The 229,785-nt window shown below is 65.2% G+C and carries 208 protein-coding genes, 4 tRNA genes and 1 pseudogene (1 of these 213 only partly in view); 104 read left to right on the top strand and 109 right to left on the bottom strand.

Annotated elements, in window-relative coordinates; all coding sequences use genetic code 11:
• On the top strand, positions 1 to 235 hold the 3' portion of the coding sequence (murJ, locus tag ACOGXA_RS01135) for a murein biosynthesis integral membrane protein MurJ (RefSeq protein WP_419925457.1). The gene continues 1,613 nt to the left of window position 1, outside the view; the window shows 235 of its 1,848 coding nt (coding positions 1,614-1,848); its start codon lies off the left edge, out of view; its stop codon occupies positions 233 to 235.
• Between the two features lie 18 nt (positions 236 to 253).
• On the opposite strand, the gene proB is transcribed toward murJ, so the two are convergent.
• The 17 genes from proB to tig form a co-directional block, all read right to left on the bottom strand.
• Complete coding sequence (gene proB / locus ACOGXA_RS01130) at positions 254 to 1,351, bottom strand: glutamate 5-kinase (RefSeq protein WP_419925456.1); 1,098 nt, start codon at positions 1,349 to 1,351, stop codon at positions 254 to 256.
• Positions 1,348 to 2,634 (bottom strand): GTPase ObgE, encoded by a 1,287-nt coding sequence (gene obgE / locus ACOGXA_RS01125; protein ID WP_419925455.1) that lies wholly within the window; start codon positions 2,632 to 2,634, stop codon positions 1,348 to 1,350. The genes proB and obgE overlap by 4 nt, the downstream gene beginning before the upstream one ends.
• A gap of 18 nt (positions 2,635 to 2,652) precedes the next feature.
• Positions 2,653 to 2,904: a 50S ribosomal protein L27 gene (gene rpmA / locus ACOGXA_RS01120; protein WP_419925454.1), complete on the bottom strand. Its 252-nt coding sequence runs from the start codon at positions 2,902 to 2,904 to the stop codon at positions 2,653 to 2,655.
• 11 nt (positions 2,905 to 2,915) lie between these two features.
• The gene (rplU, locus tag ACOGXA_RS01115) at positions 2,916 to 3,242 is read right to left on the bottom strand and encodes a 50S ribosomal protein L21 (protein ID WP_419925453.1); all 327 of its coding nucleotides are present in this window, start codon (positions 3,240 to 3,242) and stop codon (positions 2,916 to 2,918) included.
• The gene (locus tag ACOGXA_RS01110; RefSeq protein ID WP_419925452.1) at positions 3,232 to 4,947 is read right to left on the bottom strand and encodes an Rne/Rng family ribonuclease; all 1,716 of its coding nucleotides are present in this window, start codon (positions 4,945 to 4,947) and stop codon (positions 3,232 to 3,234) included. The genes rplU and ACOGXA_RS01110 overlap by 11 nt, the downstream gene beginning before the upstream one ends.
• A 56-nt stretch (positions 4,948 to 5,003) precedes the next feature.
• The gene (locus ACOGXA_RS01105) at positions 5,004 to 5,735 is read right to left on the bottom strand and encodes a TIGR03936 family radical SAM-associated protein (protein ID WP_419925451.1); all 732 of its coding nucleotides are present in this window, start codon (positions 5,733 to 5,735) and stop codon (positions 5,004 to 5,006) included.
• Positions 5,732 to 7,681: a TIGR03960 family B12-binding radical SAM protein gene (locus tag ACOGXA_RS01100; protein WP_419925450.1), complete on the bottom strand. Its 1,950-nt coding sequence runs from the start codon at positions 7,679 to 7,681 to the stop codon at positions 5,732 to 5,734. The genes ACOGXA_RS01105 and ACOGXA_RS01100 overlap by 4 nt, the downstream gene beginning before the upstream one ends.
• 81 nt (positions 7,682 to 7,762) lie before the next feature.
• Positions 7,763 to 8,917 (bottom strand): rod shape-determining protein RodA, encoded by a 1,155-nt coding sequence (rodA, locus tag ACOGXA_RS01095; protein ID WP_419925449.1) that lies wholly within the window; start codon positions 8,915 to 8,917, stop codon positions 7,763 to 7,765.
• Positions 8,917 to 10,989 (bottom strand): penicillin-binding protein 2, encoded by a 2,073-nt coding sequence (gene mrdA / locus ACOGXA_RS01090; RefSeq protein ID WP_419925448.1) that lies wholly within the window; start codon positions 10,987 to 10,989, stop codon positions 8,917 to 8,919. The genes rodA and mrdA overlap by 1 nt, the downstream gene beginning before the upstream one ends.
• Positions 10,986 to 11,483, bottom strand: a complete 498-nt coding sequence (gene mreD, locus ACOGXA_RS01085; protein ID WP_419925447.1) for a rod shape-determining protein MreD — start codon at positions 11,481 to 11,483, stop codon at positions 10,986 to 10,988. The genes mrdA and mreD overlap by 4 nt, the downstream gene beginning before the upstream one ends.
• A 70-nt stretch (positions 11,484 to 11,553) precedes the next feature.
• A complete protein-coding gene (gene mreC, locus ACOGXA_RS01080) occupies positions 11,554 to 12,402 on the bottom strand; it encodes a rod shape-determining protein MreC (RefSeq protein WP_419925446.1) in 849 nt (282 codons plus the stop codon).
• A 17-nt stretch (positions 12,403 to 12,419) separates the two neighbouring features.
• Positions 12,420 to 13,463 carry a rod shape-determining protein gene (locus ACOGXA_RS01075; RefSeq protein ID WP_419925445.1) on the bottom strand — a complete coding sequence of 348 codons (1,044 nt, stop codon included), beginning with the start codon at positions 13,461 to 13,463 and terminating at the stop codon, positions 12,420 to 12,422.
• Between the two features lie 116 nt (positions 13,464 to 13,579).
• Entirely contained in the window at positions 13,580 to 13,987 is a 408-nt protein-coding gene (gene ndk / locus ACOGXA_RS01070; RefSeq protein ID WP_419925444.1) for a nucleoside-diphosphate kinase, read from the bottom strand.
• Positions 13,988 to 14,035: 48 nt separating this feature from the next.
• The gene (locus ACOGXA_RS01065; RefSeq protein WP_419925443.1) at positions 14,036 to 15,370 is read right to left on the bottom strand and encodes a bifunctional folylpolyglutamate synthase/dihydrofolate synthase; all 1,335 of its coding nucleotides are present in this window, start codon (positions 15,368 to 15,370) and stop codon (positions 14,036 to 14,038) included.
• Positions 15,371 to 15,408: 38 nt separating this feature from the next.
• A complete protein-coding gene (clpX, locus tag ACOGXA_RS01060; RefSeq protein WP_419925442.1) occupies positions 15,409 to 16,680 on the bottom strand; it encodes an ATP-dependent Clp protease ATP-binding subunit ClpX in 1,272 nt (423 codons plus the stop codon).
• A gap of 73 nt (positions 16,681 to 16,753) precedes the next feature.
• Positions 16,754 to 17,386: an ATP-dependent Clp protease proteolytic subunit gene (locus ACOGXA_RS01055; protein ID WP_419925441.1), complete on the bottom strand. Its 633-nt coding sequence runs from the start codon at positions 17,384 to 17,386 to the stop codon at positions 16,754 to 16,756.
• Complete coding sequence (gene tig, locus ACOGXA_RS01050) at positions 17,383 to 18,750, bottom strand: trigger factor (protein ID WP_419925440.1); 1,368 nt, start codon at positions 18,748 to 18,750, stop codon at positions 17,383 to 17,385. The genes ACOGXA_RS01055 and tig overlap by 4 nt, the downstream gene beginning before the upstream one ends.
• 86 nt (positions 18,751 to 18,836) lie before the next feature.
• On the opposite strand from tig, the gene ACOGXA_RS01045 reads away from it, so the two are divergent.
• Positions 18,837 to 18,907, top strand: a tRNA-Gly gene (locus ACOGXA_RS01045).
• Between the two features lie 28 nt (positions 18,908 to 18,935).
• Here the strand turns inward: ACOGXA_RS01045 and ACOGXA_RS01040 are convergent.
• Complete coding sequence (locus ACOGXA_RS01040; protein ID WP_419925439.1) at positions 18,936 to 20,390, bottom strand: MBOAT family O-acyltransferase; 1,455 nt, start codon at positions 20,388 to 20,390, stop codon at positions 18,936 to 18,938.
• Between the two features lie 97 nt (positions 20,391 to 20,487).
• Positions 20,488 to 20,562 (bottom strand) — tRNA-Arg (locus tag ACOGXA_RS01035).
• 367 nt (positions 20,563 to 20,929) lie between these two features.
• On the opposite strand from ACOGXA_RS01035, the gene ACOGXA_RS01030 reads away from it, so the two are divergent.
• The 5 genes and pseudogenes from ACOGXA_RS01030 to ACOGXA_RS01010 all read left to right on the top strand — a co-directional run bounded on the left by ACOGXA_RS01030 (position 20,930) and on the right by ACOGXA_RS01010 (position 22,855).
• Entirely contained in the window at positions 20,930 to 21,106 is a 177-nt protein-coding gene (locus ACOGXA_RS01030; RefSeq protein WP_419925438.1) for a hypothetical protein, read from the top strand.
• Between the two features lie 200 nt (positions 21,107 to 21,306).
• Positions 21,307 to 21,381 (top strand) — tRNA-His (locus ACOGXA_RS01025).
• A 7-nt stretch (positions 21,382 to 21,388) separates the two neighbouring features.
• A tRNA-Lys gene (locus ACOGXA_RS01020) sits at positions 21,389 to 21,461 on the top strand.
• Positions 21,462 to 21,697: 236 nt separating this feature from the next.
• Positions 21,698 to 22,126 (top strand): annotated as a pseudogene (locus tag ACOGXA_RS01015) (tyrosine-type recombinase/integrase); the annotation flags it as partial.
• A gap of 3 nt (positions 22,127 to 22,129) precedes the next feature.
• Positions 22,130 to 22,855: a tyrosine-type recombinase/integrase gene (locus ACOGXA_RS01010; RefSeq protein WP_419927022.1), complete on the top strand. Its 726-nt coding sequence runs from the start codon at positions 22,130 to 22,132 to the stop codon at positions 22,853 to 22,855.
• Here ACOGXA_RS01010 and ACOGXA_RS01005 read toward each other — a convergent pair.
• From ACOGXA_RS01005 to ACOGXA_RS00995, 3 genes are all read right to left on the bottom strand, one after another.
• Entirely contained in the window at positions 22,779 to 23,219 is a 441-nt protein-coding gene (locus ACOGXA_RS01005) for a hypothetical protein (protein WP_419925437.1), read from the bottom strand. The genes ACOGXA_RS01010 and ACOGXA_RS01005 overlap by 77 nt on opposite strands.
• A gap of 1,030 nt (positions 23,220 to 24,249) precedes the next feature.
• A complete protein-coding gene (locus ACOGXA_RS01000) occupies positions 24,250 to 24,594 on the bottom strand; it encodes a type II toxin-antitoxin system RelE family toxin (protein WP_419925436.1) in 345 nt (114 codons plus the stop codon).
• A gap of 6 nt (positions 24,595 to 24,600) precedes the next feature.
• Entirely contained in the window at positions 24,601 to 24,906 is a 306-nt protein-coding gene (locus tag ACOGXA_RS00995; protein ID WP_419925435.1) for a hypothetical protein, read from the bottom strand.
• 181 nt (positions 24,907 to 25,087) lie between these two features.
• Here ACOGXA_RS00995 and ACOGXA_RS00990 point away from each other — a divergent pair, with 181 nt between their 5' ends.
• Entirely contained in the window at positions 25,088 to 26,080 is a 993-nt protein-coding gene (locus ACOGXA_RS00990; RefSeq protein WP_419925434.1) for a nucleotidyltransferase domain-containing protein, read from the top strand.
• Between the two features lie 75 nt (positions 26,081 to 26,155).
• Here the strand turns inward: ACOGXA_RS00990 and ACOGXA_RS00985 are convergent, their stop codons facing one another.
• The 8 genes from ACOGXA_RS00985 to ACOGXA_RS00950 all read right to left on the bottom strand — a co-directional run bounded on the left by ACOGXA_RS00985 (position 26,156) and on the right by ACOGXA_RS00950 (position 35,319).
• Positions 26,156 to 26,377: a helix-turn-helix transcriptional regulator gene (locus ACOGXA_RS00985; RefSeq protein WP_419925433.1), complete on the bottom strand. Its 222-nt coding sequence runs from the start codon at positions 26,375 to 26,377 to the stop codon at positions 26,156 to 26,158.
• Positions 26,378 to 26,799: 422 nt separating this feature from the next.
• A complete protein-coding gene (locus tag ACOGXA_RS00980; protein ID WP_419925432.1) occupies positions 26,800 to 27,054 on the bottom strand; it encodes a hypothetical protein in 255 nt (84 codons plus the stop codon).
• A gap of 165 nt (positions 27,055 to 27,219) precedes the next feature.
• Entirely contained in the window at positions 27,220 to 30,747 is a 3,528-nt protein-coding gene (locus tag ACOGXA_RS00975; protein ID WP_419927021.1) for a hypothetical protein, read from the bottom strand.
• Between the two features lie 96 nt (positions 30,748 to 30,843).
• Positions 30,844 to 31,788, bottom strand: coding sequence for an HpcH/HpaI aldolase/citrate lyase family protein (locus ACOGXA_RS00970; RefSeq protein WP_419925431.1), 945 nt, complete (start codon positions 31,786 to 31,788; stop codon positions 30,844 to 30,846).
• The gene (locus tag ACOGXA_RS00965) at positions 31,785 to 33,113 is read right to left on the bottom strand and encodes a CaiB/BaiF CoA transferase family protein (protein ID WP_419925430.1); all 1,329 of its coding nucleotides are present in this window, start codon (positions 33,111 to 33,113) and stop codon (positions 31,785 to 31,787) included. The genes ACOGXA_RS00970 and ACOGXA_RS00965 overlap by 4 nt, the downstream gene beginning before the upstream one ends.
• A complete protein-coding gene (locus ACOGXA_RS00960; RefSeq protein ID WP_419925429.1) occupies positions 33,110 to 33,598 on the bottom strand; it encodes a MaoC family dehydratase in 489 nt (162 codons plus the stop codon). Before ACOGXA_RS00960 ends, ACOGXA_RS00965 begins: the two co-directional genes overlap by 4 nt.
• Positions 33,599 to 33,607: 9 nt before the next feature.
• Positions 33,608 to 34,819 carry an acyl-CoA dehydrogenase family protein gene (locus ACOGXA_RS00955; protein ID WP_419925428.1) on the bottom strand — a complete coding sequence of 404 codons (1,212 nt, stop codon included), beginning with the start codon at positions 34,817 to 34,819 and terminating at the stop codon, positions 33,608 to 33,610.
• Between the two features lie 2 nt (positions 34,820 to 34,821).
• Entirely contained in the window at positions 34,822 to 35,319 is a 498-nt protein-coding gene (locus tag ACOGXA_RS00950; RefSeq protein WP_419925427.1) for a MaoC family dehydratase, read from the bottom strand.
• 144 nt (positions 35,320 to 35,463) lie between these two features.
• Here ACOGXA_RS00950 and ACOGXA_RS00945 point away from each other — a divergent pair, with 144 nt between their 5' ends.
• From ACOGXA_RS00945 to ACOGXA_RS00930, 4 genes are all read left to right on the top strand, one after another.
• Positions 35,464 to 36,267, top strand: coding sequence for a maleylpyruvate isomerase N-terminal domain-containing protein (locus ACOGXA_RS00945; RefSeq protein ID WP_419925426.1), 804 nt, complete (start codon positions 35,464 to 35,466; stop codon positions 36,265 to 36,267).
• A 26-nt stretch (positions 36,268 to 36,293) separates the two neighbouring features.
• Positions 36,294 to 37,541, top strand: a complete 1,248-nt coding sequence (locus ACOGXA_RS00940; protein ID WP_419925425.1) for a cytochrome P450 — start codon at positions 36,294 to 36,296, stop codon at positions 37,539 to 37,541.
• A 97-nt stretch (positions 37,542 to 37,638) separates the two neighbouring features.
• Positions 37,639 to 38,901 (top strand): alpha/beta fold hydrolase, encoded by a 1,263-nt coding sequence (locus tag ACOGXA_RS00935; protein WP_419925424.1) that lies wholly within the window; start codon positions 37,639 to 37,641, stop codon positions 38,899 to 38,901.
• A 25-nt stretch (positions 38,902 to 38,926) separates the two neighbouring features.
• Complete coding sequence (locus ACOGXA_RS00930; protein ID WP_419925423.1) at positions 38,927 to 39,808, top strand: SDR family NAD(P)-dependent oxidoreductase; 882 nt, start codon at positions 38,927 to 38,929, stop codon at positions 39,806 to 39,808.
• Between the two features lie 7 nt (positions 39,809 to 39,815).
• Here the strand turns inward: ACOGXA_RS00930 and ACOGXA_RS00925 are convergent, their stop codons facing one another.
• Positions 39,816 to 41,960, bottom strand: a complete 2,145-nt coding sequence (locus ACOGXA_RS00925) for a PPC domain-containing protein (RefSeq protein ID WP_419925422.1) — start codon at positions 41,958 to 41,960, stop codon at positions 39,816 to 39,818.
• Between the two features lie 325 nt (positions 41,961 to 42,285).
• Here ACOGXA_RS00925 and ACOGXA_RS00920 point away from each other — a divergent pair, with 325 nt between their 5' ends.
• From ACOGXA_RS00920 to ACOGXA_RS00895, 6 genes are read left to right on the top strand one after another with little or no spacing between them, the layout of a single operon-like run.
• The gene (locus ACOGXA_RS00920) at positions 42,286 to 42,987 is read left to right on the top strand and encodes a corrinoid protein (RefSeq protein ID WP_419925421.1); all 702 of its coding nucleotides are present in this window, start codon (positions 42,286 to 42,288) and stop codon (positions 42,985 to 42,987) included.
• Between the two features lie 2 nt (positions 42,988 to 42,989).
• A complete protein-coding gene (locus tag ACOGXA_RS00915; protein WP_419927020.1) occupies positions 42,990 to 43,607 on the top strand; it encodes a DUF1638 domain-containing protein in 618 nt (205 codons plus the stop codon).
• The gene (locus ACOGXA_RS00910; RefSeq protein WP_419925420.1) at positions 43,604 to 44,020 is read left to right on the top strand and encodes a virulence factor; all 417 of its coding nucleotides are present in this window, start codon (positions 43,604 to 43,606) and stop codon (positions 44,018 to 44,020) included. The genes ACOGXA_RS00915 and ACOGXA_RS00910 overlap by 4 nt, the downstream gene beginning before the upstream one ends.
• A complete protein-coding gene (locus tag ACOGXA_RS00905; protein WP_419925419.1) occupies positions 44,017 to 44,919 on the top strand; it encodes a dihydropteroate synthase in 903 nt (300 codons plus the stop codon). The genes ACOGXA_RS00910 and ACOGXA_RS00905 overlap by 4 nt, the downstream gene beginning before the upstream one ends.
• Positions 44,916 to 46,985: an ASKHA domain-containing protein gene (locus ACOGXA_RS00900; protein WP_419925418.1), complete on the top strand. Its 2,070-nt coding sequence runs from the start codon at positions 44,916 to 44,918 to the stop codon at positions 46,983 to 46,985. Before ACOGXA_RS00905 ends, ACOGXA_RS00900 begins: the two co-directional genes overlap by 4 nt.
• Positions 46,982 to 48,517, top strand: coding sequence for a trimethylamine methyltransferase family protein (locus tag ACOGXA_RS00895; protein ID WP_419925417.1), 1,536 nt, complete (start codon positions 46,982 to 46,984; stop codon positions 48,515 to 48,517). Before ACOGXA_RS00900 ends, ACOGXA_RS00895 begins: the two co-directional genes overlap by 4 nt.
• Before the next feature lie 262 nt (positions 48,518 to 48,779).
• Here ACOGXA_RS00895 and ACOGXA_RS00890 read toward each other — a convergent pair whose 3' ends face one another.
• Complete coding sequence (locus tag ACOGXA_RS00890) at positions 48,780 to 49,004, bottom strand: hypothetical protein (protein ID WP_419925416.1); 225 nt, start codon at positions 49,002 to 49,004, stop codon at positions 48,780 to 48,782.
• Between the two features lie 256 nt (positions 49,005 to 49,260).
• Here ACOGXA_RS00890 and ACOGXA_RS00885 point away from each other — a divergent pair, with 256 nt between their 5' ends.
• From ACOGXA_RS00885 to ACOGXA_RS00865, 5 genes are all read left to right on the top strand, one after another.
• Positions 49,261 to 49,704, top strand: a complete 444-nt coding sequence (locus ACOGXA_RS00885) for a helix-turn-helix domain-containing protein (protein WP_419927019.1) — start codon at positions 49,261 to 49,263, stop codon at positions 49,702 to 49,704.
• Between the two features lie 102 nt (positions 49,705 to 49,806).
• Positions 49,807 to 50,280, top strand: a complete 474-nt coding sequence (locus tag ACOGXA_RS00880) for an ImmA/IrrE family metallo-endopeptidase (protein ID WP_419925415.1) — start codon at positions 49,807 to 49,809, stop codon at positions 50,278 to 50,280.
• A gap of 107 nt (positions 50,281 to 50,387) precedes the next feature.
• Positions 50,388 to 51,320, top strand: coding sequence for a hypothetical protein (locus ACOGXA_RS00875; protein WP_419925414.1), 933 nt, complete (start codon positions 50,388 to 50,390; stop codon positions 51,318 to 51,320).
• 449 nt (positions 51,321 to 51,769) lie between these two features.
• Positions 51,770 to 53,005 carry a DNA cytosine methyltransferase gene (locus ACOGXA_RS00870; RefSeq protein ID WP_419925413.1) on the top strand — a complete coding sequence of 412 codons (1,236 nt, stop codon included), beginning with the start codon at positions 51,770 to 51,772 and terminating at the stop codon, positions 53,003 to 53,005.
• A gap of 368 nt (positions 53,006 to 53,373) precedes the next feature.
• Complete coding sequence (locus ACOGXA_RS00865; protein ID WP_419925412.1) at positions 53,374 to 54,042, top strand: hypothetical protein; 669 nt, start codon at positions 53,374 to 53,376, stop codon at positions 54,040 to 54,042.
• Between the two features lie 73 nt (positions 54,043 to 54,115).
• Here the strand turns inward: ACOGXA_RS00865 and ACOGXA_RS00860 are convergent, their stop codons facing one another.
• A complete protein-coding gene (locus ACOGXA_RS00860; RefSeq protein ID WP_419925411.1) occupies positions 54,116 to 54,436 on the bottom strand; it encodes an IS30 family transposase in 321 nt (106 codons plus the stop codon).
• A gap of 68 nt (positions 54,437 to 54,504) precedes the next feature.
• Between ACOGXA_RS00860 and ACOGXA_RS00855 the strand changes: the two genes are divergently transcribed.
• Positions 54,505 to 54,948, top strand: coding sequence for a trimethylamine methyltransferase family protein (locus ACOGXA_RS00855; protein ID WP_419925410.1), 444 nt, complete (start codon positions 54,505 to 54,507; stop codon positions 54,946 to 54,948).
• A 64-nt stretch (positions 54,949 to 55,012) separates the two neighbouring features.
• Here ACOGXA_RS00855 and ACOGXA_RS00850 read toward each other — a convergent pair whose 3' ends face one another.
• On the bottom strand, positions 55,013 to 55,372 hold the full coding sequence (locus tag ACOGXA_RS00850) for a type II toxin-antitoxin system PemK/MazF family toxin (protein ID WP_419925409.1): 360 nt from the start codon (positions 55,370 to 55,372) through the stop codon (positions 55,013 to 55,015).
• Positions 55,356 to 55,592, bottom strand: coding sequence for a hypothetical protein (locus ACOGXA_RS00845; protein ID WP_419925408.1), 237 nt, complete (start codon positions 55,590 to 55,592; stop codon positions 55,356 to 55,358). The genes ACOGXA_RS00850 and ACOGXA_RS00845 overlap by 17 nt, the downstream gene beginning before the upstream one ends.
• Positions 55,593 to 55,772: 180 nt before the next feature.
• On the opposite strand from ACOGXA_RS00845, the gene ACOGXA_RS00840 reads away from it, so the two are divergent.
• Entirely contained in the window at positions 55,773 to 59,708 is a 3,936-nt protein-coding gene (locus ACOGXA_RS00840; RefSeq protein WP_419925407.1) for an Eco57I restriction-modification methylase domain-containing protein, read from the top strand.
• A complete protein-coding gene (locus ACOGXA_RS00835; RefSeq protein WP_419925406.1) occupies positions 59,708 to 62,869 on the top strand; it encodes a helicase-related protein in 3,162 nt (1,053 codons plus the stop codon). Before ACOGXA_RS00840 ends, ACOGXA_RS00835 begins: the two co-directional genes overlap by 1 nt.
• Before the next feature lie 38 nt (positions 62,870 to 62,907).
• Here ACOGXA_RS00835 and ACOGXA_RS00830 read toward each other — a convergent pair whose 3' ends face one another.
• Together ACOGXA_RS00830 and ACOGXA_RS00825 are read right to left on the bottom strand one after the other, a co-directional pair.
• The gene (locus ACOGXA_RS00830) at positions 62,908 to 63,501 is read right to left on the bottom strand and encodes a TIR domain-containing protein (protein ID WP_419925405.1); all 594 of its coding nucleotides are present in this window, start codon (positions 63,499 to 63,501) and stop codon (positions 62,908 to 62,910) included.
• Positions 63,502 to 63,532: 31 nt separating this feature from the next.
• Positions 63,533 to 63,943, bottom strand: coding sequence for a hypothetical protein (locus ACOGXA_RS00825; RefSeq protein WP_419925404.1), 411 nt, complete (start codon positions 63,941 to 63,943; stop codon positions 63,533 to 63,535).
• Between the two features lie 148 nt (positions 63,944 to 64,091).
• On the opposite strand from ACOGXA_RS00825, the gene ACOGXA_RS00820 reads away from it, so the two are divergent.
• Positions 64,092 to 64,517, top strand: coding sequence for a GFA family protein (locus ACOGXA_RS00820; RefSeq protein ID WP_419925403.1), 426 nt, complete (start codon positions 64,092 to 64,094; stop codon positions 64,515 to 64,517).
• Between the two features lie 121 nt (positions 64,518 to 64,638).
• Complete coding sequence (locus tag ACOGXA_RS00815; protein WP_419924091.1) at positions 64,639 to 65,997, top strand: IS1380 family transposase; 1,359 nt, start codon at positions 64,639 to 64,641, stop codon at positions 65,995 to 65,997.
• A gap of 236 nt (positions 65,998 to 66,233) precedes the next feature.
• On the opposite strand, the gene ACOGXA_RS00810 is transcribed toward ACOGXA_RS00815, so the two are convergent.
• On the bottom strand, positions 66,234 to 66,782 hold the full coding sequence (locus ACOGXA_RS00810; RefSeq protein WP_419927018.1) for a hypothetical protein: 549 nt from the start codon (positions 66,780 to 66,782) through the stop codon (positions 66,234 to 66,236).
• A 375-nt stretch (positions 66,783 to 67,157) separates the two neighbouring features.
• Between ACOGXA_RS00810 and ACOGXA_RS00805 the strand changes: the two genes are divergently transcribed.
• From ACOGXA_RS00805 to ACOGXA_RS00790, 4 genes are read left to right on the top strand one after another with little or no spacing between them, the layout of a single operon-like run.
• The gene (locus ACOGXA_RS00805) at positions 67,158 to 67,901 is read left to right on the top strand and encodes an IclR family transcriptional regulator (RefSeq protein WP_419925402.1); all 744 of its coding nucleotides are present in this window, start codon (positions 67,158 to 67,160) and stop codon (positions 67,899 to 67,901) included.
• 51 nt (positions 67,902 to 67,952) lie between these two features.
• Positions 67,953 to 68,231 (top strand): type II toxin-antitoxin system Phd/YefM family antitoxin, encoded by a 279-nt coding sequence (locus tag ACOGXA_RS00800; RefSeq protein ID WP_419925401.1) that lies wholly within the window; start codon positions 67,953 to 67,955, stop codon positions 68,229 to 68,231.
• Positions 68,228 to 68,656: a type II toxin-antitoxin system VapC family toxin gene (locus tag ACOGXA_RS00795; RefSeq protein ID WP_419925400.1), complete on the top strand. Its 429-nt coding sequence runs from the start codon at positions 68,228 to 68,230 to the stop codon at positions 68,654 to 68,656. The genes ACOGXA_RS00800 and ACOGXA_RS00795 overlap by 4 nt, the downstream gene beginning before the upstream one ends.
• Before the next feature lie 40 nt (positions 68,657 to 68,696).
• The gene (locus ACOGXA_RS00790; protein ID WP_419925399.1) at positions 68,697 to 69,887 is read left to right on the top strand and encodes an RtcB family protein; all 1,191 of its coding nucleotides are present in this window, start codon (positions 68,697 to 68,699) and stop codon (positions 69,885 to 69,887) included.
• Positions 69,888 to 69,898: 11 nt separating this feature from the next.
• Here ACOGXA_RS00790 and ACOGXA_RS00785 read toward each other — a convergent pair whose 3' ends face one another.
• The 3 genes from ACOGXA_RS00785 to ACOGXA_RS00775 form a co-directional block, all read right to left on the bottom strand.
• Entirely contained in the window at positions 69,899 to 70,876 is a 978-nt protein-coding gene (locus tag ACOGXA_RS00785) for an electron transfer flavoprotein subunit alpha/FixB family protein (protein ID WP_419925398.1), read from the bottom strand.
• A complete protein-coding gene (locus tag ACOGXA_RS00780) occupies positions 70,876 to 71,634 on the bottom strand; it encodes an electron transfer flavoprotein subunit beta/FixA family protein (protein WP_419925397.1) in 759 nt (252 codons plus the stop codon). Before ACOGXA_RS00780 ends, ACOGXA_RS00785 begins: the two co-directional genes overlap by 1 nt.
• Positions 71,635 to 71,703: 69 nt before the next feature.
• Entirely contained in the window at positions 71,704 to 74,235 is a 2,532-nt protein-coding gene (locus ACOGXA_RS00775; protein ID WP_419925396.1) for a GcvT family protein, read from the bottom strand.
• A 259-nt stretch (positions 74,236 to 74,494) separates the two neighbouring features.
• On the opposite strand from ACOGXA_RS00775, the gene ACOGXA_RS00770 reads away from it, so the two are divergent.
• From ACOGXA_RS00770 to ACOGXA_RS00755, 4 genes are all read left to right on the top strand, one after another.
• Positions 74,495 to 75,217, top strand: coding sequence for a 5,10-methylenetetrahydrofolate reductase (locus tag ACOGXA_RS00770; RefSeq protein ID WP_419925395.1), 723 nt, complete (start codon positions 74,495 to 74,497; stop codon positions 75,215 to 75,217).
• 115 nt (positions 75,218 to 75,332) lie between these two features.
• A complete protein-coding gene (locus ACOGXA_RS00765) occupies positions 75,333 to 75,926 on the top strand; it encodes a type IV toxin-antitoxin system AbiEi family antitoxin domain-containing protein (protein WP_419925394.1) in 594 nt (197 codons plus the stop codon).
• Between the two features lie 117 nt (positions 75,927 to 76,043).
• On the top strand, positions 76,044 to 76,763 hold the full coding sequence (locus tag ACOGXA_RS00760; RefSeq protein ID WP_419925393.1) for a hypothetical protein: 720 nt from the start codon (positions 76,044 to 76,046) through the stop codon (positions 76,761 to 76,763).
• 198 nt (positions 76,764 to 76,961) lie between these two features.
• Entirely contained in the window at positions 76,962 to 78,239 is a 1,278-nt protein-coding gene (locus ACOGXA_RS00755; RefSeq protein WP_419925392.1) for an ATP-binding protein, read from the top strand.
• Positions 78,240 to 78,325: 86 nt separating this feature from the next.
• On the opposite strand, the gene ACOGXA_RS00750 is transcribed toward ACOGXA_RS00755, so the two are convergent.
• Together ACOGXA_RS00750 and ACOGXA_RS00745 are read right to left on the bottom strand one after the other, a co-directional pair.
• Positions 78,326 to 78,457: a hypothetical protein gene (locus tag ACOGXA_RS00750; protein ID WP_419925391.1), complete on the bottom strand. Its 132-nt coding sequence runs from the start codon at positions 78,455 to 78,457 to the stop codon at positions 78,326 to 78,328.
• A 13-nt stretch (positions 78,458 to 78,470) separates the two neighbouring features.
• The gene (locus ACOGXA_RS00745; RefSeq protein ID WP_419925390.1) at positions 78,471 to 79,496 is read right to left on the bottom strand and encodes a Rieske 2Fe-2S domain-containing protein; all 1,026 of its coding nucleotides are present in this window, start codon (positions 79,494 to 79,496) and stop codon (positions 78,471 to 78,473) included.
• A gap of 65 nt (positions 79,497 to 79,561) precedes the next feature.
• On the opposite strand from ACOGXA_RS00745, the gene ACOGXA_RS00740 reads away from it, so the two are divergent.
• From ACOGXA_RS00740 to ACOGXA_RS00715, 6 genes are read left to right on the top strand one after another with little or no spacing between them, the layout of a single operon-like run.
• Positions 79,562 to 80,935, top strand: coding sequence for an amidohydrolase family protein (locus ACOGXA_RS00740; protein ID WP_419925389.1), 1,374 nt, complete (start codon positions 79,562 to 79,564; stop codon positions 80,933 to 80,935).
• A 28-nt stretch (positions 80,936 to 80,963) separates the two neighbouring features.
• On the top strand, positions 80,964 to 81,455 hold the full coding sequence (locus tag ACOGXA_RS00735) for a VOC family protein (protein ID WP_419925388.1): 492 nt from the start codon (positions 80,964 to 80,966) through the stop codon (positions 81,453 to 81,455).
• Positions 81,456 to 81,462: 7 nt separating this feature from the next.
• Positions 81,463 to 81,945: a VOC family protein gene (locus ACOGXA_RS00730; protein WP_419925387.1), complete on the top strand. Its 483-nt coding sequence runs from the start codon at positions 81,463 to 81,465 to the stop codon at positions 81,943 to 81,945.
• A gap of 46 nt (positions 81,946 to 81,991) precedes the next feature.
• Positions 81,992 to 82,258 carry a 2Fe-2S iron-sulfur cluster-binding protein gene (locus ACOGXA_RS00725; protein WP_419925386.1) on the top strand — a complete coding sequence of 89 codons (267 nt, stop codon included), beginning with the start codon at positions 81,992 to 81,994 and terminating at the stop codon, positions 82,256 to 82,258.
• Between the two features lie 11 nt (positions 82,259 to 82,269).
• On the top strand, positions 82,270 to 83,412 hold the full coding sequence (locus ACOGXA_RS00720; RefSeq protein WP_419925385.1) for an acyl-CoA dehydrogenase family protein: 1,143 nt from the start codon (positions 82,270 to 82,272) through the stop codon (positions 83,410 to 83,412).
• Positions 83,409 to 84,410, top strand: coding sequence for an acyl-CoA dehydrogenase family protein (locus ACOGXA_RS00715; RefSeq protein ID WP_419925384.1), 1,002 nt, complete (start codon positions 83,409 to 83,411; stop codon positions 84,408 to 84,410). Before ACOGXA_RS00720 ends, ACOGXA_RS00715 begins: the two co-directional genes overlap by 4 nt.
• Positions 84,411 to 84,458: 48 nt before the next feature.
• On the opposite strand, the gene ACOGXA_RS00710 is transcribed toward ACOGXA_RS00715, so the two are convergent.
• Entirely contained in the window at positions 84,459 to 85,433 is a 975-nt protein-coding gene (locus tag ACOGXA_RS00710; RefSeq protein ID WP_419925383.1) for a Gfo/Idh/MocA family protein, read from the bottom strand.
• A gap of 280 nt (positions 85,434 to 85,713) precedes the next feature.
• Here ACOGXA_RS00710 and ACOGXA_RS00705 point away from each other — a divergent pair, with 280 nt between their 5' ends.
• The 5 genes from ACOGXA_RS00705 to ACOGXA_RS00685 all read left to right on the top strand — a co-directional run bounded on the left by ACOGXA_RS00705 (position 85,714) and on the right by ACOGXA_RS00685 (position 91,549).
• Entirely contained in the window at positions 85,714 to 85,929 is a 216-nt protein-coding gene (locus ACOGXA_RS00705; protein WP_419925382.1) for a hypothetical protein, read from the top strand.
• Between the two features lie 68 nt (positions 85,930 to 85,997).
• Positions 85,998 to 86,255 (top strand): hypothetical protein, encoded by a 258-nt coding sequence (locus ACOGXA_RS00700; RefSeq protein WP_419925381.1) that lies wholly within the window; start codon positions 85,998 to 86,000, stop codon positions 86,253 to 86,255.
• A gap of 14 nt (positions 86,256 to 86,269) precedes the next feature.
• Complete coding sequence (locus tag ACOGXA_RS00695; protein WP_419925380.1) at positions 86,270 to 86,854, top strand: phospholipase A2; 585 nt, start codon at positions 86,270 to 86,272, stop codon at positions 86,852 to 86,854.
• Positions 86,855 to 87,369: 515 nt separating this feature from the next.
• A complete protein-coding gene (locus ACOGXA_RS00690; protein WP_419925379.1) occupies positions 87,370 to 89,778 on the top strand; it encodes a glycoside hydrolase family 2 TIM barrel-domain containing protein in 2,409 nt (802 codons plus the stop codon).
• 4 nt (positions 89,779 to 89,782) lie between these two features.
• Positions 89,783 to 91,549, top strand: coding sequence for a GMC oxidoreductase (locus ACOGXA_RS00685; protein ID WP_419925378.1), 1,767 nt, complete (start codon positions 89,783 to 89,785; stop codon positions 91,547 to 91,549).
• 19 nt (positions 91,550 to 91,568) lie between these two features.
• Here ACOGXA_RS00685 and ACOGXA_RS00680 read toward each other — a convergent pair whose 3' ends face one another.
• The gene (locus ACOGXA_RS00680; protein WP_419925377.1) at positions 91,569 to 92,870 is read right to left on the bottom strand and encodes an acyl-CoA dehydrogenase family protein; all 1,302 of its coding nucleotides are present in this window, start codon (positions 92,868 to 92,870) and stop codon (positions 91,569 to 91,571) included.
• Between the two features lie 118 nt (positions 92,871 to 92,988).
• On the opposite strand from ACOGXA_RS00680, the gene ACOGXA_RS00675 reads away from it, so the two are divergent.
• A complete protein-coding gene (locus tag ACOGXA_RS00675) occupies positions 92,989 to 94,251 on the top strand; it encodes a Fic family protein (protein ID WP_419925376.1) in 1,263 nt (420 codons plus the stop codon).
• Between the two features lie 156 nt (positions 94,252 to 94,407).
• Positions 94,408 to 94,818 (top strand): hypothetical protein, encoded by a 411-nt coding sequence (locus tag ACOGXA_RS00670; protein ID WP_419925375.1) that lies wholly within the window; start codon positions 94,408 to 94,410, stop codon positions 94,816 to 94,818.
• Between the two features lie 100 nt (positions 94,819 to 94,918).
• On the opposite strand, the gene ACOGXA_RS00665 is transcribed toward ACOGXA_RS00670, so the two are convergent.
• The 5 genes from ACOGXA_RS00665 to ACOGXA_RS00645 all read right to left on the bottom strand — a co-directional run bounded on the left by ACOGXA_RS00665 (position 94,919) and on the right by ACOGXA_RS00645 (position 103,470).
• Positions 94,919 to 96,481, bottom strand: coding sequence for a trimethylamine methyltransferase family protein (locus ACOGXA_RS00665; protein ID WP_419925374.1), 1,563 nt, complete (start codon positions 96,479 to 96,481; stop codon positions 94,919 to 94,921).
• A 1-nt stretch (position 96,482) separates the two neighbouring features.
• Positions 96,483 to 98,915, bottom strand: coding sequence for an FAD-dependent oxidoreductase (locus ACOGXA_RS00660; protein WP_419925373.1), 2,433 nt, complete (start codon positions 98,913 to 98,915; stop codon positions 96,483 to 96,485).
• A 20-nt stretch (positions 98,916 to 98,935) separates the two neighbouring features.
• The gene (locus ACOGXA_RS00655; protein WP_419925372.1) at positions 98,936 to 101,377 is read right to left on the bottom strand and encodes a GcvT family protein; all 2,442 of its coding nucleotides are present in this window, start codon (positions 101,375 to 101,377) and stop codon (positions 98,936 to 98,938) included.
• 88 nt (positions 101,378 to 101,465) lie between these two features.
• Entirely contained in the window at positions 101,466 to 102,404 is a 939-nt protein-coding gene (locus ACOGXA_RS00650; protein WP_419925371.1) for a cyclase family protein, read from the bottom strand.
• Between the two features lie 148 nt (positions 102,405 to 102,552).
• Positions 102,553 to 103,470 carry an SDR family NAD(P)-dependent oxidoreductase gene (locus ACOGXA_RS00645; RefSeq protein ID WP_419925370.1) on the bottom strand — a complete coding sequence of 306 codons (918 nt, stop codon included), beginning with the start codon at positions 103,468 to 103,470 and terminating at the stop codon, positions 102,553 to 102,555.
• Positions 103,471 to 103,533: 63 nt separating this feature from the next.
• Here ACOGXA_RS00645 and ACOGXA_RS00640 point away from each other — a divergent pair, with 63 nt between their 5' ends.
• The 5 genes from ACOGXA_RS00640 to ACOGXA_RS00620 all read left to right on the top strand — a co-directional run bounded on the left by ACOGXA_RS00640 (position 103,534) and on the right by ACOGXA_RS00620 (position 106,162).
• Positions 103,534 to 104,259: a metallophosphoesterase family protein gene (locus ACOGXA_RS00640; protein WP_419925369.1), complete on the top strand. Its 726-nt coding sequence runs from the start codon at positions 103,534 to 103,536 to the stop codon at positions 104,257 to 104,259.
• Between the two features lie 110 nt (positions 104,260 to 104,369).
• The gene (locus ACOGXA_RS00635; protein ID WP_419925368.1) at positions 104,370 to 104,579 is read left to right on the top strand and encodes a hypothetical protein; all 210 of its coding nucleotides are present in this window, start codon (positions 104,370 to 104,372) and stop codon (positions 104,577 to 104,579) included.
• A 53-nt stretch (positions 104,580 to 104,632) separates the two neighbouring features.
• A complete protein-coding gene (locus ACOGXA_RS00630) occupies positions 104,633 to 105,127 on the top strand; it encodes a hypothetical protein (RefSeq protein WP_419925367.1) in 495 nt (164 codons plus the stop codon).
• A 193-nt stretch (positions 105,128 to 105,320) separates the two neighbouring features.
• Complete coding sequence (locus ACOGXA_RS00625; protein WP_419925366.1) at positions 105,321 to 105,632, top strand: helix-turn-helix domain-containing protein; 312 nt, start codon at positions 105,321 to 105,323, stop codon at positions 105,630 to 105,632.
• Positions 105,629 to 106,162, top strand: coding sequence for a hypothetical protein (locus ACOGXA_RS00620; RefSeq protein WP_419925365.1), 534 nt, complete (start codon positions 105,629 to 105,631; stop codon positions 106,160 to 106,162). The genes ACOGXA_RS00625 and ACOGXA_RS00620 overlap by 4 nt, the downstream gene beginning before the upstream one ends.
• Positions 106,163 to 106,175: 13 nt before the next feature.
• On the opposite strand, the gene ACOGXA_RS00615 is transcribed toward ACOGXA_RS00620, so the two are convergent.
• Complete coding sequence (locus ACOGXA_RS00615; RefSeq protein WP_419925364.1) at positions 106,176 to 107,039, bottom strand: SMP-30/gluconolactonase/LRE family protein; 864 nt, start codon at positions 107,037 to 107,039, stop codon at positions 106,176 to 106,178.
• Positions 107,040 to 107,089: 50 nt separating this feature from the next.
• Between ACOGXA_RS00615 and ACOGXA_RS00610 the strand changes: the two genes are divergently transcribed.
• The gene (locus ACOGXA_RS00610) at positions 107,090 to 107,998 is read left to right on the top strand and encodes a TauD/TfdA dioxygenase family protein (protein WP_419925363.1); all 909 of its coding nucleotides are present in this window, start codon (positions 107,090 to 107,092) and stop codon (positions 107,996 to 107,998) included.
• A 2-nt stretch (positions 107,999 to 108,000) separates the two neighbouring features.
• Here the strand turns inward: ACOGXA_RS00610 and ACOGXA_RS00605 are convergent, their stop codons facing one another.
• Genes ACOGXA_RS00605 through ACOGXA_RS00590 form a run of 4 tightly spaced genes read right to left on the bottom strand, consistent with a single transcriptional unit; the run spans position 108,001 to position 113,074 of the window.
• The gene (locus tag ACOGXA_RS00605) at positions 108,001 to 108,852 is read right to left on the bottom strand and encodes an enoyl-CoA hydratase/isomerase family protein (RefSeq protein WP_419925362.1); all 852 of its coding nucleotides are present in this window, start codon (positions 108,850 to 108,852) and stop codon (positions 108,001 to 108,003) included.
• Positions 108,845 to 109,960 (bottom strand): NAD-dependent epimerase/dehydratase family protein, encoded by a 1,116-nt coding sequence (locus ACOGXA_RS00600; RefSeq protein WP_419925361.1) that lies wholly within the window; start codon positions 109,958 to 109,960, stop codon positions 108,845 to 108,847. The genes ACOGXA_RS00605 and ACOGXA_RS00600 overlap by 8 nt, the downstream gene beginning before the upstream one ends.
• A gap of 28 nt (positions 109,961 to 109,988) precedes the next feature.
• Complete coding sequence (locus ACOGXA_RS00595; protein ID WP_419925360.1) at positions 109,989 to 112,289, bottom strand: CoA transferase; 2,301 nt, start codon at positions 112,287 to 112,289, stop codon at positions 109,989 to 109,991.
• On the bottom strand, positions 112,286 to 113,074 hold the full coding sequence (locus tag ACOGXA_RS00590; RefSeq protein WP_419925359.1) for an enoyl-CoA hydratase/isomerase family protein: 789 nt from the start codon (positions 113,072 to 113,074) through the stop codon (positions 112,286 to 112,288). Before ACOGXA_RS00590 ends, ACOGXA_RS00595 begins: the two co-directional genes overlap by 4 nt.
• 99 nt (positions 113,075 to 113,173) lie before the next feature.
• On the opposite strand from ACOGXA_RS00590, the gene ACOGXA_RS00585 reads away from it, so the two are divergent.
• Positions 113,174 to 114,046, top strand: coding sequence for an LLM class F420-dependent oxidoreductase (locus tag ACOGXA_RS00585; RefSeq protein WP_419925358.1), 873 nt, complete (start codon positions 113,174 to 113,176; stop codon positions 114,044 to 114,046).
• Between the two features lie 59 nt (positions 114,047 to 114,105).
• Positions 114,106 to 115,041 (top strand): SDR family oxidoreductase, encoded by a 936-nt coding sequence (locus ACOGXA_RS00580; RefSeq protein ID WP_419925357.1) that lies wholly within the window; start codon positions 114,106 to 114,108, stop codon positions 115,039 to 115,041.
• On the opposite strand, the gene ACOGXA_RS00575 is transcribed toward ACOGXA_RS00580, so the two are convergent.
• From ACOGXA_RS00575 to ACOGXA_RS00550, 6 genes are read right to left on the bottom strand one after another with little or no spacing between them, the layout of a single operon-like run.
• On the bottom strand, positions 115,038 to 115,469 hold the full coding sequence (locus tag ACOGXA_RS00575) for a hypothetical protein (RefSeq protein WP_419925356.1): 432 nt from the start codon (positions 115,467 to 115,469) through the stop codon (positions 115,038 to 115,040). The genes ACOGXA_RS00580 and ACOGXA_RS00575 overlap by 4 nt on opposite strands.
• Positions 115,466 to 117,664 (bottom strand): integrase core domain-containing protein, encoded by a 2,199-nt coding sequence (locus ACOGXA_RS00570; RefSeq protein ID WP_419925355.1) that lies wholly within the window; start codon positions 117,662 to 117,664, stop codon positions 115,466 to 115,468. The genes ACOGXA_RS00575 and ACOGXA_RS00570 overlap by 4 nt, the downstream gene beginning before the upstream one ends.
• Positions 117,661 to 118,803, bottom strand: coding sequence for a sulfotransferase family protein (locus tag ACOGXA_RS00565; protein WP_419925354.1), 1,143 nt, complete (start codon positions 118,801 to 118,803; stop codon positions 117,661 to 117,663). The genes ACOGXA_RS00570 and ACOGXA_RS00565 overlap by 4 nt, the downstream gene beginning before the upstream one ends.
• A gap of 31 nt (positions 118,804 to 118,834) precedes the next feature.
• The gene (locus tag ACOGXA_RS00560) at positions 118,835 to 119,707 is read right to left on the bottom strand and encodes an LLM class F420-dependent oxidoreductase (protein ID WP_419925353.1); all 873 of its coding nucleotides are present in this window, start codon (positions 119,705 to 119,707) and stop codon (positions 118,835 to 118,837) included.
• Positions 119,708 to 119,730: 23 nt separating this feature from the next.
• The gene (locus ACOGXA_RS00555) at positions 119,731 to 121,977 is read right to left on the bottom strand and encodes a xanthine dehydrogenase family protein molybdopterin-binding subunit (protein WP_419925352.1); all 2,247 of its coding nucleotides are present in this window, start codon (positions 121,975 to 121,977) and stop codon (positions 119,731 to 119,733) included.
• A gap of 42 nt (positions 121,978 to 122,019) precedes the next feature.
• The gene (locus ACOGXA_RS00550; RefSeq protein ID WP_419925351.1) at positions 122,020 to 123,411 is read right to left on the bottom strand and encodes an ABC1 kinase family protein; all 1,392 of its coding nucleotides are present in this window, start codon (positions 123,409 to 123,411) and stop codon (positions 122,020 to 122,022) included.
• Positions 123,412 to 123,484: 73 nt separating this feature from the next.
• Between ACOGXA_RS00550 and ACOGXA_RS00545 the strand changes: the two genes are divergently transcribed.
• From ACOGXA_RS00545 to ACOGXA_RS00530, 4 genes are all read left to right on the top strand, one after another.
• On the top strand, positions 123,485 to 124,108 hold the full coding sequence (locus ACOGXA_RS00545) for an NYN domain-containing protein (protein WP_419925350.1): 624 nt from the start codon (positions 123,485 to 123,487) through the stop codon (positions 124,106 to 124,108).
• A 222-nt stretch (positions 124,109 to 124,330) separates the two neighbouring features.
• Entirely contained in the window at positions 124,331 to 125,554 is a 1,224-nt protein-coding gene (locus ACOGXA_RS00540) for an NAD(P)-dependent oxidoreductase (RefSeq protein ID WP_419925349.1), read from the top strand.
• A complete protein-coding gene (locus tag ACOGXA_RS00535; RefSeq protein WP_419925348.1) occupies positions 125,551 to 126,834 on the top strand; it encodes a DUF1015 family protein in 1,284 nt (427 codons plus the stop codon). The genes ACOGXA_RS00540 and ACOGXA_RS00535 overlap by 4 nt, the downstream gene beginning before the upstream one ends.
• A 22-nt stretch (positions 126,835 to 126,856) precedes the next feature.
• Positions 126,857 to 128,038, top strand: coding sequence for an amidohydrolase family protein (locus ACOGXA_RS00530; protein WP_419925347.1), 1,182 nt, complete (start codon positions 126,857 to 126,859; stop codon positions 128,036 to 128,038).
• Here ACOGXA_RS00530 and ACOGXA_RS00525 read toward each other — a convergent pair.
• Positions 128,031 to 128,477, bottom strand: a complete 447-nt coding sequence (locus ACOGXA_RS00525) for a globin (RefSeq protein ID WP_419925346.1) — start codon at positions 128,475 to 128,477, stop codon at positions 128,031 to 128,033. The two genes, ACOGXA_RS00530 and ACOGXA_RS00525, sit on opposite strands and share 8 nt — an antisense overlap.
• Here ACOGXA_RS00525 and ACOGXA_RS00520 point away from each other — a divergent pair.
• Entirely contained in the window at positions 128,464 to 128,931 is a 468-nt protein-coding gene (locus ACOGXA_RS00520; protein WP_419925345.1) for a SixA phosphatase family protein, read from the top strand. The two genes, ACOGXA_RS00525 and ACOGXA_RS00520, sit on opposite strands and share 14 nt — an antisense overlap.
• A gap of 5 nt (positions 128,932 to 128,936) precedes the next feature.
• Here the strand turns inward: ACOGXA_RS00520 and rmuC are convergent, their stop codons facing one another.
• Positions 128,937 to 130,139 (bottom strand): DNA recombination protein RmuC, encoded by a 1,203-nt coding sequence (gene rmuC / locus ACOGXA_RS00515; protein ID WP_419925344.1) that lies wholly within the window; start codon positions 130,137 to 130,139, stop codon positions 128,937 to 128,939.
• A gap of 328 nt (positions 130,140 to 130,467) precedes the next feature.
• On the opposite strand from rmuC, the gene ACOGXA_RS00510 reads away from it, so the two are divergent.
• Genes ACOGXA_RS00510 through ACOGXA_RS00490 form a run of 5 tightly spaced genes read left to right on the top strand, consistent with a single transcriptional unit; the run spans position 130,468 to position 135,090 of the window.
• Positions 130,468 to 131,535, top strand: a complete 1,068-nt coding sequence (locus tag ACOGXA_RS00510) for a TIGR03857 family LLM class F420-dependent oxidoreductase (protein WP_419925343.1) — start codon at positions 130,468 to 130,470, stop codon at positions 131,533 to 131,535.
• Between the two features lie 50 nt (positions 131,536 to 131,585).
• Positions 131,586 to 132,383, top strand: coding sequence for an alpha/beta fold hydrolase (locus ACOGXA_RS00505; RefSeq protein WP_419925342.1), 798 nt, complete (start codon positions 131,586 to 131,588; stop codon positions 132,381 to 132,383).
• Positions 132,383 to 133,675 carry an LLM class flavin-dependent oxidoreductase gene (locus ACOGXA_RS00500; RefSeq protein WP_419925341.1) on the top strand — a complete coding sequence of 431 codons (1,293 nt, stop codon included), beginning with the start codon at positions 132,383 to 132,385 and terminating at the stop codon, positions 133,673 to 133,675. The genes ACOGXA_RS00505 and ACOGXA_RS00500 overlap by 1 nt, the downstream gene beginning before the upstream one ends.
• Before the next feature lie 22 nt (positions 133,676 to 133,697).
• Positions 133,698 to 134,165 (top strand): hypothetical protein, encoded by a 468-nt coding sequence (locus ACOGXA_RS00495; RefSeq protein WP_419925340.1) that lies wholly within the window; start codon positions 133,698 to 133,700, stop codon positions 134,163 to 134,165.
• A 37-nt stretch (positions 134,166 to 134,202) separates the two neighbouring features.
• The gene (locus ACOGXA_RS00490) at positions 134,203 to 135,090 is read left to right on the top strand and encodes a hypothetical protein (RefSeq protein WP_419925339.1); all 888 of its coding nucleotides are present in this window, start codon (positions 134,203 to 134,205) and stop codon (positions 135,088 to 135,090) included.
• Positions 135,091 to 135,273: 183 nt separating this feature from the next.
• On the opposite strand, the gene ACOGXA_RS00485 is transcribed toward ACOGXA_RS00490, so the two are convergent.
• Positions 135,274 to 136,104, bottom strand: coding sequence for an SRPBCC family protein (locus ACOGXA_RS00485; RefSeq protein ID WP_419927017.1), 831 nt, complete (start codon positions 136,102 to 136,104; stop codon positions 135,274 to 135,276).
• A gap of 75 nt (positions 136,105 to 136,179) precedes the next feature.
• The gene (locus ACOGXA_RS00480) at positions 136,180 to 137,301 is read right to left on the bottom strand and encodes an amidohydrolase family protein (RefSeq protein ID WP_419925338.1); all 1,122 of its coding nucleotides are present in this window, start codon (positions 137,299 to 137,301) and stop codon (positions 136,180 to 136,182) included.
• A gap of 70 nt (positions 137,302 to 137,371) precedes the next feature.
• Here ACOGXA_RS00480 and ACOGXA_RS00475 point away from each other — a divergent pair, with 70 nt between their 5' ends.
• The 4 genes from ACOGXA_RS00475 (at position 137,372) to ACOGXA_RS00460 (ending at position 139,733) form a co-directional block, all read left to right on the top strand.
• Complete coding sequence (locus tag ACOGXA_RS00475; RefSeq protein ID WP_419925337.1) at positions 137,372 to 137,644, top strand: type II toxin-antitoxin system HicB family antitoxin; 273 nt, start codon at positions 137,372 to 137,374, stop codon at positions 137,642 to 137,644.
• Complete coding sequence (locus ACOGXA_RS00470) at positions 137,641 to 137,856, top strand: type II toxin-antitoxin system HicA family toxin (RefSeq protein WP_419925336.1); 216 nt, start codon at positions 137,641 to 137,643, stop codon at positions 137,854 to 137,856. Before ACOGXA_RS00475 ends, ACOGXA_RS00470 begins: the two co-directional genes overlap by 4 nt.
• A 237-nt stretch (positions 137,857 to 138,093) precedes the next feature.
• Positions 138,094 to 138,540 (top strand): flavodoxin family protein, encoded by a 447-nt coding sequence (locus ACOGXA_RS00465; RefSeq protein ID WP_419925335.1) that lies wholly within the window; start codon positions 138,094 to 138,096, stop codon positions 138,538 to 138,540.
• An 11-nt stretch (positions 138,541 to 138,551) separates the two neighbouring features.
• A complete protein-coding gene (locus ACOGXA_RS00460; RefSeq protein ID WP_419927016.1) occupies positions 138,552 to 139,733 on the top strand; it encodes an amidohydrolase family protein in 1,182 nt (393 codons plus the stop codon).
• Positions 139,734 to 139,823: 90 nt separating this feature from the next.
• Here the strand turns inward: ACOGXA_RS00460 and ACOGXA_RS00455 are convergent, their stop codons facing one another.
• The gene (locus ACOGXA_RS00455; protein WP_419925334.1) at positions 139,824 to 142,085 is read right to left on the bottom strand and encodes a xanthine dehydrogenase family protein molybdopterin-binding subunit; all 2,262 of its coding nucleotides are present in this window, start codon (positions 142,083 to 142,085) and stop codon (positions 139,824 to 139,826) included.
• A gap of 154 nt (positions 142,086 to 142,239) precedes the next feature.
• Here ACOGXA_RS00455 and ACOGXA_RS00450 point away from each other — a divergent pair, with 154 nt between their 5' ends.
• Positions 142,240 to 142,713 (top strand): 2,4'-dihydroxyacetophenone dioxygenase family protein, encoded by a 474-nt coding sequence (locus ACOGXA_RS00450; RefSeq protein ID WP_419925333.1) that lies wholly within the window; start codon positions 142,240 to 142,242, stop codon positions 142,711 to 142,713.
• 7 nt (positions 142,714 to 142,720) lie between these two features.
• On the opposite strand, the gene ACOGXA_RS00445 is transcribed toward ACOGXA_RS00450, so the two are convergent.
• The gene (locus ACOGXA_RS00445; protein WP_419925332.1) at positions 142,721 to 143,959 is read right to left on the bottom strand and encodes an MFS transporter; all 1,239 of its coding nucleotides are present in this window, start codon (positions 143,957 to 143,959) and stop codon (positions 142,721 to 142,723) included.
• Positions 143,960 to 144,475: 516 nt separating this feature from the next.
• Here ACOGXA_RS00445 and ACOGXA_RS00440 point away from each other — a divergent pair.
• The 3 genes from ACOGXA_RS00440 to ACOGXA_RS00430 are packed head-to-tail and all read left to right on the top strand — an operon-like array spanning position 144,476 to position 149,147.
• A complete protein-coding gene (locus ACOGXA_RS00440; RefSeq protein ID WP_419925331.1) occupies positions 144,476 to 144,760 on the top strand; it encodes a hypothetical protein in 285 nt (94 codons plus the stop codon).
• Positions 144,761 to 144,780: 20 nt separating this feature from the next.
• Positions 144,781 to 145,623: a hypothetical protein gene (locus ACOGXA_RS00435; protein ID WP_419925330.1), complete on the top strand. Its 843-nt coding sequence runs from the start codon at positions 144,781 to 144,783 to the stop codon at positions 145,621 to 145,623.
• The gene (locus tag ACOGXA_RS00430) at positions 145,620 to 149,147 is read left to right on the top strand and encodes a patatin-like phospholipase family protein (protein WP_419925329.1); all 3,528 of its coding nucleotides are present in this window, start codon (positions 145,620 to 145,622) and stop codon (positions 149,145 to 149,147) included. The genes ACOGXA_RS00435 and ACOGXA_RS00430 overlap by 4 nt, the downstream gene beginning before the upstream one ends.
• A gap of 555 nt (positions 149,148 to 149,702) precedes the next feature.
• On the opposite strand, the gene ACOGXA_RS00425 is transcribed toward ACOGXA_RS00430, so the two are convergent.
• The 3 genes from ACOGXA_RS00425 to ACOGXA_RS00415 are packed head-to-tail and all read right to left on the bottom strand — an operon-like array spanning position 149,703 to position 153,193.
• A complete protein-coding gene (locus ACOGXA_RS00425) occupies positions 149,703 to 150,554 on the bottom strand; it encodes a DUF7687 domain-containing protein (protein ID WP_419925328.1) in 852 nt (283 codons plus the stop codon).
• A 4-nt stretch (positions 150,555 to 150,558) separates the two neighbouring features.
• On the bottom strand, positions 150,559 to 151,428 hold the full coding sequence (locus ACOGXA_RS00420; RefSeq protein WP_419925327.1) for a Dam family site-specific DNA-(adenine-N6)-methyltransferase: 870 nt from the start codon (positions 151,426 to 151,428) through the stop codon (positions 150,559 to 150,561).
• Between the two features lie 40 nt (positions 151,429 to 151,468).
• The gene (locus tag ACOGXA_RS00415; protein ID WP_419925326.1) at positions 151,469 to 153,193 is read right to left on the bottom strand and encodes an N-acyl-D-amino-acid deacylase family protein; all 1,725 of its coding nucleotides are present in this window, start codon (positions 153,191 to 153,193) and stop codon (positions 151,469 to 151,471) included.
• 115 nt (positions 153,194 to 153,308) lie between these two features.
• On the opposite strand from ACOGXA_RS00415, the gene ACOGXA_RS00410 reads away from it, so the two are divergent.
• The gene (locus tag ACOGXA_RS00410) at positions 153,309 to 154,445 is read left to right on the top strand and encodes a UDP-galactopyranose mutase (protein WP_419925325.1); all 1,137 of its coding nucleotides are present in this window, start codon (positions 153,309 to 153,311) and stop codon (positions 154,443 to 154,445) included.
• A 6-nt stretch (positions 154,446 to 154,451) separates the two neighbouring features.
• Positions 154,452 to 158,063: a hydantoinase B/oxoprolinase family protein gene (locus ACOGXA_RS00405; protein WP_419925324.1), complete on the top strand. Its 3,612-nt coding sequence runs from the start codon at positions 154,452 to 154,454 to the stop codon at positions 158,061 to 158,063.
• On the opposite strand, the gene ACOGXA_RS00400 is transcribed toward ACOGXA_RS00405, so the two are convergent.
• The 7 genes from ACOGXA_RS00400 to ACOGXA_RS00370 form a co-directional block, all read right to left on the bottom strand.
• Entirely contained in the window at positions 158,036 to 158,548 is a 513-nt protein-coding gene (locus ACOGXA_RS00400; RefSeq protein WP_419925323.1) for a (2Fe-2S)-binding protein, read from the bottom strand. The genes ACOGXA_RS00405 and ACOGXA_RS00400 overlap by 28 nt on opposite strands.
• A gap of 14 nt (positions 158,549 to 158,562) precedes the next feature.
• Complete coding sequence (locus ACOGXA_RS00395; RefSeq protein WP_419925322.1) at positions 158,563 to 159,363, bottom strand: SDR family NAD(P)-dependent oxidoreductase; 801 nt, start codon at positions 159,361 to 159,363, stop codon at positions 158,563 to 158,565.
• A 66-nt stretch (positions 159,364 to 159,429) separates the two neighbouring features.
• Complete coding sequence (locus tag ACOGXA_RS00390) at positions 159,430 to 160,206, bottom strand: cupin domain-containing protein (protein ID WP_419925321.1); 777 nt, start codon at positions 160,204 to 160,206, stop codon at positions 159,430 to 159,432.
• Positions 160,207 to 160,220: 14 nt separating this feature from the next.
• Entirely contained in the window at positions 160,221 to 160,931 is a 711-nt protein-coding gene (locus tag ACOGXA_RS00385; protein WP_419925320.1) for a lysophospholipid acyltransferase family protein, read from the bottom strand.
• Entirely contained in the window at positions 160,924 to 163,179 is a 2,256-nt protein-coding gene (locus ACOGXA_RS00380) for a xanthine dehydrogenase family protein molybdopterin-binding subunit (protein WP_419925319.1), read from the bottom strand. The genes ACOGXA_RS00385 and ACOGXA_RS00380 overlap by 8 nt, the downstream gene beginning before the upstream one ends.
• Before the next feature lie 46 nt (positions 163,180 to 163,225).
• Complete coding sequence (locus tag ACOGXA_RS00375; protein WP_419925318.1) at positions 163,226 to 163,630, bottom strand: VOC family protein; 405 nt, start codon at positions 163,628 to 163,630, stop codon at positions 163,226 to 163,228.
• Between the two features lie 10 nt (positions 163,631 to 163,640).
• Complete coding sequence (locus tag ACOGXA_RS00370) at positions 163,641 to 165,047, bottom strand: MFS transporter (protein WP_419925317.1); 1,407 nt, start codon at positions 165,045 to 165,047, stop codon at positions 163,641 to 163,643.
• Between the two features lie 76 nt (positions 165,048 to 165,123).
• Here ACOGXA_RS00370 and cysS point away from each other — a divergent pair, with 76 nt between their 5' ends.
• The 9 genes from cysS (at position 165,124) to ACOGXA_RS00325 (ending at position 175,841) form a co-directional block, all read left to right on the top strand.
• Positions 165,124 to 166,506 carry a cysteine--tRNA ligase gene (gene cysS / locus ACOGXA_RS00365; RefSeq protein WP_419925316.1) on the top strand — a complete coding sequence of 461 codons (1,383 nt, stop codon included), beginning with the start codon at positions 165,124 to 165,126 and terminating at the stop codon, positions 166,504 to 166,506.
• A 122-nt stretch (positions 166,507 to 166,628) separates the two neighbouring features.
• Positions 166,629 to 167,486 carry a phosphotransferase gene (locus ACOGXA_RS00360; protein WP_419925315.1) on the top strand — a complete coding sequence of 286 codons (858 nt, stop codon included), beginning with the start codon at positions 166,629 to 166,631 and terminating at the stop codon, positions 167,484 to 167,486.
• Positions 167,483 to 169,579, top strand: coding sequence for a prolyl oligopeptidase family serine peptidase (locus ACOGXA_RS00355; protein ID WP_419925314.1), 2,097 nt, complete (start codon positions 167,483 to 167,485; stop codon positions 169,577 to 169,579). The genes ACOGXA_RS00360 and ACOGXA_RS00355 overlap by 4 nt, the downstream gene beginning before the upstream one ends.
• A gap of 4 nt (positions 169,580 to 169,583) precedes the next feature.
• A complete protein-coding gene (locus tag ACOGXA_RS00350; RefSeq protein WP_419925313.1) occupies positions 169,584 to 170,549 on the top strand; it encodes a TIGR03619 family F420-dependent LLM class oxidoreductase in 966 nt (321 codons plus the stop codon).
• Positions 170,550 to 170,562: 13 nt separating this feature from the next.
• Positions 170,563 to 171,765, top strand: coding sequence for a CoA transferase (locus tag ACOGXA_RS00345; protein WP_419925312.1), 1,203 nt, complete (start codon positions 170,563 to 170,565; stop codon positions 171,763 to 171,765).
• Between the two features lie 38 nt (positions 171,766 to 171,803).
• Positions 171,804 to 172,694: a TIGR03620 family F420-dependent LLM class oxidoreductase gene (locus ACOGXA_RS00340; RefSeq protein ID WP_419925311.1), complete on the top strand. Its 891-nt coding sequence runs from the start codon at positions 171,804 to 171,806 to the stop codon at positions 172,692 to 172,694.
• 6 nt (positions 172,695 to 172,700) lie between these two features.
• Entirely contained in the window at positions 172,701 to 173,624 is a 924-nt protein-coding gene (locus tag ACOGXA_RS00335; RefSeq protein ID WP_419925310.1) for an SDR family NAD(P)-dependent oxidoreductase, read from the top strand.
• A 12-nt stretch (positions 173,625 to 173,636) separates the two neighbouring features.
• A complete protein-coding gene (locus ACOGXA_RS00330; RefSeq protein WP_419925309.1) occupies positions 173,637 to 174,491 on the top strand; it encodes a phytanoyl-CoA dioxygenase family protein in 855 nt (284 codons plus the stop codon).
• A gap of 609 nt (positions 174,492 to 175,100) precedes the next feature.
• Complete coding sequence (locus ACOGXA_RS00325; protein ID WP_419925308.1) at positions 175,101 to 175,841, top strand: hypothetical protein; 741 nt, start codon at positions 175,101 to 175,103, stop codon at positions 175,839 to 175,841.
• A 16-nt stretch (positions 175,842 to 175,857) separates the two neighbouring features.
• On the opposite strand, the gene ACOGXA_RS00320 is transcribed toward ACOGXA_RS00325, so the two are convergent.
• A complete protein-coding gene (locus ACOGXA_RS00320) occupies positions 175,858 to 177,051 on the bottom strand; it encodes an acetyl-CoA acetyltransferase (RefSeq protein WP_419925307.1) in 1,194 nt (397 codons plus the stop codon).
• Between the two features lie 10 nt (positions 177,052 to 177,061).
• Complete coding sequence (locus ACOGXA_RS00315) at positions 177,062 to 178,474, bottom strand: OB-fold domain-containing protein (RefSeq protein WP_419925306.1); 1,413 nt, start codon at positions 178,472 to 178,474, stop codon at positions 177,062 to 177,064.
• A 55-nt stretch (positions 178,475 to 178,529) separates the two neighbouring features.
• Between ACOGXA_RS00315 and ACOGXA_RS00310 the strand changes: the two genes are divergently transcribed.
• A complete protein-coding gene (locus tag ACOGXA_RS00310) occupies positions 178,530 to 179,945 on the top strand; it encodes an amidohydrolase family protein (protein WP_419925305.1) in 1,416 nt (471 codons plus the stop codon).
• On the top strand, positions 179,945 to 182,182 hold the full coding sequence (locus tag ACOGXA_RS00305) for a xanthine dehydrogenase family protein molybdopterin-binding subunit (protein WP_419925304.1): 2,238 nt from the start codon (positions 179,945 to 179,947) through the stop codon (positions 182,180 to 182,182). Before ACOGXA_RS00310 ends, ACOGXA_RS00305 begins: the two co-directional genes overlap by 1 nt.
• Positions 182,183 to 182,363: 181 nt before the next feature.
• Here the strand turns inward: ACOGXA_RS00305 and ACOGXA_RS00300 are convergent, their stop codons facing one another.
• Positions 182,364 to 183,908: an RNA-binding domain-containing protein gene (locus ACOGXA_RS00300; protein ID WP_419925303.1), complete on the bottom strand. Its 1,545-nt coding sequence runs from the start codon at positions 183,906 to 183,908 to the stop codon at positions 182,364 to 182,366.
• 107 nt (positions 183,909 to 184,015) lie between these two features.
• Positions 184,016 to 185,143: an amidohydrolase family protein gene (locus ACOGXA_RS00295; protein ID WP_419925302.1), complete on the bottom strand. Its 1,128-nt coding sequence runs from the start codon at positions 185,141 to 185,143 to the stop codon at positions 184,016 to 184,018.
• Between the two features lie 65 nt (positions 185,144 to 185,208).
• On the opposite strand from ACOGXA_RS00295, the gene ACOGXA_RS00290 reads away from it, so the two are divergent.
• From ACOGXA_RS00290 to ACOGXA_RS00255, 8 genes are read left to right on the top strand one after another with little or no spacing between them, the layout of a single operon-like run.
• Positions 185,209 to 186,603 carry an amidohydrolase family protein gene (locus ACOGXA_RS00290; RefSeq protein WP_419925301.1) on the top strand — a complete coding sequence of 465 codons (1,395 nt, stop codon included), beginning with the start codon at positions 185,209 to 185,211 and terminating at the stop codon, positions 186,601 to 186,603.
• A 12-nt stretch (positions 186,604 to 186,615) separates the two neighbouring features.
• Positions 186,616 to 187,425 carry a hypothetical protein gene (locus tag ACOGXA_RS00285; RefSeq protein WP_419925300.1) on the top strand — a complete coding sequence of 270 codons (810 nt, stop codon included), beginning with the start codon at positions 186,616 to 186,618 and terminating at the stop codon, positions 187,423 to 187,425.
• Between the two features lie 35 nt (positions 187,426 to 187,460).
• Positions 187,461 to 188,459, top strand: a complete 999-nt coding sequence (locus ACOGXA_RS00280; protein ID WP_419925299.1) for an NADP-dependent oxidoreductase — start codon at positions 187,461 to 187,463, stop codon at positions 188,457 to 188,459.
• Positions 188,460 to 188,477: 18 nt separating this feature from the next.
• On the top strand, positions 188,478 to 189,245 hold the full coding sequence (locus tag ACOGXA_RS00275) for a crotonase/enoyl-CoA hydratase family protein (protein ID WP_419925298.1): 768 nt from the start codon (positions 188,478 to 188,480) through the stop codon (positions 189,243 to 189,245).
• The gene (locus ACOGXA_RS00270; protein ID WP_419925297.1) at positions 189,242 to 189,907 is read left to right on the top strand and encodes a 2-oxoacid:acceptor oxidoreductase family protein; all 666 of its coding nucleotides are present in this window, start codon (positions 189,242 to 189,244) and stop codon (positions 189,905 to 189,907) included. Before ACOGXA_RS00275 ends, ACOGXA_RS00270 begins: the two co-directional genes overlap by 4 nt.
• A complete protein-coding gene (locus tag ACOGXA_RS00265; RefSeq protein WP_419925296.1) occupies positions 189,904 to 190,185 on the top strand; it encodes a 4Fe-4S dicluster domain-containing protein in 282 nt (93 codons plus the stop codon). The genes ACOGXA_RS00270 and ACOGXA_RS00265 overlap by 4 nt, the downstream gene beginning before the upstream one ends.
• Entirely contained in the window at positions 190,182 to 191,252 is a 1,071-nt protein-coding gene (locus ACOGXA_RS00260) for a hypothetical protein (RefSeq protein ID WP_419925295.1), read from the top strand. The genes ACOGXA_RS00265 and ACOGXA_RS00260 overlap by 4 nt, the downstream gene beginning before the upstream one ends.
• A gap of 13 nt (positions 191,253 to 191,265) precedes the next feature.
• Positions 191,266 to 192,054, top strand: a complete 789-nt coding sequence (locus tag ACOGXA_RS00255) for a thiamine pyrophosphate-dependent enzyme (protein ID WP_419925294.1) — start codon at positions 191,266 to 191,268, stop codon at positions 192,052 to 192,054.
• On the opposite strand, the gene ACOGXA_RS00250 is transcribed toward ACOGXA_RS00255, so the two are convergent.
• Entirely contained in the window at positions 192,051 to 192,782 is a 732-nt protein-coding gene (locus ACOGXA_RS00250) for a tyrosine-protein phosphatase (protein WP_419925293.1), read from the bottom strand. The genes ACOGXA_RS00255 and ACOGXA_RS00250 overlap by 4 nt on opposite strands.
• A 150-nt stretch (positions 192,783 to 192,932) precedes the next feature.
• On the opposite strand from ACOGXA_RS00250, the gene ACOGXA_RS00245 reads away from it, so the two are divergent.
• The 4 genes from ACOGXA_RS00245 (at position 192,933) to ACOGXA_RS00230 (ending at position 196,178) form a co-directional block, all read left to right on the top strand.
• A complete protein-coding gene (locus tag ACOGXA_RS00245) occupies positions 192,933 to 193,445 on the top strand; it encodes a hypothetical protein (protein ID WP_419925292.1) in 513 nt (170 codons plus the stop codon).
• A gap of 191 nt (positions 193,446 to 193,636) precedes the next feature.
• On the top strand, positions 193,637 to 194,299 hold the full coding sequence (locus ACOGXA_RS00240; protein WP_419925291.1) for an LPXTG cell wall anchor domain-containing protein: 663 nt from the start codon (positions 193,637 to 193,639) through the stop codon (positions 194,297 to 194,299).
• 74 nt (positions 194,300 to 194,373) lie between these two features.
• Positions 194,374 to 195,201 carry an enoyl-CoA hydratase/isomerase family protein gene (locus ACOGXA_RS00235; RefSeq protein ID WP_419925290.1) on the top strand — a complete coding sequence of 276 codons (828 nt, stop codon included), beginning with the start codon at positions 194,374 to 194,376 and terminating at the stop codon, positions 195,199 to 195,201.
• A complete protein-coding gene (locus ACOGXA_RS00230) occupies positions 195,201 to 196,178 on the top strand; it encodes an NADPH:quinone oxidoreductase family protein (RefSeq protein ID WP_419925289.1) in 978 nt (325 codons plus the stop codon). The genes ACOGXA_RS00235 and ACOGXA_RS00230 overlap by 1 nt, the downstream gene beginning before the upstream one ends.
• Before the next feature lie 75 nt (positions 196,179 to 196,253).
• Here ACOGXA_RS00230 and ACOGXA_RS00225 read toward each other — a convergent pair whose 3' ends face one another.
• Positions 196,254 to 196,565 carry a hypothetical protein gene (locus ACOGXA_RS00225; RefSeq protein ID WP_419925288.1) on the bottom strand — a complete coding sequence of 104 codons (312 nt, stop codon included), beginning with the start codon at positions 196,563 to 196,565 and terminating at the stop codon, positions 196,254 to 196,256.
• A gap of 116 nt (positions 196,566 to 196,681) precedes the next feature.
• On the opposite strand from ACOGXA_RS00225, the gene ACOGXA_RS00220 reads away from it, so the two are divergent.
• The gene (locus tag ACOGXA_RS00220) at positions 196,682 to 198,406 is read left to right on the top strand and encodes an ATP-binding protein (protein ID WP_419925287.1); all 1,725 of its coding nucleotides are present in this window, start codon (positions 196,682 to 196,684) and stop codon (positions 198,404 to 198,406) included.
• On the opposite strand, the gene ACOGXA_RS00215 is transcribed toward ACOGXA_RS00220, so the two are convergent.
• The 7 genes from ACOGXA_RS00215 to ACOGXA_RS00185 are packed head-to-tail and all read right to left on the bottom strand — an operon-like array spanning position 198,403 to position 203,069.
• Complete coding sequence (locus ACOGXA_RS00215; protein WP_419925286.1) at positions 198,403 to 198,870, bottom strand: universal stress protein; 468 nt, start codon at positions 198,868 to 198,870, stop codon at positions 198,403 to 198,405. The two genes, ACOGXA_RS00220 and ACOGXA_RS00215, sit on opposite strands and share 4 nt — an antisense overlap.
• A 14-nt stretch (positions 198,871 to 198,884) precedes the next feature.
• Entirely contained in the window at positions 198,885 to 199,673 is a 789-nt protein-coding gene (locus ACOGXA_RS00210; protein ID WP_419925285.1) for an SDR family NAD(P)-dependent oxidoreductase, read from the bottom strand.
• Positions 199,674 to 199,675: 2 nt separating this feature from the next.
• Positions 199,676 to 200,137, bottom strand: a complete 462-nt coding sequence (locus tag ACOGXA_RS00205) for an ester cyclase (RefSeq protein WP_419925284.1) — start codon at positions 200,135 to 200,137, stop codon at positions 199,676 to 199,678.
• Complete coding sequence (locus tag ACOGXA_RS00200) at positions 200,128 to 200,757, bottom strand: cysteine hydrolase (protein WP_419925283.1); 630 nt, start codon at positions 200,755 to 200,757, stop codon at positions 200,128 to 200,130. The genes ACOGXA_RS00205 and ACOGXA_RS00200 overlap by 10 nt, the downstream gene beginning before the upstream one ends.
• 55 nt (positions 200,758 to 200,812) lie before the next feature.
• The gene (locus ACOGXA_RS00195) at positions 200,813 to 201,535 is read right to left on the bottom strand and encodes a trypsin-like peptidase domain-containing protein (protein WP_419925282.1); all 723 of its coding nucleotides are present in this window, start codon (positions 201,533 to 201,535) and stop codon (positions 200,813 to 200,815) included.
• Entirely contained in the window at positions 201,525 to 201,896 is a 372-nt protein-coding gene (locus tag ACOGXA_RS00190) for a nuclear transport factor 2 family protein (protein ID WP_419925281.1), read from the bottom strand. Before ACOGXA_RS00190 ends, ACOGXA_RS00195 begins: the two co-directional genes overlap by 11 nt.
• A gap of 27 nt (positions 201,897 to 201,923) precedes the next feature.
• Positions 201,924 to 203,069 carry an acyl-CoA dehydrogenase family protein gene (locus ACOGXA_RS00185; RefSeq protein ID WP_419925280.1) on the bottom strand — a complete coding sequence of 382 codons (1,146 nt, stop codon included), beginning with the start codon at positions 203,067 to 203,069 and terminating at the stop codon, positions 201,924 to 201,926.
• Between the two features lie 86 nt (positions 203,070 to 203,155).
• Here ACOGXA_RS00185 and ACOGXA_RS00180 point away from each other — a divergent pair, with 86 nt between their 5' ends.
• Complete coding sequence (locus ACOGXA_RS00180; RefSeq protein WP_419925279.1) at positions 203,156 to 207,355, top strand: fibronectin type III domain-containing protein; 4,200 nt, start codon at positions 203,156 to 203,158, stop codon at positions 207,353 to 207,355.
• Between the two features lie 80 nt (positions 207,356 to 207,435).
• On the opposite strand, the gene ACOGXA_RS00175 is transcribed toward ACOGXA_RS00180, so the two are convergent.
• Positions 207,436 to 208,611: a steroid 3-ketoacyl-CoA thiolase gene (locus ACOGXA_RS00175; RefSeq protein WP_419925278.1), complete on the bottom strand. Its 1,176-nt coding sequence runs from the start codon at positions 208,609 to 208,611 to the stop codon at positions 207,436 to 207,438.
• A 93-nt stretch (positions 208,612 to 208,704) separates the two neighbouring features.
• On the opposite strand from ACOGXA_RS00175, the gene ACOGXA_RS00170 reads away from it, so the two are divergent.
• A complete protein-coding gene (locus ACOGXA_RS00170; RefSeq protein ID WP_419925277.1) occupies positions 208,705 to 210,372 on the top strand; it encodes a class I adenylate-forming enzyme family protein in 1,668 nt (555 codons plus the stop codon).
• A 12-nt stretch (positions 210,373 to 210,384) separates the two neighbouring features.
• On the opposite strand, the gene ACOGXA_RS00165 is transcribed toward ACOGXA_RS00170, so the two are convergent.
• The 9 genes from ACOGXA_RS00165 to ACOGXA_RS00125 form a co-directional block, all read right to left on the bottom strand.
• Positions 210,385 to 211,773 carry an amidohydrolase family protein gene (locus ACOGXA_RS00165; protein WP_419925276.1) on the bottom strand — a complete coding sequence of 463 codons (1,389 nt, stop codon included), beginning with the start codon at positions 211,771 to 211,773 and terminating at the stop codon, positions 210,385 to 210,387.
• A 209-nt stretch (positions 211,774 to 211,982) separates the two neighbouring features.
• Positions 211,983 to 213,101, bottom strand: coding sequence for a methyltransferase family protein (locus ACOGXA_RS00160; protein ID WP_419925275.1), 1,119 nt, complete (start codon positions 213,099 to 213,101; stop codon positions 211,983 to 211,985).
• Between the two features lie 28 nt (positions 213,102 to 213,129).
• Positions 213,130 to 214,164, bottom strand: coding sequence for a zinc-binding dehydrogenase (locus tag ACOGXA_RS00155; protein WP_419925274.1), 1,035 nt, complete (start codon positions 214,162 to 214,164; stop codon positions 213,130 to 213,132).
• A gap of 10 nt (positions 214,165 to 214,174) precedes the next feature.
• A complete protein-coding gene (locus ACOGXA_RS00150; protein ID WP_419925273.1) occupies positions 214,175 to 214,570 on the bottom strand; it encodes a type II toxin-antitoxin system VapC family toxin in 396 nt (131 codons plus the stop codon).
• On the bottom strand, positions 214,567 to 214,812 hold the full coding sequence (locus ACOGXA_RS00145) for an antitoxin (RefSeq protein WP_419925272.1): 246 nt from the start codon (positions 214,810 to 214,812) through the stop codon (positions 214,567 to 214,569). The genes ACOGXA_RS00150 and ACOGXA_RS00145 overlap by 4 nt, the downstream gene beginning before the upstream one ends.
• Positions 214,813 to 214,893: 81 nt before the next feature.
• Entirely contained in the window at positions 214,894 to 215,832 is a 939-nt protein-coding gene (locus ACOGXA_RS00140) for an ABC transporter permease (protein ID WP_419925271.1), read from the bottom strand.
• A gap of 4 nt (positions 215,833 to 215,836) precedes the next feature.
• The gene (locus ACOGXA_RS00135; protein ID WP_419925270.1) at positions 215,837 to 216,928 is read right to left on the bottom strand and encodes an ABC transporter permease; all 1,092 of its coding nucleotides are present in this window, start codon (positions 216,926 to 216,928) and stop codon (positions 215,837 to 215,839) included.
• A gap of 64 nt (positions 216,929 to 216,992) precedes the next feature.
• A complete protein-coding gene (locus ACOGXA_RS00130) occupies positions 216,993 to 218,624 on the bottom strand; it encodes an ABC transporter ATP-binding protein (protein ID WP_419925269.1) in 1,632 nt (543 codons plus the stop codon).
• A complete protein-coding gene (locus ACOGXA_RS00125) occupies positions 218,621 to 219,886 on the bottom strand; it encodes a hypothetical protein (protein WP_419925268.1) in 1,266 nt (421 codons plus the stop codon). Before ACOGXA_RS00125 ends, ACOGXA_RS00130 begins: the two co-directional genes overlap by 4 nt.
• 184 nt (positions 219,887 to 220,070) lie before the next feature.
• On the opposite strand from ACOGXA_RS00125, the gene ACOGXA_RS00120 reads away from it, so the two are divergent.
• Positions 220,071 to 220,337, top strand: coding sequence for a hypothetical protein (locus tag ACOGXA_RS00120; RefSeq protein ID WP_419925267.1), 267 nt, complete (start codon positions 220,071 to 220,073; stop codon positions 220,335 to 220,337).
• A gap of 19 nt (positions 220,338 to 220,356) precedes the next feature.
• Here the strand turns inward: ACOGXA_RS00120 and ACOGXA_RS00115 are convergent, their stop codons facing one another.
• From ACOGXA_RS00115 to ACOGXA_RS00075, 9 genes are all read right to left on the bottom strand, one after another.
• On the bottom strand, positions 220,357 to 221,526 hold the full coding sequence (locus ACOGXA_RS00115; RefSeq protein ID WP_419925266.1) for an aromatic ring-hydroxylating oxygenase subunit alpha: 1,170 nt from the start codon (positions 221,524 to 221,526) through the stop codon (positions 220,357 to 220,359).
• 4 nt (positions 221,527 to 221,530) lie between these two features.
• On the bottom strand, positions 221,531 to 223,069 hold the full coding sequence (locus ACOGXA_RS00110; protein ID WP_419925265.1) for a class I adenylate-forming enzyme family protein: 1,539 nt from the start codon (positions 223,067 to 223,069) through the stop codon (positions 221,531 to 221,533).
• Positions 223,053 to 224,648: a hydantoinase B/oxoprolinase family protein gene (locus ACOGXA_RS00105; protein ID WP_419925264.1), complete on the bottom strand. Its 1,596-nt coding sequence runs from the start codon at positions 224,646 to 224,648 to the stop codon at positions 223,053 to 223,055. Before ACOGXA_RS00105 ends, ACOGXA_RS00110 begins: the two co-directional genes overlap by 17 nt.
• On the bottom strand, positions 224,645 to 226,738 hold the full coding sequence (locus ACOGXA_RS00100; RefSeq protein ID WP_419925263.1) for a hydantoinase/oxoprolinase family protein: 2,094 nt from the start codon (positions 226,736 to 226,738) through the stop codon (positions 224,645 to 224,647). Before ACOGXA_RS00100 ends, ACOGXA_RS00105 begins: the two co-directional genes overlap by 4 nt.
• A gap of 43 nt (positions 226,739 to 226,781) precedes the next feature.
• Positions 226,782 to 227,165: a cupin domain-containing protein gene (locus ACOGXA_RS00095; RefSeq protein WP_419925262.1), complete on the bottom strand. Its 384-nt coding sequence runs from the start codon at positions 227,163 to 227,165 to the stop codon at positions 226,782 to 226,784.
• Between the two features lie 5 nt (positions 227,166 to 227,170).
• Complete coding sequence (locus ACOGXA_RS00090) at positions 227,171 to 227,653, bottom strand: VOC family protein (RefSeq protein ID WP_419925261.1); 483 nt, start codon at positions 227,651 to 227,653, stop codon at positions 227,171 to 227,173.
• 75 nt (positions 227,654 to 227,728) lie between these two features.
• Positions 227,729 to 228,424 carry a hypothetical protein gene (locus ACOGXA_RS00085; RefSeq protein WP_419925260.1) on the bottom strand — a complete coding sequence of 232 codons (696 nt, stop codon included), beginning with the start codon at positions 228,422 to 228,424 and terminating at the stop codon, positions 227,729 to 227,731.
• Positions 228,425 to 228,589: 165 nt separating this feature from the next.
• Complete coding sequence (locus ACOGXA_RS00080; protein ID WP_419925259.1) at positions 228,590 to 229,018, bottom strand: type II toxin-antitoxin system HicB family antitoxin; 429 nt, start codon at positions 229,016 to 229,018, stop codon at positions 228,590 to 228,592.
• A 108-nt stretch (positions 229,019 to 229,126) separates the two neighbouring features.
• A complete protein-coding gene (locus tag ACOGXA_RS00075) occupies positions 229,127 to 229,765 on the bottom strand; it encodes an SDR family NAD(P)-dependent oxidoreductase (RefSeq protein ID WP_419927015.1) in 639 nt (212 codons plus the stop codon).
• Positions 229,766 to 229,785 lie beyond the last annotated feature (20 nt).

Genomic DNA, 229,785 nt, shown 5'->3' with positions numbered 1-229,785 from the left:
CCTGGCCGTCGCCGCCCTGTCGGCCGCGGTGCTGGGCGGGGTGCTGGCCTGGGGGCTCGAGCCCCTTCCCGCGCTGTTCACCGCGCCGCTCGCGCTGTCATTGACGGGAGTGGTCTACATATCTCTGGGCCAGGCTGCCGGAGTGGGTGCCGCCCGCGAAGCCGCCGCGCTGATCGAGCGGGTTCTGGGCCAGGCAAAGAGCGCCCTGGCCAAGACAGTCCGGCAAAAGGACTGATTCGAAGCAGTGGCAGCCCTATGGCAGCACAGTCAACGAATCGCGGTGGATAACCTCGTCGGGCGCGCCAGGGGGCATTGCTTCAGAGCGCAAGCCGGCCACTGCGCCCATGTCGTCTGAGGACACCTCCACCAGGCCCCGGGCGAAGATCTGATCGTCGGGTCCCCGCACATCCACCGCATCGCCGGGCTGGAAAACGCCCTCGTGGCCGGTGATGCCGATGGCCAACAGCGAGGCGCCCCGCTCCACCACCGCCCCGCGGGCGCCGGCATCCACCCGCACCGTGCCGGAGGGCATCATGGCGAATCCGATCCACAGCTTGCGGGCGCTCAACCGCTGGGGCTGGGCGACCACCGTCGACCCGACGCCCGGCTGGCCGGCCAGCGCGTCGGCAACCACCCGGTGGCGATCGGCGGCCGCGATCACGGTCCTAACCCCCGACCAGCTGGCGATCCGGGCCGCAGCCAGCTTGGAGGCCATGCCCCCGCTGCCCCGCTCGGTGCCCGCTCCCCCGGCGGCGGCGGCCAGTTCTTCCAGCAGGCTCAGATCAGTTATCCGCTCCACGATCCGGGCCTCGGCGTCGGAGCGGGGATCAGCGGTGTGGACCCCCTCGGTGTCAGTCAAGAGCACCAGCAGCTCGGCGCCCACCATGTGGGCCACCAAGGCCGCGATGCGGTCGTTGTCCCCCCAGCGGATGGCATCGTCGGCCACCGCGTCGTTCTCGTTCACGATGGGGACGACGCCCAGCTTGAGCAGCCGATTGAGCGTGCGCTGGGCGTGAAGATACTGGGAGCGCTCCAGGAAGTCCCGGGGGGCCAGCAGCACTTGCCCGCAGATCAGGCCATAGCTGTGAAAGCGCTCCTGGTACATGGCCATCAGCCGGCTCTGGCCCACCGCGGATAGCGCCTGGAGGGTGACCGAGTCTCGGGGGCGGCCATGGTCGAAGCCAAGCACCGGGAGTCCGGCCCCGATCGCCCCGGAGCTGACCACCACCGCCTGATGCCCGCCGGACACCGCCTCGGCCACTTCGCTGCTCAGCTTGGCCACCGCCTCGGCTCTTATGGTCCCATCGGCCTCGGTAATCGACGACGTGCCTATCTTCACGACGACGATCACGATGTCGGCTCCTCGCCGAAGTACTCGTCGTCATCGTGGTATTCGAACTCCAAGGCGCCGATCCGGGCGGTGTCGCCCGACTTGATCCCAGCTCGGGCCAATGCCCGGTCCACCCCCAGCTTCTGGAGACGGCGGCGGGCAAAGTCCCATGCGCCGGGAGCGCTCAGGTCGGACAGTGCCACAGTGCGCTCCGCGGCCCGGCCCACCACCACATAGGCACCGTCATCGGCCCGCTCGACCCTGAAACCCGCGGGGGCCGGCCGGTGGACCACCACATCGCCGGAGCTTCCCGCGTCCAGCCCGCGATCTTGGTCGGATCGAGCGGCCCGAACTGCGCCGGCCATGGCCCTGATCAGCTCGGGCAGGCCGAGGCCGGTCACCCCGGAGATGCACAGCGCCCCCGGCGGCGGCTCAAGATGGCCGGCATCGGCTTTGGAGGCCACCAAGATCCGGGGCCGCTCCAGCAGCTCCGGTCGATAGGCGCCCAGCTCTTCCAACAGAACCCGCTGCTGCTCGACAGGGGGAATCTCCTCCACCGAGGCCAAATCGACCATGACCACCAAAGCACGGGCCCGCTCAGTGTGGCGCAAGAAGCGATGGCCGAGGCCGCGGCCCTCACTGGCTCCGGCAATAAGGCCGGGGATGTCGGCCACCACCATCTCGAAATCGTCGTCGGTGCGAACCACACCCAGGTTGGGCTCGAGGGTGGTGAAGGGATAGTCGGCGATCTTGGGGCGGGCTGCGGAGATACGGGATATCAGCGTGCTCTTGCCCGCGTTGGGAAAGCCGACCAGGGCCACGTCGGCCAACAGCTTCAACTCCAGCCCCAGCCAGCGCTGCTCGCCCTCCTCGCCCTGCTCGGCAAACGCCGGCGCCCGGTTCTGATGGGTGGAGAACCGGGCATTGCCCATGCCTCCTTGCCCTCCCGCGGCAGCCAGCCAGCGGACGCCGTCGGCGGCAAGGTCGGTGAGCACCTCACCATCTTGGCTTTTGACAACGGTTCCCACGGGAACCCGGACCAAAGTGTCATCGCCGGATGCGCCGTGGCGGCGCTTGCCCTGGCCGTGGCGACCGTTGCCCGCCCGGCGATGGGGGTGGTCTTTGAAGGCGATCAGCGAGGCTGCATTGTGGTCGGCCACCAGCCAGACGCCACCGCCGCTGCCACCGTCGCCGCCGTCGGGGCCGCCCTTGGCCACATGGGCCTCGCGGCGAAACGATACGCATCCGGCACCGCCGTCACCGCCTCGCGCATTCAACTGGCATTCGTCGGCGAACTGGGACATCGCATCCCAGCCTGACAGTCAGTTGGGGATGACGTCGACGAGTTTGCGGCGCCGTCGGTGGCCGAACTTGACCCGTCCGTCGGCGGTGGCGAACAGCGTGTCGTCGCGGCCGCGCCCCACGTTGGCTCCGGGATGGATGCGGGTACCCCGCTGGCGGACAATGATCGACCCCGCGGCCACCTGTGTGCCGTCGAACACCTTGACCCCAAGGTACTGGGGATTGGAGTCGCGGCCGTTGCGGGTGGAGCCGCCGCCTTTGGTCTTGGACATCTTTCGCTCCTCTAGGCCTTGATGGCGGTGATACGAATGCGGGACTTTTGCTGGCGGTGGCCCCACCGCCGGCGCTGGTTGCTCTTGTTCTTGTACGTGAAGCCGTTGATCTTGCGGTCCTTGACCGAGTCCACCACGGTAGCGGTTACCGTGGCCTGGCCGAGTTGGGCGGGGGCGGCGGTCACCGAATCGCCGTCCACCAACAGCACCGGGGTCAGCTCTACCTCCGCGCCGGGCTCGCCCAAAAGCTCCACATCGAGGGTCTGGCCCTCTTCGACTTTGTACTGCTTTCCGCCTGTGCGGATGACGGCATACACCGCGCTCAGGCTACCGGTCACGGCCGCCGCTTACTAGTTTGCGGTCCAGTTCCAACCCCCGCCCCTCGCAGGTCGGGCATACCGACGAGCACGACTCCAGCAGTCCCTCGCCGATGCGCTTGCGGGTCATCTCCACCAATCCCAGATCGGATATGTCGAGCACCTGGGTTCGGGTCTTGTCCCAGGCCAGCGACTCCCGGAAGACCTTCATAACCCCTTCCCGGTTGTTCCGCTTCTCCATGTCCACGAAGTCGATCACGATGATCCCGCCGATGTCGCGCAGCCGGAGCTGACGGGGGATCTCTTTAGCTGCCTCCAAATTGTTGCGGAACACGGTCTCCTCCAGGTTGGAGTCGCCCACGTTCTTGCCGGTGTTCACGTCGATGACGGTCAGGGCCTCGGTGTTCTCGATGATGAGCGAGCCGCCGCCGGGCAGCCATACCTTCTTGTCCAAGGCCTTGACGAACTGCTCGTGAACGTGATGGCGCTCCAGCAGGCTCAGATGCTCGCGCTCCGCGTCGTAGCACTCGAGCCTCTCGGCCAACTCAGGCGCCACGCTGGACACATAGTCGCTGACGTCCTCGAAGAGCCGGCGATCGTCGATGTGGACCGAGCGGAAATCCTGGTTGAACTCCTCCCGAATCACCCGCACCGCCATCTCCGGCTCCCGGTAGAGCAGCCCCGGGATCTGGCTCCGCTTGCTCAACGCGTCGATCTGCTCCCACTGGGAGACCAGCCGCTTCACATCGCGCTCCAGTTCCTTGGCGGTGATGTTCTCAGCCGCGGTGCGGACGATGATCCCGTGCTCTTCGGGCTTGCACCGGTCCAGCACTTTGCGGAGGCGCTTGCGCTCCTTGTCGGGCAGCCGCTTGGAGATGCCGTAGGTCTTGGAGTTGGGCACCAGCACCACGAACCGGCCCGGCAGCGACACCTCCTGGGTCAACCGGGCGCCCTTGTGGGCTATGGGGTTCTTGGTGACCTGGCACAAAATGGTCTGGCGGGCCTCCAACAGGTTCTCGATGCGGGGCGCCCCCTGAGAGCTCTCCACATCATCGGGGTCGAACACCACATCGCCCCGGTACAGCACCGCGTTCTTGGGTGTGCCGATGTCCACGAAGGCAGCTTCCATGCCGGGCAGCACATTCTGAACCCGGCCCAGGTAGATATTGCCGTGGATCTCGCTTACATCGTCCGCCGGCCGGGAGACGTAGTGCTCGATCAGCGCTCGGCCCTCCACCACCGCGATCTGGGTGGTTTCGGGGCGCACTTGGACAAGCATCATGTAGCGGCCCACCGGACGGCCCTTGCGGCGGCGGCCCCGACGGCGCTCCAGGGTCTTTTCATCCAGCTCCACCGGGCCGTCGGAAACCTGGTGCTCCACCGGCTGCACGGGGCGGTTCCCGCCCCCTCGTCCTCGTCCGCCCCGGCGGCGGCGGCGCTTGCGACCCGCACCCGATCCGCTGCCCCCCGAACCCGAGCCCCCGCCGGAAGCCGATCCGTTGCCGCTGGGCGCGGGGCGGGAATCGCCGATCTTGGGCCGGTCGCCGGAAGGCGCGGGGCGGGAGTCCCCGATCTTGGGCCGGTTGCCGGAGGATGTCGTCGCGGGGCGGGAGTCCCCGATCTTGGGGCTGGTCTCGCTCTTGGCGCCTTCAGACCGCTGGGAAGAGTCAGCCTGCCTGTTTCTGCCGGCGGACCGCTTGGCAGTCCGCTCTGTTGAGTCGCTCATTGGTGTAGTCCTTTCTCATTGCACACCGACCAGGGTGTGCTGAGCAGGGGCTGCTCTCATTGCGCACCGACCAGGGTGCGCGGCAAAGGGGCTGCGCCGACTTCAAGTGGCTCCAAGCGGGCGCCATCCTGCTCAATCCATTGACGAGTGCGCCGAACCAGTACCGGACGGTACGGCAGTTCGGAAGCGGCAAAGAGATCCGACGGTCGAGCCGACCGAGGCTGGGTGCCCAAAGTGGCCAAGAGGCGAACCCCCCGGATCGTCGGCTCACCGACCTCCAGTGCGCGCACCTGAGGGGCCAAGTCGTCGGTGGTCTGTTTGCCTTTGCGTTCTCGCGTGACCATTAGCGTAGCCGCGCCGCGCACCTGTTCCACCCATCGGGCGAGATCGCCGGGCGACGCGCCCAGCAACTCGATGTCCCAGTCGCAGATTGTCACCGCCTGCTGCAACGACATCGTCCCCGGCGCCAGCGCCGACCCCCCGGTAGCGGCAATCCCATCGGGCAACACGTTGACCAGGGCGTCCAGCACCTCGCCTTCTGCCATCTCGGCGCACTTGAAGTCGACATCCAGATACTCGGCGTCCGATTCGTACCCGGTGGCCAGCGCCAGCCCGAAATGCAGTTTGGCCCGGGGCGAGAATCCCTCGGTCTGGGCCACCGGCAGCCCGGTGCGCCGCAGCGAGCGCTCCCAGATGCGAGCCGTGTCCCGATGGCTGGTGAACCGGATTCGACCGCTTTTGCTGTACCGCAGCCTGACGCGGGATCGAGGCGCCTGGTTAGGATTCACGAGGAGGCCTTTGAGCCCGCGCCGGAGAGCTGCACGGCCACTGCTGCGGGCGGCTGGTACCCGGTGGCAATTTGGCCGGTGCCCTGGCTGCCCCCGGCCGGCGGAACGGCTGAGGCCACAATGTGCTCGATGCTGTAGCCGGTACAGGCCCCGCAGTCGTAGCACGGAGTCCAGCGGCAGTCCTCCAAGCCCACCTCGTTCAGGGCATCTCGCCAGTCCTGCCACAAGAAGTCCTTGTGCAGACCGGCCGACAGGTGATCCCAGGGCAGAGCTTCGTCTTCGGCGCGGTGGCGGTACACATACCAGTCCACCGACAGCCCGTGCTTGGCCATGGCCTGCGTCCAGCGGTCGTAGTCGAAGTGCTCGGACCACTCCTGGAAGGTGCCGCCCTGCCGCCACACCTCCTCGATGACCCGGCCGATGCGGCGGTCGCCCCGGCTGGCTATGCCCTCCACCAGGGTGGCCTTGGGGTCGTGCCACTTCATCTGGACGCCCCGGTTCCGCTTGATGTCGTCGCGCAGCAAGAAGATCTTGCGCTGGAGCTCAGACACCGTGTTCTGGCCGAACCACTGGAAGGGGGTGAACGGTTTGGGAACGAACCCGCCCAGCGAGACCGTAACCGAGGGGTTCTTGGTGTGAGCCCGGCCCAGCTCCACGCAGTTGCGGGCCAGTTCCCCGATGGCGAGGGTGTCGGCGTCTGTCTCGGTGGGCAGGCCGGTGAGGAAGTAGAGCTTCATGCGCCGCCACCCCTGGGAGAATGCCGACTCCACCGCGCCGTAGAGGTCCCGCTCGTCGATGAGCTTGTTGATCACCTGGCGCATCCGCCACGACCCGGCTTCGGGGGCGAAGGTCAGCCCGGTGCGCCGGGCCCGCTGGATCTGGGCGGCCAGCCCCACGGTGAAGGCGTCCACCCGCAGGCTGGGCAGCGACACCGACACCTCGCCGGCGCCGCAGTCCATGGTGGCGGACACCACCTCTTCGATCCCGCTGAAATCGGCAGTGGACAGCGAGGTCAGCGCCACCTCGTCATAGCCGGAGCGGGCCAGCCCGTCGGCCACCATGGTGCGGACCTGCTCGGCGGGCCGCTCCCGCACCGGGCGGGTGATCATTCCCGCCTGGCAGAAGCGGCACCCCCGGGTGCAGCCCCGGAACACTTCCACGTTCAGACGGTCGTGGACCACCTCGGTGAGCGGCACCAACTGGCGCTTGGGGTACGGCCAGGCGGCCAGGTCGGCCACCGTGCGCTTCTCCACCACCGCGGGCACGTCGTCGAACCGGGGCGTGATCGAAACCAGCGCCGGGCCGTCATAGGCCACCTCATAAAGAGACGGCACGTACACGCCCTCCACGGCGGCCAGTTCCCGCAGAACTGCCTGGCGCGATTTCTTGCCGGCCATCTTCCAGTCGCGGATCACCGCGTTGATCTCGGTGACCGCCTCCTCACCGTCGCCCAACACGAAGAAGTCGACGAAGTCGGCCAGCGGCTCGGGGTTGTAGGTGCAGTGCCCGCCGGCGCCGATCAGCAGGTCGCCGTCGGCCCGGCGCTCGGCCCGCACCGGCGCCCCGGCCAGGTCGATGCAGTTGAGCACATTGGTGTAGACCAACTCGGCCGACAGATTGAACGCCAGCACGTCGAAATCCGCCGCCCGCCGGTGGGTGTCCACCGAGAACAGCGGCAGGCCCGAGGCCCGCATCTCGGCCTCCATGTCCACCCAGGGGGCGTAGGCCCGCTCGGCCACCGCGTCGTCCCGCTCGTTGAGGATCTCATAGAGGATCTGAAGGCCCTGGTTGGGCAGGCCGATCTCGTAGGTGTCGGGATAGGCCAGCAGCCACGCCGCCTTCGACCGATGGTGCTCCGGTTCCACCATCCCGCCTTCTCCGCCGATGTAGCGCGCCGGCTTCGACACCTCGGGCAGCACCAACTCCAATTCCGGCCAAAGCGACATCGGCACCAATCTACCCTTGGACGGAGAAACGGCAGAACCAGATCAAACAAGCCGGCTCATTGATCCGCCCTGTGCCCGGATTCAAACGAACCGGCGCATACGCACGTTCAGAACCAGGCCGATGCCGATGAGGGTGACTATGGCCGAAGAGCCGCCGTAGGAAACCAGGGGCAGGGGAATGCCGGTGATGGGGGTGATGCCCAGGGTCATCCCCACCGCCTCGAACATCTGGAACAAGATCATGGCGAAGACCCCTGAGCAGAGCAGCGCGCCGAACCGGTCTCGGGCCAGGCGGACAGCTTGGAGTATCCGCAAGAGCAGCAGGGCGTAGAGGCCCAGGGTGGTGGCCGCGCCGACGAAGCCGAACTCTTCGCCGATCACGGTGAAGATGAAGTCGGTGTGCTGCTGGGGCACCAAGCCGCTCAGAGTCTGGGAGCCCTCGCCGTAGCCGGTTCCGTGTATCCCGCCGTTGCCGATGGCGATCTGGGCTTGGCGCTGCTGGAAAGCGGCCTCGGTGATATCGCTGGCCGGATCCACGAAGGTGCGAAGCCGGTTGGTCTGGTACTCCTCCAGCATGTTGGAGTTGACCATCAGCATCACCACCGTGGTGGCGACCAGGGCGATGCCGATGACCTGGCGGAAGCGGATGCCGCCGATCAGCAGCAGCACGAACCCGATGAACACGTAGATCAGGGCCGTGCCCACATCGGGCTGGAGCAGGACCAAAAGGCCGGGCCATGCGACGATGCCCACGGCAAAAGACACCCGGGAGGCGCTCATTTGGTCTTCGAAGCGGGACAAGAACGCGGCCACCGCGACGATCACCGCGAGCTTCTGAAACTCCGAGGGCTGAAGCTGGAAGTCGCCGAACCGGAACCACGATCGAGCGCCGTTGACCTCCTCGCCCAGCGGCCCCAGCACAACGATCAGCGCCAGAATGCCCACGCCGTATATGGCCACCGCGAACTTCGCCAGCTCCTGGTACGGAACCCACGCCGCGAACACCATGAACAGCGCCCCGGCCACCGCGAACAGCGACTGCCGCTCCAAGAAGAAGGTGTCGAAGTTCTCCGAGTCACGTCCCCGAGTGGTGCTGTAGATGGCCCCCACGCCGATGGCGGCCAATCCCGCTGCGGCCAGGATCAGAAGGACGTCTATGTGCAGCCACGGCGCGTACGGGCTGCTCCGGGAGTCCAACTCCCGGGACCGGCGCTCCTCCAGGGAGATTACCGCCATCAGGCCCCTCCCTCCGACGAGGCCTCGACTCCATCGGGTTGGTTCTCCGCGCCCTCGGCCGGTCCACCCCGATCGGCCTCCTGGTTATCGGCGCCCTCGGCCGGCTCGGTCAGGTCGGAGAGGTCATCGATGGTCCGCACCGCGGGCACCGTGTCGGTGGCAATGGGTTCCAGCACACGACGCACCGCGGGAGCGGCCACCGACGCCCCGAAGCCCGACTCCTCCATGATCGCCACAACAACATACTCGGGGTCGGGATTGGGGCCGAAGGCGGCGAACAGCGAGTTGTCGGCCTTGCCCACCACCTCGGCGGTGCCGGTCTTGCCCGCCACCGGCCACTGCTCATGGGGGAATCCGGCGAATGCGAAATAGGCGGTGCCGTCCAATTCGCCGGCCACTCCGAGCAGGCCTTGGAGGATCGGCCTCCGGATGTCATCGGGCATGTAGACCTGGTTGAGCACCCGGTCGGCGAAGGCCTGCACCACCTCACCGGTGACCGGGTTCTCAACCCGGTCCACAATCTTGGGGGCATAGAGCGTGCCCCCGTTGGCGAACGCGGCGTAGCCGTTGGCCAGCTGCAATGGGGTGGCGCCCAGCACGCCCTGGCCGATGGCCAAAACGATGGAGTCGCCGGTTCGCCATGTCTCTCCCGCGGCCTCTGCCGCCGACGGGGAGGGCACCCGGCCCAACCCCTCGCCGGGCAGGGCGATGCCAGACTGGGCGCCGAAGCCGAACAGCACCGCAGCTCGCTGGATGCCCTCACGGTCGAAGCGGTCGGCCCGGTCCATGGTGTCGCCCAGGTAGTAGAAGTACACGTCGGACGACACGGTGATGGCTCGGACCAGGTCGACCGGCCCATAGATGGCCTCTTGCGCGTTCTTGAAGGTACACGAGGCGATGGAGGCCTCCTCGCAGGAAGGCACCACGTAGACTCCGGCGTCTTCGAAGAGGGTGCGCGTGTCCAACACCCCTCGGGGGCCGATCACGCCGCTGTTCAGCGCGGCGTAGGCGGTGAACAGTTTGAATGTGGACCCCGGCGGATAAATGCCGGCCAGGGCCCGGTTGTGCAACGGCTGGTGGTTGTTCGGGTCCTGAAGCTCCGCCCACCGCTCGTCGGAGAAGCCGCTGACGAACTCGCTCGGCGAGTACGTGGGAAATGACGCCATCGCCAGCACTTCCGCTCCGTTGGGGTCCAGCACCACCATGGCGCCGCCGGGCGCATTGAACGGGAGGGCCTCGGGGTCTTCCCGCTCTTGCTGGCGAGCCTCGGCCAGACCGGCCAGCAGCTCTTGTTCGGCCAGCGCCTGGATGTCGATGTCCAAGGTGAGGTGGACGTCGGCGCCGGCAACCGGATCGACCTGCTCGATCACCCGCACCGGATCGCCGACGTTGTCCACTTCGAGCCGGGTGTGGCCGGGAACCCCTCTCAGCGCCGACTCAAAGGATGCCTCTATGCCGGTCTGCCCGATCTCGTCATTTCTCCGGTAGGTCTTGGGGTCGTCGGCCACCAGCTCGTACTGCTCTTCGCTGAGCAGGGAGACATAGCCCAGAATGTGGGCAGCCAAGTCGCCGTAGGGGTAGGTGCGGACGCTGCGGAGGTCGGTGCTCACACCGGGGAACTCATCGGCCCGCTCAGCCAGGATGATCTCAAAGTTCTCGGTGACATCGTCGGCCACCGGCACCGAATCGAGCGGGCCGTAACGGGGATCGGCCAGCGCATCGTTGATCTCGAACACCTTGGTGAGGCGGCCAGCCCGGCTGATCTCGGTGGCTAGGCGCAGAACCAGTGACTGTTGACCGTCCTCTTCAAACTCGGTGTCGTAGGTGAACCGGTCCACCCTCACTATCAAGGACTCCCGGTTGTCCACCAGCACATTGCCATTGCGGTCGAAGATTCGCCCCCGGGGCGCGGGCTCATAGACCACTCGGACAGTGTTGGCCGCAGCCTGCTCCACGAACTCCTCCGAGCTCAACACCTGGAGGAACCACAGTCGGGCCACCAGCGCACCGAAGGCCAACAGGGCCAGCAGGGCCAGAAAGCTGAGCCTTATGCGAAGCGACTCGGGGCTCAACGCTCTTCTCCCAGAACCCTCGGCCACGACCAGCGCCACAGGCCCAGCAGGGGCAGGCTCAGCACCAGGTTGTAGGCCGATGCCACCCCTATGACCAGGTACAGGCGGTCGGTGTAGAGGTTTGCCTGGCCCAAGAGCTCGCCGAGCACCGCGTACACCAACAGCCCGCCGCCGGTGGCCACCGCGGCGACCAGCACGTTTATCCACCAGGCGCTGCGGAAGATCCGCTCTTCCAGCAGCCCCACGGCATACCCCCACACGGCGTAGATGAGAGCCGAGAGGCCGAACAGCGTGGGCAGGTACAGATCTATGCCCAGCCCGATGGCGAACCCGGCGACCGCCCCCCGCTCAGGGCCGCCGACGAGGCCGGCGGTGACCGCGATGGCCAGGGGAACCTCGGGGGCGACCCCGAGCACCCGCAGATCGGAGAACAGCGCCAGATGGAACACCAGCGCGGTGACCAGGATCAGGGCGCTTCGCGCGTACGCGCTCACTGCGGTCATGGCTGCTGCCTCACGGAGTCGCCGAGGATTGCCCCATGGCGCGCCACAGCGATTGGCCGCATCACGAGTCTTCCGCCAGAGGGTCGTAGAGCAGCACGGTCATGAAGCCCAGGCTGTCGGTGTTGGCCGAGGGGTTCACGGTGAGTATCTGGAACAGCCGGGCCTCGTCGTAGTCGATCTCGGTGACGGTGCCGATGGGGATGCCGGCGGGATAGCGGCTGCGGTCCACACCGCTGGTCACGACCTCGTCGCCTACGGCCACTTCGGTGTCGATCTCCAACCCCTTGCCCACTATCAGCGGCTCTCCGTGGCCGCTGCCCGAGGCCAGTGCCACGTCGTCGGTGCCCACCACCAGCACGCCCACCTCGAAACCGGGGTCGGTGATCAGCGCCACCCGGGAGTGCCGGCGACCGGGATCGCCGTCAATTCGGCCGATGAGCCCGCCCCTGGTGACCACCGGCATCCCGTTGCGCACCCCGTCTGCGGCGCCGCGGTTGATCTGAACCGAATAACGGTCGAAGTTGCCCACGTTGGCGGTCACCACTTCGGCCACGACGTTGGGGATGTCCTGCACATAGGGTAGTCCCAGCACATCGAGCAGAGACTCCAAGCGAATGGCCGCGTCGGTGTCCAGGATCTGCTGGCCCTCGATCTTTTGCAACTCCTCGCGCAGCACGAGATTCTCGGCTTCCAGTTCGTCATACTCGGTGATGCCGCTCCAGGCGTCGCCCACCGGGCCGAACAGCCGATCAGCCCCCGAGCGCAGCGGTGAGATCAGATCGGTGAGGGTCTCCTCAGTGCGCTGGAGGGGCTCGAAATCGCGGGCGTCCAGGGTGAGCAGGGTCGCTGAGGTGAGCAGCAGGAAGATGAGGGTGACTCGCGACCGTCCTGTGCGAGTGCCCGTTGCCACGGGGCCGAACCGAGCGATCAGTCGTACGACGACGAGAAGAGGAGCCCCTCGAGCGCGTCAAACTCCTCCAGCGACTGGCCCGAGCCAATGGCCACGGCGTGGAGAGGATTGGGCGCCAAGCGAATCGGCATCCCCGTCTCTTCCTCGAGTCGAGAGACGAGGCCGTGCAACAGGGCCCCGCCACCGGCCAGCACGATGCCCGCCTCCATGATGTCGGCGGCCAGTTCGGGGGGAGTCTCATCCAGCGTCACTTTGACCGCGTCCACAATCGACCGAACCACCTCGGAGATAGCCTCGCGGATCTCGGAGGTGGAAGTGACCACCGTCTTGGGCAGCCCGGTGACCATGTCCTGCCCCCGAACCTCGGCATAGCGGTCCTCGCTGCCCGCCCACGCCGACCCCAGCACCATCTTGACCTCTTCGGCCGTGCGATGGCCGATGGTGAGGCTGTGCTCCTTCTTGAAGAAGGCGATGATGTCCTCGTCCATCCGATCACCGCCCATCCGGATCGACTGTCCGCTGACCACTCCGCCCAGCGAGATCATGGCCACCTCGGTTGTGCCTCCGCCGATGTCCACGATCATGTTGCCCGAGGCCTCCTGCACGGGAAGGCCGGAGCCTATGGCCGCGGCCATAGGCTCCTCGATGATGTAGACCGGCTTCTTCGCCCCGGCGGAGACTGCCGCTTCCTGCACAGCCCGCTGCTCCACGGGGGTGATGCCGGATGGTACGCATATCACCATGCGGGGCCGGGTCAATCGCCCTGGAGACACACGCTGGATGAAATACCTCAGCATCTTCTCGCAGATGTCGAAGTTGGCTATCACCCCGTCTTTGAGCGGACGGATGGCCTGGATATGAGCCGGTGTGCGACCCAGCATCCGCTTGGCCTCAGTGCCTACCGCCAAGGGCATGCCATCGCTGGTGACCGCCACCACCGAGGGCTCGTTGATGAGAAGGCCCTCGCCGCGGACATACACCAGCGTGTTGGCGGTGCCCAGGTCGATCGCGACATCGCGGCCCGACAGTCCGCTGCTGGAAGAGAACCGCCGCTTCGCCATACCGCAAGGTTAGAGCAGCCGACCCGATTCCGCACACCGGTTCAAAAGCCGCATTCCACAGGTCGGGGAAGAAGGGCGACGCTGAAAAGGCATCGGACACAGCGGCGTGCCCCATCTCACAGGTCGGGAAAGAAGATCGCGATCTCCCGCTCTGCGGAGCCGTTGCTGTCGGAGCCGTGGACGAGGTTCTCGGTTACCTCCAGGCCGTAGTCGCCCCGGATCGTCCCCGGCGGGGAATCCAGGGGGTTGGTGGCCCCCATCATGGAGCGGACGACGGCGTACACGTCGTCGGGGCCCTCGAGCACCAAGGCGACCGACGGGGAGCGGCCGATGAACGCCGCCAAGTCCGGGTAGAACGGGCGGTCCACATGCTCGGCGTAGTGGCAGGCCGCCAGATCGGCGTCGATGGTCAGCATGCGCATGGCTGCGATCCGCAGACCCCGGGCTTCGAAGCGCGACAAGATGGCCCCCACCAAGCCCCTCTCCACCGCATCGGGCTTGCACAGGACCAGTGTTCGATTCACCGCCAGAACCCTGCTGATCTAGACCTGTCATTCAACACCGCAGAAATCCTACTGACCCCGGGGCGCTAGGTGAAGGCGAGCCTCGCCGGCGGTGTACAGGGAGCCGGTGACAACCACCGCGTCGTTTTCAGTCGACAACGCCAGGGCCCGTTCCACCGCCTCGGCCACATCGCCGGCCACCTCGGCATCGATCCCCCGGTTGCGGGCCGCGTCCGCCAGATCGGCCGCAGGCAGGGCCCGCGGCCAACCGGGAGCGCAGCACACCACCCGGTCGCAACGGGCGCCGGAGTCGTCAATGGCGGCCAGCATGGCCTCGGGATCCTTGTCGCGCATCATGCCGACCACCCAGGTGACCGCGCCCAACACGGTGAACTGCTCGGCCAGGGCGGCGCCAGTGGCGGCCAGACCGTCAGGGTTGTGGGCCCCATCGACCACCACCAGGGGCTGGCGGTCCACCACCTCGAATCGGGCCGGAAACGCCACATCGCCCAAAGCCCCCAGGACCGGCTCATCCAAGTCTTTGCCCACCAGGGACTCGAACGCGGTGATGGCCAGCGCGGCGTTGTGCCCCTGGTGGGGGCCGAACAGGCTGACGTAGACGTCTTCGTAGCTGGCCAGGGGGGTGCGGACCGTGATCAGCCGTCCGCCCACCGCGGGGCGGTTCTCCTCCAGTTCGAAGTGCCGGCCTGAGACCAGAAGCTCCCTGGGCGACTCCTCAGCGGCAATCGCCACCAACTCGGCGCCCATCGGCCCCAGCACGGCGGTGGCGCCGGAATGGAGGATGCCCGCCTTCTCCCCCATCACCACTGCCTCCCATCCGAGACGGCCATCGGTGTGGTCGCGGCCGATGTTGGTGATGACCGAAACCCGGCTGTTCACCAGGTTGGTGGCGTCGTAGCGGCCCAGTTTTCCCACCTCCACCACGGCCAAATCCACGGCCACATCGGCGAACCAGCGCAGGGCGGCCGCAGTCACCAGCTCGAACCAAGAGGGCGGGCCACTGTCCTGGGCGGCGGCCAGATGACCCTCCACCAACCGCATATGGCCCAACAGCTCGGTCAGCTCGGCATCGCTGACAGGGTCGCCGCCCACGGCCATGCGCTCGTTGATGCGCTCTACATGAGGGCTGGCGTATACCCCTGCGGTCATCCCCCACGCCTGGGCCAGCGCGGCTGTCATCACGGCCACCGAGCCCTTGCCGTTGGTGCCGGAGATGTGAACAGCCGGGTAGTCGGCCTGGGGGTCGCCCAGCGCGGCCAGCAGCCCCCGCATGGGCGCCAGCGACAGGCCGTCGGCGTCGCCGGCCGTAGCCTCCAGATTGACGTGGCCGTCCAGCCACGCCCGGGCCTCGGCCAACGAGGGGAAGAACGCCCGACTGCCCATGCCGACGCTCAGCCGGTCACTGGAAGGGCGCCAGGCGCTCAGCTGGCTTGGCGACGGGACCGGTCGGTTGACCGGACCTCGGCCGCGCTCAGCATCTGGGGGGCCTCTTCGCCGCGAACGGTCTTGGCGCCGACCAAGCACTGAACTACGTCGTCGCGGCTGGGCAGCTCGTACATGACGTCGAGCAGCACCTCCTCCAAGATGGCCCGCAGGCCCCGGGCCCCGGCATTGCGGCTGAGGGCCAGCTCGGCCACCTCAGACAGGGCTTCGTCGCTAAAGACCAGTTCCACGTTCTCGAACTCGAAGAACTTGCAGTACTGCTTGACCAGGGCGTTCTTGGGCTCAACCAGGATCCGCACCAGCATGTCCCGCTCTAGGTGGGACACCACGCCGACCACCGGCAGGCGGCCGATGAATTCGGGGATGAGGCCGAACTTGATCAGGTCCTCGGGTTGAACCTGGGTGAACAGCTCCCCGTGGTCCCTCTCCACATCGGAGCGGATGTCCGCGCCGAAGCCGACTCCCACGTTGCCCACCCGGTGCTCGATGATCTGCTCCAACCCGGCGAAGGCGCCGCCCACGATGAACAGCACGTTGGTGGTGTCGATCTGGATGAACTCCTGATGGGGGTGCTTGCGCCCGCCCTGGGGCGGCACCGACGCGGTAGTGCCCTCCAAGATCTTCAGCAGGGCCTGCTGCACGCCCTCGCCGGACACGTCCCGGGTGATCGACGGGTTCTCGCTCTTGCGGGAGATCTTGTCAATCTCGTCGATGTAGATTATGCCGGTCTCCGCCTTCTTGATGTCGTAGTCGGCGGCTTGGATGAGCTTGAGGAGGATGTTCTCCACATCCTCGCCCACATAGCCGGCCTCGGTCAGCGCGGTGGCGTCCGCGATGGCGAAGGGCACGTTGAGCATTCGAGCCAGGGTCTGGGCCATCAGCGTCTTGCCGCAGCCGGTGGGCCCGAGCAGCAGTATGTTCGACTTGGACAGCTCCACCTCGGGGTCGGACGCGCCCATCTGAACCCGCTTGTAGTGGTTGTACACCGCCACCGACAGAATCCGCTTGGCGTGCTCTTGGCCGATGATGTAGTCGTTCAAAAAGGTGTAGATGTCCTGGGGCTTGGGCAGTTCCTTGAACCCGACGTCGGCGCCTTCGGCCAGCTCCTCCTCGATGATCTCGTTGCACAGGTCGATGCACTCGTCGCAGATGTAGACGCCGGGACCGGCGATCATCTTCTTGACCTGCTTCTGGGTTTTCCCGCAGAAGCTGCATTTGAGCAGCTCGCCGCCCTCGCCGAATTTAGCCATGGCCTCTGCTCCCCCGGCTCAGTCGGCGTTCGCAAGCAGGCATGTCGCGCTTGGCCATCTGTCCAGACCCCCTCTACCGGATGGCCGTGATCGGTCCGGCGTTGTCGGCGGCATCACGTGACGAGATGACCTCGTCGATGAGCCCGTACTCTTTGGCGTCCTCAGCGGTCATCACGTAATCGCGATCGGTGTCCTGCTTGACCTTGTCGAGATCTTGGCCGGTGTGGCGGACCAGAAGCTGTTCAAGCTGGTCTTTGAGCCGCTGGATCTCCCGCGAGGCGATCTCAATGTCGGACACCTGTCCGGATGCCCCGGCATAGGGCTGGTGAATCAGCATCCTGGAGTGGGGCAGCGCCAAGCGCTTGCCGGGGGCACCCGCGGCCAAGAGGACTGCGGCGGCCGAGGCCGCCTGCCCGAAGCAGATGGTGGTGATGTCGGGCTTCAGGTACTGCATAGTGTCGTAGATGGCGAACATGGCATTGATGTCGCCGCCCGGGCTGTTGATGTAGAGGTTGATGTCTTTGTCGGGGTTCTCCGACTCCAAGTGCAGCAGTTGGGCGCAGATGAGGTTGGCCACCGTGTCGTCGATGGGAGTGCCCAAAAAGATGATGTTCTCTTTGAGCAGCCGGGAATAGAGGTCGAACGACCGCTCGCCCCGGTTGGTCTGCTCGACCACGACGGGAACCATGTAGTTCTGAGGGTTCATGTTGCTTGGCTCTCGATGGAGGGGGGGGGAAGTCCGGTGTCGTCGTCGGGGTCAAGGCTAGACCGTTCGACGGGGTTTCCGGCGCTATCGGTAATCTCGACCCGGTCCAAGACCCATTCCCGGGCCTTTCGCATCTGTGCGTCCAATCGTATCGCCTTGAGGCTGCTTTCCTCGCCGGCGAACACCGACGACTTGACCTCCTCCACGGTCTGGCCCACCTGGGCGGCCAGCGTGGCCAGCTCAAGGTCGACGTCCTGGTCGGTGGCCTCGATGGACTCCGCGGCGGCCACCGCCCGCAGGGCCAGGTCGGTCTTCGCCTCCTGGAGGGCCGGTTCCCGAAGCGCCCCGGCCAGCTCCTCGGCGGTCTGGCCGATGACCTCGAGATAGTCGCCGATCTCGACGCCTTGGCTGCCCAGTCGCAACTGGAGGGTACGGATGCGGTGCTGCACCTCGGCGTCCACCAACGCCTCGGGAATGTCGTCGATCACCAACCCGGCGAGTTGTTCACCCACTTGGCCGGCCAGCAGGGCCGAGGCGTTGGCCCGCTTGGTTCGGGCGATGTTCCCGGAGATGTCGGCCCGCAGCTCCTCCGCGGTGTCGAACTCAGAGGCCTCTTGGGCGAACTCGTCGTCGAAATCGGGCAGAACCGTCTCCTGCACCTCCTTGACCAGGATGCGGAACCGCAAGAGCCCGTCCTCGTCTTCGTCGGGGTGCTCGGCGTTGAACTCCAAGATGTCGCCGGCCTTGGATCCCCGGAGCTGCTCGTCGATCTCTGGCACCACTGCCCCTTGGCCCACCTCGTAGGCGTAGCCGTCTACGGTGAGGCCTTCGACTTCCTCGCCGTTGTAAGTCCCGTAGATGTCCATGGTCACGCTGTCACCGTCGATGGCCGCCCGGGAGACGGGGGCCAGGTCGCCGAACTGCTTGCGGAGCTGGTCCACCTGCTGGCTGATCTCCTCTTCGGTGGGCTCGGGATTGGGCACCTCGGCTTTGAGCTGGTCGTAGCCGGCGATGGTGACCAGGGGGCGGATCTCCACCACCGCGTCAAAGCTGACCGGGCCCTCTTCGGCTCCGCTGGTGATGTCGATCTCCGGCACCGAGATGACGTCCACATCGTGGTCGCGCAGGGCCTGGGTGTAGTACTCGGGCACCGCGTCGCTGAGGGCCTCTCCCCGAGCCGCCTGGGGGCCCAGCCGGGCTTCCAGCACTCGGCGAGGGGCTTTTCCGGGGCGGAATCCGGGCAGGCGGACCTCTCGGGCGAGCTTGCGGAAAGCCTCGTCGAGCTTCTCCTCGAATTCCTCAGCCTCGATGTCCACCGACACCTTGACCCGGTTGCCCTCCAAAGCCTCGACGGTGCTCCTCACAGATGGGGCAGTTTACCGGCGACCCCCTGAATCCTCGTGTCGTAGCCGATGGCCGCAGAGTGCCGTTATCATTCCAAGCCAGCCACGCGGGTGTAGTTCAGTGGTAGAACCCCAGCCTTCCAAGCTGATGACGCGAGTTCGATTCTCGTCACCCGCTCTCGTCGAATTGCTTCTGCTCAGCAGCATCAGAATTGGAAGTAGATGTAGTCGGCCACCCCCTCGGGGCCGAGGGCTACAACGATCATGATCCACACTGAGAAAGCCACCGCGGTCACGCCGATCGGGGCCTTGGCCAGTACCCCCGCCCCCTTCTGGGCCCAGGCTCGCGGGAAGAACTGGGCAACAAGGGCGGCGGCGATGGCCAAGGCCACCAGAGGGTTCAACAGCTCTGGGCCGGCGCCCCAGCCGGTGAACAGCCGGCCCAGCACATCGCCGGCGCGGTCCAGCGTCTCGCTGTTGAACAGCACCCAGCCCAGGCACACGAAATGGAAGACCCAGAAACGCCGCATCCATAGCCGGGCGGTGTCGGATGGCGCCCAGTGCCAGCCCCACCCCCAGCGCCAGCCCTTCAGGCTCACTTCTCGCGGCGGGCGGCGCTTTGCGGCCTCGCCCCGCCAGCGCTCCAAGGCCAGGCCGGCACCGTGGTAGACGCCCCAGAGAACGAACGCCCCGGCTGCGCCGTGCCACAGACCGCCCAGAGCCATGGTGGCGAGCAGATTCCGGTAGGTGGCCAGGCGCCCCCGGCGGTTGCCTCCCAGGGGGATGTAGAGGTAGTCCCGCAGCCAACGCGACAGCGTCATGTGCCACCGCCGCCAGAAGTCCTGGATGGAATCGGCCTTATAGGGCAAGTCGAAGTTCTGGGGGAAGCGGAACCCCATCAGCAGGGCCACGCCTATGGCCATGTCGGTATAGCCGGAGAAGTCGGCGTAGATCTGCACCGCGTAGCCGTAGATCCCGGCGAGTATGTCCAGCGCGCCATGCTCTCCGGGCGACTCGAAGGCATCTTCCACCACCGCTCGTGCCAGGAAGTCGGCAATCACCACCTTCTTGAACATGCCCCGGCCAATGAGTTTGACGGCATGGGCCACCTCTGCCCGGTCGGGGCGGGCCTCTGAGCGCAGCTGGGGCAAGAACTCGGTAGCCCGCACTATGGGGCCGGCCACCAACTGGGGAAAGAACGACAAATACACCGCGAAGTCGAGCAGGCCGGCCTCTTCGGTGCGCCCCCGGTGCACATCCACCACATAGCTGATGGCCTGGAACGTGAAGAACGACACTCCCACGGGCAGCACGATGTCGAGCGCCGGGCTGGAGACTCCCAGATTGCGGTCGAGGCTGTCGGTGAAGAAGTCGTAGTACTTGAAAAAGGCCAGAACACCGAGGCTCAGCGCTACCCCGCCGGCCAGCGCGACCTTGCGAACCCGATCGGCGGCCGCTCTCACGTTGATCGCCACAGCCGCCGCGTTCCCCAAGGTCATGGCCACCAAAAGCAGCACGAAGCGGGCATCCCAGGCGGCGTAGAACCAGTAGGAGGCGCCCAGCAAGAACAACTTCCACGGCACTGGCCACCGCCTCAGCCCCCACGCCACCGGCAGCACCACGGCAAAGAACACCGCAAAGGTGAAGGTGGGAAAAAGCACCGCCGCCGACCCTACCCGCCCCGCATAATCCCCATCACAAAGCGCCCCCGCCCCCGCGCAGGTTCACACCTTTCCGATGTCCCGCGACATCACACAGCGCCCCCGGCAGGATTCGAACCTGCGACCTGATGATTAGAAGTCAACTGCTCTGTCCGGACTGAGCTACAGGGGCGGGTCGGCGCATTGGCCGGTCGTTTCGAGTGTATTGCCCACTGGGGTCAGGTCGGCAGCGGGTTTGAAATGGCGGGTAGCTGCAACGCTGCTGATGAGGTTGGGGGAGCGCGTCTTCGAACAGGCAGGCCTGCTGGACCCACCCACGTTACGTTCCTCGAACGCCATTCACCTCGCCGCAGCCCTTGATCTAGGCCATGACCTGGAAGGCATCGTCACCTACGACACGCGACTGGCCGAGGCCGCGGCACACAACGGTGTGCGCGTTGTATCGCCAGGAGCGAACCGGTAACCAGCCAAGTACCGCTTGTCGGAAGACAAAGACGCAAGTGCCAGGCAACAAGGCCGTTCCCAGTAACGTCGGCGGTATGGATGTACTCGCCACTTCAGGCGGAGTGGCGTTTGTGCGCACTCCGGGGGAGCAGTTTGGCGGGATAGGCGACTATCCGTATGAGCCGCGCTATGTCAAGGTGGATGGGTTGCGGATGGGGCATGTGGTGGTGGAGCCGGACGGCTGGTTGACAACGCCACCGCCACCGAGCTGACCGAATCTGCACAGGAGGCCTACCGGGCGCCGTTCCCCGAAGAGCGCTACATGGCCGGAGCCAGCCACTTCATCCAAGAAGACCAGGGCCCCGCGCTGGCCGAGGCCATCATCGCCTGGCTGGGCTGACTCTGCCCATCGGCCGGGAAGGCAAACAGTTTCCCGGTCCCGGTGAACTGGCCCTAGACTGACCGGGCCATGCGGGCCGTAGCTCAGTTAGGTTAGAGCGCCGGGTTGTGGTCCCGGAGGTCGGGGGTTCAAATCCCCTCGGTCCGCCTCACATGCCCCTCTAGCTCAACTGGCAGAGCAACGGACTCTTAATCCGCAGGTTCTGGGTTCGAATCCCAGGGGGGGTACTAACGGGACCTCCGCACAGTTGTCCGAAGTTCCCAAATCCTCCACAAACCCCCAGCGTACCGGCTCTTTTTGCCGCTTCGCAGCGGTATGCTGTTCCCAGTCATTACCGTGTTATCCCCAATAAATGGGGGATATAATTCCGCTCCTCGCCGCCGCCAAAGTGAATGCATCCGGGCCGGGAAAGCACCAAGAAGGGCAGGGATTGTTCCTGCGAGTGTAGGAATCCGGGTCGAGATGTTGGGTTCCGCGGCTGACCGTTGACGGTCGCCGCCGGGAGATCGGTTTGGGCGGCTGGCCCAACGTGAGCCTTGCCGACGCCCGCAAGAAGGCTCTTGAGCATCGAGCAGCCGTGGCTGTCGGACGCGATCCCCTCTCAGAAAAGCGCCGAGCGGATGTGCCGACTTTCCGTGAGGCAGCCAAACCGGTATATGGCGCGAACAGGCCGCGGTGGAAAAGCGAGGCACACGCCGCCCGCTGGTGGGCGTCGCTGGAGAACCATGTGTTCCCGGTGATTGGAGACATAGCCGTGGACCGCATCACCCAGTCGGATGTGCTGGAATGTCTGGAGCCGATCTGGACTACTCGCCCCGAGGCGGCTCGCAAAGTCCGCCAGAGGATCCGCACGGTGCTGCGCTGGTGCCAGGCTCATGGCTATGTGCAATTCAATATGGCCGGAGAGGTGATCGATGGGGCTCTGCCTCCGATGCCGCGGGTTCAGTCCCATTTCCGATCCTTGCCCTACACCGAGGTGGCAGACGCGCTCGCGGTGGTGGATCAGTCCGGAGCGTCGCAGTCCACCAAGCTGTGTTCGCGGTTCGTCGTTTTGACCGCAGCCCGCTCCGGAGAGGCCCGCAACGCGGTATGGGATGAGGTCGACTTCGGAGCCCGCGAGTGGAAGATACCGGCAGAGCGGATGAAGGCCGCTTCTGAGCACCGGGTGCCGCATAGCGACGCAGCCCTCGACGTGCTGGATCAGGCCAAGGACTACCACGACGGCTCCGATTTGATCTTCCCGTCGCCGCTCAAGCCGGGCAGGCCGCTGTCGGACGTGACACTTATCAAGATCCTTCGCGATGTCGGGCTCGCCGACCGGGCCACCGTTCGCGGCTTCCGGGCGTCGTTCAGAACCTGGGCGCTAGAGGAGACAGACACGCCCTGGGCGGTGTGCGAGGCCGCGTTGGCCCATACCCTGGGCGATGCGGTGCAGCAGTCGTACATCCGCGGCGACGCCTTCGCCAAGCGCCGCAAGCTCATGGACCAGCGGGCGCAGTTCTTGGAACTCCCATTGGCGAGGGCGTGCCCGCCTGCCGCGGTGTTCAGTCATCGCCGTAGAGGCGGTCGGTGGCGGCGAGCCAGGCGGGGTTTTGGGGCCATTGCTCGGCGGCGGCGGTGAGGATTTCCGCGGCGGCGAGGCGTAGTTCCTTTCGGGGGGTGGGGTCGGCGATGAGCTGGTCGAGCCATTCGTCGGTGACGGTGGGCAGGGGTGGTCCGATGGTGGCGGCGATGGCTTCGGCGGTTTGTTCGTCGTTTTGGTCTACGGCGTCGACGAGAAGGGCGATGTCGGTTCTGACTTGTGGGGCGAGGGCCCAGTCGGCGGGGCTCTCGCGTATGACCCAGCCGTCTTTTTCGGCTCGTCTCATGAGGCTGCGGACGTTCTCTTGGGTGGAGCGGAGGATGCCGGCCACCTCGTCGGTCTTGGCCCGGTTGGCGCCGGCGGCGACGAGCACGGCGAGCAGCGACTCGCGGGCTTTGCGCATGGGCTTGTTGGCAGAGTAGAGGTTGAACACTTTCGCGCAGCGGGCTTTGATGCCGTCGGCTCGGGCGAGCAGCTCTTCGCGGGTTGCGGGGGGTTGGGCGAGGGTTTCGGCGCGGTGTTCGGGCTGTGGGGTTCCGCCCGGGTGGTCTGCGGCGGGCTGGGCCGGCGCGGGCGGCTCTGAGGGGTCGGGGTCGGGGTCGGGTTGGGCGGGGGTGTCGGGTTGGAGGGGCGGGAAGTAGGGGGGTGGGATGGGCTGGTTGCGGGGGCGGCGGCTCTGAGATAGCTCGGCCTATTTGGGCGGTGGCGCGTGCGGAGGTTGTGTGGGAATGGCGGCTTGAACGTCATCCTTTCTCACAATAGATCGGTACCAGACCTCTATCGAAGCCCAGGCCGACAGCACTAGGGCGAAGATCACCCATCTCAAAGGCGATGGCGTAGCTAGGACAAAGATGAGCATTGGGCGTACCGCCCAGCTCAGCTTGAGTAGCCTCTCGGTTTTCCTCTTCGCTTCCGTCGTCTTGAGCAGCTCTACAGCCACTTAGCCGCCTTCCTCATTGGTTACTGAAATCCTAGTCGGCTGGTTGGGCAGCTATTGCCCGGGGATCCAACTTGACGGTGTGTCGTCATCAGCATTTCTGAGTTTCGTTCCTATTCAGCCCACGGGTCGGCGGGTTCCCAGTTCCGGGTGGGGTCTCCGTTGGGGAAGTGTCTTGCCCGGGCGGCGGGTGAGAGGCAGCCGGTGGAGCTCATGGCTCTGCCGTCTGAGTTGCGTGTTACGAGGTAGGGGCATCTGGGGGGTCGTTCGGAGCGCTGTCGGTCGCGGGCTGGCTGGAGGTTGCGACGTCGAGTTCGCCACCCTCGAATACATCGACTGGTACAACCACCGGCGACTCCACGGCCAACTCCTCGAAGGCCGATACGCGTACACCACCCCCGCCGACCACGAAACCGCCTACTATCACAACGTCACAGCCACCCCGGCCGTGACCCAACAAAAACAGCCTCCACCAAACCCGGCGTGGTTCAGGCCGCTACTCGGTTGATTTGGGGTGGCCGATGTAGACGGCGGTCACCCACACTGTTTTGGTGTCGTCGTCGGGGCAGTACCAGATGCGACCGCCGGCGGTGACCTCGTGCTGCCATTGCTCCAGCACCTTGCCCTCCAGTTGCTTGGCGCCGAACTCTTTTCTGAGCCTGGCCTGGCGGCTGCTGTGGCGGCGGGGGTCGCGGGTGATGTCGTTCCACGCCCGCCGGGTGTTGGCCGAAGCGGTGTTGCACAGCTCGTCCCACTCGCGGGCGGCCTGGTTGCTGGCGAAGCGGATGTCCCATCCGCCCTTCTCCGGGGGCGGGGCCACCCGGTCTTTGCGCTTTGCCATCCGCGCTCAGGCGGCGGGAATGGGAACGGGCTCTCCCGACACCGCGGCAATGGGCTCGCTCAGGCGGCGGCGCAACTCGGGATCGGCCTGGGCCTCGGCGGTCGCCTTCCAGTCCCACAGCACATAGGCCAACTGCGCTCGGCACTCAGCGCCGGTGTGGGCGGCGAGCGCTTCGCCCACCTCGTTGAGCATGGCGTCAATGTCGTCCTCGTCGAGGTGGGCCAGCCAGCGCAGCCCGTCCATCGACTCGATGAACTCCTCGGTCTGGGAGCGGAACGCCGCAGCTCCTTTTCGGGCGTGCTTTGTGCCCATTGCCAGCCTCCATGCGCGGTTCGCGGTGCAAACACCCTACCCGCACCAACCAACAATGTCAGACCACACCACACCGGCCTCAAACCGGCCCCGCTTCGACCAGGTGCGCAACGACACCGACTGCCTGACCGCCCCCTGAAACCCGAGCCGGGCCCGCTGGCAGGCGGCGTAGCCTGACGCTGTGACTGCCCCCGATCACCTGTCGCCTTCTGTGGGAGACGCCCGCAGGGCCGCTGAGCGCATCAGCAGGGTCTTGGACCCAGCGGAGGTGCTCGTGTTCGGCTCGGTGGCGCGCGGCTGTGCGACGGCTGGCTCAGACGTGGACTTGGTGGTGATGTTCGACGATCTCGGCGACTACACGCAGCGCCGCGAGCTCGCCCACCAGGCCCGCACTGCCGCGGAGCAAGCAGCCGGGTTCGCGTGCGATGTGCGGGTGACCGACCGAGCCGAGTGGCGCGTCCGTACCACACAGTGCCGCTCCAGCTTCGAGGCCCATATCGCCTCCTGTGCCATCACCCTCATGTCCCGGCCACCCAAGTCGCCCATCGACTGGGACAAGAAGATCGGCAAGCCCGCAACCGACGAGCAGCAAGCGGTCGCGATCCTCGCGAAGACCACTCACTCGCTCATCACAATCCTGGCCTACCTGCGCCCGTCTCCCTCTGAGGCCGACGCCCTCGCCGAAGACGACACCGACCTCGCGCACCAAATGCAACACAGCCGGCTGCTCAGCGTCTGCGAGCACGCCCAGATCGCCATGGAAACCTCGCTGCAAGCCCTCATCTGCACCCGCCGAGCACCCCATCCCGAAAACGCCCGCAGCATCTGGGGCCTCATCGACGCCGCCCGCCGCCATCTCGACCCCGCCCAAGCCGCCCTCATCGACGCCACCTTGGGACCGCTCACCCCCGACCAGATTTCAATATGGCGGCACACCAGCACCTACCCCGCTATCCCGCTGCCCGGTGCCGACCCCAACGCCGCCACCCCCGAGTTCGCCGCGCAGATGGCCGCAGCAGCCGTCCAACTCGCCGCCACCGCCATCTCTCTCATCGAACAAGCCCTCGACCACCAGCCCGCCCAAGCCCAACAGGCGCTGCGACGATGCGCCAGCATCGAACAGCAGCTACCGGCCCAGGGCCGTGAGGGTCGAGAGCATCCTCTCCGCGGTTAGCAGAAGGCTCGCCGTGGCGGATTCTTGTAGATGCCCGGCGGTCGGGCAAACGACCTGCCGCGCGCAACCGGCGGTCTAGGCGGCGGGGCGGTCGCCGGTGGCGCGGGGCCGGGTGGCGAGCCATTCGTCGATCTCCGATGTGGGCCAGCGCACGGCCCGCCGGCCGATGCGGATCGGCTCGGGGAACAGGCCCTCGCGCATGAGCCGGTAGACCGAGTTCGTGGACAGCCCGCAGCGGGCCTCGACCTGCCGGCGGGTCAACAAGGTGTCGTGCTGTTCTCGAATGTTGGTTTCCATGCCCGCCACTATGCGACACCCCACCGGTCGCAACCGGTCGCAAACAATCCGCCGACCGGTCGCAAGCCGCCCGATCCCCACTACCAGAAGCACAGCCGCGTCAGCGGGCTCCCGTCCTTCACCGACTGCGGCAAATTTCGAGGCTCCCTCGGCTTGCCGCCGCCTCCCGGATTACCCCGGGCAAATGGGGGGATGGATTGGGGGATAGAAGAAACCCTTTGCCGCCTCTGGTGGCCCTACCAGGGGTTTTGTCAACTGTTCAAGTCCCAGGGGGGGTACAATTAGGACTTCCGCACAGTTGTCCGAAGTTCCCAAATCTTCCACAAACCCCCAGCGTACCGACCCTTTTTGCCGCTTCGCAGCGGTATGCTGTTCCCAGTCATTGCCGTGTTAGCCCTACGACGCGAACAAACCGTGATGGGCTAGCGAAATACTGGAACCCAGTACCAAGCCAGCAAGGGCAGGGCTATCAGTCCCCCATATAGAACTGCCGACCGGCGCAGGAACAGCGCGAATGCCACCGACAGCCCCATTGCGGCTACAACCACGAAGGGCTCACCTAGCGACCCCAGGCGACTCGGAGCGTCTGGGTCGTCCCAGTCGGTGCTGGATGCCCAAACGATCATTATGGCCGCAGAGTGCAGGGCCACGACCCCGGCGGCCCACGCAAGGATCACGCGCCCATTCGAGGCTCCGGCTATCCCATCGCGCAGTGCCCAAATAATCGCCACCGTTGCGAACGCTATTGCGGCTATAAAGGGCATCGCTGCCAGCGGTCAAGGCCGAGTGGCCAGCGCGTCACCAATTGCATCTGTGCGACCAGGATAGGGTGATTCTGGCATTTAGTATTGAGAGACCAGCAACACATTATCTGCTATGTCGTAACAGTCGTCGCGGCCGTGCAGATAATAGTCGTCGCGGCCGGCGTCCAACACGAGATTCGACCAGTCTGTCGCGTCCTGTCCTCGGTATAAGACATCACGATTGTCGTCATCGACATGCGAAGTGCCATCGTGGTGCGGGGCACATGGTAGCACAGCTCCGAGTAGATGGGTGAGCTCATGCGCAACAAGGTACGTTGCTCCATAGGGCCAATATGCATCAATCTGCGGTGCCAAATCACAGTTCCCAATTGGTATCGTGATGGCATTGGTGGCAGAGTTATACCAGCCACAAGCATTCAACTCTTGGGCGAATGACCCTTCAGAAAATATCAAGAGAGGAGTGCCAGGTATTGTGCCTAGCATTTCGTGGATTTCGGCGATTAGATCATCATCCTTATCGGCAAATTCGCTAACTCGCAGGGTCGATTCCACTGTCGTCACAGATATCGATGAGTTTCTCTCTTCAAATACCGGATGTTTTCCCTCGGTCTGAATGCGGAACCACCTTTGTGCCTCAGAAACCGTATTAGTGATAGCTTCGTGTCTGCCAGCAACCGGTGTATATCCCAAAGGAACCAAATATACGGCTTGTACAGGGACCAGATCTGCAATCACGTTGGTCTGCCAAGACCTGTTGTCCCCCCAGCAAATTATGGTTTGGTCGGTTCGGAACCCGCACGTATGAGACTCGCCGGCCGACACCGACAAGAACTCCCCGCCCGGCGCGGTGGCCTGCCCTGTATGGACCCCCTCCCAGTCTTCATCAGACCCCCAACACAACGCGGCGCGGTCGGCCCGGACCCCACAGGAATGAGAATCACCCGCCGACACCGACAAGAACTCCCCGCCCGGCGCCGTCGCCCGCCCATCCTCCTCGTAGCCCCAACAGCGGACTGTCCGGTCGATTCGCAGCCCGCACGAATGCCAAGCGCCGGCCGACACCGACAAGAACCGGCCTCCGGGTGCCGTCGCCTGCCCAAATCCCTTGTGGCCCCAGCACGTGACCGTGCGGTCGGCTCGCACTCCACACGAGTGGTAGTCCCCGGCCGACACCGACAAGAACTCCCCCGCTGGCGCGGTCGCCTTTCCTATGGGGTCGCCCTCCCAGTCTTCATCAGACCCCCAACACAACGCGGTGCGATCGGCCCGGACCCCACAGGAATGAGAATCACCCGCCGACACCGACAAGAACTCCCCGCCCGGCGCCGTCGCCTGCCCATCCGCGTTGTAGCCCCAACAGCGGACGATTCGATCGATTCGCAGTCCGCACGAATAGGACCGACCGGACGACACCGACAAGAACTCCCCGCCGGGCACCGTTGCCCGTGCCAGGCCTTGGCCTCCCCAGCAGGCGACCGTGCGGTCGACCCGCAATCCGCACGAATGCCCTTCACCGGCCGACACCAGTTCGATTTGCCCACCGGCTGTTTCGGGATGTTCGTTGTCTTCGTCTTGGCTGCCCCAGCACACCATGGCGCCGTCGGTCTTATTCCCGCAGGTATGGCTTCTGCCGGCCGATATCGCGGTGAACCTCCCGGCGGGCGCAGAGGACTGCCCGCGCTCGTCGCGGCCCCAACAGATCGCAGTGTTATCGGCTAGCAGACCGCATGAATGTGACCTGCCGGCCGATATCGCAGCGAATTCCCCGGCCGGCGGAGTGGACTGCCCAAACCCGTCGCTGCCCCAGCACGCAACCGCGCCATCGGACAGCTGGCCGCACGAATGCTGCCAACCCGCGGACACCGCCGTGAACTCCTCTTCGGGCGGTGCTGCCTGCCCGTTGAGATCGCTGCCCCAGCACACTGCGGTCTGGTCGATTCGAAGCCCGCAGGAGTGGTCGCCTCCGGCTGCGATCGCGGAGAACCGCCCCTGCGGCGGGGTTGACTGCCGGGCCCAGTTGTCGCCCCAGCACACTGCGGTCTGGTCAGTTCGCAGCCCGCAGGAGTGCTGCCCGCCCGCCGACACCGCCAAAAACCGCCCCTCGGGCACCGTGGCCTGCCCGGAGATGTCATCACCCCAGCATTCGACCACCAGCTCAACCCGCAACCCGCACGAGTGCCCGCCCCCGGCCGACACCGACAAGAACTCCCCGCCCGGCGCGACGGCCTGCCCGTATTCGTCGCGCCCCCAACACTCGACGGTGCTGTCAATCTGGAGTAGACACGAGTGCCCTGCTCCAACCGATACCGGCCCAACCTGCGGCTCGGGAACCTCGGTGCTCCCGTATTCGTCACTGCCCCAGCACACAACCGAGCCGTCGGCTCGCGACCCGCACGAGTGCCCGCCCCCGGCCGACACCGACAAGAACTCCCCGCTTGGCGCGACGGCCTGCCCGAGGTATTCGCCATCCCAATCCTCGTTTGATCCCCAGCAAACTACGGTCTGGTCGATCCGAATCCCGCACGAATGGCGACTACCAGCCGACACCGCCCGAAACTCACCAGCCGGCGGTGTCGCCTCCCCAAAGCCGTTGGTGCCCCAGCATGCCACCGTCTGGTTGGGCCGCAGCCCGCAGGAGTGGGAACCGCCCGCAGACACCGACAAGAACCGCCCGCCCGGCGCATCAGACTGCCAACCCCAGCATGCCACCGTCTGGTTGGATCGCAGCCCGCAGGAGTGGAAACCGCCCGCAGACACCGACAAGAACTCCCCATCAGGCGCGGTGGCCTGCCCGAAGAAGTCGCCATCCCAACCCTCATCCGAGCCCCAGCACACCGCGGCGCGGTCGGCCCCCAACCCGCACGAATGGAGCATGCCCGCCGACACCGACAAGAACTCCCCATCAGGCGCAGTGGCCTGCCCGAAGAAGTCGCCATCCCAACCCTCATCCGAGCCCCAGCACACCGCGGCGCGGTCGGCCCCCAACCCACACGAATGGAGCATGCCCGCCGACACCGACAAGAACTCCCCATCAGGCGCAGTGGCCTGTGCGTAATAGTCGTCGCCCCAGCACACGATGACCGCACTCTCGTGGACTCGGCAGGCATGATTGCCGCCGGCCGACACCGAGCCAGGCTGCGGCACCGGAGGGCCAGCCCGCAACACCTCCACCGTCTCGTCGTCCAACACCAGATAACAGCCGACGGAATCGTGAAACCCCCACCGCACCTGAGCAAGCACCTCCGACCCATCCGCCGACTTCGCCACATCCACCGGCTGCTGCCCGAACCCATGAAACCCGAAACACCGATCAGTTGCCGCGCCCTCGCCGGAACCCGCCCCTGACGACATCGGCCGGCCCGCAGCCCGCAACACCTCCACCGTCTCGTCGTCCAACACCAGATGACAGCCGACGGAATCGTGAAACCCCCACCGCACCTGAGCAAGCACCTCCGACCCATCCGCCGACTTCGCCACATCCACCGGCTGCTGCCCGAACCCATGAATCCCGAAACACCGATCAGCGGCCTCATCAGCCAAAACCGCGCTCGAAACAGCCGCCAACCCCACAGCCGCCAACCCCACAACGACCGCCGCCGCCGCCATCTTCAGCACTGAAGACAGCCTACCTACGTATAGCCAGAACTGGCCGCCGAGCCGTCCGCGCGACAGCCCTCGGTTATGGCCTCGAAGCGCTCGAATTCAGACGAGCCCGCACAGCCGGGCACGGTCGAGGGTGACCTCGAACAGGCGGGTGGTGGCGGCGTCGATCATCATGCCCTTGTAGTTGGCTGCGCCCTGGCCTTCGGCTTCGGCGGCCCGGACAGCTTCGACCACGCCTTGTGCCTCGGCAATCTCGTCGGCGGTGGGGGCGAACACCCGGTTGGCAATCTCTATCTGGCTGGGGTGGATGCACCACTTGCCCAGTCCGCCGAGCATCGAGAACGTGGCCGCGCTCTTCTCATAGCCTCCGGGGTTGGCGATGTTGGCGTACGGCCCGTCGATGGCGTCGATGCCCGCGGCTCGGCAGGCCACGATCATCCTGGTTCGGGCGTAATGCCACACGTCGCCGGGATAGCGCAGGGCGGCCTCGCCGTCGGTCACCCCGATGTGGCCGAGGCGCATCCCCTGGCTGGCCGACAAGTCGCCCACCCCCAGGGTGAGAGCCTCCAGCCGGGGGCTGCATCGGGCGATCTCGTCGGCCGTCTGGACGGCCTCGACTTCTTCTACCAGGCATTCGATGCCGATCCGGCCCACCTCGAGGCCCAGCTTGAGCTCGAGCTGGGTCAACATGTCGTCCACGAACCACACCTCACGGGGCCCTTTGATCTTGGGCACCATGATCACGTCTATGTTGGGCCCGGCGCCGGTCACCACCTCGGCGATGTCGTCGTGGCACCACTGGGTGTGTACTCCGTTGATGCGGTAGGAGCGGATCTTGTGGCCCCAGTCGAGCTCGTTGAGCCCGGCGATGATGTTCTTGCGGGCGCCCACCTTGGCCGACGGCGCCACCGCGTCCTCGAGGTCGAGGAACACCATGTCGGCTTCGCTCTGGGCCGCCTTGGCGATCATCTTCTCGGAGTGTCCGGGAGTGGACAGCTCGGATCGCCTCACCCGGGTCGCCTTTGCCCTTTCGTAGTTGCTCATTCGATCTCCTTGGCCTCGAGGGCGGTGGTCATGTCGGGCTTCGACACCCGATCTGGGTCGTCGGCGGTGGGCCCCGGGGGCGAAGCGAGGCGGTCGAGCTCGTCGATCACCTCGCCGGTGTGCTCTCCGAGCTTGGGGGCGGGGCGGTACACCCCGGTCGGCGATTCGGCGAAGCGGATGGGGGTGTTGGGGGTGATCACCGGGCGGGCCGAGCCGGGGTGGTCCACCGCTACCAGCATCTTACGAGCCCTGACCTGCTCGTTGCGGTGCAGGTCGGTGGCATCGTTCACCGGCCCGCAGGGCACCTTGTCGGCCAGGGTGTCCACCACCTCAGCTTTGGTGAGCTTGCCGGTCCAAGCGGTGATCGCCTCGCGGACCTCCTCGCGGTGGAGCACCCGTCGCCGGGAGCTCTTGTAGCGGTCGTGGTCGATCATGTCCTCCCGGCCGATGATCCGGCACAGCCGCTCCCAGTGCCGGGGGCCGGGAGCGGCGATGGCCACGAGCCCGTCGGCGGTGTCGTACAGCTCGAACGGGCATAGCGAGGGATGCTCGCTGCCGCGGGGCGCCTGGATCTCCCCCGTGTAGGAATAGCGCCAGGTCATCGACTCGCACAGCGCCATCAGCGAGTCCACCATCCCCACATCCACGAACTGCCCCTGGCCGCTGCGGCGGGCGTGGTGGAGCGCGGCCAAGATGCCCGACACCATCATGGCGGCCGGGTACAAGTCGCCCACGCTGGGGCCGCTGGCCACCCGGACGCCGTCTTTGGTGCCGGTGTAGCTGACGAGCCCCGACATCGATTGGGCCACGATGTCATAGGCCGGCCAGTAGGTGTAGGGACCCTCGCCGGTCCGGGGATCGCCGAAGCCCCTGATGGCGCCGTACACCAGATCGGGTTTGCGCTCCCGCAGCACCTCGTAGCCCAGCCCGAGCTGGTCCATGACCCCGGCCCGGTAGTTCTCCACCACCACATCCGCGGTGCCCACCAGCCGCAGGAACACCTCCACGTCGGCGGGCTCTTTGAGGTCGAGCACGATGCTGCGCTTGTTGCGGTTGTTGCTGGCGAAATAGCCGCCGAAGAAATGCTCGTCGTCGGCCTCGGTATGAGGGCCGATGTGGCGCACAGTGTCACCTTGGGGGGGCTCCACCTTGATCACATCGGCGCCCATGTCGGCCAGGATCATGGTGCAGAAAGGGCCGGCCAGCGCTTGGGTGAGATCCACGATCCGGACGTCGCCCAGCGGGCCCGAGCGCTCGGGAATCATTGCCGCGGCGTGCTCGTGGGCGGTGAGGTAGCTGCCGGACTCGTCGTGGGCCGCGGTCACCCCAGCCCCCAGTGGCTGCGCCGCTTGACCTGCACGAGCCGTTCAAGCTCGCACACCACATCGCCGTGCTGGTTGCGACCCCAGTGCTTGAAGCGCACGATCCCGGCGTCCTCGCGCTCGGGATCATCGGCAACATCGAGCACCTCGGTGTAGGCGGTGATGGTATCGCCGTGGTGTACCGGCCTCTTGAACCGCACCGCGTCGAGGCCCAGTTCGCAGAGCGCATTCTCGGCGGTGTCCTGGCTGGCCAGCCCCACCGTCATAGAACCGGTGATCAGCCCGAACACCAACCGGCCGTCGCCAAGGGGCGAGCCGGCCATGATCTCCTCGTTCCAGTGCGACTGGGCCGTGTTCATCACCTGCTTGGAAATGTAGTTGTTCTCCACCTCGTCGACGGTGGCCGACCGGGCGTGGCGCATGCGCTGGCCCGCCGCGAAGTCCTCGAAATAGTTGCCCGATCCCGTGAGCGCTGCGGGGGCGTCCATCGTCCTCGTCTACCTGAGCGGGGTTGGCGGCAGAAGGTGGTCGGAGATGATGCGCAACATGATCTCGCTGGTCCCCTCGAAGATCTTGGTCAGCCGGGCATCGCGCCAATAGCGCTCGATGGGGAAATCGGTGGTGTAGCCCGCACCGCCGTGGATCTGGAGCGCCTCAGAGGTCACCCGCTCCGACATCTCCGACGCCTGATATTTTGCCATCGCCGCGGCCATGTGAGACTTCTCGCCGGCATCGGAGTTGGCCGCCACCTGGTACATCAGAGCCCGACAGGCTTCGATGTCCGATGCCATCTTGGCGATCTTGAAGCGGGTCGCCTGGAAGTCGCCGATAGGTCGTCCGAACTGCTCCCGCTGCTGGGCATAGACGATCGAGTCCTCCAGAGCCCCCCGGGCGAGGCCGATCGACCGGGCCGCGGTATGGATTCGGGGGGTGGCCATGCCCGCCGCGGCCCCCTTGAACCCCATGTCCTCGGCCGTCTCGGCTCGCTGAAAGCCCACCAGGCAGTCGGCGGGCACGAAGCAGTCGTCGAATGACAGCTCGAAAGTGCGCCAGCCGTGGTAGCCGATCTTTCTTATCGGATTGCCCGAGATGCCCTCGGGAAACGCCCCCGGCGCCTTGTGGACCGCGAACTGGCGGATCCCCGAGTGCCTGTTGTCGGGGTCGTAGGGCTTGTTGCGGGCTACCACTAGGATGCAATCGGCTTGGTCGGCGAACGTACACCACATCTTCTGGCCGTTGAGCAGCCACCCTCCGTCGGTGGGGGTGGCCCGGGTCCTCACCGAGGCGATGTCTGATCCCGCGCCGGGTTCCGACATCGCGAAGCACCCCAGCCACTCTCCCCGGGCGGCGAGCGGCAGGTACTTCTCCCGCTGGGAGGGGTCGAGCGACAGGGCGATTCCCGAGCGGGCAATGATGCTGGCCACGCTCATCCACGCCCTCGACAGCTCTTCGGTGACCAGCGCGTACTCGAACACTCCCAGCCCCAGGCCGCCGTAGCCCTCCGGCACCGTGATGCCGAAAAAGCCGAGCTCGCCCATCTCCTTGCGCAATTCGCCGGGAATGAGGCCGTGCTCGGGGTCTAGCTGATTGGCGATCGGCAGCACTTTGCCCATAGCGAAGTCGCGGGCCATCTCCTGGATCGCCGACCGCTCGTCGGTGCGGTAGGCCACCGGGATCGGCGGACGGGGATCGACCAGGGTTCGAGACACCGTTAATCCTCGGAGGTCCGACGCCGCTTGGCCACGAGGTTGGTGCGCCGGTATTCGAGCACCAGATCGCCCCGCTGGTTGCGGGCCTGCGTGTGCCATGTGACGATCCCGGTGCTGGGACGGCTTGCCGACCCTCGGGCGTCGAGCACCCGGGAGCAGGCCGTCAGCGTGTCGCCCGGGTACACCGGCCGGTGGAACCTCACCTCCTCCATGCCCAGAAACGGCCCTCCCCGCTCGCTCAAGTCCTCGACCGACAGGCCGACCGCGGTGCAAAGAACCAGCATCGGGTTCACCACCACATCGGGATGGCCGTGGGCTCGGGCGAACTCGGCGTTGAGGTGCATGGGATTCCAGTTGCACGTCGCCGTGGAGAACAGCGCGTTGTCGCCGTCGGTGATGGTGCGACCCCAGTGGTGATCGAAATCCCGCCCCACCGGGAAGTCCTCGAACAGGTGGCCGTGGGAGACCACGGGGAAGCTGTCGAAATCAGGATCGCCCATCGAGAACCGACGCTAACAACCCACCCGAGCCCCTACAAGCAGCCTCGAGGTGGATGCTGCCGGCCGGTGTCCACCTTCCGACTGCGGTGCCGCTTGGGGACCGGCCTCCTTGACAACAGTGCTTCGGCGGTGAACCATTGGCCGGTGACCGTTGAGGCCCTAGCGGCGCATGAGGCGTTCCATCACCGGATCATGGAAGTGGCCCGAGCGCTCTCCGAGCCGGAATGGATTGCGCCGTCGGCGTGCGCGGGGTGGCGGGTGCGCGACGTGGTGGCCCACATCGGCGCTGGCGCCCGCAACCTGATCGACCCGCTTCCGGTGCCCGATGAGCGGCTGCCCCTGCCGTCGGTGCGCGAGCGAGAGCACGACGTTCACGTTGACATCCGCCGAGGCTGGCCGATCGCCGATGTGTTGGAAGAGCTGGATGTCTACGGCGCACAGCGGCTCGCCCGCCTTGGGGCCCTCCAGGAAGAGCCGCTGGCCTCAGCACCGCTGGAGGTGCCCGGATTGGGCACCTATCCCATGCACGCGGTGGCCAACGGCTTGGCATTCGACTGCTTCTGCCACCTCTACCATGACATAGCCGCGCCCGGCGGCCCCGTTCAGCGCGAGCTGCCCCCGCCCTCGCACGAGGAGCTGTACCCAGTGGTGCAGTGGATGATGTGGGGGCTCCCCCAGATGCAGGGCCCCGAGCTCGACGAGTCGCTGATCGCTCCGGTAACCATCCGCCTGACCGGCCCCGGCGAGAGCACCTGGACGGTGCGCCGCCCCGACCCCGACGGCGGTCTGGTTGTCGAAGAAACAGACGGCGGCGACGCCGCGGTCGTATCTACCGCTTTCGACTTCGTCTCGTGGGGAACGGCCCGCACACCGTGGCGCTCGGCCTGCGAAACAGAGGGCGACATCGCCCTAGTGTCGGGTTTCCTTTCCACTCTGAACATCGTCTGAGCGTCATCCAAAGAACTGGAGGGCAAATGACTCTGAATCCCGGCGACATCAACCTTGCCAAACAGGACGACATCGCCCGGTTCGGGGCGGCGCCTTACGAGTACTTCGAGGTGCTGCGCCGCGAGGCGCCGGTGTGGTGGAATCCACCACCAGAGCCCCAGAACCCCGGGTACCTCCCCTGTCCCGGCTTCTGGGTGCTGTCGAAGTACGAGGACGTGGCCATGGCCTCCAAAGACCACGAGCGGTTCTCGGCGTGGGAGAACTCCGTGCTGTGGACCGACGTGCGCCGAGATCCAGCGCAGCTCGCCAGCCAGCGAGCAGGGCTCATGGGCATGGACCCGCCCCAGCACACCCAGTTCCGCCGGCTCATCCAGCCCGGGCTGACCCCCCGCAAGGTGGCCAACCTGGAATCCTTCATCCGCGAGCACGCCCAAGAGGTGATAGGCGAGCTCGCCGGAAAAGACCAGGTGGAGTTCGTCTTCGACGTGGCCGCCGAGCTGCCGATGATCCTCTTGTGCCAGCTCATGGGCGTGCCCCAACACCGGCGCGACGAGTACATGCAGCTGGGCAACAAAGTGGCCAGCTTCGAGCACAACCCGGAGTTCCAGAACGACATCGTGGCGCTCTACCTGTTCCTCGACGATGTGGTGAAGTCGCGCGGCGACGCCCAAGACGACACCATGCTGTCCAAATACCTGCACGGCGAGGTGGACGGGCGGCGCCTCGCCAAAGACGAGATCACCCAGTTCTTCGTGACGCTGTCCATCGCCGGCCACGAGACCACCCGCAACACCACCGCCCACTTCGTGCGCCTCATGGACGAGCACCCCGACCAGAAGGAGCGGCTGCTCGACGACATCGAGGGCCGGATGCCCAACGCCATAGAGGAGGTGCTGCGCTTCTCCCCGCCGGTCATGCAGTTCTGCCGCACTGCCACCTGCGACATCGAGCTGAGGGGGGTCACCATCCCCAAAGACAGCAAGGTCTACTTGTCGTACATCTCGGCCAACCGCGACGAAGAGGTGTTCGACAACCCCGACCGATTCGACATCGGCCGCTCCAACGCCGACACGCACCTGGCATTCGGCACCGGTCCCCACTTCTGCCTCGGAGCAGCGCTGGCCCGAACCCAGCTCCGGTGCGTGCTCGAAGAGCTCTACCGACGGCTGCCCGACATCGAATTGGCCGGGTCGCCCGAGCCCATGAACAGCGTCTGGTTCAACGGCATCAACGCCATGCCCCTAAACGTCTGCCCGGTTTCGTCGCATCTGTGAGCATTGACCCCTTCTGCCCCCGCGGAGGATGGATGAGCCTCGTCAACCCCCGCAATCGACAGGAGACGCTGGCCTCTTCTGCCCCCGCGGAAGTTGGATGAGCCCGAGCCTGCCCGACGCTGAGGCGTTCGCGGCGGCTTGTGCCGCCGACGGTGAGATGCGCCTGGCGGTGCGGCATTGGACCGGAGGTCTGCGACTGGGAGTCGGCGATCACCTAACCGGTTTCACCACTGCCGAAGGAGAGGTAGCCGCCGGGGTGCCCGAGGCCGGTCGGGGAGTCATCACGATCACCGGGCCGGGCGAAGTCTGGGCGCCGCTGCTGGCGGCCGTGCCGCCGAGGTTCGCGCAAATCTCGGTATTGACCGCAGCCGGCGAGTCCGGCCTTCAGCGAGGACTCACCGATCCGCTGCTGTGGTGGCAGTACCTCCCCGCCGTGCAGCGGGCGGTGGAGTTGCTTCGGGGGCCGAACGCAGCCGATGGGACGGAGGTCTCAGAAAGCGGACCGCTGCCCCGCCATGACAGCCCGGTGGGACGGTACCTGCACATAGAACTCGACGGGTTTGACCACCGCGTCTACTACGAGGAGGCCGGATCAGGCATACCCATGCTGCTCCAGCACACCGCCGGCGCCAACAGCCTCCAGTATCGACACCTGTTCGAGGCACCCGAGATCACCAGCCGATTCCGCCTGATCGCCTACGACCTGCCCTACCACGGCAAGTCGGTTCCTCCCGTGCGAAAGCGATGGTGGGAAAGCGAGTACCGGCTCGACGGGGGCTTTCTGCGACAGGTTCCCCGAGCGCTGGCCCGGGCCCTGGATTTGGAGCGGCCGGCGTTCATGGGCTGCTCGGTGGGCGGGCTGCTGGCCCTTGAGCTGGCCCTGTGCTACCCGGAGGACTTCCGAGCCGTCATCTCGCTCGAGGGCGCACTGCACATTCCCGGCAACCGGGAGGCCTTCCTGGGGTTTTGGCATCCGCAGGTGGGCAACCACGCCAAGGCCGCCATGATGGAGCAGCTTTGCTCTCCCACCTCTCCGCAGCCCTATGTGAAGGAGGTGTCGCAGGTGTACTCGTCGGGCTGGCCTCCCTCGTTTTGGGGTGACCTCCACTACTACCTGGCCGACTACGACATCCGCGACCGCGCCGGTGAGATCGATACCGGCCTCACCGCGGTACACATCATGAACGGCGAGCACGACGTCTCAGGCACCGTCGAGGCCGGTATCGAGGCCCACCAGGCCATCGCCGGATCTACGCACACGGCTATGGAGGGCGTCGGGCACTTCCCGATGCAGGAGAACCCCGCCGCGTTCATAGGCTATTTGCTGCCCGTGCTGGACGAGATCGAAGCACTGGCATGAGGATTGCAATACAAGGGAGCACACCATGGCCATGTTCGTAGAGGGAAGACCGGTGGTGGTAACCGGCGGCGGGAGCGGCATCGGGGCGGCGCTGGCGGCGGAGGCCGCAGACCGGGGCGCCTCGGCAGTGGCCGTGGCCGACTTGGAGGTCGAAGCTGCCGAAGCCGTTGCCCGCGGCATCGTCGAGAGGGGCGGCAGCGCCCGGGCCTATGGCTGCGACGTGACTAGCCCTGAGTCGGTAGGCGAACTCACCGACGCCGTCGCCCGCAACCACGGGCCGCCCGCCCTGGCCTGCGCCAATGCGGGTGTGATGGCCCCGTTGGCGCCGCTGCTGGAAACCCCGTGGGCCGATGCCGAGTGGACGACAAAGGTCAACGTCTTGGGCACACTCCACACCCTTCAGAGCTTCGGCCGCCTCATGGTCGCCGGCGACCAGCCAGGGTGGCTCATGGCCACCGGCTCAGAGCACTCGGTGGGCGTCCCCCACCTCCACGCCGGGGCCTACACCGCATCGAAGCACGCCGTGCTGGCCATGTGTGATGTGCTTAGAGGCGAACTGCCCGACCATGTGGGCATCAGCCTGCTGTGCCCGGGCATCACCTCGAGCAATCTGTGGGACTCCACCCGACATCGCCCCGAGCGGTATGGGGGTGCCGCTGAGAGCGATCCGATGTCTGGGATGCTCATGGAGCAAAAGGGCATGAGCGCCTCAACAGTCGCCCAGAGAGCCTTCGACGGGGTCGCCGCAGGCCGCTTTTTGATCCCGACCCACTACCATGTCCGGCTCTACGCCCAGAGACGGGCCGATGAGATGGCCGAGGCATTCGACCTCTTATCAGAGATCGATACCGACGACTACGACCTCACCACCATTGTCGCCGGGTTGGGGTCGGAGGTCGATGGGTAGACGGCGATCAGAGGCCGCTCAAGTTGAGGGTGAACGCACCGGTTCGACCTTGGGCGAAAGTGGTGGCTTCAATGGTGTAGGTGCCAGGACTGAGGCTTTCGCGGATCCTGGAGTTGTAGCCCGTCCCTCCGTCGTCGTCGAAGCGTATGACAGAGGCGGAATTCCGATCGTCGCCGCGGTGGAGGTACATGTACGTGTCCACTCTGGAGCGAAGGTCGATGGTCACCAGGGCACGTTGCGGCACCGTGAATGTGTAGTACTGCGAGTACCTTGCGGCTCGTATCCGCGAGCGGCAATCAGCGGTCCACACACCTGAAACTTGGCCATTGCCCGTTGGAGCGCTACCGCAATTGTCGGTTGGCGTAGGCGTAGGCGTAGGCGCAGGCGTCGGCGTCGGGGCGGGCGTAGGCGTCGGCGCGGGCGTCGGGGCCGGAGTGGGTGTTGGCGCAGGAGTTGGCGCCGGCGTTGGTGCGGGCTGCTGGGTGCTTGTGGTTTGGGTGCCGGAGATCTCCAACTCGAACGCTCCGGTCCGGCCACTCCTGTAGGTGGTGGCTTCGATGGTGTAGGCACCGGGGTCGAGGGTGTCGAGGATTCTAGAGTTGGTGCCCGACCCTCCATCGTCGTCTCGGCGCAAATAGTCGCCGGAGCGCGCGTCGTCGCCGGAGCGCAGGTACAGGTAAGTGTCGACAACACGGGAGCGAAGGTCGATGTCCACCTGCCCGCGCCGCGACACATTGACGGTATAGAACACGGCATGGCTGCCGGCGCGCTCAGACGACGCGCAGCCAACGGTCCAAGACCCCGAATGCGTTCCGTCGCCCGCCAGGTCGACACCGCAATCATCATCCTGGGCCGGAACTGGGTCGGGGGCGGCGGTCTGGGGAGCAGCGTTGCCGGTACCTACGAGTTCTAGCCGGAATTGGCCAGCTCTGCCCGGCGAAGCGGTGGTGGCTTCGACTGTATAGGTGCCCGGCCCGAGAACTGTGCTGAGAAGCGCGTTGGCTCCTAGGCCGCTGTTGTCATCCACATGGGTGTAGAACGCCGACCTCTCGTCGTCGCCGCTACGCAGGTACAGGTACGAGTCGACGCTGGAGTGAATCTCGATGATCACCAGTCTTTGGCGATCCACAGTGAAGGTGTAGTACTTCGCGAAACTTCCGTACCGCTCAGATGACTCGCATTCATTGGTCCAAGACCCCGAATACCCGCCATCGCTGGACAGCGTCTCACCGCATGCCGCAATCTGCGCTGGTGTCGGCACGAAGTCCACGCCCGAGAACTCCAGTGTGAATCGGCCTGGGCTGTTTGGGGCCCATGTGGTGGCCTCAACCGTGTAGACGCCGGGCAGGAGCGTTTCTTGTGGGTTGATACGGGCGATTCGGCCGCTCCTTCCGCTGGTGTTCTCGCTGCGTGTCGACAGAGATGCCCGCTCGTCTTCTCCGTCTCGCAGATACAGCACCGGGATCTCGCTGGATCGAAGCACGATGCTCACTTGCCTCGGTTGCGATACCGAGAACGTGTAGAACCGGGAGAAGCTGCCGGGCCTCTCTGTCGACTCGCAGTCCGAAGCCCACGTTCCCGAGATGGAACCGTTGCCTGAAACTGCCACAGCGCAGGTTTCCGAGAACCTCGCTTCTGTGTTCGCGGTAGTCCCCACAGGACTGGCGGTGCCGGCGCCTGAGAGTTCCAGTGTGAAATGGCCCGTACGGAATCGATAGTAAGTCGTGGCCTCGATCGTGTAGTCGCCGGCAGCCAGAGTCACGCTGATCCGGGAATTGGTTCCGGTGCCGCCGTCGTCATCGGAGCGAAGCTGCACACCCGTGCGCTGGTCAGCTCCCCTGCGCAGGTACATCACTGTGTCAACGCTTGAGCTGAGATCGATGGTTACGGCCCCTCGCTCCGAAACAGAAAAGGTGTAGAACTTCGCATACCGGTCCGGGCGCGACGTCGAACCGCACGACGAATCCCAGCTGCCGGTGGTCGAGCCATCGCCGGAGAGTGCGGCATGGCAGCTTTGGGTCTGCCCTTGGGCGCTAGCCGTCGCGGTGGCCAGCGCGACCACACCGGAGGCGGCCAGCAAAGCTGCGGCGGCCACGAATGCCACCAGGCGGGTTCGCCTGCCCCGCAGATGGCGGGGACGCGACGACCGCATCAATGGCGAATTTTGCCGTTGGCCCGGATCGTTCCGGGCATGTTCTGAAGCTACAGAGCAGTCGCTGGAGGAAGTGTCATGACGAGCACGCATGGGGATACCTGCCTACCTTTTGGCATTGGTGGAACCGGTCTACCGCCCGAGCCGTGGCTTCCCCAAGGGGGCACGCTACCGCGGGCGACGATCAGAGTCAATCCTCTGGCAAGGGTCGCCGGCAGGGGCATGGGCCTGCTCGCCGTGCTACAGTGACATCGTTCCGCATTGCGGTACTGGTCCACAGTATGGAACCCGCCTTGGGTCCAGCACCACAGAAGGAGTGTGTCGAATGACTGACACGCCCGAGATCGACGACATCGATCTGTCGAGTCTGAACGACGAAGACCTGTGTGCGCAGATGCACGATGATCTTTACGACGGTCTCGCCGAAGAGATCGACGAGGGCACCAGAATCTTGCTGGGACGGGGCTGGCCCCCCGACAAGGTGCTGGACCAGGCCCTGGTTGAGGGAATGCGCATCGTGGGCATCGACTTCCGCGACGGCATCTTGTTCGTGCCGGAGGTTCTTCTGGCCGCCAACGCCATGAAGGCGGGTATGGCCATATTGCGCCCGCTTCTGGCCGAGACCGGGGCTGAGCCCATCGGCAGCGTGGTGATCGGCACGGTGAAGGGCGACATCCACGACATCGGCAAGAACCTGGTGGCCATGATGCTGGAGGGCGCCGGCTTCGAGGTGACCGACCTGGGCATCAACACCGATGTGGAGGAGTTCATCGCCGCGCTCGACGAGCACCAGCCCGACATCTTGGGCATGTCGGCCCTGCTCACCACCACCATGCCCTACATGAAGGTGGTCATAGACACCCTGGTCGAGAAGAGCCTGCGTGAGGACTACATCGTTCTGGTGGGCGGCGCTCCGCTCAATGAGGAGTTCGGCGAGGCCATCGGCGCCGATGCCTACTGCCGCGACGCGGCGGTAGCCGCGGAGACCGCCAAAGAGCTGGTAGCCGCTCGTCGAGCCGCGGTGTGACCATGGAGCGCCACAACCGGGTACTGGTGGTGGCCTGCGGGGCCCTGGCCAAGGAGCTGAGATACCTCATCTCGGCTCTAGACAGCGGGGACAAGGGATCGGCCATCGACCTGGAATGCCTGCCGGCCAAGCTGCACAACCGCCCCGAGTTGATCCCCGAAGCGGTGCGGGGGCGGGTTCGATCCGCCCGGGGCCGCTATCGCTCCATCCTGGTGGGCTATGCCGACTGCGGCACCGGCGGCCTGCTCGACAAGGTGTGCCAAGAGGAGGGGGTGGAGCGCCTGCCCGGCCCCCACTGCTACGAGCTCTACGCCGGTGCCGAGGCCTTTGCCCGACTTCAAGATCAGGAGCTGGGAACGCTGTATCTGACCGACTATCTGGTGCGGCACTTCGAGCGCCTGATCCTGGAGGGGCTGGGCATAGCGGAACACCCCGAACTGCAAGAGGTCTATTTCAACAACTACACCCGGCTGGTACACCTGTCACAGGAGTCCGACCCCGAACTGGATCGGTTGGCCCGACAAGCGGCCGACCGCCTGGGGCTGCGCTTCGAGAAGGTGGCAACCGGCTATGGAGGTTTGGTCGATGCGCTGGTAGAGATCCGGGAGCGAGCCGCGTGAGTCGGCGGCGGGGGGGTAACGGCAACCTGGTGGTGATCTGTTGGCGGGACATCCCCGCTCAGGTGAACGCAGGCTCGGGATCCTCGAAAACCCAGCGCATCCTCCCCCGCCGCTTCCAACGGGCTATCGACCGGGCCGCCATGGTGGCCGGCAAGACCCAGGCATCAGATTATGTGGGTGAATGGCGTTGGAAATTGATACCCGGTGACCCTGCCGACCCCGAGGGTGCCGCCTTGCGGGCGGCCGAGGAGCTAGAGGCCGCGTTCCCGCTGAAGCGGCTCGATGCCTTCGTGGCCACCGGCGGCTGGGATCCCAGCGCCGGCGAGCCGGCGGCCGAGCGCTTGGAGCCATCAGGCCCAGCCGGCGCCGACGAACATTCCCCAACCATTAGTCCCCAGGAGGCGGCAACGTGACCGAAACCGTGATCAGCTCGGCGACCAAAGAGGTGGTGATCGGGTTCGGCCGTCCATTCGTCATGATCGGCGAGCGGATCAACCCCACCGGGAGAAAGCTCCTCACCGAGGAGATGAAAGCCGGGGATTTCAGCCGGGTGGAGGCCGATGCTCTGGCCCAGGTGGCCGCCGGCGCCCACATGCTGGACGTGAACGCCGGCATCCCGCTGGCCGATGAGCCTGCGCTGTTGGCTCGGGCTATCAAACTGGTGCAGTCGGTTACCGATGTGCCGCTTTCCATCGACTCGTCGATCATCGAGGCACTGGAGGCGGGCATAGCGGTGTACGACGGCAAGCCCCTGATCAACTCGGTCACCGGCGAGGACGAGGTGCTGGAGCGAGTTCTGCCCCTGGTGGCCCGCCACGGCGCCGCGGTGGTGGCCATCTCCAACGACGAGACCGGCATCAGCGAGGACCCCGACGTGCGCTTCGAGGTAGCCCGCAAGATCGTGGAGCGGGCCGCCGACCACGGCATCCCCCGCTCCGACGTGGTGGTCGATCCCCTGGTCATGCCCATCGGCGCTATGGGAACCGCCGGCCAACAGGTGTTCCGACTGGTGAGGCGGATATGCGAAGAGCTCAAGGTGAACACCACCTGCGGGGCCAGCAACGTGAGTTTCGGGCTGCCCAACCGCCACTCGATCACAGGCACGTTTCTGGCAATGGCCATTGGCGCGGGGATGTCCTCGGCCATCATGAATCCGCTGCACGCCGAGGTGAAGCAGGCGGTGATGGCCGCCGATGTGCTGGCCGGCCACGATCAGGACTGCATGGCGTGGATAGCCGAGAACCGGGACCCGACCGCCGCCGGGGAGGGCGCTGCCCGCCGTCGAGGGGGACGTCGCCGGGCTGCTGTATGAGCCCAGAACACCGAGTGGTGTTCACCCCCAGCGGCATCGAGTCGGCCGCCCCGGAGGGATCCACGGTGTTGGACGCCGCCCGTGCCGCCGGGGTGGACATCGACTCGGTGTGCGGAGGCAGAGGGCTGTGCGGCCGCTGCCAGGTGGCCCCCGGCAACGGACAGTTCGCCAAGTGGGGGCTGACCAGCTCCGATGACGCCCTGTCGGCACCCGGTCCCACCGAGCTCGACTACCGGGGTCGGCGCCCGCGGGAAGCCGGCCATCGGTTGAGCTGTCAGGCCGCCGTGCTGGGCGACGTGGTGATCGACGTCCCGCCCCAGAGCCAAGTACACAGCCCGGTGGTGCGAAAGGCTGTCGACCTGGGTGAGATCACCGTCGACCCGGTGGTGACCCTCCACTACCTGGAGCTGCCCATCGCCGTGCTGGGCGACGAGGTCTCCGATGCCGAACGACTGGTCGACGCGTTGGCCGACAACTGGGACCTGTCAAACGTTGAGGTTCCCGCTGGCGCGCTGCCCGCCTTGTCTTCGGCGATCGCGGCGGGAAACGGGGCGGTCACCGCCGTGGTCCACACCCGGCGGCAATACCCCGCGCGAAGCGAGGACGGCGAGGTGGTCGAGCGACGGGTGCTCACGGTGCGACCAGGGTATTCCGACGCGGAATTCGGCGTGGCGGTGGATGTGGGCTCGACCACCGTGGCCGGCTACCTGCTGGACCTGGCCACCGGGGAGGTGGCCGCTACCGCAGGGCGCATGAATCCTCAGATCCGCTTCGGCGAGGATCTGATGAGCCGGGTGTCCTACGCCATGTTGAACCCCGGCGGCACCGCGGAGCTGACCGGAGCGGTGAGGTCAGCCATCGACAACGTGATCGGCGAGCTCTGTGAGTCCGCGGGCATCGACCGCGCCGACGTCTGCGATCTGGTGGTGGTGGGAAACCCGATCATGCACCACCTGGTGCTGGGCATCGACCCCACACCGCTAGGCGCAGCCCCGTTCACATTGGCGGTGCGCGACGGGGTGTGGGCCAACGCAGCCGACATCGGCGTGGACTTGCCCGGTGCCTCCCTCTATATGGGGCCGTGCATCGCCGGCCATGTGGGGGCTGACGCGGCGGCTGCCATGCTGGCCGAGGGTCCGCACCGGTCGCACCGCCCACAGCTCCTCGTCGACGTGGGCACCAACGCCGAGATCGTATTGGGCGACAGCCAGAAGGTGTGGGCGGCATCGAGCCCCACCGGGCCCGCATTCGAAGGCGCCCAGATCAGCTGCGGACAGCGGGCCACCGTCGGAGCGATCGAAGGGGTGCGGATCGACCCCGCCACGCTGGAGCCCCGTTTCAAGGTGATCGGCTGCGGTCTGTGGTCCGACGACCCCGGCTTTGACGACGCGTTGGGCTCTCTGGAGGTGTCCGGGCTGTGCGGTTCGGGGATCATCGAGGTGATTGCCGAGATGTTCCTGGTTGGGATCATCGACCACCGAGGCGTCATCGGCGGCGAGTTGGCCGATCGCAGCCCCCGCATCATCGCCGACGGTCGGACGTTTTCCTATGTGCTTCAAATCCAGCCGATACCGCTGCTGGTGACCCAAAACGACGTGCGAGCAGTTCAGTTGGCCAAGGCCGCGCTGCGGGCCGGCATCGACCTGTTATTCGAGCACGCCGGGATCGCCGAGGTGGCCGATGTGAGGTTGGCCGGTGCGTTCGGCGCCCACATCAGCCCGGTTCACGCCATGGTGCTGGGCTTGGTGCCCGACGGGCCGGTAGAAGGGGTCAAAGGGGTGGGCAACGCCTCAGGAGCGGGCGCGGCCCGGATGCTGGTCTCGGGATCACAGCGAGCCGAGACCGAGCGCGCCGCCCGGGAAGTGGTCAAGATCGAGACTGCCACCGAGGCCCGCTTCCAGGAGCTGTTCGTGGCCGCCATGTCGCTGCCCCATGAGACCGCCGCCGCCCCCCACTTGGCGCAGGCGGTGGATTTGCCCCCGCGGTCAACAACCGATAGCGAGAATGCCGGATCCAGGCGGCGCAGACCAGCCCGCCGGCAACATGCAACCCAGGAGCAGCGATGAGCGAGCGACAAGGCAGACGCGGCGGCGGTCGGGCCGGTCGGCAAGCAGCCCGAGCAGCCAGCCAGGTGTTGGCCGCCCCCGTGCTGGAGCGACGGATACCGCCGGTAGAGATCATCGACGAGGCCGGGCTCGCTCAGATCGAGGAGAACGCCGAGACCATCCTGGCCGAGGTGGGCATCGCCTTCCAGGACTATCCCGACGCCCTGGACCTGTGGCGGGACGCGGGCGCCGATGTGGAAGACGAGCTGGTGCGGTTCCCCCGGGGGATGTGCCGCCGGATCGTGACCGACAACGCCCCCGCTGCCTATATCCAGCACGCCCGCAACCCCGAGCGCAGCGTGAGCATCGGCGGCAACACCACCGTGTTCGCCCCCAACTACGGCTCGCCGTTCGTCACCGACTTAGACCAGGGCCGGCGCTACGCCACCCTGGCCGACTTCGAGAACGTGGTGAAGCTGGCCTACCGGCTCCCCCACCTGCACCACAGCGGGGGCACGGTGTGCGAGCCGGTGGACGTGCCGGTGGACGTGCGCCACCTCAACATGGTGTACGCCCACCTGCGCTGGAGCGACAAGCCGTTCATGGGCTCGGTGACCAGCGCGGAGCGGGCCGCCGACTCGGTGGAGCTGGCCCGCATCGCCTTCGGCGGCGACCTGGCCGACCGCACGGTGATGACCTCGCTGATCAACGCCTCCTCCCCCATGCGCTGGGACGCCACCATGCTGGGCGCGGCCACGACCTACGCCCGGGCCAACCAGGCCAGCATCATCAGCCCGTTCATCCTGGCCGGAGCCATGTCGCCGGTGACAGTGGCCGGCCTGGCCGCCCAAGCCTTGGCCGAGGCCCTGTCGGGCATGGCTTACCTGCAACTGGTGCGACCCGGCTCGCCGGTGGTGTTCGGCACGTTCGCCTCGTCGATGTCGATGGCCACCGGCGCCCCCACCTTCGGCACCCCCGAAGCCGGCCAGGCCATCTACGTGATGGCCGCTTTGGCCCGGCGCTGCGGGGTGCCGTTCCGCTCCGGGGGCCAGTTCACCGCTTCCAAAACCCCCGACGCCCAGGCGGCGTATGAGTCGGCCCACACGCTCTTGCCCACCGTGCAGGCCGGGGTCAACTTCGTGCTCCACGCCGCCGGTTGGCTGGAGGGGGGCCTGACCCTGGGCTACGAGAAGCTCATCATGGACGCCGACCAGCTAGGCGCCATGGAGGTCCACGCCCGCGGCGTCGACTTGAGCGACAACGGCCAGGCCATGGAGGCGTTCCGCACCAACACCCACGGCGACCACTTCTTGGGCAACGCCCACACCCTGGCCAACTTCGAGACCGCCTTCTGGCGCTCCGAGGTAGCCGACAACAACAGCTACGAGCAGTGGTCCGAAGAAGGCTCGCTCACCGCGGCGCAGCGGGCCAACACCCGCTGGAAGGAACTGCTGGCCGACTACCAGCCACCCCCCATCGACGACGCCATCAACGCCGAACTGCAAGATTTCATCACCCGCCGCAAAACCGAGATCGCCCGCGAGCCAGTGTGAACAACCAGCAAGCGCTCTTCAAGAACTCCGTATTCCATCAATAGAACTCAACCCAATAGCGTGATGGCTGGTGCAGCGGGATCTCTCCTGCTGCACCAGCCCATGCTCACTTACGACGCTTGACGGTCTCAGACACAGTCGTACGCGGGTTTCGCTTTGCAGTCGAAGCCTTCACGTAGCGGCCCGTCACTGCCGAGCGATGCGCTTTTCGCTTTGCCATGGTCTCACCCCCTTTCTCAATACGTAGGTGGTGTCGAATCTTCTATCGAGTACTCCCACCGAGGCACCAATGGCAGTTGTCGTAGCGCTTGTCACGCTTCGCCTCGGCGAGGGTGTCGTACCACCAGCGATGCTCTAACTTGATCTCACCGAGCTGGCACCCGTTCTTCTCGTTGTAGGTGTCGTGCACCTCCAACGTGTTGGTGTTCCCCAAGAATCGTTTCTTCTTTGCAATCATCAATTTGCCTTTCTCGAAAATCGCGTACAAGTGGTCGTGATACCTGTATTCGTGCGCTACGCCACGGGGCCAGACGCGCCATCACCATATCAGATGAGTGACACAGCAAAGGGACACTATTCAATAGCTGGTGAAGTCGCCCCACCTGCCCATCCAAGTATCACCGGCTGCTTGCTGTTACGGTGAACCTGTGCCGCCGTCAAAGCCCTCTCCGGGGTCAGGTCCGAGCGACACCGCTTCCGAGGACCAGGACGTTGCCCACCTTGACGTAACAGCTCTAGGAGAGATGCTACGAGAACGACGAACATCAGCTGGGCTATCGATGCGGAGAGCTGCTGAAACAGCGGAGGTCAGCTTCATGACGTGGTCACGCGTCGAAGCGGGATCCCAACCGGACCTCAGAACTTTCCTCAGGCTGTGCGCTTGGCTTCGTCTTCCACCTGAGACGTTCTTGATCTCGGCAGCCCCCCGCAAGTCGGAGACCCCAGACCTCGTATTGCGACATCTCTTGACCGACCCCAGGCTTGAGCAAGATGCCGCTTCAAGGATCGCCTCGGTCGTACGGGACATGTACGAAGCCCTGGCTCGTGAGCCTTCGCATCCCCCAACAGTCGCATGCCACTTGCGCGCTGCTTCTGTTCTTCGGCCAGGGGTTGCTGACCGCCTCGGCACCCTTCTCCAGGATATGCGCTCCAAGCTCAACGCACTCGATGCTGATGGAGTCCTGTGAGTGACACTTCCGCGCGGATTCAAGACTCAAGCAGAGCGCATCGCCGAGGAGCTCCGAGCAAGGGTCGGAGCTACCAACTCCAAACCCCTAAATCTCACGGCTGTGGCTGAGCAACTAGATGTACAGGTCATCTCAGCAGCCGATCTTGTACCGCTGGAGCGGCTTCAAGAGATCGAGCGCATTCAAACCTATGCGTTCTCGGCCTGCACATTTGAGATCAACGACCGACACGTCATTGTGTTCAATCCCCTCATGAGCGCTGGACGGCAAGCCAGCGACATCGCACACGAATTGGCACACATCATCCTCGACCATGAACTGGCAGAAATTCAGTATCTGGACGGAGTCCCGTTCCGCACCTGCCAGCCGGGGCAAGAAGAGGAAGCCACGGCCCTTGGTGGTACCTTGCTCCTGCCTCGAAAGCTCCTTCTCCAACAAGCTCGACAAGACGCAGCAATCGAGCAGATCGCAAGAAAATTCGGGGTGACCAGGAAAATGGCGCAATTCAGATGGAACGCCACAGGCGTTGAGCGCCAAGTTGCAAGAGAACGAATTCGGCACAACGCTCAGCGCTGATTCTTGAGCCACCAAGTGACCTACGTCGGGTCTCTTGACTGATGATTTTCAAGTTATTGCAGTATATTTGACTTCCCTCACGCATCTATCTGCCGAGGTGGGGAGCAATGGCGGCAAACACCGTTGTCCTTGAACAGCGCCGCGTGCAGTTGAGGTCGGTGAATGCCGACGATCTGCTCAACCGGCTGATGGGCCTGGGAATTGCTCGCGAGATGCCCAACCGATCCGGCATCAGACGGTCGGTACGGGTCAACAAGATCGAGGTGGCCATCGCCGAGAAGCCCGGCGAGCGCAGCCTGCGGGCCCGCTGGCGAGAGCACGCCGACAAAATGGACTTCCGCTATCTGCTGGTGATCGACGATCCCGAGCATCCCCACAGCGTCCGCACGCTCGGCCCCCGCACCTACAACGAGCCCATCCGCTCGGTGGACTGCGCCAAGCTGTCGGCGGCCATAGAGGACACCGCCTCGATGCACAGCCTCGACGCCGTCCGCCATCTGGCCGGCGAGGTCAGGAGGCTGGCCGGTCGGGGCAAGGTGGTCCACGGCCTACTCACTCATCACACGCTGGAGGCCCGATTCCGCGACCACTCCGAACGCTGGCCAGCCGCTGGTGAGATCACAAAGAACCTATCGATCATCGGCCACTGGCAGACGCTGCTCGACGGAATTGGATACGAGATCGAGATGCTCCCCCGACGGGGCTATCTGGCCCGATTCAACGGCCGGCCGGTGGTCATGGTCCACCCCTGGGCCGAGCCTGAGCATTTCGTCCGTGTCGACGAAATAGGCCGTCCCGCCGAGGGACTGTTGGCCTCCGATTGCCACCAGCACGGCGTCCGCTACGGCATCATGGCGTGCCGCAACCGATACCGGCTGTTCGACTGCGACCCGTCCGCTACCACCGGTGAGTGGCTCGACCTCGACGCCGACCTCCTCGGCACCGAGAACCGGCCCTACCTGGCCCTGCTCTCCCCTCGCTATCTGGCCGAGGGCCAACTGGCCGAACTCCAAGCCGAAGCCCAAGCCTTCGGCGCCTAGCTGTTGGAGCACGTGGAAATGGCCGACACCCACTTCGCTTGAATGCTGTTGGCCGTAGGGCGTGACACCGAAACCAGGCGGGACATCGACTACTCAAAACACCTAAAGCGAGTGCGCCCGTAGATCAACACCGACCAGAAGCAGGACAGCCGCGAACTGTTCGACTTCGCGGTGCTTGAACCGGCCTACGGCAGCGCCCATTTTCTGGTGCAGGTCACCGAGGAACTGGCCGACCAGACGGTGACTATTCTGGCCGATCTCCCGCTCCCCGTGGCTCGAGAGGCGCTGAACCGGCTCTGTGTTGCCCACAGCAGTCTTCCCGGCCCCGGCCGCCGAGTGGAGTCACCGGGCGCTCGCTCAAAGACATGCGGGCGTGACCGATCAAGCTATTGCGTCACACCCTTATGCCATTATGGTGGGGTGATTCTGCACAGGATGAACATCTAGCGGTGGGCGCAGAGCAGCTGTCGAGTGTCGACCTGTTTTCTGGGGCAGGGGGCCTCATGCTCGGCTTGCAGTTGGCTGGTTTCGACACTCTTGCTGCAAATGACAATTGGCCTCCGGCCATCGATACCCTGAAGCACAACTTCGACGGTGCGAAGGTCTCTCCCGGCGACATACGGGAGATGTCAGCAGCCGATGTTCTCGCGCGAACAGACGGTGTGACCCCGTTCTTGGTTACCGGGGGTCCCCCATGTCAAGGTTTCACCTCGGCGGGTGCCCGGCGGACCTCGGATCAGCGCAACACGCTTGTTGGAGAATTTGCCCGGATGGTCGCGGAGATTCAGCCGAAGTGGTTCCTATTCGAGAATGTCGAGGGCTTTCTCACGATGTCGGAAGGCAGTTTTGTCATCGATTTGCTCGATGGGGTGCTTGACGGTGGGTACCAGGTGAGACTGCGCAAGGTGAACGTTGCCAACTACGGGGTGCCCCAACTTCGCAAGCGTGTGATTGCAATTGGATCGCTCGGAGCCGACCCGGGCTTTCCCTGTCCGTCGCATCATGCGTACGGCGCGCCCGGAGCGGAAACTGAACGCACTGCGGCACTGCCCCCTGCGCCTACAGTTGCTGATGCGCTTGATGGCCTGGGTGTCCCAGCTTCCTCCGCCCAGGATGAGACTATTCAGGGTCACACAGCGCCACGCATTTCAGAGTCGGATGCTCTTCGCTTCCGACTACTCCTACAAGGCCAAACCATGCGAGATCTTCCGAGAGGCCTCCAACACCAAAGCTACGCCAGAAGGGCAAATCGACGGGTAGCGGACGGGATGCCAACTGAGCGGCGGGGAGGGGCGCCTGCTGGGCTTCGGCGCCTTCGTGCTGATGAACCATCCAAGGCCATAACCAGCGCTTCGACCCGAGAATTCCTCCATCCGCTGGAAGATCGCTGCCTCACCTTGCGCGAGTGCGCTCGACTACAGGGGTTTCCCGATAGTTTTGAGTTTGTTGGCAATCGATCAGAGCAGGCGACGCTCATCGGCAACGCAATCCCGCCGAACTTTGGAGAAATGTTCGGCTGGTGGATCGCAGAGGGATCGAAATCCCATTCGACAGACACAGCCGACTCGGCGCGACTTCTCGAATTCCAGGTCACGAATGGCGCTGGGATGAGCCCTGCCTTGCACAGTGTCATCAGACGTATCAATGCTCGATATCAGATTGGGGAAATGCCGCTTTGGAGTTGAGTAAGGCACAGTCCACCGCCTTCGAGAAGGCGCGAGCGCGAGGTGCAGGCGGGCAAGGGATCGCATTGACAGATGGTTCCATTCGAGCACTCATCGCGGTAGTAGCTCGCGACCTAGCACTACCGCCGGTAGAAGACGTCGATTCGCTTGGAGATCGAGAGTTCTATGAAATTCCCCCTGACGAACTCTCCACTGGTGGTGCTGCTACTGCGCTTAGCGCATACTGTTCGCTCTTGCAGATAGGTCCGGTCGACACAGACACATACTTTCTGTCGCTCGCGGCGCTCCACCGAGCCCGGCTGAAATTCGCGAACATTGTGAGATCCCAAGGCACTCCATCGCTTGAACAGGTCGGACCAAGAGGACTCTTGCAGTACGGCGACCTCAGTGCAGGGGCGCTTGGTTCACTTCTCATCGTTCGAAAGTGGTTGTTCGACATCGACAATCGTTCCGCCCAGGAGACTGGATACTTATTTGAGCCAATAATCGCTGGTGCGGTCGGCGGTGTTCCTGTGTCGGCGACCTCAAGCCCAATCAAGAGAGATGGCACAGGGCGAGGCAGGCAGGTGGACTGCCTCCGCGAGAATCAAGCCTACGAAATCAAGATACGTGTCACCATCGCCGCTTCGGGACAAGGCCGATGGAAAGAGGAACTTGCTTTTCCAGCAGACTGCGAAGCAAGCGGTTACACACCTGTATTAGTTGTATTCGATGGCATCGACAATCCCAAGTTATCGGAACTCAGCAATGCTTTTTTGAAGCACGGTGGCCAGGTACACGTCGGAGAAGACGCGTGGACTCACCTCGAATCTGAAGCTGGGCCTACGATGGGCATCTTTGTCGACAAGTACATTCGCAGCCCCTTAGACGACCTCCTTGCCCAGACACCGACAGATCTTCCTTCGGTTACCCTTTTGATTCAACCGGACATCATCAACATTCACATTGGTACCGAAGAATTGCAAGTAGACCGGATTGGATTGGTTCCTCCAATAGATTTCCAGATGCCCAACGACGTTGATACATCGCTTCCCTGACTTGATTGATAAGCGCGTTTGGCTCTCTGTTCTCTGATCCTATATGAGGGCCTTGAGCATAGGTTGGCAAGCTCTATTGGTGGTCGCGACAGTGGTCATTGTAGATAGTCTGGGCTGAGTTCCAGTTGTGGAGTTTTCCGGGCATGTTGTTGATGCGGTCTTCGATGACGGCGAGGCGGGCTGTGCCGATGTCGGGGTCGGTTGATTTGGGGAGCCAGCGTCTCAGTATGCCGTTGGTCCGCTCGTTTGTCGGGCGCTGCCAGGGGGATCGGGGCTCGCAGAAGTACACCTCGATTCCGAGGGCGTTTTCGATGTGGGCCCATCGGGTCATCTCTGTGCCCTGGTCCCATGTGAGGGTTTTGACCATGGGTCCGGCCAGATCATCTCCGCGCACACCTCGAACCCGCATTGGGCCAGCTCCGCTGAGATGGCGTAGGGCGACAGCCGCTCATCGAGGCGCTTTTGCCCACAGTGCAGGCCGGGGTCAACTTCGTGCTCCACGCCGCCGGTTGGCTGGAGGGAGGCCTGACGCTGGGCTACGAGAAGCTCATCATGGACGCCGACCAACTCGGCGCCATGGAGGTCCACGCCCGCGGCGTCGACTTGAGCGACAACGGCCAGGCCATGGAGGCGTTCCGCACCAACACCCACGGCGACCACTTCTTGGGCAACGCCCACACCCTGGCCAACTTCGAGACCGCCTTCTGGCGCTCCGAGGTAGCCGACAACAACAGCTTTGAGCAATGGTCGGAGGAAGGCTCGCTCACCGCCGCCCAGCGGGCCAACACCCGCTGGAAAGAACTGCTGGCCGACTACCAGCCACCCCCCATAGACGACGCCATCAACGCCGAACTGCGCGATTACATCGTCCGCCGCAAAACCGAACTCACCAGCCGGCCGGGATGAGCGGTTGACGCGTCATCCCGAAGTGGAGGTACATTCCGCAGGGTACCTGTGCTCGCAGGTTGCGTCAGTGGCCTAGAAGAGCCTTGAGTACGGCTGATATCTGACGGCTCTCTTCGGCGGATATAGCTCCCAAGCGATGCACCAGTCTGCGTCGGGAGATCGAGCGCATCAGTTCACATTGGGCGTAGCTGACATCGACAAGCCCGGTTTGGGGAGTTGGCTCTACTTCAACATGGAATGGCAGACCGCGTACAGCGGTGGTGAGCGGAACCGCAAAGACGAACGGGAATTCGTTTTCCGGGATAGACCAAAAGGAGAAGATCGGCGAAGGCCCCACCTCGATGGCAGGCCGAAACGATGCCGGCTCCCCCGGGTGGGGATCACCGAAATCCACCATCCACAGGTCGTCAACCAATGCCATCATCCACGTAGGTGGACTCGGCCTCAGCCAGATAGTCGGCCCACTCATCGGGATCCTGACGCAGGGCCTCGAGTTTCTCCATCGACTCGCAGGCGAATCGCATTCTCCACAGCGCCTCTGCCGCTTCTCTAACGGTCTCACCGATGGTTGAGCCCGTATCGCGCCCCATCTCTGCGAGGCGGTTCCGCGTCTCTACATCAACCCTGATAGTCGTCTTGTCCATGTCTTGAGTATATAAGTCGTATATACCACAAGCTATCGCGAGCAGCGGTATCGGACTTGAACACCACATGTGAAGTTATTACAGTGTATCCCCACTTCCCTCTTGTAAAACCATGTAGTGAGGGAAGACATGAAAACAAACGTCTTGGCGACCAAGCGGCACCGCGTACAGTTGAGGTCGGTGAATGCCGAGGATCTGCTCAACCGGCTGATGGGGCTGGGAATCGCTCGCGAGATGCCCAATCGATCAGGCATCAAACGGTCGGTTCGGGTCAACAAGATCGAGGTGGCCATCGCCGAGAAGCCCGGCGAGCGCAGCCTGCGAGCCCGCTGGCGAGAGCACGCCGACGGAATGGGCTTTCGCTATCTGCTGGTGATCGACGATCCCGAGCATCCCGACAGCGTCCGCACGCTCGGCCCCCGCACCTACAACGAGCCCATCCGCTCGGTGGACTGCGCCAAGCTGTCGGCGGCCATAGAGGACACCGCCTCGATGCACAGCCTCGACGCCGTCCGCCATCTGGCCGGCGAGGTCAGGAGGCTGGCCGGCCGGGGCAAAGTGGTCCACGGCCTGCTCACCCATCACACGCTGGAGGCCCGATTCCGCGACCTTCCCGAACGCTGGTCGGCCGCTGGTGAGATCACCGGCGGCCTGTCCCTTCGGGGTGGCTGGAAGGCGTTTCTGTCTGGACTGGGATACGAGATCGAGATGCTCCCCCAACGGGGCTATCTGGCCCGATACAAAGGCCGGCCAGTGGCCATGGTCCACCCCTGGGCCGAGCCTGAGTATTTCGTCCGGGTAGACGAAATGGGCCGTCCCGCCGAGGGACTGTTGGCCTCCGATTGCCACCAGCACGGCGTCCGCTACGGCATCATGGCGTGCCGCAACCGATACCGGCTGTTCGACTGCGACCCGTCCGCTACCACCGGTGAGTGGCTCGACCTTGACGCCGACCTCCTCGGCACCGAGAACCGGCCCTACCTGGCCCTGCTCTCCCCCCGCTATCTGGCCGAGGGCCAATTGGCCGAACTCCAAGCCGAGGCCCGGGCCTTCGGCGCCGAATTGCGTAGGCGGCTCGACCACACCATCCGCCAAGAGGCCCTGCCCGCGCTGGCCGAGGGCCTCGACCACTGGACCCGCCAGAGCGGCATCGACGCCGGCGACGACCGGCAGCGGCTGGAGTTGGAGCGGGCGGCGCTGACCCTGCTGTTCCGGCTGCTGTTCGTTCTCTACGCCGAGAGCTCCCACTTCCTGCCGATGGACAACGAGACCTACCGGCGCCGCTCGCTCACCGAGCTGGTGGCCGAAGCCCACAAGACCAAGAGCCGGTTGAGCCTGCAATCAACGGCCCTGTGGAAGAGCTTCATGATCTTGGTGGGCGCCCTGCGCGACGGCAACCCGGCCTGGGGGGTGCCCGCCTACAACGGGGCTCTGTTCGCGGATACCGATTTCGAGGGGGCCGAGCTGTTGGAGCGCCTGGAACTGGCCGACCCCCACTTCGCACGAGTGCTGTTGGCTGTGGGGCGCGACACCGCCACCGGGCACGGCATCGATTACTCGTCGTTGGAGGTCGGCCACTTGGGCCACATCTACGAGGCCCTGCTCAGCCTGCGGCTGTCGGTGGCCGACCGATCGCTGCGCTACGACGCGGCCAAAGACCGCTACGTGCCCGATCAGGGCCAATCACATACTGGCAGCCATGCTGCGAGCCGGGGTGCGAGTGAGGACCAATCCGGGGTTGCCGCCGGATCGCTGCTGTGGCTGACCAACGAGGGGGGCCGCAAGGCGGGGGGCGTGTACTACACCCCGGCGTCGCTGGTTGAGCACTTGGTGCGCCACACGGTGCGGCCCGCGTTCCAAGAGCACCTGGAACGGGTGCGCCAGCAGATCAACACCGACCCCGCCCAGGCCGCCCGCGACCTGTTCGATTTCGCGGTGCTGGACCCGGCCTGCGGCAGCGCCCATTTCCTGGTGCAGGTCACCGAGGAGCTGGCCGATCAGACGGTGGCCTTTCTGGCCGCTCACCCGCTCCCTGTGGTGCGAGAGGCGCTGAACCGGCTCCGCGACAGCACCCTGATGGGGTCGGCAGTCACCGATGTGGCCCTGCTGCGCCGATTGGTGCTCAAGCACTGCGTGTTCGGCGTGGATCGCAGCCCCATGGGCGCGGAGATCGCCACCCTGTCGCTGTGGCTGGCATCGTTCGTTCCTGGCTTGTCGCTGGCCTACCTCGACCGCAACGTGGTGGTGGGCAACTCCCTGATCGGGGTGGCCAACGCCGACACCGTGGTCCGGGAGGGCACATTCCAAGCCGACGCCCTGCACGCCGCCATGGCCGACGCCGCTGACGCCGCGGCCCGGTTGGCCGACATCAACGACCTCACCCCCTCCGAGGTAAGGGCCAGCAAGGCTGCCGACATCGAGGCCCGCGATGCCACCGAGGGCCTGCAACGGCTCTTCGACCTGTGGACCGCGGAGGGATTCGGGCTCAAGGGTTCCCGCAACCATGCCGAGACCCATGGCCCAGACGTGATCGCCGGCGCCAACGGCCAAAACGGCCAGAAGCTGGTGCGCCAAGCCGCCGATCTCAGCCAAGCCCACGCCTACTTGCACTGGCCGCTGACATTCCCCCGGGTTTTCTCCCGGAACCGCCCCGGCTTCGACGTAGTGGTGGGCAATCCCCCCTGGGAGGAGGTGGTGGTCGAAGAGCTGTCTCACTACGGGCTGCACCTCCCCGGCCTGCACGGCTTGTCAGCAGGCGAGCGCGACACGGCGGTTGCCGACCTCCTGGTTGAGCGTCCCGAGCTGGGCCAACTGCTAGGCAGTGAGCAAGAGCGGGCTCGAGCCGAGCGGGATGCGCTGGCCTCCGGGGAATACGAGGCCACCAAAGGCGACCCCGACCTTTACAAGTATTTCTGTCAGCGCTATCGGACTCTGGTGCGCGCTGACGGCTCAATCGGCGTGGTGCTGCCTCGGGGGGCGTTTGTCAACCAGGGTTCGGAGGGTTTCCGAGAGTGGCTGTATACCCAAACCACAGCTCGGCGGGTCGACTTCTTGACCAACAAAGGGTGTTGGATGTTCAGCGCCGAACCTCGCTACGGGGTCGCCCTGATGGCAGCCGAGCGCCGAGCCCCCGACGATGCCCACCGAGTGGCTCTTGCCGCCACGGCTGATTCGGCCGAGTCTTGGGCAGACCAGTCGTCGTCTTCGGGGGTCTTGCTCGCTCCCGCCCTGTTCGGCGCGGGCTGGATGACGCCTCGGCTCCGCTCCCAAGACGAGGCCGACCTGCTGGCCAAGCTCCGGTCTGGTGCACCGTTCCCCTACGGTTCCGGGGGACGGTGGCAATGCTTCCCTGTTCGAGAACTCGATGAGACGAAAGACAAGACCTTATGGCTCAATGCCTCCGAGGGCTGGCCGCTGTGGAAGGGGGAGAGCTTCGACCAATACGACCCGCACGGCGCTGAGGCGCGAGTGTGTCCTCCCAGCGATAAAGCGTGGGAAAAGGTTCGCAAGCCTCGGCCAGGGTCGACATCAATGCTGGCTGAATCCACCCCGGTCACGAGCCGCAAACAGGCAGTGCTGGCTGAACTGGGTCGGGCTCGGGTGGCATTTCGCGATGTCTCCCGATCAGACGACAGTCGAACGGTGCGGGCCTGCCTGGTTCCCCCCGAGGTGTTCTTGACCAACAAAGCCCCCTATCTGACCTTCGTTGATGGAGATGAACGCGCCCAAGCCGCCTGCCTGGGCATCATGAACAGCACTCCTTTCGACTGGCAGGCCCGCCGCTATGTCGAGGTGAACCTCAACTTCTTCATTCTGGAATCACTGACCGTCCCCGAACTCGACGATACGGGCTTCACCGAGATTGCCCGAGCCGCGGCCCGGCTATCGGCCGTCGACGAGCGATACGCTGATTTCGCTGCTGAGACCGGCGTCGAGTGCGGGCCGCTTACCGAACAGGAACGCCAGGCCCTCCTGGTAGACATCGATGCCTGGGTGGCCCGAGCTTGGAATCTGACCGTGGACGACCTCCAGATCATGTTCGAAGACTTCACTGTCGCCGCGTTGTCGCCTGCCTACCGAGCCGACCTGATCGACCGCTTCTGTGAGCTGGGCTGATGCCCAGTCGCCCGTATCTGCTCGACAACTTGGGCGACGGCACCCGCCACGCCGACGCACTCTCCTACCTGCTCGACGACTTTGCCCTCCACCACGAGCTGTCCATCGCCACCGGCTTTGTGAATCTGGGGGGCCTGCACCACATGGCCACTGCGGTGGCCGACGGTCGGACTGTCCGGCTGCTGCTGGGGGTGGCACCGGCCCCCGGCTTGGGCACCCAGGTACCGGTATCTCGCTTCGAACTGGCCCTGGAGGGGCTGCGGGCCGACCGCGACCTGGCCCGCTTCCCACCCAGCCGAGCGTCATCCAAACTAGCCGACCTCGACACCTGGCTGGGCGGGCCCGAAGTACAGGTGCGGCGCTACACCGACCGCTTCCTCCACGGCAAGGCCTATCTGTTCGGCAGCCAACACGACGCCCGGGCCGCGTTGGTCACCTCGGCCAACCTCACCAGCGGCGGCCTGTTTGCCAACCTGGAACTGGGGCTGGTTCAGTACGACCCTCCGGTAGCGCAACAGGCCATCGCCTGGTTCGATCGGCTTTGGGACGAGGCCCAAGACTTCAAGGCCGACCTTCGGAGCCTGCTCTTCCCCGCGGTCGATCTGCTGGACCCCCACGAGGTCTACCTGCTGGCGCTGCTGGAGTTGCTGGGCCTTGAAGACGAACATCCCGAGAGGCCGGTGCCGACCACGGTGGAGCTGACCGCCTTCCAGCGCGACGGCTTCCAACGGGCGCTGCGGATCATCGAGCAGCATCATGGAGTGATCTACGCCGACGGTGTGGGCACGGGCAAAACCGAGATCGGCCTCGCCCTCATCGAGGAGTACGCGCAGCGCCGCGGCCTTCATGCCCTGGTGGTGGCGCCTGCCCAACTAGTGAGCTATTGGCGGGAGCGGCTGGATCAAACCCGGCTACCCGCCCAAGTGGTCAGCTATCACCAGCTAGCTGCCGACGAGCAGCTTGTGAGGGCGGGCACTGCCAACACCCGCCGCCACCTGCACAGCGACAAGGATGTGTACCGGCTGGTGGTGATGGACGAGGGGCACGCACTGCGCACCCCCGACACCTCCTGGTACCGGGCCGCGACGCGGCTGCTGGGCGGGCAGCAGAAAGACCTGGCCCTGCTCACCGCCACCCCCATCAACAACGGGCTGTGGGACCTCTACCACTTGGTCATGGCCTTTGCCCACCACGACCGGGCGTTCGCCCCCCACGGCATCCCGTCGCTGCGCCGCCTGTTCCTGCGGGCCGGGGCCAACGAGCGCGACCCCGAGAACCTCAATCCCGATGTGCTGTTCTCCCTGGCAGACATGGTGAGCGTCCGGCGAGATCGCCGCTTCATCGAACAGCACTACGGCAACGAGACCTTCCCCGACGGCACTCCTGTGTCGTTCCCCACCCCGGTTCTGTCCACCGAGCGCTACGACCTGGATGCTTCCTACCCGGGCCTGGTCCAGACCATCACCTCCCATATCGAGCACCTGGCCATGGCCCGCTACCGGCCCAGCTCCTATCGGCTCGACGACCAAGATGCCGGGCAGGAGGCAGTTCTCAGCGCGCTGCTGCAATCCGCGGTGCTCAAGCGGTTCGAGTCGTGTTGGCACGCTTGTCTGCTCACCCTCGACCGTATGATCGCCGCCCACAATGTGTTCCTCGACGCCTGGGATCAGGGGCGGGTGCTCAGCGGGGATGCGCTGCGGGAGGCGGCTGCGCTCGACCTCGACGAGACCGGGTTGAGCGAGTGGCTGTCTGAGACCCTGGACGAGACTGATACCGAGCCGGTGAGTCGGTTTCAGCCCGACTACCGCGACCATGTGGCTGCCGACCGTGGTCGCTTGGAAGCGGCTGCGGTGGCGCTGCGCTCTCTTCAAGCGACCAACGACCCCAAGCTCGCCTTGCTTCGACGATTGCTGGAGGAAGTCCCATCACAGAAGGTGGTGGTCTTCTCCGCGTTCGCCGACACCGTGCGCTATCTAGACGACCAACTGCCCGATCCAGTTGACGGGCGCGACCGGGTGACGGTGATCGGCGCCGACACCAATCCCGACGAGCGCACTGAGCTGCTGGCTCGCTTCTGCCCCGAGACGGTGGTTCGTCCCGGTTACGAGCCGGCCAAAGGCGAAGTCGATCTGATGCTGGGCAACGACGTTCTCTCCGAGGGGCAGAACCTTCAACAGGCCGCGGCCGTCATCAGCTACGACATGCCCTGGAACCCGCAACGAGTGGTGCAGCGGTATGGCCGCGTGGTTCGGCTGAAAAGCCCTCATCGAGAAGTGTCGCTAATCACCATGCTGCCCGAGCAAGGCGACTTGGAAAGGCTTCTGCGGCTCGAAGCAGCCATCCGCCGCAAGATCGTGGCCGCCCGCCCCTACGGGATGGAGATCGAGGTGATGGAGGGGGATGTCGACGAGGAGATCCAGTCGTATGCCCGTCGCTTGGCCGAGGGCGATGTCTCGCTGATCGACGAACCCAACGCGGCAAGCGTGCCGCAAGCCATTAGCGCGGAGTTGCTGAGAGCCGAACTGCGCAGAGCTGGTTCCGAGGGCGAGTTGAACAGGGTGCAAGAGCTGCCCTGGGGCGTGGGCGCGGCCTTCGCCCAGGGACCCGTTATCCCATCAGTTGGACCGACGGGCGTTTTCTTCGCCTGCCGAACCCGCGACGGCGAGAGACACTGGCGCTACATCTCCACCGAAGGGGATATCGCCTCAGCACCGCCGGTTATCTTGCGCCGCATCAACCCCGGACGAGCACCCGGAGTCAGCGACCCTCCCATCGACTTGGAGGCAGCGTGGTTGGCCGCTGCTAATTCAATTATCCAAGAGCACAACGACGACGCCCTCCACCTCGCAGGACGCTCCCTGGGACCAACCCAGCAATGGGCCCGAGAAGTGCTGGACCACCCCGACGTATCCTCCCTCCCCGCTGCCCGCACTGCCTACGAAGCCTTAGAAATCGAACGAGGCAGCCAAATTCGCCAAGCCCTCGGCAACATCAGACGCGAACTCGACCGCGAGGCCATGAACCCGACCGAAGCAGCCCGGCAGATCATCGACATCGTGGAGTTCTACGGCCTGCGCTACATCGACCCCTCCGCCCCACCCCCCGAGATCACCGAAGAAGACATCGGCGTCGTCTGCTGGATGGCCGTCTTACCTCAGTAGAATTGATTGCAACTGTCGGCGTCCCGCCAAAGAACGCTTCAACAAGACGAGTTGCGCTTGCGAAGACTTCGGGAATTGTCGACTTTATCCCCTTTAGTCGTCCTAGAATCAAAGACGGCCTTGATCGAGCGCTTTAGTTGCTGGCTTGAAGTGGGATATGAGTTGTAGAGTGCATAAGAATTAGTTGTATCGTTCTCTACCCAGTTATCTTTGATCCGATCGGGCAAACGTGCCGAATTCTTCATGGACGGTAGTGGAATGACCAAGAGTCCGCTGCGCTTATTGTTTGAATCATTTCGGAAGGATGACGAGATTTCCCAATCAACAAACTTGCGAGACCAAGTACACTTACCTAGAAGAACAATAGTGACAGTTGAATCTGTTAAATAATCTTCTCGAATACGTCTCTTGATGTATTCTTCGTCAGTACTGTCGACAAAATCTGACTCTTCCGTGACCCCCACACACCGTGCTATAAATGTAGACCCATAGTCATCAATGAACAACTCTACCTCATCCATGTCAGCGACATGATAGGAAACGAAGCACTTGTGTCTGGTAGAGTCACTTGACCGCTTAGCCTGAAGATCTGCGCGTGCTTGGAGTGTAGTGCGCCTACTTCTAACAGTCATTATGCGTCTCCATCCCTTCATCGCATTTGTTTCAACAACTGCTGTATATTATCACAGAACAAATTGTTGCACAAATCATGAGATAGAACACAGAAACCGCTGGTGCAATCATCGCCCCAAACCATGTTTTCTTGAATTCATCGCAAGGGATATTGCTAACATCAAGTTGATAGTCGACTTGACTCTCTTCCAACTTTCGGACTTGGTCATAGAGAATTCGGTATAGACGTTCCTTCCAAAGATAATATCCATCTAGAATCCAAAATGAAATTGCTGGAAGAAATGCAACAAACAGAATTAGTTCCTCAGATTCATTGGCGGCGTATGCCAACAGAGCCGAGACTAGCAAGACACTCCAACCTTTCAGCATGAAGGAGTTTCTGGCAAGACGGTTGATAACTCCCTGGATCATTCCCAGATGAGCTTGCCGATCATCAGCCATAGTCGTGATTCTAATGCGCTGAAAGACGGCGCTCCAAGAAATGAGCAATTCAACAGCACTGGGGACACGTACTCTTGGCATGGTGACGGACAGCCTGAACGCAGTATCAACTAATTTGCCATCTGATGTGGTTTCGAAGGAGCAGCCCATGGCCGAGCAGTTGAGCGGGCGGTGTATGTGCGGGGGCGTGAGGTATGTGATCGACGGGCCGGCTCGAGATGTGTGGAACTGCCATTGCGACCGGTGTCGGCGGTGGACGGGGCACTTCACCGCGGCTACTAGCTGTCGGCGCGACCACCTCCGCCTGATCTCCGACGAGACCCTGGCCTGGTACCACCCTGTCGAGCACCCCGATGTAGCCTACGGCTTCTGCCGGGAGTGCGGAAGCTCGCTGTTCTGGAGGGTGGTAGCTGTGCCTCCGGGAGAACCGCAAGACAAGCTGAACACCATCGAGATCTGGGCCGGCACCCTCGACCCACCCACCGGGCTGTCCACTGAGTTGGCCATCTACGCCGACGACGCCTCCGATTACCACACGCTCAACCCCGACATCGAGACCCTGGCCCTCGACTAGCCCTGATTGTTCATGGGGGGTGTGGTGTTGGGGGGTGCGCGTCCGCGGAAAAGCCCCTCTGGTGTGGGACGATGTGTGTTGATGTTCACGTATCGGTTCCACAGAGAGGGGCATCTCCGAGATGCAGGCTAGCAGCACTTGCGATGTGAGGGTGGCGGGCGGCGGCGGTCAGGTGGCGGCGCATTCGGGTTTGTTCGCTTTGGGCCGTTTCGCCGATGGTTTGGGGCTGGGGGAGGCGTTGTCGGCGGCGGTGCCGCCGGGCGGCGAGCGGGCGCCTGTTCATGATCGGGGCAAGGTGCTGGCGCATTTGTTGTTGGTGTTGGCCGGGGGCGGGGAGGCGTGTGCCGATATCGAGCATTTGCGGGCGCAGCCGGTGCTGTTCGGCGAGGTGGCGTCTGACTCGACCCTGTACCGCACGCTGCGCGGTTTGGGCCCCGATGTGGTGGAGGGCCTGTGGGAGGCTGTGGCCGGTGTGCGGGCCGGGGTGTGGGAGCGCCGCGGCGGCGCGTCGGGTTCTGCTCCGGTGGTTTTGGACATCGACTCGACATTGGTGGAGGTCCACTCCGAGAACAAGCAGGGCGCGGCGGCGCATTTCAAGGGCGGGTTCGGGTTCCACCCGATGCTGTGCGCCACAGACGAGGGGGAGCCGTTGTCGATAAAGCTGCGGGCCGGCAACGCCGCGGCCAACCACATCTTTGACCACATAGAGGTCCTCGACGCCGCCATCGCGCAGCTGCCCGCCGCCGTAGCGATGGGCCACCGCGAAGGCGACGACGCGCCGCCGGGCCGGGAGGTGCAGCTGCGGGTCGACGCCGCGGGCTGCTCTGCGCAAATCGCCGAGGCATGCCGGGCCCGCAACGTCGGGTTCTTCATGACCGCGCGCTCAAACCAGCAGGTCACAGCGGCCATAGACCGCAGCCGCTTTCGCGCCGAGAAGTGGCAGCCGGCGCTCGGCGCCGACGGCGAGCCCTCCAAGCGCGCCCAAATCGCCGACCTCACCGAAAGCGCCGGCCTCGCCGGCTGGCCCGAGCGCACCCGCTTCATCGCCCGCCGAGAGCCGCTTCACCCCGGCGCGCAGCGCACCCTGTTCGACTCCGGCAACTGGCGCTACCGCGGGTTCTACACCGACGCAACAGGCGACCCCGCCGAATTGGACGCCCACATGAGAGCCCATGCCCGCATCGAGAACACCATCGCCGACCTCAAAGACTCCGGACTCAAACGCATGCCCTTCACCGACTACGAAGCCAACGCCGCCTGGGCCGCCCTCGTCGCGCTCAGCCTCGCGCTGGTCAAATGGTTCCAACAACTCCGCCTCACCGGGGCCTTAGCCCACGCCGCCCCCAAACGCCTCAGATGGCAGCTATGGCACGCACCCGCCCGCCTCGTGCGCTCCTCCCGCAAATGGACCCTGCGCCTGCTCGACTGGTGGCCCGCCACCCCACAACTCCTCCACGCCTGCCAGCCCCACGCCCCATAAACCCGCCCCGCCCGGCCCACTCACCAACCCGTCCCAAAACCCCGACCCGACACGCCCCACCACGCCCCAAAACCCCCGACCACACCCCAAAACACCCGCCCCGAACACCCGACCACCCCCAACACCGAACCCCAACACCCGAACCACACGAAAACACCCAAACCCCACCCGCCCAAAGCAAATCAGGAATTCTCATGAACAATCAGGGCTAGCTCAGTTTTCGACGCTTTAGGCAACTACCCCATCTCGTTTCCACCTGCGCTGGTCTCGCCCTGCATGGCTTCGAGCCGAGCAATGCGGTGGTCGTCGGCGCCGAGGTGGTCTCGAAGCACCAAGACGACGTCGGAGATGTCGAACGATCCGGCGGCGACCATCAGATCAATGTCGACCCAGTCTCTTGCACGATCGAAAAACGCCTTGAACACTGCTAGATCGCGGCACGCCAGAAATGGCAGGTGCGCCCCTAGCAGGGGGCGTAGAACAATCCGGCCTCCAACATCGGCATGAAACTCGTCGGTGGAGAGGAACACGTCCAGAGGCACCCCGTTCCACCACAGACGAGCTTGACCATCCTCGTCGAATCGTGACCGCGACTGCTCGGATACCTCGACTTCAGCGGGAAGCGCGGCCAGCAATTGGTCGAGGTCGCTGACCGGCAGAAAGACGTTGAGGTCGATATCGGCTGTCGCACGCGGTTCAGAAACGCACCATGCCAGGGCCAGGGCACCGCCAAAGGCATGGTGAAGCCCTGCGCTGTCGAGCGCTTCATGCACGCGGAACAACATGCCAACCAAATCGATTGGCCTGGTCGTTCTACTCATCTCTGTTCATTGGGATCGCCGATGGGGAAATGGGGGATACTCCAAGTCGTCGCTGTAGCTCCTTGGCAGATGCATCGCCATGTCCAGTAGCGAAACCAACTTCTCGCCGGGGTCGAGAGGGGTCGGACCGCGGTCTTGGTCCGACTTGGCACTGGCCTCAACCATGCGCTGCCACCATGGCATCTCGGAGTCAACGGTCACAGATCCAGTGTGCCATTCCCGACGGCGAACCGCGAAACGATCTGTCTGGCACTGAGGCTGGTCGCTGGTGCGTCGCGGCAAGCAGATTCATGTGTTCCGCATTGCGGAACAGTCTTGAACGCTCGGTATCCTGCGGGAATGGCGGTGCAGTCGGTTCAGCGGGCGTTCTTGCTGCTGCGCACGCTCGCCCAAGGGCCTTTGGGGGTGACCGAGCTGTCCGATCGGGTGGAGCTTCCCAAGAGCACGGTGGCCCGGCTGTTGGCTGCGCTAGAGGCTGAGGGCGCAGTGGAACAGGTTGAGACTGGCGGGGCCTACCGGATCGGAGATGGCTTGATCGACATCGCTGGCGCAGTCCCAGCCGGCCGCAGCCTGGTGGCCGCCGCCCGGCCGCACCTGTTGGAACTGGCCGAGGCGCTGGGGGAGGTTGCCGGGCTGTCGATCATCGACGACGGCCGGATCTACTACCTAGATCACACCGAGTCGTCGTCTGATGTGCAACTGCGGGATTGGACCGGCGAGTACGCCCCGCTCCATTCCGTGTCCTCCGGTGTGGTCATGCTGGCTCACCTGCCCTCCGACGAGCAGGAGGCCCATCTGGCCCAGCCGCTGGAGCAGTGCACCCCGTGGACCAACCTCGACCCCGACGTCCTGCGGGAGCGCCTAACCCAATCCCGCAGCCTGGGCTACGCCTGGGGCTACGAGGAGTTCGCCGAGGGAATCAACGCGGTGGCCGCTCCCGTCTTGGACGACGACGGCCGGCCGCTGGCCGCCCTCCACGTCCACGGCCCCGCCTACCGCTACCCCGACCCCGACATAGCCCACGACCACGGCCTCGCCCTAGTCGCCGCCGCCAACCGCCTCGCAGCCCAGCTCACCGCCTGAGCCTATAAATCAGCCCCTATTAGTCAAGTTGACGCGACTAAACTAGTCATAATGAGTACAGTATCGGTTTCCGACTTGAAGGCGAACCTGTCTCGCCACCTTCGTGAGGTTCGGCGTGGTGGCGAGATTCAGATTCTGGATCGGGGCAAGCCAGTCGCCCGGCTGGTTCCCGCGACCTTCTCCGGCGATAGCCACAGGGAGAGGCTGATCAGAACGGGGGTTCTGCGCCCGGGCCAGGGAGACTCGGCCGCGATCCTGGACGAGCCGCCGTTGACGCTGCAAACCAGCATCTCCGAGGCCCTAGATCAAGATCGCGCCGACCGCTTGTGAGGTACTGGGACGCCTCAGCGCTAGTCCCTCTTGTTGTCTCGGAACCGAACTCCGATCTGTCCCGATCCTGGCTGGCGGATGACAGCGCCGTCATCACGTGGGCGTGGACGCGGGTCGAAATAGTTAGCGCAATTGAGCGGCGGACTCGGGAGGGTGCCCTGTCGCGTCAAGATCGGCGGCAAGTTATTGGGCGGCTGGAAACCTTTGCAGACACCTGGGATGAGGTAACCGAGGTCTTGGCTGTGAGGTCGCGTGCCAGTTTGCTCCTGGCCCGACACCCCCTGAGGGATGCTGACGCTGGTCAGCTCGGTGCGGCCCTGTTGATTAGCGAGCAACTAGATGGAGAATCGCTTCCTTTCATGTGCTTGGACCGCCGCTTGTCAGAGGCTGCCGAACTCGAAGGGCTAGGAGTTTTGGACTGGTAATTCACTGGGAGCGGTGCGTGAAATCCTAAAGAATGAAGCTATGAGCATGCGGGGGCCGGTAACGGTGGAAGCGGGAGTAGGGCGCTCAGTGGTGAGCTGGGCGTTTGACGCGGAAGCGGAGACCTTGGTGCAGGCCCAGCGGACGGCTCGCAGTCCGGCGGTGTCGGGGCCGGTGGCGTTGATGGCCGATGCCCATGTGGGTATGGGAGCCACCATCGGATCGGTGATCCCCACTGAGGCGGCCATCATTCCCGCCGCGGTGGGAGTGGACTTGGGCTGCGGGATGACCGCGGTCCGCACTTCGCATACCGCGTCGCAGCTGCCCGACAACCTCAGCGGCGCACTGGACGCCATCGCCGCTGCGGTGCCGTCGGGGTTCAACGCCCACCCGGAGGCCACCATGGCGGCCCGCGACTGGCTGCGAGACCGTCGGCTCCCCAACAAGGCGGCAGTCCACAACAAGGTCAAGGCCAAGATGGGCGCCCAGCTCGGCACCCTGGGCGGCGGCAACCACTTCGTCGAGATGAGCCTGGACGCCGACGACGGCGTTTGGGTGGTGCTGCACTCCGGATCGCGGGGCGTGGGCAACGCCCTGGCCAAAATGCACATCAAGGCTGCGCAAAAGACCTGCCGGAAGGCGGGCCGGGAACTGGAAGACCGCGACCTGGCCTACCTGATCGAGGGCGACGACGGGTTCGACGCCTACGTGGCCGACATGCTGTGGGCCCAGGACTACGCCCGGGCCAACCGGGCGCTGATGACCGAGGCCGTTCTGGGCGCGCTGCGAGCCGCCACCGGACTGGACTTCACCCCGGCCGACACCATCGACTGCCACCACAATTATGCCGAGAAGGAAACCCACGGCGGCGCAGTGATGTGGGTGACCCGCAAGGGTGCCATCCGGGCCCGCGAGGGCGACCGGGGGGTCATCCCCGGCAGCATGGGAGACGACACCTATGTTGTCACCGGGCGGGGATGCTCCCAGTCGTACCACTCAGCGTCGCACGGCGCGGGCCGGCTGATGAGCCGCACCCGGGCCAAACAGGAGATCACCCCCGAGCAGCTCACTGAGCTGATGGCCGGGCGAACCTGGCAGGCCGACCAGGCCGACAAGCTCACCGACGAGGCCCCCGGCGCCTACCGCTCCATCGCCGCGGTGATGGAAGCCCAGCAAGACCTGGTGGACATTGACCACCGCCTTACCGCCATCTTGAACTACAAGGGCTGCTGAGCCCGGTTGGGTCAGGCGCGGCGGCGCTTGATCTCTTCGGTGATGGCGGGGATCATCTCGTGGAGGTCGGCGATGACAGCCCAGTCGGCTTTGACCACCATGTTGGCCTCGGGGTCGATGTTGATGGCCAAGATGTGCTTGCTGGCCTTGGCGCCCACCCAGTGCTGGATGGCGCCGGAGATGCCCGTGGCGATGTAGATCTCGGGGGTGATGCGGGTGCCGGTCTGGCCCACCTGATCGGAGTGGGGCCGCCAGCCGTTGTTGGTCACCGCCCGGCTGCAACCCACCCGGCCACCCAGCATCCCGGCTAGCTCCTCCAAGGGAGCGAAGGCCTCGGCCGATCCCACTCCCCGACCGCCGCCGATCACCACCGGCGCGGTCGGCAGGGTAACCCCGGCTTCCAGCACCACCCGGTCTTTGACCATGGTGCGGGCCAGCGAAGGGTCTAGGTCTACCCCCATCTCCTGGATGACAGGCGCAACCGGCGAATCGGCCGGCTGGGCGGCCAATGCGTGCAGACCGCTGGTCAACAGGGGCAGCTTCGACTGGAGCCTTGCGTCCTCCAGCAGCGATCCACCCCACTGCTGGCGGGTCATGGTCCACTCCCCCGATCCGCTGTCGGGTTGGATATCGATGCAGTTGGCCACCATCGGCAGATCAAGGCGGGCGGCTACCTGGGCCATGACCTCGTTGCCCCGCTCGCTGCCGCCAGCCAGCGCCGCCGCCGGATTGAGCCGTCGAATCAACTCGGCTACCGCCTCCCCCCACCCCTCGGGGCCGAAATCGGCCAGCACGTCGCCGACGACGGTGTACACCGCCTCCGCTCCAAAGGCCCCGGCCTCGGCCACCAGCTCGGCGTCGTCAGCACCGATGAGCGCAGCATGAAGCGGCACTCCCATCTGGGCCGCCAATCCCCGCCCAGCGGTCAGCGCCTCCCGAGCAGCCTCATCCATCGCCCCCCGGTCGTGCTCCAGTACCGCCAGCAGCATCACACCACTCCCAGTTCCTCTAGCACGTCCACCACGGCAGGGGCGGCCTCGGGGCCGTTCCCCAACACCACTGTCTCGGTGACCGCCTCGCGGGGCCGATGCAGCCGCACCAACAACTGCCCGCCGGGCCCGGCATCGGAGGCCACCTCGGCGACCTCCAGCTTCTTGGACGCCAGCCGCCCCCTCATGGTGGGGTATCGGGGCAGGTTGATGCCCTCCTTTACCCCGACGGCAGCCGGCATGGGCAGCTCGTACACCTCGAAACCACCGTCGATCTCTCGGCGAGCCTTCACCACTCCGGCACCGGTCTCGAAATCCACCTCGATGCCCTTGATGCCGTTGACGATGGGACGGCCCAGGGCGTAGGCCACCCGCACCCCCACCTGGAAGCCCCCGGAGTCGGCCGACTCGTTGCCGAACACCAACAGGTCGAAGGGGCCGTCGGCGGCCTCCAGGCCCCGGACGGCCTCAGTGAGCGCTGTCGCGGTGCGCTGGGGATCCCAGGCCGAGCCGTCGGTGGCCACCAGCACGCCGTGGTGTGCCCCCACCGAGGCGGCGTAGCGCAGTTGATCAGCCGCCTCCGGCGGTCCCAGCGTGAGCACGGTCACCTCGCCGCCGTGGCGCTCGGTGAGCTGCACGGCCTCCTCCACCCCGCACTCTTCGTGAGGGCTGGTGGCGAAGCCCAAGTGGGTGGCGTCCACGGCCATGCCGTCGTCGGTCACGTTGATCTTGGCGCCGGGCGCCGCCACCCGCTTCACACAGCACAAGATCCTCATGGCCGGTCTGTTTCCGTCACCCCAACCAAGATCCTCATGGCGACGGCTCCGCTAGCCCCTCAACCGGGTGTCTTGCGGATCGAACACCGCTCCGATGCTGGCCACCTTCACCGGGAAGAGCTCGTTCATGTACATCACCTGGAGGTCGGTGCCGGGCTGGGCCAGCTCAGCGGGGAGATAGGCCATCAGCAGGTGCTTGCCCACCGACGGCCCCGGCCCCGCGGTGGTCACCCGCGACACCCGGCCGTGGGAGTCGGTTATCCGCTGGCCGTCCTGCGTCAGAATCGGCTCGTTACCCCCCTGCATGTAGCGCTTGCGGCCCTGGCTATCGGTCAGGTCCTCCACGGTGAGCACGCACATTGACACCTCAGGGTCGCCCATCTCCCGGGCGGCCAGGTAGGCATCCTTGCCGATGAACGGGGCAGCCTTCACCTTGGGCCGGGCCAGACCGGCCTCCAGCGGGTTGTACTCGCTCTCCAACTCGGCACCCATGAGCCGGTAGCCCTTCTCCAGCCGGCCAGAGGTGCCATACACCCCGCCGCCGGTGGGGCGCAGCCCGTAGTCGGCGCCCACCGCCATGAGCGCGTCCCACAGCGCGGGCCCGTCGTCCCAGGCGGCGTAGATCTCCCAGCCGGTGTCGCCCACATAGGAGATGCGAAACAGCGTGGCCGCAATGGTGCTCCCGTCGCACTTCAGCTCCACGTCGACGAGCGAGCCGTAGGGCGACCCGTCTTGGCTGAGGTCTTGGCTGGTGAGCGCGCCGATCACCTTCGGGGAGTTGGGCCCCCACACCCCGAGGGTGGTGATCTGATCGGTCATGTTGACGAAGCTCACCGAGCCGTCGACCGGCAGGTGGCGGCGGGCCCAGAACTCGTCGCGGCCGCCGTCGAACACGCCGGTGACGATGCGCACCCGGTCGGTGTCCATCCGCATCATGGTCAAATCGGAGTGGAACCCGCCGTCGGGGGTCAGCCACGGAGTGTAGATGGAGCGGCCCACCGGCACGTCCACCTTGTTGACGGCCAGATAGTCGGCATAGGCCACCGCGCCGGGCCCGCTCAACTCGAAGACCTGAAAGGCGCTCAGGTCCACCATCCCGCAGTTCTCCCGCAAGTTCAGGTGCTCGGCCACGGTGATGGGGCTCCACCACCGGGCATCCCACTCCACCTCCCGGCCCTCCACCTCATAGTGGTCCACCAGATCGGCGTTGGACTCGAACCACTGGGGGCGCTCCCAGGTGCGGGCCTGGAAGAACTCGGCCGCCAGCTCCTGCTGACGGGAGAAGTAGGGGCTGACCCGGAGGTTGCGGCGGCTCTCCCACTGCTCTTGGGGGTGGACTATGCCGTAGGTCTTGTTGAAGTGCTCCGCTGAGCGGTCCCAGATGTGTTCGTCGCCCCTCTCCTCGGCATAGAAACGGGACACGTCGGCGCCGTGGACGTCGATCACCCGGGGGTAGCCGAAGGTCATCCACTCGGCCACCACCTGGGCCATGCCCGGCCCTTCTTTTACCCAGATGGCCGCGGCCGACCACAGGTTGCGGACCTCGGGCAGCTCGCCCAGGCACGGCATGGCGTCGGGGGTGAGCGACAGCAAGCCGTTGATGGCGTACTTGATCTCGGCGTCGCCCAGCATGTCCATCAGGTCGATGGCCTGCTCCATCTGGAGGTCGAAGTCGTCGGCCGTGAACGGCATCTCGGTAGGCGACAGGGCGGCCTCCTCGTTGGAGGGGATCTCGTCTGGGTGGTGGAAGATGGGCCGGTGGCCGTACGACCCCACCTCCATCGACCCGGCCGACTGGCGCTCGTAGCAGAAGGTGTCCATGTCCCGGACGATGGGATACCCGATCTCGTTGTTGGTCTCGGCCAGGATGTCGAGCGGGCCGACGTCCACCATCTGGTGCACGGCGGGCACCAGCGGGATGTAGGCGTCGGCCATGTTGGCCACCCGGTTCGACCACACTCCGCAAGCGATCACCACGTATTCGGTCTCGATGGTGCCCTTGTCGGTGACCACTGCTTTGACCATGCGGTCGCCGGGGTTGGGACCGTCTTCGGTGATGATGTCGAGCACCTCGGTATTGGCCGCCACATGGCAGCCGCCGTTCACCGCGATGTTGCGCATCTGGGTGCCGGTCTCCAGCGAGTCCACCACCGACACCGTGGGGCAGTAGAAGCCCTGCAAGACGACATCGGTGTTTACGAACGGAACCAGTTCCTTCACCTCTTCGGGGGTGAGCAGATGGGCTTCGACCCCCCAGGCGACAGCCGAGGTCATCCGACGCTGTAGCTCATCCACCCGCTCTTGGGTCCGGGCCACTTCGATCCCGCCCGAATCCACCGAAAGCCCCAGGTCGCGATACTGGTTGGCGCTTTGCACCCCCAGCAGGCACATCTCCTTGTTGTGGTCCACCGGGAAGATGAAGTTGGAGGCATGGCCAGTAGACCCGCCGGGGTTGGGCAACGGGCCCTTGTCCAACAACACCAGGTCGGTCCACCCCATCTTGGCCAGGTGTCCGACCAGGCAATTTCCCACGATTCCCGCGCCTATGACCACGCACTTGGCCTTCTCGGGGACCTCAGCCATGTCCTGCCTCCATCATGATGCCCAGCTTGCTCCTCAAGGGTAATGCCGCGCTCCCCAAGCGTTGCACCTCTGGTCCGTATTATGGTACAGTTCCGTTATGCGGAACGACTCGGCCAGTCTAACGCAGTGGGAAGAACCGCAAACGACTGGGCCAAATCTGGATATCCGGGAGATCATTCGGAGCGCGGTCTTCGAGCTGATTCCCCTGAACAGCGCGGCTGGAGCCATCGACGCGCTACCCGAGAGGTCAAGGGTTTCGGTGACCGCGTCAGCCGCAAAGGGACAGGACGCCACCCTTGAGCTGGCCGAGCGGTTGATCGATCGCGGGCACCATGTCATCCCCCATTTCTCGGCTCGTCTGATGAGAGACCGAGGCCAGGTTGAAGACTTGGCCGGCTGGGCCAAGGACAACGAGGTGGCCACCGCCTTCGTGATCGGCGGAGACGCCTCCGAGCCGGGGGCTTACCCCGACGCCCTCAGCTTCATGCGGGATCTTTTCGAGCACGCCCACGGCTTGAACACCGTGGGCGTGGCGGCCTATCCCGACGGACACCCCCTCATCAGCGAGGACGTACGCCGCCACGCCCTGTTCGCCAAGCAGGATCTGCTGGCCGAGGCCGGGCTGCGGGGCTATTGCAGCACCCAGATGTGCTTCGACCCGGCCAGGATCATCGCCTGGTTGAAGGCCGAGAGGGCCGACGGACTGACCCTGCCGGTACACCTGGGCATTCCCGGCGCGGTGGAACGGACCAAGCTGCTCACCATCGGCGCCCGCCTCGGCGTCGGGCAGTCGCTGCGCTACCTCCGCAAGAACCGCCGCTCGATGGCCAAGCTGCTCGGCTCATCGGCCCACGACCCATCCGACCTGGTGGATGCCCTCAGCAGCCAGCTGGTCTCGCTGGGCATCGTTGGCCTCCACATCTTCACCTTCAACCAGGTAGAGGCCACCGCCGCCTGGCAACAGGCCCTCCTCCACAGCTGACCCGCTAACCGGCGTCGATTCCAGTTAGCCCCCGCCGCCTTCGGCTGCACAGGGAACTACAGTTTCAATAGAGGATCAGCATCAGAAAACTAAAGTATTCATGTAGTTTAAATGGATGCCCGCAGATCGACAGCACCTACGCCGGTCGCTGTACCGGCTGGCATCTAGTCAGGCGGGCTATTTCACTGCGGCTCAAGCCCTAGAAATCGGGTATTCGTACCAAGCGCAGAAATATCACGTCGACTATGGCAATTGGGAACGCGTCGACAGAGGGATCATTCGGATTCCAGAGTGGCCCATCGGCCTACACGATAGGCTGGTCCGATGGGTGCTGTGGTCGAAGGGACGAGCCGTTGTGTCGCACGAGTCGGCGGCGTCCGCGTACGGACTCGGAGTATCGAACCCGTCGAAGGTCCACCTAACCGTCCCTCCCAACTTCACGATGAGCAATCCCAACGTCGTGCTTTGCTATCGGCACCTGCCTGATTCCGACACCTGTGTGCTTGACGGAGCAGCCATCACCACTGTGGAGCGCACAGTCGTCGACATCATCGAGTCCCACGTAGATGAGGAATTCATACAGGCCATCGTCGATGACGCCATCGACACCGGATCGGTAACGAGACGACGGTTGATGCGCCGATTGGAAGAACTCAGCAATCCATCCCGAATCCGGGGCGAGCGCCTACTCGCGGGTGCGAGCAAGTGAGGTGCGGAGAGCCCAAAAAGGCGATACCCCGGGGCCTGTCCGAAGACATGAGCTACCCGGGGATACACACATCTTATCGGCCTCACTGACATGAGCGCGAGTGTTTCCAGAGGTTCTTTGGAAAGGGCCTTGTCATCGGAGCGGATTGAGCCGTACCTGGCCGATGCTGGCGGAGACTTTGATCTTGCGTGGGAGTTCTATCAGTGGAACCTCCGCCTAGTCGGGGCGCTGATGCCACTGATCAGCGATGTTGAGGTGACTCTCCGCAACACCATCCACCGGCAGCTCACAGCCCAATTCGGCACGCCCAAATGGTGGAGTTCCCCGAAGTTGCTGTTGGACGACGAAACCCGTGAGATGATCGGCGACGTCGTGCGAAAGCACCGAAAGAAGCTGGGACGGGGCATAGAGGGACCTGGGCGGATCGTGGCAGACCTCACATTCGGCGTCTGGGTGAACCTCCTGAGCAAGGGGGCGACTACCGCAACGCAACAAACAGTGAATTACGACGAAAACCTATGGCGCAAGACCCTCATGCACGGATTCAGGGTGGGGAACGAGACAAACGCGAGGGGAAGCCCAAAGCGCCCGATTCGACGCCACGTACACCAAGCCGCGGCAAATCTTCAGGCCCTTCGAAACGCTGCTGTCCATCATCGGAAGATCAGCGACGGAATTCGTCAGCCGGGAAAGCCACCAGAAGAGCCTCGGATCCCACTTGCCGATGTCGTGGAATCAAGCATCGAACTTCTCGGATGGATGAATCCCGACCTCGCCAACCTTCACCGAGGACCAACAGCTCTCACTCAAGAGCTTGACAATCGGCCTGCTCCATAACTGTATGTCCGACCATTCGCAAGGTCCTTGCGACGGTTAGCGCTCCTTAAGCCGCGCCGCCTTCGGCTAGTAGGGCGGCGAGGCTGCGGCACCTGTCCAACCTGGTGCCCCAAAACTAAATATAAATCTTCCCTAAAACTAAAGATAAATTGCCCATAAATCTGAAGATAAGTCTTCTCCATTTGCTAAGATGGGCAAATGGGTAGGGCAGATACCCTGACGATGCCCGGCTACCGGGAGCGAGTTGCCGGGGTCGAAGTAGAAGGTGCCTTGCAGCGCCGAGGCGCCGTGCTGATTCAAGGGGCTAGAGGCACTGGCAAGACATGGACGTCTCGCAATCACGCCTGCTCAGAAGTTCGGCTAGACGACCCCGACATGCTGGCCCTAGCTGAGACCGACCCGGACTACCTGCTATCCCGTCCCCCTCCCCTTCTGATTGACGAGTGGCAGCACGCCCCCGCCTTGTGGAACCGCATACGCCGTGCGTGCGACGACCGACCCGGCACCGGCCATTTCATCCTCACCGGCTCCGCCCAACCCACCGACAACATCACCCGCCATACAGGCACCGGACGTATCACGCGAATGAGGATGAGGCCGATGACGCTGTACGAGACAGGGGTCTCCAGCGGGGAGGTGTCGTTGCGCGGGCTGCTGGAAGGGACCACAAGGCCCGCAGCAGAAAACCGCCCAACCCTGTTCGAGGTGGCCAGTGCCGTCTGCCGTGGTGGATGGCCAGCCAGCCTCGACCTCTCTCAGTCCGCGGCCGTGGCCTCGGCGCGCGACTATGTCCAAGAGGCTGTACGAACCGACATCGAAGACGCCGTCGGGGTCCGACACAACCCTGACGCCCTCGAAGGCCTTCTGCGCCTCATCGCCCGCAGCATCGCCTCGCCCGTGTCAGCCGCCAAGCTCGCTCGGGACATGAATCCAGCATCGCCGCCAGCGGCCCAGACTCTGGCCTCATATCTGGACGCGCTGCAACGCATCTTCGTGTTGGAAGATCTGCCCGCCTGGTCACCGGAACTGCGATCAAAGGCCACCGTGAGGAAGGCCCCGAAGCGGCACCTCGTGGACCCGTCGCTCGCCGCCGCCCTGGTCGGAGCGTCACCAGACGGCCTGATGGCCGACTTCTCCATGTTCGGCAGTCTGTTCGAGTCGCTGGCCGTGCGGGATCTGCGGGTGTACGCCCAGCCGCTGGGCTTCGACACGTTCCACTACTACGACTCAGACGATCTGGAAACCGACATCGTGATACAGGGTCTGGACGGCACCTGGGCGGCATTCGAGGTCAAACTGAACTCAGGCCCCCGGCAAATCGAGGAAGCCGCCGCCGCCCTGAAAAGACTGAGGGCCAAAGCCCACAAGCGGCGCGCCAATCAGCTCGCGCTAATGGCAGTGGTCACCGCCACCAGAACCGCCCATATGCGACCCGACGGAGTAGCCGTCATCCCCCTCACCACCCTCGGCCCATAATCCGTGGAACCTCAGACAGTGCCCCTGAGATTCCCCACTAATCGTGGAGAGTTTATCTTGGAGATTGGGGGGGGCACTGCCCAGGATCACGCGTCCTCTTCAAATGACGCCAAGAACTCCTCGGAGTTGAGAAAGCGGGTGTACCGCCCGGCTGCGATATCGCCGTGGGGGTCAGGAATGTCGGGACCTTCTCCTTCGATGCAGTCTTCGGCCGTCACTGGTCGTCCCGCATCAGGCCGCGCCGCCGCCTTCGGCCATTAGGGCGGCGAGGCTGCGGCGCCATTCTACGGAAGGGCGGTCGGATTGGACGCTGACGGTGGCGGTGAGGTCCATGGGGAGGCCGCCTTCGAGCTTCTCCAGCATGGCTTTGTCCTCGGCGCCGATGGCCAGGTCGAATTGCATGATCTCATCGGCTGGTACCGAGAAGTCGTCGTTGCGCCACACCACGAAGTTGAACAGCGAATTCACGTCGTCCATCGGGGTGGTCAGCAGCAGCAAGATGTGCTCCAGCCCGGACTCGTAGGCGATGGTGCTTCGCACCGAGAACGGCAGAACGTATCCGGTGGTCATCCGGCGGTGCAGCACGTCGTCTTCTTGGCCGGTGACGGTCTGGCCGGCGTCGGTGGTGTTGTTGGCGTTCACCTCATAGACGAAACCCCGATAGCCGTCGGGCAACTCGCCCATCTCCAGCGGGGGAACCACCGTCTCCTGGGCCATGCCGAAGGTGGCGGTGTGGACGAACGGGAAGTGGGAGAAGTCCATGAAGTTGTCGGTGATCCGGGTGGCCGACACCGCCCACTGCTGGAAGGGGGTATTGAGCCGCCGGAACGACGGATTGGCCTCCTGGGGGATCTCGGGAATGCGCCCGAGCGGCTTGCCCGGACACAGCCACACCAGTCCATAGCGCTCCTCAACAGAAACGGTGTTGAGGTGAGCCTTGGGCGGCACCGGTGTGCCCGGAGGCGACGACGGCACCAGCTCGCACCGGCCCCCGGCCCCGAACCGCCACCCGTGGTAGGGGCATTCCACGCAGCCGTCCACCATTCGGCCCTCCGACAGCGGGGACTCCCGGTGAGGGCAGCGGTCGGGCGCCGCGGTGAGCGACCCGTCGTCTGAGCGCCACAACACGTAGCGCCGACCGAGCACCTGTATACCCACCGGCCCCGGCGCGATATCTTCGCTGAGGGCGATGGGATACCAGTGGTGGTCCAGAGCGTGCTGTCCGACAAGCTGGTTGGAAGCACCGTTTCCGCTCATGGGCAGATGATACCGCCTAGCCCTTTTCCTGTTTCCCGACCGATGCGCCGATAGCGTCAACTGACGTGTCAGCGGCCGACTGGGTTATCACCGGCGACATCGTGACCATGGACGCCGAGCGCACCATTGTTGCGGGGGGCGCGATTGCGGTGACCGGCGGTGTGATCGCCGCGGTGGGCAAGGCCGACGACATCAGGCGGCAGTACCCGAACTCGCTGGAGCGGGGCTCTCCTGGGTCGCTGGTCACTCCCGGGTTCGTCAACGCCCATCAGCACCTGACCGCTGACCGGCTGGTGGCCTCGGCCATACCCGACGACCTGCCCCCCGGCGCGGCCATCTTCGAGTGGATCGTCCCCGTCCACGAGCATGTGACCGGCGACGACGACGAGCTGTCCGCCACCCTGGGGCTGATCGAGGCGGCCGCCAACGGGATCACCACCACCATTGACGCGGGCACCGTGGCCCACCCCGACCGGGTGGCCCAGGCCATGGCCGCGGTGGGCGTGCGGGGGGCCATAGGCCGCTGGGGGTCGGACGCCGAAGACCTGCCCCAGTCAGGCCCGGTCGACGAGGTAATCGACGCCCAACGGGATCTCATAGAGCGGTATCCCCCCGGCGGCCTGGTGGAGGCGTCGGTCACGCTGGTGGGCCACGACTTGATGTCCGACAGCTTGGTGATGGCGGCCGCCGATCTGGCCCGCTCCGCCGGACGTAGGCTCAGCTTCCACCTCTCCCCCACCCCCAACGACGCAGCCAGCTATTTGGAGCGCACCGGGCGCCGTCCGCTGGTACACCTCAACCGCCTCGGGGTTCTGGGCCCCAACACGCTGGTGGGCCACGCGGTACACATCGACGACGCCGAGCTGGAGGCTCTGGTAGCCACCAACACAGCGGTGGCCTCCTGCCCGTGGGCCTATCTCCGACTGGGCCAGGGGCTCACCGAGCGCTTCGCCCATCTGGACCTATGGCGACGAGGAGGCCGGCTGGCGCTGGGATGCGACACTGAGAACGCCGGCGACGCCATCGACGGTCTGCGGGCCGCGGCCCTATTCGCCGGACTGGCCAAAGACACTGCCGCCGATCCCACCGAGTTCGGCGCTCACCACGCCTTCGAGCTGTTGACCATCGCCGGGGCTGAAGCGGTGGGCATGGCCGACCGGATCGGCTCGTTGGAGGCCGGCAAGGCCGCCGACATCGTGGTGTTCGACCGCTCGGGAATCCAGTGGCAGCCCCCCAGCCCCGACCCCGTCTTGCAGCTGGTTTGGGCTGGCGGCGGCCGCTCAGTGACCGACGTCTTCGTCGACGGCCAGTTGGTGGTGGCCGACGGCCGCTGCACCACGGTGGACGTCAACTCGTTGCAAGCCGAGGCCCGACAAGCCGCCCGGTCCCTCATCGACCGTTCGGGCATCCAACCGCGCTCTCGTTGGCCTCTGCGGTGACCCCGAAGATGAACTAGAAATAGGGCCGATGACCTTTCCAAACACCCTCATCTTCGTTGACTTCCCCTCCGATGACCCCGAGGCCTCGGCTGCCTTCTACCACGAGGTATTCGGCTGGGAGGTGGAGCCCCGCCCCGCCGGCGTGTTCCACCGGATCGTCCCCGGCCAGAACTTCCAGTTGGACGACGGCTCACAGAGCGAGATCGGCAACCTGCACATGGGGATACACAACGCGGCCAACGCCCGCCCCCACCCCGACCCCGCCGGCGTAGAACCCCGTGGCCTGTCTCAAGACGGCCGCACCGTGCGGATCTGGATCCTAGTGAGCGATGACGACTCCTCCGACGCCATTATGGAACGGGCGCTGGCCCGAGGGGCCACCGAGCTGTGGCGCGACCACTACTGGGCCGAGTTCAACGGGTTCAACGCCGCCTTCAAGGACCCCTGGGGCAACACCCTGATCTTGTGGACCAAGGGCGGCGACGATCCGCAGATCCCCGACGGCTGGACCGACGAGTAAGGCTGCTGTGACCGATCACGCCCCCGTCTACGACGTTCACCCCCCTGCCGCCCGCTGGACCCACATCGCCCTGCGGGTGGCCGACATCGACGCCACCATCGACTGGTACACCACCTACACCCCGATGCGGCTGCTCGACCGGCGCGAGGACCACATGGGCTACGGGGCCTGGCTGGGCCACGGCGACTCCCCCGATTCGCCGTTCATCCTGGTGCTGGCCCAGTTCTTTCCTAAGACCGACCCGTTCAAGAACTCGCCCATCGCCAAGCTGGCACCCTTTGCCCACCTGGGCATTGAGTTGACCAGCCGCGAGGAGGTGGAGGAAACGGCGGCCAAGGGCAGCGCTGGGGAGTGCCTGGCCATGCCCCCCACCGACATGCCGCCTCCTATCGGGTACATCTGCATGCTGGCCGACCCCGACGGTAACATGGTGGAGTTCTCCTACGACCAGGGCGTATACGCCCACGCCCGCCATCTGGCCCAGCATTAGGGCTGACATCTCATCCTCTCCATCCCCAGTGAGCAGCTCTATCAGCTTGACGATCATTTTCAAGGGCAGGCACCGCACGGTGGCCTATGTCGAGGGCAGCACCATCCTCCAGTCCGCCCGGCGGGCAGGACTCAACCCGCCGTTCTCCTGTGAGGCTGGAAACTGCGCCACCTGCTTGGCCCTGCTCCGGGAGGGAAGCGTCACCATGCGCGCTAATGAAGTGTTGGAACCCGATGAGGTGGAGGACGGGTTCATCCTCACCTGCCAATCGATCCCTGACTGCGATGCGATTGTGGACTACGACAGTCTGTGATTGGTGCTGAGGTGGACCCTGAGAACTTTCGCCGCGACTTGGAAGCATGGCTCGCCGCCAACGCCGACGAGCTAACCCCGCCGTACGTGGGCGCTGGCTCGATGGACGAGCAGATGGAGCACTACTCCCGAGTGAAGCGGGCCCTTTTCGACTCTGGATTCGGCCGCTACGGATGGCCGGAGTCGGTCGGCGGGTTGGGAGGCTCACCGCTACTGCGGGCCATCGTCGGCGAGGAGATCAACCTACGGGGGCTGGCCGACCCCAGCCCCTGGACGATGATCGAAGTGCTGGCCCCCGCCGTCATCGACTTCGCCCAGCCCGAGGTTGCCGCCCGCCTGGTGCCGCCGTTCATCCGGGGCGACGAGATGTGGTGCCAGGGGTTCTCCGAGCCGGACGCGGGCAGCGACCTGGCCTCCATCTCGTGCCGGGCGGCCAAGATCGGGGGCGGCTGGGTGGTGAGCGGCCAGAAGATCTGGACCAGCTTCATCCAGTACTCCCAGCGCTGCGTGCTGCTGGTCCGCACCGGCGAACCGGGCAGCGCCCACCAGGGAATCACCGCCCTGTTGGTGGACGTCGACTCGCCGGGCATCTCCTATAGCCCGATCGAGACCATGCACGGGCGGCTGGACTTCGCCGAGGTCCACTTCGACGAAGTGTTCGTGCCCTCCGACCGGCTCATCGGCGAGGAGAACGGGGGCTGGCAGGTGGCCATGGACATCCTCCCCTACGAGCGCTCCACCACGTTCTGGCACCGGGGAGCCCTGCTGCACCGGCGCTTCTCCGATCTGGTCGCCCACCTATCGGATTCTGGCGACCTAAGCGACATTTCGGCCAAGACCCTCGGCGAAGTGTTCCTGTCGCTGATCGCCTTCCGCAGCCGATCCCGAGACACCCAGTACCGATTGGCCAGCGGCCAGCAGCTCGGCGTGGAGACATCGATCGACAAGATCCTTATCACGTCGGCCGAACAGCAACTGTTTGAGGCGGCCCGCGACCTGCTTCCCGGCGTGGTGGAGTTCGATGGGGGTCCCGAGGCCGCCATGTGGCGCACCGACTACCTGTACTCCAAGGCAGCCCCCATCTACGGGGGCACTGCCGAAATCCAGCGCAACATCGTCGCCCGGCGATTGCTTGATTTGGGGCCGGAGTCATGAGCGAATTCATCGACGCCGACGAAGCTGCGCTGCTTGCCACCAGTTTCGCAGCCGCTATGGTCGACGCACCCGGCCCGGGCGAGGCCGACCAAGCGCTCAACGACTTGGGCTGGGCCGACCTGCTTGACGCCGCCCCCGCCCACGGGGCGGCGATTGCGTTCGGCGCTCTCGGCGCAACTGGCTCGGCCGCCACCTTGCTCGACGACGTGGTGGCCCATGCGCTGGGCTTTCCTATCTCCCCTTCCGTCTGCGTGTTGTTTTCCGCCCACCTACATACCAACCCTGCGGCCCCCCAGCCAGGCGATCCCCGGTCCCTGATGGATGAGAATCCTCTTGTAGTCGATGGGCTGGTGTCGTCGCGGATAGACCAGGCGACCACAGTGCTATTTGCCGTGGATGAGTTCCCGGGCACAGAGGTGGCCTCGGTCGATGCTGGCTGGCTTCGAGAATCGGTGACAACAGGAATCGACCCCGCCCACGCCTACCGCCATGTGTCGGCCCGCGTCCCCACCGAAGCCGTGACACCGGTGGTGGCCGAGGGCAACTGGGAGCCCGCAGTGACCGCCGCCCGGATGGCGCTGGCCCACCAGCTCATCGGCGGAGCGCGGTGGATGTTGGCTGAAGCCCGACAGCACGCCATCGACCGGGTGCAGTTCGGCCGCCCGGTGGCGTCGTTTCAGGCCATCCGCCACAAGCTGGCCGAGTCGCTGGTGCTGATCGAGGGTGCGGAATCGTTGGCCGTGGCGTGCCTTCGCGACCCCGACCCCATGCTGGTCGCGCTGGCCAAGTCGCTGGCCGGGAAAGCCGCCCTCACCACCGCGGCCCACGCCCAGCAGGTGCTGGCCGGGATCGGCTTCACCAACGAGCGCCGCTTTCACCTGTGGCTAAAACGAATGATGGTGGTGGACACGCTGTACGGCTCATCCAAGTGGCTCACAACTGAGATAGGCCGCGATCTGCTGATTTTTGGGACCGTGCCCCGCCTCATCGAGATCTAGGCGCTGTCCCATCGCCGTCAAGTAGGCGCCCGCTGAGCGCGAAGCCGCTTACTCGCTGGGGAAGCTCAGACCGATCTGGCCGCGGATCTGGTCGAGGGTGCCCATGATCGACAGAGTCTCGGCGTGGGATATGACCGGGCTCTCTAACTCCCCGGCGGCCAGGCAGCGGTGGAACTCCTCCACTTGGAAGCGGAGGCCGTCGCCCTCCCAGGCGCCGTCGATCTCCTCTCGCTCAAATCCCCGTACCACCGTCAACGACGTCGGGCAGTGCATGAACGCGGGGATCTCGATGGTTCCCTCGGTGCCGGCGATGCGGGCGGTGCAGCCCAAATTGGCAACGATGGCCGCCTTCACCACGGCCAGCTCACCACCGGCATGGCCGAGAACGGCGGCCACCTGCTCATCAACCCCGGATTCGCCGATACGGCCCTGGGCCACCACGCTGGTCGGCGGGCCCAGCACCAACGAGGCAAACTGCACGGGGTACACCCCCAGGTCGAGGAGTCCCCCGCCGCCCCGCTCGGGGTCGTACAGCCGGTGGTCGGGATCGAACGGCTGGTGGAACCCGAAGTCGGCCTCCACCAACTGGGGCTCACCGATGGCCTTTTCTTCGAGCAGCCCGGCCAGCACCCGGTAGGCGGGGAGGAAGCGGCTCCACATGGCCTCCATCAGCAGCAGCCTCCGCTCCCGGGCGGCATCGACCATCCGCTGGCTCTGGGCCTGGTTGAGGGCAAAGGGCTTCTCGCACAACACCGGCTTGCCCGCCTCCAAGAACATCAGCGTGTCCTGCTCGTGGCGGGACTGAGGAGTGGCCACATACACCGCGTCCACATCGGGATCGGCGGCCATGCCCTCGTAGCTGCCGTAGGCCGCGGGAGCGCCGTATAGGGCGGCGAAATCTGCGGCCCGGTCGGCCGAGCGCGACCCAACGGCATAGATCTCGGCGTCGTCCAATAACTGGAGCCCGTTGGCAAACCCAACGGCAATGCCCCCTGGTCCGGCAATTCCCCATCGAACGGTCATGACCGGACGCTACCGCGACAAGGGCAGTTGCAGGCCATTCCATGCGATAGCAGGAGAACTGGTGAACAACACCCTCACTACAGGGGTCTTCGCCCATGCCGCCCATACTTCCCACGAACCGGGCACAGCAAGCGGGACACAGATCAAGCAGGCCAACCTCAGGGGAGCACCCCAATCTCACTGGACGCAGAAGCTGACCCAAACGCCACAATGGAATTCGTCACACTTCGCTGGCTGACCTGGCTTGACCCATTTGACTGGCAGCTATAACGTATTCGTGATGAAGAGTTTCAAGGTTGTTCTGCTCACGACTGTTTTAGCTGCTTCTTTGACAACAGGTAACACTGCTGACGCTCAAGACTCAATCGTTTTAGCTGCTTCTTTGACAACAGACAAGACTGCTGACACTCAAGAATCACATCTTCCCTCTCTCCCTTCTGTTACATCCTCTGGAGACCAATTATCTGAGGATACCCTACTTTTGAGGAAAATTTGAAGGCATCTCTTGTTGAACAACTAGATGCTAAGCGAGGTCTGAACCTACCGCTGTCGTCGAGGCAAAGAGTGGTAGTCCACACTAGACAACAGGGAGATATCCTGATTGGACTTCCTCTTGAAGCTCAATTGATGCAAATTGGCACCAAACGTGGGTTGGCTGAAGTCATTTATGAAAGCAGGTTCGATTTACAAGTAGAAGTAGCGACAATCCGTGGCAACGGCACCCGTGTAATTACTGTTATTAATGGTCCCGAGGCTCCAACAAGCTATACCTATGCATTAGAAATACCTAAAAATGTCAGATTAGTTACAAAAAAGAAGTAGGCAACGCTGTATTGTTGGCTGAAGATGCTACCGGTGATGACAGTGTGATCGGATATATTGACGTACCCTGGGCTTACGATGCAAACGGAAATACAGTACCTATTACGCAAACCATAACGCGAGATAGCATCACCTTGACAGTTCATCATATGAACGCAGCTTATCCGATTTATGCTGATCCCACTTACTATAACATACATTGCAATAATGGTTATAGCATAAGTTGGTCGGCTTCAACGTATCTTAGAAACAACGGTTCGTGCCCAAGAATAAACTTCTATGACTATGCAGAGTTCTGGCCAGTTGGTTCAACCTCAGGAATGGGCGTTCACCGCAATGTGGAACAAGATGGACAATGTAACGTGATTGCAGACTCTGTCTATGGGGTATATGACTTTCATATCGCGTGTAGAGCCCACGATTACTGCTACGAACTCTTGCGCCAAGGTTATCATTATGTGTCTAAGACTTCTTGCGATACGTTGTTTTATGAAGACCTTCGGATTTCTTGCAAGCATAAGTGGAATGACTTTTGGGAACGATTGCACAGGGAAGTTTGCTACACATGGGCTGATCTCGTTTACGAAGCGGTAGCTTGAGGGGGCAGTCCTTAATTGTGACCTTGATGCGTTACAGATTAAGTGTTGCAGTATCGGCAGTATTCGCTAGCTGCTTATGCGGGTGGAAAATAGATCCGCAAATTACTGCTACGCTACTGCTTAGAAACTTATTTCTGCTACCCTTAGTATTCTGGTGGCCACTTTTGGCCTTGTACATTGTCTTGATGCGCACTCATATGCTAGCAGCAGCAGGGGGATTGATTATCTTTGCTGGTTTTTGTTTCGGATTTTGGCTTACTGTATCTCAACGTCCAGACGCACAGGCAGGAATGGGAATAGCCATAGGCCCCTATGTCGCTGTACCAATACTTGTTTTGGTATACACCGCTCACCGGGTATATTCGCAAATGGTGCTACACCGAGGTCGCGGCTCGCTTTAGACAGGCATTCCCTACTGTGTGGCGCTGGAGGTGCCGATGAGATCGTCGTTCAACCCGGGCTGGGCAGTGCGACCCAAGCAAAACCCGTTCTCGGAGTTGACGGGGGCAAAGAGCATGCCTGAGCCGGTGACGCTGCCCCACGACGCCATGATCGGCACCCTGCGCGATCCCTCTGCCTCCCACGACATCGGCTATTTCCCCGGCGGGGTGTGGGAGTACACCAAGTCGTTCGAAGTCCCCGCGGAGTGGCGCGACCGCCGGATGGCCCTTCAGTTCGAGGGCGTGTACCGCGACGCCATGGTCTATGTGAACGACGATCTCGCGGCATCGGAGCCCAACGGCTACGCCGAGTTCACCGTCGACCTCGACCCGTTCCTGCGCTATGGCGAGGAGAACACCGTCAAAGTGAACTGCCGGGCCGGAGAGGACTCCCGATGGTACTCGGGTGCGGGCATCTACCGGCCCGTACATCTGTGGATGAAGAACCCGGTGCATTTGGCCATCGACGGGGTGTGGATCACCACCCCGGAGATCGACGACCACGGCGCGGTGGTGGAGGTGGCCGCCGAGGTGCAGAACGACACCGCTCACACGGTGACGGTGCGCGTGGCCTGCGAGGTGCTCAACCCGGCTGGCGACACAGTGGCGTCGGGCGACATCCCGGTGACCCTTCGCTCCCACACCACTGCCACCGCCCGCCAGCGCCTGGCGGTGGCCGACCCGTCCCGCTGGAGTCCCGACCAGCCCCACCTCTACTCCTGCACCACCACGGTGACCGACGCTGAATCGGCTGAGTTGGACCGCGACGCCACCGCCTTCGGCATCCGGTCGCTCCAACTCGACCCCGCCCACGGGCTGAGGATCAACGGAGAGTCGGTGAAGCTGCGGGGCGCTTGCGTCCACCACGACAACGGTCCCATCGGCGCGGCGACCATCAGCCGGGCCGAGGAGCGCCGGGTGGAGTTGCTCAAGGCCGCCGGGTTCAACGCGCTGCGCAGCGCCCACAACCCAATGAGCCGGGCCATGCTCGACGCCTGCGACCGCCACGGCGTGATCGTGATGGACGAGACCTGGGACATGTGGACCGAGAACAAGGTGAACCACGACTACGCCCTGCGGTTCGAGGAGCGGTGGCGCAGCGACGTCGCCGCCCTGGTGCGCAAAGATCGCAACCATCCCAGCGTGGTGCTCTACTCCACCGGTAACGAGATCCCCGAGGTGGGCTCACCCCTCGGCGCGGCCCGAGCCCGCGACATCGCCGAGCACGTCCGCTCGCTCGACCCGCACCGCTACGTGACTACCGGCGTGCAGCCGATGTTGGCCATCCGAGGGCTGATTGCCAAGATCCCCGAGATACTCGGGCTTATGGAAACCCCTGACTCCTCCGAGGTGTCTGAGCCGCAACCCGCCGAAGATGCCGGGTCGCAAGGGGTGAACACCCAGATGGCCATGTGGGCCATGGTGAAGGATCAGGTAATGCAGTCCCCGATCATCGCCGAGGGCCTCGAGGAGGTGAGCGCCTCGCTCGATGTGGTGGGCTACAACTACGTCTCCAACCGCTATCTCATCGACCACGATCTGTTCCCCAACCGGGTGATCGTCGGTTCCGAGACCAACGTGACCGACCTGGGCCGAGACTGGCCGGTCATCTGCGCCCATCCCCATCTGATCGGCGACTTCACCTGGACCGGCTGGGACTACCTGGGCGAGGCAGGCATCGGCCGCATCGGCTACGACGACGAAGACCCCGTGGACGAGGGCGTTCCCGGCGTGGTCGCACCGTTCCCCTGGCTGGTGGCCCACACCGGCGACATCCATATCACCGGGGTTCGGCGGCCGGCCTCCTACTTCCGGGAGATTGTGTTCGGCCTGCGCCAAGAGCCGTTCATCGCCGTGCAGCGGCCGACCCACGCCCACAAGCAAATCGCCTACTCCGGCCCGTGGTCGTGGAGCGACGCCCTCGACAGCTGGACATGGGACGGACACGAGGGCACTGCGGTGGACATCGAGGTTTACTCCGCCGACGGCGAGGTCGAGCTGGTGCTCAACGGCCGATCCCTCGGCCGCCAGCCCATCGACGACTTCCGTACCAAGTTCGCGGCGGCCTATGAGCCCGGCGAGCTGGTGGCCATCTCCTACACCGACGATGAGGAAACGGCCCGAACTGCCTTGCGAACCGCCGCTGGCCCGCTAAGTCTGGTGGCCGAACCCGACCGCACCGAGATCACCGCGGACCACACCGACCTGGCCTATGTCTCTGTGCACATCTCTGACGCCAACGGCATCGTGAACCCCGGCGCCAATCGGCCTGTTGAGGTCACCGTGGACGGCCCAGGAGTGGTTCAGGGCTTCGCCAGCGCCGACCACATGTCCTTGGAACCCTTCGGGTCCACCACCTGCACCACCTACGACGGCCAAGCCCTAGCCGTGATACGCCCCACCGGCCCGGGAACGGTCGATCTCACCTTCACTGCCGACGGCCTCGCTCCCGCAATCTGCCGCCTCACCGTGAGCGAAAGCTGACCGTATGGACCAGGAGACCCTGCGCTGGCTGACCGACCCCGACTCGGGGTGCTGGGACGAGCTGGGGTATCAGCGGTTCCCCCTCGGCGAGCCGGAGTTGGTGGACACTGTGCCGCCGGTGATCGGGTGGGACGAAATGCGCGACCACTACGACGTAGTAGTGATCGGCAGCGGAGCCGGCGGTGGCGTGGCCGCCCACGTACTGGCCGCCGCCGGATGCTCGGTGCTGATGGTAGAGCGGGGCCGCCCCTATAAGTCAACGGAAATCGGCTGGGATCCTGTGCGCAACCACCGCACGGCCGTGTTCGGCTTCGGCGAGGGTGTAACGCCCGCCGGGAACCCCCGGGCTGTCAAAGACAGCGACGGCGAGCAAGCCGTTGAGCCCCACGACTTCCGATACCACAACAACGCCGTGGTGCTGGGCGGCGGTCCCCGACTGTTCGGCTGCCAAGGGTGGAGGTTCGCGCCGGAAACGTTCCGCATGGCCAGCGAGTACGGCGTCCCTGAGGGCTCGGCGCTGGCCGACTGGCCGATCACCTACGACGATCTCGAGCCCTACTACGACCTGGTGGAATGGGAGGTGGGTGTGGCCGGCGCTCCCGGCCACACCGGCGACGGATTTCGATCCCGTGGCTACCCGCTCCCCCCGTTCCCGCCCGACCGAGGGGGTGAGATGCTGGCCGAGGCCGCCGCTGGCCTGGGCTGGTCCACCGCGCCCGTTCCCCTGCTGGTGAACTCGCGGCCCTACGGCAAACGTCCCGCGTGCGCGGGTTGCAGCCAATGTGTGGGCCACCCCTGCCCGGTGGACGCCAAGAACGGCGTCCACAACACCCTGCTCCCCCAGGCCACCGCCGCCGGCGCCCACATCCTGTGCGACACCCTGGCGGCCAACATCGACGACAGTCAGGGCGAGGTGGAGCTGCGCTCCGAGCAGGGCCAGCGCACGGTTCGGGCCGACCGGATCGTGCTGTCCGCCGGGGCGGTGGAAACCGCCCGGCTGCTGATGTTGAGCGGGCTGGGCAACGACTGGGTGGGCCGGTGCCTTCAAGGCCACACCTACGTGTTGGCCCACGGCCACGTCGACACCGACACCCCGCTCAGCGACGGCGTCGGCCCCGGTCTGGCCATGGCCACCCGGGAGCACTGCCACCACAACGACGGGATCATCGGCGGCGGCATGATCGCCGACGAGTACGCGGTATCGCCGGCCCAACACTGGGTGATGGGATCGTGGTTCCGCCCCGAGCACCAGCGGGCGGCCGAGGCCGCCGGTGAGATCGACGAGTATGGCCGTCCCACGGGGGCCTCAGCCCGCCAGGCCCTGCGGGACACCTACCGCCGCACGATCATGATTATGGGCCCGATCCAGGAGATCCCCACCCGCTCGGCCGGGCTGGACCTGTCGGCCGAGGTGCGAGACCGCTGGGGCCTTCCGGTGGCCCGGTTCTTCGGCGTCCAACACGAGGAAGATCTCAAGACCGCCGAGTTCTTGGGCGACCGGGCCAAAGAATGGATTACCGCCACCGGCGCCCGCGACGTGACCGGGGGCTCCATGGGGTTCCAGATCCTTTCCGGTGGTCAACACCAAGCCGGAACAGCCCGCATGTCGGACACACCCTCGGGCGGGGCCGTCGATCCCCAGGGGAAAGTGTGGGGCTGCGAACGCACTTACGTGGCCGACTCCTCGCTGCACGTCACCAACGGCGGCGTCAACCCCGTCCTGTCCATCATGGCCAACTCCTGGCGAGTAGCCGACCTGCTCTCCCGCTGAGCAAGGCCGGAAGTCTGGCTCAGGCGTTCAGCAGCTCCTCTTCGATGCGCTCGGCCATCACTTGTTGCGCCCACTCGATTTTGGCGGGGAGGTGCTCGGTGGGGAACAGGCCCTCAGACGGGCGGTGGTCCTTCAGCACCTGCTTGGCGATGGTGTCCTTGTGGACCTCGGTGGGGCCGTCGGCCACCCCGAAGGTGGGGGCCATCATCCACATGTTGGCCAGCGGGGTCTCGTTGGACATGCCCAGCGACCCGTGGATCTGCATGGATCGGAAGACCACGTCCATCAGCACCCGGGGGGTGGCTACCTTCACCCCGGCGATGTACAGCCGGGCCTTGGAGGTATCGGACTGGTCGATCTGCCAGGCGGCGTGCAGCACCTGCAAGCGGAACTGCTCGACCTGGATCCAGGAGTCGGCGATCATGTGCTGCACCGCCTGCTTCTCGGCTAGCAGCGACCCCTTGGTCTCCCGGCTGAGGGCCCGCTCGCACATCATGTCGAATGCCTTTTTGGCTGTTCCCACCGACCGCATGGCGTGGTGTACCCGGCCCCCGCCGAGGCGGGTTTGGGCGATCTTGAAGCCGGCCCCCTCCTCGCCCATCAGGTTCTCAGCCGGGACTCGGCACTCGTTGAACCGCAGGTAGCTGTGGGAGCCGTGGTCGCGGCGCTCGCCGCCCACGCCCACGTTGCGGACCAGCTCCAAGCCGGGGGCATCGTGAGGCACCAGCATCATCGACGATCCCCGATAAACCGACACATCGGGGTTGGTGATGAGCATGACGATGAGGAACTCGGCCCGCGGGTAGTTGGAAGCGAACCACTTCTCCCCGTTGATCACCCACTCGTCGCCGTCGCGATGGGCGGTGCAGGTGAAGTGGTTGGGATCAGACCCGCCCTGGGGCTCGGTCATGGAGTAGCAGGTGGAAATCTCCCCGGCCAGCAGCGGCTTGAGGTACTTCTCCTTCTGCTCATCGTTGCCGTAGTGGGCCAAGATCTCGGCATTGCCCGAGTCAGGCGCCTGGCTGCCGAACGCGGAGGGTCCGAACGAGGAGCGGCCCAAAATCTCGTTCATCAGCGCCAGCTGCACCTGGCCAAACCCCATGCCCCCCATCTCCGGTTTGAGGTGGCAGGCCCACAGCCCCCGATCCTTCACCTTCTCCTGGATGCGGCGCAGTTGCGACTGCACCTCCTCGTCGGTCTTGTCAAACGGCGACCGACCCCGGAAGTAGTGATCTAGCGGTTCGATATCCGTCCGCATCAACTCGGCGAGCCAATCCAAGTGATCTTGAAATTCAGGGTCAGTAGAAAAATCCCAGGCCATCTCTGGACTCTAGACCTCAAGAGGACGAACACAGCAGATCAGAGGCACAGTCGAGCCATTTTGTCGCTACATCTGACCATAACGACAATATTTTGATAGAATCACCTATAATGTCGCTATGGGGCGTTTTGTTGAGAGGTTTTGGGACGACCAACGACTCGCTTCGCGTTCTCCCATTCCCGGCGATGACGAATCGCAGATGTTCGGGGCATTTGTTCCCCTCAAGATCGCCCAGTGGATCCCAGTCCTCGATGAACGTGCCTCGCAGCGGGTACAAGAGGCAGAGGCCGAAGTGCGAGCGCTGGAAGCAGACCATGAGGGCAACGCGGCGCTGCCCGCAGAATGGCTGCTGCGGCGGGCTGAAAGCGCTGCTTCCAGCACAATTGAGGGAGTCCGCCCATCAGCGCGCCGATTGGCCCGGGCCGAGGCACAACTCGACCTGTTCGAAGATCGACCCAAATCCGCCGACCTTGAGGCGCTCCGCAATATTTCCGCTACAGACCACGCCTTGGAGGTCGCCGCCCTAAGACGCCCGATCACTTTGGACGATATCTGTGCTGTGCACCGCACCCTGATGGGCACCGACCCGACCGCTGGGCAAATGAGAGACACTCAGAACTGGATCGGCGTCGGCCATTTCTCCACTCCCCTCGACGCCGTGCATGTCCCCCCGCCACCCGGGGAAGTGCCAGGCCTTATGGACGATCTAGTGGCCTGCGCGAACCGCCCCGGCGTCAATCCCGTCATCCAGGCGGCCCTGGTGCATGCCCAATTCGAGACCATCCACCCGTTCGCCGACGGCAACGGGCGAACCGGACGCGCCCTCATCCACCTGATGCTCAGGCACAGCGGTTTGACCAAAGCGTGTACACCGCCGATCAGCTCTGCCCTCGCATTGCGCCGCGACGACTACCTGCGGGCATTGAACAAGACCCGCGTGGTGTGCAGCGAGACGAACCTGGATCGGTCGATGGCCATGTCCGAATGGATCTGGCTCCTCGCTGACGCCACCGCCGAAGCAGCCACGCTGGCCCGGCGGGTCATCGACTACGTCGCCGCAGTCCAAAACGAATGGAAGCAGAGGGCCGCGGCACAAGGTACACGCAGAACTAGCGCACCCATGCGCCTGATCGACGAACTGCCCGCCCATCCGGTGCTGAACGCCAAAAAGGCGGCCAGCTTGCTCGGAGCAGATATGCGCACCGCTCTTCGAAGCCTCAGATTGCTGTCAGAGTGCGGGATCCTGGTACAGCGCAGCGCCGGGAAGCGCAACCGGGTCTACGAAGCCGAGGACATCGTAGGGGCATACTCCGCACTCGCCTCGGCAAAGGCCGGCAACCAGGGCATCCCTAACCCTGGCGACACTCCGGCGAACCCATAACGACAACAAGCAAGTTTTTGCCAGAAGCTGTCGCTACAGAGAACCCATAACGACGGCCGGCACCGTCATCACCCAATATATGGGTTGGTCGTCACCCAAGATATTGGGCATCAGGCACCGTCAGGGGCGGCGAAACCGCCCACAGAAGCGCTGAAAGTGGCGAAACGGACAGGAATGCTCGGCGGGCTGCGCCGCGCCCTTAGGCACATAGCAGGCGAAGCGGAGATGATCGCCGAGACCTACGCCGACATGGGCACCGACCACGCTGGGGCGTTGTTCAACGAGATTATGGGAGACCAGTCATCCGACGGGGCGTTCTTCACCCGTCCCGTCACAGCCGACATTGCAGCGATGCTGGCCTTGGACGCCGTTGACCCCGACAACGATTCAGACTGGTCGGACAGCGACGTTTGGCGCGCCCACAAGACAGTCGATCTGGCCTGCGGATCGGGGACGGGGCCGTTGGGTTCTGTTTCTTGTGACTGGTTGAGTTCGGCATGGTGTCCTGCTTGCCGCCAGGAAGACTCCGGGCAGGGAGTCGGTGAGACTGCTGAAGCCTCTGGCTGATCGTCCAATGTCCTTCGATTTCGGGGGTTGACGGCTTCGTCTCAGCCAGCGACCCTCAAAAGTGTCCCAGAAATCGGCAAAACATGTCCCAAACAGGGTTTCAGCCGAGACAGCTACCAGCGGGTTTGACATTCCGCGCCAGCCCGGCGAGGTGGATGGGGAAGGCTTCGCGGATGCGGGCGTCAGCTTCGGGGGTGATGTGGTCGGGCTTGGGGCGGTTGAGCACTTCGGTCACGTAGTCGTGGGCCACGTCGTCCATCAGCCGGGCGCCGGCGTCTACCCAGTCGTCGGGGCTGAGGCGGTTTCCGATCTGGGGGTAGACGTACTCGGTTTGCATGAGCGACAGGGTTTGGGAGTGGCCGAGGAAGTGGCCTTCCCCGTGTACCACGTCGGCGATCACCTGGGTCGACAGCGTCTCGGGGGTGATCTCGATGCCCCGCACCGTGCGGTTGATGGCGCCCAGCATGTCGTTGTCGATCACCAGCGCCTCCAGCGAGCAGGCCATGATGCTGGCCAGCATCCCAGCCGACTCGTTGATCATGTTGGCCCCGGCGTTGGCGGCCAGGGTGATGGCGTTGGCCTTCTCGGCGCCGGCCTGGTTGTCGGGCAGTTTGGAGTCGGCCATGCCCGCGGCCACCCCCGCGGGCAGACCCAGATAGTTCACCACCTGGGCGGCCGCGGCGTTGATGATCGCCTCTTCGCCGCTGCCCCCGCTCATCGCCCCGGTGCGCAGATCGGACACGAACGGCCACATGCCCATCACGCAGGGATGGCCGGGCAAAATCAGGTTCACCGCAGTGAGGCCGGCCAGGCACTCGGCCAGGGCTTGCACCAGCGAGCCGGCCAGCGCAGCCGGCGAGGTGGCTCCGGCCTGCCCGGCCGACAGCAGGTTGATGGGCATCCCCCGGCGGGCCTGCTCGATGAGGCTCAGGGCCGACTCCTCGGCGAAACGCAGCGGGGGCACAACAAAGGTGTTGTTGGCGATGCAGAAGGGGCGGCGGGCGAACTCCCCTTCGCCGCCCAGCGCCATGTCGAACAGATCCACGCACTCATGCACGTGGTCGGGGTGGAACATGGACGTGCCCAGCGGCTTGGTGGTACCGGCCAAGATGGCGTAGGCGGTGTTGACATCCACCTCCCGGGCGGTCTCCATGTCGCGGGGGACCAAGGTCCGCACGAACACGTGGATGTTGTCGAGGGTGTCGACGATTCGGGCCACGTCGTACAGGTCGGCCAGGGTGCTGGGCCGGAAGCGCTTGGTGTCGTGGTCGAGCATCATCACCGCGGCCCCGCTGGTGCAGAAATGCACCCGGTTGCCGCCGATCTCCACCCCCCGGTCGGGGTCGAAGCCGTGCAGGGTGAACTCCTTGCAGGCGCCGTCCACGATCCGCTTCACAAGGTCGGGGGGGAACCGCAATCGGTCGTCGTCGTCCATCCGGCCCCCGTTGGCGGTGACCGCCTCGATGATCTCTGGGGTGGCCTGCCCCATGCCCAGATCGGCCAAAAGCCCGAGGGATGCCTCGAAAACGTCGTCACATTGCCCTTCGGACAGGGGCTTGTAGGCCCCGCCGGGCATCCCCGGCCAAACGGCCCGGGCATCGGCTTCGGGCGGGGCCTCCCGCATCGCCACCCGGGCCGCCCGTCCTCCTGCTCGTCGTACCATATCAAGCCCTCGGTTTCTCGTTGTTCGGATCGTAGGCGGGGCCGTCGAGCACCATCGCCGGACGGCGGTCGCTCATGAGCTGCACCTCGAAGCGGGTGCCCGGGGCTTTGTACTGGGGTTTCACATAGGCGAAGGCCAGGCCGCGGCCGGTGGTGTGGCCCCACGTTCCCGATGTGGTCAGCCCAATGAGCTCATCGCCGTCGTACACCGGCTCGTTGCCCCGGCAGTCGTTGTCGGTGGTGTCCACCTCGCAGTACACCAGGATCATCTCGATGTCGTCGCCCAAGGCCAGCCGTTCCTCGGAGGCCTTTTTACCCTGGAACTCGCCCGACCAGTCCACGAACCGGCCCAGGTCGGCCTCCACCGGGGTGATCTCGGTGGTGAGCTCGAAGCCCATCGCCTTGTAGGCCTTCTCGATGCGCATGGTGTTCATGGCGTAGGCGCCGTAGTGGACCATGCCCAACGGCTCGCCCGCCTCCACCAAAGCGTCGTAGAGCTCGGCGGTGTGCTCTTGGGAGTGGTGCAGCTCCCAGCCCAGCTCGCCCACATACGACACCCGCAAGGCCAGGCACGGAACCCCGGCCACGTCGATCTCCTGGCTGGTGAGCCAGCGGAACCCAGGGGCCTCCAGCTCAGCGTCGGTGAGCTGGGCCAGGATCTGGCGGGACAGAGGCCCCGACACCGCCAGGATGCCCAAGTCGTCAGTTCTGTCAGTGACGGTGACGTCCTCGCCGGATTGCACATGGTGGGCCAGCCAGTCGCGGTCGTGGAACTGCCCGACCACTGCCGAGTTCAGGTAGAACCGGTCGGGGGCCAGTCGGGTGATGGTCATCTCGGTTTCGATACCACCCAGCTCGGTCAAGAAGTGGGTGAGGCGCATCCCCCCGTCTTTGGCCGGCATCCGGTTGGCGGTCAACCGGTCGAGCAGGGCTTCGGCGTCGGCCCCGGTCACCTCGAATTTGGAGAAGGCGGTGAGATCGGCGATGCCGGCCCGCGCCCGGGTGGCCCGGCATTCGGCGCCCACGATGTCGAAGGCGTTGGAATGCCGGAAGGTGTGGGCCTCGGGCTCGCCGTAGTACTGGGGGCGCTCCCAGCCGAAGATCTCCATCCACTGGGCTTGCCGGGCGTCGAGCCGGTCGTAGATGGGGTCGGCTTTCTGGGGGCGGCCGGCAAAGCGCTGCTCGCCGGGCAGGCGGGTGGCGTACATCTCGTGGAATTCGTCGATGGCCTTCTCTATGGCGTACCGCCCGGTGGGGCCGCAGTGGTCGCCGAAGCGGCGAGGATCCATCTCGGCCACGTTGATCTCGGTCTGGCCGTGCGCCATCCACTGGGCCAGATACTTGCCCGCGCCCGGACCCTGGGTGATCCCTATGGAAGCACCCGCGCACAGCCAGTAATTGCGCAGGCCCGGCACCGGCCCCATGAGGTAGCCCGAGTCGGGGGTGTGGGTGATCGGCCCGCTGACTACGGTCTTGATACCGGCGTCGGAGAAGGCCGGTATCCGCTTGCCGGCCTCGATCAGCCAGGGCATGAGCTGGTCGAGGTCGGGCGGGGTCAAATAGAAGTGCTTGTCCCAGTCGATGCCCTCGAGCCCATAAGTCTGGGCGTTTTCCCGCTCATAGGGACCGACCAGCAGCGAGTCGATCTCACGCCGGTAGTAGGCCGAGGCTCGGGGGTCGCGGATCACCGGCGGGTCGAAGTCGCCCAGCTCCTTCATCTCGGCCATGGCCTCGGTGATGAGGTACTGGTGGATCACCGACACGATGGGCACGTCCAAGCCCACCATGGCGCCGAGCTGGGGGGCATAGCACCCCGCCGCGTTCACCACATGCTCGGCGATGATGCGGTGGGTCTCGCCCTTGACCTCGCACATCAACTCCCAGCGGTGGTCGGGAAGCTGGTTCATGTCGGTGACCAGCGTGTGGCGGTAGACCTCGCCGCCCAATTGCCGGGCGCCTTTGACCATGGCCGCGGTGACGCTGGACGGGTCGGTCCAGCCGTCGTGAGGGGTCCATATGCCCATCAGCACGTCGGATACGTCCATGAACGGCCAGTGGTCGAGGATCTCCGAGGGCTCGATCAGGTGGTTCTCGATCCCGACCAGGTCGAGCATCCCGCTGACGTAGCGGAACCAGTCCACCTGGTGACGGTCGAGCGCCAGGCGGATGGCGCCGGTGCCGTGCCAGCCGCTGGCCAGCCCGGTCTCTTCCTCGATGCGAGCGTAGAGGTCGGGTGCCACCGCATGGCACTTGGCCATGTTCAGGCTGCCGATGAAGTGGGGAATGAGGCCCGCGGCGTGCCAGGTGGAGCCCGAAGACAGCTCGCCCTTCTCCACCAGCACCGTGTCGGTCCAGCCCTCGTGGGCCAGGTGGTAGAAGAGGCCCGCGCCCATGGCTCCCCCGCCGATGATCACAACCTGGGCTTCATCGCGCATGGCTGGCCGCTCCCTATTACTCAGAGTCGAACCCGCTCTTTGCGGGGATCGTAGAACGAACGGAGAGACGACGCGGCGGCAATCCGGCGGCCGGCCACCTCGATCTCGAATTGACCAGCCTCCAGCCAGCTTTTGGTCACCCCGTCGGGGCAGTTCACATAACCCACGGCCAGGGCTCGGCCCTCGGTATAGCTCCACATCCCGCTTGAGGTGCGGCCCACCATCTGGTCGTGGCGGTAGATCGGCTCGTCGTGGTACAGCAGCCACTCGGGGTCTTCGAGGCGGAGCTTGACGAGGCGCTTGGTGCGGGGCGATTCCCGCTGGGCGGCCAGCGCATCTCGGCCCCGGAAGCCGCCGACCTTGTCCCACGCCACCGCAAACCCCAGACCGGCCTCCAAGGGGGTGTCCTCGTCGGTGATGTCGTGTCCCCAGTGGCAATAGCCCGCCTCCATGCGCAGCGAGTTCATGGCGTGGTAGCCGGCGGGGAGCAGCCCCAGGGGAGTGCCCGCGTCAACCAAGGCGTCGTACAAGGCGACGGCTTGGTCGCGGGGCACGTAGAGCTCCCAGCCCAGCTCGCCCACATAGGTCATGCGCAGCGCCAGCACATCGGCGCCGGCCACGCTCAGGTCTTGGGCAGTGCCGAACGGGAAGCCGTCGTTGCCGAGGTCGGCGTCGCAGATCTGGCTGAGCACCGCCCGGGAGTTCGGCCCCATGAGCCCCAGTACGGCGTATTGGTCGGTGACGTCGCAAAGCGTCACGTCCCGACCCCGGGCGGCTCGCCTGAGCCAGGCCCAGTCGCGGGTTGCCGAACCCGCGGAGGTGACAACCCAATAGGAGTTCTCGCCCCGGCGGGTCATGGTGAGGTCGGCCTCGATGCCGCCCTGGTCGTTGAGCCACTGGGAATACACCGACCGGCCGACGGCTACGTCCACCTCGTTGCCGCTGATCCAGTTGAGCAAGGCCATGGCGTCGGGGCCGTCCACGGTGAACTTGGCGAACGAGGTCTGGTCGAACAGGCCCGCCGCGTTGCGGACCGCCTCGCACTCCACCCCGCTGGCCTTGAACCAGTTCTGCGGTCCCCAGCTGTAGTGGTACTCCCGCTCTTGGCCAACCTCGGCGAACCAGTTGGGCCTCTCCCACCCCCCGGCCTCACCGAAAACCGCGCCGGCGGCGTCGATGCGGTCGTGCAGCGGCGAGATCCGGATGCCCCGGGCGGTGTCGTACTGCCGGAACGGCCAGTGCATGGCATAGAGCAGCCCCAGGCTCTCGGGGATGCGGGCGTCGAGGTAGGCGGGCTCGCGCTGGAACCCGAACGAGCGGCGGATGTCCACCGCCGAGAGGTCCATGGGCGGGTGGCCGTCGACGATCCAGTCGGCCAGCACCCAGCCCACCCCGCCCGCCGACTGGATGCCCACCGAGTTGAACCCGGCGGCCACGAAGCAGCGGTCGACCTCGGGCGACTCGCCCAGGTAGTACACGCCGTCTGGGGTGAAGGCCTCGGGGCCGTTGAAGAAAAGCTGCAAGCCCGCCTCCCCCAGCACCGGCATGCGGTGGACGGCCCGCTCGAAGATCGGCCCGACGTGATCCCAGTCTTCGGGCAGGGTCTTGAACTGGAGGTCTCGGGGGATGCCGTCGAGATTCCAGACCTTGCCCCGGGGCTCGAAGAAGCCGGCCATGACCTTGCCGGTCTCCTCTTTGAAATAGGTGTAGTTGGACGGGTCGCGCACCGTGGGCATGTTGGGCTGCACGCCCTCGATGGGCTCGGTGACGATGTAGAAGTGCTCGCAGGCCTGCACCGGCACGCTCACCCCGGCGGTGGCGGCCAGTTGGCGGGTCCAGATTCCGGCGGCCAGCACGACGGTCTCGGCCTCTATCCGGCCAGCCTCGGTGTCCACCCCCACCGCTCGGCCGTCTTCGACCACCACGCCGGTGACCGCGGTGCCCTGGACGATGCGGGCACCTCGGGCCCGGGCGCCTTTGGCCAGGGCCATGGTGGTGTCCACCGGCGAGGTGATCCCGTCTTGGGGGATGAACAGGGCGCCCACCAAATCGTCGATATTGAGCAGCGGGCACAGCTCGCGGGCCTCGTCGAGCTCGATCTCGCGGATGTCCACTCCCACGGTGCGGGCCATGGACATGCCCCGCAAAAGCTCCTCCCACCGCTCGTTATCGGATGCCACCGAGATGGAACCCGGCGCCCGGTAGCCGGTGGCCTGGCCGGTTTCGGCTTCGAGGTCTTCGAACAGCTGGGCCGAGTAGGTGGCCAGTCGGGTGAGGCTGTGGTTCGACTTGAGCTGGCTGACCAACCCCGCGGCGTGCCAAGTGGTGCCGCTGGTGAGCTGCCCCTGCTCGATGAGCAACACATCGGTCACCCCGCGTCGGGTGAGGTGGTACGCGATAGAACTGCCGATTATCCCGCCACCGACGATCACCACCTGGGCCCGATCGCCGAGATCAGCCATCACACCTCATAAGCGCTCCAGTGCTACAAGGTTGTCTGCGGATATACCGAAGCCCTGGCCTCGCAGTGGGTGATGAAAAGGTCTTGCGCTACAAAATTGCCAGGGGATTCACCGGCGAACCGGTGCCGTAGCGTAACACCAGTGGAGCGCATACGTACTGGAAATCCCAGCGGCCCAGCTCGGCGCAACGGGCGGCCACCGCCTCGAAATCGGCGTTGTCGATGATGGGCATGCCCATGTACGGCAACAGGATGTGGTGGACGTGCAGCGCGATGCGAATGGGCAGCGGATTGGGGATGCCCTGGTCGTCTTGGGGGGCGTCCTGGAAGTCCCAGGTCAGACAGGACGCGTCGGTCTCGTAGAGGAACTCGATGGCCGAGGCGTGGACCCCGGCGTTTGACCCCATTGCCTGGGATGTGCCGGTCTTCTCGAAGTACACGTCCATGCCGCTGCGGATGCACACCGCATCGCCGGGTCGGGGCTCAATGCCCTGGGCGGCGGCCACATCGGCCAGTTCCCAGCCATGAACCGGCTCGCCGGGCGCCACGTAATCGGTGCCCCGGAACCGGGGGACGTCGTAGAGCACCCCACGGGTGACGATGCCGTCGCGCCAGTAGTCGATGGTGCCGGTGTGCTCGGCCGGCATGGGGGGCTTGGCGAACTCCTTGTTGTTCCAGAACTTGCCTCCGCCGTCCACCGGCAGGTGGCACAGGGCGTCGATGTGGGTCTGCACGAACCCGTGGATGAACATCCCGAAGTAGTCGGCCATCGCCCCCGAATCCCCGACACCCACGAAATGATGGGCCGGATAGGGGTTGGCCGGGCCAGCGTGGGTGTCGATGGGCCGGCTCATCGACACCGCTTCTCCCGTTTGCACGAGGGCAGCCGCTGCTCGGCGGGCTTCGGGGGTGATGTGGTTGAGGGTGCCCAACTCGTCGTCGTCCCCCCACCGGCCCCAATTGCAGAACCGCTCCCGATAGGCGGCGTATTCTTCGGCGGTCGGCGGCGTGCGGTCACTAAGTCCCATAAGGCAGTATCTACCACAGCGACCGCCGAGGGGTGCTAGGACAGGGCTACCGGCAAGCGGGCCAGCCCGCGCAGGGTGAGCCGGTCCTTCCATGGGGGATTGGCATACACCCCTGGATCGGTAACGATCCGCAAGAACAGCTCATCGCTCATGGGCGCGGGCTGTGGACCCGGCCGAAGGTGTAGGCGTCGGGCCAGCCCCGTCGGGCGAGGTTGGCCTCTTGGCGGGCGATGGCCGCGGGAATGTCGGCTGGCTGCCAGCCCTCAACCAAAGACTCGCCCATGAGATCGCGAACTGGCCGGTCAAGCTCCACCAAGAGTTGCAGGCTGAAGGCGATGCGTCCCGTGAGCACGTCGGGGTCGCCGGTTAGCAAGGCCAAGGCGGCTTCGGCCATGGTGTCCAGCGGTTCGAACATCTCCTCGTCGATCCAACCGCCTTCAACCAGCACAGGAGTGGCTACGGCCGCCTGGGGAGTGAGTGCGTTCACCGCGACCCCCTGTCCCTCGCACTCGCTGGCCGCTGATACGGTCAGCTTGTTGAGCGCTGCCTTGGGCGCCCCGTAAACGAAGCCGGCCTTCGACGGCTTGCTCGACGGAAACGGGGGTCCAGGAGGCAACTCAGCGGAAAAGGTGGTGAGGTTCAAGATCGTGCCGCTCCCTCGCTCCCGCATCCCGCCGATGACGGCCTTCATCAACTCCCAAGGCGCCCACAGGTTGACTTGCAGGCTCAGCTCGAGTTGCTTGGGCGTGACCTCCTCGAACGGGTGGTAACCACCGAAAGCGGCGTTGTTGACCAGGATGTCGATGGGGCCGAACGCCTCCTCGGTCTTGGGCACCAACTCGGTACGAGCCCCAGTCGGATCGCTTAGGTCGGACGGAAGCACCAGGCACTCCCCACCAAACGACTCAATGCGGTTCTTGGTGGCGGCCAAACCCTGCTCATCGCGGGCGGTGATGGCCACTCGGGCGCCCTCGGCGGCCAGGCGAATCGCAATCGCCGTGCCTGTGCCGCCCTTGCTGGCGCCGGTAACCAGCGCAACCTTGCCGTCGATGGCCCGTTCTGCCATAGCCTTGCCTTCCCGAGTGGAATCCCTGGCGAGCCTACGTCAACCCATAGATCAGAGGGCTTAGTGACCGACAACCAACCCCTTCGACGCCGAGCCCTCTCACTGTTGCACACGTCGGACTGCCACCTGGGAACAGGTCCAGCCCGTCGCCAGGAGGCAGCGTTCGCATCGGCCATCGATTTGGCCATCACCGAAGCAGTGGACGTCTTCATGATCTCCGGCGATCTCTTCGACCACAACCGAGTTGGCGACGACGTGCTGAGCTGGGCCGCCGACCAGTTGGCCCGGCTGTCGTGCCCAGTGGTGATGATCGCCGGCAACCACGACGCCCATCCCGAGTCGTCGGTGCTCCACCGATTTGGACCCCACATCCACGATCTCCCGATCACCATCCTCGACGACCTCGAAGGGTCATCAACTCACTATCCGGAGTTGGACCTCACCGTGTGGGGCAAGTCGATGGACGACCACCACCCTGGCTTCCACCCCCTCGACGCTCTCCCCAACCGCCCAGACCAAGGCTGGTGCGTCGCCATGGGCCACGGCCTGGTCATGCCCGACGAATCGCCGTCGTACCGCTCGTCTCCTATCTACCCCAGCCACCTCGACGCCATCGACTGGGACTATGTGGCCCTGGGCCACATCCACCGCCACCAGATAATCCGCGAATCCCCCTCGGTAATCGCCTACTCCGGCGCCACCGCCGAATCTCTCGAAGGCCAGCCCGCAGCAGTGCTCGTCACCCTCGACCCCGATACCGGCGTATCGCTGAACCTGCGAGAGCTGTAGACGCACGCAAGTAACTGTCACCAGGGTTCACTACGATTTGATTCGTGACGGAGCGACTCAACCCCCCCGGTCGCCCCCCTGATACCCCCCAACACATTTGGCGGCGTCAGATGGACGCGATCCGTGCCCGCACGGTGCCGGAGCGCCTTGAGGAGTGGCGCCAACTCAACGAAGCCGGTGCGATCATGGAGGAGGAGGCGGTGCGAAGGCGCCACCCCGACTACAGCGACCGAGAGGTCTTCTTGGCCCTTGTCGTTACCCGCTATGGAGAAGAGCTTGCCCATCAGGTGTGGCCTGACTCCGAGGGGATAGAACCCTGATCGAACTTGCTGCTGCGCTGGAGCGCACCATTCGAGCTCTTGAATCCGCGGGCGTGGACTACATCGTGGTCGGCTCCACAGCCGCGGCCGCTTGGGGGGTGGCCCGAATGACTCGTGATGTGGACATCGTGGTTCTCATGGCCCCCGAGTCCGGAGAGGACCTGTTCCAGGCACTCCGGGCGGACGACGTCTACTTTCCAGAGTCAGACGCCCGTCAAGCGGTTGGGTTCGGAGGCTCATTCAACATCCTCCACCCGCAAAGCGGCGGCAAAGTCGACGTGTTCGCTGTTCCCGCCTCCAACGCGTTCACCCAGTCCAGAATAGCTCGGAGAGTTCGAACCAAGATTCTCGGTGTAGAAGCATGGATAGCCACACCTGAAGACCTTGTGCTGGCCAAGCTTCGTTGGCGACTCGAATCGCGCTCTGAGACGCAGTGGCGGGATTGCACAGAGATCGCCGCCATCAACGACCTAGACATCAGCTATATGCGGAGATGGGCACCCGAACTAGGCGTACAGGAAGACTTGGTTGACTTGCTGGACGGGTGACCAAGTCAACCTGATCGCCGAGGAGCCTTCTCCAAACCCGCGCCTGAAGGGTCTGTGTGCCCGGCTGGGGGAGCTGTCGGACTATCCCGAGGCACGCCATCATAGGGTGTCACTGCCGACCCGATGGAGGCTGGGCGTTCCGAATGACTCGATCGACCCGACATTTGGTATCCGATCAGATACCATTGGCTCTATGAATGCGGCCGAGGTGATCCGCACCGCCCGTTGCCGGGCCGGGCTGACGCTGCGGGCGCTGGCCACCCGGGCCGGTACCTCCCACTCGGCGATTGCCGCTTACGAATCGGGAGCAAAGACGCCGTCGGCCTCCACCCTCGATCGGATCATCCAAGCCGCAGGGTTCGCCCTCGACCGAGAACTCTGTCTCCGGGTGCGAGGTGACGACCGGCTCGATAGGGGCACCGAGTTGGCTGCCGTCCTGGAACTGGCCACCGAGTTCCCTGCCCGCCGCTCCCCCACGCTTGAGTTCCCCGTTTTCGGACGATGAACCTGGTCGAGCAGGTCGTCGGCCTTCATCGGGCGTTGGACGACGCTGACATCCCCCACTCCTTCGGAGGCGCACTGGCTCTGGCCTGGTGCACCCAGCAGGCCCGGGGCACCATCGACATCGACGTGAACCTCTTTGTCGGCCTCGAACACATCGATCGGGCGCTGGCCGCACTCCCGGAGGGGGTGGCAATTACCGCCGACAGCCGGCGCGAGCTGGAATCAGACGGTCAAACCCGGTTGTGGTGGGGGACGACTCCAGTCGACATCTTCTTCAACACCACCCCATTCCACGAGGCCGCTGCCCGCCGAGCCCGGTATGAGCAATTCGGCGGCACGGCGGTCCCCTTCCTGGCCTGTCGGGATCTGGCCGTGTTCAAGGCCTTCTTCGACCGGACAAGAGATTGGGCTGATCTGGAGGACATGAACGCAGCCGGCACCCTTGACCACGAGGCTGTACTCGGCGTGCTCGTCCGCTACCTCGGTGGCGAAGACCACCGAATAGCCCGCCTCCGATCCCTCGCCGACTAGTGGCCCGGCTCGCTCAGGGCTTGCCGACCCCGGGGACGGTGGCTTCGGTGGCGTAGATGGAACCGGTTGCCGCGGCGGTCACCACTTCCTTCTTCCAGTCGTCGGCGGCGCAGATCAAGAGCGTGCGGCGGTCGTCGCCGCCGAGCACGCAGGCGACGGGCACTTTGGGGGCCATGTCGTGGGAGTCAGTCACCTCCCCGCCGGGGAGCACCCGGAACACCCGAAGGCCCAGGGGGTCGGCCACCCACACCGCGCCCTCGGCGTCGAGGCAGATGCCGTCGGGCGGAGCCACCGGTGCCCTGTTCGATTCGGGCACCAATTCGGCGTAGACCCTTCGGTTGGACAGGGTGCCGTCGGGGGCCACGTCAAACGCGGTAAGCCGGAAGGCCGCGCTCTCGGCCACGATCAGCGTTTCCTCGTCAGGGGACAGAATGTGGCCGTTGGGGGCTTCCATCCCGTCGGCACCCACGCTCAGCGAGCCGTCGGGGGCCACCATCAGGGTCTGGGCAGTTTGCCGCTCGCCCCCTGCGTGGATGCGGGCCCCCATGTCGCCGATGTAAGCGGTGCCGTCGGAGCGCACGATCATGTCGTTGACGTCGCCGATGGCCAGCGGCGACAGGTCGGCATGCTCTGCCATCGATCCGTCGGGCTCTTGGCGCAGCAGCTTCTGGGTGGACATGGCCACCACCAGCAGCCGTCCGTCGGGCAGCCAGCCCAGCCCGGAAGGGTCGTCCCAGTCGACCACCGCTACCGTCTCGGCGTTGCCGTCGAGATCGGTACGGATCACCCGGTGGGCGTGCATGTCGGAGAACCACAGGGCGCCGTCGTGCCACCGGGGTCCCTCGGAGAAGTTGAGCCCGTCCAAGATCGTGCGCATCAGGTGCCTCCTCATCGGTTTGGTCGCTGACGAGATGGCACAATAGCCCCATGACCATGACCCTCACCCCCGGCATCGACGCTGACGAGTCATACGAAACCATCCAAGTGGACCGGATCGGCGGTTCATTGGGTGCAGTGGTTTCCGGGGTGGACCCCCGAGACGGCCTGACCGAACAGCAGTTCGCCGAGATCCACGAGGCGCTGCTCCGCCACGAGGTGATTTTCTTCCGCAGCGTGCCCATGAGCGCCGACGACCAACTGGAGCTCGCCTCGCTTTGGGGCCAGCCCAGCATCTACCCCTTGCAGACGATTCTGGGAACCACCGAGCCGTCTACATCGGTCATCCGAGATGACGCCGAAAGCCTGCCCACCACCGACAACTGGCACACCGACGTTACCTGGATCGAGGTGCCCCCAAAGGTCGCCCTGCTCCAGTCGCTGGTGGCGCCCCCCTATGGCGGCGACACCATGTGGTGCAGCATCACCTCGGCCTACGACGCCTTGTCAGAACCCATGCGAGCCATGATCGACGGGTTGGAACTCCACCACTCCAACTACCCGCAGTACTGCACCAACATGGCCGAGAAATCAGGCAGCTGGGATTTGGTGCCATTGCTGCGGGAGGCCTACCCCGGCGTGAACCACCCGCTGGTGCGCACCCATCCCGAGACCGGGCGGCGTGCGCTGTATGTGGCCACCAACTTCCAGCAGTACGTGGTGGGCATGAACGAGGCCGAAGGCGAGGCTCTGCTCGACTTCCTTTTGCGCCATATCAACCAGCCCCGCTTCCACTGCCGGTGGTCGTGGACTGAGGGCGATCTGGCCATCTGGGACGAGCGGTCCACCAACCACCGGGGTGTGTCGGATCACTATCCCCAGGTCCGGGAGGTGCGCCGCTGCACCGTGGACGGCGACCGCCCCTACTTTGACCCGTCGGTGCCCCACCAGCCCAAGTAGGCCTACCAGCCCCAGTAGTCGCCGCCGAAGCGCTCGTCGCGCTCGGCCAGCGCGCCCTTCATGCCCTTCTCCCGCGATGTCTCGTGGAAGTCGAACTCGTCGGGACTGCGGCGAGTGCCCATCACAAAGAGGGGGTGGACGCCGTAGTGGGGGGTGAAAGCCTGGCCGATCCCCAGCATGTCGTAGGCCAAGTGGGCCACGGCGCGACCGGTGGCGATTCCGTCGCGGGGCAGGCTGGTCAGCGCCCCGGTGAGTTGGCCCACCGCCTCGTCAAGGTCATCTCGGGGCACCACCCGGTTGACCAGGCCCAGTCGCTCGGCCTCCGCGGCGTCGAACTTGCGCCCGGTCACCACCAGCTCGTTGGTCCGCTTCAACCCGATCTGGGAGGCCAGCATGGGATAGAGCCACGAGGTGCCCGCCGAGCCGAAGCGCTCCTCGGGCAGGCCGAATGTTGTGTCGTCGGACACCACGGCAAAATCGCACACCAGCAGCAGATAAAGCCCCGCACCGATACACGGTCCGTGAACTCGAGCCACGATGGGCTTGGCCGAGTACAGCAGATCGCGCATCACCCAGGCCCGGCGGCGCAGACCGGCTATGGCGAACCGCCCGCCTTTGGTCTCGGCCCCGCCGTAGAAGTCGTCAGGGCTGGACAGGTCGAATCCCGCGGTGAACCCCCGTCCTGCTCCGGCCAAGACGATGCACTTGACGTCGTCGTCGGCCTCGGCTTGGCGAACAAAAGCCACGATTTGGTCGAACATCTCATCGGTCAGCGCGTTGAACACCTCCGGCCGGTTGAGGGTGATCCGCGCCACCGCCCCGTCAGTCGTATAGGTCACTTGGTCTTCAGCCATGGCCCCTATCCTGCATGGTTTGCACGTGGGCTGCGATTTGGTCCTCGAAGGTGAAGTCCAAGTCGAGGCTCTGGTCGAGGCCTTCGGCCACCATCCAGCGATGGACATGGTCGACCATGGCGGCCAGGGTGTAGTCGGGCTCCCAGCCGATGTCGGTCCGGAGGCGGTCGACGGAGAAGACAACGCTGCGGTTCCAGCGGTGGAGGTTGGGGGCCAGCCGCTGTACGAGCTGAGCCAGCTTGAACCTCCGCCGGGTTTGGTCGGCATTGGCTCGGGCCTCATCTGAGCTGCGGATGTCGATCTTCACCGGTGAGGCCTGCCCCTCCTCAAACACCAGGGTGCCGTCCCACAGGTCGTCCATCACCGGGGCGGGGATGAACACCTTGTCGGCCTCTGTTCCCAGCACCTCGGCAAAGGTGTCCACGTAGCCCTCGTCTGATTGATAGGTCCCGCCGGTGAGGTTGTAGCGCTTTCCGAAGGTCTGGGGCTGGAGCATCATCATCCGCAGCGCTCGCGACTGATCGTCCACGTGCCCCACCTGGCCCACGGTGGTGCCATCGCCGGGGATCAGCACCGGCCGGCCCCGAAGCAGCCGCAGGATCATCCGCTGCTCCCGGTCGGCCAGGATGTTCCGGGGGCCGAACACCATCGAGAAGGGAACGATGGTGGCCGGGAACCCCCGGCGACGCCAGGCATCGATGAGGATGTCCTCGCACAGCAGCTTGTGCAGCCCGTACTCGATCTGGTGGGGACCCCGGTCAACAGGATGGTCCTCGGTGATGGGAAGGATGTCGGCAGGGGCGTAGATGACGGTGGACGAGGCGAAGATGTAATGCCCGACGCGGCCCTCGAACACCTCGACCATCAGCTCCACATCGTCCGGGTGGTAGGCGCTCATGTCCTGGACGACATCGAAGCTCTCGCCGCTGAGCACCGACCGCGCCTGGTCGTGGTCGGTGCGGTCGGCCACCAGCCGGCGAACCGACCGGGGGAAGTCCACCGCCGTGCGCCCCCGGTTCAACACCGTCACCTCGTGGCCATGCTTCACCAACTCCATGACCAGCGAGTAGCCGTTGAACTGGCTCCCGCCCATCACCAAGACCTTCATTCGTGCTCCCTTGTTCCTTGAATCGAGCTCAGCGGCACACGCCGGCTTCGGCTAGTGCTTCTACTTCGTCGGGTGGGATCCCGAGAACTTCGCCGAGCACCTCGACGGTATCCGCGCCGAGCAGCGGGGACGGGCCGGCGGTGCGCTTGGCGGTGCGGCTAAAGCGGATGGGGTTGGCCACATGGGTCTCCTGGCCCACCACCGGGTGGTCCAGCACGTCGAGCGCGCCTCGAGAGGCCAGATGCTCGTCGCCCAAGTGGTCGAAGGGACCCATCACCGCCATGGCCGACACCCCGGCGGCTTGCAGGCGCTCGGCCCGGTCATCAGCCAGGCCTTGGGATATCCACGCCGACACTGCGGCGTCAACCGCTGCAACGTCGGCCAGCCGTTCGGCGTTGGCAGGCCAGCGGTTCTCCACTCCGATCACCGTGCAGCACCGCTGCCACGACTCGTCATCGTGGCAGGCCAGCGCCACCCAGTCGTCATCGCCTCCGGCCCGGTACACGTCATGGGGAGCGACTTCCCCTGAGCGGTTGCCGCAGGCCTGAGGATCGGCGCCAGCTTCGGCCGCGCCCATGTACACCTCGCCGATGAGATAGGCGGCGGCCTCGGTCTGGGCCATGTCAATGAGCTGGCCTTGCCCGGTGCGCTGCTTGTGGTCGAGGGCGGCCAGCACGGCCACCGCCAGCAGCTTTCCGGCTATGTGGTCGGGATGGTTCAGCGTGGTGCCGCACGGATACGGCACATCGGCGTGGTTCCACAGCCAGTGGGCCCCGGCGAAGCTGGCGTTGAGCGGCCCGTAAGCCGGCATCTTGCCCATGGGACCGCCCCGGCCGTAGCCCTGCGAGCACACGTACACCAGGTCGGTCCGCTTGGCCGACATGTCGTCCCACCCCAGCCCGAGCTTGTCCAGCGACCCGCCCCGCAGGTTCTCGGCCACCACATCGGCGGCCATGAACAGCTCTAGGGCCAGCTCTCTGCCCTTCTCGGTGGTCATGTCCAGGGCCACTGACCGCCGTCCCCTGCTCTCGGCGTTGAACGGGAACGCCTTGTTGAGATCGCCCCGGCCGGCGAAGCGCAGCGAGTCGGGGTGGGCCACCGATTCGATCTTGATGACGTCGGCCCCGAGCTCCGACAGCATCCAGGTTCCCTCGGGCACCACCGCGGCCATGCCGAACTCCACCACTCGCACTCCGGCCAGCAATTGGTTGCTGTCGCCTGAGCTGTTGGATGGGCCTGGCGCCCACGGATTGTCGGCGGGACGGGCATCGAACAGGCCAGGGACTTCCCTGGCCCGTGGCGCTGGCTTTCGCACCCCTGCCGGCGTGCCCGACAGCTTCCAGGGAGCATCGGGCATGGGCAGGCCCTCAGAACCCTCCACGTCGTAGCGGAAGAACCCCCGGCCAGCCACCTGCCGATGGGCGGCGAACTCGCGGGGCGACTGGATCATCCCAATGGTGGTGCCCGCGGCCAAGCCGTGCTCGAACAGGTCGGACCGGTCCCGTTGCGACGTGATCGCATCGGCCACCATGTGGATCACGTCACGGTTGCGGCCCCGGAACACGCCGTCGGCCCACTCCGGACCGGTCAGGGCGTCGGGATTACCCAGCACCTCCACGAAGCCGGTCCACTGGTAGGGAGTACCGATCACCGTGCGCACCCAGCCGTCTCGGGCCGGGAATATCCAGTAGTTCCCGTCGGCATTGCGGCGACCCTCGGCAGGCAGTTCGGGAAAGTGCCGCACATAGTCGGGGATCAGCACCGACCACGGATTGAGCCCCGACAGGGCGGCCTCCTGCACGCTGACCTCCACCACTTGGCCGAGGCCGTGGCGGCGGCGATCCATCGCCGCGGCCAGCCCGCCGACGGCCCCCAACACCGAGGCGCAGTCGTGGGCCAAATGGCCGGGGTGCCAGCACGGGGACTTCTCCCGAAAGCCCGACAGGAAGTGCCCGCCCGAAGAGGCGAAAGCCGGCAGCGGCTCCAGCTTCCAGTCTGAGCGGGGGCCGGTCAGCCCCATGTCGGTCAACGCCACCACCACGAGTTGGGGATGGCGTCCGGTCACTTCGTCGAGGTCCAACCCGGTGTTGTCGATGAGCAGGTCGGCGGCTGCCATCAGCGCTTCCAGCTCGGCGGGGTCGCCGGCGGCTTTGTTGGCGTTGCGGTGGACGTGGGCCGATCCGTCGGGGTCGGGCACCGGCGGCACTCTGATCACCTCGGCCCCCAGATCCCCCAGCACTCGGGAACACAGCGCGCCCCGCATGTCGGTGTGGTCCACCACCCGGAGCCCGGCCAGCGCGCCGGGACCCATGGGCTCAGAAGAACTCATCGGATGCGTGGCTCTATGCGGGTTTGCTCCTTGATGCCTCGGGCCTTCTCGGTGATCTCCTCCTCAGCCCCGGCCAGGCTCAAGAAGGCCACCCCGCTGTTCACCGCGTTGGCCAAAGTCGTGTACTGGGCGGTCCACAGCCCCTTCATGGTGGCTTCGACGGCCAGGCGCTCGGGCGCCGACACGATGGCCTCGGCACACCAGCGGGCCGCGCCCATCAACTCGTCAAGCGGCACCACCTCCTGCACCAGCCCGATCTGATAGGCCCGTTGGGCCGACATGCGCTCGTGGCGGCCCAAGAGCGACATCCGCATGACCTCGCCCAGCGGCATCCGCTGGAGCATGAACATGGGCTCGTTCACCGCGGGCATGCCGTGGCTCACATGAGGGTCGAAGAAGGTGGCGTTGTCGGAGGCGATGATGAACTCCACCTCGCCCAACAGGTAGAAGGCGCCTCCAGCGGCCATCCCGTTGACCGCGGCGATCACCGGGCGCCAGTAGTCGTTGGACTTGGGGCCAACGGTGGAGATCGGATCGTCCACCATGAACGGCGATGCCGGCTGCTTCCACGATCCGGTGATGTCCACCCCGGTGGTGAACGCCCGCTCCCCTGCCGCGGTGAGTATCACGCACCGCACGTCGTCGTTATAGCGGAGGTGGGCCCACAGGGCTCGAAGCTCTTCGCAGGAGGTGTTGTCCATGGCGTTGAGCCGCTCGGGCCGGTTCAGGGTAACCACCGCCACCCCGTCGGACTCCTCGTACAGCAAGTTCTCATAGCTGGGCACGGCCCGAAGCGTAGTCCTGACAATGCGACCTCATGGAAGGTCAGAACTAGAGTCGCCGCCCATGGCGTGTTCGCAGAGCTTGGGGAAGCGGAGGAAATAATGGACATCGGAAGAATCGGATTGTGGCAGGGCGTTTTGGACCAGCAACCCTCGAGCCAGGTACGAGAGGTCGTTGCCGAGCTCGAGGAGATGGGCTGGCCCACGCTGTGGATCCCCGAGGCTGTGGGCCGGGATCCGTTCGTGTCGGCGTCGGTCATGCTGGGGGCCACCAGCACGCTGAAGATCGCCACCGGCATCGTGCAGGTCCATGCCCGCCACCCCATGACCACCGCAGCGGCCCAGAAGACGGTGGCCGAGGCGTTCGACAACCGGTTCCTGCTGGGCATCGGCGTGAGCCACGGCCCGTTCATCGAGGGCATCCGTAAGCTGGACTACTCCAAGCCCTTCTCCTTCATGGTGGATTACCTCAACGAAATGGAGAGGGCCATGTACATGGCCCTCGCCCCCGAGGAGAATCCGCCGATGGTGCTGGCCGCGCTGGGGCCCAAGATGCTGGCCCTGGCCGCCGAGCGCACTGTCGGCGCCCACCCCTACTTTGTGCCCCCCGAACACACCGCCCTCGCCCGGGAGATCATGGGGCCCGACGCCCTGCTGGCCCCCGAGCAGAAGGTGTGCCTGGAGACCGATCCCGAGGCAGCTCGGGCGCTGGCCCGGGAGAACATGGCCATGTACCTGGGGCTACCCAACTATGTGAACAACCTCTATCGGCTGGGATTCACCGAGCAGGATGTGGCCGAGCAGTCCGACCGACTGGTGGACGCCATCGTGGCCTGGGGCGACATGGATACCATCCGGGCCCGCATCCAGGCCCACCACGACGCCGGTGCCGACCACGTGGCCGTGCAGGTACTCACTCCCCGGGGTGAGCTGCCCCTGGCCCAATGGCGAACCCTGGCTGACGCCCTTCTATAGTTCGTCGGCGAAGCTCTTTTGAACGGACGAAGGGCTCGAAAGCACGAGGGGTCGACATCATGAGCAGGCTTTGTGAAGGACGAGTCGCGGTCATTACCGGCGCAGGAAGGGGCATAGGGCGGGAATACGCCCTAATGCTGGCCCAGCACGGTGCCAAGGTGGTGGTCAACGACCTGGGCGCCGACCCCGACGGCCGGGGCGGCGACGCCGGGCCGGCTGGCGAGGTGGTCGAGGAGATCCGGGCCATGGGCGGCGAAGCGGTGGTGAACGGCGCCGACGTGAGCGACTTCGACGCCGCTCGAGACATGATCCACCAGGCCATCGACACGTTCGGGACGCTGGACATCCTCATCAACAATGCCGGCATCCTGCGGGACCGCATGGTGTTCTCCATGAGTGAGACCGACTGGGACGCGGTCGTGCAGGTGCATCTCAAGGGCACCTTCGCCCCGGTCCACCATGCCGCGGCCTGGTGGCGGGAGCAGACCAAGGCCGGGCGGAGCTTTCAAGCCCGGATCATCAACACCGCATCTCCGTCGGGCATCTTCGGCAACGTGGGCCAGACCAACTACGGCGCAGCCAAAGCGGGCATCGCCGCCTTCACCGTGATCTCGGCCATGGAGTTGGTCCGCTACGGGGTCACGGTGAACTGCATCGCCCCCAGCGCCCTGACCCGGCTCACCGCCCCGCTGATGGGCGGCGCCGATATATCCGAAGAGGTCCAAGAGACGATGTCGCCCACTTGGATCGCTCCAATCGTCACCTGGCTGTGCAGCCCAGAGGCGGCCAACGTGACCGGCCGAGTGTGGGTTGTGGGCAACGGTCGCCTGGGCATCGCTGAGGGCTGGGTCCTCGGCCCCAGTGTCCCCCTCGAGTCCCAAGATCCCACCACGCTGCACCCAGTGGTGGCCGACTTGATGGCCAAAGCCGAGCTCAACGCCGACATGGGCGGCATCCCCGCCGCCGGCCCCGGCCGGCCCGGCAACGAGATCTAGAGCTCTTCAACCCGGCAGCGGACCTCTGGTTCGTTGTCGGCCCCCACCCATCGCAGGGCGAGGCCGCCTCGGGCGTGGCCGGCGGTGTCCAGCCAGTTGGGGTGGCCGGGGTCTTGTCGGGCCACCACCACCCGCACCGAGCCGTCGTCTTCGACTGCGGCCGTGTGGTGGTTGAGGTTGGTTTGGTAGTACTCGAAGTCCAGCGACTCCAGCCAGTGGTTGCCGAGCTGGATGTTCCAGTACTCGCACTCAGGGGGCTCGAATTCGATGATCCAGGCCTCATCAGGGCCCAAGTCGAAGTAGCCGTAGTTGTACGAGGTGTCGGGGTGAGGTGTTTCTGATTCTTCGCGACTGTTGGGCGTGTTTTTCAAGTCGCTTTGGCGGGTGGTTGGCGGGTGGTTGTTGGTTAGTGTAGCGGTCGGGGTCATTTGTGGCTCCGGTGCCATGTTCGGCGTTTTTGGTCGGCGTCTCGCATTCCTTGTCGGCGGGCGGCTCGGATGGTTTCGCCTCGGCCCTGGTGTTCGTCGTTGGGGGTGACGTAGCCGATGGCTTCGTGGAGGCGGACTTCGTTGTAGTGGGCTCGGATCCGCTCGAGTTCGGCTCTGAGCACTTCGGGTTCGTCTATGTCGTTGAGGTGGGGGTGCTCGTGTTTGGCGTGGCCCCACAGCGACTCGATCCAGGCTTGGTCGGTCGGCGTCGAGGGGCGTCCGAACTGCTGGGCGATGGAGCACAGGGCCATGAACTTGCGGGTGTCGTTGGCGTGCATCTCTGTCCCGTTGTCCGAGATCGCCAGCAGCAGCGGGACCTGGTCGTCGTCGGGGAGCGCTGCTTGGGGGTCGCCGAGGCGGGCCGCCAGCTCCTCGGTGAGGAGCCCCTCGTTTTGCAGCGCTCGGGTGAACAGGATCCGGGCGGCGACGGAGTCGGGGGCGGCGGTGAGGTGCACAGCGATCCATTTGCGGCTGACTACATCGACGATCGCGTAGGCGTGCTTGGCGGCGGTGCAGCGCTGGAACTGGGAGGCGTCCCAGCACCAAAGCTGGTTCGGGCGCCATTGGCACCACTGGGGCCAGGGCGCTTTGGGCCTGGGAGCGGGACGGGGCTCTCCTTTGAGGGCGAGGCCGCGGCGTGCCAGAACGCGGTCCACAGTCGACGGCGACACCCACACCCGCTGTTGGTAGGAGCCCCGGTGGGCGAGCTTGCGGTGCGAGCGGTCTGTGTCGCCCCACTCGTCGAACAGCGCCACGATCTCGTCTTGCTCCCAGTCCAAGATCCCGTGCACCGGACTGCCCCCGGGAGCGCGGTCGTCGAGGCGGCCGCCGGCCCGGCGCCGGTTCCAGCGCCACACCCGGGACCGGTCGATCTCCAGCACGCCGCAGACCCGGCCCAGCGTCCACCCCGCCGACACCGCGTCGTCGACCAGGCCCAACAGGGCCGCTTTAGCGGCCCCGTCGACGCGGGCGGGGATCGGGCCGCTCATCCCCAACGCGATTTTCCCCGCAGCGCCGCCAGCTCGACCGCCTGCTCGACGACCGTGGCCTGCAGCCGCTCCACCTCGGCGCGCAGCGCGGCGGCCTCCGACGCCTCCGCGGGCGTTTTGCGAGCCCGCCCGGGCTTCGACGACTGCAACGCGGCAACAGCCCCGTCGCGGGCCACCGCCCGCAACCGGGCGATCACCGACCGGTCCACCCCCGCCTCCGCCGCCGCGTCGGACTGGGTGAGCTGCCCCGACAGCATCCTCACCCACAAGTCGTACTTCTGCTCCGCAGACAAAACCCGCTTCGGTTTCCTCGGAACTGCACTCATCGCTGATAGCCTCCAAAATCAAGGCCAACAACCCTGCCACATGCGGCCTGAAAAAACCGGGAAACCGTCGCGCGAAATCAGACGCAACACAGGGGTCGCCTTGGGCGAAGGCCAATAGCTGGGGGTCGATGGGCCGTACTTCGTGGGGATGGGCGGCAAAGCTGGCCGTCCACCCCAGAAACTGGCCCACCACCGCGGCCACGGTGAAACCGGCCCGGCCCAGCGCGCCGGCCAGTCGCTCGGGGTCCACCGGCTCAGGCGGGCTTCCGGCGTCGGTCCTCTCCAGGGTCATCTCGGCGGGGGTCTGGTTGGGCCGGTCCAGCAGTGTCTGGCGGATGGTCAAAGAGTTGGTGCCCTCCTTCATGGCCAGCCAGGGTCCAGACTGAGGCGCCGCGCTGATGGCCACCTCGAAGCCGCCGTCGGAATCCAACTCGAGGTCCTCGGTGGTCAGGTAGCCGTCGCGAATCAGCCCCTCGGGGGTACCCAGGCCGCCGCTGAATGCCCCCATGCGGATGGAGTGGGCGTCGTTGAGGCGACCCGACAGCCGGTAGTCGAATCGGGGCGACAGTCGGGCGCCCCCATAGGCGTAGTCGGGGTTGTCCAGACCGATCTTGACCCCCGCGTGGTTGAGGATGGCCCGGGCCGGGTCGGACTCCTCCAGATTGGCCTTCAGGAAGTTGGCGGCCAGCCGGGTCACGTAGCGAAGCCCCTCGGCCCGGTCGAAGTCGTCATCAGGTGATGCATCGAGCACCTGGCGGCCCGCATCTCGCAGGGCGTCGCAGAACTCCTCCCAAGACTTGCCCAGATCGATCTCGCTCATTCCACTGCCACCCCGCAAGCCTCGATGTAGTCGGCGTATCGCTCGTGGACGACCTCGGCCCTCAGCCCGTACTGGTCGGGGCTGTAGTCGTGGACACCGTGTTCTCCTTTGGGGTGATCGGCGGCCCACTGGGACACCGCCTGTTCAGCGGCGTCGTCGAATTGGTAGCCGAACTGGTTGCAGATGGCGGCCACGCTGCCCAGCGGGTCGGTCTGGAAGTCGGCGAAGTGCAGGTCGTAGAACCGGTCCTCCCGACCGGCTCGGGCGGCCAGTAACCGCTCGATGCCCCGGGCCCACAACTCGGTCTGCTCCGCACCGAGGGCGATGTCGTCGGGATGCTGCTCGAACCCCTGTCGGCTCACCCCAGTGAGGCTGCACACCGAGGCCACCGCTTTCAGCGGGTCGCGGTGGGTCATCACCACGTTGGCGTCGGGGTACGTGGCAAACAGCGCCTCGGGGGCGAACAGGTGGCTGGGATCTTTGAGCAGCCAGCAGGTATCGGGCTCGTCAACGCCGATCAGCCCGATGCTGCGGCGGTGCCGGGCGTAGGCCGGACCCATATCGCAGCCCGCCCACCAGGCGGAATAGGTGGGGATGCGGAACAGACACTCGAAGGTCACGCTGGCGAACGAGTGGCGAAACAGGTTCCAGCACTCGTCGACGAGCTCGGCTGATTGGAAGTGAATGGTGGACTGGTCGGGATTCATCTCGGCCATGGCGTCCATCTTGGCCTTGCAACTGACGTAGTCGTCGATCAGCTCCCACTGGTCGCGGGGCGGCCGGGGCTGGGGCATCTCGGCCAGCCACAACTCCAATCCCTGGAAGTGGGGGCTGGCTGCCATCAGCTGGTGCAAGGCGGTGGTGCCGGTGCGGGGCAGGCCGATGATCACCAGAGGCCGCTCGACATTGACGTTGGCGGTCTCAGGCCGGGCCTTCAGGCCGGCTTCGGCCTTGAGGCGTCCCATGAGCGCCCCGGTGACGATCTCGCCGATGGCAAAACGGCCGATGTCGGTCATGGCCGCCTCGGCCTCCAGCGACTCCTCCAGAACGGTCAAGCCTTCGAGGTAGTCGTCGCGGCCGAAGTCATCGAGCCCGGTTCGCTCTACGGCGGCGGCGTGCCATTGCTCGATGTTGCTCACTGGACCACCTGATGCCGTGTCTTGTTGTTGCTTACCGAGCTGCGGCTTGGAGTTGGGCCCCGAACGCAGCCATGGTCTCGGCGGTGTCGGCGAAGAACAAGAACGACGGAACGATCAGTCGGTGGGCACCCAAATCGGCCACTTCCTGCACCAGCCCGGCAGGGTCGTCCATCGGTGTGTTGGGCAGACCGACGGTGATCTCGATTGCCTCCGGGTCACGCCCCGCCGCTGCCGCCTCCTGGTGCATCACGTCGATGAGGTCGGCCATGGAGGAACCCTCCCGGGGCCCAGGCCAGAAGCCGTCGCCCAGCCGGCCGGCCCGGCGGGCCGCAGCCTTGGAATGACCGCCGATAACGATGGGCACCCGGCCGTTGGCCGGCTTGGGATTCACGCTTACCCCGGAGAACGAGGCATGGTCACTCTGAAACGAGGTGCTGTCTGCGTCCCACAGCGCCCGCATGGCCCCGATGTAGTCGTCGGTGCGCTGGCCCCGCCGGTCCCACGGGATGCCCAATGCCTCGAACTCCTCTTTGAGCCAGCCCACGCCCACCCCGAGGGTGACCCGGCCGCCCGACATGGAGTCGAGGGTGCCCAGCGACTTGGCCAGCACCACTGGGTTGCGCTGGGGCAGGATCAAGATGCCCGTGCCCAGCCGCAGGCTCGTCGTCGCCGACGCCACCCACGTCAGCCAGATGAGCGGGTCGGGCAGCGGCGAGTCAGGAGCCATCGTCATCCTGCCCGTAGGGTCGTAGGGATACTCCGAGGCGTACTCATCGGGATACACCACATGCTCCACCGTCCAAACCGAGTCGAACCCGGCCGCCTCCGCGGCCTGGCAGAACTCCACCGCACCCTCCGCAGTGGACCAGTGGAGAATGTTCGCAAAACCGATGCCAAACTTCATGACCCGCAAGAGTAGGACAACGGCTAGCTGGCTGACTCCATGGCCGACCAGACGCGTTCGGGGGAGGTGGGCATGTCGAGGTGGCGGATGCCGAGGTGGGAGAGGGCATCGACCACTGCGTTCTGCACTGCGGGGGTTGAGCCCACGGTGCCGGACTCGCCGATTCCCTTGGCTCCCAGCGGGTTCAGCGGGGTGGGGGTAACCGATTCGTGAACCTCGAAGCTGGGCAACTCGGTGGTGGAGATCACGGCGTAGTCGGCGAAGTTGGAGGTCAGCAGGTTGCCGTCGGGGTCGTAGCGGACCTCTTCGATGAGGGCTTGGGCCGCCCCCGCGGCCAGCCCGCCGTGGATCTGGCCGTGGGCCAGCAGCGGATTCAAGAGGGTGCCGGCATCGTCCACCGCCACCAAACGCTCCAGGCGCACCTCCCCGGTTTCGGTGTCTACTTCCACCACGGCCACATGGGTGCCGAACGGGAAGGTGGGGCCGTGCTGCTCGAAGTCGTTCTCCACGAACAGCGGCTGTTCGGTCGCGCCAGCCACATCAGCCCATCCAGCCGACCGGGCCGGGGTGCCCACCACGTGAAACTGGCCGGTCTCAGAATCCAACACCACGTCGGCGGGCGCGGCCTCCAGCAGGTCGGCGACCAGGGGGCGGGCCGCCTCGATCAGCTTCTCGGACGCGTCGAACAGAGCCGAGCCCGCAATCTGGGCCGTGCGAGACCCCCCGGTGATGTCGCTGGAGGGGATCTCGTCGGTGTCGCCGTGGATCATCTCGATGCGGTCCATATCGATGCCCAGGGTGTCGGCCACCACCATCGACAGCGTGGTCACATGGCCCTGGCCGAAGGGGGTTGCCCCGGTACGGGCCAGTACCGAACCGTCGGGCCGCAATTCCAGGCTGCCGGTCTCTGTGCAGACGGGGCCCATCAGCGAGGTGACCTCCACATAGGAGGCCAGACCGATGCCCAGCAGTTGGCGGTCGTCCCGCTCCCTTCGGGCGGCCTGCTCGCTTCGAAGCCCGTCGTAGTCGGCCGCCTCCAAGGCGGCTTCCAGAGTGGACCGGTAGTCCCCGGAGTCGTAGGCCGCGCCGGTGGGGGTGGTAAGCGGGAAGGCGTCGGGAGCGAGGAAGTTGCGGCGGCGCACCTCGGCGGGGTCCATGTCAATCTCGGCGGCGAACAGGTCTACGGCTCGCTCGATGGCCGCGGTGGCCTCGGGGCGACCGGCCCCTCGGAACGCCTGCACCGGGGCAGTGTTTGTGGCCACCGCGGTGGCCGACCAGACCACGTTCTCGATGTCGTAGTTGCCCGGGGCCATGAGCCCGGTGAAGGTGGGCAGCAGCGCTCCCACTGCGGGATAGGCCCCGGCGTCGGCCAGCATGTCCAGGTGGTAGTGGGTGATGCGGCCGTCGGCGGTGCCTCCCAGGGTCACGGTCTGGAACTGGGCTCGGCTGTGGCCCAGCGCTTGGAGGCTCTCAGTACGGGTTTCGGTCCAACGCACCGGGCGACCCACTTGGCGAGCCAGCCACCCCAGCAGGCACTCTTCGGCGCTGGGGGCGGCCTTGGTCCCGAAGCCGCCGCCCACATCGGGAATAATCACCCGAACTTGCGACCGCTCCAGCCCCAGTGCGCCGCAAATAGCCCCTTGGGCCGAATGGGCGCCCTGGGTGCTCGACCAACAGGTGAGGCGCCCGTCGTCGGCCCACGCGGCGGCGGCCACCCGTCCCTCTATGGGGCTGGCGTAGATCTTGGAGTTGACGATGCGGTGGTTGACCACCGCGTCGCAGCCGCTGAAGTCCAGATCGGCTGCCGGGGGGAAGGCGATGGCCACGTTGGACTCGGCGTCGTCGAACAGCCTGGGGCCGTCGGCGGCGCTCTCGGCGTCGACCACCGCGGGCAGCGGGTCGTATTCGGCCCACACTGCCTCAGCGGCGTCGGTGGCCTGGACGACGGTCTCGGCCACTACCGCGGCGATGGCCTCGCCCACGAATCGAACTTTGCCAGTGGCCAGCAGGGGGCGGGACATGGCGGCATCGCCCATCATCGGCGGTCGGCGGGCAAGGTCGAGGTCGTCGCCGGTGACCACTTCGAGCACGCCGGGCATGGCCCGGGCATCGCTGATTTCCACCGAGAGCAGGTGGGCGTGGGCGATGGGCGACCGCACGAACACCACATGGGCCGCCCCCTCAAGCGGGATGTCGGCCACGTAGGTACCCCCGTCGGTCAGCATCCGAGGGTCTTCCACCCGCCTCACTTCGTTGCCCAAAATGCTCATGGCCGGGAAGCGTAGGCCAGGAACGTATTGGGCTCTTACTCGCTACTGCTGAAGGGACGACCGCCACACATGTGCGTCTTGGCCCATGGCAGTGGAGGGGGATCGGTCGGTGAACGGCCACAGTTCCTCGGCGATGCTCCTCCAGTTGGCAGTGGCACCGAGCTGGGCGAACAGCGAGATCAGGCCGAGGTTGATCCGCTGGAGCACGACCAGCGAAGGCGGCACGTTCAGCACCTTCTTCAACTCGGCGTGCTCGCCAGAGGCGTTGAAGATGGCCCTCACTCCCGCGGCGGCGTACTCGGGGGTGAATGTCCGGGTCTCGTCGGTCAGCACGAACTCGTAGAAGTGGGTGAAGAACGCCTCCACCTCGTCATCGCTGAACGGGGCGCCGGCCGGCAGCAGCCCGGCGGCAACCTGCTCAGCCCTGAACCGGGGGATGTCGCGGTCTATCACCATGGCGGTGAGCATCCGCTCGAACTGGGCGGTCTCTTCTGAAGTGAACCGCTTGACGAGACCGAAGTCCAAGAAAACGACCGAGCCGTCGGGACCGAAGAGGTAGTTCCCGGGGTGGGGATCGCCGTTGAATGCCCACAAGCGGTAGATCGAACCGAACGAGAACCGGTAGATGGTCTCCGCCACCCTGTTGCGCTGATCTTGAGGCCAGTCCAGCACTTCCTCGAAAGTGGCCCCCACCGCCAACTCGGTGGTCAGCACTCGGGCCGAGCTGAGGTCGTCGTACACCTCGGGAACGGCGATATAGGGGTGGCCCTGGTAGTGGTTGTAGAACAGGCGCTGGTTGGACGCCTCGTGCTCGTAGTCCAGCTCCTCGGTGAGCCGCTGGCGTAGCTCTTGCACAATGGGGGCGGGATCGAGGCCGGGAAACAGCACCGAAAGCGCTCGAAAGATCATCCGGGCCGATCCCAGGTCGGCGGCAATGGCCTCGGCCACGCCCGGGTACTGGATCTTCACCGCGCAGGCCCGGCTGTCGGTGGTGATGGCCCGGTGTACTTGGCCGATTGACGCCGCCGCGATCGGCACCGGATCCCATTCCTCGAACAGCTCGCCGGGCGGAGCGCCCAGTTCGGCAGCCACTACCGACTCGGCCAGGGCCGGACTCATAGGAGGGGCGTTCGCCTGGAGTTGGGCCAATGAGGTCCGGGTGGTCTCGGGCAGACCGACATCCAGATAGCTGGCCATCTGGCCGATCTTCATCAGCGCGCCCTTCATGTTGCCCAGAACTTCCACCACGTCGGCTGCGGTGCGAAGCTCCCGTTCGGCGTCGAGGGCTTCGGATCGCTCGGCATCGGCGAACACCTGGCGGGCCCTTGCCATTGCCCATCTTCCACCGCTGCGGGCGCCCAACCCGGCCACTTTGGCCGTACGCCCGACCCGCCCTCGCCGGGGCACCGCTCCCCTGCTGCGCTCGCTTGCCACCCCGCCGAAAATACCGGCCAAGCTGCTGCTATATGCACCTTTGAGGGCAAATGACAGCCGGTATCATCCTTAGGTGTCCACCATCGTCTACATCGACGGCTTCAACTTCTACTACGGAGCCGTCAAGGACACCCCGTACAAGTGGCTCGACTTTGAAGCACTATGCCAACGCCTGCTCCCCAAAGACGAAATCACCAAAATCCGCTACTTCACGGCGCGAGTCGCCTCGCGTCTAGACGATCCTCAGCAAGCAACTCGCCAAGAGACCTTTCTACGAGCCCTGGGTACCTTCTCCCTCATTGAGATCCACGAGGGCCATTTTGTGACCCGTCCCACTCGGATGACACTGGTGAACCCACCGTCCAAGGGCCCTCGAACCGTCGAAGTTTGGAAGACGGAAGAAAAGGGCTCCGATGTCAATATCGCGACCTATCTCCTCCTTGACGCCTTCAAACAGCGCTGTGATACCGCAGTGGTCATCAGCAACGACTCCGACCTCGCCGAACCTGTCCGCATTGCACAAAGGGAGATCGGAATCAAGGTAGGCATTATCAACCCCCACAAACCGGAATACCGGTCGCGGAAACTCCAAGGGACCTTCTTCAAGCAGCTTCGACACAGCATCCTTGCCCATGTCCAACTGCCAAAGGCCATCCACACCGACCAAGGCGTGATTCACAAACCCAGTGCTTGGTAGGAAAACGCAAGGGCTCGCCGAAGCGAGCCCTGCACCCAGCCACCGAAGCGACTAGGGGAATATCAATATTCTACCTACAAGGGCGACATTACCTACAAGCTTCTCTTCGGTTTCCCCTATCGGCAACAGGATAAAAGAGTGTATCGTGAAGCGGAACAGTTCCACCATACGGTACACGAGCGTCGAAGGCCCTCGCCGCAAGACCACTACGGAGTCCCCGTCATGCGAATCCTCTTTGCTGACAGCTTGGCCGAGAGCGCCATTCAGAGGCTGCGGGACGGGGGCGACATCTGTGTCATAGACGCATCGCTCACCGCGGAAAGCCTGCCGGAGCGCATCACCGGATTCGATGCGCTAGTGGTCCGCAGCACCAAAGTCACCGCAGCCGCCTTGGAGGCAGCCGACCAGCTCGGACTAGTGGTGCGTGCCGGAGCGGGAACCAACACCATCGACGCCGACCGGGCCGCCGAGTTGGGCATATTCGTGTGCAACGTGCCTGGACGCAACGCCATCGCAGTGGCTGAGCTGGCCATCGGGCTGATGTTCGCCATTGACCGCCACATTGCCCCCGCCACCGCTGATCTTCGCGCCGGCGATTGGAACAAGCAGACGTACAGCAAAGCCCGAGGGCTGTTCGGCTCCACCCTGGGCATCATCGGCATGGGCGCCATCGGTATCGAAGTCGCCCAGCGGGCCAGCGCCTGCGGCCTGAAAGTCATCACCGAGCTCCGCAATTGCCGAACCCGCGACGTGCGCCGCCGCATGGCCGACATCGGGGTGGCGGAAGTGCCCGATAGGGCCACACTGTTGGCCACCAGCGATATCGTGTCGCTGCACGTCCCCGGCGGCACAGACACCATTGGGATGGTGAATGCCGAATTCTTGGCGGCCATGAAGCCTGATGCGGTGCTTGTCAATACCAGCAGGGGCGAGGTGGTGGACGAGGCCGCCCTGCTGGCCGCTTTGGACTCCACCGACCTGCGGGCCGGCCTTGACGTATTCGCCGACGAGCCGTCGGGAGGAATCGGGCAGATCAGCTCGGGGTTGGCTCGCCACCCCAAGGTGACGGCCACCCACCACATCGGCGCCTCCACCGAACAGGCCCAGACGGCCGTGGCCGAGGGCACCGCCGAAGTGATCGAGGCCTATCGCCAAGGCGTAGTACTCGACTGCGTCAACTTGGAGCGGGTCCCTAACCGCACCGCCACGCTGAGCGTCCGCCACCACGACCGAGTCGGCGTGCTGGCCTGCGTGCTGCAAGAACTAAGCCGGCGGCACCTGAACGTGGCCAACATGCAAAATCGCATCTTCTCCGGGTCGGAGGCGGCGGTGGCCATCATCGAAGTGGGCGGAACCATCGACGATGAGCTGCTGGACGCTCTCAGCACCATCGAGCATGTGATCTGCGCTTCAGTGCTGGACACAGACCCGGAGACGGCCCAATGACCGAAACACACCCGGCAATGGAGCGCAGCTCAGAGGGCGAGTCTCTGGTCGCGCCCTTCGACGGCTGGCTCGTACACCCCGATTGGGCTGAGCGGGTCATAAGCCGGGCCTACGACAACCTCTCCCCCCAACAGCGCCGAGAACTGGTGGCCGCCAACCCGTACAGCTACATGAACGTGACCCGGAGCCGAGAGGATCTCTTCGACAACGCCAACTCGTCTCCCGAGGCCTTGGTGGGCGAAGGCGCCGCCGCCCTCAACCGGCTCCTCAACGCCAACGCTTTTGCCGCAACTGGCCGGCCGGCTTTGTACCTGTACCGCCTGTCCCACCAGCAGGGGGTGCAGACCGGCGTGGTGTGTACGGTGCCGGTACGAGGTTTTGACGACAGGCGCATCCGCATCCACGAGAACGTCCACGACGATCGAGCTTCCTTGCTCACTGCCCACCTCCAGGGTGTGGGCGCCACTTCCAGCCCGGTGGCCATGGCGGTACGGTCCACGGCCGAGTTGTACCGCCAACTGCTGGACATCACCTCAAGCGCCCCCGCCGACCTTGAGTTTGGTTCCTCCACAGTCCGCCATCAGGTTTGGACCGTGCCGGAGGACTACACCGAATCGCTGGCCGCGGCCTTCGACAACCAGGTGCTCTACGTCACCGACGGACACCACCGGTCGGCCGCCGCGGTGCGAGCCCTGGCGGCGGCGCCGAACGACCCGATTCTGGCTCGGACACTGGCCGTGGTGTTCCCTGACGAACAGCTCCATGTGCAGTCTTTCCACCGGATAGCGACCGATCAGCATGACCGCGGGCCGGAGGACTGCCTGGAAGCGCTGTCGGTAGAGGCCGAGGTGACCCCAGTATCCTCCTCGCTTGCCGCCCGCCCCGGCGGCCCGGGAATGGCCGGCCTCTACCTGGGGGAATCATGGCACCGGTTGGAGCTACCACCGGCCGTCGGCAACGGCGCGGTTAGCAGGCTGGACGTGGAGCGGCTGAGCCGTTCCATTCTCGGGCCCGTTCTAGGCACCGACGAGCTGAGCCAGCAGGGGGCGGTGGATTACCTTCCTGCTTCCGCGGGCTTCGATGAACTGGCCCGCCGCTGTGATGAGGAAAACCGAGTGGGGTTCGCACTGCACCCCTTGTCGGTTCGCGAGCTGATGGCGGTGGCAGACGAAAGCGGCCTCATGCCCCCCAAGTCGAGCTTCTTTGCCCCCAAGCCCCGCTCCGGCGTGTTCCTGCGGGTGCTGGGTCGGGGGGCCACGGCCCATCTTCCTGCCTCCTAGTCGAACAGGTACTGTTCTCGGCGTGCTGATCTCATCGGACTCCCACGTTGTTGAACCGGGCGACCTGTGGCTGGAGCGCCTGCCGCCGCGGCTACGGGACCGGGCACCCCGAGCGGTACAGGACCCCGACAACCACTACTGGTACTTCGAGGCCCCGGATATGGGACGGGGGGTGAACCTGACTCTGTCGCGAAATGCCGGGATGACGCAGGGCGAGGTGGATGCCCTGCTGGCCTCCGATCCCGATGCCTGGGTGGGGGCGACCGGCGGTCACGATCCGGTGACTCGACTGGCCGACTTGTGGGTAGACGGCACGGTGGCCGATGTGGTCTACCCCACCGCCGGCCTGTCGCTTTTGCAATACGACGATGTCGAGCTCCAACTGGCCTGCATCCAGGTGTACAACGACTGGCTGGCCGAGTTCTGCGCCGCCGACCCCGACCGGATCATCGGCATCGCCATGGTTCCCACCTGGGACATCGACGTGGGCGTGGCCGAGCTGAACCGCTGCGGCGACATGGGGCTGCGGGGGGCCATCATGTGGAGCTCTCCACCCGCCACCCGGGAGTACAGCTTCTTCTCCACCCGCTACGAGACTCTTTGGGCCACCGCCGCCGAGCGGTCCATACCGATCTCCATCCACATCTTGGCCGGCCACCAGACCAAGGGCATCGGCCAATACGGCGTGACCGTGGAGGGCACCTACTACTTCGGGATCACCTCGCGCGATGAGCTGGCCCACACCGTGGCCGAGCTGATTGCCGCCGGAGTATTCGAGCGCCATCCCGACTTACGAATTGTGGCCGCCGAGGGGGGCATCGACTACGCCGCCCGGCTGGAGCAGCGCCTCGACATGACCTACAGCGGGGCTTGGAGTCGGATTGATGACAAGCTGACCATGACGCCCTCGGAGTACTTCCGCCGCAATGTGTACCTCACCTACATCGAAGACCCCATCGGGCTGAATAACCTGCGGTTCACCGGCACCGACCACTTCATGTGGTCGAGCGACTACCCCCATGGGGCAGCCACCTGGCCCCGCTCCTACGAGATGATCACCAAGGAGTTCGACGACGCAGGGGTGAGCGAGGACGACCGTCGCAAGCTGACCCTCACCAACGTGGCCGAGCTCTACAACATCAACCTGGAAACGGTGAGCCAGCCGTCACCGGCCATCGCTGGCCAAGTGGCGTCGGTCAGCTGATCGGAAGCCGTCGGGAATCAGTCGGCGGAACAGGGGGCTGCTTGTTTATGAGGTGGGTGGCAGCCGACTCGAAGTAGTCCAGCATGGCCCTGCGGATGTCATCAGGCAGATCGGACTCGCCTACCGATGCCCGCATGTGGTCCATCCAGGCGTCGCGCTCGGCGACGCCGATCTCAAACGGCGCGTGGCGCATCCGAAGCCGGGGATGGCCCCTCTCTTCGCTGTAGTGCGGCGGCCCTCCCCAGTACTGGGCCAAGAATCCGGCCAGGTGGCTACGCGAAGGGCCCAAATCCTCGGGATACAGGGGCCGCAGCACCGGGTCGTCGGCCACACCGTCGTAGAAGCGGTCCACCAGTTGGTCGAAGAAGGGCTGTCCGCCCACCGCCTCGTATACCGATTGCTCCACCGGCCTAGCGTATTGCGACATGCCCGCGGTCATCTTCTTGAGGCACGCCAAATCTGACTGGTACGCAGGAATTTCCAACGACCTCGAGCGGCCGCTGAACAAGCGGGGACTGCAATCCGCGGCGGCGGTCGGCAGTTTCCTGGCAAAGGCCGGCCATGTGCCCGATCTGGTGCTGTGCTCGCCCGCCACCCGGACCCGCCAAACCCTCGAGCTGGCCAAGGAAGCGGGAGGCTGGGATTGCCCAACGGAGGCGGCTGATGAGCTGTACTACGGGTCGGTCAACCACATGGTCGCCCTGGCCTGCCAGCGACGGGCTCCGGTCACCATGCTTGTCGGGCACGAGCCGACCACGTCCACAGCAATTGGGCAACTAACCGGCGCCGACCTGCGAATGCCCACCGCAGCACTCGCCCGGGTAAGCCTCAACCCCGACAACACCGGCCAACTCGACTGGCTGATCCCCCCGCGCCTGCTGACTGACCGGTAGGACCCTCAGTCGTCTTCTGCTCCAGTCAGCTCTTGCACGCTTGGTTCTGCCTCAGCTTCAACCAACTCGGGGGCTGCGACGGGCCGGGCAATGGCCTCCACAGAGGTGGCTGATTCGATCTGCTTGGACCCGGGAACCACTCCCCAATCCTCGAATTTGCGGGCCCGGGGCAGCACACGGCCCTCCAAGGAGCCAATGCTTCTGTTATAGGCATCAACCGCTCGATTCAGCCCCTTGCCCACACCGTCGACGTGACCGGCATAAACCCTCAAACTGTCGTATAGGTCGGCTGCCCCGTCGGCGATCTTCTGGGCATTTTCCTGAAGGTCCTGCTGTTGCCAAGCCACGGCCACCGTGCGCAGAAAAGCCAGGAGCAAACCGGGAGTGGCAATGAGTACTCGGTGCTTCTGCCACGCGTCCTCCCATAACGTGGGTTTCACGTCCATGGCTGCGTCCAGGATGGGCTCGGCGGGCACGAACATGACCACGAAGTCGGGGGAACCGTCGACCGCCGCGGCATAGTCCCGGTCGCCCAAGGTCTTGGCATGGCCCATGAGGGTGTTGGCGTGGTTGTTCAGAAATTCGCTCTGCCGCTGATCATCATCGGCGTGGTGCGCGTCCAGATAGGAACTCAGCGGGGTCTTGGCGTCGATCACCACTTCCAGACCACCCGGGATGTGGACCACCGCATCGGGCCGACCCCGGCCTTCGCCCAAATCGATGGTGTCTTGCTCGACGAAGTCGATGCGCTCGCTCAAACCTGATAATTCCAGGATGTTGCGAAGCTGCTGCTCCCCCCATTGCCCTCGCATCTGCGGGGACCGCAGGGCCTCGCTGAGATTCTGAGCAGTATCCCGCAGTTGGCCGACCTGGTTCCGCAGCACGTCGTAGGCCCCTTTGCGGTCCTTCTCCATGGCGACAACCTGTTCCTCAAATTTCGCCAAATTCTCTTTGACCGGCTTGACCAGTTCGTCTATCGCCTTCTGTCGCTTTTCCAGGTCAGTGTGGCTGAGCTGGCGCTGGTTTTCGAACTGCTCTTTGGCCTGCTCCAATAAGGTCGCGCTGTTGGTCTTCACCACATCAGCTGCAATTCCCTTGAACTGGGTCTCGATCTGCTTGCGGGCCTCGGCAAGCTCCTCGCTGCGAGCTTCGTGGTCGGCCTTGACAGCAGCCAACTCCCGGCGGACGGCCTCACGTTCTCCCCTCACTTCTTCCAACTCAGTCCGGGCAACATCGCGCTCTCCTCGGGCCTCGCTGAGCTGCCGGTCTCGCTCAGCTAACTGGACCTCCAGTTGAGTCGCCCGAGTCCTGAGTTCACTTGCGTCGCCAGACTGAACGCCACCCCCGCCAAGGCGCCCCCGCCTAACGACAATGGCCTGGGCGACCACGAAGACCAAGACAACAACAAGAAGAGCAATCTCCATAGGCCCGCCATCCTATGAACCCCCGGTGACAGTTTCCGGCAACGTCTTCAGGCCGTGGATTGGCCTAATCTCCAGCCGGCCCGAAGAACGACGAGGAGACCCCATGCCCCAGATGAACGAGCTCGGTTTCTACACCTTGGCGGGGGCGCCGGAGTCGCCTCGGGAGCTGATCGACGAGGTGCGCCAAGCCGAGGAACTGGGCATCGGCAACGTGTTCATCAGCGAGCGATTCAACATCAAAGAAGCAGCCACTCTGTCAGGTGCGGTCGGGGTAGCAGCCGAGACCATGGGCATCGCCACCGCGGCCACCAACCACCACACCCGCCATCCGGTGGTGACCGCGGCCTACGCCATGACCATGCACAAGCTCACCGGCGGGCGCTTCTGCCTCGGTCTCGGTCGGGGCGTCGACCGTCTGTCCCAGGCGTTCGGACTGCCCCCCATCACCACCGCCCAGATGGAGGACTTCGTGGGCGTCATGCGCCGCCTGTGGCAGGGCGAGGCCATCTTCAACCACAAGGGTCCGATAGGCGACTACCCCGTGCTTACCCTCATGGGCGCCAGCAGCGAGCACATCCCCATGGCCCTCACCGCCTTCGGCCCCAACTCCCTGGCCCTGGGCGGACGCTGCTTCGACGCGGTAGTGCTGCACACGTTCTTCACCGACGAGACCACCGCCCGAGTAGTGGGAGACGTCAAACGGGCCGCCGAAGAGGCCGGACGCGACCCGGCTTCGGTGAAGGTGTGGTCGTGCTTCGCCACCATCGGCGACCACCTCCCCGAAGACGTGAGGCTCAAGAAGACGGTGGGCCGCATGGCCACCTACCTCCAGGGCTACCCCGAGCTCATGGCCCGCACCAACAACTGGGACCAAGCCGCGCTGGAGCGATTCCTAGCCGACGAGTTGGTGGCCAACTTCCAAGGCGCCATAGACCAAGTGGCCACCACCGAGCAACTCCAGCACATCGCCACCCTCATCCCCGAAGAGTGGCTCGCCCCCGCCGCCACCGGCACCCCCGCCCAATGCGTGGCCAAGATCCGCGGCCAGTTCGACTTAGGCTGCGACGGCGTCATCCTCCACGGCGCCAGCCCCGCCCAACTCCACCCCATAGTCACCGAATACGCCCGCACCCGCCCCACCGGAACCTTCGACCACCTCCCCGCCAACCCCGGCGGCTGAGCCAGGCCCCAGCCTGCGCCCGACGTTGGAGGCGGTATAGCGTCTTGGCGATGCAAACCGTGACGACCAATGTGGCTGGGTTGGGGATGCGGGAGTTTGTTGGGGGGTCGGGGGAACCGTTGGTGATGTTGCACCATTCGTTTGGGAACCCGGGATGGATGCCCGTCCACGAGGCCCTGGCGGCCCACTACACCATTCATGCGCTGGACTTGCCGGGCTATGGCGGGCCAGAGGGGTCGGAGCAACCCGATTGGGCTCGACACCCTCGGGACTTGGCCCTAATTGTGGGACAGTGGCTGCGGGCCAAAGGCTTTGGTCCGGTTGAGCTGGTGGGGTGCGGGTTCGGGGGGTGGGTGGCGGCTGAGCTGGGCACCATGGCCCCGGAGCTGCTCAAGCGGCTCGTGCTGGTGGGGGCGGCCGGGCTGCTGCCTGAGCAGGGGCGTATCTACGATCAGTTCTTGGTGTCGCACTCCAACTATGTGCGGGACGCCTTCTCAAGCCAAGACGTCTACGAGGCCATCTTCCACAGCAACGGTGACGACCCCGACGAGCACCCCCTGGGCGACGACACCCTGGTCACTTGGGACATGAACCGGGAGATGACCACCCGGGTGGCGTGGAAGCCCTACATGTACAACCGCCGTCTGCGGCCCCTGCTGGGCGGTGTCACCGTCCCCGCTGTGGTGGTGTGGGGCGACAGCGACGCGGTGGTGCCATTGGAGTGCGCCCACGCCTACGCCGAAGCCCTGCCCGACGCCCGCCTGGAGATCGTCCCAGACTGCGGCCACGCCGTCGACCTCGAAGCCCCCGAATCGCTCACCGCCATCATCACCAGAGGAAATAGCTGATGTTCCTGTCGTATTTCACCGAGCAGCCCATGAGCGCCTATCCGGCCGATGAGGGCTTGAAGGAGGGCTTCACCTCGGTGATGTTCTCCAACAAGTACTACGACCCGGTGGAGGGCAGCCGTCTATTCAATGAGCGCATCGAGGAGTACAAGCTGGCCGAGCAGGTGGGCTTCGACGGGATCATGGTGAACGAGCACCACAACGCCCCGTTCTGCATGCAGGCCCGCATCACCGTGATGTCGAGCATCCTGGCCGCCATCACCGACCGGGCCAAGATCGTGCAGCTCGGCAACCCGCTGCCCACCTACGACAGCCCGCTGATGTTCGCCGAGGAGATCGCCATGATCGACATGATCTCCAAGGGCCGGCTCATCTCGGGCATCGTGCGGGGCGCGGGGCAGGAATCGGTGTGCCTCAACGCCAACCCGGCCTACAACCGGGAGCGGTTCAACGAGGCCCACGACCTGCTGGTCAAGACCATGACCGACGACGGCCCGTTCTCCTGGGAGGGCGAGCACTTCCAGTACCGGGTGGTCAACCCCTGGGCCCGGGTGCTGCAAAAGCCCCACCCCCGCATCTGGGTGCCCGGCGTGTTCAGCGCCGAGACCATCCGCTGGGCGGCCCAGCACCGCTACCCCTACATCTCGCTCAACACCCCTCTGCACCTCACCGGCGACCTGTGGCAGATCTACGACCAGGCTGCTCGGGCCGTGGGCTACGAGCCGGGACCGGAGAACCGGGGCTATCTGCTGCGGGTCCACGTGCAAGAAGACGGCGACAAGGCACGGGACAACGCCCGGGAGTTCATGTGGATGCAGGGAGAGTTCACCGGCATCGGCCACCCCTACTGGGTGAGCCCGTCGGGCTACGGGTCGTCGGCCCGGCGCCTGGATTACGCCAAGATGGCCAACGCCGAGGTGCGGGGCTCTCGGGCCGCCCCGTTCGAGCAGCAGTTGGCCGCCCGGGAGATCGTGGCCGGCACCCCGGATGAGGTGATCCGCGAGCTGCGGGTGGTGTTGGAAACGTGCCGCCCGTCGATCCTCATGCTGTGGGGCAACGACGGAGGGGTCAGCCACGACGACTCCCTGCGGTGCATCGAGCTGATGGGCACCGAGGTGCTGCCCGCGCTGCGAGACATGGGCGACGAATTGGGCCTGCACGACCCCATCGAGCTGGACGCACCGGTGAGCCTGGCCCTCACCCCTCCCGATGAGCTGAACCCCATCGAGGAAGCGGCCGACGAGCGTCCCGAGGACACCTCGGACAGCCGGGCGCTGAAGATGTTCCGGTGACAGCCCTCAAAGGAGCACTGCGATGACCGAACCCAAGCCCCAGGTGTCCTACATCCACGCCGAAGACATGGACTTCGCCGAGGTGAAGAGCCAGCAGCACGCCGACGGCCGCCGGGTGTCGGTGTGGCTGAAGCTGATGGAGCTGACCCAGGAGCGGGCCGTGTACCACACCCGCTACGACCCCGGCCTGGTGCTCGAGCGCCACGGCCACAACAGCGACCACTTCATCTTCGTCATCGACGGGGAGGTCACCTTCGACGAGGAGCTGTGCCTGGTCGGATCCCTCATCAAGCTCCCCCACCTGGCCACCTTCGGTCCCATCAAGGTGGGCGACCAGGGCGCCGAGATCCTGGAGATCTACTTCGGCGACTCCCGCCCCGCCCCCGCCGACAAAACCGAGTACGCCTCCATCCTCGAAGAGCGCGGCATCACCGAACTCCCCCACCCCCCACTAGACCTCCCCGACTGGTTCGGCCCCCGCACCGACTAAGGCGCTGGGTCACAGCTATCCGATACCCTGCTCACTCATGGAATGGGAAGCGAAGGGTGGGCTGCGCTACAGGCCACACACCCGGATTGACCTGAAGGGCCATCCAACGCTGAATGAGAAATGGCTCCAACGGCAGATTGTTGAAGACCCTTCCCGGCTTGGTTTGGGAGAACTCTTTGTCAGGGACATTGAGCGGCAGCAGCCTCGCTCCGGACGACTTGACCTTCTGCTTGCCGACCCTGACGGCACAACCCGCTACGAAGTGGAGCTTCAGCTTGGCGCGACAGATGAAACTCACATCATCCGAACCATCGAATATTGGGACTCCGAACGACGCCGCTATCCCCAGTACGAACACATCGCCGTCCTCGTGGCCGAGGACATCACAAGCAGATTCTTCAACGTCATCAGCCTCTTCAACGGCTTCATACCCATTATCGCCATCCATCTGAGCGCAATACGGATTTCCGATGAGGAGATGACCCTTGTATTCACGAAAATCCTCGACCATGCGACGCTGGGAACCGACGAAGAGGACGCTGGGGAGCCGACTGACCGGCCGTACTGGATCGGACGGTCTTCATCAGAGATGCTCTCTCTCGTCGATCGGATTTACGAACTGGTCAGTGAACTGGACCCTGGCGTTGAACTCGGATACCGCAAGCACTACATCGGCCTGCACAAGAATGGGATTGCCACGAACTATGTGAAAATGGCTCCTCGCAAGAAACAGGTGAACCTTTACTTCCCCACCATCTCTCAATCTGATGAAGTCACCAACCTGATCGAAGAATCCGGCCTCAATACGTTGGACTATTCGAATAGATCCGGATACAGGCCAATCATCCGGTCAGAAGACCTCTCGGAACATAGAGAGTTGCTCAGGAATCTCATTGAGAGAGCTCAGAAGAACTACCGAATGTAGCCACGGAAGACGATATGGGCTCCAGCGTGCCCACTATGCCCAGAGGGTGCAGATGGGAGCAGCGATGATCCCGTCGTCGAGCTTGAACGGACGCGGCCCGGTGTGGGGAAATTCGCAGTCCCAGTGGCAGCATTCCCAGCGGTAACACAAGAGGTCTGCGGGGCTTGGCGGCGGTTGCGGCGGTCAGAAGCGGCGTTCTACCTCGGCCTTCAGTTCCTGGTTGAACTGGGCGTATAGGCCTTGGAGGAAGCCGGCGAGCACCCCGGCCGGGAAGGTGGCGTTGTCGCCGGTGAGTTGGTCGGTCTGCACGAACAGAGTCGCCACCCCGTCGGTACGATCCACAATGTATTGGTGGTGGTCAACGATGCCGGGAGCAAATAAAAGCTCGTCAGACCAGCTGAATGAGCGGCCCTCCTCCCAGGTGAGGATGTGGGGAAACTCGGAAAGCTCCCCCTCCGACAGGAAGATCGCCGTGGCCTGACCGCCATCGCTCAAGTCGCCGACAACTCCTTGCAGCGAGCTGCTCCAGTCGGGCATCGCTTCGAAATCGGTGAGCACCTCCCACACCTGCTCCGGGGTGGCCTCGATCACAATATCGCTGTAGACGAGCAGTGATCCGTCGTCTTGAGGACGGACTTCGGCAGTTGCCCGCTCCCGATCCAGACATCCGCCGGGAACCAGTTGCATGTCAACATCGAACCGGCATCGGTAGACGTTCAACATGGTTTCTTGGCTCTGGATCAGCCCTTCGCGCTCGTCGATGTCTTGCTGGGTGGGGTCCTCAGGAGCAGGGTCGGGCAAAATGACATCGGGAGACGGGCATCCCCCCGGCACCTGGGCTGTGTCCATTGCGAACAGGCACCGGTAGGCATTCAACAGGTTTCCCTGATCGGCGATAAGTTGATCCCTAGCCTCAACATCGCTTCGGGTCTGAGCCGACGCAGCCGGCGACAACAGTGCCGCGACAACGGCGACCACCAAGACGAGGGCTTTGAAGGATTGAGGTTTCAGCATCTTTCGCACGGGCAAGAAATTACAACGTCTCGATACCTGACATCCCATCAAGGGAGCGCATGCACTACCGCCTCATCAGCCCGGAACCGGGATGCCGAATAAACGGGCGGGGTTGTCCGTCAGGATCTTGCGCTTGCGGTCGTCGCTGAGATCGTCGCGCTCAACCAGCAGCTTCACCGAGTGGGGGAAGTCGCAGTCCCAGTGGCAGTAGTCCGAGGAATAGCACAAGATGTCTTCGCCCACCTGGTCCATCACGTAGGGCAGGGCCGACTCGGTGGACTCCACGCCCACGAAACACCGCCCCGATAGAAAGTACTCCGACGGCCTGCGGTCCAATATAGGAGCCTGGTCGGGCATCAACTCGTACTCCTCGTCCAGGCGCTCCAGCCAGAACGGCAGCCAGCCGCACCCGGCCTCCATGATGCCCAACCGCAAGTTGGGGAACTTGTGCAGGAGGCCACCCACCGTGAAGTTCATCGTGGCCAACATGGCCCCGAACGGGTGGGTGACAGCGTGCTTCTCCAGTCGGGTGTCGTAGCGATCCAATACGATAGGCACCTGGTCGGGGGCCTGGCCCCCGCCGTGTACGCACACCGCGGCCCCGTGGTGGTCGGCTACCTCCCACACCGCGTCGAGGGCCGGGTGATTCAGGTTGCGGTCCAGCACATGCTGGGCGGTCACCATGCCCACGAACAGGTCGGGGTACTGGGTGAAGCACCGATCCAGCTCGGCGGCGGCCCGCTCCGGATCGATCAGGGGCAGCTTGGCCACCAGCTTGAGGCGGGTGGGGTCGTAGGCCGCGTAGGTGGCCCGGGCGTCGTTGAGAAGCCGGCACAGTTCGGCGGAAAAACCGGGATCGCTCAGCGCCCACTCTTCCCCTGATCCCGGCGGGAACATGATGGTCACGTCGATGCCCTCTAGGTCCATGTCGGTCATCCGGGGACCGGGCACAGCCATGCCCTCCCGCTGAAGCGGCGTCTCGAAATCGAGCTCGCCGGCGGCGTACTCGCCGTAGTTCTGCTGGTCCTCGGTGTGTACCGGCGATCCGGCCCCCGGAAGGTCGCCGTAGATCTCCTTCATCTTGGCCACGTACTCCACCATCTTCGGTCGCCACTCGGCACTGATCCCGTGGCGCCACTGCGGCGGCTCGCCCCCATGCCCGTCGGAGTCGATCACGTAATACCCGTACTTGCCCATCCTCCTATCGTGGCACTTTCGAACCGTCAGGGGAAGGCCGAAGGCCGACTGCCGGCGTTATAGTGAGGACATGGGACAGCCTCCGGCCCAGCTTCCTATTGAGTGCTGGTTGGATGCTGCACTTGCAGGGGCGTCCACCGAAGAAGTCCGAGATGAGAACGGAGTCCTCGTCGGATGGTGGGCCGAAAACCCAGAATGCAAGGGCGCATCCGCCTTTGGTGCCACACCCGACGAAGCCCGCAGCGAACTCCGACAGGTGCTCGTCGGGTGGGTTGAACTCGGCCAGCAACTCGGGCAACCTATCCCCTCATTTCATAACGGCGTAGTCGCTGCCCCTGCATGAGCCAGCGGGTCCCTCCAGCCACTCGCCGCCAACTCATCAAGTTCTTGGCACAACGAGGCTGGATCGGACCTCGGCCTGGCGGCAACCACGAGTTCATGATCAAGGGATCCCATAGGCAGGTCATCCCCAGTGACAGTGAGATCGCTGGCCCTTTTCTGCTGCGACTGCTCAAGCAGGCTGGCTATACGAGAGATGACTGGCTGAACCGCTAGACCTCAAGCAGGGGCCACTACTGGATCAGACTTCTTGGGCTAAGCCGGTACCCGCAGGCTCTCCATCAGTTCCTCGACAGTAAACATCTCGGCCCGGTCCACAACGTCAGCCTCCAACGCTCTCGCCTCTGAAGCGAGAGAATCCATGTCATACTGGCGATTTGCAGCCTCGACCATCCCACTATCGTGGCACTTGGGCAGCGCAAATGCTAGAAGTCAAGCCGTGAGGTTCCAGCGATGAAGGCAGTGGTGATCTTTGAGAGCCGCACGGGGAACACCCGGCGGGCGGCGGAGATGATCGGCGGGGAGCTGCGGCGGGCTGGCTACGAGGTGGCGGTGCGGCCCGTACACGGATTGAAGCTCACCGAGATTGCGGAGGCCGATCTGTTGGCGGTGGGGACCTGGGTGGACGGGCTGGTGCTGTTCGGCCACCGGCCGGGGGGCACGGCCAAGCTGATGACGCTGCCGTCGCTGCACCACAAGCCGGTGGCCGCCTTCGCCACCTATAAGTGGTATCCGGGCAACTGCATCGACCAGATAGCCGACCTTTTGGGCTACAAGGGCGCCGAGGTGATCCACCGCCAGGCATTCAACAAGACCCAGCTTGATGTGCTGGTCCCCGAGTTCGTCGACCGGGTGCTGGCCGCCGTGGGCGCCCCCGAGATGTCCGAGGCCCCAGCGTGACCGTTACCGAGATGCCCCGCATCATCAGCGTGGACGACCATGTGGTGGAGCCTCCACACCTGTGGTCGAGCCGGCTCCCGGCCAAGTACCGCGACATCGGCCCCCGCATCGAGTACCTGCCCCAGGGCGAGGTGGTGCTCGACGGCGGCACATACCTGGAGCGCCCCGGCACCGAGGGGCGCAACGTGGCCTGGTGGCTGTATGAGGACCACACCTACTCGGTGAAGCGGCTCATCGCCGCGGCCGGCTATGCCTATGACGAGCTGTCCACCGACGGCATCACCTACAACGAGATGCGCCCCGGCTGCTGGCAGCCGGAAGCCCGCATCGCCGATATGGAGGCGAACCACACCGACGCCTCGCTGTGCTTCCCCAACTACCCCCGGTTCTGCGGCCAGCTTTTCAACGAGCGAAAAGACAAAGAGCTCTCGCTTTTGTGCGTGCAGGCCTACAACGACTGGATGGTCGAGGAGTGGTGCGGCGACTCCGGAGGGCGGCTGATCCCGCTTTGCCTGGTACCGCTGTGGGACGCCGAGTTGGCCGCCGCTGAGATTCGCCGCAACGCCGAGCGGGGGGTGCGGGCGGTGGCGTTCAGCGAGCTGCCCACCTGGCTGGGGCTGCCCAGCATCCACTCGGGCTACTGGGACCCGTTCTTCGCCGCCTGCGCCGAGACCGCCACGGTGGTGTGCATGCACATCGGGTCGGGCACCCGCACGGTTTCCACCGCGGACGACGCCCCCGACGCGGTGACCGCCTCGCTCATCTTCTGCAACAGCGCGGCCTCGATGGTCGACTTCCTGTTCTCCGGGGTGCTGCACCGCTACCCCGACCTCAAGCTCATGTACGCCGAGGCCCAGATCGGGTGGATCCCCTACGCCCTAGAACGGGCCGACGACGTGTGGGTGACCCACCAGGGCTGGAGCCAGGCCCGCCGCAATATTCCCGAGCGGCCATCGTTCTACTACTACCGCCAGGTGTACGGCTGCTTCTTCAAAGACAGCGTGGGCATCGACCTGCTCGACCGAGTGGGCGTCGACAACATCACCTTCGAAACCGACTACCCCCACGCTGATGGCACCTGGCCCAACACCCAAGAGGTGGCCACCCGCCTGTTCGGCCACCTCGATCCCGAGTCGGTCTACAAGATCGCCCGCGGCAACGCCATCAAACTGCTGGGCCTGGACTTCGACTGACACCAGCCTTGGGCCCAGTTGCTCGGTTTGGTCGAATCAATCTTGTTGGGCCTGGACTTCGACTGACACCAGCCTGAGGCTGGAGGCGGGCTAGACCGCGGCTAGCGCTTCCCAGATGCGCTCGGGGGTGGTGGGCATGTCGATGTGGGCCACGCCCAAATGGGATACGGCGTCGACCACCGCGTTGTGGATGGCGGGGGTCGAGCCGATGGTGCCCGATTCGCCGATGCCCTTGGCCCCCAGCGGGTTCAGCGGGCTGGCTGTCTCGGTGTTGCTCACCTCGAATGAGGGCAGCTCGGCTGCTGAGGGCATGAGGTAGTCGGTGAGGTTGGAGGTGCGGGGGTTGGCGTCCTCGTCGTATTGCACCCACTCGAACAGGGCCTGGGCCGCACCCTGGGCCACGCCGCCATGCTGCTGGCCGGCCACCAGCAGCGGGTTCAAGATGGTGCCGCAGTCGTCCACCGCCACGTGGCGGAGCAGCTCCACCCGGCCGGTCTCAGTGTCCACCTCGACCACGGCCACGTGGGCCCCGAACGGGAAGCTGGCCCCGCCCTGGTCGAAGTCAAGCTCGTGGTTGATTACCCCGCCCTCGGCGGAGGAGGCCAGATCGGCCCACGACGCGGCCTGAACGGGCACACCGGCCACATGCAGGCCACCCTCGCCCACCACGATGTCATCGGCGCTGGCCTCCAACTGCTGGGCGGCCAGTTCCTTGGCCTGGGCCAGCACCTCTTCGCTGGCCTTGTACACCGCGCTGCCCGCGGTCTGAAGCGAGCGCGATCCCAACGTGCCCGCGCCTCGGGGAATCTCGGCGGTGTCCGACTGGATGAGCTTGATGCTTTCCATGGGCACGCCCAACAGATCGCTGACGATCATGGAGAAAGCGGTCTCGTGGCCCTGGCCGTGGGCGCTGGTGCCCACCCGGATCTCGGCGGTGCCGTCGCTCAGCACGTCCACCCGGCCATACTCGGTGTGAAGCCCCAGCGGGGCAGTGATCTCAACGTAGGCCGAAACGCCGATCCCCAGCAGCTTGGAGTCGCCCGATTCTCGCCGGGCGGCCTGTTCGGCCCGCAGATCGCTATAGCCAGAGGCTTCGAGAGCGGCGTCCAGCGCTTTCTCGTATTCGCCGGAGTCGTAATTCGCACCGGTGACGGTGGCATAGGGAAACTGGTCGGACCCGATGAAGTTGCGCCGCCGGATCTCAGCCGGGTCGATACCCAATTCGTCGGCCCCCACGTCGAGCACTCGCTCCAGTATCTGGGTGGCCTCAGGACGGCCCGCCCCCCGGTACGCCGCGATCTGGGTGGTGTTGGTCACCACCGAATCGCCGGAGAATTTGACCTTGGGAATCTGATAAACCCCCTGAGACATGGTCTGGGTTAGCACGGGCAAGAAGCCGCCGATGGCCGGGTAGGCCCCGGAGTCGGCCAGACAATGCAGGTTCAAGCCGGTGATGCGGCCATCTGCGTCGAATCCCATCTTGGCGGTGAGGATGTGGCCTCGGCCCTGCACCAACGACACCATGTCCTCGGAGCGCGACTCGGTCCACTTCACCGGGCGGCCCAGATCCAAGGCGGCCTTGGCTGCTACCAGGTACTCGGGATACAGGCCGGTCTTGGCCCCGAAGCCACCGCCCACCGCCGGGGCGATCAGCCGCACGCTGTCGCCGTCGAGGCCGAACAGTCCGGCGAACCCTCCCTTGAGGCCGATGGGGGATTGGCTGGGAAAGGTCACGGTCATGCCGCCCTCGGGGGTGCCGGGCTCCACCAGGATCCCGTTGGGCTCCATGGGCACTGCGGCCAGTCGCTGGCTCTCCATCGTCACCTCGGACACGTGGGCGGCCTCGGCCAAGCCGTCGTCATCGCCGAGCTCGGTGTGGAATGCCAGGTTGCCGCCCTCGTTCTGGGGCCAGAGCACCTCGATGCCCTCGCTCAAGGCCTTGGCCGGGTCGGCATTGGCCGGCAACGGGTCGTAGTCCACCAGCACCGCCTCAGCGGCGTCCATTCCCTGCTCTCGGGTCTCGGTCACCACCGCGGCCACGATGTCGCCCACGAACAGCACCCGGTCGGCGGCGATCTGCGGGCGCTCGAACACCGGGAGCATGGGAAATCCGGCAACCGCGGGCAGGCCTATGTTCTCACCGGTGTACACCGCCAGCACGCCATCGGAAGCCTCGGCCCCGCTCGCATCCACCGACTCGATGGCGGCGTGGGCCACCGGCGAGCGCACAAAGGTGACGTAGGCGGTGCCCTCGGGAGTGAAGTCGTCGTAGTAGCGCTCCGCGCCGGTCAACAGCCCCGGGTCCTCGAGGCGGACGACAGAATTTCCCAGAATCGAACCAGAACTCGACACGGCTTTCCCCTTTTTCTGTTTTCGGGAGTCGGGAGGATGTTAGAACCCCCTCGTGGATCTGAGCCAGCTTTACACCAAGGTGGGCCGGGCCGCCTCCGACGGAATCGATGTAAGGCCAGCCTGTGTCCACCGCGAGGCCAACTAGCCTTCGACCATGAATCTGTTGGATCAGGTGGTCCCTTCGGCCCGCCATGTGGGGATCGACGACGTGCCGTTCGTGGAGAACACCGCGGTGGGCGCCCGGATGCGCCTGCTCCAGGTCAGCGCCGACGACGGCCTCTACGTGCTGCACGGCTTCATGCCCGCCGGGTTGGCGGTGCAGACCCACCACCACCAGGGACCGGTGCTGGCCTTCACCTTGAGCGGGGCCTGGGGCTATCGGGAGAACGACTTCATGAACCGGGGACGCAGCTACCTCTATGAGCCCGCTGGCTCCATCCACACCCTGTTCGTGCCCGACGACAACTCCGAGCCCACCGAGCTGGTGTCGGCCATCTACGGCGACGTGGAGTACCTCGACCCCGACGGCAACGTGGAGTACATCTCCAACGCCCAATCCAACCTGAAGATGTACTACCGCTACTGCGAAGAACAAGGCGTCCCCCGCCCCAACGGCATCCTCTTGTAGCAGTAGCTCAGACTGCGGTGTCCAGGTGGCGGAAGCGGCCGAGGGCTAGCTGGCTTGCCAAGTAGGCGGCCACCATGATGGCGGTGATGGCCAGTACCCAGCGGATGCCGATGGCGCTGGCTATCGAGCCCTGCACCAGGATGCTCGCCGGTGCTGCTAGGCTGAACAGCATCATCCACAGGCTCATCACCCGACCTCGGTAGGCGTCGTCGCAGAGGCTTTGCAGCGCGCTAGTGAGGGTGGGCATGGTCACCATGAAGGCCAGGCCCACCGCGCCCATGGCCATCACTCCCAAGGCGAAGGTGGGAACCACCGCCAGAACCAGAGTGAACAGCGCCACGGTGGTAAAGCCAATGGTGACAAGACGACTATACGCGGTCCCCCGGTCGAACTGGAGCAGCAGCACCGCGCCGACCAACGACCCCACTCCGAATGCGCCCAGCAGCACACCGAAGCCGGCAGCGTCGACCCCGAATGCGTCGTCGGCGATCACCGGGGCCAGCCACTGCGTCGGGGAGATGGCCGCGGCCAGCATGAAGCTGGCCAGCATCACCACTCGGATGCCCTCGATGCCCCGGGCGTATTGGAATCCCGAGAGGAAGTCGGCCACAAAACCCTGACTCGACGATGCCCCCGGCGGTGGCCGGGGAGGCAGCAGGCTCAGCCCCACGACGAGCGCGGTGAAGCTGGCTGCGTTGAACCAGAAGGCCGCGGCCGGCCCCCAGAACTGAATGAGCCAGCCGCCCAGCATGGGGCCCACCGCCCGGGAGATGTTCCACTGGGTGGAGTTCAAGAAGATGGCGTTGCGCATGACCCCGCTCGGCACCAACTCCACCACGATGGCCTGCTGCACCGGCGCACCCACCGACGCGGTGGCGCCCCCGCCGATGGAGAAGGCCACCAGCACCCAGAACGTCTCGGCGTCGATCTGGACCACCCAGGCCAACGCCACCGCCACCACCATTTGGCCCACCACCGTGGCCAGGAACAGGCGGGTCCGGCTGTAGCGGTCGGCCAGCGATCCCCCGAACGGGCTCATCACCAACAGCGGAATCAACCCGGCGGTGGCCGCCACGGTCACCTTCCAGGGATCGTCGGTGATGTCCTCCACCAGCCAGCCGATGGCGGCCAGATACATCATCGACCCGATGTTGGACACCACGCTGGTGGTCCAATAGAGCCGGTAGTCCCGATAGCCCAGGGCATGCACCGAGCGCGGCACCCGCCGATCAGGACCTTCGATCACCCGCTCTTTCTAGCCTTCAGTCGCCGTTTGTCCCAGATTCGGCACTCGATCAAGCTGAGGGGCCTTGTGGATGGGTGGTTGTTCAGGGGTTAGAGCGACTTCTTCCGTAGATAACCTCCGCCGAGATCAAGATGATGTTAGCGAGGCAGAGGGCGGCGTCCCGGCAGTCTGCTCGCTGGGCGGAGTTACGGTGTAGCTCGATCTGGATCTCGAAGCCGACATTACCGAGACCCGGCAGTCTGCTCGCTGGGCGGAGTTACGGTGTAGCTGCCCCTAGTTGGAGAGCCAGGAGATAGTAGATTCGACTATCCCTCGCGGCCCGAACCGCTTTGGGTGGCGGGGTCGTGTATTGCGTGTTTCGTTCCGCCTATTTGTCACTGGTCGATGATATGTTCGGTTCGGGCCGCTGCGGGTGCTTTCTGCCCCAAGATGGCAGGGGGGCGAGGGTTTGGGGAGCGCTGCCGGGGGCCTGTCAGTGCAGCAGGCGTTAGCCGTTGTTGAAAGGTTTGTTTTGTCATGTTTGATAGGGATTCGCTGCCCGGGATCGGGTTTGTGTCGTGGTTTGTCGGCGCTGGCGACAGCTTCACGCTGTTGACCGGCAAAGAAGGTGGTTCGGGTGAGCTGGTTCTGCGGGTCGACTTGAACCATCTGGAGCTCAGCGAGGACGACGACGAGCCACAGGTTGCGGTAATCGACCAGCTTGCTGAGATCCTTCCGGAGGTCAACTGGAAGCCGTATTTGGCCGCGTTCGCCCTCACCCACCCAGACCGGACCACTGCCGGGGGTTCGGCGACCTCATAGAGAAGGTCGTAGTCGGAGAGTTGTGGGTCACACCGAGGATCTTCGACGAGTACAAGTCCGAACTCTCAGACGACGCCGAGGCATTCAGAAACGAGGCCGACCGGAGGCTGAAGATCGCGGTCAAGGGCAAGGCGAAGTCGGGGGATCGCATCCGGGTAATAGGCCACAAGGACGTGTTGGCCTCCAAGCCGTACTCTGACCTGTCTGACTCGGCCAAGTCCGAGATCGGCACTGCGGTGGAGTCGATCGACGGGCACGACACTTCGGGGCGGTTCACCGCGGTGTTCTGCGGGCCGGCTGATGCCGATGAGGATGCGGACCGCAACGACACGAGCCTCGCGATGCAGGTGACGCTGGCCGATGGCGACTGCTCGCAGCGCTTTCTGTTGCTGGGGGATCTAGCGCGCGAAGCTCTCGGCGACCTTTTCGACAACGCTGACGACTCCCACGTCGAGTTCGATGTGCTCGTCATGCCCCACCACTGCTCCAAAGGGGCGCTGTTCGACAGCGACGGCAACGCGGACACAAAGGTGGTGGAAGGCCTGAAGGCCGCCAAGGCCGACGGAGCGTGGGCGGTGGCCAGCTCGCCGCCGATTCCCAAGTCCGACAAGAACGGGGCTGACCCGCCCCATCGGGTCGCCTGGGACAAGTACAGCAAGATACTTGGCGCCGACTACATGGTCTGCACCGGATCCCACGGCTCCGAGGAAGACCCCGACCCGGTGGTTTTCTCCGTAGGCGACCCGTGCGGCTATGCGCGCCCGGAAGCCGCCGCCGCGGCCAGCACTGACTTGGGCAGGGATGTCAAAAAAGCCCGTCCGAGGCCGAAGGCCTCCAAACCGAGCGGCTACGGCCGCCGATGACGACTGAGCATCAGAAACGCGCCCTGCGCGAACTGCGGGCGATATCCCAAACCGGCAGCCGCGCGCTCGCTGTTCTGGGCGATGCTGAGAGCTTGGGGGCAGAGCCGGGCAAGCCGCTGACCGTACCAGTGCGGATATCCACGGCCGGGATGCGCCGCTACCCGGGCGGGCTGCCGATCGGCGACAACGAGGACCTAGAGGTCCGCATCCCCGCCGGGTACCCGACCTTCCCTCCGACCCTGCACACCACTGACTACCGGTTCGACGTGAACCCGCACGTGTTCTGGAACGACCTGTGTTTGTACATCAACGAGGACCGGCAGTGGGTCCCGTCGGACGGCATGTACGGCTTCGTGGAGCAGATAAGCGAGTGGCTCGCCGACGCCGCGGCTGGCCGCCTGGACCCCGACGGCGGACCCGTCCACCCCTACCTGCCGCTGAACTTCGATCTGTCCGGCACTCAGCTGGTGATCCGAGGCGAAATCCCCGACGGAGACAACAAACGGCTCTTGTGGGCGGAAATCGAGCGGTCGGGCGACAACAGGGCAGACCTCGTGAGGTTTCGCGGCGCCGAGCCAGACGACAGCGTTCCAGTTGCCGTCGCAGTACTGTCCGACAGGCCGATCTCGGAGAACCATGAATGGAAGTTCGGACGCCTGCTGTTCCAGCTCGAAGACCTCGGTTTCGAGTGGAGGATGATCGTCAAGCACCTCCGCGACGCGTGCTTGCACAATCCGCCCGGCACGCCCCTGTTGGTGGTCGTGGGAACTCTCAACCGGGGGACGAGCAGCGCCCGCCGCTACCACCTTGTCGCATGGGAGCTCCCAGCCGGCCTGGCCGACAAGTTCCGCGTCCTGAACGACCCCGCCACAGATGGTGAACAGGCCGAAAGCGCCCGCGAGTCGATCATCAGGTGGTGGGATGACGAGCCGCTGCAATGGGCGGGCGTGCACGAGGCCCGCCCCTCGGTGACTGTGCGCAGAGACCAAAGCACTCCGATGGGCGCGTTCAAGGGGAAATCCGTTGAGATCTGGGGGTGCGGGGCGCTCGGCGCGTGGCTCGCCGAGATGATCGCCAGAGCAGGCGCCGCACGTCTGGTCTTCTGGGACAGAGGAAGCGTCGGCCCGGGCCTGATCGCAAGGCAGCCCTACGAAGAGCCCCAGGTCACCAGGAAAAAGGCCGAAGCACTGAAAGAACGATTGGAACGAGTCGCCCCCCACCCAATCAAGATCGAAGCCCATCCGAAGAGCGTGCTGAACTCCGACGGGACCGTTGTCGGCCTCTCCGGGACGGACCTGTTGATCGACGCGACCGCCAGCCGCAAAGTTGCCGCCGCCCTGGAGCGACACATCGCTCGCACACCGAACACTCCGGCGGTCGTGTCGGTCCTCGTCGATGCCCGCTGCTCGACGACAGCGATGTTCGCCTCACCCCCAGAAGGGGCCGCCGGGCCCACCTACACCGCACGGCGCGCCGTCGAGCGCCTGGCCCGAACACATGGGACGGCACACTTCGAAGAGGCGTTCTGGGACGGCGACAGCGCTGAGAGCCTGGTCCAACCAGAGCCGGGCTGCTCGGCTCCCACGTTCCACGGTTCCGCAGCCGACGCCGCCGCGGCCGGCACGCTCGCCAACCAGATCGGCCGCTTTTTGGCCGATCCCGGCGCTCACACCGCCGAGTTCTGCGTCCTCTCCCACAGCGAGCAGCAGCCAGGCCGCCGGCACTTCCGGTGCGTCGAGCCGGCCCCGACCGCAGTCGCTGCCGACGGCGGGTACACCGTGCTGATCCCACAAGCCGCCCGACAGGCAATCAACCAGGCCGCTTCTGACAGCTTCGGGACTGCTCCAGAGCCGGAGACCGGCGGGGAGCTCTACGGAGAACGAGACGACGCCTCGATGACCGTAACCGTGGATGCCGCCTTCGGTCCGCCACCCGACAGCATCAAAGAGCCCACAAAGTTCGTGCGCGGCATGGACGGTACTGCCGAGAGAAGCCGGGCATTCGAGCTGGGCAGCCCACACCTCAGGGCCGGCTATTTGGGCGACTGGCACGCCCACCCCCACGGTACGCCCCAGTTGTCGCAGACCGACCTGAACACCGCCGCAGACAAAGCACAACAAGAAGGCGCCAGCCTCGTCGTCGTCTGGGCCGGAACACCAGACAAACCCCGATGGGCGGCCAAAGTGACACAGCCCGACCTCACAGCGCCCACAACCCCAGAAGAGGCCCGTGGCGCAGCCCCAGCGGTGGAGCCCTCCCAGACCTACCCGGTGCAGCCGACAGCCTCGCCGAAGCCGTGCCAGCACCCGATGCCGCCCCGAACGCCACTTCCTGCCGTCTCTCCAGGACGGACGCCCATAATGGTCGCACTTTCGGGCGGCGGTTTCCGTGCGACGCTGACCGCGCTCGGAGCTCTCCGGCTCCTCGCCGACTCCGGCCTTCTGCCAGATGTACGCATCATCTCCAGCGTCTCCGGAGGGTCGCTCGCGAACGCCGCCACAGCCGCCCACTGGAACACAGCGCAAACGCAGCCCGCGTTCGACGAGCTCGTGCTCCGGCCCATGCTGAAGAGAATTACCAGCTCGTCGTTCCAAGGCGACCTCCTCAAGAACGCCTGGAGAGCACTCCTCCCCGGAAAAAACCTCGCCGACGTGCTCGCCGACCGCCTCGACCGCCGGTTCCTCCATGGACGCGAACTTGAGGACCTCCCGGCTGGGTGCTGGTTCATGTTCAACGCCACCAACGCCACCGAAGGCGTGCGGTTCCGCTTCGACGCCGACGTAGCCGGCGACTACGTAAACGGCAGCATTCCCACCCAAGGCACCGGGCTGCGATTGGCAATAGCCGTGGCCGCATCAGCGGCCGTGCCCGGCTGCTTCCCGCCGCTCGACGTCAAGCACCTCGGGTTCCCCTGCAACACCGGAAACCCGATAGAACTTGTCGACGGTGGCGTCTACGACAACCTCGCCCTAGAAGCAGCGATGAGGCGCGAACGCGAAAACGACGGCCTCGGGGAAGCGCTGGTCATCTCTGTCGACGCAGGAGCAATCCTCGACCGGGGGCCGCGCCGGGGAATGGGAAAACTCCCTATAGCCGGACGGCTCTGGAGAGCGAACTCGATTATGCACCGTCAAAACAGCTCGCTTCGCGTCCGCCAGATGTTCAGACAACAAGAATCCGGCGGGCACCCCTGCACGAACTTCAACCTCAGCTCCACATTCGACGGGGCCGAACTCGACGACGCCCAGAGCAAGCGTCTCGCCCAATGGCAAGAGATCAACGAAGAGCACAGCGAAACCCAAAGAACCCAACTCGCATCGATTCCCACCGCTTTCTCCCGACTCTCAGAAGCCGACACCGTCGCCCTGGTCCAGAGAGGCTGGTGGCTTTGTGGGGCCACGCTGTTCGTATACCACCCCCACTACCTTTCTGGCCCACCACGATGGTCCGATCTAACTGTCGAGCTTGGCGTCCAAGGTCCTACCGTGCACAGCACCGGGCCTATGCAATTTCGATCACCTTAGAAGGGAATATTCGCAAAGTTAGGGATCGTGCCGTGCTCACGCCCGCCGACGTGTCTGACGCCAGCAGGGGGACGGTGAAGCCTCGCTGCTGTGGTACGTCTACACCGTCTCGAAGAGGGAAATGCGCCCCTGTCTAGCACATGTGTGCGGTCCTACTAACAAGCAACTTCTTCGGCTAGTTCTGCGTCCTCCCCAGTCTCTTGAGGGCGTGAGGGCCGTGGGCGACCAGGTGGCTCGTCGGTGAGCCTCCTGCCGCTCATCCTCCGCAACAGGCCCGCCAATCCTGGTCGAAGGTGTCCCCCGGGCGCTCGTTGTGGCGGTATGAGAACTCGTCCGCGCAACGCTGGTGGTGCTCCTAGGACACCTGTAGTGAGTGCCGTGGTAGCCCCTCTTGAGCAGCACTAGAAGGTCTCTATGCCTTTGCGGACACAGCGCTACAGACGCCGACGGCCCGCCCCGCCCACATCTTCACTGTTCCACGTAGACTAGCGGTTTCATGGTACAGCGTATGGAGGAGAAGAGTAATGCTTGCCGACAAAGGCGCACATGTCCTTCTCAACTTGGCAATGCTTCTAACTGCTCACGCCATTCGGAAGCAAGTATTGGAACCCGGTCAATCACTTCTCGGCCAAATATAACCTCATCCACATAACCCATGTGCATCATGTCCAAAATACGACAAAGATACGATCTTCCGTCGGACCACCAAGTCCTGTACGAATCAACCATGAGATAGTGCTTAACATGAATTCCCTCATCGACCCTCAGGTCTCGGAGTTCCATACCATCCAATAGCGTTTCGTATACTCCGTCCGCCACTCTACTTCCAAAGGTAGTGGTATAGTAGTATTCCTTGATTTCCCAAATTGCTATTGGATTCACAGTAGAGGGAAATACACCATCCACCCGTCTTGACAATGTACTTAGCAATTGGCTGCCATCAGTTACTTTGGTCAACTTCCTAGGATCATAATCGCAACTGAGTTCACCTATCGCCGACTCAATAAGCATGTTGACAAGACATGTCAGGTAAGCTTCAGCTCTCTTCTCGGCCTTCTGTTTGTTCATTGGTAATGGGCATTTGGGATTTAGACATGCACGAGTGTCTTGAAAAAGGGCTCGTGCCTCTTCCGCATCCATAAGCATCCCCTTGACCCGGTTGTTCAATGTGTCAGCTCTATAGTGGAAGTACTCGATTAGCAGGTGCCCTCTCGAAGTCAACTTATCTTCAAACTTGATATCTGATCCACTCAAACCTAGATCCCCAACAGCTTGCATGACTTCGGATTCAGTTGGTGCACTGACCCTAGAAGTATTGCGACGTGTGTACCCAAATTTCTCGCTGATAGCTCTTACATACGCCCAGAATCTATTGGACTGATTGAGAAACTTTGAACTTGGAACCATGATATCAGTATGTAAGCAACAATCGATCTTTGACTACTTCGCTTTCCAGCGTCTGCCCGCCCATCTGAAATCTCTTTAGCATTGATCTTCCGCAGTTTACGAACACTTCTCTTTCGAACAACCCGACAGGAATGGGTAGATCTATTGCAACTTGTCCCGAACGCTTTGTTCCATCAATACTGAGTGCAACAGCGACTCTACGACGTTTACACCTTGAGATCTGATCTATAAGATCTTCGAAGCTAAAGTCTTGAGCTCCATAAAGAATGCTCTGAGTATCCGAGTAAGGAGGGTCGCAATACACCATATCACCTTCCTCGGCTAAGTTCATTGCCAGGCGGTAGTCTATGTGTTTGAACTCTGTTCCACAAGTACGCTCATACCAAGCATCCACTCGCTTGTTGAACGACTGCGGACCTATTGGATTGTGACTTCCACATGGAGTTGACATGACTCCGTCTTTTCTGAACCGGATTACACCTCCATAACATGATCTACTCAAAAATAGGAGGTCAGCAGCATTAGGATTAGAATTAAACGATGTTTTCACTTCTTCATATACTTGTTCTTTGCCATGAATCGCTAGCTTAACCCAGCGGTCGAAGTACCAACGCTTCAGAAGACCGGGGTTTTCCTGCAGAGTCTTGAATATGTCAATTAGTGGGCCGAACGAGTCTGAAGCCACGGCCTTTGGGGGAGCAAGAGTTGCCAGAACAGCCCCGCTGCCCAAGAATGGTTCAAAGTATGAATTGAACCGTGGTGGGAAATACGAAACGATTTCATGGGCAAAGCGCTGTTTGTTTCCAATCCACTTCAAGAGTTGCGACTTGAACGGGATCACCGCAGTAGGCATTTCTAATGACAGCTGTGTCATGACCGCACCCTATCGGAGGCGGTGACACTATCTCTGGCAATCAGGGGCCGGCAGCGGTGACAGTGTCGGTGTCGCGGCCGGAGCGGATGACCTGGCCGGGGCGGGCGTCGGTGAGTTGGCCGGATCGCTGGGTCTCGACTCCGTTGACCAGCACGTTCTCAATGCCCTCAGCGCCGCCGGTGAGCCGCCATCCCCCGCCAGGCATGTCCCAGGCGGTGGTCACCGGGGCCTTGGTAAGGCGGTCCGGGTCGAACACCACGATGTCGGCGCACCAGCCCTCGGCCAGCCGGCCCCGACCCCGCAGGCCGTAGTGGCGGGCCGGGCGGTCGGTAACCAGGTTCACCGCCTGCTCCAGGCTGAGCAGCCCCCGATCCCGCACCGTGTCGCCCACCAGCGCCGAGGTACACCCCCAGGTCATCATCATGTCCAGATGGGCCCCGGCGTCGGAGCCGCCGGCCAGCACCCGGGGGTCGCCCAGCATCTCGGCCCGCTTCTTCCACGACTCGTCGTCGTCGCCCACCACCGGCGGCCCGAACCCGGTCATCAGGTCGTCTTCCAAGGCGATGTCGCACATCACGTCGAACGGATGCTGGCCCCGCTCTGCGGCCAGTTCGCCGACGTTGCGTCCCACCAGCGCCTGCAAATGGGGCGTTGGCGAAGACACGTCCACCACGGTGGTCTCGTCCCACCGCACCCAAGTGCGATGGGAAGCCTGGGCTGCACCGTTGAGCAGCCGCTGGCGCACCTCGGGGCGGGCCAGAGCCTCAGCTTTGGCTGCCGGGTCCAAGTGCATGATCTCGGCCCAGTCGGGCAGGGTGTCGAACAGCACCCCAGTAGCGAAGTTCAGCCGCATCTGCATGATGTCGGGGAGCATGAGCCCCACCACGGTGGCCCCCTGTTGCCGGGCGTGGTCGGCAGAACCCAGACGATTCTCCAGATAGGCGTCCTCGCCGGGCCGCACGTTGAACAGGTTCCAGTTCAAGGGCCGGTCGGCGGCCAGCACCATGGCCGTCATCAGCTCATAGGTCTCCGGCGACCAGATGGGGTCGATGCTGGGGATGATCTCCAGGGTGGTGCCGGGGTGATCCCGGCAGACTGCGGCCAGCGCCACCAGTTCGGCGTCGGTGGCCGCCCGTGACGGCACGGGATCGCCGTGATGGTCGTTGTGGGCAGATGCCTTGGTGGAGGAGAAACCCAGGCCGCCCTCGGCCAGGCTCTGGGCCAGCAGCGTCTTCATAGCCTCCAACTGCTGCTCAGAGGCCGCTTCGCCCATCGATGCCGACCCCATGGCCAGCCGGCGAATCGTGCTGTGGCCCACCAGGAAGCCGGCGTTGATGCCCAGCCCGCTGTCTTCAAGCCGATCCAGCCACGATCCGAACGAAGACCACCCGAAGTCCAGGCCGGCCTCCAGCGACTCGGTGGGCATGCCCTCCACCCGGGCCAGCATCCGCATCACGTAGTCGGCCTCGTCGGGCACCATCGGGGCGATGGTGAATCCGCAGTTCCCGCCGATAGCGGTGGTGATTCCGTGCAGCGACGACGGGGTCAGGTGGGGATCCCACAGCACTTGGGCGTCGTAGTGTGTGTGGACATCGATGAACCCCGGGGCCACCGCCAGCCCATCGGCGTCGATCACTTGGCGGGCGGCCTCATCCGACCGGCCGATGGACACGATGCGCCCGCCTTGAATCCCCACGGCGGCCCCCCGACCTGGCGCGCCGGTGCCGTCGACCACTATTCCGCCCCGAATCAAGCAGTCCAACATCGCCTACCCCTGCGCTATCGTCGATTTCTGGGGCCCTTGGCCCCCAATCCCCTTACCGTACCCGAGACGCCCGACTGGAGTTCCCGATGCCGCCACGCCCCCTGAGGCCCACCCGGTGAGGCGGCGGATCGGCATCGTCGGGGCCGGGTGGACCGGAGCGGTGGCCGGACGGCTGTTGACCGAGGCCGGATTTGCGGTGGAGGTGATGGAGAAGACCAGCGTGGTGGGCGGGCACTCCCGGGCCGAGACCATGAACGGGGTGGTGTACGAACCCAACGGGGCCCACATCTTCCACACTTCCAACGCCGCGGTACACCAGTTTGTGAATGCCCACGGCCTTACCCGGGTCTACGACCACAAGGTGCTCACCGAGATCTTCCTGTCGCCCGACGATGGCGACGATGAGGGCCGCCTGCTGTCGTGGCCGCCCCAGGTGGATGAGCTGAAGGAATTACCGGTGTGGCCGACCGTGGAGCGGGAGCTGGCCTCTCTCCCGCCCGAGCCCGCCGGCGACAACTTCGAGGACTACGTGGTTTCGATGATGGGCCGCACCCTCTATGACCTGTTCATCCGGGACTACACCGCCAAGCAGTGGGGCCGCCCGGCGGTCGATCTATCGGCCCGCTTCGCTCCCAAGCGGGTGGAGCTACGCGACGACGGGCATCGGGGGCTGTTCCGGGACCGGTGGCAGTACTTTCCACCCAACGGCATCAACGAGGTGATCGAGTCGGTGCTGTCCACCGTGGCGGTCACCCTGGACACCGAGATCACCGTGGACGACGCCGACCGCCTCGGCCAGGACTATGACGCCGTAGTCATCACCGCCGCGCTGGACGACTTCGCCCGCTGCCCCGGTGAGCTGGAGTGGCGGGGCATCGAGATGCGCTCCAGCTATACCCCCACCGACGACCCCGCCCGCGTGCTCACCCCGGCCTATGTCACCAACCGCCCGTCGGCCCGGGTGCCCTACACCCGCACGGTGGAGACCAAGCACGCCACCGGTCAGCAGATCGGGGGCACGGTGGTCAGCGAGGAGATGCCCGGCGCCCCCCGCCGCCACTATCCGGTATTGACCGCCGACGGGGCCAACGAGCGCCGCAACGCCGAACTGGCCCAAACCATTGCCGGGCACTTCGACATACCGGTGTACTTCGCCGGGCGGCTGGCCACCTACCGCTACATCAACCAGGACGAGGCCATCGCCGATGCCATGGCGGTGGCCGAACGGGTGGCCGCCGACCTCTCGGGGTAGCTGGTCATGGTGGAATCTGAGTCGCAGGGTTGGAGCTTCTGGATCGACCGGGGCGGCACGTTCACCGACGTGGTGGCCCGGCAACCCAATGGGCAGATCGCCGCCGCCAAGCTGCTGTCGGAGAACCCCCGATACCAAGACGCCGCAGTGGAGGCCATCCGATCCCTGCTGGGGTTGAGCGCTGATGAGCCGATCCCGTCGGACCAGGTGGCCGAGGTGAAGATGGGTACCACGGTGGCCACCAACGCCCTGCTGGAGCGCCGGGGAGAGCCCACCGTGCTGGTGACCACCAAGGGGTTCGCCGACGCCCTCCGCATCGGCTACCAGACCCGGCCCGACCTGTTCGCCCTCGACATCGTGCTGCCCGACATGGTGTACAGCCGGGTGATAACCGTGGACGAGCGAGTGCGGGCCGACGGCACCGTTGAGCGACCACTGGATGAGGACGACGCTCGGCAGCAGCTGACCTCGGCCCACCGAGCGGGATTGCGGTCGGCGGCCATAGTGCTGGTACACGGCTATCGCTACCCCGATCACGAAGCCCGTCTGGCTGAGATCGCCGCCGAAGTGGGGTTCGAGCATGTCTCAGCCAGCCATCAGGTGAACCCGCTCATCCGCCTGGTGCCCCGGGGAGACACCACCGTGGCCGACGCCTATCTCACCCCTGTGCTGCGGCGTCACATCCAGACTGTCGAGGACCAGCTCGACACATCGCTTTTCTTCATGCAGTCCAACGGCGGCCTGGCCCACCCCGGCAATTTCCGGGGCAAGGACGCACTGCTGTCCGGCCCGGCCGGCGGGGTGGTGGGCATGGCCCGCACTGGTGAGGCCGCCGGCCACCATCGCCTGATCGGGTTCGACATGGGCGGCACATCCACCGATGTGTCCCACTACAACGGGCGCTTCGAGCGCACCACCGACGCGGTGGTCGCCGGAGTACGGGTGCGAGCGCCGATGATCTTGATCCACACCGTGGCCGCCGGGGGTGGCTCGATCCTGTCGTTCGACGGCAGCCGCTTCCGAGTGGGCCCCGACTCCGCCGGCGCCGAGCCCGGCCCGGCCTGCTACGGAAATGGCGGGCCGCTCGCCGTGACCGACGCCAACGTGGTGCTGGGGCGGTTGCACCCAGATCATTTTCCGGCGGTGTTCGGCCCCGGCGGCAACCAGCCTCTCGATGCCGCCGCGGCCCAGACCGCATTCGCCGACCTGGCCGCAGCCATCACCGAGGCCACCAAACAACCGTGGACCCCAGAGAGGGCCGCCGAGGGGTTCTTGGATGTGGCGGTCCAGAACATGGCCAACGCCATCAAAACCATCTCGGTGCAGCAGGGCCATGACGTGAGCGCATACACCCTGGCCTGCTTCGGCGGGGCCGGGGGCCAGCACGCCTGTCGGGTGGCCGACGAACTGGGCATGTCCACGGTGTTGATCCATCCCCACGCCGGGGTGCTCTCGGCGCTGGGCATCGGCCTGGCCGACGTGCGCTCGGTAACTGAGCGGGCCGTGGGCCAAACCCTCACCGAGGAACTGCTGGGTGCCATTGCCACCGATATCGGGGAGTTGGCCGCGGCGGCCTACACCGAGGTGGCCGCCGACCTGCCCCACTCCCACATCCACATCGAAGCCAGCTATTTCCTGAGGTACGAGGGGTCCGACACCGCACTCGAGGTGGCTGCCGACGACTACGTGGCGGCGAATGCGGCCTTTGAAGACCTCCACCGCACCCGCTTCGGATTCGCCTCCCCTGAGACGCCGATCGTGCTGGAGTCGATCCAGGCAGAGGCCATCGGCCGCAGCAGCCTCACCGAGACCCTGGCCGAACAACCCTCGGCCAACTCTATGCCCGACCCCAGTCCCCTAGCCCACCACGAGGCCAGCTTCGGGGGGCAAGCTCACCACATCTCCTTTTACGACCGGGCCGACCTGGGCCCGGAGTCGGCCGTGGACGGACCCGCGGTCATTGTGGACCCCCACTCCACCACGGTGGTTGAACCGGGCTGGGCCGCGGCGGTGGCCCCAAGCGGCGAGCTGGTTTTGAGCCGGGTCGAGGCCCGCCCGGACGCGGCGGTCGGCACCGAGGCCGACCCGGTGATGTTGGAGATCTTCAACAACCTCTTCATGAACGTCGCCGAGCAGATGGGGGTGGCACTGGAGAACACCGCTGCCTCGGTGAACATCAAGGAGCGTCTGGACTTCTCATGTGCGGTGTTCGACCCCCACGGTGAGCTGATCGCCAACGCCCCCCACATGCCGGTACACCTGGGCTCGATGGACATGTCGGTCAAGGCGATCATCGCCCGCCATCCCGACATGGCGCCGGGCGACGCTTTCATCACCAACGCCCCCTACAACGGCGGCACCCACCTGCCCGACGTGACCGTGATCATGCCGGTGTTCGATGCCGACGGCGACGAGATCCTGTTCTTCACCGCGTCGCGCGGCCACCACGCCGACATCGGCGGCACCGTTCCCGGATCAGCCCCGGCCGACGCGTCGAGCATCTCCGAGGAGGGGGTGCTGTTCGATGGCGAGGTTCTAGCCCGGGGCGGGCGGTTCCAGGAGGCAGAGATCCGGGCCTTGCTCACCGGCGCCGAGTGGCCGGCCCGCAACCCCGACGTCAACATCGCTGACATCAAGGCCCAGCTGGCCGCCTGTCAGAAGGGGGCAGTCTCCCTGGACGAGGTGATCGACCGCTTCAGCCTGGCCACAGTCCATGCCTACATGGGCCATGTCCGGGCCAACGCCGCCGAGTCGGTCCGACGCCTGATCGATCGCCTGGAAGATTCCTCCTTCACCGTTGCGCTCGACGACGGCGCCCAAGTGTCGGTGGCGTTGCGCGTAGACCGCGGCCGGCGGTCGCTCACCGTCGACTTCACCGGCACCAGCGACCAGCATCCCGGAAACTTCAACGCCCCCCAGCCGGTGTGCCGGGCCGCGGTGCTCTATGTGTTGCGCTGCCTGGTGGACGACAACATCCCGCTCAACAGCGGGTGCCTTGAGCCGGTGGAGTTGATCGTGCCGTCGCCCAGCATGATCAGCCCCGTCGAGCCCGCCGCGGTCTTTGCCGGAAATGTGGAGACCTCTCAGCACATCGTGGACGCCCTGTTCGGCGCGGTGGGCACGGTGGCCGCCTCACAGGGGACCATGAACAACGTTGTGTGGGGCAACGAGCGCCACCAGTACTACGAAACCGTCTGCGGAGGCGCGGGGGCCACCGCTCGACAGGACGGCTGCGGTGCCGTTCACACCGGCATGACCAACGCCCGGCTCGCCGACCCCGAGGTGCTGGAGCAGCGCTACCCGGTGGCAGTGGAGGACTTCTCCATCCGCCACCGCAGCGGCGGCGCAGGCCGACATCGGGGCGGCGACGGAGTGGTGCGGCGCATCCGGTTCGAGGAGCCCATGAGCCTCAACGTGCTGTCGTCTAGACGGAAAGTGGCCCCCTACGGCATCAAGGGAGGCTCACCCGGCGCCGTGGGCGTCAACTGTGTCCTGCGAACCGACGGTTCAATCGAGGCTTACCCAGGAGTGTTCCGCACCGAGGTGCAGCCCGGCGACCGGCTCGAGATCGCCACCCCCGGCGGGGGTGGCTACGGCCCGCCCGATGAGGAGCGCTGAGCGACTAGGCGGACGCCTTCGACGATGCTGGTGTAGCCGGTGCAGCGGCACAGGGTGCCGGCGAGGAACTCCCTGACCTCACCGTCGGTCGGCTCGCCGGCTTCGGTCGGCCGGTCGGCCAGCCAGGCCACGGTCGACATGACGATGCCCGGTGTGCAAAAGCCGCACTGGAAGCTCATGGCGTCGGCGAACGCCTGCTGCACCGGTCCCAGCACCGGGTTGCCGGGGTCGGTGGTGTCCACCAGGCCCTCGATGGTGGTCACCTCGCACCCGTCGGCCTGCACTGCCAGCATGAGGCACGACCGGACCGCGGCGCCGTCCACCAACACGGTGCAGGTTCCGCACACTCCGTGCTCGCATCCCAGATGGGTGCCGGTGAGCCCGCACTGGCGGCGCAGGAAGTCGGCCAAAGTGGTGCGGGTCTCGGCCTCGGCGGAGTACTCAGCGCCATTGGCTCGCAATTGGACAGTGCGCGTCGGGCTCATCGAGACGCAGCCCCCTACCAGGTGATGCTCTGGCCGGCGTTGGCCCGCATGATCTGGCCGGTCACAAAGCGGGAGGCATCAGAGGCCAAGAACCAGATCAGGTTGGCCTGATCCGACGCCTCGCACACCTCGCCCAGCGGGGAGCGGTCCCGCATCAGCTTGAGGTAGCTGTCCATCTCGGCAGGGTCCACCTGGCCTTCAGAGTCGCGAAGATGCCCTCCCACGAAATTGGTCAGGGTGAAGCCGGGAGCGATGGTGTTGACCCGCACCCCGTCGGGTCCGGCCTCCACCGCCAGCGACTGGGTGAGCATGGCCACCGCCGCCTTGGTGGCCGCATACACCGACAGTCCCCCCACGGGGGTGTTGATGGCCGTGGCCGACACGTTCACGATGGAACCCGACCCTTGGGGCACCATGACCCGCATCGCCGCCTGGCACCCGAAGAACACGCCTTTGAAGTTGACGGCCAGCACCCGGTCTAGCTCGGCCTCGGTCACGTCCACCACCTCGCCGTAGCTGCCCACGCCGGCCACGTTGGCCATCACGTCCAACCGTCCGAAGCGGTCCACCGCGGCCGCCACCAGCGCACTCACCTGGTCGGCCTGTGTGGTGTCGGCTGACAGGGCCACCGCCCGCCCGCCGTCGGAAATGATGCGGTCCCGGGTGCGCGTCGCACCGTCGCCGTCGATGTCGCCCACCACCACTGCGGCCCCGGCCCTCGCCAGCGTCTCCGCGGCCGCCTCTCCGATGCCGCTGGCCCCGCCGGTGATGCACGCCACCCGTCCGCTCAGGTCAAACAATCCAAGCCCGTCCATAAACCCAGTCTGTCTCACCGCTCGGTCGAATGTGTCACACCCCTCAACAAGGTTGTCCATGCCTGCTCAACGGGTGTCGTTGACCCAGGTCATGTTGGTGGCCTCGCCGGCTTCGAGCAAGGGGGCGTCGTAGTTGGGCGAGGTCATGACGGAGGCGTCTCGTCGGTAGTTGATGAAGTGAACGCCCTCGTCGCCGCTGTAGAGCTTGTAGCGGCGGTCGGCGTCCACCCACAGGGTGTCGCCTGCGCCGACTACCCGGCGGCCCACCCGGATCTCGCCCCGAAGCACGTGGATCAGCTCGTCTTGGGAGTGACTGTGGGCCGAGGACTCGAAATACTGGGGGCGGTCGGTGGCCAACAGCCACAGTCGGTTGGTGGGTGATGACGCGTCGGAAAAGAAGCGAGTGCGCTGGGTGTCGTCCACCGTGGCCCACAACCCGTCGGGACCGACCACCCGCACGCCCCGGCCAGCGGTTTCGGCCGGACCTCTCAGGCCGTCGGGTGGCGGAACAGGATCAGCCGGTCCCACATGGACGATGCTGGTGTCAGACTTCGCGGTCGCGGTCGCAGCCACCCCGGCCTCCACGACCGCTGCCCCATCAGCAGGGCAAACTCGCCCGTCGACAGTCAGGCTGCCGGAGCGCACATACACTGCCTCGTCGCCGTGGTCGGTCGCCCATCTCAGCTCGGTGCCCGCGGCCAGGTCGGCGGCCACCAGCCACAGCGAGGCCCCGTCGGGGCTTACCAGCCGGGCCGCGCATCCGCCGACTACTTCGACAGTCGGCCCGGGATAGGCATCCCCGCTTGGCCTCTCAGCCGCCAGAACAACGTCAACCGCGCTCATGGCCCCCTATCTTCTCATTCGTTGCGGCGGGCGCGGCGGGCTGCGGCCAATTCGACGGCTTCATCCATTGCTGCCTGCATGGCCGACCGCAAGTGAGCAGTGAACTCATTGCGCTCACTGGCGGACAGCCTCTTGTTGCCACCGTCGGGAATGAGTAGCGGTTCACCGACCACAATGGATACCCGCACACGCTTTAGCGACTTGGCCTTGGGCGGCATGGCCTCTTCGGTGCCGGCGATACCCACCGGCAGCACCGGCACTCCTGTCCGGGCAGCCAGAAATGCCGCCCCTCCAAAAATCTCACCGACTTGGGGGCCGGCCTGTCTAGTGCCCTCGGGAAACACCAGCAATGGCTCGCCCCGCTTCAGCAGGTCTATGGCCGCGGTCACCGAGCGGCGGTCTCCTGCCCCCCGTTGCACCGGGAATGACCCCAGCATGGCACTGACCCAGGTGCCAATACCGCCAGTGAACATCTCTCTTTTGGCCAGCGACCGAACGATACGAGGGCACCGGGAGTTCACCAGAGGGGCGTCCAAATTGGATCGGTGTACTGAAGCGATGATGAACGCTCCATCGGACTTCAACCGCTCAGCGCCCACAACCTTTGTCCGCAAGTACAGGCGGCCTATGACTCGGATCACTAGCTGCACCACCCGATAGAAGGCCCGGGCTCGCCAGGTCTTCCATATGACCAACACCTGCTCTTCAAGGCTCCGCTTAGCCATGGTTCTGAATGGCCTTCCAAACTCGCTCAGGCGTCAGGGGCATATCCAGATGGCGGATGCCGAAGGGAGCTAGGGCGTCGATCACCGCATTCTGCACCGCGGCGGTGGCCCCCACCGTGCCCGACTCGCCCACACCCTTGGCCCCCAGCAGGTTCCGGTCGGTGGGGGTCTCCGAGCGGACCAACTCGAAGCTGGGCAGCTCTGCCGCGGAGATCACCGGGTAGTCGGCGAAGTTGGTGGTGAGCGGGTTGGCCTCGGCGTCGAAGGCCAGTTCCTCCAACAGGGCCTGAGCGACGCCGCCGGCGATTCCCCCGTGGATCTGGCCTTCGAAGATCAGCGGGTTCAACACGGTGCCGGCGTCGTCCACCGCAACCAGCCGCACCAGCTCCGTCCGGCCGGTCTCAGCATCCACCTCCACCACGGCGACATGAGCGCCGAACGGGAAGGTCTGGCCCCCGGACTCGAAGTCTGACTCCACAGTCACCGGGCCGCCCAGGGCGGCGGCCACCGCGGCCCATCCCACCGACACCGCCGGAGTCCCGGCCACGTGGAAACAACCGCCTGCGGAATCATGGACCACATCGGCGGCCGAGGCCTCCAACAGATCGGCGGCAACAGGGAGCACCTGTGCCACCAGCTTCTGGGAGGCGTCGAACAGCATCGACCCCACGATCTGAGCTGACCGGGATCCCCCGGTCACTTGCCCCCGGGGCGTGCAGTCGGTGTCACCGCCCACCGAAATTACCCGGTCCAGGTCGATGCCCAGCGCATCGGCCACGATCATGGGCCAAACCGTCTCGTGGCCCTGGCCGTGGGGGGTGGAGCTGGTAACCGCTTTCACCGTGCCATCGGTGCCCAATTCCACCGAGGCGAAGTCACCCGCTCCGGTAGTGGCGGTGACCTCCACGTAGGTGGACAGGCCGATGCCCAACAGAGACGCCGAACCGTCAACCCGCCGAGCGGTCTGCTCTGCCCGCAGGTCGTCGTACCCGGCCGCCTCCAGCGCGACGGCTAGCGCCTTGGCGTAGTCACCAGAGTCGTAGCTCACCCCTGACACCGTGGTGTGGGGGAAGGCCTCCGGGCCGATGAAGTTGCGGCGGCGCACTTCGGCGGGATCCATCTCGACCTCCGCGGCGAACATGTCTACCGCCCGCTCGATGGCCGCGGACGCCTCGGGCCGACCGGCGCCCCTAAAGGCCCCGTTGGGGGTGGTGGAAGTGGGCACCGACACCGCCTCGTACCCGGCCCGGCCAATGTCGTAGACGCCGGTGAACATGGCCATGGTCATTCGGGGGAGGAAGCCGGCAATGAGCGGATAGGCCCCGCTGTCTTGGATCACATCAAGCTGGTAGGCAGCGATCCGCCCGTCCCGAGTCCCGCCCACCACCACGTCTTGGATCTGGCCCCGGCCACTCCCCAACCCGGTCATCGACTGTGTGCGGGTCTCAGCCCAGGCACACGGGCGGCCCAAGCGGCGGGCCAGCCAGCCCAAGAGGGCCTCCTCGGGGTAGCAGCGGAACTTGGCCCCGAAGCTGCCGCCCACATCAGGGGTCACCACCAGCACTTGTTCGGGGTCCAGCCCATAGATGCCCATCAGTGAAGCCTTGACGTTGTGGCTGCCCTGAGTAGCGGTGTGATGGACCAGCCGGCCACACTCCCAGTATGAGAATCCTGTCCGAGCTTCGATGGGCGCAGCCGACATGCGCTGGTTGTGGAACCGGGCCCGCACCACCACCTCGCAGTCATCGAATTCGGGCAATTCACCGGCAGCGCAGCGATACACCGTCTGTTCCTCGATGCCGTCGAACAACACGACGTCTTGCCGCAGCGAAGCCTCCAGGTCGACCAGCGGGGACAGCGGGTCGTAGTCCACCACTACCACGTCGGCGGCGTCGGCGGCCCGAACGGGGTCGTCGGCCACCACGGCAACCACCGGCTCACCCACATAACGGACCACTTCTTGGGCCAGCATGGTGCGGGCCATCTGATCGTTCATGCCCGGAAACGGCGGAGGGTAGACAAGCACCTCCGGGTCGACATCTGCGGCGGCGAACACCCCGAGCACACCGGGAGCGGCCACAGCATCGGTCACATCCACCGCCCGGAGCCGGGCGTGGGGCACTGTCGAGGTCACGTAGGCGACGTGGGCCGCGTCTGGTGGGACCAGATTGGCGACAAACGCGCCCTGACCAGTGAGGAAGCGGGGATCTTCCCGACGCAGCACCGGATGGCCGAGGATCGAAGGCATCAGACTTGAAGTGCCTAGGCGCAATGCCTCCGGGGGCCAGCCCCCATCAGCCGAATAGGGCCACGTCGGTGAACTCGATGAGATTTCCGTCGGGGTCGCGGGCGAATGCCGACCGCACCGGAACGCCGAAGTCCTCCCGGTTCGACGGCTCGTTGGCAAATTCCACCCCCCGCTCGGCCAACTCGGCCATGGTGGAGTCGAATTCCTCGGCAGGAATGTAGAGGGCGAAGTGGGACATAGACCCCGCGGTATCCGGCATCTCGTCCACCTTGCTCAAATGGAGCTGCGAAGGACCCATGCGCAGCCAGGACCCTTGGAACCCGCCGAAGTCGGGGCGGGGGAGCTTCTCCAGCCCCAACTTCTCGATGTAGAAGGCATCGGCGGCCTCTACATCGGTCACACAGATATTCACATGCGAGTAGGCGACCAGTCCTTTGACAGCAGTGCTCATCCCCGTGACTTTATTGCACCGCGCCCGGCGGCACGCCCCCCTGGCGGGCGCAGCGCAACCCCAGTGCGGCTGTTACCGCGCCACCCGCAGCCAACATGATGTAGCTGGTGCCCAGGTTTCCAACCTGGCCCGCCGCCAGGGTGGCGCCGACAATGGTCACGGCGATGGCCACGCCGAATGCGTTGCCCACCCGCATCATGGTCTGGGCCACGCTGGAGCCGGAGGCCAGGAAGTCACTGGGCAGGTCGGCCACCATCACGGCGAACAGCGACCCCCAAACCAAGCCCGATCCAATTCCCGCCAGCGTCACACTCAGCACCCACGCATCAACGTCCTCCCGCCCACTCAGCGTCACCCACTGCCACACCATGCCCCCCGTCCACATCAGACTCCCGGCAACCACGAATCTTGCCGGCCCCCACCGGTCGGCCCACCGGCCCGACAGCGCCGACAGCAGGCCGGTGAACACGAACACCGGGGTCAGCAGCAATCCAGCCTCAATGATGGACAGCTCCCAGACATTGGTGAGGTAGTTGATCCCCACCAACTGGTGCCCGAAGAAGGCGATCGAGAACACCAGCATCCCGTAGTTCCCCAAGCGAAAGCTCCTAAATCGAAACAAGCCGGGATCGATCACCGGCAACCGGTGGCGCTTCGACCGCCACCCCAGCAGCGCAAGCACCAGCGGCCCCCCGACCAGGGCGGCCAACACCCACGGGTCAGCCCAAGACCACTCCCGGCTCTGCACCAGCGCGAACACCATCGCCCCTACGCCGGCCAAAACCATCAACGCGCCCAGCCGGTCGGGCATCTCCGGGGTTTGCTCGCTGCGGCGCTCCTCGATGACCTTGCCGATGAATATCAAAGCGATCACGCCGAACGGCACATTCAGCCAGAATGCCCACCGCCAATCGCCCACATGCACCAGCAGGGCCCCCACCGAGGGCCCCATGGCCGCCGCCACCGCACCGTTGGCCGACCACGCTCCAACGCCGGTTCCCCGGCGGGAGAGCGGGAAGGCGTCGATCACAATGGCCGCCCCCATGGGCAGACTCAGCGAAGTCCCGATCCCCTGGAGCGCCCGGGCGCCGATAAGCAGCCCGATACCGGGGGCGAGCGCCGCGGCCGCCGAGGCCAGCGTGAACACCGCGATGCCGGCCATCAGGGTGCGCCGCCGTCCCCACCGCTCTCCCAGCACCCCGCCCATCACCAGGGTGGCCGCGCCGACGATGGTGAATGAGTTGATGACCCACGACAGCTCGGCCTCGCTGGCCGCGGGGAAGGACTCCTTCAGGTCGGCATAGACCACGAAGATGATCGACAGCGACATTGCCGTCTGGAAGCTGGCCAGGCTGACCACTATCAACACCAGCCAGGCCCGGCGCATCACCGCCGGATCAACGGCTGCTTGTTGCATCACCGGATGACTGTAACCCCGTTGGCTCCGCCTATCTGATGGCAGCCCCAGCCAGGGCTCTCACTAATCTTCGGGCGTGGTCTCGTTCTACGACACTCGGCTACGGCAGATCGTGCCGTTCGAGCCGCTGGTCGACGGCCAGGTGTCGATGTATGTGTGCGGCCCCACTGTTTACGACGATCCCCACGTAGGCCACGCCCGCACTGCCCTCACTTTCGACATGATCCGCCGCTACCTCCAGTGGCGGGGCTTCGAGGTCACGTTCGTCTCCAACATCACCGATATCGACGACAACATCATCAACCGAGCATTTGAGACCGGAACCACTGAACCTGAGCTAGCGGCCCGCTACAAGCAGGTCTACATCGACCAGATGGACCGGTTCGGCATTGCCCATCCCGATCACCGGCCCCACGCCACCGAATATGTCGAGGAGATGCTCGACTTCATCGGGGACCTCGTGGACCGGGGGGCGGCCTATCCCATCGAGGGCAAAGGGGTGTACTTCTCTGTGGCCGCCCACAACCGCTACGGCCAACTGATCGGGCGCACCCTGGAGGAGTTGCGGGAAGGTGCTGGTGCCCGCGTGGAAGTGGACGTCGATAAAACCGACCCCCTGGACTTCGCCCTCTGGAAGGCGGCCAAACCGGGCGAGCCGGTGTGGGACTCCCCGTGGGGGCCGGGCCGGCCGGGCTGGCACATCGAGTGCGTGGCCATGGCGATTGACTTGCTGGGCGACACCTTCGACATTCACGGCGGGGGCGACGATCTGGCCTTCCCCCATCACCAGAACGAGGTGGCCGAAGCCGAGGGCGCCGAGTTGGGCTTCGCCCGCCATTGGATCCACGGGGCAATGCTCAACGTGAACGGCGAGAAGATGGCCAAGTCGCTGGGCAACTTCACCACGCTGTCCGAATTGCTCGACAACTGCGAGCCGCAAGTGCTGCGGCTGCTTATGCTGCAAACCCACTACCGCACGGTCATGGAGTTGAGCGACGACGCCCTAGCCGGTGCCACCGGTGCGCTAGACCGGCTTCGGGCTTGGCGCCGTCGAGCGGTGGCCGCCGACCTGGATCAGACGGCAATTGCAGATGCCGATGCGGTGGCCCGGTTCACCGCGGCCATGGACGACGACTTCGGCACCCCCGCCGCGCTGGCCGTGGTGTTCGACTTGGTCCGGGAAGGCAATGCCGCGTTGGACGCCGGAGACACCAGCCGGGCGGCAATCGCCCAGGTAACAGTGGGCGATCTGGCCGGCGCACTGGGGTTGGATCTGGTCGGGGACGACCAAGACGGCGACGATGCCCTAACCGAAAGGGTGGAGGAACTGCTAGCTAAGCGGGACGAGGCCCGAGCGGCCAAGGACTTCGCCACTGCCGACCGCATCCGCGATCAGCTCGCCGACGAGGGGATCGTGATTGAGGACACCCCCGGCGGCACCGTCTGGAGGAAGACCTGAGGAAGCGCATCGCCAGGCTGCTCGGGCGGCCGGTTGCCGGGATCGAAGTCTTAGGCGATCAATCGGGCACCACCTGCCGGACCCGAGCTCGTCTGCGGCTGGCCGATGGCGACAGCCTGGCGGTGTTCATCAAGCGCCCGTCTCGCTCCCCGGTGGCCCGGGCATTTGTGGCTGTTCCCCGGTTGAGCCGGGCAGAAGTGGGGTTCTACACCGAACTGCGGGATCAAGTGCCAATAACCACCCCGCAGTGCCACGCAGCCCGACATACTCCGCTGAGCTTCTGCTTGGTGCTGGAGGACTTGGCCGACTCGGGGGCAACCCTGCGGTGGCCCACCGACACCTTGAGCGCTGACGCCGCTCAGTCGCTCTTGGCCGCGCTGGCCGACATGCACCGCCAGTGGTGGGGGCGCACTGAATCGCACCCTTGGCTGGCTCGCAACCCCCGCCGGGAGCTTGTGCTGGGGGCACTGCTCAGCCCCTCGCTGTGCCGTCTGGGCCTGATGCGAGTGGGAACCGCCGTCCCCAAGGACCTGCACAAGCCCATTTCTAGCTATGCCCGCAATCGCCGAGCCGCCCACGCCGCCATGGCTGCCGGACCGGCCACGCTGATCCACAACGACTGCCATCCCGGGAATCAGTTCACTACCGCTGACGGGCGTCCCGGACTCATCGACTGGCAGCTGTGCCGGGCCGGGCCGTGGGCTCGCGACGTGGCCTATCTGTTGGCCACATCACTGGACCCGGAGACCCGCCGGAGTGCCGAGAAAGACCTTTTGGCCGACTATCTGCACCGGCTCGGGCCCAACGCACCCACCTCCGACCAGGCTTGGCTGGCCTATCGCCGCAACACCGTCTACGCGTTCGAGGCCATGCTGGTCACCGCCGCAGTGGGCGTGATGATGCCCAAGTCCACCTCCCTCCCCCTTGTGGAGCGCACCGCCGCGGCGGCTGCCGACCTAGATTCATTCGGCGCCCTATGACCGAGTCGTTTCCCCGCCAGCACGCCCGCACCCGGGGCTTCACCCTAGGGGCACCCCGCAGTTTCTCCGTTTCCGACGATGGCAGCCGGGTGGCCTTCCTGCGGAGCGCCTCGGGCGACGATCCCGTGAACCAGCTCTGGGTCATAGAAACCGCCACCGAAACCGAGCAACTCGTGGCCAATCCCACTCAGATGCTGGCCGGCCCCGGTGATGAGAACCTTCCCCCGGCTGAGCGGGCTCGCCGAGAACGGGCCCGAGAGAGCGGCAGGGGGATCGTGGCCTACGCCGGCGACCCCAGCCTGTCCAAGATCGCCTTCACCTTGGACGGACAGGTGTTTCTGGCCGACATCACCACCGACATCGTCATTTCGCTGCCCACTGAGCCAGGCGCGTTCGATCCCCGCCCCTCGCCCGACGGGCAGCGAGTGGCGTACGTCTCCGGCACCGGCTTGCGAGTGGTGGACGCTGTGGCCGAAGGCATCGACCGACTGGTGATCGACGAGCCGGACGACACCGTGAGCTGGGGATCGGCTGAATTCATCGCCGCTGAGGAGATGGGCCGCAGCCGTGGATTCTGGTGGGCTCCCGACAGCCAGAGACTGCTGGTGGCCCGGGTGGATACCGCCGCCGTGCCCACCTGGTACATCGCATCCCCGGACGATCCGGCCGCGTCGCCCGTACCCATGGCCTACCCCGCCGCGGGCACGGTCAACGCCGAGGTGTCTTTGGCCATCATCGGGCTCGACGGCAACCGGGTGGACGTGTCATGGGATCGAGATGCCTACGAGTACTTGGCCCGTGCTAGCTGGGCGCCGCGGACAAACCCCGTCATCACCGTTCAGAGCCGTGACCAGCGCACGGTGCTGATCCTGGAAGTCGACCCCCACACCGGGGCGACAACAGAACTGGCCCGCCAAAACGACTCTCACTGGGTGGAGCTGGTGCCCGGAACTCCCACATGGACGGGTGAGCGGCTGGTGACCGCGGAAGACCGGGACACTGCCCGATGTCTGGTGATCGACGGCAATGCGGCCACCCCCGAGACCCTGCAAGTCCGCGCCGTGGTGGCCTCCAGTGAGCACCGGGTGGTGTTCACCGCGTCCGAAGACCCCACCGATGTCCATGTGTGGCAGCTCGACGCCGAAGGCGAACTGGACCGGCTCACTGATAATCCCGGCGTTCACAGCGCCGCTGCCGGGGGCGGCACCACAGTGATTGTGCGGCCAGCAGGCACCGACCGAGATGCCTCCGTGGAAGTGGTCACCCCCACTGGGCGCATCCCCATCGCCTCTTCAGCCAGCACCCCATCCCTCTCACCGTCGCCCCAGTTCTCCGTCGCCAGCCGTCGGGAGCTGCGGACCGCGGTGCTGTACCCGTCAGACGACACCAGCGCCAGCGGCGAGCCGTTGCCGGTGCTGCTGGACCCCTACGGCGGCCCCCATGCCCAGCGGGTGCTCAAAGCCCGGTCGCCGTTTCTGGTGTCGCAGTGGATCGCCGACCAGGGATTTGCCGTGGTCATCACCGACGGCCGGGGCACGCCGGCCCGCGGTCCGGCCTGGGAGCGGGCGGTGGCCGGCGATCTGGCCCACCCGGTGCTGGAAGACCAGATCGACGCCCTCGACGCGCTGGCCGAGATGCACCCCCGCTTGGACCTGGGCCGGGTGGCGGTGAGGGGCTGGTCGTTCGGGGGCTACCTGGCCGCGCTGGCCGTGCTGGCCCGGCCCGACCGGTTCCACGCCGCCATCGCCGGCGCGCCGGTCACCGACTGGCGGCTCTACGACACCCACTACACCGAGCGCTACCTGGGCCACCCCGACCACAACCCCGAGGCGTACACCTGCACCAGCCTGCTGGAGCTGGCCGACCACCTCACCCGCCCCCTGCTGTTGATCTGCGGCCTGGCCGACGACAACGTGTTCGCGGCCCACACCCTCCGGTTGTCCCAAGCCCTGTTCGAAGCCGGCCGCCCCCACCAGGTGCTGCCCCTGCCCGGCGTCACCCACATGACCCCCCAAGAACAGGTGGCCGAGAACCTCCTGCTCCTCCAACGGGCCTTCCTCTTCGACAGCCTCGGCCTCAACCAGTCACAATGACCCCATGGCGCGCATAACTGCCGACGGTGAGGTGCTCTGCGGGATCCAGCTTCCGATCCAAACCCTCAATGAGAGGATCCGGCAGCCGTGGGAAGCCGACGCCACCGTTGGCGACCTGGTGGCCGTGGCCCAAACCGCCGAAGCCTCGGGGCTGGGATTCGTCGGGGTGTGCGATCACATCGCCATCCCCGACAACGACTACGCCGCCCACATGTCCACCACCTGGTACGACCCGATTGCCACGCTCGGCTATTTGGGGGCGGCCACCAGCACCATCCGCCTGCTCTCGGAGGTGTACATCCTCCCCTATCGCCATCCGCTGACCACCGCTAATTCATTCGCCACCCTCGATCACCTCACCGGCGGTCGGGCGGTGATGGGAGTGGGCGCCGGCCACGTGGAAGCCGAGTTTGAGGCCCTGGGGTTGAGCTTTGCCGACCGAGGCCGCATGACCAACGAGGCCATCGACGCGGTGCGAGTGGCCATCGGTGCGGCGGGCGGGTTCTGCCAGTTCAGCGGGGAGTTCTACGACTTCAATGACGTGGGGGTTGGCCCCGCCGCGGCGCAGAGTGCCATCCCCATCTGGATCGGGGGCAGCAGCCGTCCGGCCCTTCGCCGGGTGGTGGAGCGGGGCGACGGCTGGATTCCCCAAGGCACCCCTCGGGAGGCCATCGCCGAGCAACTCGACTACATGAGGGCCCATGCTGATGCCGTGGGCCGCGACCTCGACGAAGTGGACTTCGGGTGGATAGCCGAGAGCATCCACGTCGGCAAACCCCCCGACGGGCTGTTCGCGCCGGGATGGCCGCATCTCAGCGGCTCTCCCGACCAGATCGCCGAGTCGCTGCGCTACGCCCTCGGGTTGGGCATCTCGGTGCTGTTCTTGTTCTTGCGAGCCCGCGACCTGCCCGAATACCTGGACCAGGTCGCCCGCTTCGGCACCGAGGTGGTGCCCTTGCTGACCGATTGAGGTCCAGCGAACCATGAGCGGCGTGCTGTCAGGAATGCGGGTGGTGGAGGGTTCGGCCTTCGTGGCCTGTCCTTCGGGGGGGATGACTCTGGCCCAACATGGCGCTGACGTGATCCGATTCGACGCCATCGGCGGGGGCATCGATTACCGCCGCTGGCCGCTCACCCCGGACGGCCAGTCGCTGTATTGGCAGGGACTGAACAAGGGCAAGCGGTCGATCCAGGCCGATCTCCGCTCCCCCGAGGGTCGGGAGCTGATCACCGCCCTGGCCACCGCTCCCGGCCCCGACGCCGGCATCTTCACCACCAACTTCCCCGCCGTCGGGTGGCTCTCGTACGACAGCCTCCGCCAGCGCCGCGACGACCTAATCATGGTGGGCATCACCGGCAACCACGATGGCTCCACCGCGGTGGACTACACGGTCAACTGCGCCATGGGCTACCCCTGGCTCACCGGCGACGACGGCACCGTCAACCACGTGCTTCCCGCCTGGGACATCATCTGCGGACAGACCGCTGCGCTGGGCGTATTGGCTGCGGAGCGCCAGCGGACCCGCACTGGGCAGGGGAGCTTGGTGAACCTGGCCCTGTCCGATGTGGCCTTGGCCGCGGTGTCCATGCTGGGCCATGTGGCCGAGGCCCAGCTCTTGGGAACCCAGCGGCCCCGGATCGGCAACGACATATACGGCGCTTTCGGACGGGATTTCGAGCTGGCCGACGGCGAGCGCGTCCAGCTCGTGGCGGTCAGCGCCCGCCAGTGGCAGGGCATTGTGGCGGCCTGCGGGATCGCCGAGGAGGTGGCCGCGCTGGAGTCCGAGACCGGGCTGGACTTCACCCGGGTCGACGGGGATCGCTACCTGGCGCTGGACCGTCTCAACCCGCTGGTGGCGCAGTGGTGTGCAGCCCACACCCTGGCCGAGGCTTCCGTCGCGCTAGATGCCCAAGGGGTGTGCTGGGGGCGCTACCAGTCGATGCTTGATCTGGTGGCCGAAGACCCAAGGTGTTCTACAGACAACCCTCTGTTCTCCGAGGTTGAGCACCCCGAGACCGGGGGATATCTCACCCCGGGCCCGCCCCTGCGCTTCCCTGCTGAGAGTCTTGCCGACCCCGGCCCTGCTCCCCGACTGGGCCAGCACACAGATGAGGTGTTGGCCGACGTGCTCGGCCTGTCGTCCACCGAGATCGCCCGCCTCCACGACGACGACGTCGTCGCCTGACCATCTCGCAGCCGTGGGCGGGCCGCTACGTTGACGCCATGAGCATGGACATAGGACAAGTCGGCGTCTGGACCCGCACCGACAGCTTCTCGGCCGGCGAGGCCATCGAGTTCGCCCAGCGTGTCGAGGAATTGGGCTACGGCGCCCTGTGGATCCCCGACGCCTTCGGGCGCGACCCATTCGCCCACGCCTCCCTGCTGCTCAACCACACCTCCACGCTGGTGCTGGCCACCGGAGTGGTAAACATCCACCTGCGCGAGGCCCAAGCCACCTCCTGCGCCCAGAAGGAACTGCACGATCAGTCGGGGGGCCGCTTCCTGCTCGGTCTGGGGGTGTCCCACCAAGCGCCGGTGGAGCGGATGCAGCAAAAGCCCTACCCCGCGCCGATCCCGTCGATGCGGGAGTACCTCGAAAAGATGGAGAGCGCCATGTGGTGGGGACCGGAGCTCGACGGTGAGCCGCCCATGGTGCTGGCCGCCCTCGGCCCGCTCATGTTGAAGCTGGCCGCCGAACGAACTATGGGCGCCCACCCCTACTTTGCCCCACCGGAGAACTCCCGGCGGTCTCGGGAGATCATGGGCCCCGACTCCTGGATCTGCCCCGAGCAGAAGGTGATGCTGGAAACCGACCCGCGGCAAGCCCGGGAGCGGGCCCGAGCCGCCATGGTCGGACCGCTGCACATGCCCAACTATCGGAACAACCTCATGCGGTGCGGGTTCGAGGAGAGCGAGCTGGACGACGGCGGGAGCGACGAGGTGGTCGACGCCGTGGTGGCCTGGGGCAACGAAGACGCCCTCGTCGAGCGGGTGCGGCAGCACCACGAGGCCGGCGCCACCCACGTCTGCATCCAGCCGCTCGACCCGGTGAACAAAGCCCGCCCCAGCCTCGAGACCCTTGAAATCCTCGCCCCCCGCCTGAACGGAGCGTGATCGGCAATGGCCAGTGAGTTTCAAGATCGAGTGGCCCTGGTAACCGGCGCCGGAGACAGGATCGGCCTCGGATTCGCCCACGCCTGCTATCTGGCGGAGCGGGGGGCCAAGATCGTGGTCAACGACTTCGGCAACGGCACCCTGGGCTTGGTGGAGCAGGGCATCGATCCCGATATCGCCGAGCAGGCCGCCCAGCGGCTCCGTGACGCCGGCGGCGAGGCCATCGCCAACAATGGCGACGTCGCCGATCCGGCCACCGCCCAGGCGATGGTGTCAGCCGCCATCGAGGCCTGGGGCCGGGTGGACATCCTCATCAACAACGCCGGCTTCGCCAGCGCTTCGTTCTTTCCCGACATCGACGCCGACGACATGCACCGCCATGTGGGGGTGACGTTGCTGGGGTGCCTGAACACCGCCAAGGCGACCTGGCCCCACATGGTGGAGCGGGGTTACGGGCGCATCGTCAACACCGGTTCCCCCGCTTGCTTCGGCAACCCCACCGCTTCCTACGCGGCCACCAAGTCGGGCCTGTTCGGCTTCACCCGCACCGAGGCCATCTTCGGCCAGGCCCACAACATCACCGCCAACCTGTTGTTGCCCGCGGCCATCTCCCGGCTGACCGAGGGCCTGCCCGAGTCGCCGTTCAAGTCGCACCTGCGCACCCATTTCGGCGCCGAGAAGGCAGCCCCCGTGGTGGCCCATTTGGTGAGCGATCAATGCACGGTGACCGGCGAGGCCTTCACTGTCGGCGGCGGCCAGTTCGCCCGAATCGTGTACGCCGCCTCCCCCGCCCAGGAGATCGACCTGACCATGGAGTCGGTTGCCCAGGGCATGGCCCAAGCCATGAACACCACCGACTGGACGCCCCAGGGCTCCACCGTCGAGAGCCTGGTCCACCTGGGCATGCCCGCTGAACTAGAGCAAATGTAAGGATCTAGCGCCATGAGCCTGGTAACCGACCAAGAGATCGAAGCCTTCTGGCGCGACGGCGTGGTGGTAGTCCGAGGGGTGCTGTCCGACGAGACCCTGGCCTCCATGGCCAAGCCCGTAGACCGGGCTTTGGGGTCCGAGGAAATGAACAACATGACCGAAATGGGCGCCATGGTGGTACCCCCAAGCGGCGGCACCGTGCTCAACGATCCCGCCGCGGCCAAATCAGGTGCTCCCCGCGGCCAATTCCATGGCGGCACCGACCACTGGTGGGACGACCCCGACTTCGAGCGCTTCGCCACTCGGTCGCCGCTGCCCCAGCTGGCCGCCGAGCTGATGCGGAGCCGGGAGCTGTGGTTCTACGAGGACAGCGTGCTGGTCAAAGAGCCCCATACCGAAGAGCCCACCTCCATCCACCAGGACATGGCCTATTTCCAACTGGAGGGCGACAGGGTATGCACCACCTGGTGCCCGCTCGACCCCATCTCCAAGGAAACCGGGGCCACTGTCTACGTGAAAGGCTCGCACCGCTGGGAGCGCAACTTCCGGCCCAACTGGTTCGTGAGCCAGCTATCCATGCCCGATACCGACGGCGAGGACGTCCCCCACTACGACCGGGACGACTCCGATCACCTGCTCTGCTTCGACATGGAGCCCGGCGACGTGGCGGTCCACCACGCCATGACCCTCCACGGCGCCCACGCCAACGTCACCGACCAGTGGCGCCGAGCCATCTCAGTGCGCTACTGCGGCGACGGCACCGTCTACCGCTTCAAGCGCGGCACCCCCCTAAAACCCCATCACGCCGAAGTCACCGAAGGCACCCCCGTCGACCACCCCCGCTGCCCCCAAGTATGGCCCCGCTAAGTCATACGCACCATTGTCATAGCCCCTGGGTACCCTTCGTGTCGATGGACGAGGCCACGACACCGCGAGCCACCGAGTACGCAGAACTCGATGTCAGCATTTGGCCTCGGTCGGGCAGAGAGGAATTAGGCACGAAGCCCAAGCGCTGGCTCATGAATCCCAACACCCAAGAGCACTGGCTGATGAAGTACGCGACGGTCAACGAACCACACGGCAGCCCCAGATATCGCAAAGGCGATGACTGGGCGGAGCGCATTGCCTATGGAGTTTCTGAGGTCCTTGGCATCCCTGCGGCATCGCAACTACACGCCCGAGGGTTGGGCCGACCGTGCTAGAACCCGGTTTGCCGGTAAACCCCATCCCATCGAAGTGGTTGAACAAGCTTCAGAATTCGGCGGGCGGCCCGCGATCGAAAATTGGCTTGACCGCATCCAGCGAGTCGACGATCTAATCGCTCCAATCTGGGCGATCCCCGAACATCGCATGTCAGCGGTATCCAAAGTGTTCGCGGAACGGATGCTACGGCGCAATTGGTCCCGATTGTCATCATGAGCCCGCACTACGATGGTCTCGTTCGAAGCGTCACACCCTTCGATAGGGTGGAATTACATGACTGAACAACACCTATTCGTGACTTGGCGCCACCCAGATGGATTGACCCACCCCGTTGGCCTGCTTACTCAGCGCGTCTCTGATGAGTCCCAAGTATTCGAATTCGTGTATCTGAAGCACGCAGAAGCGCTGGACGGCTTCCCACTGCTGCCGGGCTTGCCCGATCTGCATAAGACCTACGAGGACGAAGAGTTGTTCCCAGTGTTCCGAAAGCGGCAAATGCCTCGCCAGCGTCCGGACTACGAAGAGTACGTCGAGACTCTGGGCCTCGACGTGGAGACCGACCCCTTCGAAGTCATGGCCCGCAATGAGGGCCGGAAGATGACCGACCGCATCGAAGTGTTTGCTCCGCCTCGCCGCACCGAGAGCGGCAACCTCACCGCCTTGTTCTTCGCTCGTGGAGTTCGACACCGCGATGGGGCTTCGGATGCAGTTGCCGGGCTGCTGCCAGGTGACCGTCTGGCCCTCGTGGATGAACGTGGCAACTCAAAGAACCCTCGAGCCATCCTGATCAACACGCGAAATGATGAGCCGGTGGGATGGATGCCTAACTACTTGTTAGATACAGTTCACGAACTCCGAGGTCTCACTAGCGACCACGACATCGAAGTGACTGCCGAGCATGTGAATCCCCCCGACGTGCCTGCCTACATGCGCCTCATCTGCCGGCTGATCGCTCCCTGGCCGGAAAACTATGAGCCGCTGTCCGGTCCAGAGTTCCAACCCATCGCTTGTTAGGTCTGCGAAAAGACCTTTAGCCCAATTCGGGGCCGAGGATGGAGACGAAGGAGACCATTTCGCCGGGGTAGCCGCCGAGGTTGTGGACTAGGCCGAGGTTGCGGGTGGACAGGTCGATTTGGCGGTCGTCGCCGGCTTGGCCCCGGAGTTGGAGCCAGCACTCGTAGTGCATGCGCAGGCCGGAGGCGCCTACCGGGTGGCCGAATGCCTTGAGGCCGCCGTCGGTGTTGATGGGCATGTCGCCGTTGCGCTCGAAGGTGCCGGCCAGCACCTCTTTCCAGGCGGTGCCCCGCTCGCAGAACCCCAGGTCTTCCATGAGCACCATCTCGGTGGGGGTGAAGCAGTCGTGGACCTCGGCCATGGCCAGCGCTGAGCGGGGGTCGTCGATGCCGGCTTGGCGGTAGGCGTCGGCCCCGGCCATGTCGCACTCGGGGAAGGTGGTGTAGTCGTAGTCGGGGTCGATCAGCCCGCCCCCGGTGCCCGACACAAATGAGAGCGCCTTGATGTACAGGGGGTCGTCGCAGTACAGGTGGGCATCTTCGGCCCGCACCACGATGGCCGCGGCCGAGCCGTCGGCCACGCCAGAGCAGTCGAACACCGACAGCCGCCCGGCCACCGAGGCCATCTCGCAGATCTTCTCGGCCGGCATCTCCCGGCGGAACTGGGCCAGCGGGTTGAGTGCCCCGTTGCGGTGGTTCTTCTCGGCGATCTTGGCCACCACCATCCGCAGTTCGTCCTCGTCCACCCCGTAGCGGGCGGCATAGGCCGGCAGCACCAGGCTGTACATGGCCGCTGCCGTCAGGTTCCGCTTGGTGCCGTCGTGGGGCGCGGGCGGGGCGTTCAGCCCCTGGTAGCCGGAGTCTTTGATCTTCTCCACCCCGATGGCCATGGCCATGTCGTAGGCCCCGCTGGCCACCGCATAAGACGCCTGGCGCAGGGCCTCGGAGCCGGTGGCGCAGAAGTTCTCCACCCGGGTGACCGGCTTGCCCTCCAGCTTGAGCGGCTGGCTCAGCGTCAGCCCGCTCATCCCGCTGGAGGCCGTGCCCAGCCAGAAGGCGTCCACGTCGTCTTTGGCCACTCCCGCGGAGGCGAACGCGGCAGAGGAAGCGTCGATCAGCAGGTCGTCGGTTCCCTTGTCCCAGTGCTCCCGGAACTGGGTACATCCCATTCCGATGATCGCCACCTGGTCTTTGATGCCATGACTGGCCATCAGACGCCTCCTATTGCCCTGATGAAGACCTCGCCGGGCGGGCCTTCCAGAAATAGTTGATGATCCCCTCGGCCTCATACAACCGGCGGAAGGTCATCTCCACCCGCTGGCCGATGCGAACCGAATCGGGGTCCACGTCGGTCAACTCCACCGGCAGTCGGCCGCCGCCGTCGAAGTCCACCACCGCGAACACCACCGGCGGGCTCACCGAGTACACCAGCCGGTCGATGGTGAAGGTCACCACCGTGGCCCCGACGTCGGCCATCGGCGCAGGAGACATTTCGTCCAGTTCGTCCTCGGGCCGGATGGACACCCGGGCCGGCGGCAAGTGCAGCGTCCCGCTCTCGGTGCCCCGGCTGCCCACAAAGCCGTACTTCCAATCCTGGGCCCTGGCCGCCGCCGAAGACGACGGCCGGGTGGGCTCGGGCCGATTGGGGGGCTGTACCTGGATCATCTCCCGCCACTGCAAGAACGTGGCGTAGCCCACTTCGGCGCCGTTGACGACCTGATCGCCCACCCGGAGGGCTGGCGCATAAGCAGCTAGCGCCTCAGTGGTCCGCAGGATCAGCACCTCCACCCCGTCGGCCAGCATCACCACCGCGATGGTCTGGCCCGGTTCGGCCTGCTCCAGTTCGTTGGCCAGCACCAATCCCGGATGGGCGGTGCCGGTATTGCCCACCACCGCGGCCAAGTTATCGGCCACCCGAGCCACGCCAAGCTGCCCGGAAACCCGCTTGACCGCCCGGCCGTGGGCGCCTGCTACCACCGCCACATCCACATCGTCAGCGCCGAGGCCAGCAGTACCCAGCGCCTCTTTCCATGCCTGGGCAGCCAGCGGGCCGTAGCGGGTCTCGCCGAAGCGCTCCTCCCACTGGCCGGTGCTGGCAGAGCCGGGCTGGCGCCAGCGGTCCACAAACTCCTCGGTGGCCGACGCCGTCCCCAGCAACTCGGCCACCACCGGCCCGTCGCCCTCGCCGCCCACCAAGAACGCAGCCGCACCGTCGCCCCCGTTGGCCTCATCGGCGCCCGTGGGCAGCCCGCCCTGGATGTCGGCAGCCACCACCAGCGTTGGCCCGCCCGATTCCAGCGCAGTCCGCAATGCCCCGATTCCCGAGCGCACCGCGCCCCCGAAGTCCAGCGCACCCGTCGAAGAGTCCAACCGCAGCGCAGCATGGATGGCGGTGGCGTTGGTCTTCTCCAAATATGCGGGATCGGCAGTGGCGAACCACAGTGCCCGAGGCTCAACCCCGCTCGGCCGCAGGGCCAAGCGAGCCGCTTCCACGCCCATGGTGGTGGTGTCCTCATCGTAAGAGGCCACCGATCGGGTGCCCCGCCCGCCGCCTCGGCCCATCACCGCGGCGATGGCCGAGCGGTCCAAGCGCCGATACGGCACATAGCCCCCGAAGCTGATGATTCCCCGCATGATTCCGAAGTGTACGCCTGACTTCGGCCACAACCGGGGTCGTAGTCTGTCCCCCATGAGCTTTGAGCCCAGCGCCGAGGTGCGGCGCATCCGCGACGCCATCGACCACCCCATCATCGACTCCGACGGCCACATCATCGAGTTCTTGCCCGAGGTTCACGACATCATGGCCACCGTCGGCGGTCCCGAGTTGGTGGACAAATTCAAGGTCGTCGAGTACGGCGCCCGGAAGTCCATCGAGCTGAGCTTGGAGCAGCGCCGAGCCGCCGGGATGATGCGCTCGGCGTGGTGGGGATTACCCGCCCGCAACACCCTCGACCGGGCCACCGCCCTTTTGCCCAAGCTGCTGTATGAGCGGCTGGACGAGATCGGCATCGACCTGGCCGTGCTCTATCCCACCTACGGGCTGACCTGCATGGGCCTAGAAGACGAGGATCTTCGCCTCGGGGCGGCCAGGGCGTTCAACCTCTACTTCCACCAGGCCTATGAGCCCTACTCCGACCGCCTCATGCCGGTGGCCATCATCCCCATGTTCACCCCCGATGAGGCCATCGCCGAACTGGACTTCGCGGTGGGCGAGCTGGGCATGCGCCCGGTGATGCTGACCGGCCTGGTGCCCCGCCCGGTGGACCCGGAGAACACCAGCCACCGCCATGCCCGCCGCATGGACACCCTGGGTATGGACTCCCCCTGCGACTACGACCCGGTATGGCGGCGGTGTACCGAGCTCGGCGTGTCACCCACCTTCCACTCCGCGGGCATGGGCTGGGGCAGTCGCACCTCCGAGACCAACTACGTGTACAACCACCTGGGCAACTTCGCCGCCGCCGGCGAGGCCCTGTGCCGGTCGGTGTTCATGGGCGGAGTGGCCAATCGCTTCCCCGATCTGCGCTGGGCCTTCCTGGAGGGGGGCGTGGCCTGGGGGGTGAACCTGCTGTCGGATGTGATCGGCCACTGGGAGAAGCGCAACCGCGACGCCATTGGCCACTACGACCCCGCCGCGGTGGATATGGACGAGTTGGGCCGGCTGTTCGACGCCTACGGCACCCCGGCGGCCAACAGCCATCGGGATCAGCTCAAAGAAGCGCTGCACATGCTCAGCGAGCCCGACGAAGACCCAGCCACAATTGATGAGTTCGCCCTCAGCGGGGTGGACTCCCTCGAAGACATCTTCGCCATCTGGGACCGCTTCCACTTCGGCTGCGAGGCCGACGACCCCATGACTGCCATCGGATTCAACCGGTCGGTGACCCCCGGGGGCCAGGTAGTGAAGGGCATCTTCGCCTCTGACGTGGGCCATTGGGACGTGCCCGACGTGCGCGAGGTGCTGCCCGAGGCCTACGAACTGGTGGACGACGGCATCCTCGACGAGGCCGACTTCCGGGCGTTCACCTTCGAGCATCCGATGTCGCTATGGGGAGGCACCAACTCCGACTTCTTCAAGGGCACCGTCATCGAAGAAGCCCTGTAGTGGATTTGTGGACGGGGCGGGTCGAGGATTTCGACCTGCTTACCGGCCAAGCCCGATTCGGCGCCGACCTAAGGGCCGAGGGTGCGCTGTGGCTGGGTTTCGTGCGGTCACCGGTGGCCCGAGCGGCCATTGCCGGTATCGACAAATCGGCGGCCGAAGCCCTCGACGGCGTGGTCGGAGTGCTCACCGCCGATGATCTCGATCTGATCACCCAGCCGAGCGTGGAGGGGGTCACCCCTGTCGAAATCAGCCGACCCCCGCTGGCCCAGGGATCGGTGGCCTACGTCGGAGAGGCGGTGGCCGCGGTGGTTGCGGCAAACGAGGCGATCGCGGGTGACGCCTGCGAGCTGGTGGAAGTGGAATACCAGCCCCTGCCCCCAGTCCCCAATCTGTCCACCGCCGCCGGCGAAGACGCCCCGCTGGTACACGCCCAGCACGGTTCCAACACCGTGCTCGCCGTTCCGTCCGGCAATCCGGCCTCTATCCGAGCCGCCCTCGACCACGCCGACGTGACCGTCACCGTTTCCCAGCACTACCCCAGGGTGGCGTGCTCCCCCATAGAAGGGATAGCCGGCCTAGTGGTCCCCGACGGCGACCGGGCGGTGATCCACATCAACTCCCAGATGCCCGCCCTCACCCACGAAGAGCTAGCCAACACCTTGGCCCTGGCCGACGACCAGATCAGCGTGGTGGTTCCCCCCATTGGAGGCGGTTTCGGTGGCAAGTGCTGGGGTGAGAACGGCCTGTTTGCCGTGGCTGCCCAGTTGGCCCTGCGGCTGAATTGCCCGATGCGCTTCGTCCAGACCCGCCCCGAGAACCTGCTGTCGATGCAAGCCCGCGACCAAGACCAGCGCCTTACCCTGGCCGCCGACCAACACGGCACCGTCACCGCGCTGGAGGCCGAGGTATCCGCCGACGTGGGCGGCTACGCGGGAATGGGCGCCTTCGAGCCCCTGCAAACCCAGCGGCTCATCCCCGGCCCGTACCGAATCGACCAGGCTGCGGTTTCCGCTTCGGCGGTAATGACCAACACAGTTCCCACCGGGCCATACCGAGGGCCAGGCCGGGCCGAGGCCATCGGCCTGCTGGAGCGGGCCATGGACGAACTGGCCCGGGCTCTGGATTTGGACCCCGCCGAGGTTCGCCGCCGCAACCTCCTCCGCACTCAAGACTTCCCCCGCCAAACCCCCGGCGAACTGGTGATGGACGAAGCCGACCATCTCGGTGCCCTGGAGCAGGCCCTCGAGCTCGTCGGCTACCAGCGACTTCGAACAGACCAAGCCGCCCGCCGAGACTCGGGAGACACCCGACTGCTCGGCATCGGCATCAGCTGCTGGGCCGACTTCACCGGTCGCCACGAACCCTGCCAACCCGCCTCGGCCCGGGTGACCGACGACGGCCGCATCGAGATCGACGCCGGAGTGGCCCCCATAGGCCAGGGAATGCAGTCCGTCATCACCCGTCTGGCTGCCGACACCCTGGGCCTGGACTCTGCCGCAATCACAGCACCCACCCCCGACACCGGCCGCTTCCGATCAGCGCTGGGCAGCTTCGGCTCCCGATCAGCGTCGCTGGCCGGCAGCTCAGCAGTGGAGGTAGCCACCAGTTTGCGCGACAGGCTCACTGAACTAGCCGCCGAGCGGATCGAAGCAGCCCCCGCCGACATCGAGCTCCGACCCGACGCCACCCTGGGCGTTCGCGGCACTCCCACACCGGGAATCCCGCTGGCCGACCTGGCCGGAACCAAAGTCGATGCCGCCTTCAACCAAGCCCAGCCCACCTTCCCCGGCGGCACCCACATCGCCGTGGTCGAAGTGGACACCGAGACCGGCGCGGTAGACCTGATCCGCCACGTCGCCGTCACCGACTGCGGCCGGCTGCTCAACGAAGTCCAGGCATCGGGCCAGGTCCAGGGCGGCGCCGTGCAAGGCATCGGAGTCGCCCTGTTCGAGGAGATGCGCTACGACGCCGATGCCAACCCGCTCACCGTCAGCCTGGCCGATTACTTGGTCCCGGCAGCCAGCGATGTCCCCGCAGTAGAGACCCACTTCCTAGGGACCCCCACCGACCGCAACCCCCTCGGCGCCAAAGGAGTGGCCGAAAGCGGCGCCATCGCCGCACCCCCCGCCGTCCAGAACGCCATCATCGACGCCCTCTCCCCCCTCGGCGTCACCCACATAGACATGCCCTGCACCCCCGAACGGGTCTGGCAAGCCCTCAGAGCCATCCAATACTGACGATTCGCTGACGCTTCCCACTCCTGCCAAACCGCATTGCGAATGCCATCGGCCAAGACGCTGAACGCCCCATCAGCATCGATGGGGGGTGCCGTCGACCACAACCCGGCGTTCTTGAGCCAGCCCTAATCCAACATCTGCCGGACCCAAAATCCCACAATTGCCGACGCCCAGATGAGAATTATTGCGAAATGAGTCGCCAGCGGTTTTTCCGAGTGCGAGGGTTTGGCTCAGTTGCGCTCACCATGCCTCGGTCAGACAGGACCTTTAGCCATTTCAATACTGCTTGCTGGGAAATGCCCATGTCCCGGGCTAGTTCGCTGGATCGGCGCGGCCCATTGAACAGCAGCTGGACGATCTCGCTCTCGCGCCCTGTTAGCTCGAGAGCCAATGGGGGAACCGGGTCACTGGGCACTGAGCCCTCGTCGTCATCAGAAGTTCGACGGTTGTAGATGACGACACGCAACTCTGACGTGTCATCAAATATGGCCAGGGGGGGCATGCCTGCCTGCCTGAGGACCGCGACTGCGGCGCGCAGTCCCGACCCCCGGTTCTCACATACCGGACGGCCGGAGTCGGGGATCACAACGTCTTCGAGCAACTTTGCCAGCCGAGCATTTCGCGTCGCGGTGATGCCCCGGCTTATGAGTTCTTCGACGTCAGTCTGACCAGCGTTCGGGCCATGCAGTCCGCCAATGTTGGAGACTTCGAGTCGGTCTGGATAAAGGGCGACTCGAACCTGACTGCCGTGGGCCGTTGGGTGGTAGTCACGGTGAGTGAGGGCGTTGGCCACGATTTCCCGGACCGCCTCTACCGGATAATCCCAGACATCGACCCGTCCTGCCCCGATGATGACGGAACGTCTTCGCATGTTTTGGCGCAGGGCATCCAGCGCACCCGACACTATGGCGGGAATCGGTCCGTCCAGTGGCCGGTTGTCAAGAAATCGGGTCCCGTCCGAAGTCGGCTCGCCGCTAGTTGTAGGCATCGAAACGAAGGAAGCACCCAGTTGGGGAAAGAACTGTTGCGGATATCGCCCAAGAGCGAGCAGGCCAGCCAGAGTTACCTCGGCGTCAGCCCTCGGTGCGGTCAACGCGCCAAGCATGTGAAGCACTTCGCCGTCGTCAACCCGCTGGAAGGCGAGACCTCGACGCTCCCGCAGCCGCCGAAGCAGAGCTTCTGTCAGTTCTGAGTCGAGGTCGCCAAGATGAGCCTTCTCGACCGCAACCATGTCGTCGTCGGGCTGTCCCCGGCCCGAAACCATGATGTGGACTTCATAAGAGTTCATGCGCCGGTCGCCATCGTGGGTACGGAGATAGGCGCCGCGTTCCATCCCGTCCCGCCGGAGAAAGCAGGGCCGTCTTTGGTGCTCCAAGGCGTCAATCTGAGCAACCACCACTGGCCTGCCCTCCAAGAGGACGATGTCGATTTCTGGCCGAATAGGTGGATCGAGGTCGGTCGAGCACGACGAGGCAAGATCGGCAGCTAGCTTTGCTGCATCCACAGGGACCGGCTCGAAATCTCCATCGGTCAGGCCAAGGATCAACAGCCCACCCCGGGCATTGGCAAAGGCACACACCGAATCCAACGCTGAACGCGGGAACCCGCCAGACGCCCTTTTGACTTCCACCGACTGCAAGTCAGTCCCGGCAGCCCTCAGGCGTGCCACAGTGGAATCAAGCACACCCTGCAACTGACCCGGAAATGATGAAAGTACGTCTCCCACGAGGGAGATGCTACAACTTTCCTACAACTTTCCTACAACTTTCCTACAACATCACTCTCTGGAGGCAATGCTCCACTTGGTCGTATCTGGCGGGTTAGCCGCCTCTTCTACACCGTCAACCCGTACAGCTCGGCGCAGTTGTCGCGGAGGACTCGGTCTAGTTGGTGGTCGGTCATGTGGGTGGTTTGCTCGGTGAGCATCTCTTGGGACCAAGGCCAGGTGGCGTCGGAGTGGGGGTGGTCGTTGGCCCACATCACCCGGTCGGTGTTCATCAGGTCGAGCAGCTTGAACGCCACCCAGTCGTCCTGGAAGGTGAGGTACACGTTCTCTGCGAAGTACTCGCTGGGCTTCTTGGACAGCTCAGCACTCTCGAGCCAGTTGCGGTGCCGGTTGTAGGCGTGGTCGGCCCGGTACATCCAATGCGGGGCCCAGCCGGCGTCGGCCTCCACGCACACCACCCGCAGGTCGGGATGGCGCTCGAACACGCCGCCGAAGATCAGCGTGCCGATGATGTCCTGGTTGCCCCGGATGATCCCCAGGAAAGAGTTGATCTTCGGCCCCCGGAACTGGGCGGCCATGGGATGGTCGTTGCCCGAGGTGAGGATGTGGAACGACAGCGGAATCCCCATCGACACCGACGCCTCCCAGAAGGCGTCGTAATCGGGGTGGTCGTAGTCGATCCCAGAGGCGGGGTAGCCGGGCAGCATGACCCCTTTGAGCCCGAGATCGGCCATGGCCTCCAGGTCGGCGATGGCCTCGTCCACCGACCGCACCGCGGTCTGGCCCAAACCGATGAGCCGCTCGGGGGCGTGGGAGTTGAATTCGGCGATCCAGCGGTTGTAGGCATCGAAGCAGGCCTTCTTGTAGTCGGCGTCGGGATGGTTGCAGATGGTCATGCCCACCGATGGGTAGATCACCTCGGCCACCACCCCGTCCCGGTCTTGTTCTCCGAGGCGGGCCACCGGGTCGTAGCCGCCGGGGTGCAGATCCTCCCAGCGGGTGCCGCTGTTGATGCTGATCTCGTGCCAGCTCTTGCCCGCGGCGGCAATCATGCCGAAGGGCATGCGGTTGCGGCCGTTGTCGATGGACATGAACACGCCCATGTCGTCGGCCCAGTCCACCCTGGGCGCCCGATCCCGGAACTTCGGATCGATGTAGTCGATGTAGGTGTTGTCGGGCTCGGTAACGTGCGAGTCGGCCGAGATGCAGGGACGAACGGGGGTGACAGTGCTCATAGTTGGAACCTTCTCAATCGGGTGTCGCTGAGACATCGACAAAACTAGTAGGTAGCGTCTCTGCCATGAGCAGCCAGAAGACCGCCGCAGAAATTCGAGCCGACCTCGGCCATCCGGTTATCGACGCCGATGGTCACGTGTTCGAGCACTATCCGGCCCTTCACCAGTACTGCCTCGACGAGGGGCTCGAGGGCGGGCTCTATGCCCAGATGGCCAACTGTTCGTTCAACGGGGAGCCCAATTGGAGTGGCCTGTCGCCCGATGAGCGGCTGGCCCGACGCAGCTTCCGCGGGCCGTGGTGGGCGCTGCCGCTGGCCAACACCCGCGACTTCGCCACCGCGGTGTCCCCCGCTCTGTTCCACGACCGCCTCGAGGAGCTGGGCATGGACTTCGCTGTGTGCTACCCCAGCATCGGGCTCAACTTCCCCGCCTACAAAGACGACGATGTGCGCAACAAGCTCTGCCGGGCCCTCAACCGCTATCTGGCCGACAGCTACCAAGGGCTGCAAGACCGCCTGACCCCGGTGGCCGCCATCCCCACCCACACCCCCAGCGAGGCCATCGAACAGCTCGACTACGCCGTCACCGAGTTGGGCTTCAAGGCCGTGATGATCGGCGGCTTCGTGCCCCGCCAAGTGCCCGCCGGAGGCGAGATGGCCACCTGGATCGACTCCCTGGGCCTCGATTCGGCCTACGACTACGACCCCCTCTGGCAGCGGTTAGTGGAGCTGCAAACCCCCGCCAGCCTCCACTCCGGGTCGATGGGCTGGGACGGACGACGGTCCATCTCCAACTTCACCTACAACCACATGGGCAATTTCGGCTCGGCCAGCGAGGCCACCGCCAAGTCGATCTTCTTCGGCGGGGTCACCCACCGCTTCCCCGACCTTCGCCTCGGCTTCCTCGAAGGCGGGGTCACCTGGGGCGCCCAGATGGTGTGCGACCTTCTCAGCCACTGGGAAAAGCGCGGCCCCGAGGGCCTCAAGGCCTACGACCCCGAGCTGTTCGAGTCCGAGTATTTCGACACCCTCCTGGCCCAGGCCAACGACCCCATCGACTTGACCGCCGGCTTCGGCAAGATGATGCAGAAGGGCATTAGCAGCGATCAAGTGGTCCATGACTTCGAGGCCGCGGGCATCACCGGCCCCCATGACATCCTCGAGCAGATCGACCGCTCCTACTGGTTCGGCTGCGAGGCCGACGACCCCTTGGTGCGGCTGGCGTTCGACGGCGCCCTGCCCGAAGGGGCCACCCTCAACGCCATTTTCTCCTCTGACGTGGGCCATTGGGATGTCCCCGACATGGCCGAGGTCATGCCCGAGGTGTGGGAGCAGGTAGAACACGGCTGGCTCAACGAAGACCAGTTCCGAGCCTTCACCTTCGGCAACGCCCACCGCTTCTTCTCCGAAGCCCGCCCCGACTTCTTCAAGAACACGGTGCTGGAGAGCGCCACCGTCTAGAACTAGGGCGCAATGAACGGCCCCGCTTCCAATACGCCCACCTTCACGCTGGTAGCCCAGCTCGGCATCTACTGCGACCCCAACTCCCAGCCCGGCTACGGCCAATTGCGGGTGTTCGACGAGCAATGCCACGGAGGCCAAGTGAGGCCATCGGTGCTCATGCTGATCGCCGACATCACCGGCGGGATGATCGGAGAGAAGGAAGACCCGGAGTGCTGGCACTTCACCACCGACTTCCAGCTCCGCACCACCGCCGCGCCTCTGCCCGACCACATCGACGTGTACGCCGACGTGCTGCGGGCCGGGGCCAGCACCCTCACCTGCGAGTGCCGCTTCACCACCCCCGACGGCACCGAGGTGGGCTATGCCCAGATCGGCTTCGGGCGCTTCCACCAGCGACCCGGCGACCCGGCCAAGCACATCCACGATCCTCCCCGGCCCGACCTCACCGGCCTGCCCGACATCGACCAGCCGCTGGCCGAGCTCGCTGGCATCGAGGTGGTTGATCCCGCCGTCGGCCACGTGGAGGCCGAACTCACCCCGCAACTGCTCAACCCCGCCGGCATCATGCAGGGCGCCATGGTCACCCTGGTGGGCGAGGTTGGCGCCGAGACCCTGGCCGAACATGAATTCGGCACCCCCCACACCGTGGCCGACATGGACATCCGCTATCTGCTGGGCGGCAAGATCGGCCCGGTGTACAGCACCTGCCGCTGGATGGGCGACCCTGCGTCGGGCTGGGTGGTGGCCGAAATCAGAGACCTGGGCAAGGGCGACCGCCTGATGGCCACCATGATGCTGCGAGTGCGCCCCGCCCGCTGAGGGGCCACGACCTTCGGTCGGAGTAGTTTGGCGGAATGAACCGCCAGTGGATCTACGCCGTGCGGCCCGACGGACCGGTCAGCGTGGACAACTTCGAGTACCGGGAGACCGAGATTCCAGAGCCGGGCGACGGCCAAGCGCTGGCCCGGCTGTGCTACCTCAGCTTCGAGCCCGCAATGCGCACCTGGCTGGAAGACTTCATCACCTACATGCCCCCCGCACCGCTAGGCCAGCCCATGGTGGGGCCCGGGGTCTTCCAGGTGGTCGAGTCCAACACCCCAGCGCTGAGCGAGGGCGACCTGGTCAGCGGCATGATGAGCTGGCAGGACTACGAGGTGGTGGGTGAGCAGACCAGGGTGGTGCCGCCGGACACCCCCATCCCGGTGATGCTGGGACCGATGGGAGGCACCGGACTCACCGCTTACATCGGCCTGCTCGACATCGGCCGCCCCCAACCAGGCAAGACGGTGCTGACATCGGGAGCCGCCGGAGCCACCGGATCGGTGGCCGCCCAGATCGCCCGCATCAAGGGCTGCCGCTCGGTGGGCATCGCCGGCGGGGCCGACAAGTGCCGCTGGCTCCTGGAAGAAGCCCGCCTCGACGCCGCCATCGACTACAAGAACGAAAACGTGGACGACCGCATCGCGGAGTCCTGCCCCGACGGCGTGGACGTGTACTTCGACAATGTGGGCGGCGACATGCTGGAGACCGTCATGGGCCACATGAACATGGGGGGCCGCGTCGCGGTGTGCGGCGCCATCTCCACTTACAACCAGGGCCTGCGCCGACCGGGCCCGTCCAACATGTTCGAGATCATCGAGAAGCGGCTCACCCTTCAGGGCTTCGTGATGTTCGACCACATGGACCGCGTGCCCGCCGCCACCGCCGACCTGGGCCAGTGGGTAGCCGAAGGAGAGATCGCCTTCCAGACCGACATCCAGGAGGGCTTCGAGAACATCCCTACCACGTTCTTGCGGCTGTTCACCGGGGCCAACCACGGCAAGCAACTCATAAAGGTCCGAGACCCGGAGTAGGAAGAGGTTGCAAGAGCGATGAGCCTGGTCATCTACGAGGCCGAAGGAAAGGTGGCGGTGATAACCCTGAACCGCCCCGAGGCCCGCAACGCCATGAGCCCCGAGCTTTCGGCTGCCCTGGGCGAGGCGTTAGATCGATTCGAAGCCGACGACGACGTATGGGTGGCCATCCTGGCCGGCAACGGCCGCATTTTCTGCGCCGGGGCCGACCTCAAGGCGCTCTCTGAGGGCCGAGCGGCGGGGATCATCACCGCCGAGGAGGGCTTCGGCCGGTTCGCCCGCCGGCAACGGGCCAAACCGGTCATCGCCGCGGTCGACCGCCCGGCATTGGCCGGGGGGTTCGAGCTGGTGCTGGGCTGCGACATGGTGGTGGCCTCCACCGAGGCGGTCTTCGGCCTGCCCGAGGTGAAGCGGTCGCTGGTGGCCTCCGAGGGGGGCGTAACCCGGCTGCCCCGCCGCATCCCCACCAACGTGGCCATGGAGCTGGCCCTCACCGGCGACACCATCGACGTCCACCGGGCCCACGCCCTGGGGTTGGTAAACGTGGTATGCGAACCCGGCCAGGCGCTGGCCGAAGCCAAGGCACTGGCCGAGCGCATCGTGGTCAACGCCCCCCTGGCGGTGAGAGCCGCCCGCCGGGCCATCCTCGACGGCCTGGAAGCCACCGAGGCCGAGGGGTTCGCCATTGCCGCCCGGCTGGGGGCTGAGATCTCCGAAACCGAGGACTTCAAAGAGGGGCCACTGGCGTTCGTGGAAAAGCGCCCCCCCAACTGGCAGGGCCGGTGAGCCGTGTCGAACCGGCCAGTCCGGTGGAGTCGGTGAGCCGTGTCGAACCGGCCAGTCCGGTGGAGTCGGTGAGCCGTGTCGAACCGGCCAGTCCGGTGGAGCCGGTGAGCTCTCAGGCCACCGGAGAGCGGGAGCTGATGCTCACCGGGATCGGCGGCCAAGGGGTGCAACTGGCCGCCCAGGTCATCGCCCAGGGAGCAACCGCCGACGGCAAGGAGGTGCTGGTGTTCGGCAGCTACGGCGGCATGATGCGGGGCGGCAACACCGACAGCACGGTGGTGATCAGCGACCAGCCCATCGAGGCCCCGCCGGTGCTGTCATCCACCTGGTCGGCCATATTGATGCACCACCAATTCTGGGCCCCGCTCCAAGAGCGCATCCGCGACGGCGGCCTCGTGCTGGTGAACACGTCGGTGTTCGAAGACGAGCTGGAACCAGATCGCTACCAAGTTGTGGAGGTGCCCGCCACCGATGCAGCCACTGATCTGGGCAACCCGATTTTGGCCGCCATGGTCATGGCCGGCGTATACGGAAGAACGTCCGGCCTGGTGAGCTTGGACGGCCTGATGGAGGGCATGCACCGCTCGGTGCCCCCCTACCGCCAGCAGTTGGTCGAGGCCAACGAAGCGGCACTGGCCGCCGGCTGGGAGATGGCGGCGTGAGCCCCACCACTCCCCCAAGCACCGTCACCGTGAGGGGCACCGTGGTGATCGACGTCGAGGCCTGCAAGGGCTGCGATCTGTGCATCGACGCCTGCCCGCCCCGAGTGCTGGAGATGACCACCCACGAGGTCAACACCCGGGGCTACCGCTACCCCCGGCTGCTGGCCGGCTGCACCGGCTGTCAGGCCTGCGCCCAGATCTGCCCCGATTTCGTGTTCCAGGTGTACAAGTACGACACCCCCCTGGAGCTACCGGCCAGCCAGGGAAGCAGCCAGTGAGCGAGCGGGCGCTGATCGAGGGCTCAGAAGCCATGGCCCGGGCCGCAGTGGCCACCGGCTGCCGGTTCTTCACGGGTTACCCCATGACCCCGTTCACCGAGTTGCTGGAGCACATGGCCGCCCTGCTGCCCGAAGTGAACGGCGTGTGCATGAACGCCGAGAGCGAGCTCGAGGCGGTGGGCATGGCCTGGGGGGCGGCCACCACCGGGCACCTGGCCGCCACCGGGTCCACCGGCCAAGGGCTGTCGCTGATGCAGGAGTCGCTCTCGGAGATCACCAACGCCCGCCTGCCCCTGGTGGTGTTCAACATGGCCCGAGGCCAGGGCGACTACTTCCAGGCCACCCGAGGAGGCGGCCACGGCGACTACCGCCACATCGTGCTGGCCCCCATGGACGTGCCCGAGGCCGTAGAGCTCACGCAGATGGCATTCGATCTGGCCGGCCAGTGGCGCACCCCGGTGATGGTGCTGGGCGACTACTACCTGGCCCACACCTATCAAGCGGTATCGGTGCCCCCCATCCACACAACCGCCCCCGAGTTGCCCGATTGGGCCCTGAACGGATCTACCGGCGGTTCGGGCGCGGCCAAGATCATGTCCCCGCTGGGCGGCGGCGTCGAAGGAGAAGAGGGATTCGACTTAGGCGCCCACTATGCCGCTTGCGCCGAACACATCGAGGCCATGGCCACCGGCGTGGAGCCGCTGATAGACACCGGGTTCTGCGATGACGCCGATCTGGTGGTGGCCGCCTACGGATCGGTGGGCAAGTTCGTGCGCTACGCCTGCCTCCGGTTGCGCGACGCCGGACACCGGGTGGGCTACATCCGCCCGATCACGCTGTGGCCGTTCCCCTCGGAGGCCGTGCATACAGCAGCCTCCGGCTCGGCCAAGGTGGCGGTGTACGAGCAGAACATGGGCCAGATGGTCGACGACGTGCGCCTGGCTACGATGGGGGCGGTGCCGGTGGAGTTCATCGGGGGGCCCAGTTGGGACCACTCCGGTTTCGGGATCGGACCCGATATCAACGTGCCCGACATCTCCGAGCGCATCCTGGAGGCCCTGACATGAGGGGAAACAGGCCGTGAGCGAAGACCGTCTATTTCTGTCCACCGACCAGCCACCTGCCGAGCCTGCCGTGCTGGTAGACGACTTCACCCCCGCGCTCATCACCCAGGCCAACCACCACCTGTGCCCCGGATGCGGGGAGCCCATCGCCATCCGAGCCGCCATGGAGGCGGTCGAAGAACTCGAGTTGGCCCAGAGCACCATCGCGGTATTCGGCATCGGGTGCTATACCGCCTTCGCCCACAACCTCGACGTGGAAGTGGTGCAGGCCCTTCACGGCCGGGCGCCGTCGGTGGCCACCGGGATAAAGCGAATGCTGCCCAATGGCTTCGTAGTAACCGTCCAAGGCGACGGCGACATGGTCAACGAGGGCCTCCAAGAGGTGCTGCACGCCGCGGCCCGGGGCGAGAACATCACCTGCCTGCTGTTGAACAACGGGGTGTTCGGCGAGACCGGCGGCCAGATGACCACCACCACCACCTTGGGCCAGCGCACCAAGACCTCCATTGAGGGGCGCGACCCCCACCAGCACGGCCACCCCATTCTGCTGTCCGATTTGGCCGCCACCATGGACGGCTCGGCCTATGTGGCCCGATGCGCGGTCAACAGCGCCGGCAACGTGGCCCGCACCAAGCGCTACATCACTCGGGCCTACGAATCTCAGATGGCCGGTGCCGGGTTCAGCCTGGTGGAGATCCTCACCATGTGCCCCACCGGCTGGTTCGTCGACACCCTGGAGGGCCCCGAATACCTCCAAGACACCCTCGCCCCCGTTCACAACATCGGTGAGCTCAAGACCCCTTAAATCAGCAGCATCTCTCGCAACGCCTGCCGATGGCCGACGTCAAGACCTAAGCCATCGGCCCAGTACTGGTCAAAGCTGCCCCAGGTGTCGGCCAACACCTTCATCTGCTCGGCGAAATAGTCCTCGTGTACGGTGGCGATCGGCATCAACAAGTCGCCAAAGCGGCTAGGTGCGACGTGCTGGTTGGTCTCCAAGTAGTGATCCACCACCTCAGGCTCGGGCACGCCCACGGCCAGCAGAAGCAGGCTGGCCGCCCAACCGGTCCGGTCCTTGCCCGCGCTGCAATTGAACAGCACCGGGGCGGCTTCCGGCGCCAACACCCCTCTCACGAACTCTCCGAACTGAGCCGCCCGCTCGGGATTGCTCACCGACCTCCCAGATACCTCCTTCATCCGCTGAAAGGCGTTTCCGTTGCCGAATCGCTCTTCCAGTTCCTCGGCGCTCAACGAGGCGAAGTCCTCCCGGATCCCGGATGGGTTAACCGAGCCGGCCATCGGCAGCGAGACCTGCACCACCCCGTCGGGGAGCCGATTGGGGCCTTCCATGGCAATGTCGCCGTCGTTGCGGAAATCAAACACCGTGCGGATACCCAGTTCAACCAGCGCTTCCATATCAGAGTCGGTGGCCTCGGCCAAGTGAGCCGACCGGTAGATGAGACCTGACCGCACTCTTCGGCCTGCAACGGTGGTCTGGCCGCCGAGCGGGCGGAAATTACGGATCGACTCCACGTCGGGCACCCTAGTGATTACGCCCTCCAACCCCGGTACCAGAGCAACAACGGCAATTAGGTGACAGGGGCGAATCCAGAGGCTAAAGTCCGAGACCAATATCCGAGTAGGGGCCGGCCGAGTTCTGGCGTGGTCCAAGGAGACACAACTATGACCAAGACCAAGTTGATTTTCATTGGGCTAGCGTTGGCGCTGGTCGGCTTTTTGTTCGCCGGCTCTGCGTCGGCTCAAGATGGCCCATCCATCACTGCTGACCCGTCTTCAGTTGAAGCCGCTGGGGAACAGACGTTCACCGTGACCGGCTCCGGCTGGACAGGCTCTCCGATTGCCGTGCTGCCCTGCGACATGCCGGCAAGCGGCAGCCTCGATGATGTCGATGCGAGCACCTGCAACCAGGGCAACATGCAGGTTGTCGGTGCCTTGGACGCCAACGGCGGTTTCACCGCTGAGATCACAATCGACGTGCCGGAGAACGGCATCGTGATCGGCTCTGGCGACTTCGCCCAGACCGAGAGTGCCAGAGCGGCAATCACTGTTGGCATGATGGAGGACGAGTTGGCCACTACCGGCGTGAACACGTCGTTGCTGGTCATCATCGGCACGGGCATCGCCCTCGCCGGTGTGATGGTGTTCGGCCTCAGCCGCCGGATGCGCACCCTGTAACACCATTTCCTGATCAAAACACTCGGTGCCCCGGGCCTTCGGGTCCGGGGCACCGGTCGTTAATGGCCTTGTGCCAAGAGCCTCAACCACCGTGTTGCTGGCAAAAAAGAAATCTGCGCTAAAGTCTGGTCAATCATCGGAGCCGAGGCCGACCAGTCTTCGGACACCTGAACGGCCAAAGGAGTTGCATCATGACTAAATGGACCAAGTTGTTGTTCATCGCGATGGCGGTCGCATTATTTGCCTGGGCGGGCACGAGCGCTGCCTCGGCTCAAGACGACACATCCACCACTGCTGACCAGTCTTCCGATGGGGCCACTGACGACATGGACGACATGGACGACATGGACGACATGGACGACGGCGACATGGGCGACGGCGACATGGGCGACGGCGACATGGGCGACATGGGCGACGGCGACATGGACGACATGGGCGACGGCGACATGGACGACATGGACGACATGGACGACGGCGACATGGGCGACGGCGACATGAGCGGCGACATGGGCGACGGCGACATGAGCGGCGACATGGGCGACGGCGACATGAGCGGCGACATGGGCGACGGCGACATGGACGACATGGGCGACGGCGACATGGACGACATGGACGACATGGACGACATGGACGACATGGGCGACGGCGACATGGACGACATGGGCGACGGCGACATGAGCGGCGACATGGACGACATGAGCGGCGACATGGGCGACGGCGACATGGACGACATGAGCGGCGACATGCTGGCTGACACCGGCTCGAATACGCCGCTGCTGGCCCTCGTCGCTCTTGCGGTGGTGCTTGCCGGTGCCATGGTGCTCGGTCTGAGCCGGCGGCTGCGCACCCAGTAGCACCGCAAACTGATCAATACACTCGGTGCCCCGGGCCTTCGGGTCCGGGGCACCGGTCGTTATAGGGTCAGGCCATGTCTTTTGAGCTGATCCTTGTTGATGATCCTGCCCCGCATATCCGGCGGATCACGCTGAACCGCCCGGAGAAACGCAACGCCATCAGTACCCCGATGCGAAAAGAGCTGCTGGCTGCGCTGCAAGCGGCTGATGTCGACGACGACGTACGGGTTTCGGTCATCCGAGGGGCAGGGCCGTGCTTCTCGTCGGGCTACGACCTGTCCGACTCGCTCATGGAAGACCCTCCCCACTACACCGCCGGTGGCGACGGACAGTGGTCCCGCCATGTGACCGACAGCTGGTTGGCCATCTGGGAGTTGGCCAAGCCGGTTATCGCCCAGATCCACGGCTACGCCTTGGCGGGGGCTTCAGAGCTGGCCGCCGCCTGCGATCTGGTCTACGTGGCCGACAACGCCGACATCGGCCACCCGGTGGTGCGGGTACTGAGCCCGCCCGATTTCAACTACCACCCCTGGCTGGTGGGGTTCCGCAATGCCATGGAGATGATGCTCACCGGCGATTCCTACTCCGGTGCCGAGGCCGCGGCCATGGGCTTCGCCAACCGGGCCTATCCCGAAGCTGAACTGGAAGAACGGGTGCTGGACATGGCCCGGCGGGTGGCCCGGGTACCCTCCGACCTCCAGCAGATAAACAAGCGCAGCGTCCACCGGGGCATGGAGGCCATGGGCACCCGCAACGCCATCCGCACTATGTCGGAATACCAGGCCCTGGCCGGCAACGTCGCCTCAGTGCAGGAGTTCAAGCAGCGGGCATTGGAGAGCATCAAGTCGGTGGTCGACCGTCCGGCCGCGGCCGGAGCCGGAGCAGATGGAGCGGAAAGCTGATGCAGATTTGGCGGCAGCATGAGTTGGGCAACCCGGTCGAGTTGCTCAAGCTGGAGGAAACCGATCCACCGGTACCTGGCTCAGGCCAAGTCGTGGTGGACATCGAAGCGGTCGGGCTCACATTCGTGGACTGCCTAATGGCTCGGGGCCGCTATCAGATGGAGACCAGGCTGCCGTGGTCGCCATGTACCGAGGTCGTGGGCCGGGTACAGGAAGTCGGCGATGGAGTCGACCACTTGTCCGCTGGCGACCGGGTGGTGGGCATCGGCGGCGGATCGCTGGCCGAACAGACCGCGCTACGGGCCGGCGGCGCACACAAGCTGTCCGAAGGAGTGTCGGCTGGCGCGGCCGCCGCGGCGCTGGTCAACTACGGCACATCGTGGTTCGCCCTCCATGACCGTGGACAGCTAGCCGAAGGCGAAACGCTGCTGGTTCATGCCGGAATGGGCGGCGTGGGCTCGGCCGCGGTGCAGCTCGGCCTAGTCGCCGGGGCAAGAGTCATCGCCACCGCCGGCGGTACGGAGAAGACAGCCCTGCTGAGGGACATGGGAGTGGAGATGGCCATCGATTACCGGGAGACTCCCGATTTCGTTGACTTGGTGCGGTCCCACACCGGCGGCCGAGGGGTGGATGTTTGCTTCGACCCAGTGGGGGGCGACGTGTTCGACCGCTCCCGAAGGTGCATGGCCTGGGACGGTCGGCTCTTGGTGATCGGTTTCACCAGCGGGCGCATCGCGGAAGCCCCCACAAACCACATCTTGTTGAAGAACTACTCGGTGGTCGGCGTCCACTGGGGCGCCTCGGTGGGCCGCAACCCCGAGCCGTCAGAACAGGCCCGACAAGCCATATTCGCCCTGCTCGAAGAAGGCCGACTCGACCACCCGGTGTTCCCCCCGTTCGCCTTCGACGATGTTCCCGCCGCCCTCGACGCCATCTACCACCGCCGCACCTGGGGCAAAGTCGTCGTGGAGCTGTAGAACGACGGGCTGCATGAGAGGCCAGAGGGCCTAACCTGAAATGTGGCTACATTGATAGCCACTACGGCAGGGAGTTCAGTTATGCGCTCGGTTGGAGTCAGGGAATTCAGAGATCAGGCCACCACACTGATGAAGCTCGGGGAGACGATCCGCATCGAGCGCCATGGCAAGCCGGTTGGCTTCTTCGTGCCGGTCCCAACACCAAAGCATGACCGCCGAGAAATCGACGAATCGCTTGATCGAGTAGGCGAAGTAGTCGAGCGAGTGCTGGCCCAGACAGGTCTCGGCGAAGAAGACCTTGTTCGTGCCCTTGTGCCCGAGGACCAGCAGATCTGATGCTGCTGGTGGTCGACACCAGTGTGTTGGTTGGCGACCTGCTGCAACCACCGATGGAGTCCGCCCCCCTATGAACGACCTCACCTGTCCGAAGAATAGGCCCACTGATATGCGTGCAATCTGAAGTTTTGACTTTCAATTTACATAGTTAATGGTAATATGCCCTTGTGGTCTACCGGGACATGATGAGGCGGCTTCAGAGTCTGTTCCGGCAGTATCCGTTCGTCACCGTCACAGGGCCGCGTCAGTCGGGCAAGACCACGTTGTGCAAGATGGCCTTTCCCGATCTGGCCTATGCCAATCTAGAAGCACCCGATCAGAGGGACTTCGCCGAGTCTGACCCCCGTGGCTTTCTCGCTCAGTTTCCCGATGGAGGAATCCTTGACGAGGTTCAGAACGTCCCCGACCTCTTGTCGTATCTCCAGGTGTTCGGCGATGAGCGCGGGAAAAACGGGTACTTCATCCTGACGGGGAGCCAGCAGTTCCGCCTTTCCGATGCCATCAGCCAGTCACTTGCCGGACGCACCGCCCTACTCCGCCTCTTGCCCTTCTCAATAGTCGAAAGACAGCGCACTGAGGCCAGTCTGGCAATTGACGACATGCTGCACTCCGGCTTCTACCCGCGCATCCTCGACCAAGGCCTTGAACCAGTCCGGGCGCACGCCGACTACTTCGAGACGTATGTGGAACGACATGTAAGACAGCTCATCGAATTGCAAGATCTTTCGACGTTCCGGCGGTTCGTGCGTCTTTGCGCGGGCCGGACAGGCCAGCTCTTGAACATCAGCTCGCTCGGCTCAGACACCGGCGTGTCCCACACCACCGCCCGCGCGTGGCTGACCGTCCTAGAGGCCAGCTATATCGTCTTCTTGCTGAACCCATTCCACGCCAACCTGAACAAGCGCCTCATCAAATCACCCAAGCTGTATTTCTATGATGTCGGCTTGGCCAGCTATCTGCTGGGAATCGAAAGCGCATCGCAGATAGCCACGCATCCACTACGCGGGGCGCTCTTCGAGAATCTTGTAGTGGCCGAAGTGATGAAACACCGGTTGAACCGCGGGCTTGAACCCCGCCTGTGCTTCTTCCGAGATTCCAGCGGACTCGAATGCGACCTTCTCTACGAGTCGGCTGGCGGCATCGGCGCAATCGAGGTGAAGTCTGGCGCCACCGTGTCCTCTAATCACTTCGGCTCGCTCAATCGCGTCGGCGAACTGATTTCCGACATATCCGTCAAAGCTCTGGTGTACGGGGGCAGCGCACGCCAGGCGCGCCAGAACTGCGAGCTCGTTCCACTGCACGAGTTGGCAGGATTGCTCGAACTCATCGAAGCAGACAAAGAGGTATCCCAGTTCATCGCAGCGCGGCAGGGGTCCGAACCGGATGATGCAGCCGAGAAGACGCTGGACGCGGTGTTCTCCAGCCATATCCGCTCGGCAATCGCCGGGATCGACACCGCATGCTCGCCGTTCGCCACGTCCCTCTTCCGTCAGTCAATCTCAACAGGATACGTGAGATTGGGCAGCGCGCAGCACAGTTCGTCCGGGCTGTTGGACTCGTCGCGGTGGGAGCAGACGAAGGCAAACCTCAACCTCAGCCGGGCGTTCACGCTCAAGGATGCCAACCCGCTGGAACTCGAATACAGCTATCGACTAAACGACTACACCGGTATCAACGGCCCCTGTTGCGACATCTCTATGTCGGCGAAATGGACGCTCGGCAGCGATGGATTCCGCCGAACCGCTGAGATAAACGGCAAATCCATTCCTGCCCTGACGATGAGCGTGAGCTACTCCGAACTCAACCGCCGAAGTGCCGAAGTGGACCTGCTGAGGGCTGAGATCTCCCAGGCGATCATCGAAGAAATCGCCGATGGTCCCGCCGACGGCTAAGTCGGCAGGTCGGGGCGGACGATTACCACGGGGCAGCTGCCGTGTTGAGCGATCTGCTGGCTGACTGACCCCAAAAGCAGTCCGCGAAAGCCGCCTCGGCCCCTTGAGCCCACCACCAGCATGGCGGCATTGTCCGACTCGGCGATCAGGGTGTCGGCAGCCCGGCCCCGCACCATGCGGCGCCTGACCTCCACCCCTACGGCATCCACTTCGGCCAGCACCTCGTCGATGATGCTGTCCTGCATTCTCTTGACCTCAGCCTCCAGATCGATCGGATCCAGCGGTACGTAGTTGAAATCTGGAGAGGCCGGCACGTAAGTGGTGGAATAGGCGGTAACCACATCGACATGGGCACCCCGATGGCGGGCCTCCTTTATGGCCCAGCGGAGCGCGGCCCGGGCCCCGCCCGATCCCTCCACACCGACGACGATCCGATTCTCTGGCTCTCTGGCCGCCTCAACCATGGCCTCAAGTGTAGCTACATCGGGTCGTAGGGGAAGTCGGCATCCACACCCCCGTCCACCACGAGGGTCCGGCCCGACACGAACCCCGAGATCGGCGCCGAGAGGAACAGCACCGCCCCGGCGATGTCCGACGGCACCCCCATGTGCCCCAGCGGCACGGCGGCGTTGTTGATCGCCTTTCGCTTCTCATCGAAAAGCGCCTCCATGCGGGGGGTAAGGATCGTGCCCGGCGCCACGCAGTTGGCCCGAATCCCATAGGGGGCCAATTCGATGGCCACCGACTGCATCCACGCCATCAACCCGGCCTTGGCCGCGCCGTAGTGGGCGTGGTTGGGCGCCGCGGTCAGCCCGCTGACCGAGGCGATGAACACCATCGTGCCCCCGCCGGTGTCCTTCATGGCCCGTCCGCCGATCTGGGAGATGAGGTAGGCGTGGCGCAGCACCATGTCGAACTGCCAGTCCCACTCCTCATCATCGATCTCCAACACCTCAGACCATCCGGACACGCCCACTATGTCCACGATCCCGCCGATCGATCCCATGGCCCGCCCGGCTTCGTCAACCAGGGCTTGCACATCGGCCCGCTTGGTTATGTCGGCCACCCAGGGAATGCCGTCCACCTCGGCTGCCACCTGCTCGGCCCGCTCCATTTCGACATCGACACAGAAGACCTTGGCCCCCATCTGCGCCAGGGCGTGCGAAGACTGGCGGCCCATTCCCTGCCCTGCGCCGAGGACAATGAATCCCCTGCCATCCAGTCGCATGAGGCCGGCATAGTCAGGCACCGGCGAAAGATCGGCCATGGTCAAACTCCCTGTTCGGTTTCCGGGTCAAGTTGAGATGCTGCCACTTCGCGAAGGCGGCGGACCACCTCGGAGAAATCGGAGTAGCCCCACTGCTCGGTGATCTTGCCGTCGGCGAGGCGTACCATCTCGATCATTCCCCACTGGACGGCCTCCCCAGTGGGCTCGATGCCCAGCAGGGGGCCGGTGTGGGTGCCCCGGGCAGCGATCTTGATCACCACCAAGTCGCCCTCGGCCACGATCTCTTCGATGTGGTCTTGCCAATCGGGGAACGCCGTGCGCCACGCCGCGATCAGCCGGCGCATCCCGTCGGCACCCGACGGCCCAGGACCAACGCCATGGGCTATGAAGTCATCCGCTAATACCTCGTCGAGCAGGTCCACCTGCCCGCCATTGACTATGTCGCGTACCAAGCACTCCACCACCGCCTTGTTGGTGGTCTCGAGGCTCTCGGTCATACCCATCGAGCCACGATGTCGTCCACGGTGAGCATGGTGGTGAGAAATGCCATGGTGTTGTCCATCACCGCGTCGCCGTAGTCGGCCGGGATGCCGGCCACCGCGTCGCCGGCCAGCACCACCTGATAGCCCAGATCGACCGCGTTTATCACCAGCCCCATCACCCCCACGTTCAGCGACACCCCGGCGGCCACCACGGTGGTCACCCCCAGATTGCGCAGGGTCTGGTCGAGCGAGGTGCCCATGAACGGCGACATGCCGTGCCAGCGGGCGATCTCGATGTCGGATGGCTGGGGGTCGAACTCGGCAATGACCTCGGCCGAAGCCGACCCGATCAAAAGCCCCCCGGTATGCTCGCTCATCTTGGCCGAAGCCGCCAGCATCCGGCAGTTGGCCACGCTCCCCGCCCTGTCCTGCCTGAAATGGGCCAGGCAGTGTACTACCGGCGCTCCCGCCGCTCGGGCACCGGCGCACAGCCGGGCACCGGCGTCGATAGCCCCCCGGTCCAGCATCACATCTCGCAGGCCGCCCATCGAGGCCATGTCGCCGATCACTCCCCGCTGGCACTCCATGGTGACCACTGCGGTGTGCGAAGGGGAAAGCAGCTCGTCCAAATCCACAGGCATCAAACGAGACTAGCCCCTACCCGGTGTGGCAGGGCTAGACACGGTGACCAAGCCCCTACCGGGTGCGGCAGGGCGGGGTCGGGGCGGGGGTGTTGTCGATCTCGGCCAGGAAGCCGGCGATCTCGCTGCGGTCGAGGGCGTACCCCTCGTCGGGCCGGCCCCTGGCAACCGCGAACACCATGCCCACCACCTCGCCGTCGAAGTTCAGCAACGCCGCCCCGGAGTCGCCCGCAGCCAAAAGCGAGCGGATCTCGAGCACATGGCGGCCCTCCGTCTCCTGCGCGTAGAAGTCGCGGCCCGTGGCCAAGATTCTGCGAGTAACCTCAAACGGCACGAACGACAATCCGTCATCGGAGTCGACGGTCGCGGCGTCGCCCACGTCGGAGGCCCTCACGCCTACCGGGGCCAGCGCAACCGGAGAAGCGGCCGCGTCCGGCACCAAGAGCGCGGCGATATCGCGGTCAGAGTCGAATCCCACCAACAACGCGACCTCCGATTCGCCATCGGCAGTGCTCACCGTGATCTGCTCGACCCCGGCCACCACATGGGCATTGGTGAGCACCAACCCGGGTTCTGCCATGAACCCACTCCCCTCGGTGAACTGCCCGCAGGCCATACCGCTTACATGTACCGCGGCCGCTCGGATGCCGTCGCGCTCGGCAAGAACCGGTCGCAGCGGCGAGTCCAGCGCCCAGGTGAGGCCCCAGCCCACCAGCAGACCCAGCGCGGCCAGCCACAGCAGCCACCGCCGACGCTTCTTCAGCCAGTCAAACAGCACGCAGGCAGTCGAGTGAGAAAAAGGCCCGCAGCGAGGTCAGCAGGCCGTCGTCGTCGAACACGGCCACATCCACCACGTCGAGCTCGTAGTCGACGCCGTCGAAGCAGACTCGGGCCACCATCGGCGCGGCCGCCTCATTGCCCGCCACCCGCACCGGACCGGTCAGCACTAGGGTTTCAGCCAGTTCGTTGCCCTCGTAGAACGCCCGAATGGCGCCGATTCCCTCCTGCACCGGCCCGCCCACCGGCACCTGGCACGACCCGTCGTCGGCGTAGAACGACAAGATCGCCTCCACATCGCCGGCGCTGACGGCGACGGCGTACTGCTCCATCACGGTGCGCATGTGCTGAGGTTCAACCATTGGCGCTCCCTTGGGCCACCGCCACTGTCAGGAGTACCGATCGCGGAGGTGGCGGGCGATCACCATCTTCTGGATCTCGCTGGTCCCCTCCCCGATGATCATAAGCGGCGCGTCCCGGAAGTAGCGCTCCACCGGGTACTCCTCGGTATAGCCATTGCCTCCGTGGATGCGCAGAGCGTCGGAGGCGATCTCGAAGGCGGCCTCGGAGGCGAACAGCTTTGCCATGCCCGCTTCGAGATCGATGCGCTCCCCGGAGTCGTAGCGGCGGGCAGCGTCGTAGGTCATCAGGCGGGCGGCGTGGAGCTTGGTGGCCATCTCGGCCAGCTTGAACCCGATGGCCTGGTGGTCGTATATGGGCCTACCGAACGTCTCCCGCTCCTGGGCATATTTCATAGCGGCGTCGAGCGCGGCCTGGGCCACTCCCACTGCCCGAGCCGCGATGTTGATTCGCCCCAGCTCCAGCGCGGAGAGGGCATAGCGCAGCCCGTGGCCCACCCCGGCGACACCGCCGAGGACGTTGGCGTCGGGCACCCGAAAATCGGCATAGGCCATTTCCACCGTCTCCACCCCCTTGTAGCCCAGCTTGGGGATGGTGCGCGACACGGTGAGCCCGTTGGCGCCCGGGCCCGGCGCTTTCTCCACTATGAAGCAGGTGATGCGGTCGTCGGGGGTGCGGGCCAAAAGCATCACCATCTGAGCCCTCATGCCGTTGGTAACCCACATCTTGGTGCCGTTGACGATCCACTCGGCCCCGTCGGGCACCGCCCGGCAGCGGATGTTGCGAGTGTCGCTGCCGGCGTCGGGCTCCGACAACGAGAAGGCCGACCGCACCGACCCGTCGCACATGCGGGGCAGAAAGCGCTCCCGCTGTTCTTCGGTGCCAAAGCGTCCGATCATGGTGGCGGCGATCTTGTGGGTGTTGAGGATGCCGGCCAACGACATCCACCCCCGGGACAGCTCCTCGACGATGCGGGCATAGGTGGCGGCGTCCATGCCCAGCCCCCCATAGGACGGGTCGATGGTGGCCCCGAACAGGCCGAACTCGCACATCTGGGCAAACATCGCCTCAGGGAACTCGTCGGCATGCTCGAGGCCGGGGGCGTTGGGAATCACCTCCCGTTCCACCCAGGTGCGGATGGCGCCAACCAGTTCGTCGGCCAGCTCCGCGTCCATAGCGAGACCACGATAGGCGATTTTCCGCCCGTGGGCGCCTCTGGGGCATGACATCTGCTGGGACTGATTGGGATATAGTTTTGCCCATGCTCTTTGCAGGATGGCCAGCCTTTTTCAACGCCAGATCGTCCCGACGGGGTGTGGGGCTGGTGCTGGCAGTAATGCTGGCCGCGTCCGTGCTTGTCGTTGCCGGCACACCCGCAGCGACCGCGCAACCAGACTCGGCCGGCCAGAGCGCTGCGGAGCGCTGCTCAGCGTTCCACCTCTTTGGCGCCGAGCCGGTAGACGTGGCCAAGACCGCCGACGGCCAAACCGTTTTAGCCCAGGTCAGCTGGGGGTGGGATGAGAGCATCGGCTGCTACCTCGCCCTCGGCGGCGACGCAGTGGCCGCCTTGCGGGCCGCGGGCCGGACCGAGAGCCTGCCCCAGGGCCAGACCGCTGCCTCTATGCGCTGCTTCGAGCACCACCGGTTCGGCGCCGAGCCGGTGGACGCGGCCAAAACCGCCGACGGCCAAACCGTGCTGGCCCGCCTCAGCTGGGGGTGGGATGAGAGCATCGGCTGCTACCTCGCCCTCGACTCGACCGCAGTCGCCACGCTGCGCGCCGCCGCAGACACTTCAGAACCCCCCGGCGCTCCCGGCAACGTGGAGGCCACCGCCGGCGACGGCCAGATCACCGTAGCCTGGACCGCGCCCGACGACGGCGGGGCACCTATCGCCGACTACACCGTGGCCTACCAAGCCGACACCGCCGCCTGCCCGACCGACATCGACAACTCGTGGAATCCCCGCATAACCTCGAGCACCTCCACCACCCTCGGCGGCCTCGCCAACGGCACTGCCTACCGCGTGTGCGTCAGAGCCACCAACCGGGCGGGCGACAGCACCTGGAGCGGTACCACCGCCACCCCTGCAACCGTCCCCGGCGCTCCTGGCAGCGTGGAGGCCACCGCCGGCGACGGCCAACTCACCGCTACCTGGACCGCGCCCGACGACGGCGGGGCACCCATCACCGGCTACACCGTGGCCTACCAAGCCAACGCCTTCACCTGCCCGACGGCCACCACGATCGGCGCCTGGAATGTCCGCACCACGTCGGCCACTTCCACCACCATCGGCGGCCTCGCCAACAGCAACCAATACCGCCTCTGCGTCAGAGCCACCAACAGCGCCGGGAACAGCATCTGGAGCGGCACGAACAGCTCTCCGAGCGACCGGCCTGGCCGGCCCGCAAGCGTGCAATTCGCCGGCACCGGCCCCGACCGGCTGACCGTCGCCTGGGCCGCGCCCGCCTCCGTTGGCGCATCGGGCATCACCGGATACACCGTTCAATGGTGTACGGCGTCGGCCGCTATCAATGTCTGCGCCAGCTCTTGGAGTTCGGCCAGTGCCACAGGCACCAGCCACACGATCGGCGGCCTCGCCGGCGGCACCTCCTTCGGGGTTAGGGTCCAAGCTCTCAACAGCCGCGGAACCGGCCCGTGGAGCAGCACCCGATTCGCAACCACCGCGGCCGCCACTCCCCCGGGCACCCCCACTGGCCTGGTGGCCACCATCGACGACGGCCAAATCGACCTGCGGTGGAACGCGCCGTCCAACAACGGCGCCCCCATAACCGGATACAGCGTGGAGTGCCGGCTTGGCGGAACCGCCATCGCCGCCGGCAGCTGCGGCAGCATTGCCTGGACCAACTACACCTCCGTCTCGGGCACATCGGCCACCCTCTCCGGGCTGTCCAACGGGACCCCATACGACATCCGGGTGAGAGCCGCCAACCGAATAGGCAACAGCGCTTGGACCACCACAACCGCCACCCCAGCAGCCCCGCCCCGCATCCCTGCCAACGTCGTGGCTTCCCCCAGCGGCCGCAATATCCAGGTCACATGGACCGCCCCTGCCTCCGGTGGATCGCCCATTTCCAGCTACACCGTCCAATACTGCTCCGGCGCATGCACGAGCTGGCGGTCGACCACCGTCACCGGGAACCCGCCGGCCACCAGCGTCACCATTGCCGGCCTGTCCACCGGCACCACCTATCGCGTTCGGGTCCAAGCCCTCAACTCCGCCGGCATGAGCGGATGGAGCGCCACTGACTCGGCCACCACGCCATCCCGGCCCGGCGCACCCACCGGATTGACCATCACGAGCGTGGGGCGCAGCGAGTTGACAGCCATCTGGACTGCGCCCGCCTCACCATCGGGCATAAGCGGCTACAACGTGCAGCGGTGCAACGCGCGGGCCAACAACGACGGCACTTGGTCTTGCTCTAGCGGCTGGAGCAACGCGGGCACCGCCTCCAGCACCACCCACACCGTCACCGGCCTCACCGGCAACACCGCCTACCGCGTGCGTGCCCAAGCCTTCAACGCCGCCGGAGTCAGCGGGTGGAGCAATGCCTACACCGCAACCACCAATCCCCCCGACGTCCCAGGCGCACCATCGGGCCTCACCGCCACCCCGAACAGCCGCCAAATACGGCTGAGTTGGGCCGCGCCCGCGGCCAACGGGGCCCGCATCACCCGCTACACGGTGTACTGCCAAAACAACGGGGACACGACGACCGGAAGCTGTCGTTCCACCGACTGGACTCGATACACGACCACCAGCGGCACCTCCATCACCATCGGCGGCCTCACCAACGGCAATGAATACTCCGTGCGGGTGTTTGCCACCAACAGCGCCGGCGACGGAGGCACCACCTCGGCAACAGCCACCCCGGCCACCCGGCCCGGCCCGCCCACCGATATAGAAATCGTCCCGAGCTACCCCGGAGGCGGCGGGCTCACCCTTGCCGTGTCGTGGACTGCGCCCACTGACCAGGCCACTGGCGGGTCGGCCATCACCGGCTACACCGTGCAATACCGCGCCAGCAACGGCAATTGGAGCTTCGCCCATGCCGGCGGCGCAAGCACCCTCGAAATCAGCATCACCGGTCTCACCGTGGGCCCCCGGTATTACGTGCAAATCAGGTCCATCAACGCAGCCGGTGAGAGCAATTGGGTCCAAGCCTCCAGCGATCCGACCGGCACACCGGCCAAGCCTGCTGATCCGACCATCTCAAGCGTCAGCCGCGGCGAGTTGACCATAGGCTGGTCGGCGCCCGACCAAGGCGCATCGGCCATCACCGACTACGGCGTCCAGTGGTGTACCGCAAGAGAGAGGACCGTTACCAACAACGGGGTCGAGACAACCACGTATCCGTGTACCGGCTCGTGGCGCACCGCCGCGGACGCCGACATCGATGCCACCTCCACCAGCCACACCGTCACCGGTCTCACCGGCGCCACCGGCTACAGCGTGCGAGTCCGGGCCGTGAACCGCTTCGGGAACGGCCCGTGGAGCGATGTCAGCTTCGCTACCACCGATGCCCCCGCCGTCCCGGATGCGCCCTCCGGCCTCACCGCCACCCCGGACAGCGGCCGGATTGCCCTGCGGTGGGCCGCGCCCGCGGCCAACGGGGCCCGCATCACCCGCTACACGGTGGACTGCCAAAACAACGGGGACACGACGACCGGAAGCTGTCGTTTCTCCGACTGGACTCGATACACGACCACCAGCGGCACCTCCATCACCATCGGCGGCCTCACCAACGGCAATGAATACTCCGTGCGGGTGTTTGCCACCAACAGCGCCGGCGACGGAGGCACCACCTCGGCAACAGCCACCCCGGCCACCCGGCCCGGTCGGCCCACCGACATAGTATTCGCCGAAACCTACCCCGAAGGGGGTGGGGTCACCCTCAACGTGGCGTGGAAGGCCCCCGAAAACTTCGGGGGAACGGCCATCACCGGCTACACCCTGCAATACCGCGTCAGGGGCGGCAACTGGAGCTTCGCCTACTTCGGCGTCGACACCTCTTACTCCATCACCGGCCTCATCGTAGGCCGCCGATACGACGTGCAAATCAGGTCCCACAACGTGGCCGGCGAAAGCGGTTGGGCCCAAGCCTCCACCGCTCCCACCGGCAGACCCGCCGCTCCCTCCAGCTTGAGCGTCTCAGCAGCAGGCAGCGGCGAGTTGTCGGTAAGCTGGACCGCGCCCGACCAAGGCGCGTCAGATATCACTGGCTACAACATTCAGCGGTGTACCGCCAGGGAGACCACCAACAACGACGGTACAACCACGTCGCGTTGCATATCCGGCTGGAGCAGCGCTGGCACCGCCTCCAGTGACAGCCACACCATCGTCGGACTAGCCGATGCCACCTACTTCGGAGTACGGGTCCAAGCGGTCAACAGCCAAGGATCTGGCCCGTGGAGCGAGACCGAGTACGGCACCACCAGCTAGTTCGGGCTGACGCCCGCGCCAGCGGCAATCAGGCTCTGGGCATCAGGCTCTGGGAGGGCCTGCAACGCACCGGTGGAGAACTAGAGCCTCTCGATCAGGGTGCCCGTGCCCAGGCCACCGCCACAGCACATGGTGATGAGCCCTCGCCGGCCATCAGTGCGCTCCAGTTCGTGGAGCGCCTTGGTTACCAGGATCGAGCCGGTTCCCCCCAGCGGGTGGCCTAGGGCGATGGCGCCGCCGTTGGGGTTCACCCGCTCCATGTCGGGGACCACCTCGGCGGCCCAGCACAGCACCACCGAGGCGAACGCCTCGTTGATCTCCACCACGTCGATGTCGTCAATGGCTAGCCCGGCTCGCTCCAGCAGCCGATGAGTGGCCGGGATCGGCCCCTCCAGCATCAATACCGGGTCGCATCCCACCAGGCAGGCCTCCACCACCCGGGCCCTCGGGGTAAGGCCGATCTGCTCAGCCCGATCGGCGGTCATCATGAGCACTGCGCCGGCACCGTCGGAGATCTGCGATGACGACCCCGCGGTGTGTACCCCGTCGGGCCGGGCCACCGGCTTGAGGGTGGCCAGCCCTTCCAAGGTGGTGTCCCGCAAGCCCTCGTCGGTGCTGACGGTGGCCATCTCGTCGGTCCTCTTGCCGTCCTCATCCAGCACTGGGGCCTCGATGGGCACGATCTGGGTCTCGAACCGGCCCTCGGCCACCGCCCGGGCCGCTCGCTGCTGGGAAGCCTGGCCGAAACGGTCGCAGTCCTCCCGGGTGATGCCCCACTTGTCGGCCATCCGCTCCGCTCCCTCGAATTGGGAGGTGAGCTCGTAGTGGCCGAAGTAGTCGCGGGTCACCGGGCGGCCCACCCCGTCGGCGGTGGCGTTCGACCCGATGGGCACGATGCTCATACTCTCCACACCGCAGGCCAACACGGCGTCCTCCACCCCGGACTTCACCAAGCTGTACGCCAGATTCACCGCATGCTGCGACGAGCCGCACTGGGAGTCCACCGTGCTGCACGCCGTTTCGGTGGGCAGCCCGGCGGTGAGCCAGGCGGTGCGGGTCACGTTCATGGCCTGGGCCCCGATCTGGTCCACGCAGCCGCCCACCACCTGGCCGATGGCCGCCGGATCGATTCCCGACCGCTCCACCGCGGCCGTCTGGACCTGGCCGAGCAGCCCAGTGGGATGGACGGAAGACAAGCCACCGTTTCGCTTGCCTACTGGGGAGCGAACGGCTTCAACGATAACGACCTCAGTCATAGGCCCACGATAGATCCTGAGCCCCGGCATCAGCCCGTCGAAGCCGGTCTGCGACCAGTGAACAATCCCAGCCAGTGATTAGGGTTCAGAACCGTGGGTGTTCGCGAGGACGTGATCCAAGAGCTGACCGGGCCCGGGGGTGTGTTCGAGCTGGCCGCCGAAGAGGTTTTGGGGCAGCCGGCTGCGGTGTTCGCCAACCGGATGCGGTCGCTGAGGGAGATGGCGGCCAACACCGCCAGCTTCGGCGACCGGGAGTTCCTGGTGCTGGACCAGCAGCGGCTTACCTTCGACGACTTCATCGGCCAGGTGGCGGCAGCCGCCGTTGCCCTGCAACAGCGGGGAATCGGCCACGGCGACCGGGTGGCCATTTTCGCGGCCAACTGCCCCGAGTGGGTGGTGTCGTTCTTTGCCGCCACCAGCATCGGCGCCATCGTGTCGGCCTACAACGGCTGGTGGACCGCCGACGAGGTGGACTACGCCACCGTGTTGAGCGAGCCCGCGCTGGTGATCGCCGACCGCCCCCGCCTGGAGCGCTCCGGGTCGGGCCGAGCCGAGACACCGCTCCTGGTGATCGAGGACGACTGGGCCGACTTCATCGCCGTCGGCGCGGGGGCAACCCTTGAAGACATCGATGTCCCCCTGGCTGAGGACGACCCGGCGGTGATCTTGTTCACCAGCGGCACCACCGGACGCCCCAAGGGCGCGGTGGGTTCGCACCGGGGCCTGATCGGCTTCGTCCAATCCACCATGTGCAGCGGAGCAGTGCGGGTATTCGCCGAAAAGCGCACCAACCCCCCTCCCGATGGCAGCGAGGCCCCTAGCCCCCCGGCCCAGGCGGTCACGCTGGGCACCTCGCCGTTGTTCCACGTTTCGGGCCTGTACGGAACCACGCTTATCAGCATGACCACCGGGGGCAAGATCGTCTACCGGCGGGGCCGCTTCGATCCCGAAGCCGTGCTCCAGCTCATCCAAGACGAGGGGGTGACCTCATTCGCCGCGCTGGGCAGCATCGGATCACGGCTGGCCAATCATCCCCGCTTGGGGGAGTTCGACACCTCCAGCGTGGTCAACGTGGGCTTCGGCGGCGCGCCGGCCAGCCCGGCAGTGCAAGACCTGCTGCGCCAAGCCTTTCCCAGCGCCGCCCCGGCGGTGGGCATGGGATACGGGTCGTCAGAATCGGTGGCGGTCATCGCCGGCATCGGCGGAGCTGAGTATCGCGACCGACCCACATCATGCGGCCGGGTGGCCATCGGCTTCGAGGCCGAAATCCGCGGCCCCGACGGCCGGCCGCGGCCCGCCGGTCAAGAGGGCGACATCTGGTGCCGCAGTGCCTACACCATGCTTGAATACTGGAACGACCCCGAGGCCACCGCGGCCGCCATCGACGCAGACCGGTGGCTCAACACCGGTGACATCGGCTGCTTCGACACCGACGGCTATCTCTACATCAACTCGCGGGCCCGGGACATGATCCTGCGCAACGCCGAGAACATCTACCCGATCGAGATCGAATACCGCCTCGACGCCCACCCGTTGGTAGCGGAGTCGGCGGTGTTCGGCGTGGACCACCCCGAAGTGGGACAAGAAGTGAAGGCCGTGGTGGTGCCCTCCGCCAGCGCCCCATTGGACTTTGAGGAGCTGGCCCGGTGGTGCCGACAAGTGCTGGCCCCCTACAAAGTGCCCACCCTCTGGGAGTCCCGCCCCACCCCGCTGCCCCGCAACGCCGCCGGCAAGATCGTCAAGCGCGAGCTGTTCTCCTGAGCGGTGGGCCGCCTACCAAATGGGGAACTTGGCCTTGTCGGGGAGGCCGGATCGGGCCACTACTGCTTCTCCGGCCTGCTGGCAGCGGGCAAAGAAGGTGTCCTCGTCGATGGTGGTCATGCGGCCGGCCTCAACCACCTTCTGTCCGTCCACGAACACGGTGTGAACCCCCCGGCCGTCGGCTGACCACACGAGCTGGTTCATCACGTTCAACAGCGGCCGCCATTCGGGACGGTCGGTGTCGTGCAGCACCACGTCGGCCAGCTTGCCCGGCTCCAGCGAGCCGATCTCGTCTTGCATCAGCATGGTCCGGGCCCCGCCCAGGGTAGCCATCTCGTAGGCCTTCTCGGCCGGGAACATCTGTGGGTCCATGCGGGCGTCTTTGAACAATCCGGCCACTAGGTAGGTGGCCCGCATCAGATCGGAGTAGTTGGAGGCGTTGTTGCCGTCGGTGCCCAGGCTCACGTTCACGCCGGCAGTGACCATCTCGGGGATCTTGCCGATCTGGGTCACGCCGTAGCTCACCTTCAGCGCGGTGGTCGGGCAGTGGACAACTGACGTGCCCGCCCCGGCCAGAAGCTGGATTTCCTGGTGGTCCACATGCACGCAGTGGGTGATGGAGGTGTCGTCGCCCAGCACCCCCAGCTCGCCGAGGTGGACCATGGGCCGCTGGCCGAAGGCAGCGATGAAGGTGTCGGGGTCGAGCCGGGCGGGCGACATGTGGAAGTTGAGCCCCACGCCGTACTCGTCGGCTGTGACCCGGGCTGCTTGCCACAGGGGGTCGGAGCAAGTGGTGTGGCCCACCACCATCGACCACGCCCCGAGCCGTCCACCGGCAGCGCCCCGGAATCGCTCGACGGTGTCCCGAATGTTGGCGATGGCCTCGTCGGTGTCTTGGCGGTACACGCTGGGTTCGGGGGGAAGGTCCCACACCCACTTGCCGATCCGCCCCCGGATGCCGGCTTCTTCCAGCCCGTCCATCACCTCGTCGACGAATCGGATGGTGCCCGCCTCCAGAAAGCAAGTGGTGCCCGACTTGAGCATCTCCACCGCGGCCAACTGGCCCGAGAGCCGCTCCTCCTCGGCCGTGTACACCGAATACAGCGGGCACAGCCATTGGAACACGTTTTCCTCAAACGGGGTGTCGTCGGGGACGTATCCCCGGGTGAGGGGCTCGCCGGTGATGTGGATGTGGGTGTTTACCAGCCCCGGCGTTACCACGAAGCGGTCGCCGCCCACCGTCTCGGATGCCTGGTAGCGGGCTTCGAGGTCGGATGCTTTGCCCACTTCGACAATCTGGTTGCCCCGGATCGCCACTGCGCCGTGGCGGATGATGTCGCGGGTCGGGTTCATGGTGACCAGGTACCAGCCCTTGATCAGCGTGTCGATGTGCTCGGTCATGGTGCTCCTATTTTGTATTGGCGCGCGTCCGGGCGGCGGCTCTTGGATTCGGTTGGTGGCGCTTGTCCGGCGGGGCGGCGGGGCCTGTCCCGGCCCAGCCCGCCGTCCTCCGCGGGGTCCGGGCGGCGGGCGCCCTGAGCCGGGCCACCCACCGCCCCGCCTCGCCATGTGTCCCCAAGAAGAGCCGCCGCCCTTGCGTCTCTATCCATCTATGAACCCTCTTTTGTTTGTTGAGAATTTCTGGGTTTTGTCGCGGTGTAGGCGTATTGGTGGCCGATGGGCTCTATTAGGCGGATGGACTCGAAACCGGCTCCTTGGAGCCAGGCGGCGACCTGCGACGCGGCTATGGGGAAGCCGTGGACGGTGCTGGCCATCATGGTCATGCCCATGAGCACGCTGTGGGGGCTCCATTGGGGTTCGGGGGCGGTGAAGTAGTCGGCCAATAGGAGGCGGCCTTCGGGGCGCAGGGCCTGGTGTGCTCTGGCGATGAGGCGGCGGGCGCCGTCGGGGCCCTCGGTGCGGCAGACATGGCCCAGCACTGTGATGTCGTAGCCCTCGGACTCGATGTCGATGGTGTGGAAGTCGCCGGGGCGGAACTCGCAGCGGTCGGCCACTCCGTGCTCGACGGTGGTGCGGCGGGCCACGTCGATCACCCCGTTGAGGTCGTTGACCACCGCGGTGGCCCCCGGGCAGGCCTTGAGCACGGCGATGGCCCACGGCGCTCCGCCCGCCCCCAGATCCAGTACCCTCGGGGCGGTCATGGCGCTGTAGCGAACCTGGAGGTCGGCTCGGGTGGCGGCTCCGAGCATGGTGGTGAAGGTGCCCTCCACCAGGGGCCGGTAGAAATCGGCCGGGTCGTCGTCGATCGGCTCGGCAGGGCGGCCAGCCCGGATGGTGTCGGCTAGCCGCGACCAGTTGTCCAATGGGCCGGGGGCCACCGGCACCAGCGAGGCCATCGACGCCGCGCCATCGGTGGTGAGATAGCGGGCCGCGGCGTCGTTCAGGCCATACCGACCGTCCACCCGTTCGAGCAGCCCGAGCACCGCAAGCGAGTCGAGCAGCGCCTCCAGGTGGGGGGCTGATACTTCAAGCTCTGCGGCCAGCTCCGGCGCGGTCACTTCCGGTGGGACTCCGGGATGGGCACCCCGGTCGGACAGGGCATCGAACACTCCCAGCTCCAAGGCGGCAACCAGCACGTGGAATGAGCCGAACCCGCTGATGACCTCCCACACCGGGGCTGACGGCGGGGGCTTGTGATCGGTCCAGGGGCGGCCCACCCGCTCAGGAACGTGGGACTTCTTCAGCTCGGGATACGGGGAATCAACCACTCGCTCTCCCGGACTCCATCGACTCTGTTCAGGGCTTCAGCAGGATCTTGCCGAAGAAGTCGCTGGCCAGCATCTTGTCTTGGGCTTCGGCTGCGTTGGCCAACTCGAACACCGAGTCGACCGCGGCGGTGAAGCCGTCGCCGCAGAAGGTGTCCCACGCCGGGCCGAATTCCTCGGGACGATAGGGATCGGACCCCAGGATCTTGATGCCGGAGTGGAACACGTAGCCCAACGACGGAATGACCGCCTCGTCGCCGGAGGAGTTGCCGCAGTTCACCAGCCTCCCCCCGATGCCCAGCGCGAACAGCGACGGGCCGAACAGGGCGGTGCCAACATGGTCGAACACCATGTGGACACCGGCTCCGGCAGTCAGCTCGCGAGCCCACCCGGCCACGTCACCGGTTCGGTTGTTGAGCGCATGGTCTGCCCCCAGCTCCAAGGCCCGCTGGCATTTCTCGTCAGTGCCTGCGGTGGCCAAAACGGTGGCCCCGGCGTTGACGGCAAATTGGATGGCGGCCACCGACACCCCCGACCCCGCGGCGTGGATCATCACCGTTTCGCCCGCAATTAGGCCACCTACCTCGAATAGTCCATGGGCGGCGGTGAGATAGCAGGTGGGGAAGGTGGCTGCGGTCTCCAGCGATATGGCGTGAGGCACTGGATAGACGTGGGACGCCGGCACCAGGCACCGCTCGGCGTAGCCCCCGTCGACGGTGCCGCCGATGATGCCCAGCTCGCCATACAGGTCGCCTCGTCCCCCCAGCTTGGAGCGGTCTTCCACCCCGGCCAGCGACGGATCCACCACCACCCGGTCACCCACGGCCACCCCATCGACCTCGGCGCCCACCTCAGAAACCACCCCGGCCACGTCCATCCCCGCAATGTGGGGCAGCGTGAACCCCGGCATGGCAAACCACCCGTTGCGCTGCACCACATCCAGCCGGTTGAGCGCAGCAGCCACCACATCCACCACCACATCCACCGGTCCCGGCTCAGGATCTGCCACCTCCTCATAACAGAGCACCTCGGCCCCGCCAGGCTCGTGGTATCGCATCGCTTTCATGGCCGCACCCTTACTTCAGCCGCTCGACCCATTCGATTGCGTCAAAGCCACTGTCAAAGCTGAATATGCGCCGGGTTCCGGCCTCCCGCATCACCGCGGCGTGCAGTGCATCGCGCGCCGACAAACCAGCCGCCGTCTCCAGCAGGTCTCGGGCAGCGCGCACAACAGGCAAATCGAAGCTCAAAACTTCGTCGACCAGGCCATCCAAACTCTCGAAAGCAGCATCAATGGCCTCCTTGCGCCGAATGGCGCAATATCGATGGAGGATCTCCTGATACACCTCCACATCTGTGATGAAGCGCTCGCCTTCGGTAACCAGCTGGGTCAACATCGCCACAGCCCTGTCTTTGTTCGGGTGCTCTGCGCCCACCAGGTACATGGGCACGTTGGAGTCGACAAAGATCAATCCAGTCCCCGCCCTGCGTCAATCTCATCGAGCATCACATCAATGTCCGCAGAGGGATACCGGTATTTAGACGCCTCCGCGATCACTCGCAGCTTCGCTTCCATCGTCCCAGTTTGGCCGCTCTTGGCCTCGCGCAAAGCCTGCCTCACCCACTCCGCCAACGTCATCCGCTGCTTGCGAGCGATCCCCTGAAACTCAACGTACTCCTGTTCGTCCAGCAACACTTGCAGGCGTTTTGACACAGCAACAGCCTATTTGCCTCATCGCTAATGAGTCAACATTTGCGCCACTTGCACCACCGACCCAAGTCCGAAGCGCTCAGATCATTTCAACCCGCGGACAAATGGTTGGGCCAAGGCGGCGGGGGGGCGTACCCGTTTGGCGAAGATGGCCATGGCCCCGATGGTCACCAGATAGGGCAGGGCCTGCAACAACTCGGTATTCAACTCATATCCCAGACCCTGCACGGAAAGTCGGAACGACAAGGCGCCGGCAAACAAAACACAGCCCGCCATGGTGCCCCACAGCGTCCATCCGCCGAAGATCACCGCGGCTATGGCGATGAACCCCCGGCCACCGATAATGGAATCGTCGAACGCGGCAAGCTGGGCAAACAGGAAATACGCCCCGCCCAGCCCGGAGGTCAGCCCGGCGTAGTAAATCGCCTGGCGGCGACGGCGGTTCACGTCGATGCCGCTCACGTCGGCCGACTGGGGGTTCTCCCCCGCCGCCCGCAGTTCCAGTCCCCATCGAGTGCGGTACACCAGCCACCACGAGAACGGCACCAGTCCGTACAAGAGAAAGAACGGCCACGGCGCCCCGAACAGCGCCTCGCCTATCAAGGGGATATCCACCAGCAGCGGTATCTCCAGATTTGAGGCCCGATCGGCCTGGGGTTCGATTTCCCGATCCAAGAACCCGACCAAGCCGAAGACCAATATGTTGAGAGTAAGGCCTACCACGAATTGGTCGGCGGTGAGGCGGTGGCTCATCTCGGCCTGCACTGCGGCCACCAGCATCCCGCCGATGGCACCGAACACCAAACCCACCGCAATCGAATCGGTGAGGTGATATCCGAGGATTCCGGCAAAGGCTCCGCTCAGCAGCATCCCCTCCACCGAGATGTTCAAAGTGCCCGAACGCTCAGCCACCCACTCTCCGGTGGCCGCGAAACCCAGCAACGCGGCGAACAGCGCGCCGTTGATATAGGTGGACTCGCTGGACAGCACATCGCCTACTGCGGTGAAGAAGTCGATCAGCACAGCATCACACTCTCTCGGTGGCCGCGGCCCGGGCCCGGCGGCGATCCCGCAGGAATATCACGGCGGGGGGAACCAACAAGGCCAGCACCAGGAGTCCCTGAACCACATCGGTTATTCGGCTCTCTACCCCGGTGCTGTTCACGAACCCCGATCCGGTCCTCAGCCCGGCGAACACGAACGCGGCCACTACCGCGGGCAGGGCCCGCTCCCGGGCGACCAGGGCAACTAACAGCCCTGTCCAGCCGATGTTGTCGGAGAAGCCGGGCACCAGCCGATAGTTGCCGAAGTAGAAGCCGCCGCCGGCAAACATGGCCGCCCCGGCCAATCCGGCAAAGCCCCCTCCGATGGCCAACGCAGTGGCCCCATAGACGGTGGATGACACCCCGGCCCGCTGGGCGGCTCTGGGGTTGTGCCCCAGCATCCGGAGGCGGAAACCCCACACGGTTCGAGCCAGCACATAAGCCACCACCACAGCCAAAGCCAGCGCAACGTAGACGGTTATGGGAAACTCATTGCCGAAAATATTGGGGCGGGGAATCCGGTTGTCGTCGGCTAGCTGCTGGCTCACCTGGTTGCGGTTGCCTCGATCCGCTCCCGGTGCCAGCAACAGCCAGTCCTGCCTCAGGCCATAGCCCACCGCCTGGGTGGCGACAATTACCAGCAGAAGCGTGCTCAACACTTCGGGAACTCCCCGCCAATAGCGCAGCAACACGGCCACCGAGGCCCAAACCGCTCCACCCACCGCGCCGAACAGCATGATTACCACCAGGTTCAGCGGGCCGGGACCGCCGATGAGATAGCCGAAATAGGTGGCGAACGCCGCGCCGATGAACAGTTGGCCCTCTTGGCCGATGTTGATCAATCCGGCCTTGGCCGAGATAACCGTGCCCAGCGCCACCAGCAGCAGGGGAACGGCTACTCCGAGGGTTTCCCCCCAACGGCCGGACGACATGATGCTGCCGTCCACCAAGGCCTCTACCACCGGCCACCAGTCACCTCCAGTGGCCTCCACGATGACGCTGGCCAAGGCCAGAGCCACCGCAACGCTGAAGGCATACATGACCACCCACTCGGCAAGCCGCGCGCCGCGGGTCATGTCACGGCGCCAACTTCAGGTGGGCGGTGCCACTGCCCTGGGCCGTCAGGTGTGATCGACTCAGTCATGCTTCGCTGCCTCCCATGAGGAGACCGAGGGTTTCGAGGTTGGCGTCGGCGTGGGAGAGCTCGCCGACGATCCGGCCCCGGGACATAACTGCGATCCGATCGGCCAAATCCAGGATTTCCTCCAACTCGCTGGATATCAACAGCACGGCCACTCCGCTGGCCGCGGCCCGGCGGATCCTGTCGGTCATGTATTCAATTGCCCCCACATCCAACCCCCGAGTGGGTTGGGCCGCCACCAGAACATCAGGCTCGGCAGCCAGTTCCCGGGCCAGCACTACCCGCTGCTGGTTGCCTCCCGATAGCGACCACAGCGGGGCATCGGGGCCAGCGCACCCGATGTCGAACTCGTCGATCATCTGCTGGGCTGTCTTTGCCATTCTCCGCTTGTCCATTACCCCATTTCGTGCCACCCGGTGCGGGTCCACCATGAGCAGGTTCTCCGCCACGGTCATGTCCAGCACCACGCCCGAGTCGTGGCGGTCTTCGGGAATGACGGCCACCCCAGCCTTGGCCATGGCCCCGGGGGCGCCAGTGGGCACCTCCGCGCCGTTGACCACCACCCGGCCGGCATTCAGTGAGACCAAGCTGGACAGCAGATCGCCCAGACTTCGCTGGCCGTTGCCCTCCACACCGGCCACACCAACTATCTCGCCCGCCCACAGATCCAGGCTGATGTCGTCCAACATCCGCGCCCCGCCCCATCCTCGCACGGTGACTCCGTCAATCTGGAGGATTGGCCTATCCGAGACAGTTGCTCCCAGAGGCGTTGGGTCGTCGGTTGAGGCTACTTCTTCAAATCTGGGATATTCCTCGTCGCTCTCGTCAACCGCCAATAGGCCGAAGGCGGCCCGCTCGGATCGCAGCGAAACGTCCCTACCCACCATGGCCCGGGCCAGGCTGGGGGCATCGGCCTCCATCGTGGGCTTGCGATCCACCACCCGGCCCTGGCGCATGATTGTGATCTCGTCGGTGGCATGCAGCACCTCATCCAGCTTGTGGCTAACCAGCACCACTGTCCGACCCTCTGCCGCCACCACCTCGCGCAGCGTGGTGAAGAGCTGTTCAGATTCCTCGGGGGTCAGCACCGAGGTGGGCTCGTCGAACACCAGGATGTGGGGGTCGCGGCGCAAGCACTTGACGATCTCCACCCGTTGCCTCAAACCAGCGGTGAGACTGCCCACTCGGGCGTCGGGATCGATGTCCAAGCCGTACTGCTCGCTTATCGCTGCTACCCGGTCGCGCACCCCCGTTGACTTCAACCGGCCCGCCTCGCCAAGGGCCACGTTCTCCCACACCGAAAGCTGGTCGACCAGGCTGAAGTGCTGATGAACCATGGCAATGCCCAGGGCCGCAGCAGCCTGCGGATCGTGAATGGCGTGTGGCCGGCCGTCGATGCGGATCGACCCGGCGTCAGGCAAGACCAAGCCGATGAGCACCTTCATCAGCGTGGATTTGCCAGCACCGTTCTCGCCCAAGATTCCGTGGATGCGACCCCGATTCAGGGTCAGGTCAACTTGATCGCAGGCGACGATGCCGCCAAAGCGCTTGGAGATGCCAATCAGTTCGACGACGGGTGCTGGAGGGTCGGGACCCCCGGCACCGGCCGTCTCAGCCATTCCGTCGGTCACCCGCCATAGGCGGCACCAGAGATTCCGCCGAGCACGCCTAGCAGCTCGCCGTCGGTGGCTATGGCATCAAAGGCATCAGACAGCAGCGCTTCCGCCCCCGCCGACGGGTCGCACAGCTCGGCGCCGTTGAGTCCTTGCTGGGTCGGGAACGGGAAAGTGCCGCCCTCAATCAACTCACCGGAGATGATGAGCCTCAGCGCTTGCTCGGCGTAGCGACCGCCGTCAAACACGATGCTGCCGGACCAGTCGATCCCGTCATCGCGAGCGCAGATGTCTGCCGGTCCGGCCGCAAACACGGCAATGCCTTCGTCGGTGGCCAACTGGCCGACCGGGTTCAGCGCCCCGCCCAGATAGGCGTATGCCAAAGTAGCGCCTTCGGCAATGGCATTGGTCAACGCGGCGGTGGCATTGGCTGAGTTGTCGAAATCGAACGGGAAGTCCCCAGTGGACACGTACACCATCTCAAACGACGGATCCACAGTCTGGAGGCCATACACGGTGGCGTTGTAAGCCTCCTGCTCGAATGGCAAGTCGCAGCAGCCCAAGAACACCGCGGTGTCGCCGCCATAGTCGGCCAGCACGGCGCCCATGGCTACGCCGGCGGTGTAGTGGATTGGCGATCCCCAGTCGGTGGCTTGAGCCAGCCCCGGTGTCTCCGGGAATCCCGCGCCACAGTTGCAGTACCAGAAGATGTCGGGGAACTGCTCAGTGAGGTCGGCGAGAGGCTCAGCGATCTCGCTGGCGCCCACCAGGATGATATCCACCCCTTGAGCTGCGAGGTCGGCCATGGCCTGCGCGGCCTCGGCCGAGCCGATCCTGTCGCTCACAATAGGCGGAGCGAACCCATTCTCAGCCGAGAAGTTCCCAGCGAAGTCCACCAGCGCCTGGTAGTAGCCCTGGTCGTCGCGAGGTCCAGCCGCCGCTACCCCGATGGTGAGGGTGCCGTCGTCATTGGCATCGAAGGTGTCCAGCAGCGCCTGCATCTCCAAGTCTACCGGAGGCTCCGTGGGTTCCGGCTCGGGCTCGGGCTCATCGTCCATCGGCTCCGGCTCGTCATCCATTGGCTCTGGCTCATCGTCCATTGGCTCGGGCTCGGGCTCATCGTCCGTCGGCTCGGGCGCCGGGGCAGGGGCCTCCGTGGGCTGCTCTACCGCGGCGCCGCCATCATCGTCGTCGTCGTTGCCGCAGCCGGCGGCCACCAAAGTCAGCACCGAAAGCAGCGCGGCCAGCAGCCACAATTTGCGGGTGAGTCGTCTCGTCATCGTTCCCCTCCTGAGATGTCGGTCCATTCGGCCCAATGACCGCTCAGCAGCCTACTCGCGCCGTCCTTTCCCCGTCCTGCCGATCTCCAGACTCCGAACGGCTGTTGCCGCACACCCCGACCCGAGCGGTATGCTTGGCCCAGCTTCCCCCAGCAATCCTCCCGAACCAGATGAGGAGAACCTCATGGACCAAGCCATACTCGCCCTGCTGGGGGTAATCATCACCCTGATGCTCTATCTCGACCGAGGCCGACGCGCCGACATCGCCCAGCTTCGACAAGAAGTTCACCAGGGCGAAGCCCGACTGCGGGAAGAAATGCAAAGGGGTTTCGCCTATCTCCACGAGCGAATCGACAAGCTGACCGAAGTGGTTATGGACTTGGTCAACCGAGTGGGTCGGCTTGAGGGCCGGGCCGAAGCCGCCTCGACACCGACCCAGCCTTCCAAATAGTCGCGACCCGTCAGCCCTTTTATTTGCTCGTCGGCCAGTGCTGACGGTAGCGCTGCACCAGCCAGCGGTTGAACTGCACGTGGGTTTCCTCCTGCCAGGAGTACCGGCCCCGAACCGCAAAGCGCGACCGCATTCCCCGCTGCACTTTGGTGGTGGCGTCTTGGTCTTGGGCCACGAACACCTGCACACCGTCGTCGCTGGCCTGGAACAGATGCTCGAACATGGGGTGCTCCAGTGAGTCGGGATGCAGCAGGTAACCGATCTCCACGTCGATGGTCTCCGCCGAGGTGGGCCGCACGATGAAGAAGAACGCCATGTCGGGGGCGGTGCCGAAGCACAGGGAGGGTGGGATCAGCGCGAACGTGGACCGCCAACGCTCCTCTTCGGTGAGCTTGGGGAACACCGGCAACAGGGCCTTGCGTGTGGCGTTGAACCCGCCGTCGATGTGGGTGTAGCCATTCTCCCGGAAGATCACGTTGGAGTCGTCCGACCACGGCACCGGGAACCGGGCCATCTCCGAGGGGCAGAAGTCCTGGATCACCTGGTGGAGGCGATTTGCGTGGTAGCCGTCGTTGAAGTTCTCGAACATGACCTTCCAGTTCCAGGGAAGGCCTTCGAGTGTGAAAGTGCCAGGGCACACGCAGTTGTCCAGCTCATAGTTGGATAGGTACGGCTCATAGCGCTCCAGGGTCGGAGCCAAAGGTGAGGCCTCCGAGTTGAAGTTGACGAAGATGAACCCGTGCCACAGCTCCACCGCCAGATTGGGCAGGCCCCAATCGTCGTGGTCGAATCCCTCGGTGCGCTCCATGGCCGGGGCACCCATCAGGCGGCCGTCGAGCCGATAACTCCAGTGGTGGTAGGGGCACCGGAACGAGCGGCCGTTTCCCTCACCCTCCACCACCTGCATGCCCCGGTGGCGGCAGATGGCCGAGAACGCCCCAATGGAGCCGTCCCTCTGGCGGGCCACGATGACCGGCTCGCTGTTCACCGTGGTGGTGAACCAGTCGCCAGCCTCGGGGATGCGGCTGGCCACTCCCACACAGCACCACTCGTGCTCGAACAGCGCCCGGCGTTCGAAGGCCAGGAACTCCTCTGAGGTGTAGATCTCGGGGGGAAGGGTCACCGCGGTGGCCACGTCGGTGATCGAGCCCTCGAATGAGTCGAGCAGTTCACCGGTAAGCACGGTCATTTGGTCACCCCCTTGTCGCTTCCGCCTCTTGTCGTAGCAGGAATTTGCGGATCTTTCCCACACTGGTGCGGGGCAGTTCCTCCATAAGAGTAAACGAGCGGGGCAGCTTGGCCTTGGCCAGGCGCTGGTGGCACCAAGACGCCAGCTCGTCGACCGCCGGTGGGGAGTTTGGGTCGGCGGGCACCACGAAGGCCACCGGCACCTCATCGCGCATCGGATCGGGGGCGCCCACCACCGCGGCTTCCAGCACCGCGGGGTGCGAGGACAGCACCGACTCCACTTCCATGATTGATACGTTCTCCCCCGCCACCTTGAGCACATCGGAGCGGCGGCCGTCGAAGTAGTGGCGGCCGTCGGCATCGACCGCCGCTCGGTCGCCAGTGCGGAACCAGCCGTCGGCGGTGAATGAGGCGGCGGTGGTGTCCGGGTCGTCCAGGTATCCGGCGAACAGCGTTGCCCCCGGCTCTCCTCCCACCAGCACTTCACCGTCGCGCACGATCACCTGGCAACCGGGAGTGACCTGGCCCATGGACGACGGCACAGGGTTGTCGGCCGGCTCGGTGAGCACCGCGGGGATGGTCTCGGTCATGCCGTAGAGCTGGCGGGGACGGCATCCCAACCACTGGGCCAGTGTGTCGTACTGGTCGTCGGCGATGTTTTGGGCATACCAGCAGTGGCGCAACCCCACTCCGTTTGTGGGAGTGCCTCGGGCCAGGATCATCCGCATGGGGGCGGCGAACAGGCTGGCGCAGGTGGCCTGGTGGCGGGCGGCCTGAGGGAGGAACCCGCTGGCCGAGAACGAGGGCATGAGCGCCACCGAGGCCCCCGTCCAGATGGCTGAGGCGAACGAGTAGTACTGGGCGTTGGCGTGAAACAGCGGCAGAACCACTAGTTGGCGGTCGTCGGAGGTCAAATCTGCCCGCTCCGCCATGACCTGGCCGCAGAAGGCATAGTTGGCCTGGGTGACCTCCACCCCCTTGGGCCGCCCGGTGGTACCCGAGGTGAACATCACCGCGGCCCGGTCCCGCGGGCCGACCGCGGGCCAGTCCACCTGGGCGTTCCCTATGAGCGCATCGAGGCTGCCGCTGGCTTCGTCCACCTCGGTGATGGCCATACCGGGGCGGCCCGCGGCGGCTTGGCGGTATACGCCGGCTCGGTCGGTGGCGCAGAAACCGGCCTGCGGCCCGGTGCGCTCGATGTGGTCGGCCAGTTCCGGCACTTTGCCCATGGGGTCGGATGGCACAATCCACGCTCCCAGGCGGTTGGCGGCCAGCCACAGGGCCACGAACGCCGGAGTGTTGGTCAGCGCCAAATGCACCGAGCTGCCAGGGATAACCCCCCGCTGAATCAACCCAGCAGCCACATCGCTGACAGCCGCGTCAAACTGCTCATAAGTCCAGCCGGCAACACCCCCGTCAGGCCGCTCGAACACCAAGAACACCGCATCGGATCGTCGGTCAACCGACCGACCCCACACATCAGCGAACGACAAGGGAGTGTGGATGAGCGGGCCGTTTTGGGCAGGATCAGCCGTCGGGCTCATCTGGGGCCCCGTAGCCTCCGCCGCCGGGCAGATTGAGGCGCACAACATCGTCGGGTTTGAGGGTGATCCGGCTCTGGGTGGTGACCGGCTCGCCGTTCACCTCGAATGATCCCGCCTGGCCCGGACCCCCGCCGAAGATGCCCTGCGGTGGGTCGGACAGGCGGCTGGTCACCGCGTTGAGCAGCCAGGGGCGGGAGGTGTCCACGCTGAACTCGATGGTTTGGCCCTTGCCCCCTGGTTGATCGCCGGGCCCCTCGGAACCAGGACGCAGCGCCTTGCGGGTGAAGCGCACCGGAGCAGAGGCCTCGACCACTTCGATGGGCACCGCGCTCACCCCCGTTGGATAGGAGCAGGCGTCCAAACCGGGCTTGGACGCCCTGGCACCCACCCCTCCGGCGTAGGTGAACATGGCGGTGATGAACGGGCTGCCGTCGTCGTGGTTGCCGCTCACCTGCATGGTCCAGACCGCACCCGCCCCCTCGGCCATGGACTCCTCCGGCTTGACCTGGGCTAGGGCCTTGAGCAGGGCGTTGGGCAGGAACATGCCGACGACGTGGCGGGCAGTGCCCGGCTGGGGCAGCACCGCGTTCACGATCGACCCCTCGGGGGCGGACATCTTGATCGGGGCCAGGCTGCCGTGGTTGTTGGGGATCTCGGGGTTCAGCACCGAGCGCACGGTGAACGTGGTGTAGGCGTGGGTGTAGTTGCGAACCACGTTGATGCCCCACGGGCTGGCCTCAGAGGTCCCGGCATAGTCCACGAAGATCTCCCCGGCGTCGGGGTCTACCCGCAATGAGCACACGATGTTGATGCGGCTGCCGTCGGCCAGATCCAGCACTGCGTCGGCTTGGTACTCCCCCGCGGGCAGCTCAGCGATGCTGGCCCGGGTGGCCGACTCGGATCGGCTGATGATCTCATCAGCCAACTCCTCGATGTCGTCGAGGCCATGGGAGTCGCACAGGGCGGCGAGGCGCTGGGCGCCCACTTCTCCCGACGCCATCTGAGCGTGCAGGTCGCCGGCCATGTGGTCGGGCTGGCGGACGTTGGACAGGATGAACTTCCACACGTCCTCATTGCGCTCGCCGGCCCGCATGAGCTTGCAGATGGGGATCCACAGGCCCTCTTCGAAGCAGTCCCGGGCCCCGGCGCCGATGCCGTAGCCCCCGACGTCGGTGTGGTGGATGGTGGAGCCGAAGTAGGCGATGGGCACGGGATCGCCGGCCGTGGCTGGGCTGCGCCACACCGGCACCAGCACGGTCACGTCTAGCAACTGGCCCGCGGTGAGGTAGGGGTCGTTGGTGATCAGCACGTCGCCGGGCTCGAGGGCGTCGGGGGGGAACTCCTCCAGCATGTTGGCCGCGCCGATGGCCAGCGAGTTGATGTGGCCGGGAGTGCCGGTAACCGCCTGGGCCACCATGCGGCCCTGCTTGTCGAACACTGCGTTGGCCAGGTCGCCAGCCTCGCGCACGATGGGGCTGAACGCGGCCCGCTGAAGGGCCCGGGCCTGCTCGTTCACCACCGAGATGAGCGACTGCCACAAGATCTCCAACTGGATGGGGTCGTAGGTGGTCTGGCTCATTTCTCCTCCAACACGGCGATGAGGCTGGCGTCGTCGGCGACGGTCACATTCCACCCAGGGCGGATGATCGACGTCGTCTCCCGCTCCTCCACCAGAGCGGGACCGGGGAACGACATGCCGACGGCCAGGTCGGCGCGTCGGTAGACCGGGACCTCCACCGCATCCTGCTCCCTGCCAAACACCGCCTTTCGGGACGAAGCCGGCTGGGGCGCTCTTTCGGCTGTGGTCTGAAGCCCCTCGGCACCTGCTTCGGCTATCTCGGCCGGGTCGGCTCGGGCTGAGAGGCGCCAGGTGACCACCTCGATGGCCACATCGTCGATGGTCATGCCATAGATGCGGCGGTATTCGGCCTCGAATGCTCCAACTATCTCGTCGTCGGACGCCTCCCAGGCATCCCCCACGCCCGCCCAAATGGTGATCTCGTTTCCCTGGCCGGTGTAACGGGCGTCGATGCCGTAGCGGAAGCCGATGTCGGACTCGGGCACGCCCGCGCTGAGCAGCACCCGGCGGCCCTCCTCTCGCAACTCGTCCAGCAAGCCGTCCCGTTCGGCTGGGTCCACCTCGGCCAGTTTCACCGGCATAGAGCGGGCCAGGTCGATCCGCACCGGCGACACCAGCGTCCCGAAAGCCGACAGCACGCTGGCGTTCACCGGGAACACCACCCGATCTGAGTCCAACAGCTCGGCCACCCGGCAGGCATGGGGCGGTCCGGCCCCGCCGAAGGCCAGCACGGTGACACCTCGTAAGTCGACCCCTCGCTCCACCGCGTGCATACGGGCGGCAGCAGCCATGTTCTGGCTGACCACCTCGTACATTCCCGCCGCGGTGTCCGTGACCGACAGACCGAGGCCGTCGGCTAACGGTTCTATAGCCGACTGGGCAAGGCCAGCGTCCAGGGGCATGTCGCCGCCCAGGAAGGCGTCGGGGTCGAGCAGCCCGAGCACCACGTCAGCGTCGGTCACCGCCGGCTGTTCGCCGCCCTGGCCGTAGCAAGCCGGACCGGGATCAGCTCCGGACGACTCGGGGCCCACCTTGAGCAGCCCGAACTGGTCTAGGTGGGCCAGGCTGCCGCCGCCGGCGCCGATCTCAACCAAATCCACCGACGGCACTGACACCGGAAATCCCGATCCCTTCTTGAACCGGTAGCGCCGGGCCACTTCGAAGGTGGTGGTCAGCGCGGGCTCGCCGTCTTCCACCAGGGTGGCCTTGGCGGTGGTGCCCCCCATGTCGAAGGCCAGCAGTCGGTCTTCCCCCATGCGGTTAGCGAACCACCGGGCGGCCAGGGCGCCCGCGGCCGGACCGGATTCCACCAACCGGATCGGGGCAGCGGCCGCGTCGTCGGCCGACACCACCCCGCCGTTGGACAGCATCATCAGCACCGACCCGCCGAACCCCTCAGCCGAGAGCCACTTCTGAAGCTCGTCCAGATAAGGCCCGATGATCGGCATGGTGGCCGCGTTGCAGGCCGCGGTGATCATGCGGGGGTACTCCCGGATCTGGGGAGAAATGTCAGCCGAGGCGCACACCGGCACCCCCAGCTCCCGACGCAGTTCGTCGGCCAGCCTCCGCTCGTTGGCCGGGTTGACATAGGAATTGAGCAGGCAAACCGCCACCGACTCGACCCTGGCTTGGGCCAGTTCGCCCACCAGCGCGGCGATGGCTGGCGGCGTTGGCTCGGCCAGCACCTCGCCGGTGGCCGCGGTGCGCTCGTCGATCTCGAAGGTGAGCTCCCGGCTGATGGGGGGGTCGGGGAACTCGATCTGGAGGTCGTACATGTCGTAGCGGTGCTCATCGCGGATCAGCAGGGTGTCGCCGAACCCGGTGGTGGTGACCAGACCGGCCCGCCCGGTCTTGTTCTCGATCAGGGCGTTGGTGATCAGCGTAGTGGCGTGGACGATGGGCGCGGTGATCTCGCCGGGGGCCACCCCAGCCCGGCTGAGGAGTTGGCCGACCGCGGTCTGCACACCCTCGAGGGGAGCAGTCGGGGTGGTGAGGGCTTTGTTGACGGTTACCGCGCCGGTGGCCGCGTCGAGCAGCACTGCGTCGGTGAACGTGCCCCCGATGTCAACCGCCAGCCTCCAGTCCGACACGGCCCTAGCCCTCTACCGGCTGTTGATGGGAGGCGGGCACTGCCTAGCCTGCAATCAGATCGTCGCGGGGCGGGGTGAACACGTCGAGGATCCAGCACTCCCCGTACTCGTCGTCGCCGATGAACACCGAGTCGCCGTGCCACACGCCCTTGGGTGCTATGTAAGCCTCACCCTCGCCCAACACCACCCGCTCCTCGCTGTCGGGATCGTCATTGATGCGGAAGTCGAGCTTGCCCCGAACGATGATGCCGAGCTGCTCGTGGTCTTCGTGGCGGTGCAGGAACGACCCGGTTACCCCTCCGGCTATTCGCCAGAAGCAGAGTTGGAGCCTGTCGCCGGTGATGACCCGACGGCGGAAACCCTCCCGATCGGTCTCGACAAACAGGTCGTCGTCGTAGAAGTAGCAGTACTGGTTGGCGAGGTTCATGGCGATTAGTCGTCGGAGGCCAGAGCAGCAAACCGCCGCTGCTCCCGAACAAGATCCAAGGGGCGGATGATGGCCTGGTTCTCCTCATCGCCCCAGTGCTCGGCCGGCACTAGCCACATGACCTCGAACTCCAATCCGTCGGGGTCTTTGGCATACAGGCTCTTGTTGGCCCCGTGGTCGCTCTCGCCGTGGAGAGCGCCCGCGTCCATGAGCCGCTGGCGCACTGCGGCCAACTCCTCCAGAGTGGGCACCTCCCAGGCGATGTGGTACATCCCCACCGACCGGCGACCGGCCGCCGACGGCTCGGCCCCGTCGCCTATTGAGAAAAACGCGATGTCGTGGTGGTTCCCCGACGCCGGCGCCCGCATGAACACGAACCGCCCCGGCTCATCGATGATGGTCTCGAATCCGAGTACCTCGGAATAGAACTGCTGCTGGCGCCGGGCATCCCGCACGTACAGCACCGCATGGTTCATCCCGGTAATCATGAGGTGATTCTTCCCATATGACCCAAGCGTAGCGGAAGCACAGGGCCTTTAGATTTGTCGAAATTTTACTTGACTCTACTTGGCGCGGCTCTGCCCTGGCGGAGGGGGGAGCCAGGGCAGAGCCGCTTGGTTGTGGCGAATGCTCGAGACGGTAAAGACCACGACGGCAGAGGGAATGCCGTACATCCAAAGAGGCACGGGATAAAAGGCCCATACGTTGGCTGAGTCGGAGTGGGCTGAAATTACGCTCAATACCAGAAACGCACTTGCTACTCCTATGCACATTGCTATAAGCATTTTTCTGTTCAATGGAGAAGCCGCTAATACGAGTATTACTGGAGTTCCACCAACCACTATGAAGTATAGCGGTCTGAGAAAATTAGCACTCCAGTGCTCGGCACGATAAACCTCAAGTTCGCCTAATAAAGCACCGAACAGAGCACTGGAATACAACCAAACGAGTTTCACATTTACAATGGCCTGCGTTCTGGCTTGTCGAAAATGAAGGTGGACATTCATGTCATTCTCTTTTGTGCTGGCTAGGCGGTCGGAATCCTGATGCCAGTCCCCCGACCGCTTTGGTATCTCTTTAAGATACTGGACGAACAACTCACATGGAAGCTGAACCGGTGTCAAAACATGACGAGTTTTTGTCATGTTTTGACACTTGACGCGAGTTGCATCAGCGTGTATGAGCGTGTCTGGAGTGATGCCGATCACGCCATCTTTGGCCTCAACTCCATTGACGGGCCGTCGGCGCCGTTGGGCCACACCTCGCACCCTCCCGACACCACGCGATCAGCAGTTCGTTCTGGTCGTGGCTGTGGGGCGGGACGTGGTAGCCGGTGGGCCCTGGATAAGTTTGGCGCCCTCGGTGGCGAACATTTCTGGGGTGCCCGACTGACGGCTGGCAGCGGACTTGTTTCGTCGCGCCAATCAGGCGGGAACGACCTCAACCACCAGGCTGTGGCCGACGGCCGCAAGGGCTTTGTTCACTTGACCGATGTGGGAGCGGTGGTCGGGATTCACCAATCGCCGCGCCGCGGCCTCGCTGACGCCAAGTCGCCGGGCCAGTTCCACTTTGGTCACCTGCTGGGCTCTCATGGCGGAGTAGAGAGCCAGCTTTGCGGCCACCACTGTAGGCACAGCCACCATCTCCTGTCCGACTGCTCGTTCTCCAGGCTCAGGAATATCACTTCCTTCCAATACGTGCCCAGCCAATGCAACGGCTAGAGCATCAGAGGCCAGGTACAACGCCTCGCTTCGATCCGGTCCCCCCGTGATGGCCTGCGGCACATCGGGAAACGAGACGATAAACCAACCCTCTTCATCTTGACGAAGATCACAGGGATAGGCGTAAATCATGATTCAGAATTCCTTCGAGTCGATTCCAAGTTGCCTCAGCATTTCCAACAGCAAGCCCTTGGAGAGTTCGCCCACCCTCAGGCTCATCTGCCCGGTGCCGAGTTGCAGTTAGGGCTCGAATACCTGGAGGTCGGGGCGGTCTTCTAGGAGGTAGTCGTTGGCCAGGTCCTCGGTGAGGTGGCGGCCGGAGAAGGCGTCGAGGGCGTCGAGGGTGAGGCCGCCGTCTTGGTACACGGCCACCTCTCGCTGGGGCTCGCTCAGGCGGCTCACGATGTCGCCGGAGATGTGGAACGTGCGCCCGGTTACATGGCGGGCGGCGTCGGTGCACAGCCACACCACCATCGGGGCGATCTTTCGGGGCGCGTAAGCCTCGTCGGTGTCGTCGGGAGTGGGGGCGGCGCCGCCCCGGGGGGCCATGGTGATGGCCATGAGATCGGTCCACCGAGCGGTGCGGATGGCGTACTCCGCGGTGGATGCCCCCACAGCCCGGGGCCGGATGGCGTTGCACCGAACCCCGAATCGGCCCAACTCCCGGGCCGCAGTGCGGGTCAGGCCGATCACGCCCTCTTTGGCGGCGGAGTAGGCGCAGTGCGACGGGTGGCCGAAGCCCGACCCCGAGCTGGTGTTTATGATCACGCTGGTGTCCTGTTGCACCAGATGGGGCACGGCGTGTTTGATCATGGCGAAATAGCCCTTGAGGTTGACCCCAACGGTGAGGTCCCACTCCTCCTCGGTGAAGCGCCAGATGTCGTTGTTGCGCCCGGCGG

This window comes from Candidatus Poriferisocius sp. (assembly GCF_965208475.1).
Lineage (GTDB): Bacteria > Actinomycetota > Acidimicrobiia > Acidimicrobiales > Bin134 > Poriferisocius.
The sequence above is the reverse complement of the archived record's forward strand: the minus strand, read 5'-3'. Positions and strand labels throughout refer to the sequence as shown.

Excerpts from the sequence above, each read along its gene's own strand:
- ACOGXA_RS00475 (WP_419925337.1), top strand. The coding sequence starts at position 137,372 with ATGGGACAGCCTCCGGCCCAGCTTCCTATTGAGTGCTGGTTGGATGCT.
- ACOGXA_RS00105 (WP_419925264.1), bottom strand. The coding sequence starts at position 224,648 with ATGAGCCAGACCACCTACGACCCCATCCAGTTGGAGATCTTGTGGCAG.
- ACOGXA_RS00495 (WP_419925340.1), top strand. The coding sequence starts at position 133,698 with ATGACCGAACCCAAGCCCCAGGTGTCCTACATCCACGCCGAAGACATG.
- rodA (WP_419925449.1), bottom strand. The coding sequence starts at position 8,917 with ATGGCGGTAATCTCCCTGGAGGAGCGCCGGTCCCGGGAGTTGGACTCC.
- ACOGXA_RS00480 (WP_419925338.1), bottom strand. The coding sequence starts at position 137,301 with ATGGGCAAGTACGGGTATTACGTGATCGACTCCGACGGGCATGGGGGC.
- ACOGXA_RS00765 (WP_419925394.1), top strand. The coding sequence starts at position 75,333 with ATGCCCGCAGATCGACAGCACCTACGCCGGTCGCTGTACCGGCTGGCA.
- ACOGXA_RS00180 (WP_419925279.1), top strand. The coding sequence starts at position 203,156 with ATGCTCTTTGCAGGATGGCCAGCCTTTTTCAACGCCAGATCGTCCCGA.
- ACOGXA_RS00430 (WP_419925329.1), top strand. The coding sequence starts at position 145,620 with ATGACGACTGAGCATCAGAAACGCGCCCTGCGCGAACTGCGGGCGATA.
- ACOGXA_RS00815 (WP_419924091.1), top strand. The coding sequence starts at position 64,639 with ATGCAGGCTAGCAGCACTTGCGATGTGAGGGTGGCGGGCGGCGGCGGT.
- ACOGXA_RS00655 (WP_419925372.1), bottom strand. The coding sequence starts at position 101,377 with ATGGCTGATCTCGGCGATCGGGCCCAGGTGGTGATCGTCGGTGGCGGG.
- ACOGXA_RS00205 (WP_419925284.1), bottom strand. The coding sequence starts at position 200,137 with ATGGGTATGACCGAGAGCCTCGAGACCACCAACAAGGCGGTGGTGGAG.
- ACOGXA_RS00335 (WP_419925310.1), top strand. The coding sequence starts at position 172,701 with ATGGCCAGTGAGTTTCAAGATCGAGTGGCCCTGGTAACCGGCGCCGGA.
- ACOGXA_RS00275 (WP_419925298.1), top strand. The coding sequence starts at position 188,478 with ATGAGCCTGGTCATCTACGAGGCCGAAGGAAAGGTGGCGGTGATAACC.
- ACOGXA_RS01010 (WP_419927022.1), top strand. The coding sequence starts at position 22,130 with ATGGCCGGAGAGGTGATCGATGGGGCTCTGCCTCCGATGCCGCGGGTT.
- ACOGXA_RS00505 (WP_419925342.1), top strand. The coding sequence starts at position 131,586 with ATGCAAACCGTGACGACCAATGTGGCTGGGTTGGGGATGCGGGAGTTT.
- ACOGXA_RS00935 (WP_419925424.1), top strand. The coding sequence starts at position 37,639 with ATGAGCCCGAGCCTGCCCGACGCTGAGGCGTTCGCGGCGGCTTGTGCC.
- ACOGXA_RS00810 (WP_419927018.1), bottom strand. The coding sequence starts at position 66,782 with ATGTTGTTCCGCGTGCATGAAGCGCTCGACAGCGCAGGGCTTCACCAT.
- ACOGXA_RS00135 (WP_419925270.1), bottom strand. The coding sequence starts at position 216,928 with ATGACCCGCGGCGCGCGGCTTGCCGAGTGGGTGGTCATGTATGCCTTC.
- ACOGXA_RS00295 (WP_419925302.1), bottom strand. The coding sequence starts at position 185,143 with ATGAGCACTGTCACCCCCGTTCGTCCCTGCATCTCGGCCGACTCGCAC.
- ACOGXA_RS00745 (WP_419925390.1), bottom strand. The coding sequence starts at position 79,496 with ATGAGCGGAAACGGTGCTTCCAACCAGCTTGTCGGACAGCACGCTCTG.
- ACOGXA_RS00970 (WP_419925431.1), bottom strand. The coding sequence starts at position 31,788 with ATGAGCAACTACGAAAGGGCAAAGGCGACCCGGGTGAGGCGATCCGAG.
- ACOGXA_RS00110 (WP_419925265.1), bottom strand. The coding sequence starts at position 223,069 with ATGAGCCCGACGGCTGATCCTGCCCAAAACGGCCCGCTCATCCACACT.
- ACOGXA_RS00485 (WP_419927017.1), bottom strand. The coding sequence starts at position 136,104 with ATGCTGAAACCTCAATCCTTCAAAGCCCTCGTCTTGGTGGTCGCCGTT.
- ACOGXA_RS00605 (WP_419925362.1), bottom strand. The coding sequence starts at position 108,852 with ATGGCTGAAGACCAAGTGACCTATACGACTGACGGGGCGGTGGCGCGG.
- ACOGXA_RS00950 (WP_419925427.1), bottom strand. The coding sequence starts at position 35,319 with ATGGGCGATCCTGATTTCGACAGCTTCCCCGTGGTCTCCCACGGCCAC.
- ACOGXA_RS00665 (WP_419925374.1), bottom strand. The coding sequence starts at position 96,481 with ATGGTACGACGAGCAGGAGGACGGGCGGCCCGGGTGGCGATGCGGGAG.
- ACOGXA_RS00115 (WP_419925266.1), bottom strand. The coding sequence starts at position 221,526 with ATGACCGTGCTTACCGGTGAACTGCTCGACTCATTCGAGGGCTCGATC.
- ACOGXA_RS00315 (WP_419925306.1), bottom strand. The coding sequence starts at position 178,474 with ATGCGGGGAATCATCAGCTTCGGGGGCTATGTGCCGTATCGGCGCTTG.
- ACOGXA_RS00960 (WP_419925429.1), bottom strand. The coding sequence starts at position 33,598 with ATGGACGCCCCCGCAGCGCTCACGGGATCGGGCAACTATTTCGAGGAC.
- ACOGXA_RS00645 (WP_419925370.1), bottom strand. The coding sequence starts at position 103,470 with ATGGCAGAACGGGCCATCGACGGCAAGGTTGCGCTGGTTACCGGCGCC.
- ACOGXA_RS00930 (WP_419925423.1), top strand. The coding sequence starts at position 38,927 with ATGGCCATGTTCGTAGAGGGAAGACCGGTGGTGGTAACCGGCGGCGGG.
- ACOGXA_RS00635 (WP_419925368.1), top strand. The coding sequence starts at position 104,370 with ATGGACGCGATCCGTGCCCGCACGGTGCCGGAGCGCCTTGAGGAGTGG.
- ACOGXA_RS00185 (WP_419925280.1), bottom strand. The coding sequence starts at position 203,069 with ATGGACGCGGAGCTGGCCGACGAACTGGTTGGCGCCATCCGCACCTGG.
- ACOGXA_RS00685 (WP_419925378.1), top strand. The coding sequence starts at position 89,783 with ATGGACCAGGAGACCCTGCGCTGGCTGACCGACCCCGACTCGGGGTGC.
- ACOGXA_RS00235 (WP_419925290.1), top strand. The coding sequence starts at position 194,374 with ATGTCTTTTGAGCTGATCCTTGTTGATGATCCTGCCCCGCATATCCGG.
- ACOGXA_RS00915 (WP_419927020.1), top strand. The coding sequence starts at position 42,990 with ATGGAGCGCCACAACCGGGTACTGGTGGTGGCCTGCGGGGCCCTGGCC.
- ACOGXA_RS00290 (WP_419925301.1), top strand. The coding sequence starts at position 185,209 with ATGAGCAGCCAGAAGACCGCCGCAGAAATTCGAGCCGACCTCGGCCAT.
- ACOGXA_RS01030 (WP_419925438.1), top strand. The coding sequence starts at position 20,930 with ATGGATGTACTCGCCACTTCAGGCGGAGTGGCGTTTGTGCGCACTCCG.
- rpmA (WP_419925454.1), bottom strand. The coding sequence starts at position 2,904 with ATGTCCAAGACCAAAGGCGGCGGCTCCACCCGCAACGGCCGCGACTCC.
- ACOGXA_RS00575 (WP_419925356.1), bottom strand. The coding sequence starts at position 115,469 with ATGACCCCGACCGCTACACTAACCAACAACCACCCGCCAACCACCCGC.
- ACOGXA_RS00320 (WP_419925307.1), bottom strand. The coding sequence starts at position 177,051 with ATGGCCAGTCATGGCATCAAAGACCAGGTGGCGATCATCGGAATGGGA.
- ACOGXA_RS00210 (WP_419925285.1), bottom strand. The coding sequence starts at position 199,673 with ATGGCCGATCTTTCGCCGGTGCCTGACTATGCCGGCCTCATGCGACTG.
- ACOGXA_RS00460 (WP_419927016.1), top strand. The coding sequence starts at position 138,552 with ATGCCCCGCATCATCAGCGTGGACGACCATGTGGTGGAGCCTCCACAC.
- ACOGXA_RS00370 (WP_419925317.1), bottom strand. The coding sequence starts at position 165,047 with ATGCAACAAGCAGCCGTTGATCCGGCGGTGATGCGCCGGGCCTGGCTG.
- ACOGXA_RS00280 (WP_419925299.1), top strand. The coding sequence starts at position 187,461 with ATGAACCGCCAGTGGATCTACGCCGTGCGGCCCGACGGACCGGTCAGC.
- ACOGXA_RS00715 (WP_419925384.1), top strand. The coding sequence starts at position 83,409 with ATGAGCGAATTCATCGACGCCGACGAAGCTGCGCTGCTTGCCACCAGT.
- ACOGXA_RS00520 (WP_419925345.1), top strand. The coding sequence starts at position 128,464 with ATGCCCGCGGTCATCTTCTTGAGGCACGCCAAATCTGACTGGTACGCA.
- ACOGXA_RS00510 (WP_419925343.1), top strand. The coding sequence starts at position 130,468 with ATGAACGAGCTCGGTTTCTACACCTTGGCGGGGGCGCCGGAGTCGCCT.
- ACOGXA_RS00775 (WP_419925396.1), bottom strand. The coding sequence starts at position 74,235 with ATGGCTGAGGTCCCCGAGAAGGCCAAGTGCGTGGTCATAGGCGCGGGA.
- ACOGXA_RS00125 (WP_419925268.1), bottom strand. The coding sequence starts at position 219,886 with ATGACGAGACGACTCACCCGCAAATTGTGGCTGCTGGCCGCGCTGCTT.
- ACOGXA_RS00390 (WP_419925321.1), bottom strand. The coding sequence starts at position 160,206 with ATGAGCGCGGTTGACGTTGTTCTGGCGGCTGAGAGGCCAAGCGGGGAT.
- ACOGXA_RS00620 (WP_419925365.1), top strand. The coding sequence starts at position 105,629 with ATGAACCTGGTCGAGCAGGTCGTCGGCCTTCATCGGGCGTTGGACGAC.
- clpX (WP_419925442.1), bottom strand. The coding sequence starts at position 16,680 with ATGGCTAAATTCGGCGAGGGCGGCGAGCTGCTCAAATGCAGCTTCTGC.
- ACOGXA_RS00345 (WP_419925312.1), top strand. The coding sequence starts at position 170,563 with ATGAGCGGCGTGCTGTCAGGAATGCGGGTGGTGGAGGGTTCGGCCTTC.
- ACOGXA_RS00440 (WP_419925331.1), top strand. The coding sequence starts at position 144,476 with ATGTTTGATAGGGATTCGCTGCCCGGGATCGGGTTTGTGTCGTGGTTT.
- ACOGXA_RS00285 (WP_419925300.1), top strand. The coding sequence starts at position 186,616 with ATGAACGGCCCCGCTTCCAATACGCCCACCTTCACGCTGGTAGCCCAG.
- ACOGXA_RS00450 (WP_419925333.1), top strand. The coding sequence starts at position 142,240 with ATGAATCTGTTGGATCAGGTGGTCCCTTCGGCCCGCCATGTGGGGATC.
- ACOGXA_RS00600 (WP_419925361.1), bottom strand. The coding sequence starts at position 109,960 with ATGAAGGTCTTGGTGATGGGCGGGAGCCAGTTCAACGGCTACTCGCTG.
- ACOGXA_RS00585 (WP_419925358.1), top strand. The coding sequence starts at position 113,174 with ATGGACATCGGAAGAATCGGATTGTGGCAGGGCGTTTTGGACCAGCAA.
- ACOGXA_RS01065 (WP_419925443.1), bottom strand. The coding sequence starts at position 15,370 with ATGGGCAGTCGGGCGTTCTTCCCCTCGTTGGCCGAGGCCCGGGCGTGG.
- ACOGXA_RS00230 (WP_419925289.1), top strand. The coding sequence starts at position 195,201 with ATGCAGATTTGGCGGCAGCATGAGTTGGGCAACCCGGTCGAGTTGCTC.
- ACOGXA_RS00830 (WP_419925405.1), bottom strand. The coding sequence starts at position 63,501 with ATGACTGTTAGAAGTAGGCGCACTACACTCCAAGCACGCGCAGATCTT.
- ACOGXA_RS00425 (WP_419925328.1), bottom strand. The coding sequence starts at position 150,554 with ATGGTTCCAAGTTCAAAGTTTCTCAATCAGTCCAATAGATTCTGGGCG.
- ACOGXA_RS00675 (WP_419925376.1), top strand. The coding sequence starts at position 92,989 with ATGGGGCGTTTTGTTGAGAGGTTTTGGGACGACCAACGACTCGCTTCG.
- ACOGXA_RS00490 (WP_419925339.1), top strand. The coding sequence starts at position 134,203 with ATGGAATGGGAAGCGAAGGGTGGGCTGCGCTACAGGCCACACACCCGG.
- ACOGXA_RS01005 (WP_419925437.1), bottom strand. The coding sequence starts at position 23,219 with ATGCGCAAAGCCCGCGAGTCGCTGCTCGCCGTGCTCGTCGCCGCCGGC.
- ACOGXA_RS00610 (WP_419925363.1), top strand. The coding sequence starts at position 107,090 with ATGACCATGACCCTCACCCCCGGCATCGACGCTGACGAGTCATACGAA.
- ACOGXA_RS00120 (WP_419925267.1), top strand. The coding sequence starts at position 220,071 with ATGGACCAAGCCATACTCGCCCTGCTGGGGGTAATCATCACCCTGATG.
- ACOGXA_RS00800 (WP_419925401.1), top strand. The coding sequence starts at position 67,953 with ATGAGTACAGTATCGGTTTCCGACTTGAAGGCGAACCTGTCTCGCCAC.
- obgE (WP_419925455.1), bottom strand. The coding sequence starts at position 2,634 with ATGTCCCAGTTCGCCGACGAATGCCAGTTGAATGCGCGAGGCGGTGAC.
- ACOGXA_RS01000 (WP_419925436.1), bottom strand. The coding sequence starts at position 24,594 with ATGGCAAAGCGCAAAGACCGGGTGGCCCCGCCCCCGGAGAAGGGCGGA.
- ACOGXA_RS00555 (WP_419925352.1), bottom strand. The coding sequence starts at position 121,977 with ATGAGCATTTTGGGCAACGAAGTGAGGCGGGTGGAAGACCCTCGGATG.
- ACOGXA_RS00595 (WP_419925360.1), bottom strand. The coding sequence starts at position 112,289 with ATGAGTTCTTCTGAGCCCATGGGTCCCGGCGCGCTGGCCGGGCTCCGG.
- ACOGXA_RS00975 (WP_419927021.1), bottom strand. The coding sequence starts at position 30,747 with ATGGCGGCGGCGGCGGTCGTTGTGGGGTTGGCGGCTGTGGGGTTGGCG.
- ACOGXA_RS00920 (WP_419925421.1), top strand. The coding sequence starts at position 42,286 with ATGACTGACACGCCCGAGATCGACGACATCGATCTGTCGAGTCTGAAC.
- ACOGXA_RS00465 (WP_419925335.1), top strand. The coding sequence starts at position 138,094 with ATGAAGGCAGTGGTGATCTTTGAGAGCCGCACGGGGAACACCCGGCGG.
- ACOGXA_RS00660 (WP_419925373.1), bottom strand. The coding sequence starts at position 98,915 with ATGCGCGATGAAGCCCAGGTTGTGATCATCGGCGGGGGAGCCATGGGC.
- ACOGXA_RS00785 (WP_419925398.1), bottom strand. The coding sequence starts at position 70,876 with ATGCTGCTGGCGGTACTGGAGCACGACCGGGGGGCGATGGATGAGGCT.
- ACOGXA_RS00710 (WP_419925383.1), bottom strand. The coding sequence starts at position 85,433 with ATGACCGTTCGATGGGGAATTGCCGGACCAGGGGGCATTGCCGTTGGG.
- ACOGXA_RS00825 (WP_419925404.1), bottom strand. The coding sequence starts at position 63,943 with ATGGCTGATGATCGGCAAGCTCATCTGGGAATGATCCAGGGAGTTATC.
- ACOGXA_RS00175 (WP_419925278.1), bottom strand. The coding sequence starts at position 208,611 with ATGACTGAGGTCGTTATCGTTGAAGCCGTTCGCTCCCCAGTAGGCAAG.
- ACOGXA_RS00985 (WP_419925433.1), bottom strand. The coding sequence starts at position 26,377 with ATGGAAACCAACATTCGAGAACAGCACGACACCTTGTTGACCCGCCGG.
- ACOGXA_RS00875 (WP_419925414.1), top strand. The coding sequence starts at position 50,388 with ATGGCGGCAAACACCGTTGTCCTTGAACAGCGCCGCGTGCAGTTGAGG.
- ACOGXA_RS00805 (WP_419925402.1), top strand. The coding sequence starts at position 67,158 with ATGGCGGTGCAGTCGGTTCAGCGGGCGTTCTTGCTGCTGCGCACGCTC.
- ACOGXA_RS00215 (WP_419925286.1), bottom strand. The coding sequence starts at position 198,870 with ATGGTTGAGGCGGCCAGAGAGCCAGAGAATCGGATCGTCGTCGGTGTG.
- ACOGXA_RS00705 (WP_419925382.1), top strand. The coding sequence starts at position 85,714 with ATGAAGAGTTTCAAGGTTGTTCTGCTCACGACTGTTTTAGCTGCTTCT.
- ACOGXA_RS00535 (WP_419925348.1), top strand. The coding sequence starts at position 125,551 with ATGACCGAAACACACCCGGCAATGGAGCGCAGCTCAGAGGGCGAGTCT.
- ACOGXA_RS00540 (WP_419925349.1), top strand. The coding sequence starts at position 124,331 with ATGCGAATCCTCTTTGCTGACAGCTTGGCCGAGAGCGCCATTCAGAGG.
- ACOGXA_RS00375 (WP_419925318.1), bottom strand. The coding sequence starts at position 163,630 with ATGAGCACTGCTGTCAAAGGACTGGTCGCCTACTCGCATGTGAATATC.
- ACOGXA_RS00405 (WP_419925324.1), top strand. The coding sequence starts at position 154,452 with ATGGTGGAATCTGAGTCGCAGGGTTGGAGCTTCTGGATCGACCGGGGC.
- ACOGXA_RS00900 (WP_419925418.1), top strand. The coding sequence starts at position 44,916 with ATGAGCCCAGAACACCGAGTGGTGTTCACCCCCAGCGGCATCGAGTCG.
- ACOGXA_RS01100 (WP_419925450.1), bottom strand. The coding sequence starts at position 7,681 with ATGTCGCTTTGGCCGGAATTGGAGTTGGTGCTGCCCGAGGTGTCGAAG.
- ACOGXA_RS00095 (WP_419925262.1), bottom strand. The coding sequence starts at position 227,165 with ATGAACCTCGCCAACCAGTACTGCTACTTCTACGACGACGACCTGTTT.
- ACOGXA_RS00190 (WP_419925281.1), bottom strand. The coding sequence starts at position 201,896 with ATGGTTGAACCTCAGCACATGCGCACCGTGATGGAGCAGTACGCCGTC.
- ACOGXA_RS00385 (WP_419925320.1), bottom strand. The coding sequence starts at position 160,931 with ATGGCTAAGCGGAGCCTTGAAGAGCAGGTGTTGGTCATATGGAAGACC.
- ACOGXA_RS00420 (WP_419925327.1), bottom strand. The coding sequence starts at position 151,428 with ATGACACAGCTGTCATTAGAAATGCCTACTGCGGTGATCCCGTTCAAG.
- ACOGXA_RS00245 (WP_419925292.1), top strand. The coding sequence starts at position 192,933 with ATGACCAAGACCAAGTTGATTTTCATTGGGCTAGCGTTGGCGCTGGTC.
- ACOGXA_RS00625 (WP_419925366.1), top strand. The coding sequence starts at position 105,321 with ATGAATGCGGCCGAGGTGATCCGCACCGCCCGTTGCCGGGCCGGGCTG.
- ACOGXA_RS00325 (WP_419925308.1), top strand. The coding sequence starts at position 175,101 with ATGACTGAACAACACCTATTCGTGACTTGGCGCCACCCAGATGGATTG.
- ACOGXA_RS00200 (WP_419925283.1), bottom strand. The coding sequence starts at position 200,757 with ATGCCTGTGGATTTGGACGAGCTGCTTTCCCCTTCGCACACCGCAGTG.
- ACOGXA_RS00615 (WP_419925364.1), bottom strand. The coding sequence starts at position 107,039 with ATGCGCACGATCTTGGACGGGCTCAACTTCTCCGAGGGACCCCGGTGG.
- ACOGXA_RS00355 (WP_419925314.1), top strand. The coding sequence starts at position 167,483 with ATGACCGAGTCGTTTCCCCGCCAGCACGCCCGCACCCGGGGCTTCACC.
- ACOGXA_RS00080 (WP_419925259.1), bottom strand. The coding sequence starts at position 229,018 with ATGATTTACGCCTATCCCTGTGATCTTCGTCAAGATGAAGAGGGTTGG.
- ACOGXA_RS01075 (WP_419925445.1), bottom strand. The coding sequence starts at position 13,463 with ATGGCGAAGCGGCGGTTCTCTTCCAGCAGCGGACTGTCGGGCCGCGAT.
- ACOGXA_RS00650 (WP_419925371.1), bottom strand. The coding sequence starts at position 102,404 with ATGGGACTTAGTGACCGCACGCCGCCGACCGCCGAAGAATACGCCGCC.
- ACOGXA_RS01055 (WP_419925441.1), bottom strand. The coding sequence starts at position 17,386 with ATGAACCCTCAGAACTACATGGTTCCCGTCGTGGTCGAGCAGACCAAC.
- ACOGXA_RS00400 (WP_419925323.1), bottom strand. The coding sequence starts at position 158,548 with ATGAGCCCGACGCGCACTGTCCAATTGCGAGCCAATGGCGCTGAGTAC.
- ACOGXA_RS00570 (WP_419925355.1), bottom strand. The coding sequence starts at position 117,664 with ATGAGCGAGATCGATCTGGGCAAGTCTTGGGAGGAGTTCTGCGACGCC.
- ACOGXA_RS01110 (WP_419925452.1), bottom strand. The coding sequence starts at position 4,947 with ATGAGCGACTCAACAGAGCGGACTGCCAAGCGGTCCGCCGGCAGAAAC.
- ACOGXA_RS00330 (WP_419925309.1), top strand. The coding sequence starts at position 173,637 with ATGAGCCTGGTAACCGACCAAGAGATCGAAGCCTTCTGGCGCGACGGC.
- ACOGXA_RS00680 (WP_419925377.1), bottom strand. The coding sequence starts at position 92,870 with ATGGCCTGGGATTTTTCTACTGACCCTGAATTTCAAGATCACTTGGAT.
- ACOGXA_RS00165 (WP_419925276.1), bottom strand. The coding sequence starts at position 211,773 with ATGACCGAGCACATCGACACGCTGATCAAGGGCTGGTACCTGGTCACC.
- ACOGXA_RS00415 (WP_419925326.1), bottom strand. The coding sequence starts at position 153,193 with ATGTTGGACTGCTTGATTCGGGGCGGAATAGTGGTCGACGGCACCGGC.
- ACOGXA_RS00580 (WP_419925357.1), top strand. The coding sequence starts at position 114,106 with ATGAGCAGGCTTTGTGAAGGACGAGTCGCGGTCATTACCGGCGCAGGA.
- ACOGXA_RS00500 (WP_419925341.1), top strand. The coding sequence starts at position 132,383 with ATGTTCCTGTCGTATTTCACCGAGCAGCCCATGAGCGCCTATCCGGCC.
- ACOGXA_RS00560 (WP_419925353.1), bottom strand. The coding sequence starts at position 119,707 with ATGAAGTTTGGCATCGGTTTTGCGAACATTCTCCACTGGTCCACTGCG.
- ACOGXA_RS00940 (WP_419925425.1), top strand. The coding sequence starts at position 36,294 with ATGACTCTGAATCCCGGCGACATCAACCTTGCCAAACAGGACGACATC.
- ACOGXA_RS00525 (WP_419925346.1), bottom strand. The coding sequence starts at position 128,477 with ATGACCGCGGGCATGTCGCAATACGCTAGGCCGGTGGAGCAATCGGTA.
- ACOGXA_RS00925 (WP_419925422.1), bottom strand. The coding sequence starts at position 41,960 with ATGCGGTCGTCGCGTCCCCGCCATCTGCGGGGCAGGCGAACCCGCCTG.
- ACOGXA_RS00755 (WP_419925392.1), top strand. The coding sequence starts at position 76,962 with ATGGGTAGGGCAGATACCCTGACGATGCCCGGCTACCGGGAGCGAGTT.
- ACOGXA_RS00845 (WP_419925408.1), bottom strand. The coding sequence starts at position 55,592 with ATGGACAAGACGACTATCAGGGTTGATGTAGAGACGCGGAACCGCCTC.
- ACOGXA_RS00850 (WP_419925409.1), bottom strand. The coding sequence starts at position 55,372 with ATGATGGCATTGGTTGACGACCTGTGGATGGTGGATTTCGGTGATCCC.
- ACOGXA_RS00895 (WP_419925417.1), top strand. The coding sequence starts at position 46,982 with ATGAGCGAGCGACAAGGCAGACGCGGCGGCGGTCGGGCCGGTCGGCAA.
- ACOGXA_RS00090 (WP_419925261.1), bottom strand. The coding sequence starts at position 227,653 with ATGATTACCGGGATGAACCATGCGGTGCTGTACGTGCGGGATGCCCGG.
- ACOGXA_RS00470 (WP_419925336.1), top strand. The coding sequence starts at position 137,641 with ATGAGCCAGCGGGTCCCTCCAGCCACTCGCCGCCAACTCATCAAGTTC.
- ACOGXA_RS00995 (WP_419925435.1), bottom strand. The coding sequence starts at position 24,906 with ATGGGCACAAAGCACGCCCGAAAAGGAGCTGCGGCGTTCCGCTCCCAG.
- ACOGXA_RS00350 (WP_419925313.1), top strand. The coding sequence starts at position 169,584 with ATGGCGCGCATAACTGCCGACGGTGAGGTGCTCTGCGGGATCCAGCTT.
- ACOGXA_RS00310 (WP_419925305.1), top strand. The coding sequence starts at position 178,530 with ATGAGCTTTGAGCCCAGCGCCGAGGTGCGGCGCATCCGCGACGCCATC.
- ACOGXA_RS00395 (WP_419925322.1), bottom strand. The coding sequence starts at position 159,363 with ATGGACGGGCTTGGATTGTTTGACCTGAGCGGACGGGTGGCGTGCATC.
- ACOGXA_RS00690 (WP_419925379.1), top strand. The coding sequence starts at position 87,370 with ATGCCTGAGCCGGTGACGCTGCCCCACGACGCCATGATCGGCACCCTG.
- ACOGXA_RS00820 (WP_419925403.1), top strand. The coding sequence starts at position 64,092 with ATGGCCGAGCAGTTGAGCGGGCGGTGTATGTGCGGGGGCGTGAGGTAT.
- ACOGXA_RS00380 (WP_419925319.1), bottom strand. The coding sequence starts at position 163,179 with ATGCCTTCGATCCTCGGCCATCCGGTGCTGCGTCGGGAAGATCCCCGC.
- ACOGXA_RS00835 (WP_419925406.1), top strand. The coding sequence starts at position 59,708 with ATGCCCAGTCGCCCGTATCTGCTCGACAACTTGGGCGACGGCACCCGC.
- ACOGXA_RS00340 (WP_419925311.1), top strand. The coding sequence starts at position 171,804 with ATGAGCATGGACATAGGACAAGTCGGCGTCTGGACCCGCACCGACAGC.
- ACOGXA_RS00790 (WP_419925399.1), top strand. The coding sequence starts at position 68,697 with ATGAGCATGCGGGGGCCGGTAACGGTGGAAGCGGGAGTAGGGCGCTCA.
- ACOGXA_RS00155 (WP_419925274.1), bottom strand. The coding sequence starts at position 214,164 with ATGAAAGCGATGCGATACCACGAGCCTGGCGGGGCCGAGGTGCTCTGT.
- ACOGXA_RS00240 (WP_419925291.1), top strand. The coding sequence starts at position 193,637 with ATGACTAAATGGACCAAGTTGTTGTTCATCGCGATGGCGGTCGCATTA.
- ACOGXA_RS00735 (WP_419925388.1), top strand. The coding sequence starts at position 80,964 with ATGACCTTTCCAAACACCCTCATCTTCGTTGACTTCCCCTCCGATGAC.
- ACOGXA_RS00885 (WP_419927019.1), top strand. The coding sequence starts at position 49,261 with ATGCTACGAGAACGACGAACATCAGCTGGGCTATCGATGCGGAGAGCT.